Annotated in this window: 206 protein-coding genes, 10 tRNA genes, 2 pseudogenes and 1 riboswitch (1 of these 219 cut by a window edge); of the genes and pseudogenes, 94 read left to right on the forward strand and 124 right to left on the reverse strand. The window is 70.8% G+C overall.

Annotated elements, in window-relative coordinates; all coding sequences use genetic code 11:
* The 14 genes from ABT340_RS15800 to ABT340_RS15865 all read right to left on the reverse strand — a co-directional run.
* Positions 1-859 carry the 5' portion of a hypothetical protein gene (locus ABT340_RS15800; RefSeq protein WP_352011454.1) on the reverse strand. Its footprint begins 2348 nt before the window's first position, so only the first 859 of its 3207 coding nucleotides appear in the window; the start codon lies at positions 857-859; its stop codon lies beyond the left edge, outside the window.
* Positions 860-877: 18 nt separating this feature from the next.
* Positions 878-1201 carry a hypothetical protein gene (locus ABT340_RS15805; protein ID WP_352011455.1) on the reverse strand — a complete coding sequence of 108 codons (324 nt, stop codon included), beginning with the start codon at positions 1199-1201 and terminating at the stop codon, positions 878-880.
* A gap of 107 nt (positions 1202-1308) precedes the next feature.
* Positions 1309-1650: a hypothetical protein gene (locus ABT340_RS15810; protein WP_352011456.1), complete on the reverse strand. Its 342-nt coding sequence runs from the start codon at positions 1648-1650 to the stop codon at positions 1309-1311.
* A 118-nt stretch (positions 1651-1768) separates the two neighbouring features.
* Positions 1769-2617, reverse strand: a complete 849-nt coding sequence (locus ABT340_RS15815) for a phage tail tube protein (protein WP_352011457.1) — start codon at positions 2615-2617, stop codon at positions 1769-1771.
* A gap of 65 nt (positions 2618-2682) precedes the next feature.
* Positions 2683-3117 (reverse strand): phage tail termination protein, encoded by a 435-nt coding sequence (locus ABT340_RS15820; RefSeq protein WP_352011458.1) that lies wholly within the window; start codon positions 3115-3117, stop codon positions 2683-2685.
* On the reverse strand, positions 3114-3410 hold the full coding sequence (locus ABT340_RS15825) for a DUF5403 family protein (RefSeq protein ID WP_352011459.1): 297 nt from the start codon (positions 3408-3410) through the stop codon (positions 3114-3116). The genes ABT340_RS15820 and ABT340_RS15825 overlap by 4 nt, the downstream gene beginning before the upstream one ends.
* On the reverse strand, positions 3407-3775 hold the full coding sequence (locus tag ABT340_RS15830; protein WP_352011460.1) for a hypothetical protein: 369 nt from the start codon (positions 3773-3775) through the stop codon (positions 3407-3409). The genes ABT340_RS15825 and ABT340_RS15830 overlap by 4 nt, the downstream gene beginning before the upstream one ends.
* The gene (locus ABT340_RS15835; RefSeq protein WP_352011461.1) at positions 3772-4155 is read right to left on the reverse strand and encodes a hypothetical protein; all 384 of its coding nucleotides are present in this window, start codon (positions 4153-4155) and stop codon (positions 3772-3774) included. The genes ABT340_RS15830 and ABT340_RS15835 overlap by 4 nt, the downstream gene beginning before the upstream one ends.
* 69 nt (positions 4156-4224) lie before the next feature.
* Entirely contained in the window at positions 4225-5241 is a 1017-nt protein-coding gene (locus ABT340_RS15840; protein WP_352011462.1) for a phage major capsid protein, read from the reverse strand.
* A gap of 70 nt (positions 5242-5311) precedes the next feature.
* On the reverse strand, positions 5312-5902 hold the full coding sequence (locus ABT340_RS15845) for a hypothetical protein (RefSeq protein ID WP_352011463.1): 591 nt from the start codon (positions 5900-5902) through the stop codon (positions 5312-5314).
* 86 nt (positions 5903-5988) lie between these two features.
* The gene (locus ABT340_RS15850) at positions 5989-7491 is read right to left on the reverse strand and encodes a phage portal protein (RefSeq protein ID WP_352011464.1); all 1503 of its coding nucleotides are present in this window, start codon (positions 7489-7491) and stop codon (positions 5989-5991) included.
* A gap of 78 nt (positions 7492-7569) precedes the next feature.
* The gene (locus ABT340_RS15855) at positions 7570-9165 is read right to left on the reverse strand and encodes a terminase large subunit domain-containing protein (protein ID WP_352011465.1); all 1596 of its coding nucleotides are present in this window, start codon (positions 9163-9165) and stop codon (positions 7570-7572) included.
* 444 nt (positions 9166-9609) lie between these two features.
* The gene (locus tag ABT340_RS15860) at positions 9610-10041 is read right to left on the reverse strand and encodes a phage terminase small subunit (protein WP_502992509.1); all 432 of its coding nucleotides are present in this window, start codon (positions 10039-10041) and stop codon (positions 9610-9612) included.
* Positions 10041-10226: a hypothetical protein gene (locus ABT340_RS15865; RefSeq protein WP_352011467.1), complete on the reverse strand. Its 186-nt coding sequence runs from the start codon at positions 10224-10226 to the stop codon at positions 10041-10043. The genes ABT340_RS15860 and ABT340_RS15865 overlap by 1 nt, the downstream gene beginning before the upstream one ends.
* A gap of 162 nt (positions 10227-10388) precedes the next feature.
* Between ABT340_RS15865 and ABT340_RS15870 the strand changes: the two genes are divergently transcribed.
* The gene (locus ABT340_RS15870) at positions 10389-10706 is read left to right on the forward strand and encodes a hypothetical protein (RefSeq protein ID WP_352011468.1); all 318 of its coding nucleotides are present in this window, start codon (positions 10389-10391) and stop codon (positions 10704-10706) included.
* Positions 10707-10712: 6 nt separating this feature from the next.
* Here ABT340_RS15870 and ABT340_RS15875 read toward each other — a convergent pair whose 3' ends face one another.
* The 3 genes from ABT340_RS15875 to ABT340_RS15885 all read right to left on the reverse strand — a co-directional run bounded on the left by ABT340_RS15875 (position 10713) and on the right by ABT340_RS15885 (position 12860).
* Positions 10713-10976, reverse strand: a complete 264-nt coding sequence (locus ABT340_RS15875; RefSeq protein WP_352011469.1) for a hypothetical protein — start codon at positions 10974-10976, stop codon at positions 10713-10715.
* Positions 10973-11224 (reverse strand): HNH endonuclease, encoded by a 252-nt coding sequence (locus ABT340_RS15880; RefSeq protein ID WP_352011470.1) that lies wholly within the window; start codon positions 11222-11224, stop codon positions 10973-10975. The genes ABT340_RS15875 and ABT340_RS15880 overlap by 4 nt, the downstream gene beginning before the upstream one ends.
* 406 nt (positions 11225-11630) lie before the next feature.
* Positions 11631-12860: a tyrosine-type recombinase/integrase gene (locus tag ABT340_RS15885; protein ID WP_352011471.1), complete on the reverse strand. Its 1230-nt coding sequence runs from the start codon at positions 12858-12860 to the stop codon at positions 11631-11633.
* Between the two features lie 157 nt (positions 12861-13017).
* Here ABT340_RS15885 and ABT340_RS15890 point away from each other — a divergent pair, with 157 nt between their 5' ends.
* Together ABT340_RS15890 and ABT340_RS15895 are read left to right on the forward strand one after the other, a co-directional pair.
* A complete protein-coding gene (locus ABT340_RS15890; RefSeq protein ID WP_352011472.1) occupies positions 13018-14292 on the forward strand; it encodes a hypothetical protein in 1275 nt (424 codons plus the stop codon).
* A 60-nt stretch (positions 14293-14352) separates the two neighbouring features.
* Positions 14353-15936 (forward strand): Na+/H+ antiporter, encoded by a 1584-nt coding sequence (locus ABT340_RS15895; protein ID WP_352011473.1) that lies wholly within the window; start codon positions 14353-14355, stop codon positions 15934-15936.
* Positions 15937-15945: 9 nt separating this feature from the next.
* Here ABT340_RS15895 and ABT340_RS15900 read toward each other — a convergent pair whose 3' ends face one another.
* Positions 15946-16203, reverse strand: coding sequence for a ubiquitin carboxyl-terminal hydrolase 14 (locus tag ABT340_RS15900; protein WP_352011474.1), 258 nt, complete (start codon positions 16201-16203; stop codon positions 15946-15948).
* Between the two features lie 231 nt (positions 16204-16434).
* On the opposite strand from ABT340_RS15900, the gene ABT340_RS15905 reads away from it, so the two are divergent.
* The 4 genes from ABT340_RS15905 (at position 16435) to ABT340_RS15920 (ending at position 18400) form a co-directional block, all read left to right on the forward strand.
* Positions 16435-16836, forward strand: a complete 402-nt coding sequence (locus tag ABT340_RS15905) for a DUF8711 family protein (RefSeq protein WP_352011475.1) — start codon at positions 16435-16437, stop codon at positions 16834-16836.
* Between the two features lie 88 nt (positions 16837-16924).
* Positions 16925-17266: a YidH family protein gene (locus ABT340_RS15910; RefSeq protein ID WP_352011476.1), complete on the forward strand. Its 342-nt coding sequence runs from the start codon at positions 16925-16927 to the stop codon at positions 17264-17266.
* Positions 17263-17586, forward strand: coding sequence for a DUF202 domain-containing protein (locus tag ABT340_RS15915; protein ID WP_352011477.1), 324 nt, complete (start codon positions 17263-17265; stop codon positions 17584-17586). The genes ABT340_RS15910 and ABT340_RS15915 overlap by 4 nt, the downstream gene beginning before the upstream one ends.
* Before the next feature lie 91 nt (positions 17587-17677).
* Positions 17678-18400 (forward strand): hypothetical protein, encoded by a 723-nt coding sequence (locus ABT340_RS15920; protein ID WP_352011478.1) that lies wholly within the window; start codon positions 17678-17680, stop codon positions 18398-18400.
* A gap of 126 nt (positions 18401-18526) precedes the next feature.
* Here the strand turns inward: ABT340_RS15920 and ABT340_RS15925 are convergent, their stop codons facing one another.
* A complete protein-coding gene (locus tag ABT340_RS15925; protein WP_352011479.1) occupies positions 18527-19111 on the reverse strand; it encodes an aggregation-promoting factor C-terminal-like domain-containing protein in 585 nt (194 codons plus the stop codon).
* Between the two features lie 323 nt (positions 19112-19434).
* Positions 19435-19716 (reverse strand): annotated as a pseudogene (locus tag ABT340_RS15930) (aggregation-promoting factor C-terminal-like domain-containing protein); the annotation flags it as partial.
* Between the two features lie 350 nt (positions 19717-20066).
* Between ABT340_RS15930 and ABT340_RS15935 the strand changes: the two are divergent.
* Positions 20067-20552, forward strand: a complete 486-nt coding sequence (locus ABT340_RS15935) for a glutathione peroxidase (protein ID WP_352011481.1) — start codon at positions 20067-20069, stop codon at positions 20550-20552.
* Here the strand turns inward: ABT340_RS15935 and ABT340_RS15940 are convergent.
* Positions 20524-21522 carry a LacI family DNA-binding transcriptional regulator gene (locus tag ABT340_RS15940; protein ID WP_352011482.1) on the reverse strand — a complete coding sequence of 333 codons (999 nt, stop codon included), beginning with the start codon at positions 21520-21522 and terminating at the stop codon, positions 20524-20526. The genes ABT340_RS15935 and ABT340_RS15940 overlap by 29 nt on opposite strands.
* A gap of 176 nt (positions 21523-21698) precedes the next feature.
* Here ABT340_RS15940 and ABT340_RS15945 point away from each other — a divergent pair, with 176 nt between their 5' ends.
* Positions 21699-22919 carry an ABC transporter ATP-binding protein gene (locus tag ABT340_RS15945; protein ID WP_352011483.1) on the forward strand — a complete coding sequence of 407 codons (1221 nt, stop codon included), beginning with the start codon at positions 21699-21701 and terminating at the stop codon, positions 22917-22919.
* A gap of 92 nt (positions 22920-23011) precedes the next feature.
* Here ABT340_RS15945 and ABT340_RS15950 read toward each other — a convergent pair whose 3' ends face one another.
* Positions 23012-23764 (reverse strand): SDR family NAD(P)-dependent oxidoreductase, encoded by a 753-nt coding sequence (locus tag ABT340_RS15950; protein ID WP_352011484.1) that lies wholly within the window; start codon positions 23762-23764, stop codon positions 23012-23014.
* 114 nt (positions 23765-23878) lie between these two features.
* Between ABT340_RS15950 and ABT340_RS15955 the strand changes: the two genes are divergently transcribed.
* Both ABT340_RS15955 and ABT340_RS15960 read left to right on the forward strand, forming a co-directional pair.
* Positions 23879-24964, forward strand: coding sequence for a PQQ-dependent sugar dehydrogenase (locus tag ABT340_RS15955; protein ID WP_352011485.1), 1086 nt, complete (start codon positions 23879-23881; stop codon positions 24962-24964).
* 151 nt (positions 24965-25115) lie between these two features.
* On the forward strand, positions 25116-25403 hold the full coding sequence (locus tag ABT340_RS15960) for a hypothetical protein (RefSeq protein ID WP_352011486.1): 288 nt from the start codon (positions 25116-25118) through the stop codon (positions 25401-25403).
* On the opposite strand, the gene ABT340_RS15965 is transcribed toward ABT340_RS15960, so the two are convergent.
* The 3 genes from ABT340_RS15965 to ABT340_RS15975 all read right to left on the reverse strand — a co-directional run bounded on the left by ABT340_RS15965 (position 25375) and on the right by ABT340_RS15975 (position 28129).
* On the reverse strand, positions 25375-26454 hold the full coding sequence (locus tag ABT340_RS15965) for a glycosyltransferase family 4 protein (protein WP_352011487.1): 1080 nt from the start codon (positions 26452-26454) through the stop codon (positions 25375-25377). The two genes, ABT340_RS15960 and ABT340_RS15965, sit on opposite strands and share 29 nt — an antisense overlap.
* Before the next feature lie 555 nt (positions 26455-27009).
* Positions 27010-27240, reverse strand: coding sequence for a DUF397 domain-containing protein (locus ABT340_RS15970; RefSeq protein ID WP_352011488.1), 231 nt, complete (start codon positions 27238-27240; stop codon positions 27010-27012).
* 22 nt (positions 27241-27262) lie between these two features.
* Complete coding sequence (locus ABT340_RS15975) at positions 27263-28129, reverse strand: helix-turn-helix domain-containing protein (RefSeq protein ID WP_352011489.1); 867 nt, start codon at positions 28127-28129, stop codon at positions 27263-27265.
* Positions 28130-28278: 149 nt separating this feature from the next.
* Here ABT340_RS15975 and ABT340_RS15980 point away from each other — a divergent pair, with 149 nt between their 5' ends.
* Positions 28279-28686, forward strand: a complete 408-nt coding sequence (locus ABT340_RS15980; protein ID WP_352011490.1) for an ATP-binding protein — start codon at positions 28279-28281, stop codon at positions 28684-28686.
* 84 nt (positions 28687-28770) lie between these two features.
* Complete coding sequence (locus ABT340_RS15985) at positions 28771-30054, forward strand: M14 family metallopeptidase (protein WP_352011491.1); 1284 nt, start codon at positions 28771-28773, stop codon at positions 30052-30054.
* A 24-nt stretch (positions 30055-30078) separates the two neighbouring features.
* On the opposite strand, the gene ABT340_RS15990 is transcribed toward ABT340_RS15985, so the two are convergent.
* Positions 30079-30888: a class I SAM-dependent methyltransferase gene (locus ABT340_RS15990; protein WP_352011492.1), complete on the reverse strand. Its 810-nt coding sequence runs from the start codon at positions 30886-30888 to the stop codon at positions 30079-30081.
* A gap of 173 nt (positions 30889-31061) precedes the next feature.
* Between ABT340_RS15990 and ABT340_RS15995 the strand changes: the two genes are divergently transcribed.
* On the forward strand, positions 31062-31529 hold the full coding sequence (locus ABT340_RS15995; protein WP_352011493.1) for a hypothetical protein: 468 nt from the start codon (positions 31062-31064) through the stop codon (positions 31527-31529).
* Positions 31530-32150: 621 nt separating this feature from the next.
* Here the strand turns inward: ABT340_RS15995 and ABT340_RS16000 are convergent.
* Together ABT340_RS16000 and ABT340_RS16005 are read right to left on the reverse strand one after the other, a co-directional pair.
* Positions 32151-33692, reverse strand: coding sequence for an aldehyde dehydrogenase family protein (locus ABT340_RS16000; protein ID WP_352011494.1), 1542 nt, complete (start codon positions 33690-33692; stop codon positions 32151-32153).
* A 75-nt stretch (positions 33693-33767) separates the two neighbouring features.
* Positions 33768-34196, reverse strand: a complete 429-nt coding sequence (locus tag ABT340_RS16005) for a cupin domain-containing protein (protein ID WP_352011495.1) — start codon at positions 34194-34196, stop codon at positions 33768-33770.
* A 54-nt stretch (positions 34197-34250) separates the two neighbouring features.
* Between ABT340_RS16005 and ABT340_RS16010 the strand changes: the two genes are divergently transcribed.
* The 5 genes from ABT340_RS16010 (at position 34251) to ABT340_RS16030 (ending at position 41732) form a co-directional block, all read left to right on the forward strand.
* Complete coding sequence (locus tag ABT340_RS16010; RefSeq protein WP_352011496.1) at positions 34251-35669, forward strand: SWIM zinc finger family protein; 1419 nt, start codon at positions 34251-34253, stop codon at positions 35667-35669.
* A complete protein-coding gene (locus tag ABT340_RS16015) occupies positions 35666-37075 on the forward strand; it encodes a DUF5691 domain-containing protein (RefSeq protein WP_352011497.1) in 1410 nt (469 codons plus the stop codon). Before ABT340_RS16010 ends, ABT340_RS16015 begins: the two co-directional genes overlap by 4 nt.
* Positions 37072-38139, forward strand: a complete 1068-nt coding sequence (locus ABT340_RS16020) for an ATP-binding protein (protein ID WP_352011498.1) — start codon at positions 37072-37074, stop codon at positions 38137-38139. Before ABT340_RS16015 ends, ABT340_RS16020 begins: the two co-directional genes overlap by 4 nt.
* A 144-nt stretch (positions 38140-38283) precedes the next feature.
* Positions 38284-40572: a DUF5682 family protein gene (locus ABT340_RS16025; protein ID WP_352011499.1), complete on the forward strand. Its 2289-nt coding sequence runs from the start codon at positions 38284-38286 to the stop codon at positions 40570-40572.
* Positions 40569-41732: a VWA domain-containing protein gene (locus tag ABT340_RS16030; RefSeq protein ID WP_352011500.1), complete on the forward strand. Its 1164-nt coding sequence runs from the start codon at positions 40569-40571 to the stop codon at positions 41730-41732. The genes ABT340_RS16025 and ABT340_RS16030 overlap by 4 nt, the downstream gene beginning before the upstream one ends.
* 58 nt (positions 41733-41790) lie before the next feature.
* Here the strand turns inward: ABT340_RS16030 and ABT340_RS16035 are convergent, their stop codons facing one another.
* A complete protein-coding gene (locus tag ABT340_RS16035) occupies positions 41791-42231 on the reverse strand; it encodes an acyl-CoA thioesterase (RefSeq protein WP_352011501.1) in 441 nt (146 codons plus the stop codon).
* A 1-nt stretch (position 42232) separates the two neighbouring features.
* The gene (locus ABT340_RS16040) at positions 42233-42862 is read right to left on the reverse strand and encodes a TetR family transcriptional regulator C-terminal domain-containing protein (RefSeq protein WP_352011502.1); all 630 of its coding nucleotides are present in this window, start codon (positions 42860-42862) and stop codon (positions 42233-42235) included.
* Between the two features lie 165 nt (positions 42863-43027).
* On the opposite strand from ABT340_RS16040, the gene ABT340_RS16045 reads away from it, so the two are divergent.
* Positions 43028-44383, forward strand: a complete 1356-nt coding sequence (locus ABT340_RS16045; RefSeq protein ID WP_352011503.1) for an MFS transporter — start codon at positions 43028-43030, stop codon at positions 44381-44383.
* Between the two features lie 449 nt (positions 44384-44832).
* Complete coding sequence (locus tag ABT340_RS16050) at positions 44833-45837, forward strand: enolase C-terminal domain-like protein (protein WP_352011504.1); 1005 nt, start codon at positions 44833-44835, stop codon at positions 45835-45837.
* A gap of 73 nt (positions 45838-45910) precedes the next feature.
* Here the strand turns inward: ABT340_RS16050 and ABT340_RS16055 are convergent, their stop codons facing one another.
* Positions 45911-46210 carry a hypothetical protein gene (locus ABT340_RS16055; RefSeq protein ID WP_352011505.1) on the reverse strand — a complete coding sequence of 100 codons (300 nt, stop codon included), beginning with the start codon at positions 46208-46210 and terminating at the stop codon, positions 45911-45913.
* A gap of 352 nt (positions 46211-46562) precedes the next feature.
* Here ABT340_RS16055 and ABT340_RS16060 point away from each other — a divergent pair, with 352 nt between their 5' ends.
* The 3 genes from ABT340_RS16060 to ABT340_RS16070 all read left to right on the forward strand — a co-directional run bounded on the left by ABT340_RS16060 (position 46563) and on the right by ABT340_RS16070 (position 49235).
* Positions 46563-46826, forward strand: coding sequence for a hypothetical protein (locus ABT340_RS16060; RefSeq protein ID WP_352011506.1), 264 nt, complete (start codon positions 46563-46565; stop codon positions 46824-46826).
* 89 nt (positions 46827-46915) lie between these two features.
* The gene (locus ABT340_RS16065) at positions 46916-47230 is read left to right on the forward strand and encodes a hypothetical protein (RefSeq protein ID WP_352011507.1); all 315 of its coding nucleotides are present in this window, start codon (positions 46916-46918) and stop codon (positions 47228-47230) included.
* Positions 47231-47258: 28 nt separating this feature from the next.
* Complete coding sequence (locus ABT340_RS16070) at positions 47259-49235, forward strand: hypothetical protein (protein WP_352011508.1); 1977 nt, start codon at positions 47259-47261, stop codon at positions 49233-49235.
* Between the two features lie 9 nt (positions 49236-49244).
* Here ABT340_RS16070 and ABT340_RS16075 read toward each other — a convergent pair whose 3' ends face one another.
* The 3 genes from ABT340_RS16075 to ABT340_RS16085 all read right to left on the reverse strand — a co-directional run bounded on the left by ABT340_RS16075 (position 49245) and on the right by ABT340_RS16085 (position 50545).
* The gene (locus ABT340_RS16075; RefSeq protein ID WP_352011509.1) at positions 49245-49724 is read right to left on the reverse strand and encodes a hypothetical protein; all 480 of its coding nucleotides are present in this window, start codon (positions 49722-49724) and stop codon (positions 49245-49247) included.
* Positions 49725-49814: 90 nt separating this feature from the next.
* Positions 49815-50264: an ATP-binding protein gene (locus ABT340_RS16080; protein ID WP_352011510.1), complete on the reverse strand. Its 450-nt coding sequence runs from the start codon at positions 50262-50264 to the stop codon at positions 49815-49817.
* Positions 50261-50545, reverse strand: a complete 285-nt coding sequence (locus ABT340_RS16085) for a hypothetical protein (RefSeq protein WP_352011511.1) — start codon at positions 50543-50545, stop codon at positions 50261-50263. Before ABT340_RS16085 ends, ABT340_RS16080 begins: the two co-directional genes overlap by 4 nt.
* 290 nt (positions 50546-50835) lie before the next feature.
* Between ABT340_RS16085 and ABT340_RS16090 the strand changes: the two genes are divergently transcribed.
* Genes ABT340_RS16090 through ABT340_RS16100 form a run of 3 tightly spaced genes read left to right on the forward strand, consistent with a single transcriptional unit; the run spans position 50836 to position 52088 of the window.
* Positions 50836-51663, forward strand: coding sequence for a helix-turn-helix domain-containing protein (locus ABT340_RS16090; RefSeq protein ID WP_352011512.1), 828 nt, complete (start codon positions 50836-50838; stop codon positions 51661-51663).
* 8 nt (positions 51664-51671) lie between these two features.
* The gene (locus ABT340_RS16095) at positions 51672-51854 is read left to right on the forward strand and encodes a DUF397 domain-containing protein (protein WP_352011727.1); all 183 of its coding nucleotides are present in this window, start codon (positions 51672-51674) and stop codon (positions 51852-51854) included.
* A gap of 33 nt (positions 51855-51887) precedes the next feature.
* On the forward strand, positions 51888-52088 hold the full coding sequence (locus ABT340_RS16100) for a DUF397 domain-containing protein (RefSeq protein ID WP_352011513.1): 201 nt from the start codon (positions 51888-51890) through the stop codon (positions 52086-52088).
* Between the two features lie 494 nt (positions 52089-52582).
* Here ABT340_RS16100 and ABT340_RS16105 read toward each other — a convergent pair whose 3' ends face one another.
* Positions 52583-54166: an LCP family protein gene (locus ABT340_RS16105; RefSeq protein ID WP_352011514.1), complete on the reverse strand. Its 1584-nt coding sequence runs from the start codon at positions 54164-54166 to the stop codon at positions 52583-52585.
* A gap of 223 nt (positions 54167-54389) precedes the next feature.
* A complete protein-coding gene (locus tag ABT340_RS16110) occupies positions 54390-55877 on the reverse strand; it encodes an alpha/beta hydrolase family protein (protein ID WP_352011515.1) in 1488 nt (495 codons plus the stop codon).
* Between the two features lie 147 nt (positions 55878-56024).
* Between ABT340_RS16110 and ABT340_RS16115 the strand changes: the two genes are divergently transcribed.
* The 3 genes from ABT340_RS16115 (at position 56025) to ABT340_RS16125 (ending at position 61642) form a co-directional block, all read left to right on the forward strand.
* Complete coding sequence (locus ABT340_RS16115; RefSeq protein WP_352011516.1) at positions 56025-57170, forward strand: exonuclease SbcCD subunit D; 1146 nt, start codon at positions 56025-56027, stop codon at positions 57168-57170.
* Entirely contained in the window at positions 57171-60974 is a 3804-nt protein-coding gene (locus ABT340_RS16120; protein WP_352011517.1) for an AAA family ATPase, read from the forward strand.
* Positions 60975-61078: 104 nt separating this feature from the next.
* Complete coding sequence (locus ABT340_RS16125; protein WP_352011518.1) at positions 61079-61642, forward strand: TetR/AcrR family transcriptional regulator; 564 nt, start codon at positions 61079-61081, stop codon at positions 61640-61642.
* Here ABT340_RS16125 and ABT340_RS16130 read toward each other — a convergent pair.
* The 4 genes from ABT340_RS16130 to ABT340_RS16145 all read right to left on the reverse strand — a co-directional run bounded on the left by ABT340_RS16130 (position 61636) and on the right by ABT340_RS16145 (position 68616).
* Positions 61636-62982 carry a threonine/serine exporter family protein gene (locus ABT340_RS16130; RefSeq protein WP_352011519.1) on the reverse strand — a complete coding sequence of 449 codons (1347 nt, stop codon included), beginning with the start codon at positions 62980-62982 and terminating at the stop codon, positions 61636-61638. The genes ABT340_RS16125 and ABT340_RS16130 overlap by 7 nt on opposite strands.
* A 72-nt stretch (positions 62983-63054) precedes the next feature.
* A complete protein-coding gene (locus tag ABT340_RS16135) occupies positions 63055-66156 on the reverse strand; it encodes a coiled-coil domain-containing protein (protein WP_352011520.1) in 3102 nt (1033 codons plus the stop codon).
* Positions 66157-66179: 23 nt separating this feature from the next.
* Positions 66180-67409: a hypothetical protein gene (locus ABT340_RS16140; RefSeq protein WP_352011521.1), complete on the reverse strand. Its 1230-nt coding sequence runs from the start codon at positions 67407-67409 to the stop codon at positions 66180-66182.
* A complete protein-coding gene (locus tag ABT340_RS16145; RefSeq protein WP_352011522.1) occupies positions 67399-68616 on the reverse strand; it encodes a hypothetical protein in 1218 nt (405 codons plus the stop codon). The genes ABT340_RS16140 and ABT340_RS16145 overlap by 11 nt, the downstream gene beginning before the upstream one ends.
* A 519-nt stretch (positions 68617-69135) precedes the next feature.
* On the opposite strand from ABT340_RS16145, the gene ABT340_RS16150 reads away from it, so the two are divergent.
* A complete protein-coding gene (locus tag ABT340_RS16150; protein WP_352011523.1) occupies positions 69136-69792 on the forward strand; it encodes a response regulator transcription factor in 657 nt (218 codons plus the stop codon).
* On the opposite strand, the gene ABT340_RS16155 is transcribed toward ABT340_RS16150, so the two are convergent.
* The 9 genes from ABT340_RS16155 to ABT340_RS16195 form a co-directional block, all read right to left on the reverse strand.
* Complete coding sequence (locus tag ABT340_RS16155; RefSeq protein ID WP_352011524.1) at positions 69781-71802, reverse strand: prolyl oligopeptidase family serine peptidase; 2022 nt, start codon at positions 71800-71802, stop codon at positions 69781-69783. The two genes, ABT340_RS16150 and ABT340_RS16155, sit on opposite strands and share 12 nt — an antisense overlap.
* Positions 71799-73511 carry an ATP-binding cassette domain-containing protein gene (locus ABT340_RS16160; RefSeq protein ID WP_352011525.1) on the reverse strand — a complete coding sequence of 571 codons (1713 nt, stop codon included), beginning with the start codon at positions 73509-73511 and terminating at the stop codon, positions 71799-71801. Before ABT340_RS16160 ends, ABT340_RS16155 begins: the two co-directional genes overlap by 4 nt.
* Entirely contained in the window at positions 73508-75214 is a 1707-nt protein-coding gene (locus ABT340_RS16165) for an ABC transporter ATP-binding protein (protein ID WP_352011526.1), read from the reverse strand. Before ABT340_RS16165 ends, ABT340_RS16160 begins: the two co-directional genes overlap by 4 nt.
* A gap of 116 nt (positions 75215-75330) precedes the next feature.
* Positions 75331-75459, reverse strand: coding sequence for a SapB/AmfS family lanthipeptide (locus ABT340_RS16170; RefSeq protein ID WP_352011527.1), 129 nt, complete (start codon positions 75457-75459; stop codon positions 75331-75333).
* Positions 75460-75524: 65 nt separating this feature from the next.
* Complete coding sequence (locus ABT340_RS16175) at positions 75525-75656, reverse strand: SapB/AmfS family lanthipeptide (RefSeq protein WP_352011528.1); 132 nt, start codon at positions 75654-75656, stop codon at positions 75525-75527.
* Positions 75657-75696: 40 nt separating this feature from the next.
* Positions 75697-75828: a SapB/AmfS family lanthipeptide gene (locus ABT340_RS16180; RefSeq protein WP_352011529.1), complete on the reverse strand. Its 132-nt coding sequence runs from the start codon at positions 75826-75828 to the stop codon at positions 75697-75699.
* Positions 75829-75884: 56 nt separating this feature from the next.
* Positions 75885-78479 (reverse strand): class III lanthionine synthetase LanKC, encoded by a 2595-nt coding sequence (gene lanKC, locus ABT340_RS16185; RefSeq protein ID WP_352011530.1) that lies wholly within the window; start codon positions 78477-78479, stop codon positions 75885-75887.
* 151 nt (positions 78480-78630) lie between these two features.
* Positions 78631-79389: a sensor histidine kinase gene (locus tag ABT340_RS16190; protein WP_352011531.1), complete on the reverse strand. Its 759-nt coding sequence runs from the start codon at positions 79387-79389 to the stop codon at positions 78631-78633.
* A gap of 152 nt (positions 79390-79541) precedes the next feature.
* The gene (locus ABT340_RS16195; protein ID WP_352011532.1) at positions 79542-80258 is read right to left on the reverse strand and encodes a M50 family metallopeptidase; all 717 of its coding nucleotides are present in this window, start codon (positions 80256-80258) and stop codon (positions 79542-79544) included.
* Between the two features lie 279 nt (positions 80259-80537).
* Between ABT340_RS16195 and ABT340_RS16200 the strand changes: the two genes are divergently transcribed.
* Both ABT340_RS16200 and ABT340_RS16205 read left to right on the forward strand, forming a co-directional pair.
* Positions 80538-81014 (forward strand): nuclear transport factor 2 family protein, encoded by a 477-nt coding sequence (locus ABT340_RS16200; RefSeq protein WP_352011533.1) that lies wholly within the window; start codon positions 80538-80540, stop codon positions 81012-81014.
* Positions 81015-81033: 19 nt separating this feature from the next.
* Positions 81034-82173, forward strand: a complete 1140-nt coding sequence (locus ABT340_RS16205; RefSeq protein ID WP_352011534.1) for a magnesium and cobalt transport protein CorA — start codon at positions 81034-81036, stop codon at positions 82171-82173.
* Between the two features lie 188 nt (positions 82174-82361).
* Here ABT340_RS16205 and ABT340_RS16210 read toward each other — a convergent pair whose 3' ends face one another.
* From ABT340_RS16210 to ABT340_RS16220, 3 genes are all read right to left on the reverse strand, one after another.
* Positions 82362-82817: a hypothetical protein gene (locus ABT340_RS16210; RefSeq protein WP_352011535.1), complete on the reverse strand. Its 456-nt coding sequence runs from the start codon at positions 82815-82817 to the stop codon at positions 82362-82364.
* Between the two features lie 114 nt (positions 82818-82931).
* Positions 82932-85142: a thiamine pyrophosphate-dependent enzyme gene (locus tag ABT340_RS16215; RefSeq protein WP_352011536.1), complete on the reverse strand. Its 2211-nt coding sequence runs from the start codon at positions 85140-85142 to the stop codon at positions 82932-82934.
* A gap of 287 nt (positions 85143-85429) precedes the next feature.
* On the reverse strand, positions 85430-86038 hold the full coding sequence (locus ABT340_RS16220; RefSeq protein WP_352011537.1) for an SACE_7040 family transcriptional regulator: 609 nt from the start codon (positions 86036-86038) through the stop codon (positions 85430-85432).
* Between the two features lie 100 nt (positions 86039-86138).
* On the opposite strand from ABT340_RS16220, the gene ABT340_RS16225 reads away from it, so the two are divergent.
* The 5 genes from ABT340_RS16225 to ABT340_RS16245 all read left to right on the forward strand — a co-directional run bounded on the left by ABT340_RS16225 (position 86139) and on the right by ABT340_RS16245 (position 92262).
* On the forward strand, positions 86139-87707 hold the full coding sequence (locus ABT340_RS16225) for a carboxyl transferase domain-containing protein (protein ID WP_352011538.1): 1569 nt from the start codon (positions 86139-86141) through the stop codon (positions 87705-87707).
* Positions 87708-87714: 7 nt separating this feature from the next.
* Complete coding sequence (locus ABT340_RS16230; protein WP_352011539.1) at positions 87715-89754, forward strand: acetyl/propionyl/methylcrotonyl-CoA carboxylase subunit alpha; 2040 nt, start codon at positions 87715-87717, stop codon at positions 89752-89754.
* Positions 89751-90698: a hydroxymethylglutaryl-CoA lyase gene (locus ABT340_RS16235; RefSeq protein WP_352011540.1), complete on the forward strand. Its 948-nt coding sequence runs from the start codon at positions 89751-89753 to the stop codon at positions 90696-90698. Before ABT340_RS16230 ends, ABT340_RS16235 begins: the two co-directional genes overlap by 4 nt.
* 2 nt (positions 90699-90700) lie before the next feature.
* Positions 90701-91858 (forward strand): acyl-CoA dehydrogenase family protein, encoded by a 1158-nt coding sequence (locus ABT340_RS16240; RefSeq protein WP_502992510.1) that lies wholly within the window; start codon positions 90701-90703, stop codon positions 91856-91858.
* 101 nt (positions 91859-91959) lie between these two features.
* Complete coding sequence (locus ABT340_RS16245; RefSeq protein ID WP_352011542.1) at positions 91960-92262, forward strand: hypothetical protein; 303 nt, start codon at positions 91960-91962, stop codon at positions 92260-92262.
* Between the two features lie 6 nt (positions 92263-92268).
* Here the strand turns inward: ABT340_RS16245 and ABT340_RS16250 are convergent, their stop codons facing one another.
* Complete coding sequence (locus ABT340_RS16250; RefSeq protein WP_352011543.1) at positions 92269-92775, reverse strand: MarR family winged helix-turn-helix transcriptional regulator; 507 nt, start codon at positions 92773-92775, stop codon at positions 92269-92271.
* A gap of 126 nt (positions 92776-92901) precedes the next feature.
* Between ABT340_RS16250 and ABT340_RS16255 the strand changes: the two genes are divergently transcribed.
* Both ABT340_RS16255 and ABT340_RS16260 read left to right on the forward strand, forming a co-directional pair.
* Positions 92902-93330, forward strand: coding sequence for a DoxX family protein (locus ABT340_RS16255; protein WP_352011544.1), 429 nt, complete (start codon positions 92902-92904; stop codon positions 93328-93330).
* A 105-nt stretch (positions 93331-93435) separates the two neighbouring features.
* Positions 93436-94272: a hypothetical protein gene (locus tag ABT340_RS16260; protein ID WP_352011545.1), complete on the forward strand. Its 837-nt coding sequence runs from the start codon at positions 93436-93438 to the stop codon at positions 94270-94272.
* Here ABT340_RS16260 and ABT340_RS16265 read toward each other — a convergent pair.
* A complete protein-coding gene (locus ABT340_RS16265; protein ID WP_352011546.1) occupies positions 94259-96235 on the reverse strand; it encodes a tetratricopeptide repeat protein in 1977 nt (658 codons plus the stop codon). The two genes, ABT340_RS16260 and ABT340_RS16265, sit on opposite strands and share 14 nt — an antisense overlap.
* A 252-nt stretch (positions 96236-96487) precedes the next feature.
* The gene (gene fxsA, locus ABT340_RS16270) at positions 96488-96652 is read right to left on the reverse strand and encodes an FxSxx-COOH cyclophane-containing RiPP peptide (RefSeq protein WP_352011547.1); all 165 of its coding nucleotides are present in this window, start codon (positions 96650-96652) and stop codon (positions 96488-96490) included.
* Positions 96653-96912: 260 nt separating this feature from the next.
* Here fxsA and fxsT point away from each other — a divergent pair, with 260 nt between their 5' ends.
* Positions 96913-99450, forward strand: a complete 2538-nt coding sequence (fxsT, locus tag ABT340_RS16275; RefSeq protein ID WP_352011548.1) for an FxSxx-COOH system tetratricopeptide repeat protein — start codon at positions 96913-96915, stop codon at positions 99448-99450.
* A 1-nt stretch (position 99451) separates the two neighbouring features.
* On the opposite strand, the gene ABT340_RS16280 is transcribed toward fxsT, so the two are convergent.
* Together ABT340_RS16280 and ABT340_RS16285 are read right to left on the reverse strand one after the other, a co-directional pair.
* The gene (locus ABT340_RS16280) at positions 99452-100798 is read right to left on the reverse strand and encodes an HEXXH motif domain-containing protein (protein WP_352011549.1); all 1347 of its coding nucleotides are present in this window, start codon (positions 100796-100798) and stop codon (positions 99452-99454) included.
* Positions 100795-102024 (reverse strand): FxsB family cyclophane-forming radical SAM/SPASM peptide maturase, encoded by a 1230-nt coding sequence (locus ABT340_RS16285; RefSeq protein WP_352011550.1) that lies wholly within the window; start codon positions 102022-102024, stop codon positions 100795-100797. The genes ABT340_RS16280 and ABT340_RS16285 overlap by 4 nt, the downstream gene beginning before the upstream one ends.
* A gap of 790 nt (positions 102025-102814) precedes the next feature.
* On the opposite strand from ABT340_RS16285, the gene ABT340_RS16290 reads away from it, so the two are divergent.
* The gene (locus ABT340_RS16290; protein ID WP_352011728.1) at positions 102815-103702 is read left to right on the forward strand and encodes an SIR2 family NAD-dependent protein deacylase; all 888 of its coding nucleotides are present in this window, start codon (positions 102815-102817) and stop codon (positions 103700-103702) included.
* 37 nt (positions 103703-103739) lie between these two features.
* Here the strand turns inward: ABT340_RS16290 and ABT340_RS16295 are convergent, their stop codons facing one another.
* The 4 genes from ABT340_RS16295 to ABT340_RS16310 form a co-directional block, all read right to left on the reverse strand.
* Positions 103740-105401 (reverse strand): hypothetical protein, encoded by a 1662-nt coding sequence (locus tag ABT340_RS16295; RefSeq protein ID WP_352011551.1) that lies wholly within the window; start codon positions 105399-105401, stop codon positions 103740-103742.
* 64 nt (positions 105402-105465) lie between these two features.
* Positions 105466-106416: a carbohydrate kinase family protein gene (locus tag ABT340_RS16300; protein WP_352011552.1), complete on the reverse strand. Its 951-nt coding sequence runs from the start codon at positions 106414-106416 to the stop codon at positions 105466-105468.
* A 7-nt stretch (positions 106417-106423) separates the two neighbouring features.
* The gene (locus ABT340_RS16305; RefSeq protein ID WP_352011553.1) at positions 106424-107362 is read right to left on the reverse strand and encodes a pseudouridine-5'-phosphate glycosidase; all 939 of its coding nucleotides are present in this window, start codon (positions 107360-107362) and stop codon (positions 106424-106426) included.
* A gap of 117 nt (positions 107363-107479) precedes the next feature.
* Positions 107480-108544 (reverse strand): YeiH family protein, encoded by a 1065-nt coding sequence (locus tag ABT340_RS16310; RefSeq protein WP_352011554.1) that lies wholly within the window; start codon positions 108542-108544, stop codon positions 107480-107482.
* 70 nt (positions 108545-108614) lie between these two features.
* Here ABT340_RS16310 and ABT340_RS16315 point away from each other — a divergent pair, with 70 nt between their 5' ends.
* From ABT340_RS16315 to ABT340_RS16350, 8 genes are all read left to right on the forward strand, one after another.
* Entirely contained in the window at positions 108615-109511 is an 897-nt protein-coding gene (locus tag ABT340_RS16315) for a LysR family transcriptional regulator (protein WP_352011555.1), read from the forward strand.
* A gap of 254 nt (positions 109512-109765) precedes the next feature.
* The gene (locus tag ABT340_RS16320; RefSeq protein WP_352011556.1) at positions 109766-110983 is read left to right on the forward strand and encodes a cytochrome P450; all 1218 of its coding nucleotides are present in this window, start codon (positions 109766-109768) and stop codon (positions 110981-110983) included.
* On the forward strand, positions 110980-111192 hold the full coding sequence (locus tag ABT340_RS16325) for a ferredoxin (protein ID WP_352011557.1): 213 nt from the start codon (positions 110980-110982) through the stop codon (positions 111190-111192). Before ABT340_RS16320 ends, ABT340_RS16325 begins: the two co-directional genes overlap by 4 nt.
* Positions 111193-111235: 43 nt before the next feature.
* Positions 111236-111946 carry a response regulator transcription factor gene (locus ABT340_RS16330; protein ID WP_352011558.1) on the forward strand — a complete coding sequence of 237 codons (711 nt, stop codon included), beginning with the start codon at positions 111236-111238 and terminating at the stop codon, positions 111944-111946.
* A 3-nt stretch (positions 111947-111949) separates the two neighbouring features.
* Entirely contained in the window at positions 111950-113308 is a 1359-nt protein-coding gene (locus tag ABT340_RS16335) for a sensor histidine kinase (protein WP_352011559.1), read from the forward strand.
* Positions 113309-113540: 232 nt separating this feature from the next.
* A complete protein-coding gene (locus ABT340_RS16340) occupies positions 113541-114728 on the forward strand; it encodes a bifunctional glycosyltransferase family 2/GtrA family protein (RefSeq protein ID WP_352011729.1) in 1188 nt (395 codons plus the stop codon).
* Positions 114725-116809, forward strand: coding sequence for an ArnT family glycosyltransferase (locus tag ABT340_RS16345; protein ID WP_352011560.1), 2085 nt, complete (start codon positions 114725-114727; stop codon positions 116807-116809). The genes ABT340_RS16340 and ABT340_RS16345 overlap by 4 nt, the downstream gene beginning before the upstream one ends.
* Positions 116810-116889: 80 nt before the next feature.
* The gene (locus tag ABT340_RS16350) at positions 116890-117546 is read left to right on the forward strand and encodes a TetR/AcrR family transcriptional regulator (protein WP_352011561.1); all 657 of its coding nucleotides are present in this window, start codon (positions 116890-116892) and stop codon (positions 117544-117546) included.
* A 35-nt stretch (positions 117547-117581) separates the two neighbouring features.
* Here ABT340_RS16350 and ABT340_RS16355 read toward each other — a convergent pair whose 3' ends face one another.
* Positions 117582-118925 carry an FAD-binding oxidoreductase gene (locus ABT340_RS16355; RefSeq protein ID WP_352011562.1) on the reverse strand — a complete coding sequence of 448 codons (1344 nt, stop codon included), beginning with the start codon at positions 118923-118925 and terminating at the stop codon, positions 117582-117584.
* A gap of 209 nt (positions 118926-119134) precedes the next feature.
* Between ABT340_RS16355 and ABT340_RS16360 the strand changes: the two genes are divergently transcribed.
* Complete coding sequence (locus tag ABT340_RS16360; protein WP_352011563.1) at positions 119135-119476, forward strand: hypothetical protein; 342 nt, start codon at positions 119135-119137, stop codon at positions 119474-119476.
* A gap of 36 nt (positions 119477-119512) precedes the next feature.
* Here ABT340_RS16360 and ABT340_RS16365 read toward each other — a convergent pair whose 3' ends face one another.
* The 5 genes from ABT340_RS16365 to ABT340_RS16385 all read right to left on the reverse strand — a co-directional run bounded on the left by ABT340_RS16365 (position 119513) and on the right by ABT340_RS16385 (position 125152).
* A complete protein-coding gene (locus tag ABT340_RS16365) occupies positions 119513-119773 on the reverse strand; it encodes a hypothetical protein (RefSeq protein ID WP_352011564.1) in 261 nt (86 codons plus the stop codon).
* A gap of 67 nt (positions 119774-119840) precedes the next feature.
* Positions 119841-120692: a helix-turn-helix domain-containing protein gene (locus tag ABT340_RS16370; RefSeq protein ID WP_352011565.1), complete on the reverse strand. Its 852-nt coding sequence runs from the start codon at positions 120690-120692 to the stop codon at positions 119841-119843.
* A 388-nt stretch (positions 120693-121080) separates the two neighbouring features.
* Positions 121081-121887 (reverse strand): enoyl-CoA hydratase family protein, encoded by an 807-nt coding sequence (locus ABT340_RS16375; RefSeq protein ID WP_352011566.1) that lies wholly within the window; start codon positions 121885-121887, stop codon positions 121081-121083.
* A 92-nt stretch (positions 121888-121979) separates the two neighbouring features.
* Positions 121980-123698 (reverse strand): serine/threonine protein kinase, encoded by a 1719-nt coding sequence (locus tag ABT340_RS16380; RefSeq protein ID WP_352011567.1) that lies wholly within the window; start codon positions 123696-123698, stop codon positions 121980-121982.
* A gap of 92 nt (positions 123699-123790) precedes the next feature.
* On the reverse strand, positions 123791-125152 hold the full coding sequence (locus tag ABT340_RS16385) for an FAD-binding oxidoreductase (RefSeq protein WP_352011568.1): 1362 nt from the start codon (positions 125150-125152) through the stop codon (positions 123791-123793).
* A gap of 163 nt (positions 125153-125315) precedes the next feature.
* Here ABT340_RS16385 and ctaD point away from each other — a divergent pair, with 163 nt between their 5' ends.
* From ctaD to ABT340_RS16400, 3 genes are all read left to right on the forward strand, one after another.
* Complete coding sequence (gene ctaD / locus ABT340_RS16390) at positions 125316-126989, forward strand: aa3-type cytochrome oxidase subunit I (RefSeq protein WP_352011569.1); 1674 nt, start codon at positions 125316-125318, stop codon at positions 126987-126989.
* A gap of 367 nt (positions 126990-127356) precedes the next feature.
* Positions 127357-130089 (forward strand): immune inhibitor A domain-containing protein, encoded by a 2733-nt coding sequence (locus ABT340_RS16395; RefSeq protein WP_352011570.1) that lies wholly within the window; start codon positions 127357-127359, stop codon positions 130087-130089.
* 179 nt (positions 130090-130268) lie between these two features.
* Complete coding sequence (locus tag ABT340_RS16400) at positions 130269-131207, forward strand: diacylglycerol/lipid kinase family protein (RefSeq protein ID WP_352011571.1); 939 nt, start codon at positions 130269-130271, stop codon at positions 131205-131207.
* A 186-nt stretch (positions 131208-131393) separates the two neighbouring features.
* Here the strand turns inward: ABT340_RS16400 and mads6 are convergent, their stop codons facing one another.
* Positions 131394-132809 carry a methylation-associated defense system protein kinase MAD6 gene (gene mads6, locus ABT340_RS16405; RefSeq protein WP_352011572.1) on the reverse strand — a complete coding sequence of 472 codons (1416 nt, stop codon included), beginning with the start codon at positions 132807-132809 and terminating at the stop codon, positions 131394-131396.
* A gap of 113 nt (positions 132810-132922) precedes the next feature.
* Here mads6 and ABT340_RS16410 point away from each other — a divergent pair, with 113 nt between their 5' ends.
* Positions 132923-133459 carry a GNAT family N-acetyltransferase gene (locus tag ABT340_RS16410; RefSeq protein WP_352011730.1) on the forward strand — a complete coding sequence of 179 codons (537 nt, stop codon included), beginning with the start codon at positions 132923-132925 and terminating at the stop codon, positions 133457-133459.
* A gap of 22 nt (positions 133460-133481) precedes the next feature.
* Here ABT340_RS16410 and ABT340_RS16415 read toward each other — a convergent pair whose 3' ends face one another.
* Positions 133482-134150 (reverse strand): response regulator, encoded by a 669-nt coding sequence (locus tag ABT340_RS16415; RefSeq protein ID WP_352011573.1) that lies wholly within the window; start codon positions 134148-134150, stop codon positions 133482-133484.
* Positions 134147-135343: a sensor histidine kinase gene (locus tag ABT340_RS16420; RefSeq protein WP_352011574.1), complete on the reverse strand. Its 1197-nt coding sequence runs from the start codon at positions 135341-135343 to the stop codon at positions 134147-134149. The genes ABT340_RS16415 and ABT340_RS16420 overlap by 4 nt, the downstream gene beginning before the upstream one ends.
* Before the next feature lie 475 nt (positions 135344-135818).
* Here ABT340_RS16420 and ABT340_RS16425 point away from each other — a divergent pair, with 475 nt between their 5' ends.
* The 3 genes from ABT340_RS16425 (at position 135819) to ABT340_RS16435 (ending at position 137805) form a co-directional block, all read left to right on the forward strand.
* A complete protein-coding gene (locus ABT340_RS16425) occupies positions 135819-136220 on the forward strand; it encodes a phage holin family protein (protein WP_352011575.1) in 402 nt (133 codons plus the stop codon).
* Positions 136217-136909, forward strand: a complete 693-nt coding sequence (locus tag ABT340_RS16430; protein WP_352011576.1) for a DUF3618 domain-containing protein — start codon at positions 136217-136219, stop codon at positions 136907-136909. Before ABT340_RS16425 ends, ABT340_RS16430 begins: the two co-directional genes overlap by 4 nt.
* 305 nt (positions 136910-137214) lie before the next feature.
* Entirely contained in the window at positions 137215-137805 is a 591-nt protein-coding gene (locus ABT340_RS16435) for a hypothetical protein (RefSeq protein WP_352011577.1), read from the forward strand.
* 44 nt (positions 137806-137849) lie between these two features.
* On the opposite strand, the gene ABT340_RS16440 is transcribed toward ABT340_RS16435, so the two are convergent.
* Entirely contained in the window at positions 137850-138587 is a 738-nt protein-coding gene (locus ABT340_RS16440; RefSeq protein ID WP_352011578.1) for a TenA family protein, read from the reverse strand.
* A gap of 68 nt (positions 138588-138655) precedes the next feature.
* Here ABT340_RS16440 and ABT340_RS16445 point away from each other — a divergent pair, with 68 nt between their 5' ends.
* From ABT340_RS16445 to ABT340_RS16485, 9 genes are all read left to right on the forward strand, one after another.
* Positions 138656-139258 (forward strand): HIT family protein, encoded by a 603-nt coding sequence (locus ABT340_RS16445; protein ID WP_352011579.1) that lies wholly within the window; start codon positions 138656-138658, stop codon positions 139256-139258.
* On the forward strand, positions 139228-140424 hold the full coding sequence (locus ABT340_RS16450) for a sensor histidine kinase (RefSeq protein WP_352011580.1): 1197 nt from the start codon (positions 139228-139230) through the stop codon (positions 140422-140424). Before ABT340_RS16445 ends, ABT340_RS16450 begins: the two co-directional genes overlap by 31 nt.
* Positions 140425-140523: 99 nt before the next feature.
* A complete protein-coding gene (locus ABT340_RS16455) occupies positions 140524-141285 on the forward strand; it encodes a LytR/AlgR family response regulator transcription factor (RefSeq protein ID WP_352011581.1) in 762 nt (253 codons plus the stop codon).
* Positions 141282-141689, forward strand: coding sequence for a DUF485 domain-containing protein (locus ABT340_RS16460; RefSeq protein ID WP_352011582.1), 408 nt, complete (start codon positions 141282-141284; stop codon positions 141687-141689). Before ABT340_RS16455 ends, ABT340_RS16460 begins: the two co-directional genes overlap by 4 nt.
* Positions 141690-141724: 35 nt before the next feature.
* Positions 141725-143185: a sodium/solute symporter gene (locus tag ABT340_RS16465; protein ID WP_502992512.1), complete on the forward strand. Its 1461-nt coding sequence runs from the start codon at positions 141725-141727 to the stop codon at positions 143183-143185.
* A gap of 78 nt (positions 143186-143263) precedes the next feature.
* Positions 143264-143404 carry a hypothetical protein gene (locus ABT340_RS16470; RefSeq protein WP_352011584.1) on the forward strand — a complete coding sequence of 47 codons (141 nt, stop codon included), beginning with the start codon at positions 143264-143266 and terminating at the stop codon, positions 143402-143404.
* Positions 143405-143409: 5 nt separating this feature from the next.
* The gene (locus ABT340_RS16475; protein WP_352011585.1) at positions 143410-144660 is read left to right on the forward strand and encodes a YcaO-like family protein; all 1251 of its coding nucleotides are present in this window, start codon (positions 143410-143412) and stop codon (positions 144658-144660) included.
* A gap of 196 nt (positions 144661-144856) precedes the next feature.
* Positions 144857-145165, forward strand: coding sequence for a DUF485 domain-containing protein (locus ABT340_RS16480; RefSeq protein WP_386194638.1), 309 nt, complete (start codon positions 144857-144859; stop codon positions 145163-145165).
* Entirely contained in the window at positions 145162-146772 is a 1611-nt protein-coding gene (locus ABT340_RS16485) for a monocarboxylic acid transporter (protein WP_352011587.1), read from the forward strand. The genes ABT340_RS16480 and ABT340_RS16485 overlap by 4 nt, the downstream gene beginning before the upstream one ends.
* A 59-nt stretch (positions 146773-146831) precedes the next feature.
* Here ABT340_RS16485 and ABT340_RS16490 read toward each other — a convergent pair whose 3' ends face one another.
* Complete coding sequence (locus tag ABT340_RS16490) at positions 146832-147755, reverse strand: aldo/keto reductase (RefSeq protein WP_352011588.1); 924 nt, start codon at positions 147753-147755, stop codon at positions 146832-146834.
* A 187-nt stretch (positions 147756-147942) separates the two neighbouring features.
* Here ABT340_RS16490 and ABT340_RS16495 point away from each other — a divergent pair, with 187 nt between their 5' ends.
* Entirely contained in the window at positions 147943-148518 is a 576-nt protein-coding gene (locus ABT340_RS16495) for a TetR/AcrR family transcriptional regulator (protein WP_352011589.1), read from the forward strand.
* Positions 148519-148524: 6 nt separating this feature from the next.
* Here the strand turns inward: ABT340_RS16495 and ABT340_RS16500 are convergent, their stop codons facing one another.
* From ABT340_RS16500 to ABT340_RS16535, 8 genes are all read right to left on the reverse strand, one after another.
* Positions 148525-150060 carry a WS/DGAT/MGAT family O-acyltransferase gene (locus ABT340_RS16500; protein WP_352011590.1) on the reverse strand — a complete coding sequence of 512 codons (1536 nt, stop codon included), beginning with the start codon at positions 150058-150060 and terminating at the stop codon, positions 148525-148527.
* A 179-nt stretch (positions 150061-150239) separates the two neighbouring features.
* Positions 150240-151922 (reverse strand): DNA polymerase/3'-5' exonuclease PolX, encoded by a 1683-nt coding sequence (gene polX / locus ABT340_RS16505; RefSeq protein ID WP_352011591.1) that lies wholly within the window; start codon positions 151920-151922, stop codon positions 150240-150242.
* A 24-nt stretch (positions 151923-151946) separates the two neighbouring features.
* Positions 151947-152381, reverse strand: coding sequence for a hypothetical protein (locus tag ABT340_RS16510; protein WP_352011592.1), 435 nt, complete (start codon positions 152379-152381; stop codon positions 151947-151949).
* Positions 152382-152636: 255 nt separating this feature from the next.
* Positions 152637-154022: a phenylacetate--CoA ligase family protein gene (locus tag ABT340_RS16515; RefSeq protein WP_352011593.1), complete on the reverse strand. Its 1386-nt coding sequence runs from the start codon at positions 154020-154022 to the stop codon at positions 152637-152639.
* A gap of 212 nt (positions 154023-154234) precedes the next feature.
* Entirely contained in the window at positions 154235-154678 is a 444-nt protein-coding gene (locus ABT340_RS16520) for a pyridoxamine 5'-phosphate oxidase family protein (protein WP_352011594.1), read from the reverse strand.
* 9 nt (positions 154679-154687) lie between these two features.
* A complete protein-coding gene (locus tag ABT340_RS16525; RefSeq protein WP_352011595.1) occupies positions 154688-155320 on the reverse strand; it encodes a DUF4142 domain-containing protein in 633 nt (210 codons plus the stop codon).
* A 228-nt stretch (positions 155321-155548) separates the two neighbouring features.
* Positions 155549-155995, reverse strand: coding sequence for an aegerolysin family protein (locus ABT340_RS16530; RefSeq protein WP_352011596.1), 447 nt, complete (start codon positions 155993-155995; stop codon positions 155549-155551).
* Between the two features lie 1126 nt (positions 155996-157121).
* Positions 157122-157778: a beta/gamma crystallin family protein gene (locus ABT340_RS16535; protein ID WP_352011597.1), complete on the reverse strand. Its 657-nt coding sequence runs from the start codon at positions 157776-157778 to the stop codon at positions 157122-157124.
* A 339-nt stretch (positions 157779-158117) separates the two neighbouring features.
* Here ABT340_RS16535 and ABT340_RS16540 point away from each other — a divergent pair, with 339 nt between their 5' ends.
* The 4 genes from ABT340_RS16540 (at position 158118) to ABT340_RS16555 (ending at position 162460) form a co-directional block, all read left to right on the forward strand.
* Positions 158118-158795, forward strand: coding sequence for an MOSC domain-containing protein (locus ABT340_RS16540; RefSeq protein WP_352011598.1), 678 nt, complete (start codon positions 158118-158120; stop codon positions 158793-158795).
* A 35-nt stretch (positions 158796-158830) separates the two neighbouring features.
* Positions 158831-159769 carry an MBL fold metallo-hydrolase gene (locus ABT340_RS16545; protein ID WP_352011599.1) on the forward strand — a complete coding sequence of 313 codons (939 nt, stop codon included), beginning with the start codon at positions 158831-158833 and terminating at the stop codon, positions 159767-159769.
* A gap of 114 nt (positions 159770-159883) precedes the next feature.
* The gene (locus ABT340_RS16550; RefSeq protein WP_352011600.1) at positions 159884-161314 is read left to right on the forward strand and encodes a glutamate-cysteine ligase family protein; all 1431 of its coding nucleotides are present in this window, start codon (positions 159884-159886) and stop codon (positions 161312-161314) included.
* 102 nt (positions 161315-161416) lie between these two features.
* Positions 161417-162460 carry a hypothetical protein gene (locus ABT340_RS16555; protein ID WP_352011601.1) on the forward strand — a complete coding sequence of 348 codons (1044 nt, stop codon included), beginning with the start codon at positions 161417-161419 and terminating at the stop codon, positions 162458-162460.
* 20 nt (positions 162461-162480) lie between these two features.
* Here the strand turns inward: ABT340_RS16555 and pcp are convergent, their stop codons facing one another.
* The 8 genes from pcp to ABT340_RS16595 all read right to left on the reverse strand — a co-directional run bounded on the left by pcp (position 162481) and on the right by ABT340_RS16595 (position 167157).
* Positions 162481-163119 (reverse strand): pyroglutamyl-peptidase I, encoded by a 639-nt coding sequence (gene pcp / locus ABT340_RS16560; RefSeq protein ID WP_352011602.1) that lies wholly within the window; start codon positions 163117-163119, stop codon positions 162481-162483.
* Positions 163116-163493, reverse strand: coding sequence for a thiol-disulfide oxidoreductase DCC family protein (locus tag ABT340_RS16565; RefSeq protein ID WP_352011603.1), 378 nt, complete (start codon positions 163491-163493; stop codon positions 163116-163118). Before ABT340_RS16565 ends, pcp begins: the two co-directional genes overlap by 4 nt.
* Positions 163494-163537: 44 nt before the next feature.
* Complete coding sequence (locus ABT340_RS16570; protein ID WP_352011604.1) at positions 163538-164425, reverse strand: hypothetical protein; 888 nt, start codon at positions 164423-164425, stop codon at positions 163538-163540.
* A 319-nt stretch (positions 164426-164744) separates the two neighbouring features.
* A tRNA-Val gene (locus ABT340_RS16575) sits at positions 164745-164819 on the reverse strand.
* Positions 164820-164833: 14 nt separating this feature from the next.
* A tRNA-Gly gene (locus tag ABT340_RS16580) sits at positions 164834-164905 on the reverse strand.
* Positions 164906-164982: 77 nt separating this feature from the next.
* Positions 164983-165053 (reverse strand) — tRNA-Cys (locus ABT340_RS16585).
* 25 nt (positions 165054-165078) lie between these two features.
* A tRNA-Gly gene (locus ABT340_RS16590) sits at positions 165079-165150 on the reverse strand.
* 90 nt (positions 165151-165240) lie between these two features.
* Positions 165241-167157 (reverse strand): N-acetylmuramoyl-L-alanine amidase, encoded by a 1917-nt coding sequence (locus ABT340_RS16595; protein ID WP_352011605.1) that lies wholly within the window; start codon positions 167155-167157, stop codon positions 165241-165243.
* Positions 167158-167310: 153 nt separating this feature from the next.
* On the opposite strand from ABT340_RS16595, the gene ABT340_RS16600 reads away from it, so the two are divergent.
* From ABT340_RS16600 to ABT340_RS16625, 6 genes are all read left to right on the forward strand, one after another.
* Complete coding sequence (locus tag ABT340_RS16600; RefSeq protein WP_352011606.1) at positions 167311-167586, forward strand: hypothetical protein; 276 nt, start codon at positions 167311-167313, stop codon at positions 167584-167586.
* A gap of 11 nt (positions 167587-167597) precedes the next feature.
* Entirely contained in the window at positions 167598-169418 is a 1821-nt protein-coding gene (gene glmS / locus ABT340_RS16605) for a glutamine--fructose-6-phosphate transaminase (isomerizing) (RefSeq protein ID WP_352011607.1), read from the forward strand.
* Positions 169419-169521: 103 nt separating this feature from the next.
* Positions 169522-170544, forward strand: a complete 1023-nt coding sequence (locus tag ABT340_RS16610) for a Bug family tripartite tricarboxylate transporter substrate binding protein (RefSeq protein WP_352011608.1) — start codon at positions 169522-169524, stop codon at positions 170542-170544.
* A gap of 4 nt (positions 170545-170548) precedes the next feature.
* Positions 170549-170748: riboswitch (cobalamin riboswitch) on the forward strand.
* A gap of 151 nt (positions 170749-170899) precedes the next feature.
* Positions 170900-173119: a ribonucleoside-diphosphate reductase subunit alpha gene (locus ABT340_RS16615; protein WP_352011609.1), complete on the forward strand. Its 2220-nt coding sequence runs from the start codon at positions 170900-170902 to the stop codon at positions 173117-173119.
* Positions 173120-173153: 34 nt separating this feature from the next.
* Positions 173154-174149 (forward strand): ribonucleotide-diphosphate reductase subunit beta, encoded by a 996-nt coding sequence (locus ABT340_RS16620; RefSeq protein ID WP_352011610.1) that lies wholly within the window; start codon positions 173154-173156, stop codon positions 174147-174149.
* Positions 174150-174209: 60 nt separating this feature from the next.
* A complete protein-coding gene (locus ABT340_RS16625; RefSeq protein ID WP_352011611.1) occupies positions 174210-175229 on the forward strand; it encodes a mechanosensitive ion channel family protein in 1020 nt (339 codons plus the stop codon).
* A gap of 25 nt (positions 175230-175254) precedes the next feature.
* Here the strand turns inward: ABT340_RS16625 and ABT340_RS16630 are convergent, their stop codons facing one another.
* The gene (locus tag ABT340_RS16630) at positions 175255-176826 is read right to left on the reverse strand and encodes a hypothetical protein (RefSeq protein ID WP_352011612.1); all 1572 of its coding nucleotides are present in this window, start codon (positions 176824-176826) and stop codon (positions 175255-175257) included.
* A gap of 62 nt (positions 176827-176888) precedes the next feature.
* Here ABT340_RS16630 and ABT340_RS16635 point away from each other — a divergent pair, with 62 nt between their 5' ends.
* Entirely contained in the window at positions 176889-177656 is a 768-nt protein-coding gene (locus tag ABT340_RS16635; protein ID WP_352011613.1) for an enoyl-CoA hydratase/isomerase family protein, read from the forward strand.
* Between the two features lie 7 nt (positions 177657-177663).
* On the opposite strand, the gene ABT340_RS16640 is transcribed toward ABT340_RS16635, so the two are convergent.
* Both ABT340_RS16640 and ABT340_RS16645 read right to left on the reverse strand, forming a co-directional pair.
* On the reverse strand, positions 177664-178038 hold the full coding sequence (locus ABT340_RS16640) for a VOC family protein (RefSeq protein ID WP_352011614.1): 375 nt from the start codon (positions 178036-178038) through the stop codon (positions 177664-177666).
* A 19-nt stretch (positions 178039-178057) separates the two neighbouring features.
* Entirely contained in the window at positions 178058-178687 is a 630-nt protein-coding gene (locus ABT340_RS16645; RefSeq protein ID WP_352011615.1) for a TetR/AcrR family transcriptional regulator, read from the reverse strand.
* A gap of 248 nt (positions 178688-178935) precedes the next feature.
* Here ABT340_RS16645 and ABT340_RS16650 point away from each other — a divergent pair, with 248 nt between their 5' ends.
* Positions 178936-179607, forward strand: a complete 672-nt coding sequence (locus tag ABT340_RS16650) for a hypothetical protein (protein WP_352011616.1) — start codon at positions 178936-178938, stop codon at positions 179605-179607.
* Positions 179608-179648: 41 nt separating this feature from the next.
* On the opposite strand, the gene glgC is transcribed toward ABT340_RS16650, so the two are convergent.
* Positions 179649-180899 (reverse strand): glucose-1-phosphate adenylyltransferase, encoded by a 1251-nt coding sequence (glgC, locus tag ABT340_RS16655; protein ID WP_352011617.1) that lies wholly within the window; start codon positions 180897-180899, stop codon positions 179649-179651.
* 25 nt (positions 180900-180924) lie between these two features.
* Between glgC and glgA the strand changes: the two genes are divergently transcribed.
* Positions 180925-182109, forward strand: a complete 1185-nt coding sequence (gene glgA, locus ABT340_RS16660) for a glycogen synthase (protein WP_352011618.1) — start codon at positions 180925-180927, stop codon at positions 182107-182109.
* A gap of 19 nt (positions 182110-182128) precedes the next feature.
* On the opposite strand, the gene ABT340_RS16665 is transcribed toward glgA, so the two are convergent.
* Entirely contained in the window at positions 182129-182497 is a 369-nt protein-coding gene (locus tag ABT340_RS16665) for a PH domain-containing protein (RefSeq protein ID WP_352011619.1), read from the reverse strand.
* Positions 182498-182594: 97 nt separating this feature from the next.
* On the opposite strand from ABT340_RS16665, the gene pgeF reads away from it, so the two are divergent.
* Complete coding sequence (gene pgeF / locus ABT340_RS16670) at positions 182595-183281, forward strand: peptidoglycan editing factor PgeF (protein WP_352011731.1); 687 nt, start codon at positions 182595-182597, stop codon at positions 183279-183281.
* A gap of 23 nt (positions 183282-183304) precedes the next feature.
* Here pgeF and ABT340_RS16675 read toward each other — a convergent pair whose 3' ends face one another.
* The 5 genes from ABT340_RS16675 to ABT340_RS16695 form a co-directional block, all read right to left on the reverse strand.
* Positions 183305-184120, reverse strand: a complete 816-nt coding sequence (locus tag ABT340_RS16675) for a sirohydrochlorin chelatase (RefSeq protein WP_352011620.1) — start codon at positions 184118-184120, stop codon at positions 183305-183307.
* Between the two features lie 58 nt (positions 184121-184178).
* Positions 184179-187475 (reverse strand): ATP-binding protein, encoded by a 3297-nt coding sequence (locus tag ABT340_RS16680; RefSeq protein ID WP_352011621.1) that lies wholly within the window; start codon positions 187473-187475, stop codon positions 184179-184181.
* Between the two features lie 54 nt (positions 187476-187529).
* Entirely contained in the window at positions 187530-188087 is a 558-nt protein-coding gene (locus ABT340_RS16685; RefSeq protein WP_352011622.1) for a GNAT family N-acetyltransferase, read from the reverse strand.
* A gap of 93 nt (positions 188088-188180) precedes the next feature.
* Positions 188181-188615, reverse strand: coding sequence for an Lrp/AsnC family transcriptional regulator (locus ABT340_RS16690; RefSeq protein WP_352011623.1), 435 nt, complete (start codon positions 188613-188615; stop codon positions 188181-188183).
* A 191-nt stretch (positions 188616-188806) separates the two neighbouring features.
* Positions 188807-189712, reverse strand: a complete 906-nt coding sequence (locus ABT340_RS16695) for a LysR family transcriptional regulator (RefSeq protein ID WP_352011624.1) — start codon at positions 189710-189712, stop codon at positions 188807-188809.
* Positions 189713-189783: 71 nt separating this feature from the next.
* Between ABT340_RS16695 and ABT340_RS16700 the strand changes: the two genes are divergently transcribed.
* Positions 189784-190656, forward strand: a complete 873-nt coding sequence (locus ABT340_RS16700) for a 4-hydroxy-tetrahydrodipicolinate synthase family protein (RefSeq protein WP_352011625.1) — start codon at positions 189784-189786, stop codon at positions 190654-190656.
* A 12-nt stretch (positions 190657-190668) separates the two neighbouring features.
* Here the strand turns inward: ABT340_RS16700 and ABT340_RS16705 are convergent, their stop codons facing one another.
* From ABT340_RS16705 to ABT340_RS16735, 7 genes are all read right to left on the reverse strand, one after another.
* The gene (locus tag ABT340_RS16705) at positions 190669-191478 is read right to left on the reverse strand and encodes an Fpg/Nei family DNA glycosylase (protein ID WP_352011626.1); all 810 of its coding nucleotides are present in this window, start codon (positions 191476-191478) and stop codon (positions 190669-190671) included.
* A gap of 32 nt (positions 191479-191510) precedes the next feature.
* Complete coding sequence (locus tag ABT340_RS16710) at positions 191511-191918, reverse strand: ribosomal maturation YjgA family protein (protein WP_352011627.1); 408 nt, start codon at positions 191916-191918, stop codon at positions 191511-191513.
* Positions 191919-191939: 21 nt separating this feature from the next.
* Positions 191940-193196, reverse strand: a complete 1257-nt coding sequence (locus ABT340_RS16715; protein WP_352011628.1) for an RNA polymerase sigma factor — start codon at positions 193194-193196, stop codon at positions 191940-191942.
* 53 nt (positions 193197-193249) lie between these two features.
* The gene (locus tag ABT340_RS16720) at positions 193250-194545 is read right to left on the reverse strand and encodes a M1 family metallopeptidase (protein WP_352011629.1); all 1296 of its coding nucleotides are present in this window, start codon (positions 194543-194545) and stop codon (positions 193250-193252) included.
* Between the two features lie 36 nt (positions 194546-194581).
* Complete coding sequence (locus ABT340_RS16725) at positions 194582-198409, reverse strand: Pls/PosA family non-ribosomal peptide synthetase (RefSeq protein ID WP_352011630.1); 3828 nt, start codon at positions 198407-198409, stop codon at positions 194582-194584.
* A gap of 525 nt (positions 198410-198934) precedes the next feature.
* On the reverse strand, positions 198935-200086 hold the full coding sequence (locus ABT340_RS16730; RefSeq protein ID WP_352011631.1) for an LLM class flavin-dependent oxidoreductase: 1152 nt from the start codon (positions 200084-200086) through the stop codon (positions 198935-198937).
* Positions 200076-201074 (reverse strand): LLM class flavin-dependent oxidoreductase, encoded by a 999-nt coding sequence (locus ABT340_RS16735; protein ID WP_352011632.1) that lies wholly within the window; start codon positions 201072-201074, stop codon positions 200076-200078. The genes ABT340_RS16730 and ABT340_RS16735 overlap by 11 nt, the downstream gene beginning before the upstream one ends.
* 926 nt (positions 201075-202000) lie before the next feature.
* Between ABT340_RS16735 and ABT340_RS16740 the strand changes: the two are divergent.
* Positions 202001-202770, forward strand: a pseudogene (locus tag ABT340_RS16740) (transposase family protein); the annotation flags it as partial.
* Between the two features lie 315 nt (positions 202771-203085).
* Here the strand turns inward: ABT340_RS16740 and ABT340_RS16745 are convergent.
* The 7 genes from ABT340_RS16745 to ABT340_RS16775 form a co-directional block, all read right to left on the reverse strand.
* Positions 203086-203850: a VOC family protein gene (locus ABT340_RS16745; RefSeq protein ID WP_352011633.1), complete on the reverse strand. Its 765-nt coding sequence runs from the start codon at positions 203848-203850 to the stop codon at positions 203086-203088.
* Positions 203851-203970: 120 nt separating this feature from the next.
* Entirely contained in the window at positions 203971-204639 is a 669-nt protein-coding gene (locus tag ABT340_RS16750; protein WP_352011634.1) for a hypothetical protein, read from the reverse strand.
* Positions 204636-205178, reverse strand: a complete 543-nt coding sequence (locus tag ABT340_RS16755; RefSeq protein WP_352011635.1) for an RNA 2'-phosphotransferase — start codon at positions 205176-205178, stop codon at positions 204636-204638. Before ABT340_RS16755 ends, ABT340_RS16750 begins: the two co-directional genes overlap by 4 nt.
* 129 nt (positions 205179-205307) lie before the next feature.
* Positions 205308-205814 (reverse strand): hypothetical protein, encoded by a 507-nt coding sequence (locus ABT340_RS16760; RefSeq protein WP_352011636.1) that lies wholly within the window; start codon positions 205812-205814, stop codon positions 205308-205310.
* A gap of 112 nt (positions 205815-205926) precedes the next feature.
* A tRNA-Val gene (locus ABT340_RS16765) sits at positions 205927-206001 on the reverse strand.
* A gap of 15 nt (positions 206002-206016) precedes the next feature.
* Positions 206017-206087: transfer RNA gene (locus tag ABT340_RS16770), tRNA-Cys, on the reverse strand.
* A 25-nt stretch (positions 206088-206112) separates the two neighbouring features.
* Positions 206113-206184 (reverse strand) — tRNA-Gly (locus ABT340_RS16775).
* Positions 206185-206421: 237 nt separating this feature from the next.
* Between ABT340_RS16775 and dusB the strand changes: the two genes are divergently transcribed.
* Positions 206422-207537: a tRNA dihydrouridine synthase DusB gene (dusB, locus tag ABT340_RS16780; protein WP_352011637.1), complete on the forward strand. Its 1116-nt coding sequence runs from the start codon at positions 206422-206424 to the stop codon at positions 207535-207537.
* 24 nt (positions 207538-207561) lie between these two features.
* Here dusB and ABT340_RS16785 read toward each other — a convergent pair whose 3' ends face one another.
* Complete coding sequence (locus tag ABT340_RS16785; protein ID WP_352011638.1) at positions 207562-208086, reverse strand: DUF2087 domain-containing protein; 525 nt, start codon at positions 208084-208086, stop codon at positions 207562-207564.
* Positions 208087-208140: 54 nt separating this feature from the next.
* On the opposite strand from ABT340_RS16785, the gene ABT340_RS16790 reads away from it, so the two are divergent.
* Positions 208141-208518, forward strand: a complete 378-nt coding sequence (locus tag ABT340_RS16790) for an MmcQ/YjbR family DNA-binding protein (protein WP_352011639.1) — start codon at positions 208141-208143, stop codon at positions 208516-208518.
* 8 nt (positions 208519-208526) lie between these two features.
* On the opposite strand, the gene ABT340_RS16795 is transcribed toward ABT340_RS16790, so the two are convergent.
* On the reverse strand, positions 208527-211019 hold the full coding sequence (locus ABT340_RS16795; protein ID WP_352011640.1) for a DEAD/DEAH box helicase: 2493 nt from the start codon (positions 211017-211019) through the stop codon (positions 208527-208529).
* A 72-nt stretch (positions 211020-211091) separates the two neighbouring features.
* Entirely contained in the window at positions 211092-212393 is a 1302-nt protein-coding gene (locus tag ABT340_RS16800; protein ID WP_352011641.1) for an acyltransferase family protein, read from the reverse strand.
* 196 nt (positions 212394-212589) lie between these two features.
* Here ABT340_RS16800 and ABT340_RS16805 point away from each other — a divergent pair, with 196 nt between their 5' ends.
* From ABT340_RS16805 to ABT340_RS16815, 3 genes are read left to right on the forward strand one after another with little or no spacing between them, the layout of a single operon-like run.
* Entirely contained in the window at positions 212590-213837 is a 1248-nt protein-coding gene (locus ABT340_RS16805; RefSeq protein ID WP_352011642.1) for a sensor histidine kinase, read from the forward strand.
* Complete coding sequence (locus tag ABT340_RS16810; RefSeq protein ID WP_352011643.1) at positions 213828-214475, forward strand: response regulator; 648 nt, start codon at positions 213828-213830, stop codon at positions 214473-214475. The genes ABT340_RS16805 and ABT340_RS16810 overlap by 10 nt, the downstream gene beginning before the upstream one ends.
* Before the next feature lie 4 nt (positions 214476-214479).
* Positions 214480-215481, forward strand: a complete 1002-nt coding sequence (locus tag ABT340_RS16815) for a phosphotransferase enzyme family protein (protein WP_352011644.1) — start codon at positions 214480-214482, stop codon at positions 215479-215481.
* Here the strand turns inward: ABT340_RS16815 and ABT340_RS16820 are convergent.
* From ABT340_RS16820 to ABT340_RS16840, 5 genes are all read right to left on the reverse strand, one after another.
* Positions 215460-216560, reverse strand: a complete 1101-nt coding sequence (locus ABT340_RS16820; RefSeq protein ID WP_352011645.1) for a HesA/MoeB/ThiF family protein — start codon at positions 216558-216560, stop codon at positions 215460-215462. The two genes, ABT340_RS16815 and ABT340_RS16820, sit on opposite strands and share 22 nt — an antisense overlap.
* A 90-nt stretch (positions 216561-216650) precedes the next feature.
* The gene (locus ABT340_RS16825; protein WP_352011646.1) at positions 216651-216779 is read right to left on the reverse strand and encodes a hypothetical protein; all 129 of its coding nucleotides are present in this window, start codon (positions 216777-216779) and stop codon (positions 216651-216653) included.
* Between the two features lie 53 nt (positions 216780-216832).
* On the reverse strand, positions 216833-218125 hold the full coding sequence (locus tag ABT340_RS16830; protein WP_352011647.1) for an MFS transporter: 1293 nt from the start codon (positions 218123-218125) through the stop codon (positions 216833-216835).
* Between the two features lie 42 nt (positions 218126-218167).
* Positions 218168-220021 (reverse strand): tetratricopeptide repeat protein, encoded by a 1854-nt coding sequence (locus ABT340_RS16835; protein WP_352011648.1) that lies wholly within the window; start codon positions 220019-220021, stop codon positions 218168-218170.
* 901 nt (positions 220022-220922) lie between these two features.
* Positions 220923-222698: a phosphatidylglycerol lysyltransferase domain-containing protein gene (locus tag ABT340_RS16840; RefSeq protein WP_352011649.1), complete on the reverse strand. Its 1776-nt coding sequence runs from the start codon at positions 222696-222698 to the stop codon at positions 220923-220925.
* 134 nt (positions 222699-222832) lie between these two features.
* Here ABT340_RS16840 and ABT340_RS16845 point away from each other — a divergent pair, with 134 nt between their 5' ends.
* The gene (locus ABT340_RS16845; RefSeq protein WP_352011650.1) at positions 222833-224011 is read left to right on the forward strand and encodes an alpha/beta hydrolase; all 1179 of its coding nucleotides are present in this window, start codon (positions 222833-222835) and stop codon (positions 224009-224011) included.
* A 37-nt stretch (positions 224012-224048) separates the two neighbouring features.
* Here the strand turns inward: ABT340_RS16845 and ABT340_RS16850 are convergent.
* The 3 genes from ABT340_RS16850 to ABT340_RS16860 form a co-directional block, all read right to left on the reverse strand.
* Positions 224049-224123 (reverse strand) — tRNA-Val (locus ABT340_RS16850).
* 15 nt (positions 224124-224138) lie between these two features.
* Positions 224139-224209 (reverse strand) — tRNA-Cys (locus ABT340_RS16855).
* Between the two features lie 24 nt (positions 224210-224233).
* Positions 224234-224305: transfer RNA gene (locus ABT340_RS16860), tRNA-Gly, on the reverse strand.
* A 147-nt stretch (positions 224306-224452) separates the two neighbouring features.
* Between ABT340_RS16860 and ABT340_RS16865 the strand changes: the two genes are divergently transcribed.
* Positions 224453-225184 (forward strand): ArsR/SmtB family transcription factor, encoded by a 732-nt coding sequence (locus tag ABT340_RS16865; protein WP_352011651.1) that lies wholly within the window; start codon positions 224453-224455, stop codon positions 225182-225184.
* Between the two features lie 28 nt (positions 225185-225212).
* Entirely contained in the window at positions 225213-226760 is a 1548-nt protein-coding gene (gene hutH / locus ABT340_RS16870) for a histidine ammonia-lyase (RefSeq protein WP_352011652.1), read from the forward strand.
* Here hutH and ABT340_RS16875 read toward each other — a convergent pair.
* On the reverse strand, positions 226741-228057 hold the full coding sequence (locus tag ABT340_RS16875) for an NAD(P)-binding domain-containing protein (protein ID WP_352011653.1): 1317 nt from the start codon (positions 228055-228057) through the stop codon (positions 226741-226743). The two genes, hutH and ABT340_RS16875, sit on opposite strands and share 20 nt — an antisense overlap.
* Here ABT340_RS16875 and ABT340_RS16880 point away from each other — a divergent pair.
* Together ABT340_RS16880 and ABT340_RS16885 are read left to right on the forward strand one after the other, a co-directional pair.
* Positions 228014-228973 carry a LysR family transcriptional regulator gene (locus tag ABT340_RS16880; RefSeq protein WP_352011654.1) on the forward strand — a complete coding sequence of 320 codons (960 nt, stop codon included), beginning with the start codon at positions 228014-228016 and terminating at the stop codon, positions 228971-228973. The genes ABT340_RS16875 and ABT340_RS16880 overlap by 44 nt on opposite strands.
* Before the next feature lie 70 nt (positions 228974-229043).
* Complete coding sequence (locus ABT340_RS16885) at positions 229044-229874, forward strand: aminotransferase class IV (protein ID WP_352011655.1); 831 nt, start codon at positions 229044-229046, stop codon at positions 229872-229874.
* Positions 229875-229910: the final 36 nt, after the last annotated feature.

Raw genomic sequence — 229910 nt, forward strand, 5'->3', positions numbered from 1 at the left:
GTTTGACGAACGACTTCTTCAGCTCGTCGTTCGCGCTGATGACCACTGCGGAGAGTCCGGCGAAGATCACCGGTAGCGCCACTAGGGACGCCACACCGACCAAGACGCCCGCGATGGCTATCGCAGCAGCACCAGCCGCGACGATGACCGACCCGAGCAGCCCCACGACGGCGGTCAAGACGGCGGCGGTTCCACCGATCTGAAGCAGGCCGGTAAGGATGGTGGCTAGTGATCCGCCAACCTTGCCCAGCGCGTCCTGAGCAGTCCCGCTGTTGGTGATCAGTCCGGAGAAGGCTCCACCTGCGGTCGAGGCCAGAGCAGCGACCCCAGAGACGACCTTGCTGATGGCTCCGGAGAGGCCAGCGAAGACGCCTCCGGACTTGCTGCCGATCGAGGAGATCTGGCTAGCGGCCAGGGCGAGGGAGGACTGATCGACGTCGATATTGATCGTCTTGGTTTCAGCCCTGGTGATCTCAGCGATCTTCACCTTTGCGGCGGCTGAATCGACGTCGAGGTTGATCGTCTTGGTTTCGGCCTTGGTGAGATCGGCCAGACGTGAGCTAGCTGTGCCGGTATCCAGGTCGAGCCGGACGCTGACGTTGCGGTCCCGCAGGAACGTCTGCAATTCCGCTTCGGCCTGGGCCGTCTGAAGCTCGACCTCGATCTTCACCTTGCGGTCGGTCAGGGCCTTCTTCAAGTCCGCTTCGAAGGTGTCGAGGTCAGCGTTGACCTCGATGTTGATCTCTTCGTTGGACCACCGGGCAAGCTCGGCCTTCAGCTCCTTACCAAAGTCCGAGGTGTCCGGGACGACCTTGACGCCGACGCGACTGACTTCCTTGCGGGCAGGACTCCCCGCCATGCGTTTCCTCCATCCGGCCTAGGGGCGGGACGGGGGAAGGGGCACCTTCGAGCCAGGCCCGAGCACGGGCGCGGGGGCGTCCTCGCCCCGCAAACGGGCAAGCAGTGGGGTGGTGGGCTTGGCCTTCTCCGCTTCCTGCACGCCGGGGCGTGGGTACGGCGGGAAGGGCTTGACCTTCTTCGGCTTGTCGCTGTGCGATGCCTGATAGAGGAAGGTCAGAGTGTTGACGGCGTCGTAGACGTCGGCCATCACGACGGTCTGCCGGTCCCAACCGGCATACTCCGCGCCGCGTAGCGCGGTCACGTAAGCGGAGTCGAGCGGAAGATGCCTGATCAGCGCCAAGACCAGCGTGGGGGAGAGGAGACCGCGGCGAACGTCCCGCAGGTCTAGGTGGTAGAACCGCAGGAAATCGGCGAGCAGCTCACCCCCGTAGCGGTCGATGAGGTCGATCAGGCCGAAGCTTCCGGGCCCTTACCGGCCTTCATCCAGGCGTCGAAGATCTTCGTGCGCATCGTCGGAGGCAGGTCCGCCAGGGACTTCTTCAGGCTGTCCTTCTTGTCAGCGGAGGCGATCAGCATCGCGTCGATCGCGTCGATCCGCTCGAAGGCGTCGCGGTCGTTGTCGGTGACGACCTTCAGCAGGGTCTGGACAACCTTCAGCTCGTCCTTGCCCAGCAGCAGGACCGGACGGAGCACGACGGTCTTGCCATCCTTGGCCAGGAACTTCAGGCCCTTCTCGTCCAGCTCGCTATCGACCTCGGCGACCAGGTCCTCGTAATTCAGAACGTCCACGGTGGCTCCTTCACACGGGATGGGAGGGATGGCGAAGCCCCGTTGCGCGGCCATCCCAACGCACGCAACGGGGCTCGGTGCCTGGGCGGGTTTCGAGGCCGCACCCAAGCTGGGGGGATTAGGGCTGGTCGATGGTGAAGGGCTTCTCGGTGGACTCGCCGAAGTTCGTCTCGACCTTCACCTGCACCGGCAGGTCGCCGGTCTCGACCGGCGTCGGCACCGTGACGGTGACCTGAGTGCCGGTCGGCGTGGTGATCACGTTGGTGCCTTCGTAGACGCCGAACCAGACGGTGACCGGCGCGTGCAGGTTGGCGCCGGTGAGCTGAACCTGCGTGCCGGGGGCGGCCGTCGCCGGGGTGATGGTGGCCAGGGCGGGCGGGTTGATCTCCACCGCGCTGCCCCACATGACCGGGCTGATCTGGCCCATGCCTTCGGTGCCACCGAGGATGGTCGCCTTGACCGGCATCTCGGTCAAAGCAGCGGGGTCGTACTCGATGCCGTCGCTGCCGAGCAGCGATACCCGCTCGTAATACTCAACAACGTGACGATCACCATCGACCGCCACGATGAGCAGCGCCTTCGTCGTCGCGGCCGGAACAGACGGGATGATGAAGCTGCCGTCCGTCGCAAGGCTGCCGCCGCCGTAGTACAGCTTGTAGGTCTCGATCGTGAAGTCAGCCAGCGCCAGCGTCAGGCTGTAGACCTTCGGCGGGTTCGTGGTGCGCAGACTCGGCCGCTGCCACGTCCCCAGCACCTCCGGGTCATCACCCTCGGTGTCATGGGTGATGCCGTTCTCCAGCGACGTGTTGCCGATGCTGGCCCAGGAGGTGCCGACGCTCTCACGAAGGGTGCGCAGGTTGCGGATGTCCAGCGGCAGGACCGGCTTGGGGGTGCCTTCGGGGGCGGTGAAGACATAGCCCGTGTTCGGGACGAGGACAGGGTCCTTGGTCAGGTACGTCGGGGCCATTGAGTTACCAATCTCCTGTTTGAGGGCAGGGGGGAGCAGGGGGAGGAAGAAGAAAGAAGAGGTGGTTAGCGCAGCGCCCGGACGGAGATCTGGTACGTCCCCTGGAACATGTAGGCGTCGCCGTGCTTGGAGGACAGGCCGTCGTACATCAGCGACGGCGCGTTGACCTCGCGGAATCCGAAGAGATAGCCCGCCTCGGTGGGGGTCACGTAGCGGAACCCCTCACGGCTGGCGTGGTTCATCGAGGTCCCAGCCGTACGAGCCAGGCGCGAAGCCTCTCCGCGCTGGCTGGCGAACGCCTCGATCTCGAAGTAACACACGGCCCACAAGTGGGGTCGGCGGGAAGCCCCGCCGCCTGTGGCACGCACGACGAGGAAGTCCTGCTTGTACCACTCCTTGGGGGCCTGGCTGTAGATGCGGGTGAGGCCCTGCGAGGTCAGCTCAGGCATGTAGTGGGCTAGGGCCGAGATGATGGCCTTCTCCGGGTCGGGGATCGTCATCCCATCTCCCCGATAGTTCTTTCAATCACTTGGGAGCCGGGGATGTCCCGGTTCGCCCAGGTGTTGAAGTGGCCGAAGTTGTAGCCGATGGCGCCTTCGTCGGACATGCCGAAGAAGGCGTCCTTGTCTCCCAGCGACTCGGCGCGCACGCTGCGCGCCATGGCCCCGGTGTGGTTGTGGATGTTCTTTCTCAGCAGCTTCGCGCCGCGCTGGGCGGTCGCGACGACTTCGTCATGCACACCGGGCAGGCCCGCTACGATCTCGGCGATCCGGGGGTTGATCCAGATGCTCATGCGGCGTCCCCCTTCAGCTCGACCAGGACGGTGACGAAGGACGCGCGCCGGGTGACCCACCGCCTGGGGGCCTGCACGACCGTCCAGATCTGGTCCTGCACCTCGACCTGCGACCACTGGTCCAGCTCGACGAGCTTGGGAGTCCACTTGATGACGAGTGTGACGCGGGCGGTGTCAGCCCATCCCTGCGAGGCGAACCGCATGTTGGCCGCCCAACCCGCCCCGGCAAAGCCGGTAGGCAAGACAAACCCCTTGACCTCGAAGAAAGAGGTGGAGGGGACAGGGCTGGTGGTGCCGCCGTAGCCGTCCGGCACCCACTCCGTCTTGAAGACCTTGATGGTCTCCGGGGCTTTGTCGAGGATCACGGAGTCTCCTCCTCGACGGGGTCAGGGATGAAGCGACTGACGATCCGAACCGAGCCCAGACCCGAGCGCCACCGGAAGGGCCGCAACGCATCCTTGGTGTCCTTCGACAGCGCGACCACCGCGCCGCCGTAGGCGTAGCTCGTGGACAGGTCGCCCACTCTGTCGCTGGCCACTCCGGGATCCGTGTTGAGATACCGAACGACTTCAAGACAAGCGACCGCCTTGACGGCGGCCGGGGGAGTGGATGCGGCGAAGGAGCGCCCGAGGAACGCTTCCACAAGCGCGGTCACATCGCCGATGAAGGAGTTGACCTGGTCCAGCCGTTCGTCCTCGTACACCTGCCCGGTGCGTGCCTCGATGTCGGCGACCGACATCAGCATGGGGGGCTCCAATCGAGCAGAGAAAAACCCCCGACCTCACTCAGGCCGGGGGCTTACGAAGGGCTGGGATCAGGGAGCGGCGGGGGTGGCGACGACCAGCTCCTGCGGAGCGATGACCTTGGCGTCGTAGTGGACTCTGGCCTTGACGGCGTCGGTGAACTTCGCCTCAGGCTTGTAGTTGTCCATGTCCACGTGCGGGATGACCGCAGCGACGCTGCCCGCGGTGCCGAGGATCATGTCCACGGACTGGGCCGCCGCATGGGTCGGACCAACCAGGGCCTGCTTGCCCTTGCGGGTCACCCGCTTGCCGACAGTGTTGGAGACGATGACGGGAACACCCAGGACGGTGCCGATGAAGCCCTTCACCATGATGGGCTCGCCACCCCAGTGCGAGGCGTCCATGAATTCCTTGAGCTTCAAGATCTCGGCCTTCACCGAGGTGCCGATGACCAGGTACCGCTCGCCCTCGCTGTTGACGTCGTCCAACAGAGCGATCATGTCCACGAGCTGGTTGTACCGGGCGGCGGTGCCGGTGCCCAGCGGGACCGACTCGACCAGGCCGTGCAGCGGGGAAGTACCGCCGTCCGAGTTGGCGTCCTTGCCCAGGCCAGAGTTTGCGGCGGTCTCGATCGAGCCCTGAACGATGGCAGTGGCCACCAGGGCGTCGAGCGCCAGAGCGGTTCGACGAGCCCGCTGGCGGACCAGCTCCTCCATGAGGGAAATGCCCTGCTTGGTCTGGAGCTGGTGCAGGTTGTCCACCTCGAAGTGGAAGGACGAACCCTTGGCGACCTGCATCTTGACGTACTCCAGCTCCGCCTTGTCGGCCGAGCCGATGGAGCCGTACGCCGGGACAACGCCCTTGTCCACGACGGTGTCGCGGAAGTGGGGGATGCGGAGAACGTCGCCCTCACGCCGGAACTCCCCCTCGTACGTCGAGGTGCCGAAGAGGTTGCCGAGGACCAGCTTGTCTTCGGTGTCGGTCAGGAGCTGGGCACTCCACAGCTCGGGGATGAAGACACCGGCCGTGCCGTTGGTGAGACGAGCACCGCCGTCCTTGTAGAGGCCGTCAGTGAAAGAGGTAGCCAATGGGGGAAGTCCTTAGTTCTGGGCATACGAAAGGCCCCCGGCGTTCAGCCGAGGGCCCGGTATGCGGGGGTTAGTTTTCGCCGCGCATCAGCGCGTCCAGGCGGCCGGCTTTGCGGGCCTGTGCGATCTCGCGAGGAGACATGCCGCGCAGGTCGTTGCGGGTGAGCTGGCCTGCGGAGCTGGAGCCCTGCGGGCCGATGCCGAGCCCCTGGGCGAACTTGGGCCCCTTCGGAGGGGCGAACTGAGACGCGACCTGGGCGACGAAGTCACCGATCGCCTGGGTGTTGACGTCGCCATCGGCGACGAACTTGGAGACGTCGAGCGCTCCCATGACAGGCGTGAGATCCACGCCGGCCTTGGCGGCTGCCGCCTCCAACTTGTCCTGCGCACGCTGCGTCGCGATGGACTCCAGGGCCTCACGACGGCCCAGCTCCTTGGCCTCAGCGACCGAGCGTTCCGCGTCGGTCATGTTGGCCTTGTTCAGCTTCTCCAGCTCAGCGGAAGCCTTCTTCCAGTTGGTCTCGTGCAGCCTGGAGAAATGCATCCACTTCTCGGCCTCGACCCTCCAGTCCTTCTCGCCCTCGTTACCAACCTGCTGATTGGAGGCAGGTGAAGCCGGGGGAGTGTTCTGGTCGGTCGGCTGAGTCTGGTTGTCGTCCATCGGGTCCTTCTCCATGTCGGATTGGGGAATGCGAAAGAGCCCGTCGCCATGTCGGCTCGGGCTGGCGTGCGTGCTGTGGGGATGGGTTAAGCGGCCTTCTTCTGCCGCTCGACCGAAGCGACCTTGTCCTGAGGCGTCTTCGGCTTGGCCTCACCGCGAGCAGAGCGCAGCGGCTGACCGGGCTTGCCGGGCTGTCCGGGCTGCTGACCGTCCGGGCCGAGCATGTCGCTCAGGCCGTACTTCTCAGCCAGTTCCTTGGCCCGCTTCATCTCCTCTTCGCGCATCGCGTCGAAACGGATGATCTGGGTCGGCGTGTAGCCGTACTCCTCTTGAAGCTGCTTGGTCGGAACGTCGAGTTCCTTCATCTTCAGCAAGGCATCCGCCAACTGGGCCTTGCTGCGGTACTCGGGGTCATCCCAGATGACTTCCGCGCTGTACGCCTTGGCCCTGGACATGTCGCCCTTGACCTCGAACGCCAGACGGAGAGCCTCCTCCCAGGACTCACCAAAGTGCAGCATCCTCTCGCGGGCCTTGGCCACGAGGCCGGCCTCAGCGGCGGTGATGCTCTCGCCGGACGGTGCTTGGCCGCCATTCAACAGAAAGTAATGAAATGGCACTCGGCTCTGGCTCGCCATGTGCTGGACCAGCATGTCGATCAAGGTCACGTAGTTGGACAGGTCCGCCGCCTCGAACTGCCCCCACTTGGCGTCGGGGCTGTCCAGCGTGAGGATGCGGTCGATGTAGGCCCGGATCATCTCCTGGCGAGCCGTCGCCAGCTCCTCATCGCTCGCGTCGTCGGGCGGCTGTTCGATACCTGCCAGGACCCTCTGCGGGAACGCCGCGAACTCCGAGGCCACCAGCGCGTCGGCCGCGACCTTGTTGATCGCGTCCTGGACGGGGATGATGGCCGCCAGCTCGCTGAACGGAGTCAGCTTCAGCCGGGTCCGGTTGACCAGCGGCACGACGGGGACCTTGCCGAGAGGGTTCTTCTCATAGCCCGGCTCTGACCACACCCTCCCGTCGCCTCTGGTGAGCAGCTCGGAGGTGTAGACGCCATCCGGTAGCCACAGCGTGGCGTGTTCGGTGCCCCAGTCGTCGGTGTACTGCTTCAGCGCGGCGGCGCGCTTGCGCCGACTACCCGGCTCGTACTGAACGACGACTTCCTCGGCGCTCTCAGGGGAGATCAGAGGCATGTCGTCCTCGTCGCCCCACACCACCAGGTGGGAGAGCCCGCCCATCAGGGCGTCGATGTGACCGGCGTTGCTTTCGGCATCGAGGCTGTTGTACTGCCAGATTTCGGTGGCGTCCTTATCCGCGGGCTCGTCCGGGCCCATGCGGAACCCCTGAATCCTCAGACGCTCACTGATCGAATCCACGATCAAGGGACAGAAGTTGTCCCTCCACCCGACGAACATCTGGCCGAAGATCTCGTTGAACTTCTCCTGCGCGTAGGACAGGACCTTGTTCTCGGAGTCGTAGTACGTGGCGTACTTACGAACCTCGGAACGCTGCCGGGACAGCTTCCCTTCGAGGTAAACGATCCATTCCAGAGGGGTTTGGGGACGGCCCCCGGTGTGGCCGAGGGCCATAATATCTACCAACCTCTTGTTTGAAGGCGTAAAAAGGCCCCCGGCGTCAGGCGCCAGGGGCCTCAGGTGGTGGGTGTGTTAGTAGGTGCGAAGGCGTGCTCGACGGCGCACCCTCATGCGTCCGTCAGCGATGGCCTCAGCCCTCGCCTCGTAGGCGAGGACCGCTGCAATTGCGATGTCGATCTTTTTCCGGGAGCGCTTCGACTCCTTGCGGATCAGCAGGCCCTGAGGGACCTCGTACGTGACCGCGTTGCCGATGTGCCTGGCCATGTCGGGGTTGCCGTCATGGCAGATCCCCTCAGCCAGGTGTGCGGCGGTATGGAACCGCTCGATCGCCTCGCACATCTGCTTGGCGCGAGCCGGGGAGAACTCGAAGACGATGTCCCTGCCGTCCCGGTCCCTCTCCTTGAAGTCCAAGGACCAGCTACCAACGACGTTCTGCCAGTAGCTCGGATCCGCGTACACCCACTCGACGCGGTAGGTCTCCTGCGCCTGGCGCATCCGCTTGTCCGCCAGCAGGGTGTCCACCTGCCACTCGCGGAGCGGGTCGTGTGGGTCCTCGTCCAGATGGATGAGGAACAACTTCCCATCCCTCAGCCGACACCCGACGATCGCCGTCGAGTCGGAGTACAACGAGCCGTCGAACCCCACGGCGATCTGGTCACCAGGCTTGATCGGGTCGTCGTCGCTGCGCAGACCGTCCCAGATGGGACGAGACATCCACGTGTCCGCTGACTCCTGGATCTTGTTCAGGTAGAAGCGGTACGCCTGGCTTCGCGTGGTCCTTGGGTCCTGGATCGCGTCGATCAGGCCCTGGATGTCCACCCAGTGACTGTCACCGTACGCCTGCCGCAGACCCAGCTCGACAGCTTCGATGTCCTTGAGGTCGATCTCGTCGCAGTCCGCCTCGACGCAGTCGTACAGCAGTCGGCCGTCCGGCTTCTTCTGGAACGCTTCGAAGCTTCGCTGCGCGATGGAGTCTTCGTTCGGATTGAACGCATTCGTGGACTCCACGATCCGGCTACCCGCACCGACCGTCTTGCGGACGTTACGGTCGAGCACCTCGAAGACGCTGACGCCGCCGTTGCTCGGCACCCAGTGGTGAGTCTCGTCAGCAACCACGAAGGTCGGGCGTGCGCCCTCCAGGCCCCGGCTGGAGCTGGTGACCGGCTCAATCCGACCAGGGCGACCGGAGCGGAATTGGATCTTTTCCTTACCGAGTTCAAGGTCGTATTCGAACTCCGCTGGCGAGTTCGCCAGCATGCCGCGAATCATGTCCCTGGTGTTCGCGGTCTGGTCAATGCTCGTCGCCGCGATCTGGATCAGCGGCAGGCCGACCCGCTTGCCGACTGGGAAGCCATTCTCGTCGAAGTGCGAGAACCTCGCGGGGCCGATGAACTCGATGATCGCCAAGGCGGCCAACACGGGGGTCTTGCCCCAGCCTTTCGACCGCCTCAGGCAGGCGGTGTCGTAGCGCCACTTGCCTTTGTCGGTGATCGCGTACAGCCAGAGGATGAAGCGCTTCTGCTCGGGCGTGAACTGCCACGGCTCACCAGCGTTCTCGCCATCCGGCTGAACCAGGTAGCGCTCGCCCCAGCGGAGGATCTGATAGCCGAGCGAGCGGGTTGGATGGGGGACTCCTTCGGGGAGGTTGCCACTTTGGATGGAAACCACCCCCCTTTTTTCCGCTCAGGGACGCATCATGGAGTTGTGTGGATAGAGCGCGTGCCGCCGCATTGGCATGACACTGAGGAAATCGACTTGTCGTCCCATGCCTCGTCGAGGATGGAGAGGCGCTATCTAAAGCGTCGTGAACGCCTGCTTGATGCCATCGAGCCGCTGATCTTTGTTGGGCCCTTACTGGGGGCGATGCTGGTAGGTAATGTGACCAGGTCGAGGGCACTCACCTTCGTCTCGCTCCTGCTGTTCCTGGCCGTTACTTTAGGAATCGTATGGTTCCTCCTATTGGCCAGTAGCCCGAAGCGCCGCCGACGCCGACCCACGATGAGGGAACGTCGGATCTGGTGGAAGGGCGTTGTCGTAGGAGCACTTGCTGGAGCAATTGTCAGCGCGCCCTACCAGATGTGGTTCGACTCACTCTTCAAATAACAGCTCACATCACGCACCGCCCAGCGCCCTGTAGAGGTCCATGTCGGCGACGTTCTCGGGGAGCTGGTCGGGCTTGTCAGAGCCCGGCTTGTCGGAGTCCTTCTTGTTCATCCGCAGGCGCATCCGGTCGGTGACCGTGGCGCCCAGCAAGGACTCGTTCTGCCTAATCTCGGCCAGCGCATTATGTCCTGGCCTGCGGTAATACGACTCCACGAGGGGCGCGAGCATCTGGAGCCGCTGCCAGTCGGTGGCCTTGAAGGACTCGGCCTGGTCGGACTCGGCCCAGGTGTCCCACCACCGCTGCGTGGCCACGCTGTAGCTGTCGCGCTTGAACAGCTTCCGCAGCTTGTCGGGGACACCCTCGTCACCTTCCAGATGGGAGAGGTCCACGACGTTCCGTCTGACAGCGTTCTCCTTGGGGGCAGGTCCGCGGCCGGCCATCACCCGCTCCGGGTGAACCGGTACCGGCCCCGAGCAGCTCGGTGCTCGAAGCCAGGAGGAAACTCGCCAGCGGCCAGACCAGGGACCTCGTTCATGATGACGAGGGCTGCCTGCACACCCTTGACCGCATTGGGCTTCTCAGCCGCCTTGGTGCGGTTGACCTGCTGCTGTTCTGCGTCTGCCATATGCGCCTACCTCCTGGGTAGAAGAAAGAAGTCGAGGCGCGCGGAACCCGCCCTCACACACGCCATGCCAGCGCCCACCGGCTCGAAGCTCGGTACTGCGCGGGCTACCCATCTCGCAGCTCACCGGGGGAAGTAGTGTAAGCGCACGCCGAAGACGTGACGATGGCGAGTCTCATCCGACTGCTGCGCTTCGCCCGCACACAGCGGGCGCTCGACGTGGCCATGCTGTACGAAGCCGGTGGGGTGCTGGATGAGGCCATCCGGGCTATCGCCGGGCTTGCCGACTACATGCGCTCACAAGTCGCAGTTCTGCCGGATCACTACTTCCTAAGGTCAGATGACCGACGTCCTGTTGAAGACCATTGGGACAATGCCCACTACCACCTGGAAGCGCTGGTGACCGCGCTCGGCTCAGCCTCCAACCGTGCCCGCCTGTACCACGGGGAGGTCTCCCACATCGGTGTCGAAGGCACCAAGTGAGGGGCCTTACTCGACCCTGAAGGTGTTGAAGCAGAAGAAGGTCTCGGTGCACTCCTCGCAGGGAGCGTCAGCGTCGTCCCAGCGGGGACACCCGAGTGCCTCGGTGTCGGAGGACTCCAGGTCCTCCTCGAACTCCTGGAAGTCCCCCTCGGGCCCCTCAGGGCCCCGCTCAACGAGCGAGTCGAACGACTCGTCCTCCTGGCCTCGCAGGAAGCATGGAGTTTCGCAGTAGCCGCAGAACCCGCCAGGGCCGCACTGTCCAGTGGTCATCGGTTACGGGCCCTTCCTCGGACGGCCTCTTCGGAGGACTTGGTTCGGTGACAGGCATCGCAGATGCAGGCCAGATTGGACAGGTCCCAGGAGCCTCCCTCGGAAACCGGGAGGACGTGGTCCACGATCCGACCGGGGCCGCCACAGACGTAGCAGCGCTCTCGGTCTCGGTGTCGGGCTCGTCGAATCAGGGTCGCGGCATTTCTAGGCCGCGTTCGATTCCGGGGGCTCGGCTTGGACCAGGGCACGTAGTGCTCTGGGCACCGTCCCTTGGTGGTGGCTACCTGTCGGCAGCCTGACTCCAAGCACTTCTGGGGTGCTCTAGGCAAGAGGTTCCACCTCCTGGAGTCGGAGACGTAAGGAGGTGTTGGAAGAAGTAAGAACCTCTATCTACTTGATCGGCCTCTAGGCCGATCCTTAGGAAGTTAGAAGAGGTTAGTAGAAACCCCTTCGGGGGTTTCTAACTGGAGGTTTAAGTAACCCCCTTACCCCCTACGAGGTTGGTCGGGGGCTGGAGCGCGCCTGCTTGGCTGCGCCGCTCCTCTGCCCCGTCCCACTTACCTATAGGGCGGACTTTCCGAGAAGGTCCAGAACGAGTTGAGGAGACAGGCTGCTGCCTGCCTCCCCTGTCTCACCTACGTATAGTGCGGACTTTTACGAAAGGTCCGGCTTCCAGTCCGGGAAGATTGCCGCCCGCACCATTGCCAGCCCCTCCCTGATCTCCTCTGGACTGCTCCGGCTGTACCGGCCGGTGGTGTCCTTGTCTGCGTGCCCTAGGACGTCCCTACGGACCTTCCTGGGGACCCCCAGACGCTCTGCGATGGTTGCCCATGACCTGCGAAGCCCGTGAGGCCCGATCGTCGGGAAGCTGTACTTCTTGCTGGCGTACCCGACTCGGCTGGTGATGGTGGTTGGCACCATGTGGATGCCCGGCGACCAGTCCCTGTTCTTGTGGTGCTTGCGCCGGGTGAAGACCCACCCCTGGGCATCCCACGTCTCGTAGCGGGCCTTCTCCAACAGTTGGTACTGCTGATGGCGTTGTAGGTACTCGACGACCATGTCATCGAGCAGGACCCACCGACGCTTGCCGCCCTTTGGGGTGCTCTCGAAGACGGTCTCACCTGTGTAGGTGATGTTGTCGCGTACCCGGGCCTTGCGAGTGTCCCAGCGGACCAACTCCCATTTCAGCCCGGCTGTCTCCCCGCGACGGGTAGCTTGCAGGGCATAGAAAAGCGCCATGGCCTGGTAGGGGTATACCTCCTCGTTCATCACAAAATGTCGAATCTGCTCGGGCTCCCAAACCGGTCCACGGCCAAACTGGTGGGAGAACCAGTCGTCGTCGTCCTCATCGTCCTCATCTGGGCCGTACAGGCGGATCAACCGGGAGGCCCCAGCAGACTTCACGGGGTTGCCGATGGTCTCAATGCCTGTATCGCGGGCCCAGGTGAACAGACTGGACAGGTTGGCAGCCGTGACCAGCATGGTGGACTGCCGGAGGTTGGTGCGCTTCACCAAGTCCCCGACAACCCAGTCATGGATGTGCTCGGCGTTGATCCTGCGCATTTCCTCATCTAGGAGATTGTCGGGCAACCTATTTCTCGTGCGCATGATGTCGGCCTGGGTGGTCTGCTTCAAGCCCGCTTTAGCAATTCGCCGATCGAAAACTTCTCGCAGTGCTATGCCGGAGCTAGGTGTACCGCTGAGGAGCTTTGCGTTCTCCTGCTTGAGCCACTCCTCTGCCTTCTCCCAGGAGTCGAAGGTCTCCCCAGGGCGTACAGTGTCACCCGTGTGAGGGTCCAGTCGAGGAGGCATCTGTGCGCGGTAGGAGATCTTCCCGCTCTTAAGCTCTCGCTCGGTTATAGTCCCCTTTAAGCGTTCTTCCATACGTACCCTTTGCCAGTAGGGCGGTGACTGAGAGTGACAGTCGAAGGCGTCGGACCCGGAAGGACTGCACCTCAGTTGCACCGCGTGGGTCGGCCCCACCCTGCTAAGTCCCTGATCGCGCTAGACGTAAGGGGCGGTTAGCTACATTATGTCCTCTATGTCGGAAGTTGTCCCCTTGCCGTCGTTCGGTGAGGTGTTCTTCGACGAGCGTGGCCAGGAGCGGGTGCTCCGGGTCACCTGGCACGAAGGCACCCTGGTGCTGAGCCTGTGGCGCGGCGAGATGTGCACCGCCAGTTTTCGCATGCCCATGAACGACGTCGGGCGCCTGGTCGACACCCTCGACGAGGGGTTCGTCGAGGCCGGGGGGCAGTACCCCGACGAGGTCGGCGAGACGACGGGGCAGGGCGGCTACCAGGACCCCAACGGGTTCCCCGGGACCGGGCAGTACGCCAGGCCGGCGCCTGAGGACTACGCGAGCCCGCCGCAGCAGTACACCGACCCCGCGGCCACCCAGGTGGTCCCCGCCGCCGAGGAACCGCGTCCCGCCGCGCTCAGCCCGACCGACGTGCTCGTCGCCAGAGGCGCCGTCCCGCCCGTCGAGCGCCCGCCCGCGGGATACGGTCCCGACGGTGTGGTGCCCCGGGAGAACATGATCGTCAACGACAGCCTGTCCTACGGTCAGCCCGCCGAGCAGGCCGGGCACGGCCAGGCGGAGCCGGTCTACCAGATGCCGGGCGACCTCTATCCGCCCCAGCAGCCCGCCGCCCCCTACGGCGGAGCGGCCCCGCAGGGGTACGGCGCGCAGCCCCAGGACCCGTACGGCGCGGCCAGGCAGTCCGATCCCTACGCCACGGCCCCCGCCCACCAGCTCGACCCCTACGGTGGCCCGGCCCAGCAGGCCGATCCCTACGCCGCCGCTCCCGCCCAGCAGCCCGACCCGTTCGCGCCGCAGAACCGCCCCGACCCGTACGGTGTCACGGCCCCCGCCCCGCTGCCCGCCGACCCCTACGCGTCCCAGGGCCCCGGACAGCGCTCCGGACAGCGTCCCGCCGACCCCTACGTCCAGGCGGGCACGACCGACCCCTCGGGCTTCCCGGCCCACTCCTACCCTCAGGCGCAGCCCGACCCCTACGGTTATCCGGCCCCGGCGCAGCCCGACCCCTACGCCTTCGGCGCCAGGCAGGCGGGCCATCCGGCGGACCTGAGAGACCTGTACGGCCCGCAGGGCTACCAGGAACAGCCGGTTTACCAGGAGCAGCAGACCTCCTACCAGGAGCCGCCCGCCTACCAGCAGGACGTCGACCCGTCCGACCCGCTGGGCATCTTCGGAGGCCAGCAGCAGGACAGGCGCTCGCGCTCACGCTCCCAGGAGTCGCCGCACTCGACCGGTGAGCGGCTGCGTCCGGAGCACGAGGAACGCCGCGACTGGTGACCTGACGGATCACCGAAGGGCCATCCCGTAGTCTGATCACCCGAACGGGTGAGGAGTGGGATGAACCAGGCGTCCGCCGTACAGCTTCTGGTCGTTCCGATCATCGCGATCGCGGTGGCGGCCGTGGCCAGGCGCAGGGGGTGGCCGTCGCCGCTGCTGCTGGTGTTCGCCGGGCTGGTGCTGTCGCCGTTCGTGCCCGGCTACCAGCTGGACCCCGAGCTGGTCCTGCTGGTCTTCCTGCCGCCCCTGCTCTACTCCGCGGCCATCGACAGCTCCTACATGCGTCTCAAGGCGGTACGGCGCCCGGTCGCGCTGCTCTCGATCGGGCTGGTGCTGTTCACCACGCTCGTCATCGGCTGGGTCGTCCACCTGCTCATGCCGTCGCTGCCGCTGGCCGCCGCCTTCGCGCTCGGCGCGATCGTGGCGCCGCCGGACGCGGTGGCCGCCGTCGCGGTCGCCCGCAGGCTCGGGCTGCCCCGCAAGGTGGTCACCATCCTGGTGGGGGAGAGCCTCTTCAACGACGCGACCGCGCTGACCGCCTACCGGGTGGCCGTCGCCGCCGCGCTCGGGGAGGGGATCAGCTGGCTGGACGCCGTGGGACGGTTCCTCTACGCGGCCGTCGGAGGCGTGGTCGTCGGGCTGGTGCTCGCCTGGTGCCTGGCCAGGGTCCTGCTGATGCTGCGGGACGCCCTGGTCGAGAACACCGTCATGCTGCTCATCCCGTTCGGCGTCTACCTCGCCGCGGAGGCCGTACACGTCTCCGGTGTGATCGCGGTGGTGATCGTCGGCCTCTACGTCGGTCATCGCATGCCCCGCGCGGGCTTCGGCACCCGCCTGCTGTCCGGCGCCGTCTGGCGGGTCGTCGACTTCTTCCTGGAGACGATCGTCTTCGCCCTGATCGGCCTGCAGCTGTGGCCGATCATGACGGAGCTGAGGGACGCCGACCCCTGGCTGCTCACCGGCATGGCGGTCGCGGTCTTCGCCGCCGCGGTGCTCTCCAGGGCCGTCTGGGTCGTGCCCAGCATCTACCTCCCCCGGGTGTTGTCGGCGGGGGTGCGCAGGAACGAGCCGAACGCGCCGTCGTGGCGCAACACGGTCGTCGTCAGCTGGGCGGGAATGCGCGGCGTCGTCTCACTCGCCGCCGCCTTCGCCATCCCGCCGGACTTCCCCGGGCGGCCGACGCTGCTCTTCCTCACCTTCGTCGTGGTGATCGGCACCCTGCTGATCCAGGGGTTGACGTTCCCCGCGCTGATCAGGCGGCTGCGGATCTCCAACGAGGAGGAGGTCTTCAACGACAACCTCACCGAGGCCGCGGCCCAGCAGGCGGCCGCCGCGGCCGAGCTGGCCCGCCTCGACGAGTTGGTCGCCGAGGGGATCGACGAGGTGCACCGGGAGGTCGTCGACCAGCTCAGGTCGCGGGCCGAGCGCCGCGCCCTCACCGCCTGGGAGCGCCTCGGCGGCGGCACGGGGCCGAGGGGTGAGGAGACGCCGAGCACCGTCTACCGGCGGCTGCGCAGGGAGATGCTCGCCGCGGGCCGCGAGGTGTTCGTGCGTCTGCGCGACGAGGGGCGTCTCGACGACGAGGTGCTCAACAGGGTCATGCACGAACTCGACTTCGAGGAGGCGACCCTGGAGCGGGACTGAGGGTTCCCCTCAGCCGAGGATGTCGTCGACGTAGCACCACCGCCAGCTCTCGCCGGGCTCGAAGGAGGCGACGACCGGGTGCCCCTCCTGGGCGAAGTGGGCGCTGGCGTGCTTGTTCGGCGAGGAGTCGCAGCAGCCGATGTGCCCACATGACAGGCATCTGCGCAGGTGGACCCAGCGGCTTCCGGTCGCGAGGCACTCCTCGCACCCCTCGGGAGTGCGGGGCGCCGGGTTCTGGGCCTGGGTGAGGTGGTCGCAGGTGGACATGGTTCCTCTCGGTGGATCGTCGTGCCGGCCGTACGGCCGGAGCCGTCGCGCGGCCCGGCCCGCGAACCCGCCCCTGCGAGATCCACGGACGGCACCGTGGCGGGCCAGTCCACTCTACTTACCCCCAGGACACCCCCAGGGGCGCGGGGACCGGGCATGGGGAGTCTCCATGGGGTGACAAGGCCGATACGGCGGCGCCTGCCCGGCCGGGCACTTGGGTAGGGTCGGGGCATGCGACCCCTTCCGCGACGAATTCCCGCCATCGCCGCCTCCGGGCTGGCCGCCGTCCTCCTTCTCTCCGGCTGCGCGGAGATCCAGCAGGTCTCGGACGGCGTCGACAAGGCCCAGCAGTGCGTGCAGGCCGCGGGCATCGTCACCGACACGGTGAAGAAGCTCGCCACCCTGGCCGACGACCCCGGCGCGGCGGAGAAGGCGCTGAACGACGGGGCCGCGAAGCTGGGAGAGCTGGCGGACAAGGCGTCCAACACCACGCTCAAGCAGGCCGCGGACGACGTCTCCGAGAGCCTGAAGAACCTGAACGTCACCGACGCGCAGAGCGCCGTCGACGCCGTGCAGAAGGCGGGCAACGACTCGGTGGCCTGGATCAGGAAGTTGACCGAAGCCTGCAGCTGAGAGGCGCTTTTCCTGCCGGAGAAAAGGGGAAGGCCTCCCGCATTCCCGGGTTCTCTATGGGAAATATGGTTGAACTAGCGTCGTCAATATGGACCTATCCAGGGACGAACCGGACCCCCGATTCACCCTCGCGAACGAACGCACGTTCCTCACCTGGCTCAGCACGTCGCTCGCCCTGAGCGCGGGCGGCGTCGCCATGGCCGCCGTCTCCGCCGACGTCTTCGTCCCGTGGATGAGGACCGTACTGGCGGTCACCCTGGTCTCGCTCTCGGCCCTGTGCGCCGCGATGGCCTACCCGCGCTGGCGCAGGGTGCAGCGTGCCCTGCGCCAGGCGGCGCCGCTGCCCGAACCCGCCATCGCCCCTCTCCTGGGGTACGGCGTCGCGGCCGTGGCCGTGCTCGCCATGGTTCTCATCCTCCTGGGCCGATGATCCCCATCTGGGACGAGGGGCTGCAGAACGAGCGGACCCGGCTGGCCTGGGTTCGCACCGCCGCGGTGCAGGCGGTCGGCGGCCTGGGGGCGGGCGGTGTCGCGCTGCGCGCCGGGGTGCCCCCGGCGGCCGTGACCCCCTTCTTCCTCTCCGCGGCCGCGGGCGCCCTCCTGCTGGCCCGCACCGGCGTCCGCTACCGGCGCGTGCAGCGCGCCCTGCACGAGGGCAGTCCCCTCGACGTCCGGGTGGACGCCCTCGTCGCCTGGCTCGGCACGATGGCCGCCGCTCTCGGGGCCGCCGTCTTCGTCGTCGTCAGATAGCCACGGCGTTCGGCGCGAATATCCGGCCGGTCGGCTGTTTCCGCCGCCTAAGTACTCCTGCTTCAAGGAAAATACGGCAGGATAGCGCAGCATGTCACGGTTCGATGATCTGCCTGGCTACGCCGCGTCGATCGCCCCGCTGATCGACGCCGTCCACCTCGGCGTCCTCATCGCGGGCAGGCCGCTCGGCCGGGAACTCGTCGAACGGTCAGGACTGCAGGCGGACCTGCTGGTCGATCTCCGGTACGTGCTCCCCGCCCGCCCGCTCACCCGGCGAGGGCTGGCCGCGCTCTACCGGTACAACCCGTTCGACGACAACGAGATCGGGGTCCAGCTCGCCCAGGGGACCCTCGTCACCGACCACGACGGCGCCCTGCGCGCCACCCCCAGGGCGCTGGCCTTCATCACGGAGCTGTACGGCCTGCACACGACGGTGACCGGGGAGATGTGGGCCGGGCACGCCGAACGGCTGCCCGAGCTGGCCGGTCTCGCCGGGCGGCTCGTCGAGGCCTCGGCGGACAGCGGTGGCGAGGCCTTCGCCCAGGCGGCGCCGCCGTACGAACCGGAGGGGACCTCAGAGGGGGTGCTGCTGTTCAACCGGCTGGCCGCGCTGCGTTACCACCGGGCCGACGCCCACGCCGCCGCGTGGGAGGAGGCCGGTCTCACCGCCACCCAGATCGTCGGCCTGTCCTCCGGCCCCTCCCGTGAGCGCATCGAGGAGGACACGAACCGCAGGGCCGCCGTGCCGTACGAGGTCCTGACCACCGCAGAACGGCAGTCACTCCTGCTGGGCCTGAGCGCCCTCGGTCACTAGGAACTGCCCGGGTGCCTGCTGGCCACTGGACACGGGGGCCGTACGGGGAGGTGAACGGGGTGGCGTCCGGGACCTGTGGGCCCCGGACGCCGGGGGAGTGTTCCCTTCCCCTGGACACTCCCCAGGTCAGTACCAGTTTCTTGACCGGAAATGACCCCACGCGCCGCACGGTGACCCGTAGCGGCTCTTGATGTAGCGCAGACCCCAGTGGATCTGCGTGACCGGATTCGACCGCCAGTCCCCGCCGACGCCCCTCATCTTCGAACCAGGCAGGGCCTGGGGGATGCCGTAGGCACCCGAAGAGGGGTTGTGCGCCTGGTGGTTCCAGTTGCTCTCCCTGGTCCAGAGACTGTCCAGGCACTGGAACTGGTCGCGAGACCACGAACGGCGCGCGACGAGGCGGAACGCGATCGCCTTGTTCCTGCTTTTCGATGTTCTGGCGGCCGTTCTGACCTTGGGCACGGTCCTGGTGACCCAGACGGCCCGGTGGACCCTCCTGACCTGAGGACTCACGGCCACGGCCGCGGCCTTCCCGGTCCGGGCGGCCTCCTCGGACGCCGCGGGGCCGCCGGCGGTGCCGGTCGCCTCGGTGGTACCGGCGTTCGCGGTCGTCGTGATGTCGTCGGCCCGTCCGATGGACGCCGAACCGACCACGGTCGAGGCGGCGATCATGCTCAGAACGGTGTTGCGCAGAACACGGTTTCTGTCCACTTTCATCCTTGTCCGCTGGCCGCGTGCGGGAAGGCGCGTGGAACCGGAGTCCCCCGCGCGCTCGACGATCCGGCACCCGTGGCTCGGGCGGGGACGCCCGCGTGGTCTCGCCGGCCCGTTTCCGGCATGAGACACCGCGACGTGTTTCCTAGGCGGCTTTCTAGTACGCCGGAGGAGCGGCGACGGGCGCCTGGGACACGTGCGGGGAAGGTGTTTGCCCGATCTTCGCGGCATGCGGGTGGTTCGGCGGTGATCACCTGACCGGCGGTGATCTGCCTGGAGACCGGCGGGAGACGAAAATCACCCCGCCTTGGGGTTTGGATCTAGTACCAGCCGTGGGAGCGGAAGTGCGCCCATGCCCCGCACGGCGAGCCGTAGCGTTGCCGGATGTAGCCGAGGCCCCATCTGATCTGTGTTCTGGGGTTGGTCCGCCAGTCCCGGCCCGCGTCGGCCATCTTCTTCCCGGGCAGTGCCTGGGGGATTCCGTACGCGCCGGAGGAGCGGTTGTGCGCCCTGTGGTTCCAGTTGCTCTCCCTTGTCCAGAGTCGCCGGAGACAGTCGAAGTTGGCGCGGCTCCAGCCCCTGGCGGCCACCATGGGCGCCGCGAGGGCCTGGTTGCCCCGCAACGCGGACGACGAGGCGGCCGCGGGGGAGACGTCGACGACCGTGGCGGTGGTGCTGACGGCGAGCGCCATGAGGCCCAGCGACAGGCTGGTACGGCGTGGCGTCGGCATAGGAAAGTGGCCTTTCGCCGGTTTCGGGGGACGCCGTCACGATGCCCCAGTGATTTCCAGCGGGCCAGCCGACAGGCTTTGTCAAGCCTTCTGTCAAAGATCGGTTAGAAAAGGATCAAGTGCCTGCTCAGGGGGCCGTCGAATCACCTGTGGCGTCCGTCACATTTCCTTTCCCGGGTGTCATAACTCTTGGATGTGACAGCGGGTTTAGGGTGCAGATCATGAGCATTCGTGATATTCCTCTGCGCACTCTCGCCGACGCGCCGACGACCCTCGCCGAGCTGGCCGGGGACGGCGCCGCCCTCGTCGTGAACGTCGCCTCCCGCTGCGGCCTCACCCCGCAGTACTCCGGGCTCGTCGAACTCCAGCGGACCTACGGCGGGGCGGGTCTCACCGTCGTCGGGGTCCCCTGCAACCAGTTCATGGGGCAGGAGCCCGGCAGCCCCGAGGAGATCCAGGAGTTCTGCTCGACCACCTACGGCGTGGACTTCCCGCTGCTGGCCAAGACCGATGTCAACGGTGAGGGGCGGCACCCGCTGTACGCCTCGCTCACCGAGACCCCGGACGCCGAGGGGACGGCCGGGGACGTCCAGTGGAACTTCGAGAAGTTCCTGGTCTCGCGTGAGGGCGAGGTGCTGGCCAGGTTCCGGCCGGGCGTCGAGCCCGGCGACCCGGCCGTCATCGCGGCGATCGAGAAGACCCTCTAGGTCCGCAGCTTCCCCTCACGATCAGCTCGGTCGGCAGAAGCACACCGCGCGGGCGCCTGCCGCCCGCGCGGAGCACCAGCTCGGCCGCCCGGTAGCCGATGTCCCGCGCGGGCTGGGCGATCACCGTCAGCGGGGGAGAGCACAGCTCGGCCCAGGGAACGTCGTCGAACATGATCAGTGACAGGTCCCTGGGCACCCGTACGTCCAGCTCCCTCGCGGCGAGCACGGCGGCCTCGCCCAGCAGGTTGCCCCCGGCGAGCACGGCGGTCAGGTCGGGCCGGTGCTGGAACAGCCCGGCCGCCGCGGCGTAGGCGGAGTCCCTGGTGCCGCGCGCCAGCACGATCAGCTCCTCGTCGACCAGGGGGCCCAGCGCCTGGCGGAAGGCGGTCAGGCGCTGGGACTGCCCGGGGCCGCCGAGGTAGGCGATGCGTCGATGGCCCAGGCCCGTCAGATAGTCGATCGCGGTCCGCACGCCCGCGCGGTCGTCGGCCAGCACCGAGGGCACCTCGTCGCGCCCGCCCGCGCTCCGGTGCGCGAACACCGTGGTGAGCCCGGCCCGCAGCGTCGGAGCCCAGATCTCGCCCTCGCCCGAGGGCACCGCGATCACCCGGTCGACGCCCTGTTCGACCAGCATGCCGATCAGCTCGCCCTCGCGCTCCTCGTCGTCGCCCGTGGCGCCCAGGATCACCGGCTCGCCCGCCGAACGGGCGCAGGCGAGCACGCCGTCGGCCAGCCGGCCGTAGAAGGTGTCGGTGATGTCGGGCAACAGCAGCCCGATCCCGCCCGAGCGCTGCTGGCGCAGGTTACGGCCGAGCGCGCTCGGCCGGTAGTCGAGCTGGGCCGCGACGGTCAGCACCCGCTCCCTGGTCTCGGGGCTGGCCGACCCCCCGGACAGAACCCGCGAGACCGTTGCCACCCCGACCCCCGCCGCCTCCGCGACGTCCTTGATGGTCGTACGACGCATGCTCATGGAAACGATTCCATCATGTTTTCAGTATTCGATCCAGCGCGGAGAGATAACGGAAGCGCCGCTGACAAGGTAGTACCGGCTGAGGGGTTGACAGGGATCTTCGTTTCCGGTGAGATGCATGAAAACGTATCCACATCGGGTGAACGCGGGTTTGGCCCGAGGCGCTAAGGACTTCCATGGCATCCATCGTTCTCAGCAAAGTCGACAAGATCTACGCAGGCGGTGTCAAAGCCGTGAACGGCCTTGACCTTGAGATCAAGGACGGCGAGTTCATGGTGCTGGTCGGCCCGTCCGGCTGCGGCAAGTCCACCGCTCTGCGTATGATCGCCGGCCTTGAGGACATCAGCGGCGGCGAGATCTCCATCGGGGGCCGGGTGGTCAACCACCTGCCGCCGAAGGACCGCGACATCGCCATGGTCTTCCAGAACTACGCGCTCTACCCGCACATGACGGTCGAGGAGAACCTCGCCTTCGGCCTCAAGCTCCGCAAGATGCCCAAGGCGGAGATCTCCAAGAGGGTCAACGAGGCCGCCAAGATGCTCGGCCTTGAGCAGTACCTCAAGCGCAAGCCCGCCGCCCTGTCCGGTGGTCAGCGTCAGCGTGTCGCGATGGGCCGCGCCATCGTGCGTGAGCCGCAGGCCTTCCTCATGGACGAGCCGCTGTCCAACCTGGACGCCAAGCTCCGTGTCTCCATGCGCGCCTCCCTCAACACGCTGCACGACCGCCTCGGCGTCACCACCGTCTACGTCACCCACGACCAGGTCGAGGCCATGACCCTCGGCGACCGGGTCTGCGTGCTGCGCGACGGTCTGCTCCAGCAGGTCGACACCCCGCAGAACCTCTTCGACAGCCCGGTCAACCTCTTCGTCGCGGGCTTCATGGGCTCACCGTCGATGAACCTCGTCAACGCCGAGCTCGTCCGCGGTGACGGCGGCGCCTTCGTCTCGTTCGCCGGCATCAAGCTCCCGGTGCCCAACCAGAGCTTCACCGACAAGCCCGGTCTCGACCAGTGGCTCGGCAAGAAGGTCATCCTGGGCGTCCGGCCCTCCGACTTCGACGACGCGGCCGCCGCCAGCGGCGCTCCGGGCCACTGGAGCCGCCTGCAGGTGCGCGCCGAGGTCACCGAGGAGCTCGGCTCCGAGATCAACGTCCTGTTCCTGATCGACGCCCCGCCGGTCCAGCACCAGGACACCGTCGCCGCCGCGGACGCCGGTGAGGACGAGGAGACGACGCTGCCGCTGGTCGGCGACAAGTCGCTGTGGACCGCCCGCGTCAACTCCCGCAGCCACGTCCGTCCCGGCCAGAACGTCGAGCTGGTCGTCGACACCCACAACCTGCACTTCTTCGACCCGGTCTCCGGTCTGTCGATCGGCCACCCGGCCAACCTGCACGTCTGACCGATCCGAGTACCGGAAGGGCCCGCGCCGCAACCCCCTCCTGCCGCGCGGGCCCTTCCTTCTCCGTTTCCGTTCCTCCCGGCTGTCTCCGGTCATCTCCGGCCGAGACGCCGGGAGACACCGGCCGCGAGACCGCGGGGCACCAGCCTGCTCACCCCGACGATGACCTTGTAGCGCAGGTCGGGCACGCTCACCCGCTTGCCGAGCGCCAGGTCGCGCATGGACTCGTTCACCACGTCGTCGGCCGACAGCCACAGGAAACCGGGGATGCCCGAGGTGTCCATCGAGGCACGCTCGTGGAACTCGGTCCTGACGAACCCCGGGCACAGCGCCATCACCCGCACGCGCGTCCCCACCAGCTCGGCGGCCATCGACTCGCTGTAGTTGACGACCCAGGCCTTGGAGGCGCTGTAGGTGCCGCGGTTGAGGAAGGCCGCGACCGACGCCACGTTGATCACCGCGCCCCGGTTCCGCTTGCGCATGCCGGGCAGCGCGGCCATCGTCAGCCGCAGCACCGCCTCGCAGTGCACCTTCAGCATCCGCAGCTCGTCGGGGACCGGGACGTCGAGGAACGAGCCGGGATGGCCGAAGCCCGCGTTGTTGACCAGCAGGTCGACCCCCTGGCGCAGCCGCGCCTCGACCCGCTCCAACCCCTCGTCGGTCGCCAGGTCGGCGGCGAGCACCTCGGCCTCGACCCCGTACCGCAGGCGCAGGGACTCGGCGGCGGCGCTCAGCCGTTCCTCGTCGCGGGCGACCAGGACGAGGGAGAACCCGTCGGCGGCGAGCCGTCGCGCGAAGGCGGCACCGATGCCGGCCGTCGCGCCCGTGATCAGTGCTGAAGGCATGTCCGCAGTCTAGTTCCTGTGATCGGAAACGCTCGCGGGCCCACGACGCATGATTGGGACATGAGGAATGTGTCGATCTCCCGTGGGACCGGGCCGGGAGCGGCCGCGTTATGCGTGGCCCTGTTGGTCTCCGTCTCGGCCTGCTCCACCCCCACCCCCGCCGCGGCCCCGGCCGCCGCCTCGCCCGTACGGTTCACCGAGCTGGCGCGGCTCGACATGCCGCTGGCGATGGCCGTACGCAAGGGCGACCAGACGCTCTACGTCGCCGAGCAGACCGGGCGGCTGCGCGCGGTGAAGGACGGCAAGGTCGCGCCGGAACCCGTCGTGGACCTCTCCGCCGAGGTGAGCGGAGGAAACGAGCAGGGCCTGCTGGGCGTCGCCTTCCATCCGGACGGCGGTCACCTCTACCTCGACTGGACCGACGCCGAGGGGCACACCCACGTCACCGAGTGGGCCTTCGACGGCGTCAGGGCCACGAACCGCAGGGACGTGCTCTTCCAGCGGCAGCCGTACGCCAACCACAACGGGGGGCAGCTCGCCTTCGGGCCGGACGGCTACCTCTACATCGCCCTCGGCGACGGGGGCAGCGGGGGAGACCCGCAGGGAAACGGCCAGAACACCGGGACCTGGCTGGGCAAGATCCTCAGGATCGACCCGCGTGGCACGCCGTACCGGGTGCCGGAGGACAACCCCTTCACGGCCACCCAGGGAGCGAAACCCGAAATATGGGCGTACGGCCTGCGGAACCCCTGGCGGTTCTCCTTCGACAGGAAGACGGGCGACATGTGGATCGGGGACGTCGGCCAGGACTCCTGGGAGGAGGTCGACTTCGCCCCGAAGGGCAAGGGCGGCGTGAACTACGGCTGGAACCGCAGGGAGGGCAAACACGACTTCCGAGGCGGCCAGGCCACGGGAACGGCCGAACCGGTCATCGAGTACCCCCTGCACGAGGGCGGGAACTGCTCGGTCATCGCCGGGCACGTCTACCGGGGAACGCGCGTCCCCGCCCTGTCCGGGCGCTTCCTCTACGGCGACTTCTGCGCGGGCTGGGTCAGGACGACCCCCGCCGACCGGCCCGGGGCCGGTGAGGAGGTGGGCAGGATCGAACAGCTGTCCTCCTTCGGTGAGGACCACGACGGCGAGCTGTACGCCCTGAGCCTGTCCGGCCCCCTCTACCGGATCGAGGCGGCGACCGGCTGACCGGCGTCAACGCCCGGAGAACAGTCCGCGATCCTTCGGCAAGCATCTCGCGGGTCGCGCGGGCCGCCCCCGGCCGCGGCCGGTACCACGGACTGCGGGGAGGCCCCACCCGTGTCTCCCCTGAAGTTCACCACCGGCGGGGGAGTTCGAGATGACCGCAAGACGTGTGACGCCCATCCTTCTCGGCATGGCCCTGGTCGCGGCCGGGCCGATGTTCACGGCGACCGGGGCGGGCGCGGAACCCGTCCCCGAACCGACCGCGCACGCCCAGCCGTCGCCCCGGCTGGGCGACGACGGCCAGAACCTCGCGGAACGCGAGTTCACCGGCCGCCACTTCGCCGACCGCAAGCTCTCCAGGAAGTTCGCCGCCTACCTGAGGAAGCGCTCCGGCAGGCAGCAGCCCGGCGGGTTCACCCTCTCCCCTCCGCGGAAGCCGTGACCCTTCCCAGGCGGCGGGCCCGGAGCGGGGCGACGGGGTAGCGTCCCGGCATCCGCACCAGGAACGCCAGAAGCCCGGCACCGGCGCAGACGACGCCGGGGAGCGCGACGGCCCCCGGCACCCGGCCGAGCATCACGTACATGCCGAGCAGGCCCGCCGCGGTGGCCGCGGCGCTCATGACCAGGGCGACCTGCCGTGCGGTGAGACCCGCGGCGACGCAGCGGTGCGCCAGGTGGTCCGGGCCCGCCAGCAGCCAGGGGCGGCCGGCCCGCTGACGGGCGGCGACCGCCAGGCAGGTGTCGAGCACCGGGACGAAGGCGAAGAGCAGCAGCGCCGGGACGACCGTGACCGGCTCCGCCTGGCCGGAGACCGCGACCGCGCTCGCCGCCAGGGTGAAGCCGACGAACAGCGGGCCCGCCTTGCCCATGCGAATGCGGGCGGGGCTCCAGCCGTGGGCGGCGAAGCCCACGCAACCACAGGCCAGCGAGAACAGGAGCAGGGCGAAGGCGGGCTGGCCCGAGGCGAGCGCGGTGACGGCCAGGATGCCCGCGCCCACGGCTCCGACGCCTCCGAGCACGCCGTCGGTGTTGTCGATCATGGCGAACGCGTTGGCGACGAACACGATCCACAGCAGCGTGCCCGCCATGTCGATCCAGGCGCCGAAGATCTCGACGCGCACCCCGGATGCCACGACCAGGGTCGCGGCGACGCTCTCGACGGCCAGCCGCCACGCGGGCCGCAGCCGCCTGCAGTCGTGGATCACCCCGAGCAGGGCGACGAGGACACCGCTCATCATGATCATGATGAGCTGGAGGTTCCACTCGCCGGCCAGTGCCGTCGTGGGCAGCAACGTTCCCGCCGCGACGGCCGGTCCGCCGAGCCTGGGCGTCGGGCGCCGGTGCGGCCGGTACGCCCCGGGACGATCGACGATCTTCAGCCGCAGGGCGAACCGCCGGGTGAACTCGGTGAACACGGCCACCAGGACGAACGCCGCCGCGCCCGCCGACGCGATGACGGTGAGGGACTCCCCGGAGACCACCGCGGAGATCACCGGGCGCTCCCGGCGCCCGGCACCCGGCGGATCGTCCCGCGGGGCACGTTCCCCACGGAGGCACCACAACGCCGCGGTCTCACATACGGCTTCGCACGGGCGGCCCCGGTTGCGCCGGTCGCAACGATCTTCACGGTCAGTCACCTCTCGCTAGCTCGGCGGCCGTGCGCACGACGGACACGTTCCCCGGCCCCCTCGCAGGTGCCGTTCTCGTGCCGGTCCGGGACGGTGACGTGTCCGGCCGTAAACCACCCGGCGTCCCGCACCGGGTGCCTTTCACCGACGGGCCCGTCCGGTGTCCCTCCCCGACGGATCACGGACGTGCTGGAGAAGTTAGCCGGGAGTCCGCCCGCTCCTTCGCGGCTATGGCGATGGCGGGGAGATGTTTTCCCCTCCCCTGCCGACGCATGGCCGGGGCATGGCGGGAGATGCGGAGGAGGGCACAATGGGAGGCGCAGTGGGAGGCACAGTGGGAAACGCAGGGGGGCCGTGTGATCGGGGCGCCGCCGGGGTGCTTTCCGGGGGAACCGGATGCCCGGTTCCCCCGAGGGTGACTCAGCCGAACTCGCCGTCCTTCACGCCGCCGACGAAGGCGTCCCACTCACCCTGAGTGAAGGCCAGCGCCGGGCCGCCGGGGTCCTTGGAGTCACGGACGAGGTAGAGCGCGTCGGCGTCGGCCTTGTGCGCCGCCAGGGCCGGGTCACCGGGGACGACCGCGACCTCCACGCAGTCTCCTCCGTTGGTGCTGCGGCTGCTCTTGCGCCATACGACGCTGGACAGATCCATCGATGGTCCTCGCACTCTCTTTCTATGGACTGGAACATCGCCTCGCCATCTGGGCGATGAAGGTGGCCGACGCCTCCGCGCCGAGAGCCAGTGCCGACAGGCTGCCGAACATGAGGGTGTAACGGCGCACCTCCTCCGGGTCCTCGGGCATGAGCCCGCTCGTGGCCTGCTCTAGGTAGACCAGATCGGGGTCTTCGGGCTCGGGGAAGCTGAGCAGGCAGAACTTGCCGTCCATCGCGGCGTGCGCCCCCGAGGAGAAGGGGATGACCCTGATCTCCACGTTCGGCAGCCTGCCGAGCTCGACGAGGTGTTCAAGCTGCTCGCGCATCACCGCGCGCCCGCCGATCTGACGCCGGAGTACTGCCTCGTCGAGTAAAGCGACGAGCTGGATCGGGTCACCGGGGCCGTGCAGCAACTGCTGCCGCGAGATGCGCACGGAGACCTTCTCATCGACCTCGGAGGGAGCCTGGGTCATGGCGGTCGCCTCGATGACGGCTCGTGCGTACGGCTCGGTCTGCATCAGGCCGGGCACGACGAGCGGTTCGTAGGTGCGCACCACCGACGCCTCCGCCTCAAGCCCGATGTAGGAGTCGAAGCCGGGTTTCAGCGCCTGCCGGTGCCGGTGCCACCAACCCCGCTGGCGGGCCTCCCTGGCCATCTGGATCAGGGAGGCGCGGGCCTCCCCGGTCACGCCGTACACATCGGTGAGGACCGACACGTCTGAGGGTTTCGGACGGGTCAAACCCGTCTCGTATCTCCAGAGAGTGGTGTCGGTGGAGCCGATCCGTTCAGCCACCTCCACCCGCGTCAGTCCACTGTTCTCTCGCAGACGGCTCAGTTCAGCCATCAGACGGCGGTGCCGCGCCGTTGGACTACGCCGGGGAGCCATGGTGCATACCTCCGTTCCAATGACAACGAAACTGAGGAATCTCAATATGAGCTATTGAAGTCCCTGATAGAACAGTTCACCGTGAGTGAGTGTGCCATCTCAGAGCGCGACGCGCATGGGAATGTGTGTGTCGGGGAGCGAGGCCAATCATGGCGGTCGTGCAACGGGTCCAGCCGCTGCGGTCAACGATGTTCCTGCGGGGCGTGCCGGAGGCCGTCTCCGAGGCGAGGGACCGGGTCAGGGGCTTTCTCGGTGAGGGACACCCCGTGTCGGAGGACGTCGTCCTCCTGGTCAGCGAGGTGGTGACGAACTCGGTGGTCCACTCCGCCTCCGGCACGGGCGGGCAGGTCGCGATGACCGTCGAACTCGGCGCGCAGAGCGTGCTGGTCGAGGTGTCCGACGCCGGATCGGGCGCGTCCGCGCCGCACGTGCGCAACGACCCGCAGGCCGAGAACGGGCGGGGGATGTTCCTCGTCGACCTGCTCGCGAACCGGTGGGGCGTCAAGGACGACCGCCGGGGCGGGCGGCGGACGGTCTGGTTCGAGATCGGCTTCTGACCGGGGTGCTTTACTCTTCGGAGTCGATGCCTGACTCTCGGTTGAGGTGCGTGGATTCCAAGGCGCGCCGGGAGAGGAGATCAGGTGAGACACCGTTCGATCATGGTGCTCGTGGTCCTGGCGCTGTCGTGTCTGGGCGTCACCACCGCGGGCGCGTCCGGAGACCCGCCGCCGAGCGGCCGGTACCGCGTCCAGGGACCCGATGATCCGCACCGGCGCAGCGCCGTCGCGGCCACCGGAGCGGTGATCGACCACGTCGAGGAGTCCTCGGTCGTGATCACCGCGGGGGACGCCGAGGTCGAGGCGATCAGAAGGCTGGGCTACACGGTCACGAGGATTCAGGGACCCCCCTCCCGCGAGGCGAGGCCGTTCGACTTTCCCGCCGCGGACTCCGGCTACCACAACTACGCCGAGATGACCGCCGAGATCGACCGGATCGTCGCCGCCCACCCCTCGATCGCGCGCAGAAGCAGCTACGGCACCTCCGTCCAGGGACGCGACCTGATCGCGGTGAAGATCAGTGACAACGCGGGAACGGACGAGAACGAACCCGAGGTGCTGTTCACCCACCACCAGCACGCCAGGGAGCACCTGACCGTGGAGATGGCGCTGTACATCCTCCACCTGCTCACCGACGGCTACGGCGCCGACTCCAGGATCACCTCCCTGGTGAACTCACGGGAGATCTGGGTCATGCCGGACCTCAACCCGGACGGCGGCGAGTACGACATCTCCAGCGGCTCCTACCGGCTCTGGCGTAAGAACCGCCAGCCCAACGCGGGCTCGTCGTACGTGGGGACCGACCTGAACCGCAACTGGGCCTACCGGTGGGGCTGCTGCGGCGGCTCGTCGCGTTCACCGTCGAGCGAGTCCTACCGGGGCCCGGCACCCGAGTCCGCGCCCGAGGTCAGGGCGGTCGCCGACTGGGTGCGCGGCAGGGTCGTCGGCGGCGTGCAGCAGATCAAGGCGAACATCGACTGGCACAGCTACAGCGAACTGGTCCTGTGGCCGTACGGCTTCACCTACGACGAGATCGCCCCCGGCATGACGCGGGACGAACACGACGCCCTCGCCACCCTCGGCGCGAACATGGCCTCGACCAACGGCTACGAGGCCATGCAGTCCAGCGACCTCTACATCGTCGACGGAGCGATCGACGACTGGCTGTGGGGCACCTACAAGATCTTCAGCTACACCTTCGAGATGTATCCGGCCGACTCCCCGCCGGGCTTCTACCCGCCCGACGAGCAGATCCGCCCGCAGACGACCCGCAACAGGGAGGCCGTGCTCCGCCTGCTGGAGTACGCCGACTGCGTCTACCGGATCATCGGCAAACAGTCCCGGTACTGCGGCGCCCGGCAGACCTGACGCGGGCCGTACGGCGGGGCGGGATCAGGGGCGGCAGATCAGCTCGCCGTGGAGGATGGACAGCCAGCCGTCCCGCTCGGCGGCCCAGGCCAGCCAGCCACGGGAGATGCGGCGCAGGTCGTCCTCGGTCGCGACGCCCGAGGCGAGGGCCTGGCCGGCCATGTCGGACTTCAGGATGCGTTCGGCCCACATGCCGCCCCACCAGTCGCGGTCCTCGGGTGTCGCGAAGCACCAGGCGGAGGCGGAGGCGGTGACGTCGGAGAACCCTGCCTGGTGCGCCCAGGAGAGCAGCCGCCGTCCCGCGTCCGGCTCGCCGCCGTTGGCCCTGGCCACCCGCTGGTAGAGGCTCAGCCACTCGTCGAGCTCCGGGGGCCTGGGGAACCAGGTGAATGCGGCGTAGTCGCTGTCGCGGACGGCGACGACCCCACCGGGCGCGCAGACCCGGCGCATCTCCCGCAGCGCCTGGACGGGGTCGCCCACGTGCTGCAGCACCTGGTGGGCGTGGACGACGTCGAAGGCGTCGTCGGGCAGGTCGAGGGCGTGCACGTCGGCGACGGCGAACTCGACGTTGGACAGCCCTCGGCGCTCGGCCTCGGCCCTGGCCAGGGCCAGCGCGTCCTCGGTGACCTCGACCGCGGTGACCGTCCCCGGCGCGACCAGGGCGGCCAGCTCCGCGGTGATGGTCCCCGGCCCGCATCCCACGTCCAGCAGGGACATCCCGGGGCGCAGGTGCGGCAGGAGGTAGGCAGCGGAGTTCTCCACCGTGCGCCAGCGATGCGAGCGCAGCACCGACTCGTGGTGCCCGTGGGTGTAGACGGCGTTCTTGAACGTCATGGCGGATCACTCCTTCGGTCGATCTACCCGAACCGTAGCACCTATCTCATATTCCAAGAGAGATTGTCTCAATATATGGCCGTTACGGATTTCGCATCATTCGGACACTTGCTGTCACAGTGGGGCGCGCTCACACTCGGGTCCGGTACCGGCGTTCCGGTACCGGTGTCGCCGTGGGGGTGGTCCTCGTGACCGAGGAGTTCAGCACAAGTGAGACCTGGCCGATGGAGTGCCTGCGTTGCTGGCACGTCTGGCAGGAGAAGTACGTCGTCCGTCATCTGACCGACGCGCACGGCCACGACGTCGTCGTGTGGCTGCGCGGGGGAACGCCGGTCCAGCCGCCCTGGTCGGGAACGAGCTGTCCCGGCTGCGGGCACAGCCGCGTGGCGGCCTTCCCGCCGGGAAGCCGCCCGATCCCGGTGGCGGAACCCGCCGCCGTGGCCGTCCAGCCTGTCACCGTGGAACCCGCCCCGGCTCCGCTCCCCGCCCCGGCGCACGGCCGCACGGGCGGCCGACGGCGGGGAGGCATCCGCGTCCCCGGCCTGACCCGGCAGCCCGCACTGCTGTACGCCCTGCTGGGGATCGCGTTCCTCCTGGTCACAGGCTTCGAACTGGTGGAACGAGTGGCGATCCACCACTGATCCCCGCAACCGGTGACCCGACCGGCCGCGACTTAGCAGGCCCGACACGGGGACCCCGATCTCACCATCCGGGGAAGGTGTGGCCTTGTGCTTCCCCAGCCCCAAGCGTGAGGGGTGTCGGTTTGTGTTTTCCCGGCCCCAAGCGTGAGGGGTTTCGGCTTGGGCGCGTCGGTGTCTGGACTGAGGAGTGAGGGAGCGCAGCGGACGAACGACGAGGGAAGACACCGACTCGAAAGCGCCCAAGCCCGCGACGCCGAAGGCGTCGCAAAGAAACACAGCCCGCGACGCCGAAGGCACCGACCTGGAGCGTCCAAGCCCCCGCGGTGCCGAAGGCACCGCAAAGAGACACAGGGGCCGCGCCGCAGCACGCGGCCCCTCGTGTGCCCCCGGCAGGGCTGCGGCCCTTCCAGGCGGGTGACGTCGTGCCCCGCCGTACCGGAGAGTTCCGGTACGGCGGGCACGCCGCCGCATGGGGGACGGGCCGGCGCCGTCACCCGCGTGGCGGGGCCACGCGGGGAGGCCGCTCGCCTGCCGGGACCCGCAGGCCGCCGGGGGCGTCCGCCCGTCTCACCGGAAGACATCCCGCGATCATGATGGGGAGAACCTCCCGGATGGGCAAAGTCAGAGCCTGAAGTCCAGATCGGGGATGATTTCGGCGACGTCCATCTGGGCCTTCTGCAGCCTGCCGGAGTAGTCCCAGTTCAGGGCCTGCCAGCGGGTGAACTGGTCGAGCACCCACACTCCCGACTGGCGGCTGCCGTTGCCGGACTTGCCGTTTCCGCCGAAGGGCAGGTGCGCCTCGGCGCCCGAGGTGGAGTTGTTGACGCTGACCATGCCCGCGCCGATGCCCGAGCGGAACCGGAAGGCGGCCTTCGGGTCGGTGGTGTAGATGGAGGAGGAGAGCCCGTAGCCGGGCCGGTTGGCGAGTCCGATCGCCTCCTCCAGGGTGGTGAAGCCGGTCACGCCCACGATCGGGCCGAACGTCTCCTCAAGGAACAGCCGGTCGTCGGGCCGCACGCCGTCCACGACGACGGGGTGGTAGTACAGGCCGCCCTCGCCGGTGAAGTTCCTCCGGGGGTTGTCCGGGGTGATCCTGCCGACCGGCCCGGAGACGACGCTGTGGTGCGGTCCGATCCAGCCGAGATACTCCTCGAAACGGGCGGCGAACCTCTCGTCGAGCAGCGGTCCGCACAGCACGTCCCCCGAGGGGTCGCCGATCACGGCGTCGGCGACGGCGCGCGTGTAACGGGTGAGGAACTCCTCGCGGACGCTCTCGTGGACGATCACGGTGCCGAGCGAGGTGCACCGCTGCCCGGCCGTGCCGAATCCGGCGAACAGGGCTCCCTCGACCGCCAGGTCCAGGTCGGCGTCGGGCATGACCACCATCGGGTTCTTGCCGCCGAGTTCGAGGCAGGGCGACTGCAGGTGCCGTCCGCACAGTTCGCCGATCCTGCGGCCGACCTCGGTCGAGCCGGTGAAGCCGACCTTGTGCACGGTGCCCTCGCCCAGCGCGGTCTCCAGCCCCCGGTAGGCGGTGGCCCCGTCGGTGAGGACCAGGTTCAGCACACCGTCGGGCAGCCCGGCCGCCGTGAACAGCCGGTGGAGCGCGTGCGCCGAGGCGGCGGCGTACTCGGCGGGCTTCCACACGACGGCGTTGCCCGCCAGCAGCGCCGGGACCAGGTACCACGAGGGCACCGCGACCGGGAAGTTGCCCGCCGTGATCACCGCGGCGACCCCGACCGGGACCCGGAAGGTGAACAGGCTCTTGTCGGACATCTCCGAGGGGACGGTCTGCCCGTAGAGCCGCCTTCCCTCGCCGAGGAAGAAGTCGCACGTGTCGACGATCTCGCGGACCTCGCCCAGTGCCTCCGCGTACGGCTTGCCGATCTCCCGGGTGACGAGCCGGGCGAGAGTCTCGGCGTTCGCCTCGACCAGCCGTCCGATCGAGGCGATCACCCTGCCCCTGACGGGCGCGGGGACCGCGGCCCACTCGGTCTGCGCGGCGGCGGCCGTACGGCAGGCGGCGGCGAACGTCTCCGCGTCCGCGAGTCCGACCCGTGCGACCACCTCGTCCAGATGGGCGGGATTGACCGACTCGTAGACGTCGCCGGGCGTTCCTGACGTCTGCTTCCCCCCGATGACGGAGATGATCTCATCGGTCACCGTTGACCTCCTCGTATCGTTGTGATCGCAATTCTTCCCCCGGGGAACGGGGCCGTCACGCCCACGCGACCCGCGTCAGACCATACGGAAGTCGGCGAAGTCGAAGCCGGGGGAGACCACGCAGCTCACCAGCACGCCCTCCTCCCCCGTGGGCCGGGCGGCCTGCCAGGTTCCCGCGGGAACCAGCGCCTGCGGAACCTGGCCCTGCTCGACCAGCGGGCCGAGCACGATCGTCTCGGCGGGCTGACCCTCGTGGCCGCCGAGGGTCAGGGCCAGCGGGCCGCCCCTGTGCCAGAGCCACACCTCGTCCGAGCGGACCACGTGCGGACGGGACTCCTGCCCCGGTTCGAGCAGGAAGTAGATGCCGGTCGCCGTGGCGCGAGGGCCGTCGTAGCCGGCCGGGGTGAGAGCGACGGAGGTTCTCCAGGTCTCCCGGTACCAGCCTCCCTCGGGGTGGGGCAGCAGATCCAGGGCTTCGGCGAGCGCGGGACGCGTTGTCGTCATTGCACCGATCCTAGGCCGCTCTTTTTGTCGGCGACGTTGGCTAGCGTTCGGCGTGTGATCGAACGGTGGAACCGGGATCAGGTGCTCGCGCTCGCGCCTGACGCCCCGTCGAGAAAGGCGGCCCAGGGGGTCTCCTCACCCGGCAAGTGGTCGGGTGCGGGCGCCACGGCCGAGGCGGTGTGGGGCGAGTGCGCGGGCAGCGGCTCCAAGCCGTACCGCGCGTGCGTCGACCTGTCGGAGCCCGCCTACCGGTGCAGTTGCCCCAGCAGGAAGTTCCCCTGCAAGCACGCCCTGGGCCTGTTGCTGCTGTGGTCGGCCGACGCCGTCCCCGCCGCCGAGGAGCCCGCCGACTGGGTGGGCGAGTGGCTCGACCAGCGCCGGACGCGGGCGGAGAAGGCCGCGACCGCCGCCACCTCGGCCGCCGAGGGCGGTAAGGGGAAGGCCACCCCCGACCCCCGCAGGGCCGAGCAGCGTGAGCAGCGCGTGAGCGCGGGCCTGGCCGAGCTCGAACTCTGGCTCGCCGACCAGGTCAGGCAGGGCATCGCCGGGTCACGGCGGCACGACCACTGGGACGACCTCGTCAAACGTCTCGTCGACGCCCAGGCCCCCGGTGTCGCGGGTACCGTCTCCCGCCTCGGTGACGTGCTGGCGGGGGAGGACTGGCCCGCCCGTCTCCTCGGCGAATACTCCCTGCTGCACCTGCTCTCGGTGGCGCACCGCCGCATGGCCGCCACGCAGCCGTACGGCGCCGGCCACGGTGGTGGGGAGGGCGACGGCGGAGGGCTGGTCCGCACGGTCCGTGACCGGATCGGCTTCCCCGTCGCGAAGGAGGAGGTGCTCGCCGAGCCCACGGTCCGCGACGTGTGGGACGTGCTGGGGCGCCGCGACTCCGAACAGGACAGGTTGATCACCCGCCGGGTCTGGCTGCGCGGCAGGAACACGGGCCGGGCCGCCCTCGTGCTCTCCCACGCCCCCGTGGGACAGGCGCTCGACGCCTCCCTGGTCACCGGTGTCTCCCTCGACGCCGAGCTGGCCTTCTACCCCGGCTCCGCGCCGCTGCGCGCCCTGGTCGCGGCCCGTCACGACGGCGCCGTTCCCGTGCTCCCTCCTGCGGGACGCACCCCGGGGGAGGCGCTGGAGGAGGTGGCCCGCGCGCTGGCGGGAGATCCCTGGCTCGACTCATGGCCCGTCGTGCTGAGGGAGGTGACCCCCATGACGGCTCAGGGGAAGACCGGGTCCTGGCTGCTCGGCGGCCCGGACAGTGGCCCGGACGGTGGCCCGGACAGTGATCCGAAAGGCGGTCCGGGCGCTGGTCTGAACCGTGGCCTGCCGCTGCACCCGTCGGCGGGCACACCGTGGCGGCTCGTCGCGGTCTCCGGCGGGCGCCCGCTGACCGTCGCTGCGGAGTGGACCCCGCGGGGGCTGCTTCCCCTGACGACCTGGGACGACCAGGGAAGGGTGATCGTGCTGTGAACTCCTCGTGGAACCCCACGCACGGCTGGGAGGACCTCGTCTCGGCCGCGCTCGTCGGCACCGACCGCCGTCCCCTCCCCTCGGGGGCGGCCACCCCGGAGGCCGAGCTGCTCGACCACGCCGCGCTGCTGACCGTCAGGGCGCGCGCCGGTCAGACGCCGCGCGAGGGCCGCCCGCTTGAGGCCGCCCCGCAGGAACGGCAGCCGGAGGTCTCACGGGCGGCCGGTGACAGGCTCGCCCGCATCCTGGGCGGTGAACGGCCGAGACTGCTCACCGAGTGGCTGCAGGCCGCCGCCGTGCGCGGTCACCGGCTCAGCCCGCACCTGCTGCCCGAGCTGCTCGACCAGGCGGCCAGGGACCGGTCGATCCGTCCCCACCTGGGCGTCCTCGCGGGAGCCAGGGGCCGCTGGCTGGCCGGGCTCAACCCCGCCTGGGGCTTCCTGCTCGAAGAGGTCACCGCGCCGGGAGCCGCGCACGAGACGTGGGAGCTGGGCACCTCGGGTGACCGTAAGGCCCACCTCGGCGCGGTGCGGGCGGCCGACCCCGCACGGGCCAGGCACCTGCTTGAGGAGACCTGGGAGAAGGAGACCCCGCAGGACCGCGCCGCCTTCCTTGAGATCCTGGCCGACGGGCTGTCCCTCGACGACGAGCCGTTCCTGGAGAACGCGCTCGACGACCGTCGCCGGGAGGTCCGTCACGAGGCGGCCGACCTGCTCACCCGGTTGCCCGGTTCCCGCCTCGCGCTGCGCATGGCCGAGCGGGCCGCCGCCTGCCTGCACACGGAGAACGGTGAGCTCCACATCGCCCCGCCCCTGGCCTGCGACGCCGCGATGGAGCGTGACGGCGTCAGGGCCAAACCCCCCAGGGGAACCGGCGAGCGAAGCTGGTGGCTCCAGCAGATCGTGGCCAGGGCACCCCTTGAGATCTGGCCCAGGCTGTTCGGCCGCCCGCCCGGAGAGCTGGTCCGGATGAAGATCCCCGACTGGGGGCGCGAGGTCATGGCGGGCTGGGTCAGGGCGACCGTGCTCCAGGGCGACCCCGAGTGGGCCCGCGTCCTGTTCGCCTGGGACCCACTCGCCGACCTGCTGGCCGTGCTGCCCAGGAAGGACCGGGAGGACGTGGCGGCCGGGTTCGTCCGCAGACACGGCCTCGACGGACAATTGATCATGGTTCTCGGTGGCGCCGCGGCGCCCTGGGGCCCCGACCTCGCGCTGGCGGTGCTGGAGAAGATCCTCCAGGTCTCCGGCACCCAGCCGTGGAACCTCAGCGAGCTGAGCAGGCTCGCGGGCGAGCGCATCGACCCCGCCCTGTACGGCATGGCCGAACGCCTCTCACCCGAACCCCCCATCCAGGAGGTCGCCGCCCTCCTGCGTTTCCGTGACGACATGTTGAAGGAGCTTCAGTGACGACGGTCCTGCGGGCCCACGCCGAAGACCAGTACGCCGACGAACTGGCGATCCTGGCCAAGGACGACGACCGGCCCCGCCCTCCGGGCTGGAAGCTGTCCCCCTGGGCGGTGACCACCTACATCCTGGGCGACGGCGACCGGATCACCCCCAAGTACATCGGTCCGAGGCGCATCGTCGAGGTGGCGGTCGCGACCCTGGCCACCGACCGGGCGCTGCTGCTGCTCGGCGTCCCCGGCACCGCGAAGACCTGGCTGTCGGAGCACCTGGCGGCGGCGGTCAGCGGTGACTCGACCCTGCTCGTCCAGGGCACCGCAGGCACGGCTGAGGAGGCCGTCCGCTACGGCTGGAACTACGCCAGGCTGCTCGCCGAGGGGCCGTCACGGCAGGCGCTCACCCCGAGCCCGGTGATGCGCGCCATGTCCGAGGGGCGCGTCGCCAGGGTCGAGGAGCTGACCCGCATGCCCTCCGACGTCCAGGACGCGCTGATCACCGTGCTGTCGGAGAAGACCCTGCCCATCCCCGAGCTGAACGAGGAGGTGCAGGCCACCCGGGGGTTCAACGTCATCGCCACCGCCAACGACCGCGACCGGGGCGTCAACGAGCTGTCCAGCGCGCTGCGCCGCAGGTTCAACACGGTCGTGCTGCCGGTCCCGGCGACCGCGGAGGAGGAGGTGGACATCGTCTCCCGCCGCGTCGAGCAGCTCGGCCGTTCACTGGAGCTGCCGCCCGCGCTGACCGGCCTTGAGGAGATCCGCCGCGTCGTCACGGTCTTCCGTGAGCTGCGCTCGGGGGTCACCGAGGACGGCCGCGCCAAGGTCAAGTCCCCCAGCGGCACGCTCAGCACCGCCGAGGCCATCTCGGTCCTCACCAACGGCATCGCGCTGGCCGCCCACTTCGGCGACGGTGTGCTGCGCCCCGCCGACGTGGCCGCCGGGATCGTCGGCGCCGTGGTGCAGGACCCGGTCTCCGACCGGGTGGTCTGGCGCGAATACCTGGAGACCGTCGTCCGTGAACGCCAGGACTGGCGCGACTTCTACCGGGCCTGCCGTGACGCGGGCTGAGAGGACCACCGTGACGCGGACCGCCGGGGTGCGGGGCGCTGTGGCACGGGCCGCCGGGGCGCGGACCGCTGGAGCGCGGGCTGAGACGGCTCGGGCCGGGGCGGTGCCCGCCGGCACGCGGGAGCCGACCGTCGGGAGGCGCCGGTGAGCGTCTCCGTGCTGGGGGTCCGGCACCACGGTCCCGGCTCGGCGCGCTCCCTGCGGGAGGAGCTGACGCGCCTCAAGCCCGACATCGTGCTCATCGAGGGGCCGCCGGAGGCCGACGACCTGGTCGGGCTGGCCAAGGATCCCGAGCTTCAACCCCCGGTCGCGCTGCTGGCCCACGTCCCCGGTGAGTCGTCCAAGGCCGCGTTCTGGCCGTTCGCGGTGTTCTCCCCCGAGTGGCAGGCGATCCGGCACGCGGTCGAGGCGGACGTCCCGGTCCGTTTCTGCGACATGCCCGCCGCGCACAGCCTCGCCCCGGCCTCCGAGGAGCGGGACGAGGAAGGGAACGAGGAGGACGACCGGGCGCCCGCCGTACGGGCCGATCCGATCGGCGCGCTCGCCCACGCCGCCGGATACGACGACCCGGAACGCTGGTGGGAGGACGCGGTCGAGCACCGGGGGGACACACCGTTCCAGGTGATCGCCGAGGCGATGGCCGCGGTCCGGGAGGGGCACGTTCCCGGCGAGGAGGAGGCCCGGCGGGAGGCCTTCATGCGGCGTGCGATCCGTACGGCGATCAGGGACGGCCACGAGCGGATCGTCGTCGTCTGCGGCGCCTGGCACGTGCCCGCGCTGGCCGGGCCGCCGGACGCCGGGTCGCCCGGCGGTGCCTGGGGGGCCGGGCTGCCGACGGCCAAGGCCGACGACGCGCTGCTGCGCGGCCTGCCGAAGGTCAAGGTCGAGACGACGTGGGTGCCGTGGACGTACGGGCGGCTGGCCGCCTGGAGCGGATACGGCGCCGGGGTGACCTCGCCCGGCTGGTACCACCACCTGTTCACCGCGCCCGACCGTCCGGTCGAGCGCTGGCTGACCGAGGCGGCGGGCACACTGCGCGCCGAGGACCTGCCCGTCTCATCCGCCCACGTCATCGAGGCGGTACGGCTCGCCAGGAGCCTGGCCACGCTCAGGGGAAGACCGCTGGCCGGGCTCGCCGAGGCGACCGAGGCGGTCAGGGCGGTGCTCTGCGAGGGTGACGACCTGCCGGTCGAACTGGTCCAGCGGCGCATGGTCGTGGGAGAGCGGCTGGGCACGGTCCCCGACTCGACCCCGATGGTCCCGCTGCAGCGCCACCTGCGTCAGGAGCAGCGCCGGGTACGGCTCAAGCCGGAGGCCCTGGACCGCGAGCACGACCTCGACCTGCGCAAACCCCTCGACCTGGAGCGCAGCAGACTGCTGCACCGGCTGCGCCTGCTCGGCGTCGGCTGGGGGACGCCGAAGGAGAGCCGGGGCAAGGGCACCTTCCGTGAGTCGTGGACACTCGCCTGGCGGCCCGAGTTCGACATCGACCTGATCGAGGCGGGCGTGTGGGGCACGACCGTCCCCGCGGCCGCCGTCGCCCGGGTCCATGACCTGGCACGCGGCGGGCAGGAGAAGCGGGAGGTCCCGCTGGCCGTCCTCACCGGCCTGGTCGAGCAGTGCCTGCTGGCCGACCTGCCGGACGCGCTGCCGTACGTGATCGAGGTCCTGTCCGAACAGGCCGCCCTGGACGGCGACGTCACGCACCTGATGGCCGCCTTCCCCGCGATGGTGCGCGCCCAGCGCTACGGCGACGTGCGCGCGACCCCCGCGGAGGGGCTGGCGGCCGTCGCCGACGCCATGCTCACCAGGATCTGCCTCGGGTTCGGCGGCGCCGCCGCCGGGCTCGACGAGGACGCCGCCCGCGACCTGCTGAAACACGTCGACGCGGTGCACGCGGCCGTGACCCTGCTCCAGGACGCCCCGGTGCCCGAGGGGGAGGAGTCACCGGCGGCGCGCTGGCTGGGCGCGCTGCGCGGGGTCTCGGGACGTTCCGGCCTGCCCGGGGTGATCGAAGGACGTCTCACCAGGCTCCTGCTGGACGCCGGGGATCTCGAAGCGGACCAGGTGGGCGCCGTCATGGCCAGGGCCATGTCCGCCGGGCACCCCCCGGCCCGCGCCGCCGCCTGGGTCGAGGGCTTCCTGTCCGGGGGCGGCCTGCTGCTGGTCCACGACTCCCGGCTGCTGGCGCTGATCGACGAATGGCTGACCGGGCTGGCGCCGGAGACGTTCGTCGACGTGCTGCCGCTGCTGCGCCGTACGTTCGGCGCCTTCGCCGCACCCGAGCGGCGCTCGATCGGCTCCCGGGTCAGGTCACTGGGCACCGGGGAGGGCCCCGCCACGACCGGGGACGCCGAGGAGATCGACGAGGAACGCGCGGCGGCGGCCACACGCACCGTGCTGGCACTTCTGGGAAGGACGGAGATCGCGTGACGGACGAGAGGCTGCGCCGTTGGCGGCTCGTGCTCGGCGGCGACGCGGACGGCACCGGATGCGCGCTCGGCGGGGTGGACGCGCAGATGGACGGTGCCCTGGCGGCGCTCTACGGCGGTGGGGAAGGCGGCAGGGAGGGCGGTGAGCGGAGCGCGGGCCTCGGCGGCTCCGCGCCCAGGGTGGCGCGCTGGCTGGGGGACATCCGCTCCTACTTCCCCTCGACCGTCGTGCAGGTCATGCAGAAGGACGCGGTCGAACGGCTGAACCTCACCCGGCTGCTGCTCGAACCGGAGATGCTCGAGGCGGTGGAACCGGACGTCCATCTGGTCGGCACCCTGCTGTCCCTCAACCGGGTGATGCCGGAGAAGGCACGCGAGTCGGCCAGGGCACTGGTCGCGAAGGTGGTGGCCGACCTGGAGCGCCGGCTCACCCAGAAGACGAAGGCGGCGGTGACGGGGGCGCTCGACCGCGCCGCCAAGACCAACCGGCCCCGCCGGGTCGCCGACATCGACTGGGACCGCACGATCAGGGCCAACCTGCACAACTACCTGCCCGAACGCGGCACCGTCGTGCCCTCAAGGCTCGTCGGGTACGGCAGGCGCCAGCGCGCGGTCCAGCGGGAGGTCGTGCTCTGCATCGACCAGAGCGGGTCCATGGCGGCCTCGGTCGTCTATTCGAGCGTGTTCGGAGCGGTCCTCGCCTCGATGCGCTCGCTGAAGACCTCGCTGGTGGTCTTCGACACCTCGATCGTCGACCTGACCGAGCAGCTCCACGACCCGGTCGAGCTGCTGTTCGGCACACAGCTCGGCGGCGGCACCGACATCAACCGGGCCATCGCCTACTGCCAGGGGCTCATCACCCGGCCCACCGACTCGATCTTCGTCCTGATCAGCGACCTCTACGAGGGAGGCGTCAGGCAGGAGATGCTCCGCAGGGTGGCCCAGATGACCGCGGCGGGCGTCCAGGTGATCGTGCTGCTGGCGTTGTCCGACGAGGGCGCGCCCTTCTACGACCACGAGAACGCCGCGGCCCTCGCCGCTCTCGGCGTGCCCGCCTTCGCCTGCACCCCCGACGCCTTCCCCGGCCTCATGGCCGCGGCCATCGAGCGCCGTGACGTCGGGGTGTGGGCCGAGCGGGAGCTGGGGGTCGCGGCCACCTGACCCGGTCCCGGCGGGGGCGGTACGGAGGCCCGGCCCCGCCGAAGGGCGACGGGAACGATCAGGGCACGGGGCAGAGCAGGGGGCCGACGGCCTCACGCAGATCGGGGGAGATGGGGGAGGGACGGAGGGTCGCCGGGTCGAGCTTCACCTGGACCCGGCGGCCTTCGGCGTGCACGACCGACATGTCGGCCGACAGCACGCGGAAGCCGTACACGAGGCTGGTCGTGCCGAGGTGCTCGACCCAGAAGTGCACGGACGCCTCGCCCACCTTGGAGATGGGGGCGTGGTAGGTGACGGAGAACTCGCGCACCACGAAGAACAGGTCGGCGAAGTGCGGCTCCGAGGGGTCGAAGGCCCAGCCCCGCGCGGCCCAGTAGCCCGAGAGGGCCCGTTCGAGCAGCAGGACATACCGGGCGTTGTGCACGACGCCCATGGCGTCGAGGTCCTCGAAGTGGATCTGGACGGGGTGGACGTGCCCGGGTAGCAGGGCGGTCGTCATGTCAGGCCTCCGGGAGGATGCTGGGGTCGGTCGCCAGGGTGCGGAGCCGGTCGAGCACGGCCCGGCGGGCGTGCTCACGGCTCCGTTCGTGCTGGAGCAGGCGGGTGTGGACGACCACCACCGCGCCGAGTGCCTCGATCTCGAAGGCCAGCTGCCGGGGGTCGGTCTCGGGCCGGAGCTGACCCAGGGCGACGGCCCGCCCGGCGAGCCCGGCCAGCAGATCCATCCAGTCGTCGATCGCGGCGGCGACGGCGTCACGCACCGGCCCGGGCCGGTCGTCGAACTCACTGCCGACGGCCTGGAAGAAGCAGCCGCCGGGCAGCCGCTCCGAGGCGTAGAAGTCCAGGCGGAGCTCGTGCAGGGCCAGCAACCTGGGCAGCCCCCGTGGCGCGCCCAGGGCGGGCTCGACGATCTGCTCGATCCACTGCCGCCGGGCGTGCTCCACGATCGCGAGCTGCAGGGACCGCTTGTCGGGCCAGTGCGCGAAGAGCCCGGACTTGCTGACGCCGAGCGTCTGGGCGAGCCGGGCGAGCGAGAGGCCTTCGAGACCCTCGACCGAGGCCAGGCGGACGGCGGCGTCGAGCACCGTCCCGCGAGTTCGCTCGCCACGCAGAAGCCGTCCGTCGATCACGCGCCCACCCTAGCAAACAATATGACCGATCGGTCGCACATATTTTCACGCACGGTCCGCGGCGCACGGTTCGCGGGGCGTGGTTCTACGGCGCGTGGTCCTACGACCAAGGGCCGACTCACGGGACCGATGCCGGGGCGGGGCGGCGACCGTACCGTCCAGTGCATGACTTCCACCGTGGTCGAAGCCCCCCAGGAGGGGATGTTCGCCGAACGTTATCGCGCACTGACGGTCGGTATGGTCGCATTGATCGTTCTGGTCGCCTTCGAGGCGCTCGCGGTCGCCACCGCGATGCCGGTCGTGGGCCGCGAACTCGACGGGATCGCGCTCTACGCGCTGGCCTTCAGCGGGGCGCTGGCCGCCGGGATGGTCGCGACCGTGCTCGGCGGGCGCTGGGGAGACCTGCGCGGGCCGGTGGCCCCGCTCTGGACCGGAATCGGGGCCTTCGCCGCCGGACTGGTCGTGGCCGGGATCGCGCCGACCATGGACGTGTTCGTCCTCGGCCGGTTCATCCAGGGATTCGGCGGCGGGATCTTCCAGGTGGCGCTGTACGTGCTGGTCTCCCGGGTCTATCCGGCACAGATGCACCCCAGGGTGTTCTCGGCCCTGGCCGCGGGCTGGGTCGTGCCGTCCATGGCCGGGCCGCTGGTCGCGGGCGTCGTGGTCGAACATCTCGGCTGGCGCTGGGTCTTCCTCGGCGTGCCGATGTTCGTCCTGCCCGCCGCGCTGCTGCTCTGGCGGGGCCTGGCCGTCGTCCCCGAAGGGGAACGTGAAGAGGAGACGGGCAGGCGCACCCCCATCGCCAGGCGTCTCGGCTGGGCCGCGCTGACGGCCGTCGGCGCGGCCCTCATGCAGTACGGCGGAGCGGCCCGCGGCGTCGGGCTCGTCCTGCTGGCCGCCGGGCTGGCCGTACTGGCCCTGTCACTGCCCAGGCTGCTGCCGCCGGGCACCCTCAGGGCCGCGCGGGGCCTGCCGTCGGTGATCGCGCTGCGCGGCGTCGTCGCCGGCACCGCCCTCGGCGCTGAGGTCTTCCTGCCGCTCATGCTCACCGGGGAACGGGGACTGTCACCGGCCGCGGCCGGGATGGTGCTCACCGCGGGCGCGCTGGCCTGGGCGTTCGCCTCGTGGGTCGTCGGACGGGGCTGGATCGGCAGGGTGCTGATCCTGCGGGCGGGACCTGTCATGATCGCCCTGGGCATCGCGCTGATGGCTCTGACGATCTTCCCCGAGGTCCCGGTCGCGCTGGCCGTCGCCGGAGAGACGATCGTGGGACTCGGCATCGGAAGCGTCTACCCCACGTTGTCCGTGCTCGTCCTGGAACTGTCGAAGCCTGGGGAGGAGGGGGAGAACAGCGCCTCGATGGGCATCGGCGAGTCGGTCTTCACGGTCGTCCTGGTCGCGGTCGTCGGGGCGATCGTCGCGGCCTTCGGCGCGTCCGGGCCGGTGTACCTGGCCTGCTTCGCGCTGACGGCGCTCGTGGCCGCCACGGGCACCTTCGCCGGGGGCCGCTTCAGGACCTGAGCGTGGACCATGGCCGGGACGGTTTGAGGGCTGAGCGGGACGCGGTGGGGTGGAGGTCCGGGCCGGTTCGGAGTTTGAGCGCGAGATCCGGCCGGGGGCGGTTTGAGGGCTGGGCGGGACACGGTCGGGACACGGTCGAGGGGCGGTTCGGAAGCCGGGCGCAGGTCGCGCCGGGGGTGCAGGCCCGGCCGGTTCGGGGCGGGAGCGGTTCGGGGTTTGAGCGTGGGGCGTGGTCGGGGCGGGGCCTGGACCGGGGTCGGTTCGGGGGAGGTCGGGGCCCTGAGCGTGAGGCGCGGCCGGACGGGGAGGTCCGTGGCCGTGACACCATGGGGAAGACGCCGAGCGCCTTTCGTGTTGGGAGAAGGAGTCCCGCCCCAGAGCGGGACTCCTTGTGTTTCCGAGACGTCTCCCAAGGCGTTTTCCCGATCTGTACGGAATCGAGGGGGTCCATGCCGCGCGTACGTGAGCTTGAGGTGTTCCGGCTGGTTCTGCCCTACGGCAGGCGTCCCGAGGCGGTCCTCGTCCGGCTCACCGACTATGGGGGCATGACCGGGTGGGGGGAGATCGTCGACCCGGGCCCCAAGACCTGGAGGCTCCTGCAGGAAGAGCTGAGCGGCGCGCTGATCGGCCTCGACTGGGAACATCCCGACGAACTGGGCGACGTTCCCGGCGGACCGGCCGCCGACATGGCCTGCTGGGACCTGTGGGCGAGGATGCGCGGCGTGCCGCTCTCCCACGCGCTCGGCGGTAGCCGTACCTCGCTGATGGCCACCGTCAGGATCGGCGCGGAACGCAACCTGGAAAGCCTGGTCGCACGGGTCAACCGGCACGTCTGCGCCGGATACGCCCACGTCACCCTGGACGTCCACCCCGGCTGGGATGTCGAGCCGCTGCGCGCGGTGCGTCAGGCCTACCCCGCCCTCGGCATCGGCGTCGACGCGCGTGGGGGCTACACCGACGCCAAGGCCCTCGAGGCGATGGACGCCTACACGCTCTCGTCCATCGAGCGCCCCTTCACCGGCCTCGCGGGCCACGCCGACCTGCAGGAACGCGTCGCCGCCCCGGTGCTGGCCGAGGTCTCCTCGGCCGCCGAGCTCGACGAGGCGGTGGTCACGCGCGCGGGCCGGGCGCTGCTGCTGCGCCCCTCGGCCATCGGCTCCCTGCGTGAGGTACGGCGGATGCACGACATCGCCGCCGCGGCCGGATGGGAGATCGCCTGCTCGGGAGGCCAGGGCACCGGCCTGGCCAGGGCGGCGACGGTCGCCGCGGCCAGCCTGCCCGGCTGCGGGCTGCCCTGCGACGTGGCCGAACCCCCGCGCAGCGCGCAGATCGTCACACCGCCGGTGGGTGCCTCGGACGGCGTGATCGCCGTACCGCTCACCCAGCCGGGCCTGGGCCACACGGTCGACGTCAATCGTGTCCGCCGCCTGGCCAAGGAGACCTACGCCGTCTGAGCGGTGGCTCAGTTCATGGTCACCGCGCCACGGCGCGCTCGGTCGGTCGGGCACGACTCACGAGCCGGGACGGTCAACGTTCGCGTTCCCGTCGTAGCCTCTGGATCTCGCGGTGCAGCTCACGCTCACGGTTCGCACGCAGCCGCTCGTGCCACTGTGTCCCCCGTTCGGCGGCCTCCTGGTCCATGCGCGCCTGGGCGTCCGCGACCTCGTTCAGGACGAGCCCGGAGCCGATGAGCGTGGCCAGCACGACGAGGGTGAACAGGCCGACCGGGCCGGTGACGAATATCAGGGCGAGAATCGCGAGACTTCCGAAGAATACGATTTTTGCGGCGTTGTCTATCGCGTCGATGTTTCTGTCGAAGAACGACATTCGTTAACGCTCTCCTCGTGGGGGAGTGGCCTGCTTTCGGGTTCGCGGGTTCGCGGGGTCGCGGCGGGATGGGAACGGTTTTGACGGCGGGTGGAGTTCCCGGGGATGGACTACGGTCTTTCTGTGCCGTTTCCGGGTGATGGGCGATTGCCTTCCGGCCACAGCCCGTGCGCGTACTCCATGAGATCCTCGGTGACGACGCGACGGGCCGGTAAGGGATCAGGCCGGCCTCCAGCAGGCTGATCAGGTAGGGGCGCGACACGCGCAGCACGTCCGCCGCCTGCTGGGTGGTCAGTTCGGCCCCCGAGGGGATGACCGAAACGCCCCGGCCTCGTGCGACCTGCGTCAGAACGTGGGCGAGCAGGAGGAGGGCCTCGCGTGGGAGAACCAGCGGATTTTCGTCACCTGGGTCGGCGGTGAACCGGACGCCGCTCTCGCCGGGATGTCGCCTGAGAATCTCTTCGAGCCGCCCAGCGGCGTCGGCCGCTTTTCGGGTGTCCATCGATCCTGGATTGACCGAGAACTTGACGTGAATGCCGGGCACGTCTATCTTCCCCTCGTAATCGCACTATCTGAAACAGGCGAAGCAATCGAAACGGCGGCGGCGCGGCACTGACGGGGGTCGACCCTGCCGCCGTAAATATCCGGCGTTTAGTGTGATATCCAGCTTTTCCATCCACGGTGAGCTGGGGGAGACGGGGTGGCGTGACCGAGCGGATGGTGCCCAACCCTCGGCACGAACGGCTGAAACAACTCCTGAGAGAGGCCGAGTACGGTTCCCAGGAGGTTCGGCAGGCCTATCAGCGCGCCGTTGGAGCGATGCAGTCGGGAAAGGTCTGGACGGGGCCGACGGCCGTCAAGTGGGGCGCCGAGCTTGAGGCGCGGCACCAGCGACTGGGACAGCTCGCCCGGCGGGTCGTGGAGGCGATCGAGGAGGAACTGCGCAGGCAGCCTCCGCTGGTGACCGAGTCCGAGGCGACAGGCGAGAGCCGACGCTGGGACTTCTCCGAGTACTCATGACCGTTGCGACCGCGAAGGAGAGCGTCCCATGGCGTCCACCGGTGAGTTCTGCGGTATCGACCCTGATGAGATGGGACGGTTGGCCGTCTCCCTGGACGGCGCCGCCGCGCGGCTGACCAGGTTCTGCCATGAGCTTGAGGTGAGGCTCCAGCAGGAGAAAGTCGATGTTCCCGCGTTGCGGGAGATCACCACCATCGCCGAGTGGGGCAAGAGCCAGTGCTCCATGCTCTTGGGACGGGCCGATCTGATCAGAAACCTGGGTGACGGCGCCCCCGAACTGGGGGGTGCCGTCGCGACGACGGGCGGTCAGGGGCTTGTTCACCTGCCCGACGACCTGGAGTCGATGGAACGCGCCCAGGGGCTGGCCAGGATGTACGGAAACGACATCCTCGTCAACTACGGCGGTGAGGTCCAGGCCACGCTCATTCATGAGCACGCCGACGAGATCGCTCAACTGGCCGACAATCCGCAGGCCGCTGCCGCCTTCTTCGCCCTGTTGCCGGCGAAGGCTCGTGACAGTCTGCCCAACATCATCGCGGCCACCGGCAGCAAGACCGCCAAGGCAGACCTGGCCGCCTTCGGCAAGGCTCTGGGTGCGGCCCTGAACGCCCCTGTTTTGGTTCCCGCCTTCGCCAAGGTCGGAGAGGACCTGACGAAGCCGGCCGGTAGCAAGATCGTCGCGTGGAACCGTCTCGCGCTGCTCAAGGGGGCGAATGCCCCCGCCAAGGTGCGTAGTGCGGCGGCCCGCGCGCTGGTGCTGGACGACTTCATGAAGAACCCCAAACAGGACTGGCGTGCCGGATCCGTCGAGGCGAGGACGTACGGCCTGCCCACCGACCTGGTCGCGCTGGGACTGGAGGTCCTCGCCGGGGACGGGGTGGCGGCACGGGAGGCGTTCGCCACGATGGGCGGGCCGGACGTCAAGCTCAGCCAGGTCGAGAAGATGAAGCGCTTCCTCGACTACGCCGACCACGCGGGCTCCGAAGACGATGTTTTTGACGCCCTCGGCCGAGCTCTGGAAGCAGGTGCTGGGGCTACGGACGAGAAGGCGGGAGCACATAGTCCAGCGGCGTCTGTCTTCGCCTTCGATGTGATCAAGGTCATGAGTCCCTTTGGCGATGGTCTTCCAACTGCTGCTCGAGACTCCATGGCCGCCATCGGCGCGTCCTATATCCATGAACTCGCCTCGGGTGCCCGCTTCGACAAGGCTGTGGATCGAACCTCTGGATTCCAAGTTCCAGACAACTGGGTTCCTCTTCCTGGTGTGACCCCGGCGTTCTATCTCAGCCCTGGAGACACCTATCGCTTCATGAAGACCTTTGTCGGAGTCGAGGAGCTCACCGATCGCTTCGATGAGACTGCGGCGCAGTTCCGTTACGAAACATTGATAGCGGCGGGTGCGAAGGATTCGCAGGGGCGGACCAGACATTTTGAGAATGTGGCGAAAATGTTTGGCAATCTGGCCGGCTTGGAATTCAAGGCAACAATAGACGTGCGGGGTGAGAGGGACGCCACTGACGAAATGGTTCGCGGTTTTATTAAAGACACAGCCTCGCTGGCGATTGATCGGATTCCCCTCAAGAATACGATTCTTAAGGAAGGGTGGGATCTCGCCAAAACTTACGGTGTAAGTAAGCTTCTCGATGGATGGGCTGAAGGGTTCTATAATCGCGTCGAAGAGGCTACCGGGGCGCGGGCGGACTTCGTGCTTCGGCAGAAGTATGACATGGCGCATCTACTTTACGAGTCAGGTTATCCTGCAAGCGACCCGCCTGCCGAGCTCATCAGTAAAGATACTGGATCGCTTAAGACTTACGATGAGCTTTTGATGGAGGCGAAGCGGGAGGCTGGCGAGGGTAAAAAATGGGAAGTAGTGTTGAAAAATAAGTTGAAGCCTTACGAGTATTGGATGGATGGTAATGGAAGGTTCGACACCAAAGTTGAAGATTCCGCTGCCTTCCAGGCAAGCGAGAGGCCTAAGGAGGAAATAGGGATCTGGGGCTAGGTTATTTCCCTATCGAGGGAGGCAGGCCGTCATTGCATGAAGCCGCCAGGTAGGGGCTTCTGAGCCTACGTAGACGGTCACTCTGATCTCGGGATTCTCTTTCGCTCCATAAATGAATCGTCCATCTTCGGCGTCCGTCTGGCTGAGATCAAAATCCAGTTTGTATTTCAACTTCTGAGCGAGTGTGTTCTCCATGAGGGTTTCCGCAAGGTCGAGATGATTCTCCAGCGGTTCGTCGACGCGCTCGTAGTCCGCCGTTGCCCGTAGTACGCGACGGAACTTGTCCTTGGCGCAGGGGATGTCCTTGTCCGGGCGCTGGATGATGTGCAGTTTCTTGAGGGGGTTCTTGAAGACGTCGTCGGTTTCCAGGAGGTGGGTGTCCTTCTGGAGTTCTGCGGTGGCTTCCTTCAGGGAGGGTTCGGAGGTGGTGCATCCCGAGGCCGCGATTATCAGCGTCAAGCCGATGGCCAGTGACCGGGCGACGCGCATGCCTTACCTCCGAAAGTGCGGTTGATGCTGAGACATACCGATCTTCGCCTAGTCGGATCGCCTCCGCCATGTTCTTGACCGTATTCGGTGTCAGAAGCCGGAGATTCGGAACCAGACCGATCGGGTGGTCTCACCGCGGTGCGTCCCCCATGTGGTCGCGAGCAGATTCACCAGCCAAAGGCCGCGTCTGCCGTCCTCGTCGAGACCGGGTGTCCGGACGATTGGCGCACTGGTGGACGAGTCGTCGTCGGTCACCTGCACGTGGACGTCGCCGGGAGCGTGCGTCATTCGTACGGTCACCTGCCCGCCCGGCGTGCGTCCCGAGTTCGAGTGGGTGACCGCATTGGTGGCCACCTCACTCAGCAGGAGTAACACATCGTCGAGAACCGGACCGGCGATTTGCCCAGTCAGGAGATCGCGTGCCCATTTTCGGGCGATGGGAATAGATATCTCCTTTCCCGGGAAGTTCCGCTGCCAGGTATCGTGAGGCGCCTTCGGCCGGGTGTCGCCGTAATGGCCGATCGGACCGTTGACCCTCATGTGCCCACCTCCGCCATGATGACGTCGGCGGCGTTGTCCGCGTGGGCCTCCACCCATTTGTCTCCCGGCCACATTCGCGCCCACCAGGGCCGCCAGGTGAAGGCCCAGCCGGAACGCCATATGACGATGACGCGCAGCAGGGTGCCGGACGCCGAACGGATCTCCAGAACCGGCTCCCCGGCCGTGGGGAGAATCAGGACGACACCCACACCGAGGGCGTTCAGCGACCGGCCGAGCCGAGCCAGATGGTCGAATCTCTCGTGCTGCTCGCCTGGCGTCACGGCCGGGCTCCGGAATGCTTTCCGGCGTGCCCGGCCGGGAGACCGAATTTCATCGGCGTATTCATTGGAGGGTTGCTTCCTTCCCGGTGCAGAGGTGATTGGTTGCTTTCTTCTTCGCTCCTCCCGGCGATAGGGGAGTGCGTTTATGATGCTCCCCTGATGCCTGGTCGGGTATCTGTTCCGCAGTCCAGAGCAGGGTGGATGATGACAGCCGTTGGTCTGTCCGGGACTGAATTCGGTATCACCGGCCGGGCAATAGGTCTGTTTTTTATAATTCGGGAGGGAATGTGATGGAAGTGGTGCCGGCTCTCGTCCCCGCGTCCCCGCGTGTGCGGTTCGGCGTCGAGCTGCGCCGCCTGCGGGAGGGCGCCCAGCTGTCGCAGGCCGCCGTGGCCTCCCGGCTCGGGTGCACCCAGACCCAGGTGAGCCGTCTGGAGAAGGCCGTCCGCAGTCCGTCGAAGTCCGACGCCGATCGGCTGGACCGGCTCTTCGGCGCCGAGAGCGGCGTCTCCTTCGTCCGACTCTACGAGCGCATCACCGCCCAACCCGGTGGCCCGGTCTGGTTTCGGAGCTGGGCCGAGGAGATCGAGCCCACCGCCCGCGTCCTACGATCCTGGGACCCCCTCCTGATTCCTGGACTCCTCCAGACGGAGGCCTATGCCCGGCACCTTTTCAGCTTGGAGCCCAGGGCCACTGCCGAAGTGGTTCAGAATCAGGTCGGAGCGCGAATGCGGCGACAGCGAATCCTCGATCGTGACAGCCCTCCACTTGTCCTCGTGCTCGTCGACGCCGGTGTACTGCATCGCAAGGTCGGCGATGCCAAGGTGATGCGTGAGCAATTGGACTGTCTTCTGAAGATCGTTGAGCGTCCTGCGGTCTCCATTCAGGTTGTCGACCCGGACTGTCTTCCAGGTTTGGCGGGGGCCTTTATGATTGCCGAGCTTCCTGATGGGAACCCGGTCACCGTCCATGCGGACTCACCAGCCCAGGGGCATGTCACGGCTGACTGCGAACTCGTGACCCTGATTCAGGAGCGATATGAGGCGATACGTCTGTGGGCTTATCCTGAACGCGCATCCCTCAAGATGATCGAGAAAGCGAGACGCGAGTGGACCTGAGCGCCGCCGTGTGGCGGAAATCATCGCTGTCTTCAGGGAACGGCGGTCAGTGTGTGGAGGTAGCCGTGAACCTTCCCGAGATGGTCATCGTTCGTGACAGCAAGGACTCGGACGGTCCCAAGCTGTTCTTTGCCCCTCATGCGTGGAGGTCCTTCGTTGGTGAAGTCAAGACCGGTGAGTTCGACCGCTGACCTGGTTCGGGCGATCGGAGAAAGCGAGGGGGCATGGACTTGAGCGCCGCTGCATGGCGAAAGTCGTCACGTTCCGGAGACAACGGCGGTCAGTGTGTGGAGGTGGCCGTGAACCTTCCCGGGGTGGTCGCCGTTCGTGACAGCAAAGACCCGGACGGTCCCAAACTTCTTTTCGCTCCCGCCGAATGGAACGCCTTCGTCGACGGGGTGAAGAACGGTGTGTTTGACCAGTGACGTGGTCCGGGCGGTCGGGAGAAGCCGACCGCCGGGATTGGATCGGCGACGGGTGACGCCATCCTCCATCGCTGGTCGCCTCCCTTGAGGTCGCCGACCGCTTCCCTGAGAAAGAGCCTTCCGGACGGGACAGGCCGTTGTTGAAGAAGGCCTCGACCAAGGGGGTGAGGTTGTGCGCCGTTCTTCCTCACCGAGGTCGCCCGCGAACCCCACAGAGGTCACCTGGGAGCCTCCCCACTGAGGGTCGTCTGCCGCCCCCCTGAAATCCTCGCCGAGGCCCCCACAACCCCAGCCGGGAGCCTCCTCACCGAGATCGCCCGCGAGCACCCCACGGCCCTGCCAGGAACCCCTCGCCGAGCGCGACGGTGTCGACCGGCGTGGACGGGAGGGGCGAGGCGTGCGCCGTACACAGCCGTGTTCAGAGGTTGGGCGCCGATGCTCCAGCGTGTGGGAGGGCGCGCTGGGCGTGCGCCGTACTCAGCCGTGCTCCGAGGTCAGGCGCAGCCTTCGTTGATCTCCTTGACCGGGGCCGGTTCCGTCGGCTTGCCCGACTTGGAGGTGGTTCCTGTGCCCCGCGCGCCGCTCGGGCCGGCGGTGGCACCCGAAGAAGCAGTAGCGCTCGGAGAAGCAGTGGCGCCCGAAGAGGCGGTGGCGCTCGGAGAAGAGGTGACCCCTGGCGTGGCGGTGGTGCCTGAGGTGGGAGTCGCGGGGGCGGCGAGTCGTTCCCGGGACGCCGAAGCGGTGGACGAGGTGTGGACGGCCTTGGCGGTGAGGGAGCGGATCTTGGCCCAGTCGGGGTAGCCGGTGCTGATCAGCGGCGGGACGAACTGGACGCTGGTCACCTCGGCGCTCTTCACCTTCAGGGCCAGCGGCACCAGGTGCTCCAGCATCGGCCGTGGGATGTCGGTCTGGAGGAGTTCCCTGGTGGCCAGCGCGATCCGGTTGAACCGGGAGAGCACGGTCGCCGGGTCGGCCTGCTGGAGCAGGGCGCTCAGCACGCAGCGCTGGCGGCCCATCCGGGTGTAGTCGTCGCTGAAGGTGCGCGAGCGGGCGAACCACATGGTGTCCGCCCCCCCGAGCCTGCGGGTCCCCGCCTTGACCAGGCCCTCGTTGTACTTGCCGAAGACGATGTCCTGCGGCACGGTCAGCCGCAGGCCGCCGATGGCGTCGATCAACCGGGCCAGGCCCCACATGTTCACCAGGGCGTACCAGTCGACCCGCAGGCCGAATGTGTATCCGACCGTCTCCATGAGGGTCCTGGCGCCCTGGTTCTTGCGTCCGCCGAAGAGCTCCGGGTGGGAGTCGGCGTACTCCCAGACCGAGAACAGCAGGTCCTCGCGGGAGCCGTCCGGGTTGGCGGGCAGCCGGAAGCCGTTGGGAAAGCGCTTGGCCATCGGGGAGCCGGGGACGAACCGGATGTTCTCCAGGTTGCGCGGCAGGCCGAGCAGTACGGTGTTGCCGGTTCTGACGTCGATGCTGGCCAGGTTGATGCTGTCGGTCCGTACGCCGACCCGGTGGGTGTCGGCGTCACCGCCGAGCAGCAGGATGTTCACCCGGGTCCGGCCCTCCCACGGATCGCTCTCCTGGGAGGAACTGGCCCGGGGGGCGGGGGTGGCCGGCGGGGCGCTGAAGATCCGGTCGAGCGCCGACTGCGAGACCGTGGCGTACTGCCCGGCCAGGCCGAACGGCAGCACGACCGTGATGGCGAGCAGACCCGCGATCACCCCCGCGACCGCCTGTGCGGGGCCGCGGAGCATGCCGGGCCGAAGCACCGTGAAGGAGTGCACGACCAGGACGAACCAGGCCAGGCCGAGGACCGGGGCGCCGATCGTGATGGCGGACAGCCAGGTCGAGGTGACCAGCAGCCCGGCCAGGTCTCCGAGGTCGGTGGTGAGCAGCACCCACAGCACGCCGAGCAGCAGCAGGGCGTAGACCGACAGCAGGGCGATCCCGGTCCTGCGCCATCCCGCCCGTAGGTGCCCCGCGCCGGGCAGTATCGCCGACAGGGCCGTCCAGCCGACGACCGCGCCGAGCCTTCGCGGCCCCCGTGGTCCCGGTCGCCTTGATCCGTCCTGCACCCGCTTCCCCGATCTCCCCACGCGCTTGAGCGCCGCAGGGGAGATGGTAGGGCGGGCGCCGAGGCTGAGGGGCGACGTACGGATGAACACCTTGGAAAAGAAATCCGCCTTTATCCTGACATATTTCCTAAGGCTGTGACTTTCTTGGCCGAAACCCGGTCCGGAGGTGACCATGCGCTCCGGCGAACCAGACCTTTCCGGAGGGCCTCTACCAGGGGAACCTCTACCAGGGGAAGGAGAACAGGTCGTAGTAGGCCGCGGCGACCAGCAGCAGGCCGGTCCCGCCGAGCACCCCGATGATCGCGGCCCACTGCGGGCGGCTCGGCCGCCAGCCCTCCCGCAGCCCGGAGACGACCGCCGCGCCGGCCGTGACCTCCTGCAACAGCATGAGTACGGCCAGCATCCTGATGACCAGCCACCCGGCGAGCACCGCGGGCCAGGCCCCCGCCTGGTTGACCGAGAACAGCACCAGCAGGGTGATGAGCGCGACCACCGAGACCAGCAGCCCGGCGCCGGTCCACGCCATCCGCCGGAACCTGCGCCTGACCGGGGGCCAGACTCTGGCACCGGTCTCGCCGGACGGCCGCCCGCGCAGCCGTAGCACCATCTCGGTCACCGGTCCGACCACGTAGCCGACCGCGGTCAGGCACAGCGTCATCCCCAGAACCGCCCCGCCCGCGTACCACGGCGCCGCGGGGACCTCGCTGGCCTCGTAGCGCTGTACGGGTGTCGCGCCCGCGATGTGCGCGGCGGGTCTGGCGGTTCCCGGCAGTCCCGTGACCCAGTTGGCCAGCGTCTCCAGATACCCGGGCGCGAAGGGGCCGCCGTGCAGGCGCATGCCGTGGTCGGCGCCCTTCAGGTAGCGGATCGTGTAGTCGGGGTTGCCTCCCTCGGCGAGCGCGCCGGTCAGGGCCTTGCTGCTCTCGACGAACGGGATCGACGGGTCGCTCGTGCCGTACAGGGCCAGGACGGGGGCGCGCACCCTGCGCAGCGCGGGCATGCCGTCGTGGCGCAGGAAGTTCATGTGCACTGCGCTCATCGCCCTGACCAGCAGCTCCCTGGTCCCCGCGGGGGCGTGCAGCCGGTCGAGCTGCTCGCCGAGCGCCCAGGTGACCTGGCGTAACGGTGAGACGTTCGGCGCGGAGACCAGCACGGTGAACCCGACGTCCCGGCTCCTGGCCGCGGCGATCGGCGCCACCCAGCTGCCCTCGCTCACCCCCCACAGGCCGGTCCTGGCGAGGTCGACGTCGGCGCGCAGCCGCAGCCTGGCCAGCAGGCGCAGGGCGTCCTCGGCCAGCAGCTCGAAGTCGCGGTTGCGGAAGTCGTAGCGGACGGTCCGCTTGTCGTAGACGAGCGTGACGATCCCCGCCCCGGCCAGCCACTCGGCCTGGTCGGTGAACTCGTCACGCACCCCGGGACCCGCCCCCTGGACGAAGACCAGGGCGGGATGCCTGCCGGGGGACAGCGGCGCGCGGATCGTCGCGTCGAGCGTCGTGTCCCCGGCGTCGACGGTGATGTCCTCAACGGAGAAACGCCCGTTCGCCGAGACCGGCCTGGTCTCCGCGACGGGCTGGGCGGGGAGGTTCTGGAAGATCGGGTCCACGTTCAGCGGCGGCGGATCGAAGGGAGGCGGCAGGGTGTAGCCGACCGTCGCCAGGGCCAGCAGGACCACACCCGCGGCCACGCTCACCACGCCTCGGCCAGCTCGCATGCCGATCGCTCCCTGGTCGTTGTTCGCCTCCGGGAGAAACGTACGATCTTCAGCGTACCCACGGCCGGTCACACCCGACAGGACGAATGGGAGCAGAGTGGTCACAGTGGTCTCGTGTGCGTTCGAGGCCTGTTAGCTTCACGTGACATGCGCGTGCTCCACACCTCCGACTGGCACCTGGGCCGCTCCTTCCACCGCGAGAGCCTCCTGAACGCCCAGGGCGCCTTCGTCGACCACCTGATCGAGACGATCAGGAGCGAACGGATCGACGTGGTCGTCGTCTCCGGCGACGTCTACGACAGGGCGCTGCCCTCGGTCGACGCGGTCGACCTGTGCAACCAGGCCCTGCGGCGGTTGGTCGGCGAACGGGTGCGCACCGTGCTGATCAGCGGCAACCACGACTCCGCGCGCAGGCTCGGCTTCGGCGCGGACCTGATCGACGCGGCGGGCGTCCACCTGCGCACCGACCCCGCGCGGGCGGGCGAGCCGGTCCTCGTCGAGGACCCCTCGGGCGACGGGCAGGTGGCCTTCTACGGCATCCCCTACCTGGAACCCGAGCTGGTGCGCGAACCGTGGGAACTGCCCGAACGCACCCACACCGCGGCGCTCGGGCACGCCATGTCCCTGGTCCGCGCGGACCTGGCCCGCAGGGGGACCCGCTCGGTCGTGCTCGCCCACGCCTTCGTCACCGGCGGGCGGGCCAGTGACAGCGAGCGCGACATCAGCGTCGGCGGGGTCGAGCACGTCCCGCTCTCCGTCTTCGACGGCGTCGACTACGTGGCGCTCGGCCACCTGCACGGCCGCCAGCGGATGAGCGAGACCGTACGGTACTCGGGCTCCCCGATCGCCTACTCCTTCTCCGAGGAGCGCCAGGTGAAGGGCTCGTGGCTGGTGGAGGTCGACGCGCGGGGGCGGGTGAGCGCGGAGTTCGCCGAGGCCCCCGTCCCCCGGCCGATCGCCACGCGCAGGGGACGTCTCGACGACCTGCTGACCTCGGCGGACCACGCGGGTTACGAGGACCACTGGCTCCAGGTCACGCTGACCGACCCGGTCAGGCCGAAGGAGGCCATGGAACGCCTCAGGACCCGCTTCCCGCACACCCTCAGCCTCTCCTTCGAGCCCGAGGGCGGCACCCAGCAGGGCGCGGTACGGCCGAGGCTCGCCGGAAAACCGGAGATCGAGGTGGCGCTCGACTTCGTCCGTGAGGTCCGGGGCGAGGAGGCCGACCCCGAGGAGACCACGCTGCTCCGCGAGGCCATTGAGAACTGCCGAATCAGGGAGGCGATGGCGTAGATGCGCCCGCACCGTCTGTGGATCACCGCGTTCGGCTCCTTCCCGGGTGAGGAGGAGATCGACTTCGACGCCCTCGCCGAGGCGGGGCTGTTCCTGATCCACGGCCCGACCGGCGCGGGCAAGACCACCGTGCTGGACGCGCTCTGCTACGCCCTGTACGGCAGGGTGCCCGGCAGGCGCGACAACGCCAAGAGCCTGCGCTGCGACCACGCCCCACCCGGCAGGGGGCCCTCGGTCGCCCTGGAGGTCACCCTCAGGGGGCGGCGGCTGAAGATCACCCGTTCCCCGGCCTGGCAGCGCCCCAAGCTCAGGGGAGAGGGCATGACCGGGGAGAAGGAGAAGGCACTCGTCCAGGAGTTCACCCCCTCGGGTGAGTGGACCGGGCTGACCACGCGGGTCGACGAGGCGGGCGAGCTGATCGGCACCCTGCTGGGCATGAACGCCGACCAGTTCTTCCAGGTGGCGATGCTCCCGCAGGGGGACTTCGCCAGGTTCCTGCGCGCCGACGGCGAGGACCGCCGCAGGGTGCTCGAACGGCTGTTCTCCGTGAGGGTCTACGCCGGCGCCGAGGCGTGGCTCGCCGACCGGCGCACCGAGGCCTTCCGCGAGCAGCAGAGCCTGCGCACCGAGGTCGACTTCGCCGTCAAACGCATCGAGGAGGCGGCGGGCCCCGAACTGCTCGCCCTCCTCGCCGAGAACGCCGGGGACTCCTCCAGCGAGGAGGACCCGCTCGCCTGGGCCGCCGCGATCGAGGCGCTCGCCGCCGACGCCGAGGCCGGCGCGGGCCGCGACAACGACGGTGTCCTGGAGACCGTACGGCTGGCGCGGGCCGCCCTTGAGCAGGGAAACGCGCTCGCCGACCGGCGCCGCCGCCACGCCGAGGCGGTGGCGCGCGAACGCGCCCTCGGGGAGAGCGCGCAGGAACGGGCCGATCTGGAGGACGTGCTCGACGAGGCGGCCAGGGCCGACCGGGTGCTGCCCATGATCCGGGCCGCCGAGCAGCGGGAGGAGACCGCGACCAAGGCGCACCGGATGGCCGCCGACGCCGTCGCCCGAGCCCTGCCCCTGATCGGGCCGGCAGCCGGGGCAGCGGGCGAGAACGCGGCCGGCGTCGAACGGCTGGCCGCGATGGCGCTCGACCGGCGGGAGGAGATCACCAGGCTGGAGGAACTGCGCACGCAGGAACCGCTGCTGTCGAAGGACCTCCTGGAGCGTGCGACGCTCACCCAGGAGATCGCGGAGCTGGAAGCCCGCCAGAAGGAGACCGACAGCCGTCTTGGGGTTCTGCCCGGCCTCAGACGCGAGGCGGAGGCAAGGCTTTCCGCCGCCCGCCTGGACGCCGCGCGGGTCCCGGCCGCGGAGTCGGCGCGTGACGCCGCGCTGGCCCGGTTGAAGGCCATAGAGCGGCGGGACGGCCTGGCCGTCGCCCTGGAGGAGGCGCGAGGACACCTGGCCACGGTGCTGGGCAGGCTGCCCGATCCGGTGGAGCACCGTCCGGGGGACGAGGCGCGCACCCGCGAGCTGCTGGCCGTACGGGAACGGGAGCACGGGCGGCTGCTCGCCGGGCTTGAGGGGTTGCGCGGCGACGAGGCCAGACTCGCCGAACTGGCCGGGCCGCTGGCCGTGCTCGACGCCGAACTCGCCGAGGCGCAGGAGCGGGAGACGGCCCTTGGCGCGCGGTGCGCGGAACTCCCGGCCGCGCTCGCCGAGGTCACCGCGGAGCTCACCGAGGTCAGGGCCAGGGCGGCGGAGATCCCCGAGACGCGAGCACGTGCCGCCGCCGCCGCGGCCGGACTCGACGCGGCCGGACGCCGCGACGGCCTGCGCGCCGAACTCGACGCCGCCAGGACGCTCCAGGCCGAGGCCGTCGACCTCGCCCAGCGGCTTCGCGACCGCCTCCAGGACCTCCGGCAGGCCAGGATCGACGGCATGGCCGCGGAACTGGCGGCCGAACTCGTTCCCGGCGAACCCTGCGCCGTCTGCGGCTCTCCCGAACACCCTCACCCGGCGGCCAGGTCGGGGCGGGCCCCGACCCCCGAGGACGAGCGCGCCGCCCAGGCCGACCACGACGCCGCCGTGGAACGGCGCAGGAACGCCGAGACCGCGGTCGCCGCCCTCACCTCACGCCTCGAAGAGGCCCTCGCCGTGGCCGGGGACACGCCCGTGGAGCAGGCGCGGGAGGCCCTCGACGAGGTACGGCGCGCGCTGGCCGCCCTGACGGCGGTCGCGGAGACAGAGAGCGCCCTCGCCGAGAAGGCGGAGCGTCTGACGGCCGAACTCGACGAGGCGCGGACCGGGGCGGCCGACGCCGCGCGGCTGCTCGCCGGAGGCCGTACCCGCCAGGAGGAGTGGCGGGCGGAACAGGACAGGCTGACCGCCCGGCTCGACGAGGCACGCGGCGCCGACCCGACCGTCCAGGCCCGCAGGGAGCGCCTGACGCGGGAGGCGGCCCTGTTCGCCGCGGCGGCGGAGGCGGCCGGTCGCGCCGCGGAACTGGCGGCGGAGCACCGGGAGGCGTCCGAGGAGACGGACGTCCCGGCCGAGCAGGCCGCGCGGGAACTCGCGCGGGCGCAGGAGGCGCTGGCCGGGCTCACCGAGTCGGCGCGGGCCGAACCCGCGCTGGCCGAGGAGGCCGCGCGGACCGCGGACGAACAGGTCAGGCTTGAGGAGCTCTCGCGCGAACTCGCGGTCACGCTGGCCGCCCGCCGTACGCGGCGGGAGAGGCTGGACGCGGACATCGAGCGGCTGACCGCGCGCCTGGACGAGGCACGGGGCGACGACCCGACACTGGCCGCCAGGCTGGACCGGCTGGCGGAGGAGGCGGAGCTGCTCACGGAGGCCGTCGAGGCGACCCGGCTGGAGCGGACGGCCACGGCGGAGCTGGCGGCGGCCCGTGTCACGGCCACGGCCGCGGCCGTCGAGGCGGGCTTCTCCGGTGTCGAGGACGCGCTCGCGGCCTTCCGTCCGCCGGCCGAGCGGGAGGAGAAGGCCGAACGGCTGCGCGAGCTCGAAAGGGAACGCGTCGCGGTCACCGCCCTGCTGGCCGACCCCGAACTGGTCGCCGCCGCCGCGGAGCCCGAACCCGACCTCGACGGGCTGCGGGCCGCGCGTGACGCCGCGGAGGCCGCCCAGGCGAGGCTGCTGTCCGCGGCGAACCAGGCGCGGGCCCGGCTCGCCAGGCTCGTCACGCTCGGCGCCGAGCTGGCGGGATGCCTGGACCGCTGGGGTCCCGCGCGGCGGCGCCACCACGTCGCCGAGGGGCTGGCGGCCCTGACCGGCGGGACCTCGGGCGACAACCGCTGGAAGATGCGCCTTTCCGCCTTCGTGCTCGGCGAGCGCCTGCGGCAGGTGGTCGACTCGGCCAACGAGCGCCTCGACCGCATGTCGGGCGGCCGTTATCTCCTCGAACACGGCCTCGGCCGTACGGCGGGCGACCGCAGCAGGTCGGGAGGCGGGCTCGGCCTGCGGATCGTGGACGGCTGGACCGGCAGGGACCGCGACCCGGCGACCCTGTCCGGCGGTGAGAGCTTCATCACCTCGCTGGCGCTCGCCCTCGGCCTGGCCGACGTGGTCAGCGCCGAGGCCGGGGGAGTCGAGATCGGGGCGCTGTTCATCGACGAGGGGTTCGGCACCCTCGACGAGGAGACCCTCGACGGGGTGCTGGACATCCTCGACGGCCTGCGCGACGGCGGCAGGGCCGTCGGCATCGTCAGCCACGTCACCGAACTGCGCTCCCGCGTCCCGGCGCAGCTACGCGTCAGCAAGGGCCGCAAGGGCTCGACCGTCGAGGTCACCGTGCCCTGACGAGCCCTGACGGCCCTGACCGGCGGCACGGGCCGGGCGGTAGGGTATGCGGAGGCGGTCTCCGAGTAGATGTGCGGAGAACGCCGGGAAAGTGAGGAGTCAAGGTGGCGACCACCCAGCGCCCCATGCGGGCCGACGCGCGGCGCAACTACGAACGACTGCTGGCCGCCGCGCGGGTGGCCTTCGCCGAGCAGGGCACCGAGGCGTCCCTGGAGGAGATCGCGAGGGCCGCCGGGGTCGGCATCGGCACCCTCTACCGGCACTTCCCCACCCGCAGGGCGCTGCTGGAGGCCGTGCTCCACGACGGTCTGGTCACCCTCGACACACAGGCCCGCGAACTGCTCGGTTCGGACTCCCCGCAGGAGGCGCTCCTTGAGTGGACGCGCCACCTGATGGCCCACGCCACCGTCTACCGGGGACTGGCCGCGACACTGATGAGCAGCCTCAACGACCCGGCCTCCGAGCTGTACGGCGCCTGCCAGCAGACCCGCGCGGGCGGGTCGGCGCTGCTGGCCGCCGCCCAGCGGACCGGCACCGTACGCGACGACGTCACCGGGACCGACCTGATGCGTCTCGTCAACGCGGTCGCCTGGATCGGTGAGCACTGCGGCGACGACACCTCGGAACGCCTCCTCGGCCTGGTGATGGACGGCCTTCGGGCTCAGTAGCCCCGCGTACGGCGGGCGGCGGGACGGCTGATGAACGCGCGGGTACGGCCACCCCGTCGCCTGACCCTCCTGGTCAGGTCGGAACCGGTGACCGCGCGCACGACCTCCCCGCCGAGGATGACGCCCGCGCCCAGGGCGAGCGCGGTCGACAGGGCCTGGAGCAGGCTCTCCTGCCCCGCGCCCCCGTGGCCCAGGTTGACCTCGAGCATGCCCCGGTAGAGCGCGGTCCCCGGCAGCAGCGAGCCGATCGCCGGGATCGTGATCACCATGGAGGGGACCCGGGCACGCAGGGCGTAGGCGCCGCCGAACAGCCCGACGACCGCCGCGGCGACGGCGGTGGCCAGGACGACCGGCACCTGCCAGACGTGCAGCTGCACGAAGACCACCCAGACCATCGCGCCGCCGAGCGCCGCCGCGAACAGATGGCGGGGCGGTACGAGCAGCGCAACCGCGAACGACAGCGTCACCCCCACGGCCCCGAGCAGCTGCTCAGGCCTGATCAGCAGCGGCGCGGACGGCACGTTCTCCACCGTCAGCGGCACCCCGAGACGGACGGCGGCGTACAGCGTGATGCCGATGCCCGACACGATCGCGGTCAGGATGAAGAAGATCTCGAACAGCCGCCCGGTCGCCGTGACGTACTCGCCCGCGATGCCGTCCTGCACGCAGGCGACCATCGGCCGTCCGGGCAGCAGCGCGACGACCGCGCCGACCACGACGGCCTCCGCCCGCACCGGCGCGCCGATCGCGAGCATCAGCACCGCGACCAGCGAGCCGAGCATCGCCGCGACCGTGAGCTGGAAGAACTCCGCGACCCCGCGTCTGGCCAGCCAGGCGCTCGCCCGGTCGCCGAGCACGGTCGCCGCGAACGCCGCCGTCGCGACCAGCGCGCCGCCGCCGACCAGGATGCTCGCCGAGGCCGCGATCAGCGCGAGCGCCGTGACCAGGAACCAGTCGGGGTAGACCCGGACCCGGCGGGTGACCTTCCGCAGCCGGGACTCGGCCTCCTCAAGCGGCATGGATCCGCCCGCGGTCTCCCTGATCATCTCGTGGACCGCGATCAACCGGTCGTAGTCGGGCAGGCGGCGCCGTACCCGGCGTTCCGCGGTGACCGGGACGCTCCCGTCGGAGGGGACGTGCGAGAGCGTGATGGCCGACAGGTTGACGTCCGCCTCGCAGTGCGGCACGCCGTAGGCGTTGGTGATCCTGCGCATGGCGCCGGAGACCGTCTCGGTGCTCTCGCCGCTGCCGAGCAGCAGCTCACCGACCCGCAGCGCCAGCGCCATCGCCCGGTAGAGGTCGTGTTTCTGGGGTGTCCGATCCAGCGGCGACGCCGACACCGATCCTCCCTGACCCTCCCGGCCGTCACCGGCCGTACCTCATGCGAGATTATCTGGTTCGCCGCCCGTCTCTCACCGTTCGTCCCTCATCACCTGTTCCGCACCGTCCGTCTCCGGTGTCCGCCTGCCCACCGCGGCGGCCAGCGCCCGCACCCGCTCCGCGTGGGCGTCATGACCGACGATCACCGGCGGCTCGTTGTACGGCATGGCGTCGGAGGAGCGGCGCAGCTTGATGTACTGCCCGCAGGCGTCGACCGCGTAGGGCTCCATGTCGTCCTGGAGCGCGCCGATCACGGTGATGCCGTAGGTCTCGCCGATCTTGCGGAACAGCGCCACGGCCTCCCTGCGGTGCTCCTTGCCCAGGTTGCGGCCCAGCTCGTCGAGGACGAGGCACAGGTGGCCGCCGCCGGAGGAGGCGATCGCCGCGGCGCAGACCAGCTTGACCGCCTTCTCGTCCATCAACGCCGTGTTGGCCCGCCGGTTGTACGGCACGAAGCCCTGACCCTCGCCCCTGCGCCACCTGGGGGTGACCCGCCACGCCCAGCGCTGCTCGGGGTCGGCGGGCGCGGGCGGCACGGGAAACTCCAGCGTCGCGCCGTAGCCGCCGTAGGAGGTGTCCAGCCGGTCGAACTCCTCGGCGACCCGGGTGAGGCGCGCCTTGATCGCCGCGCTCAACGCCGCCCGGTGCACGGCGGTCGACTGCGCGGCCTCCTCGGCGCCCTTCGCCGCGGCGGCGAGGTCACGCTGCCTGGTGGCGAGCTGGGACTCGATCTGACGGCGCTGGTGACGTTCGTACTCCTCCTGGCCGCGCAGGTAGGACGCCAGGGCGGCGCAGACGCCGGGGAAGGTCGTCTGCTCACGCGCGGTGCGCCCGGCGCCGGGCTCGGTGCGCCGCCGTACCAGGAAGGCGAGCTCCTCGGGCATCTCGTCGTCCTCGCCGGGGAAGGTGTCGCGCAGCGCCTCGTCGAGGCGGCGTTCCGCGGTCCGCCACCACTCCTCGGCCGTCAGCGGGGACTCCTGCTCGCCCAGCGCCTCCAGCCACTCGCGGGCGCTCTGCGCGGTGCCGCCCCACTCGGCGGCCAGCGCCTCGATGCCGAGTGCCTGCCGCTCCGCCGTGATCGCGGCCGCCCGCTCGGCCGCCCGGTCGCGCTCCGCCTCGTGCCCGGCCCTGCGCCCCTCAAGGCGCTCGATCTCCATGTTCCTGGTCCTGGCACGGAAGTCGAGGGCGCCTGCCCGTCGCTCAGCCTCACCCACCTTCGGCCCGGCCTCGGCCAGCGCCTCGGTGAGACCGGTGAGCGCGGCCCGCCGTTCGGCCAGCCGCCGCTCGACGTCGGCGAGCCGTACGGCGGCCCTGGCCCCCTCCAGCCGCCGCCCGGCCTCTGCGACGCCGTCCTCGGCGGCGCGCACCGTCTCCGCGGCCACCTCCTGCGCGTCACGCGCCCGGTGCAGCCGCAGCTCGGCGGCCTTGATGCGGGCCTCCCTGCCGGTCGTGACCGCCTCGAACGCCCCGACGACGGTGACGCCCGCCGCGCTGACCAGCACGGAGCCGGGCAGCGCGGCCAGCGCCCGCGCCGCGGACGCCAGGTCGGCGGCGTCCACGACCACGGCGTGCTCCCTCGGCCAGCCACGGGCGCCGAGAGCCGCGGCGACCGCCCGCCCCGCAAGGCCGCCCGTGTCGTCCCTGGCGTGCTCGGCGACGTCGAGCGCGTCGAGCAGGCCGCTCGCCTCGACCCCCGCCGCGGCGAGCGCGTTGAGCTGTGCCGCGGCCGGGCCGCCCTCGGCGTCGTCGAGCGCGGCCTTGGCCCCCTCGGCCTCGCGGTCGGCGACACCCAGGGCCTTCAGCGCCTCGTTGAGCCTGAGCCTGGCCTGTCCGAGTTCGTCCTCGGCGGTCCGCACGTCACGGCCGTCGGCCAGCCGCCGCTGTTCCTCAAGGCCGGGGATCTGCCCGCGCAGCTCGTCGACCGCGTTCTCCGCGACCGCGCGGTCGGCGTCCAGCTTGGCCGTCCGCGCCTGCAGGGCGGTCAGCTCCCTGCGGGCCTCGGCCAGGCCGCGGTCGAGCGTGTCGTCCTTCAGGGTCGCGATCTCCGCCCGGACCTCGGCGACGGCCTCGGCCGCCCGCTCACCCTCCGCAGTCGCCCGCTCCAGGTCGGCGGCGAGAGCCTCGTCCCGCCGCGCGGTGTCGGCCAGCCTGCGCGCCAGCCGCCCACGCCAGCCGCGCATCCCCTCGGCCAGCCGTATCCTGGCCCGGTCGCGCCGGTCGAAGGTCTCAAGCAGCGCCCGCGACTCGTCCTCGAACTCCCTGAGCAACTCGGCGGCCCGCGCCGCCCGCACCCGTTTGGCGTGCTCGTCGCGCCGGGCGTCGCGTTCCTGGTCCAGCTCGGTGTCCAGGCCGGTCAGCGCGGCGATGGCCTCGAAGACCCGCTCGGGGGAGATCTCGTTGAGCGGCTGGGACAGCAGGTTCGTCGCGACCTTGCTGCGCACCGAGGTGGACAGGAACGACACGCACCTGACCCGGTCGCCGTACAGGAACCTGGTCAGGTCACGGGCGACGACGTCCCTGCGGCCCGCCGAGCGAGGCAGCGTCGCCCACAGGTGGTCGGCCCGCGTCACCCGCTCGGCCTCCGAGGAGGCCGTGGCCACGCACACCCCGGGGGTCCAGCGGATCTCCAGGTGCGGGGCCTCCTGGTTGACCCGCAGCCACACCGTCAGCGCGTCGTCCAGCCCGCCGGTGCCCGCCCGCCCGTCGCCGGCGTTCGCGAAGACGCCCACGATGTAGCCGTGGTCGGCGCTCGCCCAGGTCCTTCCGCCCCCGCCCGCGGCGAGCTCGGCGTTGAACAGCAGCTCGGAGACCGCCTTCGCCCCGGAGGCGAAGCGCCACTGCTCGTCGCCGAGCAACGCGGTGATCATCGCGATGAACGAGGACTTGCCCGCGCCGTTGGAGTCCTTCGGGCCCGCCCCGGCGACCACGATCAGCGTCCCCGGCACCGTCGGCACCGGGTGGGTGGACAGCCGGGAGATGTTGACCGCCTGCACGGCGATCAGCACCCGGTCGCCGACCACGTTCTCACCCGGCGCCGCCACCCTGGCCTCGACGGGCACCAGACTGGCCTGCCCCGCTCGCCCGCCTGCGTTGTCCGGCGAGTCCCCGGCTGACGGGTCCGGCTGCTCGGTCACCCCTGTCGTTCCCTTCTTCTGTCTCATCGGCGGTTGGCCCTCACGGCCGCGGCCAGCGGGGTGTGCGGCCCCGCGGCGAGGATCAGCTCTTCCTGCAGACGGCGCCTGGCCTGCGGGGTCAACCGGTGGAACTGCGGCCCGGGGACGTATCCTCCGGCCTCCTCTCCCGCCTTGACCTGCGTGACCAGGCCCGCGTGGCGCAACGTCCGCAGCGCCGCGTCCAGCTCGCCGACCGGCAGCCTGGTGTGCCTGCGCAGCTCGTCGACCTGGGCGGGGAACGGAGACAGCCAGCTGTCGGCGGGCAACAGCCCGTCGGCGCGGGGGATGGCCACCGAGTGGACCAGCACCAGCACCAGCACCGCGCGCTCGGCCTCCCCGAGGGAGGACCCGGCCAGCGCGGCCGTCCCGTCCTCGTAGCCGGAGGTCCACCGCTCACGGTCCTGGACCAGGACGCGGCCCCGCCGCCGCAGCATCTCCGCGACCGTACGGCGTGGCGCCGGATCGCGCAGCGCGGGGAAACGCGCCTCGCCGACCGGCTCGGCCGCGTGCTCGACCGCCATGAAGGCGGCCACGATCTCGGCCCTGCGCCGCTCGTCGAAGGGGGCGAGCAGGTCCTCGTCGACCCCGTCGGGCTCGGAGACGCTCGCGGTCGCGCCCGCCCCGGTCTCCTCGGCGGCCTGCCGCCCGGTCCTGTCCTGTGGCCTGTCCTGTGTCCTGTCAGGGGCGGGCAGGACGTCGAGTCCGGTGGAGCCGTCCTCTCCCGAGGGGAGACGCCGCAGCAACTCCCTGAGCTGGGCGTGGGAGGCGGCGGGCCAGCCGGCGCAGCGGGGGCCGAGCCGTACGAGACCGGCGTCGACCTCAAGCCAGGCCGAGTCGTGCAGGCGGCGCAGCGCGCCGATCGCCCAGTTGCGCATGAGGTCGTCACCGCGGCCGATCAGCGCCCGGTAGGCGGACAGCACGTCCTCGACCGGCGCGGGGGAGCCGGGCCACGGATCGGCGGACAGGTCGTTCCAGCAGCACTTCAGCGCCGCGGCCAGCACCCGTCTCGTCTCTCCGGCCCGCTCCACGTTCACCGGCGCGACCTGGTACTCGTCGAGGAGGGACGGCGTCGCCCCGTCGGGCCAGGCGGGCAGCGCCGTACCGGTCCCGTCGGGGTTGCCGAGCCGGGTCATCCCCGGGGGAGCGGGCTCACCCGCGCCGAGCGTGAGGGGGCCGGCCGCCCTGGCCCGCGCGTGCGCCAGCTCAGGCGTCATGGCCCGTCCTCTCCAGGAGCCCGTGCGAGAGCCATGACGGCTCCCCGTCCGGGTCCGCGGTGAGGGCGTCCGACCAGCGCAGCCGGTAGGGGGACTCGGGACGAAGGTCGGCCGAGACGAGGTCGGCCAGCAGTCTGCGCGCGGAGACCCACTCGCCGTCCGCGGTGAGAAGCTCCTCAAGCCGGGCGCTCGGCCGCCCGGCGAGGGCCGCCTCGGCGACGGCGGTGAGGTGGTCGAGCCCGCCGCCACCGGGCTCGTGGGAGTCGGCGGGGCCGGGATCGGGCAGCGCGGAACGTGGCGGCGTCGGCTGCGCGGGGGCGGGCCGGGGACTCTCGTCAACGGCCCTGACGATCGCCGCAGGATCGTGCCACGGCGCGGGGACGTCGAAGACGAACCCGTCGAGCACGGCGGCGAGCCGCTCCCTGGGCGCGGTCTGGGCGAACGTCCGCCAGGTCTCGGCGGGCAGCAGGGTGAGGTTCCTGGTCGTGCCCGCGGAGTCGGCCAGACGGCCCGCGGCCCGGCGGGAGGCGTCGCTGTAGGAGTAGATCGAGGCGCGCAGCTCGGTGCAGGTGCGGTCCAGGTCGGGCCAGCGGGTGAGGATCGTGGCGTGCAGGCTCTGCGCCCTGCGGGCGATCTCCTCGGTGCCCCAGAGCTTGGGCGCCTGCTCACGCAGCTCCTCGATGGTGCCGCCGGTCAGCGTGATCAGCTCAAGCGCCCACAGCCTGAAGGCCCGCGACAGGTTCTGCGCGCTGAGCCGCGCCTCCTCCATGGTCGTGCGGGGGTCGGCGACGTTGAGGTCCTCCAGGGCGAGCAGCCGGTGCATCTCCGACTGACCGCCGTCGTCCATCATCCGCCGGACGAACATCAGCCCGACCACGCTGGTGAACGACGCCCGGTAGCGGAGCTGGTTCGGTTTGGGGAAGACCTCACGGATCGCGCCGAGACCCCTGAGCACCCGCAGACGGTTCTCGAACAGCTCAAGGGGGTAGGCCCGGCAGACGTGCCGCATCTGCTCGTGGGTCAGCCACTCCTCGCCCGCCTCGGCGAACGCCGCGAACAGCGTCTCGGCGATGTCGACCAGCACGGGGTCGTCGACCACGGCGCCGCTGTCGCGCGCGAGCGCGGCGAACATGCGGCGGTAGGTGGCGAGCACGGCCTCCTCGGAGAGGGCCGAGTCGAGCGTGATCTCGTGGTTCGTCTCTGGCACGCGCCCTACCGTAAGGCTTGGGCCCGACAATCACGGCCCTGACGCCGTACGGCACCGCGCCCGCGGTGGGGCCGTACGGCACGTGAGGCGCACGAAGATGATCGGCGGGAAAGGGGACGGGGGTTCCGGCTGGCTCACAAAGGATAATGGATCAGGGCGAATTCCCGATCATGCGTGATATTTCCTGATACCTGCCGTGTTTAACGAATTGTGGCAGTCCTTGAATGTTTGCGTTGGAGGTCCATTTTGCGATCGTGGGCAGGGCGGGGGTGGTCGTGGACTGGACCGTGGACGCAGGCGGGGGCAGGATGGATTTCACCTGGTCTGGGGGCGGAAGAGCCGTTCCGGATATCCGATTGTTCGGATTCGCGCCCCTGGGGAGGCGTAATTCGCGGGGGGTGGGTACTCGTCTGGCCTATCCGGGTGGCGAACGGTTCCGGCGGGTAGCACAATGATTTCCGCGGGTGACATCCGGAGCAATTAACACATAAGCTTCCCGCCGAAAAGGGGACACGACCCGTGATAAGCGTCCTGATCGCCGAGGACATGCACCTCGTTCGCGGAGCGATGGCCGCGTTGCTCTCCGTCGAGCATGACATCAAGGTGGTCGAGGAGGTCGGTCACGGCGACGACGTGGTGCCCTCCTGCCTGCGGGCCAGGCCGGACGTCGCCCTCCTCGACATCGGACTGCCCGGCACCGACGGCCTGTCGGCGGCCTGCGAACTGGCCAGGGTGCTGCCCTCCTGTAAGAACGTCATGCTGACGGGCCTGGCCACCCCAGCCGCGCTGCGGCGCGCGCTCGACGCCGGGGCGCGAGGCTTCGTCGTCAAGGACGCCCCGGCGGGAGAACTCGCCGAGTGCGTGCGCAGGGTCGCCGCGGGCGAGCGGGTCATCGACGCGGAGCTGGCCGTCGCCGCCCTCCACGCGCGGGAGAACCCGCTCACCGCCCGCGAGCTTGAGGTGCTCCAGGTCGCGGCCGAGGGGGAGCCGGTCAACGAGATCGCCAAACGGCTCTTCCTCTCCGGCGGAACGGTCCGAAACTACCTGTCGCGGATCCTCGCCAAGATGGGGGCCAGGACCAGGGTCGAGGCGGTCACCATCGCCCAGGAGTCGGGCTGGCTGTGGCCCGAGGACGTCAGGCGGATCGGCCTGATCCGCTACCGCTCACGGGCCTGATCCAGGCGCTCCCGGTTCGAGACCGGTGTGCCGGGCGAGGAAGGCCAGCATGTCCGCGGCCAGGCCGACCGACCGGCTGACCGACCTGGCCCCGTGTCCCACGCCGTCCTCGTGGCGCAGCACGACGGGCCTGTCTCCCGAGGTCGCCCACTGCAGGGCCGCGCACATCTTGCGGGCGTGGAGGGGGTCGACCCGGGAGTCGCCGCCGAAGGTGGTCAGCAGCGTCGCCGGATAGTCCGTGCCCTTCTCGACCCGGTGGTAGGGGGAGTAGCCGAGCAGCCAGCCCAACTGCTCGGGGTCGTCGGCCGAGCCGTACTCACCCCGCCAGGAGGGGCCGAGGCCGGAGCGCTCGTAGCGGACCATGTCGAGCAGCGGGGCCGAGCAGACCACGGCGGCGAACAGATCGGGACGCTGCGTCAGCACCGCGCCCGCCAGCAGGCCGCCGTTCGACTCGCCGCACACGCCCAGCCGGTCCGGGGTGGTCCAGCCCTCCGCGACGAGGTGTTCGGCCACCGCGACGAAGTCGTCGAAGGTGTTCTGCTTGCGGCCGAGTGTGCCCGCCCTGTGCCAGTCGGCCCCCTCCTCGCCGCCGCCCCGCACCTGGGCGAACGCGAAGATCCCGCCCGCCTCGACCCAGGGCAGCACGTAGCCGGAGTACGACGGGGCCAGCGGGCGCCCGAATCCGCCGTAGCCGTACAGGACGGCGGGCCGGGGACCCGCGCCCGGGCGGGCCAGGACGACCACCCGCACCGGGGTGCCGTCGGCCGAGACGCAGACGAACCGGTGCGACTCGACCTCGGGCACCTCGACGGCGCCGGGCGCCGCCTCCCAGAGCGTTGTCCGCCCGGTGCGCGCGTCGTAGCGGTGGACACCGACCGGGGTGACGCCGTCGGTGTAGGTGAACCAGACCTCGTGTCCCCCCTCAGGACGGGTGGACATGTGCCCGACGGAGCCGAGGCCGGGCAGGGGGACCAGGCCGAGCCGTTCCCCGGTCACCGGGTCGTGGACGCCGATCTCGCCGGTCGCGTGCCGGGTCCGGCCGACCAGCAGCACCGGTCCCCCGGTTCCCTCCGCGATCGCGAAGTCCCCGATCACGGCCTCCGGGTCGGGGCCGACCAGTTCGCTCCAGCCCTCGGGTGAGGGGTGCTCCGGGTCGGCGACGCACAGCCGGCCTCGGGGCGCGTCCCGGGTGGTCAGCAGGTACAGGCGGCCGTCGGGACCGACGGCGGCGACCGTCACCGCGTCCGTCCCCTCCTGGACCGTCCGCAGCGCGGGCCGTTCGGGGGAGGAGGCGACCAGGTCGGCCAGCCACAGGTCGTTGCCGCCGGGACGGCCCGCGGAGACCGTGAGCCAGCGTCCGTCCCCGCTGATCCCCAGGCCGTAGGAGCGTTCCTCGGCGCGGACCACGACGTCGTCGTCGGCGGGGGTGCCGAGCCGGTGCAGGCAGACCCTGCGCCCCCGCACGTAGAAGAAGGCCTTCCCGCCGGGCAGCCACGCGACCGGCGAGTAGCGGCAACGGTCGACCGGCCCGTCCACGACCTCGCCGGTCATGACGTCCGCGACGTACAGACGCGAGTGCTCGTCCCCGCTCCTGGACAGCTGGAAGGCCAGCAGACGGCCCTCGGCGTCCGGCTGCCAGTGGTCGAGCGTGACCAGGCCGCCGGGGTCGAGCACCCCCGGATCGACGAGCGCCCTGACGTTCTCCCCCGCTGCGGCGGTGTACAGCACGGCGTGCTCCTGCCCGGCCGTACGGCGCAGGAAGAAGCGACGCCCGCCCCGCCACATCGGCGTTCCCGCGGTCCCCGCCTCGGTGAGCGCGGCCACCCTGGCGTGCCACCCGTCACGGCCGGGCAGCGTGGCGGCGTGGGCACGCCACAGCTCGTCCTGGGCGGCGAGCCAGTCACGCGTCCTCGGGTCGTCCCCGTCCTCAAGCCACCGGTACGGATCGGGTACGGCCCGCCCGCCCAGAAGGTCGACGACCGGTTCCCGCTCGGCGGGCGGATAGATCATGGGACAAGCTCCTGGTTCTCGGCGGGGTTCCAGTGCCCGGCCAGTTCCGCGTACGGCGGGCACGAGGCGAGCAGTTCGTCGTGGGTCCCCAGCCGGACGTCGACGCCGTCCATGACGAGGATCCGCCGGGCCCTTCTCGCGGAGGTCAGCCGGTGGGCGACGACCAGCAGCGTGCCGCCCCTGCGGGCGAAGGCCTCCTCCGCGACGGCCTCGGCGACCGGGTCCAGGTGGCAGGTCGCCTCGTCGAGGACCACCAGGCGGGCGGGGCTCAGGTAGGCGCGGGCCAGGGCGACGAGCTGACGTTCGGCGGGGGAGAGCAGGCCCGGATCGACCTCGGCCGAGTGGCCGCCGAGCCTGGCGACCAGGGCGGTCAGCCCGACCGCGTCCACCGCCTCCTCGACGGCCTCGACCGGCGTTCCCGCGGCGGCCAGGTAGGTCAGGTTCTCCAGCAGCGTTCCCCGGAAGACGTAGGCCTCCTGGGGGATCAGCACCCGGCTCGCCGGATCGAGCAGGCCCGCGGGAACGCCACCGACCAGGACCTCCCCCGTGTCCGGCGGCAGCACCCCGGTGACGAGCGCGGCCAGCGTCGACTTGCCGATGCCACTGGGGCCGACGACCGCGACGTGGTCGCCGTCCGGGATCGACAGGCCGAGGCCGGAGATCACCGGCTCGGCGTGCGGGCCGTAGGCGAACCACACGTCGCGCAGCCGTACCCCGGCGTCCCCGGGGGCGCGCCGTTCCACCTCGGGGCGGGGCGGGGCGCCGTGGCGCAGGACGCGTTCGAGCGAGACCCGCAGCCGGACACCGCTCATCCCGAGGCCCTGCACGAGGTTGCCCAGCGCGGGGGCGAGCGACTGGGTGACGTAGACCAGGGCGCCGAGGATCACCCCGGCCCCGGCCCCGCCGCGTACCAGCCAGGGGGTGCCGGCCAGGATCAGCAGCACCGGAAGCCAGCCCCCGACGGCGAGTGAGGCGGTGCGCAGCGCGGTCACCCCGGCCAGGGCGCGCCCGGCCCGTTCCTGCAGCCGCACCTGACGGCCGAGGTCGTCGGCCACCCGCGACCCGGCGCGGCAGGCGGTGATGTCACGCAGCGCGCCCGCCATGTCGGCGAGCGACTCGGCGGTGCGCTCGTCGGCGAGGATGAACTCCCGCTGCCGCCGGGCGAGCGCGGGCAGCGAGAGCAGGAACAGGCACAGGCCCGCGGCGAACGGCGGCAGGACCAGCACGAGCACACCGGGAGCGAGGGCGCCCAGACCGAGCACGACGCTCACCACGGTGAAGGCGAAGGACCTGACGACCGTGATGACCGAGGCCAGGGCGTCCCTGGCCAGCTCGACCTGGAGGTTGGCCCGGGCGACGGAGGCGGTTCCTGGGCCGTTCCCCGCCGTGGCCGAACGGCGCAGCGCGCCGCCGACGACGTGGTCGAGCAGTTCCTCGCGGAAGGGCTCGACCACGGCGCCGACGGTCAGCACGACCTGGCGCGCGCCCACCGCCGCCACCAGCCAGGCGCCGCCCAGCACGGCGAGCCAGGCGAAGCCGATCCCGGCCCGGCCCGCGGTGAAACCGTCGTCGATGGCCCTGGCCACGGCCAGGCCGACCACGAGGGCGGGCGCGGTCTCGGCGACCGACCAGGCGCCCAGCCTCAGCAGCAGGCGGGGTTCGCGCAGCAACGCCCGGCGGACGGGACCACCCGGTACGGCCGCCCTCACGACGCACCCGCCCCGGTGACCGGAGGGCTCGGTAGAGGCTGGAAGACGGCCCGGTAGGCGGGGTCCCGCCACAGCCTGGCGTGCGTGTCGCAGGCGCGCACCCGCCCCTCCTCCAGCCAGACCACCAGGTCGGCGGAGGCGGCGGTCGTGGCCCGGTGCGCCACGATCATCCGGGTACGGCCCCCCAGCTCGCCCGCCAGCGCCCGGCTGACCTGACGCTCGGTGACGGTGTCCAGGCTGGAGGTGGCGTCGTCGAGGACGAGCAGGCGACGGCCGTGCGCGAAGGCCCTGGCCAGGCCGAGCCGCTGCCGTTCCCCGCCGGACATGGGGGCCTCGCGCAGCGGCGTGCCGTACCCGAGGGGGAGCCTGCGTACGAAGCCGTCGGCGCACGCGGCACGGGCGGCGGCGTGCACGGCCGCCTCACGGCCGTCCGTCCCGGCGACGCCGAGGCCGACGGCGCCGGAGATCGTCCCACCGGCCAGGACCGGGCGCTCGAAGGCGTAGCCGACGGCCGCGCCGAGCGCCTCTGCGGACAGGTCGGGCAGCGGCACGCCGTCCAGGCGGACCTGCCCGGTCTCCGGGTCGGCCAGCCGTCCCGAGAGGGCGGCGAGGTGGGACTTGCCCGAGCCGGACCTGCCGACGACGGCGACCGAGGAGCCGCCGGGGACGACCAGGTCGATCCCGCTGAGCACGCCCGCGCCGACACCGCGCAGCTCCAGGGTGCCGGGGCCCTCCGGCAGGGACAGGCCTCCGTAGGCGATCACGGGCTCCTCGGTCAGCTCCGCCAGGCGGCCCGCGGCGGCCCGTGCCCTGGCCAGACGGCCGACGTGGCCGAGCGCCGCACCGAGTCCGGCGCCGAGCACGACGTAGCGGGCGGCGGCGTACAGCTCACCGGCGGTGAGGTCGCCCCCGGCCAGCCGTAGCCCGCCGACGCCGAGCACGGCCACTTCGAGCAGTGGCACCACGGCCCCCGCCCTCACCCCCGCCTGGGCGTTGGCCCGCCACATGTCCATGGCGTGCGCGCGCAGCCGGGGCAGGGGGGCGAGCACCCGGGCCCGTTCCCGCTCCTCGGTGCCGGCCGCGGCGATCGTGCGCGCCCCGGAGAGGGCGTCGACCAGGCGCGCGGCGATGTCGGCCTGCGTCCGCTGGTAGTCACCGGCGAGGGAGGTGGTCGTGCTGAGGAAGGCCCGCAGGACGAACGCGATGAGCACCAGACCGGCGACCAGGGTCAGGGCGAGCCAGACGTCGATGAGGACGAGGGCGACCAGGCCGCCCGCGGTGGGGACGAGCAGCGCGGCCCCGGTGACGATCGACTCGGGCGCACGCCCGGCCTCGTCGGCGTTGACGCCCATCCGGGTGACCAGGTCCCCCTCGGGGAAACGGCGGGTCATCGCGGGACCGGCCCCGAGCACGTGCCGCAGGATCCGCAGCCGCAGCCACCGGGTGGCCCGCGCGCCGCCGCCCCCGGCCGCCCAGACGCCCAGCACGTCGCAGGCCGCGATCAGAACCACCACGGACCCGCAGGTCACCAGCCAGGTACGGCTCGCGGGCCCGGTCGCCACGAGCGTGTCGACGGTCCTGCCCAGGACGTAGGGGAGCGCGAGCTCGCCGAGCGCGCCCGCCAGGGAGGTGAACACCAGCACGTACAGCCAGGGACCGCTGTGCCTCAGCGTCCGCGTGACCAGCCGATCCGCCGTCCGCACCGTTCCTCCTTCGCCGCGGGTTCTCGTGGAGGGCTTCCTTGTATTTCTTGGTATTTCCTGGAAAGGGCGATGCCCGGGACGGCTGCCGTCGCCGGCCGTCCCGGGCATCCGCTTGACTAGTGGCAGAGCAGCAGGCTGAGGTTGCTCGGCGTGTGGGACTCGCAGCCCAGGACGGTCAGCGTGCTGCCGCCGCCGCCACCGTGGCCGCCGGGGGTCTCCAGGGTCTGCAGGTCGAGAAGAACCATGGTGTAACTCCACTTCTGGGGGAAAAGCGCTTACCGGGGGATACGCGAAGAACCTCGGGGGAGGCTCAGTGGCAGAGCAGCAGGCTGAGGTTGCTGGGGGTGTGGGACTCGCAGCCGAGAACGGTCAGCGTGCTGCCGCCGCCACCGCCGCTGCCGCCGCCGGGGGTCTCCAGGGTCTGCAGGTCGAGAAGAACCATGGTGTGACTCCACTTCTGGTGAGCTGGAAGGGTGAGGGGGTCAGTGGCAGAGCAACAGGCTGAGGTTGCTCGGGGTGTGGGACTCGCAGCCCAGGACGGTCAGCGTGCTGCCGCCACCGCCGCCGTGGCCGCCCCCGGGGGCTTCCAGGCTCTGCAGGTCGAGAAGTACCATGTGATCTACACCTCCTTCGATCTTGGTGTTCGTGGGAGTCGAGGTCGCTCGGCGGTTCACGCAGGCGTTGCCTTGGTCAGGGAGCCTGCGCCGCCGGGCGGCCCGGTAAAGGGGAGGAACACCGGCTCGTCGCGCAGCACGGTGCTCATCGCGAAGAGGACTCCGGCCGTGCCGGTCGCGAAGTCCATGGAGAGCCGCATCAGCTGGTCACCGGGGAAGGCCAGGCCGCCCGCGTACGGCAGGGCGTGCCAGCCGAGCCCGCTCAGCTGCGCGGACACGAGGTCGTTCAGGGCCGTTGAGCCTCCGGTCCTGGCCCGTCCGGCGCCCAGGGCCACGATCATGCCGGCGCGGCCGGTGAACAGGCCCGGCTGGACGTAGAAGCCGGCCCCGGTGACACGCTCGCAGCCGTCGAGGGCGGTCCTGAGGTCCGCGTCGTCGCGGTGGGCCAGATAGCGGCCCAGCGCCAGGGCGATCCCCACCGACCCCTCGTCGAGATAGGGCAGGACGCGCCAGCCCTGGGTGACCTGGAGGGAACCGTCCTCGTTCGTGGTGCACCGCCGCAGGTCCTGGCGGAGCGCGACGGCCGCGCCGTCGAGCATCGAGGGGCCGCCGCCGCGCTCGTAGGCGTGGGTGAGGAGCAGGGCCGGGCCGCTTGAGCCGTACATCAGTCCCGCGCGGGGGTTGCTCCCGCCGCTGATCTCGGGCACGTCGCCGGGGCCGCCGAGCCGGTCGGCGCAGACACGGGCGATCCGGTGGGCCAGCTCGGTCAGGCCCGTCTCGCCGGTCGTCTCGCCCAGGTGGAAGAGGGTGAGCCCGATGCCGGACAGGCCGCCGAACAGGCCCAGGTCCAGGGCCTCCCACTTCTCCCGCATGCACCGTTCGACGATGTCGAGCGCGTCCTGACGGTGTCCGAGCAGGTCGAGCACGTACGCCACCCCATGCAGGCCGTCGTAGAAACCGAGGCCGGTGCCCGGTTCGGGGTCGAGCGCCCCGCGCCGCAGCCACTCCTCATACTCGGGGAAACGGCCGCAACCCGCCCGTTCCAGGGCGTAGAGCACGCCGGCCGCGCCGTGGGCGACGCCGAGACCGCCGCCGGGACGGAACTGGGCGATGTCGCCGGGGAAGAGACGGTCCTTCCGCTCGGGGGTCGCGCTGGCCAGGATGGCCCTGGCCAGTGACTCCCTGACCTCCGGCCAGCCGTCGCTCTCCGGCCGGGGTATTCGGGTGGGGGTCGTCTCCGTCGCGCCGAGGATGGTCGTGACGGCCTCCTCGACCACCTCGGGCGGCACCGGGAAGGTCCGGGTGACCAGCTCGCCCAGGTGCAGGACCTTGGCCCGGTCGAGCGGGAGCATGATGGTCAGCTGCGGCGCGAACAGCCCGAGGCACAGACAGGCCAGGGCGTATTCGTCGATCTCGACGCCGTTGCGGTCGCGCGGCGCCCCGAAGGCCGGGTGGCCGAGACTGGCGCGGGCGTTGTCCTCGGCGAGCGTCGCCACCTCGTAGTCGATCAGGACGAGGCGTCCCTCCTCGGTGAGGAGGATGTTGTTCGGGTGCAGGTCGCCGAAGACGACGCCGCGCTCGTGCAGCGCCCGGACCGCCTGCCTGACCTTGGGAAGCATCTCCAGCGCCCAGGCGGTGTAGCCGGCGACGGCCTCCTCGTCGCGGACCGCCCTGGTCAGGGGGTAGCGCTTCACCAGGTGCCGCTGCAGGGGGTTGCCGTCGACGAACTCCTGCACCAGGAAGTGGTGCTCGCCCAGTGTGAAGTAGTCGAGCAGTTCGGGCACCGCGTCGAGACCGGCCAGCCTGCGCAGCATGTCGCGTTCGTGTGCCAGCCGTGCGACCGCGTCCCGTCCCGCGGCGTCGAGCCCGGCGTGCGGGCGCCCCTCCTTCAGCACGACCCGTCGCCCGGTGCCCCGGTCCCGTCCCAGGTAGACGCCCCCGCCGTTGGAGAACTGCAGCACACTCTCGATCTCGTACGGCAGGCCGCCGGTGGTGACCGCGTTGCGGGCGGCGAGGTGGGATTCGAGGAAGGCGGGCAGCCGTACCCAGGAGGGCAGACTGAAGGCGGGGCCGCGGACGTCGGGCACGAGACGCCCCGTGTCGTCCTCGACGGCCAGCACCAGCTCGCCGTTGTCGGCCACGCAGTGCCTGGGCACGAAACCCCCGTAGCGCACGAACAGCGGGCCGTCGCCGTAGCGCAGGTCGCTGAGCACGTAGGGGCCCCTGACGCCGCGCAGCAGCTCGTCGAGCTCCTTCAGGACCAGTTCGAGCTGGGCCTCGTCGACGGGATAGATCGTCACGAGCTTGCCGCTCGACCCGCGGGCGGCGGCCTTGGAGTTCAGCATGGCCATGATCGGCAGGCTGCGCAGGAACTTGAACGCCACACCCCGGGGCACGCAGTAGTCCCACACGACCTCAAGGGCACGCTCGGCGTCCTCGACACACGCCGAGACGTGGATCTTCCACCCCTGGGCGGGCGTCCTGCCGTCGGCGGGCGCGTAATGCATCCAGGTGTCGCCGGCCTGGTGCCTCCAGCCCGGCGGCACCTTCCGGGTCGCCTGGGGGAAGTCGGTGTGCTCTCCCCGGGAACCGTCGAGGGTGTCGTAAAAGATCCGGTCAGCGAGACAGTAAACCTCATACTGGGCATTCACGGCATTCTCCCTGCTGTCTTCCAGAAGGAAGAATTCCGGATAACCAGAGAAATGACTAGTTACAAACTCCATGGGTCGCATATGTAAAATTCACAGGTTTAATCGCGAGATTGGGTGCTACCTGGGCATTTAGGGTATAAGTGAAAATTATTCAGAAAAACTTTTCCGGTACCTCGGCGACGAGCCGGAACCAGCCGTCCTCACCGGCCGTCGCCCGCAACGTGCCGCCGATCCCGGTGACCCGGTGCCGCAGGTTGCCCAGCCCGTTCCCCCCGGTCTCCTCCCCACCCGGCCACTCCCCAGGTGGTGTCCCGTCCGGCGCCCCGCGCGGTGCACTGCGCGGCGCTTCGTAGGGTGCCCCGTCGTTGGCCACGCTCAGCCGCAGCAGGCCGTCCCGTCCGGTCAGCTCGATCACACATCTGCCCGGGTCGCTGTGCCTGAGCATGTTCGTGACCGCCTCGCGGACCACGGTCCCCAGCACCGCGCTGACGTCCTCCGGCAGTCCCGGCCGTCCGAGGCTGACCGAGCAGTCGATCCCGAAGCCCGTCAGCAGGGCCTGCGCCCGGGTGCTCTCCCCCCGCAGCGACAGCCGCCGGCTCCCCCGGGAGACGTGACGTACGGCGTGCGCGGCGCGCCGTACCGCCTGGAGCGTCTCGGCCAGTTCCTCGCGCAGCCGTTCGTCGTCCGCCGCGTGCCGGTAGGCCAGCTCGCTCTTGATCGAGGCCAGCCAGAGCCAGTGCCCGGCGAGGTCGTGGATGTCGCGGGCCAGCTCCTCCCGGGCATGCCGTACGGCTCTGTCCCGCTCGGCGCGCAACCGTCCGACCCTGAGCGCCAGGGCGATCGTGACGCCCAGCGAGACCAGCAGGGCCCCCACCGCGACCGCCGTGACGGCGTACAGCTGGTGCGGCATCAACGACCCTTGTGCGGCAGGTGCATATACGGCAATAAAGGCAAAAAACCGTTTAACTGTCAATGAATGAGAACGTCATTCGGCGGGGAACGGCGTGAAACGGCGACGCGGGCCATGCCCTTTTCCCCGCCTTCACCGGCGGGACGTGAGGGTCAGCGCGACGGCCAGGCAGGCAGCGGGCTCAGCAGCCAGGCGCCGAAGGCCAGGCAGACGATCGCGACCAGCAGGAAGAGGAAGATCCAGAACCCGGCGGGCAGGACGGTCAGCCGGGCGAGCTGGTCGGCGTCGGAGTCGGGAGTACGGCTGTGGCGGCGCTTGCGGCGCAGCTCCAGGATCGGCCTGACCCCGCCGAACAGCAGGAACCACACGGCGAGCTGGGCCAGGACGGCGTCGACGGCGGGCGGGGAGTACCACGTCAGGGCGAAGATCGCCCCACCGGTCGCCAGCAGGCTCACCACGCCGAAGAGGTTGCGGATCAGCAGCAGCATGCACAGCAGCAGGCCCAGCACGATCGTGATCAGCGCCGTCACGTGCCCCGCGGAGACCAGCCACGCCCCGCCGAGCCCGAGCAGGGAGGGGGCGACGTATCCGGCGGCGGCGGTCAGGATCATCCCCGGCCCCGTCGGCCTGCCCCGGGTCAGGGTCACGCCCGAGGTGTCGGAGTGCAACCGGATGCCCTGCAGCTTGCGCCGGGTCAGCAGCGCCATCAGCGCGTGCCCGCCCTCGTGCGCGATCGTGACCAGGCCACGGGACAGCTGCCACGAGGTGGGCCAGGTCACCACGGCCAGGGCCACCAGCGCGGACAGCAGCACGGCCCATCCGGGCGGCTCCGTCTGGACCCTGGTCAGGGCCCTCCAGACCTCCGACAACGACCATCTCTCCTTAGAATCTTCCGAACCCTTCGAGTTCCCTGACTCCCTCAGGCCTTTCGCGGTGCCGGAGCAAAGCGTCCCACGACATCCGGTGTGCTGGCGATAAAGCCGTGACAGGACGGTCCCGGCCGGTTCGCCCGCCGTACTCCCGGGTGTCCCTCGGCGGTCACCTTCACCCCCGAACCTGGGGTTCCCAATCTCACTTTCAGGGCTGTCACCAGGCCCGGTCCCCGCCTAAACTCGGTCAGCGGAACATCCGTGATCGGGGGAAATCACGTGAACGATCAGAATGCCGGGCTCATCAAGAGCTTCTACGCGGCCTTCGCCCGCGCAGACCTCGACTCCATGGAACGGTGCTACCACCCGGAGGTCACCTTCGGCGACCCCGTCTTCCTGGAGCTCGAAGGCAGGAGCAGGGTGATGGGCATGTGGCGGATGCTGCTGAGCGGTGAGGGCGGCGTCGCCGTGTCCGTCAGGGACGTCACCGCCAGGCGTTACGACGGCGCGGCGCACTGGACCGCCCGCTACGTCTTCGGCAGGACCGGCAGGCCGGTGATCAACGAGATCGACGCCCTGTTCAGGTTCGAGGACGGCCTGATCGTCCGGCACCACGACGAGTTCGACTTCAGGCGCTGGTCCAGGATGGCGCTGGGCAAGCCGACCGGCCTGCCGTTCGGCTGGACATCGGTGTTCCGGGACACGATCCGGGGCAGGGCGATGCGGTCACTGGAGGACTTCATGAGGGCCGGATGAGCCGGATGAGGAGACAGGCGTGGCCGATCGGCAGATGCGCAGCATACTGAGCCTGGTACGCGGGCGTTCCGGAGGAGAGCGTGACTCTCCCGAGCGTTCCATGGACCCCCGGGCGGACGATCAGCTGCCCCCGCCTCGCTCACACGTCATCGACAGCGCGATCTACGTGAACGGTCTCAGGGACGTGACCCCCGAGTCCCTGCCCGAGGCCTTCGAGTTCCTGAAGAGGACGCCGGGCAGCATGGCCTGGATCGGCTTCTACCGGCCGGAGGACTCGGTCATCGTCAACGTGGCCGAGGAGTTCGACCTGCACGAACTGGCCGTCGAGGACGCCATCGTCGCCCACCAGCGGCCCAAGGCCGACCGCTACGGCGACACGCTGTTCGTGGTGCTGCGCCCCGCGAGATACCTCGACGAGGCCGAGGAGGTCGACTTCGGCGAACTGCACGTCTTCGTCGGCCAGAACTTCGTGATCACCGTACGGCACAGCGAGACCCCGGACCTGTCCCAGGTCCGCAGGAGGATGGAGAGCGACCCCGAACTGCTCGCCAAGGGGCCGCAGGCGGTGTTCTACGCCATCCTGGACGCGGTCGTCGACGGCTACGCGCCGGTGGTCGCTGGGCTGCAGAACGACATCGACGAGATCGAGGTCGAGGTCTTCAGCAACAAGCCGGGCGTCTCCCGCCGCATCTACGAGCTGTCCCGCGAGGTGATCGAGTTCCAGCGCGCCACCCAGCCGCTGCTCGGGATGGTCGAGGGACTCATCGCCGGGGCGCCCAAGTACGGGATGGACGAGGAGGTGCAACGGCACCTGCGCGACGTCGCCGACCACGCGATCACCGTGGCCGAGCGGGTCAGCGGCTTCCGGCAGATGCTCCACGACATCCTCGTGGTCAACTCGACCATGGTGGCCCAGGCCCAGAACGAGCACATGACCAACCTCACCGAGGTCAGCAACGCCCAGAACGAGGAGGTCAAGAAGATCTCCGCCTGGGCCGCGATCCTCTTCGCCCCGACCCTCGTCGGCACCATCTACGGCATGAACTTCGAGGTCATGCCGGAGATCCACTGGTGGTTCGGCTACCCGTTCGCGGTGCTCCTGATGGCGGCCGTCTGCGTGACCCTCTACGTCGTCTTCAAACGCCGTGACTGGTTGTGACCGAACCGGCCGTCCGCGTTCTCCGTGTTTTCCGCCCGCTGTGAAACGCCTTTCCCGTACGGCGCCGCCGCCGGGCGGACGGTGTTCTCACCGGGCCGGGTAAATGAATTTGTCGACGTTTCTGTGAAGCCCGGGGACACGACGGGGCCCCGGCGCACGGCCGGGGCCACAGGGGATAGCGGGGCCGCTCAGCCGAGCTTGGCCAGGATCAGGTCGAGCTTGTCGTCCATGGAGTCCATCCGTTTCTCCATGGCGTCCATCCGGCCGCCCAGGCCTCTCACCTCGGCCTCAAGGCTGTCCACCTTGGTCTCCAAGGCGGTCATCCTGCTCTCCAGGCCATCCACCTTGGCGTCCAGCCGGTCGACCTTGGTCTCCAGGCCGCCCACCCGGACGCCCAGGTTCCTGACCTCGGTCTCCAGGCCGTCCACCCGCGCGGTGAGCGCGACCAGGTCGTCCCCGGTGGCCATCCTGTTCATGATCTCTTCGAGCACGGGGGAGGTGTACGTCATGATCTCCTCCCGGATGATCACGGGCAGGTTGCCCAGCGTCCCCTTGATGCCGGCGAGATCCGAGCCCGTCCTGAAGGCCCAGGATTCGAGCGCCGCCACTCGCCGGCAGGTGCTCGTCGTCGCCACGTCGGTCATGCTATCTCCTGATCGGGGGGAGCCTCCGTCGAACGGCGGGCCGGGCGACGGATTCGTCACAGTGCGTGGCCAATTGAACACCGTCGACGACGGGGCGGGGGCGGTTTCGCGAGGTCAGCCCAGCAGTTTGCGGGCGGCGTCCTCGATCTCGGCCTCGGAGAGCAGCACGTGCCTGGCCGCCTCCCCCAGCGGGACGAAGCTGTCGGAGGAGGTCACCCGGGCGATCCGGCCGGTGAACCCGGCGTCGAGCAGCTCGGCCACCACGCTCTCCGAGACGCCGCCCGAGCGACGGGTCTCGTCGGCGACCAGCACCCGGCCGGTCAGCTCCGCCGCGCGCAGCAGGTCCTCGACCGGCAGCGGGGACAGCCAGCGCAGGTCGAGGACGCGGCAGCCGTACCCCTCGGCGGTGAGCCTGACCGCGGCGCGCAGGCTCATGCGCAGGCCGTTGCCGAAGGTCACGATGGTCAGGTCGCGGCCGTCGCCGTAGCTGCGGGCCCTGCCGATCGGGACGTGCGTCTCGGCCCAGCGCGAGGGCGGCACATACGGCGAGAGCCAGCCGTTGTCGCCCTCCTCGAACAGGTCACGGGTGTTGTACAGGGCGATCGGCTCAAGGAAGACGCACACACTGCCGTCGGTCCTGGCGGCGGCCACGCAGGTGCGCAGCATGGAGGCGGCGTCGTCGGGCCTGGCGGGGGAGGCGACCACGAGACCGGGGATGTCGCGGAGGGCGGCCACGGAGTTGTCGTTGTGGAAGTGACCGCCGAAGCCCTTCTGGTAGGCGTAGGCGGCCACCCGCACGACCATCGGATTGCGGAAGGCGCCCTGGGAGAAGAACGACAGCGTCGCCGCCTCACCCCTGATCTGGTCGAGCGCGTTGTGCAGGTAGGCGAGGTACTGGATCTCGGGCACCGGCAGCAGGCCGGAGACGCCGGAGCCGAGCGCGAGGCCGAGCACGGCCTGCTCGTCGAGGAGGGTGTCGAAGACCCGCCCGGCGCCGAAGCGCTTCTGCAGCCCCCGGGTGACCCCGTAGACGCCGCCCTTGCGGGCCACGTCCTCACCGAAGACCAGCACGTCGGGGTGGGCGGCGAGCTGGTCGGCCAGAGCCCGGTTGATCGCCTGGGAGAGGGTGAGCGGGCCCTCCTGCTCGGGCAGCCTGCCCGCGAAGGCCTTCTCCCTGGAACCGGAGGAGACCGCGCTGGCCGGGGCGACGGTGCGCGGGGTCCGGGGCGCCAGCGGCTCCATGACGTCGGCGGCCGAGGTCAGACGCGGGCGGCGCGAACTCTCCAGGGCCATCTTGAGCAGATGCTCACGCGTCGTCTCGTAGTGCAGCAGCAGTTCATCCGGCGTGGCCAGGCCCGCCTCGACGAGCAGCCTGGCCGTGGCGACGAGAGGGTCGCGCTCCAGGTCGGCGTTGATCTCCCGCTTCGTCCGGTAGGACAGCTCGACGTCCGAGCCCGCGTGCCCCATCAGCCGGACGGTCCGGACGTGCAGCAGGGCGGGGGAGCGGCGCTCGCGGACGTGCCGGGCGGCGGCGAGGGCCACGTCGTGGACGTCGGCCAGGTCGCAGCCGTCGGCGGCGAAGTAGGTCAGCCGAGGATGGCGTGCCGCCTCGACCCAGCCCTGCGGTGTCCGCACGCTGATGCCCAGGCCGTTGTCCTCGCAGACGAGCAGCAGGGGCAGCGCCACCCCCTGGTAGGAGACGTAGCCCGCGGTGTTGAGGGCCGACAGCGCGCTGGCGTGGTTGACCGACGCGTCGCCGAAGCTGCACACCGTGATCGCGTCGTCCGGCCAGGCCGAGCGCAGGCCGAGCGCCCTGGCGCGTTCGACGGCGAAGGCGACCCCGACCGCGCGCGGCATGTGACTGGCGACCGTCGAGGTCTGCGGGATCACCGCCAGATTGGGGTGGCCGAAGACCTTGTGGCGGCCGCCCGCGATGGGCTCCTCCGCCGAGGCGGTCAGGCCGAGCAGCACGTCGCGCAACCCCTGCTCGGGCAGCCGTCCGGCCATCGCGGACCTGGTCAGGTAGAAGGCCCCAGAACGGTAGTGCAGGAGCGCGGGGTCGGTGACGCGCAGCGCGGCCGCGACCGCGGCGTTGCCCTCGTGCCCCGAGGAGCCGATGGTGTAGAAGCCCTCCCCCTGGGCGCGCAGCCAGCGGGCGGCCACGTCCAGGAGCCTGCTGCCGAGCTGGAACTCGAACAACTCCCGGCAACGGGCCCCGGTCAGGCTCGTGCCCTCACGCACGGGAAGGCCGGGATCACGCGGGGCCCCCGGGGACAGGGCGGCCACCGCCTCGGTGAAATTGGTCTCAACTGCGTCGCGCGCCACAGCCCGATTATGTCCCCATCGGAGAGTGCCGCACCGGCACCTTGAGGTCTTTGGCGTCACGCCCCGCCCGTTTTGCGGCGTCGTGCCTGATGGGAGGTGTCGTCGGTGAAAACTCACACCATCTGCCGGATTTATCAACTAATAGACCGACTTGTGTGTCTATTTGACCTAATGATGCTTAGGTTTCGGCTGGGCGTATCAATGGAAGAGTGAGGGGCCGAAAGAAGACGCATTCCTTCCCGGACGTCCGGGACGTACGGCCCCGTTCGCCCCACTGTTAACGAACGCTAACTTTCGTCGTCGTTCAGCGTGGCGAGGGCCGTACGGGCCATGCCGAGCAGCAGGCGCGCCATCGCCTCCCCCGGCAGCTCGCCCGCGCTGTGCGGGGTCGAGTTGAGCAGGCCGAAGACGGCGTGCGTCGCGGCGCGCAGGCGGGCGGGCGGGCACGCGGGGTGCAGCTCGCTCAGCACCGTGACCCACTCCTCGACGTAGAGGCGCTGGAGCCTGCGGATCTGGCGCCGGGCGGGCTCGGGGACGTTGCCCAGCTCGCGGTCGTGCACGGTGATCAGCGAAGGATGGCTGAGGGCGAACTCGATCTGGCCGCTGAGCAGGGCGTCCAGCGCGGCCTCCGGGCCGGGGGCGGTCGTCACCCGGTCCGCGGCCGAGGCGTGCAGGCGCTCGCTCACGTCGAGCAGCATCTCGGCGAGAAGCGCCTCCTTGCCGCTGAAGTGCCGGTAGAGGGCGGGGCCGGAGACGCCGACCGCGCCGCCGATGTCCTCGATGGAGACACCGTGGAAGCCCCGCGCCGCGAACAGCTGGGCCGCGGCGTCCAGGATCTCCACGCGTCGCGTCCCTCGGTTGCGGGCAGGGGTCCGAGCGGTTGTCACATCTCGCATGGTAGACGCTGACGTTAATGGTGACTAACATCGGCGGTGACGTTAGCGACCGTTAACCCGCGACGACGGAGTCGGGGACGGCCCGGACAAGGGGGCTCGCATGAGTGGCTGGCCGGTGCTGCGAAGCGCCTGCGATCCTGGCGGTGAGGGGTTCAAGGGCAACGCGGAGACCAACGAGCGGCTCGTCGCCGACCTGGCCGAGCGCGTCGCCGCCGCGGGGGAGGGCGGTCCTGAGCGTTCACGCGCCAGGCACGTCGCCCGGGGCAAGCTGCTGCCCCGCGACCGCGTCGGCACCCTGCTCGACCCGGGCTCGCGCTTCCTTGAGCTCTCCCAGCTCGCCGCGACCGGAATGTACGGTGACGAGGCCCCCGCGGCCGGGATCATCACCGGCGTCGGCCGGGTCTCCGGGCGCGAGTGCGTGGTCGTCGCCAACGACGCCACCGTCAAGGGCGGCACCTACTACCCCGTGACGGTCAAGAAGCACCTGCGGGCCCAGGAGGTCGCCCTCCACAACAACCTGCCGTGCCTGTACCTCGTCGACTCGGGAGGCGCGTTCCTCCCCAAACAGGACGAGGTCTTCCCCGACCGGGAGCACTTCGGCCGCATCTTCTACAACCAGGCGACCATGTCGGCGCGCGGCATCCCGCAGATCGCCGCGGTCCTCGGCTCCTGCACGGCAGGCGGCGCCTACGTCCCGGCGATGAGCGACGAGGCGGTGATCGTCCGCAACCAGGGCACGATCTTCCTGGGCGGCCCGCCGCTGGTCAAGGCCGCCACGGGGGAGGAGGTCACCGCGGAGGAACTCGGCGGCGGCGACCTGCACGCCAGGGTCAGCGGCGTCACCGACCACCTGGCCGAGGACGACGCGCACGCGCTGCGGATCGTCCGCGACATCGTGGCCACCCTGGGCCCACGGTCCCCCGCCCCCTGGGAGCGCGTCCCCGTCGAGGAACCCGCGCACGACCCCCGCGACCTGTACGGCATCGTCCCGGCCGACACCCGCACGCCGTACGACGTGCGGGAGATCATCGCCCGCGTCGTGGACGGCAGCCGCTTCCTGGAGTTCAAGGCCGAGTACGGTTCCACGCTCGTCACCGGTTTCGCCCACATCCACGGCCACCCCGTCGGCATCGTCGCCAACAACGGCATCCTGTTCGCCGAGTCCGCGCTCAAGGGCGCCCACTTCATCGAGCTGTGCGACCGCAGGGGCGTCCCACTGGTCTTCCTGCAGAACATCAGCGGCTTCATGGTCGGCAGGGCCTACGAGGCGGGCGGCATCGCCAAGCACGGCGCGAAGATGGTCACCGCCGTCGCCTGCGCCAGGGTGCCGAAGTTCACCGTGGTCGTCGGCGGCTCCTTCGGGGCGGGCAACTACGCGATGGCGGGCCGCGCCTACTCGCCCAGGTTCCTGTGGATGTGGCCGAACGCCCGCATCTCGGTCATGGGCGGTGAGCAGGCCGCCAACGTGCTCTCCACGGTCGGCGGCGCCGACCCCGAGGCCATCCGCAGGCAGTACGAGGAGCAGGGCAACCCCTACTACTCGACCGCCCGCCTGTGGGACGACGGCGTCATCGACCCCCTCGACACCAGAACGGTCCTCGGCCTGGCCCTGTCGGCCGCGGCCAACGCCCCCCTCGACCCCGTCGGCTACGGCGTCTTCCGGATGTGATCACCTCATGACACCTGTGACCCAGGCACCCGCCCCGCGCGGCATGTTCGGCACCGTCCTGGTCGCCAACCGCGGTGAGATCGCCCTGCGCGTCATCCGCACCCTCTCCAGGCTCGGCGTCCGCTCCGTCGCGGTCTTCAGCGACGCCGACGCCGACGCCCGCCACGTCAGGGAGGCCGACGTCGCGGTACGGCTCGGCGGCGGCTACCTCGACATCGACGGGATCCTGGCCGCCGCCGCGGCGACCGGAGCCCAGGCCGTGCACCCCGGATACGGCTTCCTGGCCGAGAACCCCGCCTTCGCCCGCGAGTGCGCGCGGGCGGGCCTGGTGTTCGTCGGGCCGCCGCCGGAGGCCATCGAGGCCATGGGCGACAAGATCCGCGCCAAGGCGACCGTCTCCGCGGCGGGCGTGCCCGTCGTGCCCGGCGGCGCAGAACCGGACGACGACCTCGCCGAGGCCGCGGGCCGCGTCGGCTTCCCGGCGCTGATCAAGCCCTCGGCGGGTGGCGGCGGCAAGGGCATGGTGCTGGTGCGCTCGGCCGCCGAACTGCCCGAGGCCCTGGAGTCGGCCCGCCGTACGGCCGCGGCGGCGTTCGGCGACGCGACCCTGCTGATCGAACGGTTCGTCGAGGGGCCGCGGCACATCGAGATCCAGGTGATGGCCGACGCCCACGGCAACGTCGTCCACCTGGGCGAGCGCGAGTGCAGCCTCCAGCGCCGCCACCAGAAGATCATCGAGGAGGCGCCCTCCCCGCTGCTCGACGAGGAGTCCAGGGCGCGGATGGGCGCGGCGGCCGTCGAGGCGGCCAGGGCCGTCGGCTACACCGGCGCCGGGACGGTCGAGTTCATCGTGCAGGGCACGACCGGCGACTACTACTTCATGGAGATGAACACCAGGCTCCAGGTCGAGCACCCCGTCACCGAGCTGGTCACCGGCCTCGACCTGGTCGAACTGCAGCTCAGGGTGGCGGCGGGCGAGCCTCTGCCGCTCACCCAGGACCAGGTACGGCTGCGCGGCCACGCCGTCGAGGCCCGCGTCTACGCGGAGGACCCCTCCAGGGGCTTCCTGCCGACCGGAGGCCGGGTGCTGGCGCTGCGCGAGCCCGAGGGAGTCGTCGAGGGGGTCAGGGTCGACTCGGGCCTGGCCGAGGGCGGGGTCGTCGGCAGCGGCTACGACCCGATGCTGTCGAAGATCGTCGCCTGGGGACCGGACAGGGACAGCGCGCTGCGGCGCCTCGACGGGGCGCTCGCCGCCACCGCGGTGCTCGGTGTGCCGACCAACGTCGCGTTCCTGCGGGCGCTGGTCACCCACCCCGAGGTGGTCGCCGGAGACCTCGACACCGGCCTGGTCGAACGCAACCTGGACGACCTCCTGCCCGAGGAGGGCCTGCCCGAGGACGTGCCGGTCGCCGCGGCGCTGCTGCTGCACCACGGGCGGACGCCCGCCGTACCGGCGGTCGCCGACCCCTGGGAGGTGCCGGACGGCTGGCGTCTCGGCGGAGCCGCCTGGACCGTCTGGCGGCTGGAGAACCGGGGCGAGGTCGTCGAGGTCGGGGTGCGCGGGCTGCCCGCGCGCGGCGCCGAGGTCCGGTTGCCCGGCGGGAGGACCGCGCGGGCGAGCCTCTCCCTGAACGGGGGCGACCTGCTGGTCACGCTGGACGGGGTCGGCAGGCGCTACGGCTGGGCCCAGGGGGCCGAGGACACGCTCTGGCTGGGGCGTGACGGGGACGCCTGGGCGCTGACCCGCCACCACCTGGGCGACCCGGGAGACCGGGCGGGAGCCGGCTCGGGAGGCGACGGAGTCGTCCGCAGCCCCATGCCGGGAACGGTACTGCTGGTCAAGGCCGTGGTCGGGGAGCGGGTCGAGCGGGACCAGCCGCTGCTCGTCGTCGAGGCCATGAAGATGGAGCACACCGTGACCGCCCCGGCCGCGGGGACGGTCACGGAGCTGCGGGTCAGGGCCGGACAGGCGGTCGACATGGACGCCGTGCTCGCGGTCGTCGACGTCGCGGAGGCTTCCGGCGAGGGCGGGGAGGACCGGGCATGATGCGTGAGCCGTACAGGATCGAGGCACGGGGGCTGCCCGAGCGGGTCACCGTCTACGAGGTCGGCCCGCGCGACGGGCTGCAGAACGAGGCGGTCACGGTCCCGGTCGAGGTCAAGGCGGAGTTCGTCGCCAGGCTCGCCGCCGCGGGCCACCGGGTGATCGAGACGACCAGCTTCGTGCACCCGAAGTGGGTTCCCCAGCTCGCCGACGCCGCCGAACTGCTGGAACGGGTGGAACGGGTGCCCGGTGTGCGCTACCCGGTGCTCGTGCCCAACGAGCGGGGGCTCGACCGGGCGCTCGAACACGGCGTCGAGGAGATCGCGATCTTCGCCAGCGCCACCGAGACGTTCGCGAACAGGAACCTGAACCGGACGCTTGAGTCGCAGTTCGAGATGTTCGAGCCGGTGGTCGCGCGGGCGCTCGGCAACGGCCTGCGCGTCAGGGCGTACGTCTCGATGTGCTTCGGCGACCCGTGGGAGGGGCCGACCCCCGTGGCCCAGGTGGTCTCCGTCGGGCGCAGGCTCCTGGACCTCGGCTGCTACGAGCTCTCGCTGGGCGACACCGTGGGAGTGGGCACCCCCGGGCACGTGGCCGCCCTCATCGGGGCCCTGGCCGGGGACCTCGGCGGGCCGGAGCGGCTCGCGGTGCACTTCCACGACACCTACGGCCAGGCCCTGGCCAACACCCTCACCGCCCTGCGCGAGGGCGTGACCGTGGTCGACGCCTCGACCGGCGGCATCGGGGGCTGCCCGTACGCCGAGAGCGCGACCGGCAACCTCGCGACCGAGGACCTGGTGTGGATGCTGCACGGTCTCGGCGTGGAGACCGGGCTCGACCTGCCCTCGCTGGTGCAGACCAGCACCTGGCTGGCTGAGCGGCTCGGCCGCCCCAGCCCCTCCCGGGTCGTACAGGCCCTGGGAACGGCCCCGGACGTCAAGGAGTGACGATGCCCAAGCTCGCTGAGGAATACGAGGACCTGCGAAAGACCGTCGAGGAGTTCGCCCGCGACGTGGTGGCCCCGGTGATCGGGGACCTGTACGAACGCGAGGAGTTCCCCTACGACATCGTGCGGCAGATGGGCGCGATGGGCCTGTTCGGCCTGCCGATCCCGGAGGAGCACGGCGGTATGGGCGGCGACTACTTCGCGCTCTGCCTGGCCCTTGAGGAGCTGGCCAGGGTCGACTCCAGCGTCTCCATCACCCTTGAGGCCGCGGTCTCGCTGGGCGCCATGCCGATCTACCGCTTCGGTACGGACGAGCAGCGCGCCACGTGGCTTCCCCGCCTGGCCTCGGGCCAGATTCTAGGCGCCTTCGGCCTGACCGAGCCCGGCGGCGGTTCGGACGTGCCCGGCGGCATGCGGACCACGGCCGTGCTCGACGGGGACGAGTGGGTGATCAACGGCTCCAAGGCGTTCATCACCAACTCCGGCACCGACATCACCGGCGTCGTCGGCGTGGCCGCCATCACCGGGGAGCGGGAGAACGGCAAGAAGGAGATCTCGACCATCCTGGTCCCCTCGGGGACGCCCGGGTTCACCGTCTCGAAGAAGTACTCCAAGGTCGGCTGGAACTGCTCCGACACCCGTGAGCTGTCCTTCACCGACTGCCGGGTCCCGGCGGCCAACCTCCTCGGCCAGCGGGGGCGGGGCTACGCGCAGTTCCTGCAGACCCTCGACGAGGGCCGCATCGCGATCGCGGCCCTGTCCGTCGGCCTGGCCCAGGGCTGTGTCGACGAGTGCCTGCGCTATGTCCACGAGCGCCGGGCCTTCGGCCACCCGATCGGCCACTACCAGGCCATCCAGTTCAAGATCGCGGACATGGAGGTCCGCACCCACACCGCCCGCCTGGCCTACCACCACGCGGCGGAGCGGATGCTGGCGGGCGAGCCGTTCAAGAAGGAGGCGGCCATCGCCAAGCTGGTCTCCAGCAACGCGGCCATGGACAACGCCCGCGACGCCACCCAGATCTTCGGCGGCTACGGCTTCATGAACGAGTACCCGGTGGGCCGTTTCTACCGCGACGCCAAGATCCTGGAGATCGGCGAGGGCACCAGCGAGGTGCAGCGCATGCTCATCGCCCGTGAGCTGGGCCTGTCCAGCCTGTGAGACCCCGTCCCCGGCGCCGCCAGGACGGCGGCGCCGGGGTTGGTGCGTGATCTCCACGTTTCCCGCACGGAATCCGCACGTTTCCGTGCCGGGCTGACCTCATGGAGGTTCCCAGGCGTCTTCAGCCGGTTGCGGTCAGGACGGACACGGCCCGTGACAGGGAGAGGTGCGCCGTCCTGGTCGCGGTCGCGGCACCGCCGGTGACCGCCCTCGCCGACCGGACGCTGCTCGCCTGGCTCCTCGACCACGGCTCCTGCACCCGGCCGGTGTACCGGGGGTCCATGGAGTGTGGGGGGTCTGCGGGCATGCTGGAGGCCCTTCTTGTCGCGGCGCCGCTGACCCCGCCGCCGCCCGTGCAGATGCGGCTGATCGCCCTCGCCGTACGGCGTGCGAGGCGGGGGTGAGGTCCCTCAGGTGGGGCCGGCCTGTGACGGGCTCGGCCGGTCTCCGTTCGGGGAGCCGCCCTGCGACTCGCCTGGGGAGCCGGGCGGTGAACCGTGCGAGCCGTTCGGGGACATCGCCGCGGCGGCCTTCGACATGATGCGCGCCATGGTCGCCAACTCCTCGGGGGTCAGCTGGTCGATCAGGAAGGCGCGGACGACGGCCACATGGCCGGGCGCGGTCTTCTCAAGGCAGCGCACTCCCTCGTCGGTGAGCACCGCGAGCACGCCCCGTTCGTCGGAGGGGCAGTCCATCCGCTCGACCAGCCCTCGTTTCTCAAGCTGCCCTATCTGGTAGGTCAGCCCGCTCTTCGAGACGACCAGCCTGCGGGCGAGGTCGCTCATGCGCAGCCGCCGCTGCGGCGCGATCGAGAGCTTGGCGAGAATCTCGTAGTGGGGATGGGTAAGTCCAGAGTCGGCCTTCAGTTGCTCCTCGATGCGCCGCTCCAGCAGGTGCGTCGCCCTGAGGTAGGCCATCCAGGCATCCAGTTCACCTTCACTCAACCATCTCGTGTCCGCCACTTTTCCAGTGTATGGGTTGTTCGAATTTGAACCAGGGAGTTAAGGTGGTGGTTCAAATTCGAACGACCATGGGGAGTCCTCATGTTTTGGCTTGAGCGTGCGAGGCCGATCGCGCTGCTGCTGGCACGGATCGGCGTCGGAGTGATCTTCGTCGTCCACGGCTGGCAGAAGTTCGCCACCATGGGCCTGAGCGGCACGACGGCCTTCTTCGAGCAGATCGGCGTACCGCTGCCGGGCCTGGCGGCACCGGCGGTCGCCGTGATCGAGCTGGTCGGCGGCATCGCGCTCATTCTCGGCGCCGCCCTGCCGATCGCCGCGATCCTGCTCGTCCTGGACATGCTCGGGGCGATCGTCTTCGTCCACGGCGCCAACGGCTTCGACGCGGCCAAGGGGGGCTACGAGTTCGTCCTGGCCCTGATCTGCGCCCTGCTCGCCATCGCCTTCAGCGGTGGTGGCGCTCTCGCCCTCGACGACCTCTGGCAGCGGCGCCGTACGGCCGGCGTCTCCTGACGGCCCGCCGAACCTGGATGTCACCTCCGGCTCCATGGATCGCCGGTCCGGTGCGGGCGACAATCGGCACCACGACCGGGGACGACCAAGGAGCCGGGGGGCGAAGTGGGATGGCTGCGGCGGGTCGCCGGCGACCTCAGGAAGCGGCGGAACATCGACGCCCACGCCCTGACCGTCGTCGCAGTCCTCTACGCCCTGGTTTCGCTCTTCAGCGACAGGCTGGACGACGACTTCAGATGGGCGGTGCTGCTGTCGGGGCTCGGCCTGCTGATCTACCGCTCGCTTCCCGATGAGACCCCCGAGATGGCCGAGGGCGTCCTGTACGACCGGTCGGTCTACGACACGGTCCCGGCGGCGTCGTTGTTCGCCGGGGTGCGCGACGTCCGGGTCTTCGCCCCCTCGGCCGTCAACCTGCTGTCGGCGCAGACCTGCGAGATCCTGCGCAACAGCGTGCTGCGGCGCGAGAACGGCAGGGTCAGGATCGTCATCCTCGACCCCCGCGAGGAGGCGTCGGTCAGACAGGCGTCAAGGCAGCTCGACGAGTCGGTCGAGTTCCCCGTCCAGCGGCTGCCCGCCGCGCTGGAGACCACGATGGAACGGCTGCGGCTGATGAGCCGCTGGAAGACCCCGGGCGCCTTCGACTACCGCCTGCTGTCCTACAGCCCCGGCTTCAGCCTCGTGCTCCTCGACCCGGACACCCCGGCGGGCCGGGTGATCGTGGAGATCCACGGCTTCCACAACCTCTCGACCTCCTCCCGCATGCACCTGGAACTGACCCGCGGGCGCGACGAGCGCTGGTACGGATACTGGGTCGAGCAGTTCGACCACATCTGGAACGCCGCCCGGCACGACGTCCCCCCGGTCCCCGTTCTCCCCGCCGACGCGGCGGAGGCCGGGGAGCGAACCCTGCAGAACCCGGCGCCGGGCGTCAGGCGGACCTGAGCAGGAGCTGTCCCGCCTGCCCGCGCAGGTGCGGCGGCAGCCCGGGATCGCCCGCCTCCAGCGCGCGGGCGGCCAGATCCGCCGAGACCCCCGTCCTGCCGAGCAGCGCGTTGACCCGTGCGGCCCGAAGCAGCACCGGCCCGTTGCCCGGTTCCGCGCCCGTGGCGTCCAGGATCTCCTGCTCGGCGGCGTCGAGCCGCTGCGCCTGGGCGAGGGCCAGCGCCCTGGCCGCGACCGTGCCGGCCCGCTGGTGGTGCCGCACCCGGTTCAGGTCACGCAACGCCTCATCGGACCTGCCCAGATCGGCGAGGATCTCACCGCGCAACGCCAGCGCCTCGACCGGCGGCTCCCCGGCGAGGTTCACCGCTCCGTTGAGCATCGCGAGGGCGGCGAGCGGCTGCCCGAGCCACCACAGGGCCTGCCCCAGCGCCGACTGGACGAACATGTCGTTCGGGGCCCACGACAGGGCGGACTTGAGCACGTCGACGGCCTCGGCGTACTCACCCTGCGCCAGTCTGAGCCGCCCGTCGGCGGTCAGCGCCCGCGCCACCCCGTCGAAGCGCTGGAGCACCGCGAACGTCTCAGCGGCCTCCCTGAGGTGCGCGCGGGCGGTCTCCACCTCGCCCCGGGCGGCGGCGACCTCCCCCAGGATGGCCTTCACCTCCGCCCGCACCCACACCTCGTCGAACTCCGCGACACGAGCCGCCTCCTCGGCGAGCCTTCCCGCGCTCTCCCAGCTCTGCCTGGCCAGCAGCTCCCGTGCGTCCCTGAGGTAGGAGGCGGGGCGTTCCGGCCCGCGGACGGAGCTGATGAGACGATCGTGCTGCAGCTCGTACCAGCGGATTCCCAGCCGGTGCTCGGCCTTCAGGACATGACGGTCCTCCAGGGCCCTGGCGACGGCGTTGGGCATGCCCGCGGTCTCCTGAAGACCCTCGTAGACCGTGTTGCGGGTGCCGTGCTCGGTGACGAAGGCGTTGCGCAGCCAGTATCCGAGCTCCGCGGGGGGCACGTCGTGCTCGGCGGCGACGGCGTCGAGAGCCGTCCTGCAGAACCCGGTGAGGAACCGGTCGACGTTCACGTGCAGGTTCACGTGCTCGGAGGTGATCTCGCGCAGGGAGGGGGGCAGGGACTCCCACAGCGCCGAGCAGACGACCTGAAGCTGGACCGGCTCTATGGACTTCAGGGTCAGTATGGTCCGGTCCCCCTCGTCGTTGGCGATCACGGTCGTCTGGAGGTCGTTGACCAGCAGTTCGGCCGCGCCCCTGGCGAAGAACCGCCCCGTGCCCTCGATCGGCTTGGTCACGGCGTCCAGGGCCGCGGCGGGGGTGAAGGGCAACAGGTGGAAACGCGCCCGCGACCCCCGGCCCAGCGGGCGTTCGTACGGAAGCACGGCGGCCAGGTGCTCCTCGCGCAGCGACAGCAGCAGGTGGAGTCCCGGATGCTCGTCCACGGCCTGGACCAGCTGGGCGAGCAGGGCGCCGCGGTCCTCCTCCCCGCGAAGCGAGCCGCCGAACAGCTCTTCGGCCTGGTCGACGGCCGCCAGGGTCGGCACGGGGTCACCGTACCGGTCGGTCCGCTCGGGGCGCCCGGCGAGGAACTCGGAGACCGTCAGCCCGGCGAGCACCGACAACGGTTCGTCCGGCGCCCACGCCGACAGCAGCGCCAGGACGTACGGGTTGGCCGTTCCCCTGGTGGAGAACCCGCGCGGGGAGACCCGGGCGATGGGCAGCACGTCCGCCCGCTCGGTCTCGATGCGGGACAGCACCCCGGCGTGCAGCAGGGAGGTCTTGCCGACCCCCGACGCTCCGAACAGCACGGTCAGCCCGGCGGCCTGCCAGATGGTCGCGACCTCACGGGTCTCCCGTTCGCGTGCGAAGAAACGCGCGTGGTCGGCCCGCAGATAGGGACGCAGCCCCACGTAGGGCTGGACGGGTTCACCTCTCACCTGCGCCGGGTCCGTCATGGCGCCCGTCCGTTCTTGTCTCCGCCGGGGCCGTTGGGGAGCTCCGGCGCGGTGGCCAGGAAGATCGAGCCGTACGGTCGTTCGGGATGGAGCGGCTTTTCGCACGATAAGGCGGAGAAGAAGGGCGGGCCAGTCGCCGGGGGGATCGGTTCGGGTCTCCTTCGCCGGAGGGAGGGGCGATCGCCGTCGGCCGGGTTCGGAAAACCCGGCCCCACGGCCGCCGGGCGCGTTTCCCGGCCGGATGGAACGGTGTTATATGGCCGACTGGAAACCGGCGACCGGACCGGTTTCCTCGGTGTCGAGCAGGCGCCGCAAGGCCTGGCTGAGGCGAGAGTCGTCGACCCGGTCGAGGTCGGCGAGGTTCAAAGAGGTGACGTCAATCAGGCCGTTGCTGAAATCTGTGGCCTTTTCGCTCATCTGGACTCCTGGCGCTTGGAGGCGAGGCCGGCGTCCGTGCCGTTTTCCGCCCGCTCGGCTTACCCGGTCATCCTTCCATGTCCGGCCGGGGGCTCCTAACATCGGGGGACCGGCGACCCGCGCTCACCAAAGAAGTCGGGCGATTTGCTCCCTAAAACATATTTAGTGGCATTGAAACGGGAGTCTGGCCTCTTTGTATGGGTGCGCGCCGTGTTCGGAAGTCTAAACTCATCTCGGATCGGGCGAGTGGAGGCGGTCGCGTGTCCGTTGCACAATCGTCGGAGGGTTCCCGGACACCGGGACGCCAGCCCCAGGTCTGGGGCAAGGTGCCGCAGCAGAACAAGAACTTCACCGGCCGGGAGAGCCTGCTCGAAAGACTGCACGAGTCGGTCACGTCCGACGTCACCGCGGTCGTCCCCCACGCCCTGCACGGCTTCGGCGGAGTGGGCAAGACACACGTGGCCATCGAGTACGCCTGGCGCTTCCGCCACGAGTACGACGTGGTCTGGTGGATTCCGGCGGACCAACCCATACTGGTGCGCTCCTCACTGGCCGGTCTCGCGCCGCACCTCGGCCTGCCGTCCCTGACCACGACCGGGATCGAGGACGCGTTCACCGCCGTGCTCGACGCGCTGCGCAGGGGCAGGCCGTACTCCAAGTGGCTGCTCATCTTCGACAACGCCGAGCAGCCGGAGGAGATCAACGAGATCGTGCCCCGAGGGCCGGGGCACGTGCTGATCACCTCGCGCAACCACTCGTGGGGGAGCGTGGTCGAGACCCTGCCCGTCGACGTGTTCAGCAGGCAGGAGAGCGTCGAGTTCCTCGGCAAGCGGCTGCCGGGGAAGGTCGGCGCCGAGGAGACGGAGCGGTTGGCCGAGGAACTGGGAGATCTGCCGCTGGCCCTCGAACAGGCGGGGGCGTTGCAGGCGGAGACCGGGATGTCGGTCGAGGAGTACTTCCGGCTGCTGCGTGAGCAGACGACCCAGTTGCTCGACGCCAACAAACCCTCGGACTACCCGCTGTCCATGACGGCGGCGTGGTCGCTGTCGGTCTCGCAGCTCCAGGCGAAGCTGCCCGAGGCGGTCGAACTGCTGCGATGCTGCGCCTTCTTCGGTCCCGAGCCCATCCCCAGGGACGTGTTCAAGGGACTGCCCGAGGACCTCGCCTCCGACTCCAAGCTCGGCGCGCTCCTGGCCAACCCGATCCTGCTGAGCAAGGCGATCAGGGAACTCGGCCGCTACGCCCTGGCGCGCATCGACTCGGACGCGCGGACCATCCAGGTCCACCGGCTGGTCCAGGCGCTGCTGCGCGACGGCCTCGACCCCCGAGAGCATCCCGCCTACCGCGACGAGGCGCACCTGCTTCTGGCGGCGGCGGCGCCGGGTCTTCCCGACGACAACGCCCTGTGGCAGGGATACTCCCAGCTGCTGGGGCACGTGACGCCCGCGGACGTGGAGAGCAGCAGCAAGCCCGGCATCCGTGGGTTCGCCCTCGACATGGTGCGCTACCTCTACTCCTCGGGGAGCTACCAGTCGGCCAGTGACCTGGTCGGCCGTCTCATCGAGAGGTGGCGGGCCGACAGCGGTCCCGACGACCAGTACGTGCTCTCCGCGCAGCGGCACTTCGGCATCGTCCTGCGCGAGCTCGGTGACTACCGCGCCTCCTACGAGCTCAACCGCAGGACCCTGGACCGCATGCGGACGATCCTCGGCGAGCAGCACGAGGAGACTCTCCTGCTCACCAACAGCCACGGCGGCGACCTGCGGACCCGGGGAGACTTCGCCGCCGCGCTCAGGCACGATGAGGAGTCCTGGCGCCAGCACGAGATCGTCTTCGGTCCTCGCCACCGCCGGACCCTGCGGGCGATGAACAACCTCTCCATCGACTATCTCCTGCTGGGCAACTACGTCGAGGCGCGCAAACTCCAGGAGAACGCCTACAGATTGCAGAGCCTGGCCAACTCGGACGCCAGCACCTCCAACGTGCTGGCCTCCTGGAACGGCCTCGCCCGTGTCGTCAGGCTCAGCGGGAACTACTCGGAGGCCTGCGACCTCGGTCAGGACGCCTACGAGTTCGGCGTCCAGGAACTGGGCGGCGACCACCCCTGGACCCTGCGGACGGCCAAGGACCTGTCCATCGCCAAACGCAGGGCGGGGCTCACCGACGAGGCCCTGGAGATCGCCCAGCGGACCTTCGAGCGCGAGGAGCGCACCTTCGGCAGGGACCATCCCGACACCCTCGCGGCGGCGCTGTGCCTGGCCAACGCGCAGCGCGCGACGGGGGAGGTCACCGCGGCGCTCGAACTGCTGCGGGACACCGCAGACCGCTACCCCCGCATCTACGGCGGAGACCATCCCTTCAAGTACGGCTGCGACATGAACCTCGCGCTGCTGATACGCGTCAACGGGGACGTCGACGAGGCCGCGGAACTCGACCGCAGATCACTGGCGGGCTTCGACGTGAGACTCGGCAGGGAGCACCACTACTCGCTCACCTGCGCCATCAACCTGGCCAGCGACCTGGCCGCCCAGGGCGACACGCACACCGCCAGAGAGCTGGGCGGACGGACGCTGGAGCAGCTGCGGGCGCTGCTGGGCACCGACCATCCGCTGACCCTGGCCTGCGCCATCAACCTGATCGCGGACCTGCGCGCCGAGGGCGAGCAGGAATGGGCCGACATCCTGGCGGTCGACACCTTCGAGCGCTACCAGCGTGTGCTGACCAACGAGCATCCCGACGTGAAGGTGGCGATGCGCGGTGAGCGGCTCGACTTCGACTTCGACCCGCCCGCGCTGTGACTCACGTGCCCGCAGGAGGGGGCACGGGGGAGATGTCCGCCCGCCCGTTGTTCCTGAGCCAGCGCGCGCGGTGGCGGCTCGCGCGCTCCTCACCGATCGCCCGTGCGCCCGCGGGGACCGGTTCACCCGCCCAGCCGTCGAGCCGGCGCGCCATCTCGGTGACGAAGGTCCTGCCCGGGGCGGTCAGCCTTCCACTGCCGACGAGGGTCCGCGCCACCATGGAGGCGGCCTCACGCCACCGGGAGAACTCGGCGTCCGCGTGCACCCGGGCCTGGCCCGTCTCCAGGTGCCGCTGACGCCGCCAGAAGTCGGTCACCCCCAGATAGGCGTAGGCGCCCTGGAGAAGACCGGGAACCGGGCGGGGATCCTCACGCCAGGGGGCGTAGTAACGCGACCCGTCGTCGGGCATGGTCAGCGGGACGAGGTCGAGAAGGGCCGAGAGCTTGGCGTGCTGGGTCTCGTGCGCCAGGGTGACGGCCAGGGTCGAGGCGTCGGGCGGGGTCGACAGCGCGACGCAGCCGAAGGTCTCCCTGGAGGTCGAGCTCGACTGTCCCAGCGCCGGGGGCCGCAGAGGGGTCAGCACCGTTATGGCCGCGGCCACCTCATCCGCGGTGGTCCGATGGTGGCGGACCAGCAGGCCCCACGCCCTGTGCAGCGTCTCCTGCCAGCGCCTCGCCTCGGCCTGGGTGAGGCGCTCGCCCATGTTCGTGGTCTCCGGCATGCGGTAGGGGTCGATGTCGTCGATGACGACGTTGATCGGGGTGCCGTCCGTCTCCGCGGACAGCTCCCGCATCCCCCGCCATCCGGGGGCGTCCTGTCGGGGGTCGGCGGGAATGCGGACGATCACCCCCTCTGCCGCGACCTCGGCGCACTCCGGATCGCACTGGACCGTCACGCAGGAGACGGTCGGCGACAGGACGGCCTGTCCCAGGGACGGCAGGGTGACCACCCCCTCGACCGCGGGGACGTCGATGTCGCAGGTCGTGCCGGAGCGGATCGCGGCGACCGCGGCGAGCGCGGCGAGCCGGGCGGGGGCGGCCTCCGGATCCCCGGACTCAAGGGCCTTGATCGTACGCCGTGCCCAGGCGCCCACCGCCGGGTGGCGGACGACGGCGTTGACGACGCCGGGGTGCGCGCGCTGGATCGTGGCCAGCAGGTCGTAGGCGCGGCGGGTGGCGGCGGCCTCGGGATGACCGCACGCCCGCGCCGCCTCCAGCACCCCGCGCACGAGGAGGACGTGCTTGCTGTGCTGGGCCGCGGCCAGGCACGTGACGGCCGCGGTCCCGCCGCCGCCCCGGGCGAGCTCGGCGAACATCTCCTCCGGAATCCGGTGTTCACGCAGGTTCATCGTGCTCCTTCGTCTCGCGCTCTCTCGGCTGCGGCTCCCACCCGGGCCGCCAGGTCCTTCTCCACGGTCTTCCTGACGTGCCCGACGAGGCGGAGCAGGTCCGGGCAGTAGACCGACGGGTTGGCGAAGCCGCTGCCCGCGCGGTAACGGTGCGCGTAGAGCCCGCCTCCGCACACCCCGCCCACCGGGCATTGACGGCATTCGGCGGCCAGCGCGAGGGCGCCGATCTGGCGGGCGGCGATCGCGGGCAGCGCGAGAGCGGCGTCGAAGGGGTCGCGGGTCACGTGCAGGCCCGTCTCGGGAGCGCCCTGGTAGGCCGACTTGAGCAGGTCGGACTGTTCGACGCCGCCGTCGGTCTCCACGACCACCATCGCGACCGGGGACAGCCCCACCTGCTCGCTCGCGGAGGAGCCGCCGAGAAGCAGGTGGATGATCTCGCCGAACAGCCGGACGTCCGTGCGCCGGCGCGGCGTACCGTACCAGTGGTCGAACACCCGGATCAGCCAGTCGGCGTACGGTGTGCCGCAGGCGCCCGCCTCCCGGCCGGGCGGGGGCGCCGACCAGTTGCCGTGCGGAAGCAGGAAGTCGACGGCGGGCGGATCGAAGGCGGCGAGGGCCTCGTAGGCGCCGACCGGGTCGTTTCTGAGGTCGACGGTGCACAGCAGGCCGCCGAAGAGATGCCGGAAGTCCGGCGAGGTCAGCAGCCCGAGGGCCGTCATGACCGCCGCGTGGCTGCCCTGGCCGTTGGCGCGGCGGCGGCTGCGGTCGTGCATCGCCTCGTCGCCGTCGAGGCTCACCCCGACCCGGACCCCCAGCTCGTCGAAGAGCCTGAGGTAGCGAAGGTCGAGCAGGGTGGCGTTGGACTGGAGGCTGACCTTCAGGTGGGTGCCGGGAGCCGTCTCCGAGCGGACGCGGGTCACGATCTCGCGGATCGGCTCCGTACCGGCGAGCAGCGGTTCGCCGCCGTGCAGGACGAGTTCGACGGCGTCGAGGTCGTGGGCGCGGACGTGCTCGCCGATTCTCGCCGCCGTGGCGGCGAGGATCTCGGCTGACATGACTTTGGGACGGTCACGCCAGCTTGAATCCGCCATTTCGTACACATAACAGTACTTGCACGCCAAATCACAACGGCTGTGAATCTTGACTACGAACTGGCGGAACGGAGTCGGCTGCCAGCCTCCGGCCGTCAGACCCTCGACATCCAGATTCGAAGGCCACTCGCGCACCGCTGATCAGCCTCCGCTTCGAGACCAGGTCGTGTGACGCCTCAGGGGGATTACAGCATAGGGGAAAGTGCCCGGGGTCATTGAGGAGAGGCGGGCCGAACGCCTGTGCGGAAATTCGCGGCGCTCCGATCGGGACGTGAGCCGCTGTTCGGGATGAAGTTCCCGGTGGGGGTGGAGTTGGCATCGGTAAGTATGTTGTACGGGTATACAGGATATTTCGTAAAATAGAGTGATTTCCGGGCGCCTGGGCCCGTTCTCGGGAAGTGGGCCCCGCGTGCCGCGAGGCCACGGAAGTGGATCCCTCTCTCCGTGGTGAGGTGTCCTCCTCCCCGAGGAAAGCGCCGCCGGCGCCGAAGGTTGATTTACGGGATGGGGTATTACAGAATCGCGTAAGCCACTAAAAGGTGCAGGCTCCCTTGAATAGCGTCGTGGTGTGCTTTTGGTTGACCGAAACCTGAATGTGAGGCGCGATGGGGCGTGAAGATCATATATTCACGGCGTCGAGAAGAGGCCGATCGCTCCCCAGGTCCCGCGTCTCGTTGACCGAACGCCGGGAAAAACTCGAAAACGCCGGGGCCGCGATACGGGGAAGAGGCCTGATGTGAACCCCTCCCGCACCCCCGGACGTTCACGGCGGTCGAGAGGACAGGCGCGGCCGCGTTCCGCCCCTGCCGTACGGCAAGGCGGCGCGCTCCACGGGCGGAGGGGTGCCCTACCGGCGCAAACGCGCCGCCGGGGAGCCGTTTCCGCTGGAATCCCGGTCTTCGAGGTGGTGCCCTAGGTGCACGACATGGGGGAGGCCGAGTGGGAACGACTGCTCGACCAGTTGAAACACGGGGACTGCACACCGTTTCTCGGGTCGGGCGCCTGCGCCGGTGTCCTTCCCACGGGGACGGCGCTCAGCCGGAACATGGCACGCCGGTGGGATTATCCATTCGACAACGACTACGACCTTCCCCGGGTCGCGCAGTTCGCGGCCATGCGTTACGGCGACCCCGTGTACGTCAAACGGCTGGTCTGCCAGGAACTGGACGCCGGGGCGGTCCCCGATTTCCTCGATCCGCTGGAACCGCACAGCCTGCTGGCGAGTTTTCCGCTGCCGGTTTATCTGACGACCAACTACGACGACTTCATCTTCCGGTCGCTTGAGGCGGCGGGGAAAAGCCCCGACGTCGCGGTGTGCGCCTGGAACGACGGGCTCGCATACGCCAAGGACCTCTTCGCCGGGGACGGGAGCGGCCCCCGTCCTGACAGGCCGCTCGTCTACCACCTGCACGGCAGGCTGGGGGACCCGGCCTCGATCGTGCTGGCCGAGGACGACTACCTGGAGTTCGTCGCCAACCTGGCGCTGGACAGCGCGGCCGACGGGCAGCGGATGCTGCCCACCTCGATCCTGGAGGCACTGACCAGGAGGCCCATCCTCTTCATGGGGTACAGCCTGCAGGACTGGACCTTCCGCTTCCTGTTCCACAGCCTGGTGAAGGCGGTGCCCGGCATCAACCGCCGCAGGCACGTGAGCGTGCAGCTCGCGCCGTCCCCCGCCGGCGCGAGGGCCGACATCCTGCAGATCCAGCGGGACGTGGCCCGTTACTACGAGGACTGGCGGATATCCATCTTCTGGGGGACGGCCAGGGATTTCTGCCGCGAGCTGCGACGGCGGATGGGGCCGGTCCCGTGAACCCGGTGGGCGGCGGCCGCCGCCCACCGTCCGCCCGTCAGGACGGCAGCTGGGCGTCCAGGCGGTAGCCGTCGACCGTGACGTACACCTGGTCCCCGGGGCGCGCGTTCAGGCGCATCAGCACCGGCTGCAGGGAGTCGAAGACGGGGTGGTCCCGCCACACCAGCACCACCGCGTTGTCGCCGGGACCGGTGACCGAGAGCAGGGTGCCCGGACGCATGCCGAGCTGGGTGGCGTACCCCTCGGGCACCGCGACCGGGGCGCCGCGCAGGTGCTCGCTGGTCACCTCTATCCGCTGCCAGCGGCTCGGGTCGGTGGCCGGGCTGGTCGGCGGGTGGAGCGGGGCGCGCTGGCTGGTGATGAGGTGGGGCCTGGTGTTGCCGGACAGGGCCGACAGCGTGGCCAGGGCGGCACGGGGGTCGATGGCGTTGGCGTTCACCTGCGGGATCGGCTGGCCGCCCCGGTGGTGGTGGTGCCCGTTGGCCCCGGGGGTACGGCGGGGCAGCTGCCTGTTGCCGGGCTCCGCGGCGGCGTCGGGGACGGCCGAGCCCCGCTCCGCGCTGGCGGCCAGGGCGTCGAGCCAGGCCTGCGCGGAGTGGGTGCGGATGCCGAGCCGCTGCTCCATCAGCGAGACCGTCTCGGAGTCGGCCGGTTTGCCGCCCATGAGCTGCCGGGTGCGGTCCCGCAGGCCGCCCAGGTCACCGACGACGAGCCAGCCGTCCTGGAGCCGCCGGTCGGGCATGAGGGTGACCAGCACCCGCCACAGCGGGGTGCGCAGTGTGGGCACCTCGATGGGGTGGGCCGGGTCGGCACCGATGAGCTGCTCCTGGGTGGCGGCGGCGCCGAGCCACTCGGTGAGCCCGAACATGTGGCCGGTGAGCGGGGCCGACTCCGAGGAGCGCAGCCACAGCAGGATGCGTTCCTCGGCGGCGCGCTGGGCGACCGACAGCGCGCCGAGGTCGGCGTTGAGCTTGTGGGCGAGGGCACGCAGGCTGATCGGGTCGACGGCGAACAGGCGGTCGACGGCGACCGCGCGTTCGAGAGGGCCCCAGTCGCGGAACATGTTGTCCACCAGGCCGACCAGCGGGTAGTCGCTGAGCCTGACCTGCGGCTCGGGCGCGGGGGCCTGCTGGGGTACGGCGGGTGCCTGCGGCTCCTGCTGCTCGGCCTGCGCGGGTGCCCCTGCCGACGCCTCCGCGGGTGTCGCTGCGGGTGCCTCCGCGGTGGGCCGTTCCGCCTGCGCGGACGACTCGGCGGCCGGGGGGACGGCGATCCCGGGGATCTGGCTGAGCACCTCACGGAAGACCGCGGTCATCACGGTCTCCGGGGTGGTGGGCAGGGAGGAGCCGCCCAGGTCTCCCGCGGTCAGGCGGCGCAGCCTCGACCAGCCGCCGAGGCCGGTGATCGCCGCGCGGGCGGGTTCCGGCCAGCCGGGCAGCGTGGGATCGACGGTGTGCACGTGCAGGGCCGGCAGGACGTCGCTCAGGGGAAGGTGGTCCCATCTGGACATCGAGAGCCGGGCCAGCCGGTCGCAGACCCAGTCGAGTCCGGCCGAGTTCAGGGCCTTGGGCAGGGTGACCGAGGACCACCATCCCGCGGGCAGGCGGGGATCGGCCAGGGCTTCGGCGACCTGCTGTGCTCTGCTCCAGCGCAGGGCCGGGACCAGATCGCTCAGGCAGATCGATGACTCGGCATCCATCGGCGGACCGCAACCTCCCCAAAGTGACACATGTGGCTAATGGTGCAGCCTACGCCGCAAGCTATCAATTAGCATGAGAGTGGGTAAAGCCGGTGGACGCCAAACCAGACGTGAGAATACGCGGCCGACCGCCGACCGCTGTCACGGCCTCGGCTCCGGCGCGGCGTCCCGCGTCCAGCGCGGCCTCGTCGTCGTCCCCTCTCAGGAGGGCGGTCAGCAGACCGGCGGCGAACGCGTCACCCGCTCCCGTCGAGTCAACCACTTCCGCGGTGAGTCCGGGAAGCCGTGCGGTCAACTTTCCTCTCCGCGCCAGCAACGCCCCCCCGGGGCCCAGCTTGACCGCCGCGGCGCCGTAGCGCAGGCTCAGCCGGCCCGCGGCGCTCTCCGGGTCGTCCGCGCCGGTCAGCAGCAGGGCCTCGTCCAGGTTCGGGATGACCAGCTGGGCGGCCGAGGTCTCCCTGATGAACCGCTCGGGGCCGAAGGAGCGCAGGAAACCGGTGGAGGCCGGGTCCACGCTGATCGACACGCCGCTCCGCACGGCCTGCTCCAGGGCGAGCCTGGACAGCTGCAGGCCCGGTTCGGCGAACAGGGTGTAGCCGGACAGGTGCAGGTGGCCGACCCCGTCGAGCAGGTCCTCCTCCCAGTCGTCGGCGCAGATGTGCCCGCCGGCGCCCCGGTTGGTGAGCATGGACCGCTCACCCGTCGGATCGACCATGGCGATGACCACGGCGGTCGGGCGCTCGGGATCGACGCGCAGGTGCGTCCTGACCCCGCCGCGGCGCAGTTCCGCGGCGTGCCACTCCCCGGTGTCGTACCCGACCCTGGTCAGGATCCGCGCGTCCGCGCCCAGATGGGCGGCCCAGGAGGCGGTGTTGGCCCCCGAGCCCCCCGGGCGCAGCACGATGTCGGCGGCGGTGTCCGTGCCGACGGCCAGTCCGGAGAGCGCCGGACCCTCGTGCAGCGCGACGACGTCGGTGACGACGTCACCTATGACGAGCAGACCCGATCCGGCCACGATCGCCTCAGTTTCCCCGGCTCCAGGCCACCGCGATCCGTCCCGCGAGGCGGACGTTGCCGCGCACCGCGGCCAGGTTCGCCTCAAGCGAGGCGCCGTCCGTCCCCTTGACCAGGTACTCCAGCAGGAACGGGGTGATGGCCTGGCCGGTCACCCCGCGCTGCCGCGCCTGCGCGAGCGCCTCGGCCAGGACCCGGTCGTGCAGGGCCGGGTCGAGCTGCTCGTCCACCGGGACCGGGTTGGCCACGATCAGCGCGGACTCGGGCCCGTCGAGCGCGTCCTGGGCCCGCATGATCTCCGCGGCCTGCTCGGGCGTCTCGATGCGCCAGTCGACGGGCCGGCCGGAGGTGTGCAGGTAGAAACCGGGGAACTCGCCGGTGCGGAAGCCCGCGACGCCGACGCCCCGGGTCTCCAGGCGCTGCAGGGTCGCAGGCACGTCCAGGATCGACTTCACGCCCGCGCAGACGACGGTGATCCGCGTACGGCTCAGCGTGTCGAGGTCGGCGGACTCGTCCTGGGTCTCGGTCCACTCACGGTGCACTCCGCCGAGCCCGCCGGTGGCGAAGACGCGGATGCCCGCCCTGGCGGCCAGGAAGGAGGTCGCCGAGACCGTCGTGGCGCCGCTTGAGCCGAGCGCGGCGGCGACCGCCAGGTCGCGGAAGCCGAGCTTGCGCAGGCCGGGCTCGGTGGCGATCCGTTCGAGGCCGTCCTTGTCCAGGCCGATCCGCGCCACGCCGTCGAGCACCGCGATCGTCGCGGGTACGGCCCCGGCCTCGCGGACGAGCCCCTCAAGTTCCCGCGCGACCTCCAGGTTGCGGGGCTGGGGCAGGCCGTGCGAGATGATCGTGGACTCCAGCGCCACGACCGGGGCGCCCTGCGCCAGTGCCTCGGCCACCTCGTCGGATGGGCGGAGCACGCTGTCGATGGGCTGCTCGGTGGTACGCATGAGCGGGTTCTGTCTCCTCGTCCTGCCTGGATGGCTGCTCAGTGGAACCGGGTAAAGAAGCTGCTTGTTCCAGAAAGAGCACGTTACGGGGGATATCGGATGGCGTCTACCGGGACATCAGCCGATGGCGAGGACGCCGATCAGTGAGATAGCGCCGATGACAGCGGTCGCCAGCCCGCCGAGGGCCAGGGAACGGCCACCGCGCGCCAGCGTCCTGAGATCCACCCCGGTCCCCAGCGCGAAGAGCGCCGCCGCCAGCGACAGCGCGGTCACCTGGGGGACGATCTCGACGACCCCGACGGGGACGACTCCCAGGCTCCTGACCGCGACCGCCGCCAGGAAACCCAGCACGAACAGCGGCACCAGCGGCGGGCGCCGTACCCCGCTCCGGTCACGGCTGCGGTCACAGGCCGGGCGGCGCAGGGTGAGGGAGGTGAAGGCGACGAGCGGGGCGAGCAGCGCGACCCTGGCCAGCTTGACCATGACAGCGCAGGCGAGCACCCCGCCCCCGGCGGTCGCGCCTATGGCCGCGACCTGGGCGACCTCGTGCACCGAGGCGCCCGCCCACAGGCCGAGCCCGTACGGCGAGAGCCCGGCGAGCCGCGCGACCACGGGCAGGACGACGAGGGCGGCGCTGCCGTACAGGACGACGACGCCGACCGCGCCTGCCACGTCGTCGTCGTCTCCGTCGGCCACCTCATGCATGGCGGCGACCGCCGCGGCGCCGCAGACCGAGACGCCGGTGGCGATGAGCAGCGACCTGCGCGGGCTCACCCCCATTCGCGGGCCGATCCACCGGGTGAGGGCGAACGTGCAGACCGTCGAGACGGCGACCAGCGCCAGGGGCCGCCAGCCGAGCGCCAGCACCTCGGGCAGCGCGACCTGCAGTCCGAGCACCACGATCGCCAGGCGGAGCAGCCTGCGGGAGGCGAAGCGCAGGCCCGCGCCGAACACGGCGGGCGGTGTGGTGAGGCTGCCCAGCGCGACCCCGAGCACCACCGCGACCACGGCCGGGCTCACCCCGGGCAGCGCGCGGCCCGCCCACTGGGCGACGGCCACGGCGCACGCCGTCAGGGCCAGGCCGGGCAGGAGACGCAGGACCGCCACGACCTGGGGCGGGCCCGCGAGGAGTCCGGCAGGGGGCCGGTGGCGAGGGGAGGCGGAGAGCGGGAAGAGGGACATGTTCCGAGTCTCAAACCGGACAGGGGTGGCCGGTAGCCGCGCTCTACCTGGAAGGTCATAGCCTAGGGCTATGAGTGACCTGCCCGACCTGGAGTCCCTGCGGCTGCTCGTCGACGTCGAACGCCTGGGAAGTCTCGGCCAGGCGGCGAGGGCGGTGGGCATCGCCCAGCCGTCGGCGAGCAAGCGGATCATGCTGCTTGAGCGCCGCCTCGGGCTGCCCCTGCTCGAACGCACCCCGCGCGGCTCGACCCTCACCCCGCAGGGCGTGATGATCGCGGCCTGGGCGTCGCAGGTGCTGGCCGCCGCGGAGGAACTCATGCGCGGCGCGCGAGCCGTACGGCACGGCAGGGAGGCCCATCTGCACATCGCGGCGAGCATGACCGTGGCCGAGTACCTCCTGCCGCGCTGGCTCGGGGAGTTGCAGACCCGCGAGCCCCAGGTGCAGGTCGGGCTGGACGTGCAGAACTCGGCGGAGGTCGCCAGGCTGGTCGGCGCGGGCATCGAGCTGGGCTTCGTCGAGGGTCCCTCGGTCCCGCAGGGACTGGCCTCCAGGGTGGTCGCGGCCGACCGGCTCGTCGTCGTGGTCGCGCCCGGCCATCCGTGGGCGCGCCGCCGTACGGCGCTGCTGGCGGCCGAGCTCGCGGCGACGCCGCTGGTCGTCCGCGAGCGGGGCTCGGGGACCAGGGAGACCCTGGACCGCGCGCTGGCCGGGCACGAGGTGGCCGCGCCCCGGCTCGAACTCGGCTCCAACGCCGCGGTCAAGGGGGCGGCCGGTGAGGGGGCCGCCCCGGCGGTGCTCAGCGGCTACGCCGTCGAGGGCGAGCTGGCCACCGGACGCCTGATCGAGGTCGTGACGAAGGGCATCGACCTCGAACGCCGGTTGCGCGCGATCTGGCGGCGGGGCCGTACGCCGACGGGACCGGCGGCGACGCTGCTGAGGATCAGCCTGGCGACCGCACGGGAGTGAGGCGTTCCCTTCGCCGTGCGGCTCCGGGAAGGGTGCCCGGCCCTGGTATGGGCGCCGGAGCGCCGCGGGCGAGTCGGCCGCCCCACTCGGCGAACAAAACCATCTACCTGCTGAATTAGCCCTCTTATATAGATTCGCCGGACATTTATTGCCATTATGCACTTTCTGGTTTATGTCATACCTTGACGGCTATTGCCCTCGTCCCTACTTTCATGTGGTAAGTGGAGTGGCTCGGTCCGTGAGGAGTAAGCCTTATGACCCAGAGTTTCCCCGTTCCCCGTACCTGTCCGTACGCGCCGCCGCCCGAGTACGCGCGTCTCCGGGAGGAGGGTCCGCTGGTCAGGGCGGAACTTCCCGGCGGCCAGGTCTGGCTTGTGACCCGGCACAGCGAGGCGCAGCAGGTTCTCATCGACCCCCGAATCAGCACTAATCCAACCAATCCGGGACATCCGATGGCCGCCCTGGTGATCGAATCCCCTTCCGAGGAGGAACTGCGCTTTCGGGAAAAGTATCAGCAGGGACATTTCGGTGATATGGATCCGCCCGGGCACACTCTCTACCGGCGGCTGCTGATCCCCGAGTTCACCGTCCGGCAGGTCAAGGAGATGCGCCCCGGCATTCAGGAGGACGTCGACCGGCTCATCGACGACATGCTCAAGCAGGGCTCCTCCGCCGACCTCGTCGAGGCGTTCGCGCTGGCCGTGCCGTCGCTGACGATCTGCAGGATGCTCGGGCTGCCCGAGGCGGGCGGCGACTTCTTCCGCGACCGGATGAACACGATGATCGCCGTCGGCAGCAGCTCGACGCAGGAGGCCGTCACGGCGGCCGCGGAGGTCTGGGAGTATCTCGACGTCCTGGTCACCAAGGCCGAGCGGGAGCCGGGCGACAACCTCGTCGGGCGGCTCGTGACGGCCGCCGCGCAGAGCGAGGAGATCTCCCACGACGCCCTGGTCGGCATGACGATCCAGCTGCTCGTGGCGGGGCACGAGACCACGGCCAACATGATCTCGCTCGGCGTTCTGACGCTGCTGCGCAACCCCGGTCATCTCGCCGCGCTGCGCGACGACCCGGCGGGCTGGCCGACGGCGGTGGAGGAACTGCTGCGCTATCTCTCGATCGTGGACTGGGTGGGCTTCGACCGGGTCGCGACCGAGGACGTGGAGATCGGCGGCCAGGTCGTCAGGGCGGGTGAGGGCCTGTTCGTCCTGGGCGCCTCGGCCAACCGGGACGCCCGCGTCTTCGACCGGCCCGACGACCTGGACCTCCGGCGCGGCGCGCGCAACCACATGGCGTTCGGGTACGGCGTGCACCAGTGCCTCGGGCAGAACCTCGTCCGCGCCGAGCTGGAGATCGCCTACCGCACCCTCTTCGAACGGATTCCCGGCCTGCGCGTGGTGGGCGCCGACGACGACCTGCCGTTCAAGTACGCCGGTGCGATCTTCGGCGTCCGTGAGCTGCCGGTGGCGTGGTGAACGCGAGGATCGTCGTCGACAGGGAGCGCTGCGTCGGCGCGGGGCAGTGCGTGCTCGCCGCGCCGGAGGTCTTCGACTCCGGTGACGACGGTCTGGTCAGGGTGGTGGGCGACACCGAGACCGAGACCGGTACCGCCGTCGCCGACGGCATCCGTCACGCGGTACGGCTCTGCCCGGCCAGGGCGCTCAGCCTGCGTGAGGACGGCTGAGGTCCTCATCCGTCTCTCATGAGAGCGGTCTACCGTTGGGGGCATGGGCGACGGTGAGACGGCGCGGGTGCTGGTCGTTGACGACGAGCCCGCGCTGAGGGAGGCGCTGCAGAGCAGCCTGGAGTTCGAGGGTTACCGGGTCGGCCTGGCCCAGGACGGTCAGGCCGCACTCGACGTCCTGCGGCGGGAGCCGTACGAGCTGGTCCTGCTCGACGTGATGATGCCGAGACTGGACGGGCTGACCGCCTGCCGCAGGCTCAGGGCGGCGGGCAACCACGTGCCGGTGCTCATGCTCACCGCCCGCGACGCCGTCGGGGACCGGGTCTCCGGGCTGGACGCGGGGGCCGACGACTACCTGGTCAAGCCGTTCGAACTGGACGAGCTGCTGGCCAGGGTCAGGGCGCTGCTGCGACGCGGGGCGCTGGCCGCCTCCGCCGCGCACGACGACGGCGACGCCGTGCTCGGCTACGGCGACCTGCGGATGGACACCGCCAGCCGGGAGGTGTCCAGGGCGGGCGAAGCGCTCGAACTGACCAGGACCGAGTACCTCCTGCTCGAACTGTTCATGCTCCACCCCCGCCAGGTGCTCACCCGTGACCAGATCCTCAGCCAGGTCTGGGGCTTCGACTTCGAGCCCTCCTCCAACTCCCTCGACGTCTACGTCATGTACCTGCGCCGCAAGACCGAGAGCTCCGGGCTGCCCCGCGTGATCCACACCGTCCGCGGCGTCGGCTACGTGCTGCGGGCCTCCTGAGCCGTGAGAGGGAAACGCCGCTCCCTGCGCTCCAGGCTCACCCTGCTGGTCGCGACGGCGGTCGCGGTCGCGATCGCGGTGTGCGCGGCCGTCTGCTGGTTCATCGTCAGGTCCGAGCTGCTCGACCAGATGGAACGCTCCCTGAACGCGCCCAAGGGCCCCCAGGGCAACGAGTGGATCGAACGCAGCTGCGCGAGCCCCCCTCCCGAGCACCAGCCGCCCTTCCCCCGCTTCCAGCTCCTGCAGGCGATCGACACCGGCGGCGTCAGGTGCGTCATCGGCTACACCGGGGTCCGGCTCGTGCCGGGCGACCAGGCCGTGGCGAAGGCGCCGGAGGGGACGCAGCACTTCCGCGACGGCGTGACGGACGAGGGCGCCCCGGTCCTGGTGCTCGTCAGGAGCGTCGGCTCGGGGCTGGCGGTGATGGAGTCCCGGCCGCTGGCGGAGTTCCAGTCGACCCTCACCACGCTCGCCTGGATACTGGCCGGGGTCGCCGCGCTCGGCGTGGTCGGCGCGGCCTCGGCCGGTCTGTTCGTCTCCCGTACGGCGCTGCGCCCGGTCGGCCGCCTCGCGGAGGCCGTCGAACACGTCGCCAGGACCGAGGACCTGCAGACCCGCCTCCCGGTCGAGGGAACCGACGAGATCGCCCGCCTCGGCGCCTCCTTCAACGCGATGACCACCGCCCTGGCCGCCTCCCGCGAGCGCCAGCGCAGGCTGGTCGCCGACGCCGGGCACGAGCTGCGCACGCCGCTCACCAGCCTGCGCACCAACATCGACCTGCTGCTGCGCAGCGAGAACACCGGCCGCCCGCTCGGGGCCGCCCCGAAACGCAGGCTGCTGGCCGGTCTCAAGGCCCAGTTCGAGGAGATGTCCACGCTGGTCGGAGACCTGTTGCAGCTGTCGCGCTCGGAGAGCGAGCACGAACCGCACGTCGAGGTCGCCTTCCACGAGGTGGTCGAGACCGCCGTGCGCAGGGCCAGGCTGCGGGCCCAGGAGAGCCCGATCCGGGTCGAGCTCGAACCGTGGTACGTGCGGGGGGAGCGGGCCGCCCTGGAACGCGCCGTGGTCAACCTGCTCGACAACGCGGTGAAGTTCTCCGAGGGCCCGGTCCTGGTACGGCTCGCGGCGGGGGAGCTGTCCGTCAGGGACCACGGCCCCGGCATAGCGGGGGAGGACCTGCCCTACGTCTTCGACCGGTTCTGGCGCTCCTCGTCGGCCAGGAGCATGCCGGGCTCCGGGCTGGGACTGGCCATCGTGGCGCAGGCCGTACGGGACGCCGGGGGAGAGGTCGTCCTGGAGAACGCGGAGGACGGCGGTGTCCTGGCCAGGGTACGGCTTCCCGGCTCCCCGGGATCGGCCTGACCCGGGCTCTCGACCCACCACTTGTCCCGAAATTTCCTGAAAAGTCCCGAGAAAGGGGCCTGGTTCGCGGGGACGGCTTCCCGGTTGTCTCGGGGTGTTCCGCCTCGCCCGTGGGTCCGCCGGTTTTCTCACCGGTCGTTAACGATCGGCTCAGGATCGCCCAAGGTCCCCCGATGAGCCTGGGGGACATGAGAGATCCGAGTCGTCACCCATGGGAGGCAGCGTGAAGCAGATGTCCGCGCCCGTGCGCACCCGGCTGGTCGAGATCGTCGTCCCCGTGCACAACGAACAGCGGGTGCTCGCCGAGAGCGTGCGCCGCCTGCACGACTACCTGTCGGGAAACCTCCCCTACGGCTTCCGCGTCACGATCGCGGACAACGCCAGCACCGACGCCACCTGGGAGATCGCCGTCGGCCTGGGCAGGGAGCTGCCCCACGTGTACGCCGTGCACCTGGACGCCAAGGGACGCGGGCGGGCGCTGCGCAGGGTGTGGTCGGCCAGTGACGCCGACGTGGTCGCGTACATGGACGTCGACCTCTCGACCGGCCTGGACGCCTTCCCGCCACTGGTCGCCCCGCTGCTGTCCGGGCACAGCGACCTGGCCATCGGAACCCGGCTGTCCCGGGGCGCCAACGTCGTCAGGGGTCCCAAGCGGGAGATCATCTCGCGGACCTACAACCTGCTGCTGCGCTCGGCCATGGGAGCCCGCTTCTCCGACGCCCAGTGCGGCTTCAAGGCCGCCCGCACCGAGGTCGTCCAGGCGTTGCTGCCCGCCGTCGAGGACGAGGAGTGGTTCTTCGACACCGAGTTGCTCCTGCTGGCCGAACGGCACGGCCTGCGCATCCACGAGGTGCCCGTCGACTGGACCGACGACCCCGACAGCCGGGTGGACATCCTCAGGACCGTCCTGGACGACCTCAGGGGGATGGCCAGGGTCACCCGCAAGACCCTGTCCGGCGCGGCCAGGATCCCGGTGCCGCCGAGGATCCAGCGGGCCCGGCTGCCCACCGGCATGGCCGGGCAGCTGCCCAGCTTCGCGGTGATCGGCGCGGTCAGCACCCTGGCCCACCTCGGGCTGTTCGTCCTGCTGCGGCTGGTGACGCCCGCGGTCGCGGCCAACGCCGTCGCCCTGCTCGTCACCGCCGTGGCCAACACCGCGGCCAACCGCCGCTTCACCTTCGGCGTCACCGGCCGCGCCGGCGCGCTGCGCCACCAGTTCGAGGGCGGCCTCGCCTTCCTGGCCGGTCTGCTGCTGAGCACCGGCGGCCTGGCCCTGCTGCACCGCCTGGCACCGGGCGCCCCGGCCGCGGCGGAGATCACCGCCGTCGTCGTGGCCAACGCCCTGGCCACCCTGATCCGTTTCCTGCTGCTGCGCACCTGGGTCTTCAACCCGCGCCGCACGAGGAGGCCGGGCCGATGACCACCACGGGGAACGACTCACCCGTCATCGACGACCCCGTCACGCAGCCCCCGGCCAGGGTCGGAAGGCCGCGCCGGATCCTCCTCGGCGCCCCCGGCGACCCCCGGTGGGCGCGTCCCGCCCTGTGGGCGGTCCTGGCGCTGGCCGCCGTACTGCACCTGTGGGCTCTCGGCCGCAACGGCTACGCCAACTCCTACTACTCGGCGGCCGTGCTGTCCGGCACCCGCAGCTGGAAGGCCTTCTTCTTCGGGGCACTGGACGCCGGGTCGTTCATCACCGTGGACAAGCCGCCCCTGGCGCTGTGGGTGATGGGGATCTCCGCGCGGGTCCTCGGGTTCGGGACCTGGAGCCTGCTGCTGCCCCAGGCCGTCGCGGGCGTGGCCGCCGTCGGCGTGACGCACTCGGCCGTACGGCGCGCCCTGCCCGGTACGGCGGGTCACGCGGCCGCGCTGATCGCGGCGCTGGTGATGACGCTGACCCCGATCACCGTGGCGATCAACCGGGACAACAACCCCGACACCGTCCTGGTGCTGCTGCTGGTGCTGGCGGCCTGGTGCTGCCAGGAGGCGATCCGCACCGGCCGTACCCGCACCCTCGTCCTGTCGGCCGTGCTCGTCGGCCTGGCCTTCAACACCAAGATGCTCCAGGCCTACCTGGTGCTGCCCGCCTTCACCCTCGTCTACCTCGCCACGGCCCCCGGAACGGTGCCGCGCCGCCTCGGCCGCCTGCTCGCCGCGGGCGCCGCGCTGGTGGTCTCCAGCGCCTGGTGGATGGTGGTCGTGGACCTGCGGCCCGCCGAAGATCGTCCCTACATCGGCGGCAGCACGGACAACTCCGTCCGGGACCTGGTCGTCGGCTACAACGGCCTCGGCCGGATCCTCGGGCAGAACTTCGCCGGGGGCGGTCCGGGGGAGGGCGGCCCCGGGGGCGGTGGCTTCGGGGGAGCGGGCTTCGGCGGCGCGTCCGGGGCGGGACGGCTGTTCAACGACGTCATGGCCGGGCAGATCTCCTGGCTGCTGCCCTTCGCCGCCGTCGCCCTGGCCGCCGGGCTGGTGCTCACCGCCCGTGCCCGCCTGCGTCCCGCCCGGGTGGCGCTGCTGCTGTGGGGCGGCTGGCTCGCGGTCCACTACACGGTGTTCAGCTTCTCCAGCGGCACCTTCCACCCGTACTACTCCACCGCCATGGCTCCGGCGGTCGCGGCGCTGACCGGGCTGGGCGGGGTGCTGTCGTGGCACGCGGGCCGGCCCCGGCGCTCCTGGGCCTGGGTGCTGCCCGCCGCCCTGGCCGTCACCGGGGCGTGGGCGTTCACGGTGCTGCGCCGTACACCGGACTTCGTGCCCTGGCTGGCCTGGGCGGTCGCCGGGGTGACGGCGGTCGCGGTGGCGGCCACGGCGCTGTCCGGAGCGCTGTCCGGGCTGAGGCCGGGATCCCCGCGGGGCCGCGCCCGGCTCCTGGCGGCGGCCGGCGTGGTCGCGGCGCTGTTCACCGGGCTGGCGGGTCCCGCGGCGTACGCGCTGACCCCGCTCGGCTCCGCGGTCAACGGCACCAACCCCACCGCGGGGCCGCAGACCGGCGGGTTCGGCGGGATGCGAGGTGGCTTTCCGGGAGGGTTCCCCGGCGACCGCCGGGGAGACCGTCCGGAGGGCCTCCCCGAGGGGTTGCCCAAGGATCCTCCCGAGGGTTCTCCCGAGGGCCTTCCCGGTGGTTTCCCCGGCGGGCCGGGAGGCGGCATGAGCGAGAAGACGATCGCCTACCTGAGGAAGAACATGGGCGGCGCGACCTGGCTGGTCGCGGTGAGCAGCGCGCAGGGCGCCTCCTCGGCCATCCTGTCCACCGGCCTGCCGGTCATCGCCATGGGCGGCTTCGTCGGAGGCGACCCCGCCATGACGGTCGAGCGGCTCACGGCGCTGGTCGCCTCGGGGGAACTGCGCTACGTCATCCCCGGCGGCGGCCGGGGCGGTCCCGACTCGGGAGGCTCCGAGGTCACCGCGTGGGTGAGCGCCAACTGCGCCGTCGTGGCCCCCGCCGAGTACGGCGGAGACACCCAGGACGGCCGGTCGCTCTACCGCTGCGGAGACTGACGACCGGGGCCGGGGCCCCTTGACTGGGCGGCCAGTCAAGTAGTACGGGGCCCCGGTGCCCGCTGCTGTAGTCTTGCGCAGTGCAGAGCGGAGGAGGGGCGCGCGGCAGCCGCGCGGACCAGGCCGACCAGCGCCGGGCCGAGCTTCTTGAGGCCGCCCGGCGGGTGGTGCTGGAGCGCGGGCTCGCCAGCACCCGTGTCGCGGACATCGCCAAGGCCACCAACGTGAGCGGCGGGCTGATCCACTATCACTTCGCCACCAAGGACGACCTCATCACCGAGATGCTCCGCAGCACCAGCGAGTCGGAGATCCAGCGGCTGAGGGAGATCGCGGCGGAGCGGGGCGGCGCCGTCGAGCGGCTCGACCGGGTCCTGCGTTTCTACATCCCGGCCTCCCGCTCCGACCAGAGCTGGATCCTCTGGCTCGACGCCTGGGCCGTCGGGGTGCGCGAGGCGCACGTCAGGACCATCCTGCTGGAGCTTGAGGGCGCCTGGATCGAGATCCTCGCCGAGGTGATCTCACAGGGGGCCGAGACGGGCGAGTTCACCTGCGACGACCCCCAGGGGGCGGCCGAGCGGATCGACGGGATGCTCGACGGCCTGGTGGTCCGTTACACCCTGCACGCGGGCGGCATGTCCCGCAGCAGGCTGCTGCACCACGCCAGGGTCGCCGCGGCCCGCGAGGTCGGCCTGAGCCCCGCCGTCTTCGAGGAGCAGTCTCCCGCCCCCGAGGACTGACCCCTCACCTCCCTCACCGTCGCCTCAGCGGGGGATCAGCCGAGGACCGGGTAGTTGGCGCGCAGCACGCCACGGGGGTCACGGGCCCGCTTGACGTCACGCAGCCGGGCCAGGACGTCGCCGGGGAAGGCCGCCGCCGCGCGCTCCCCGACCCCCAGGAAGGTGTACGGCTTGCGCCCGCTGGTGTGCGGCACGAACTTCCCGGCGATCTCCTTGAGCCGGGTCTCCACGGCGGCCGTGGCCTCGGGGCCCGGGGTGACGCCGAACATGTAGAGCGAGTAGGGCTCCGTCAGATGGCCGCAGGCGCCGCCGCCGGGCACCGGACGGGCGAGCGCGCCGCCCAGGTGCCGGACCTGAAGGCTGACCAGTGGGGCGATGGGCTCCGACAGCAGCGCCCCGGCCACCGCGTCGTCCAGGCCGGTCAGCAGCTCCGCGTGCCCGAGGGCGGGCGCCGGGTCGGACGGCTCGGCGCAGACGTCCCCCAGGGCGGCGACGGGCAGCGGCCCCCGCGTGTCGGAGACCGTCCCGCCGATCGCCTCGAAACGGCGCAGCAGGTCGCGCCCCTCGGCCGCCTCCCCCAGGAAGGTGGTGTCGATCGTCACCATCGACCTGCCGCGCAGGTGATCGGGCAGGAAGTCGAACGGGGGGAAGTTCAGCAGCGTGAACCAGACCGAGAGCTCCTCGGGGGCCGAGGCGGTGACCTCCCGGAAGGCGGCGAGCACCTCGCCCGCCCGCTCGGCGGGCCACATCAGGCGCCCGCCGTACAGGTGGGGAGCGGGGTGCAGGTCGAACTCGACGGCCGTCACCAGCGCGAAGTCACCGCCGCCGCCGCGCAGGGCCCAGAACAGCTCGGGGTCGGAGTCCGCGTCCACCCGGAACGCCTCCCCTTCGGCGTCCACGACGTCGAGGGCGCGGACGGAGTCGGCGGCGTGCCCGTGACGGCGGCTGAACCAGCTCAGCCCGCCGCCCAGGGTGTAGCCGACCACGCTGGGCGCCGTGGAACTGCCCGCGAGACCGGTCAGGCCGTACGGGCTCACGGCGGAGAGCGCCTCGGCCCACCGTACGCCCGCCCCGACCCGGGCCAGCCGCTCCTCGGGCCGCACCTCGACACCGCCGAGCGCGCCGGTGCGCAGCAGGATCACCCCCTCGACGTCGCCGGTCGCGCCGTGGCCGCTTGGCTGGGCGGAGACCGAGAGCCCGGCCAGCCGGGCGTAGCGGACCAGGGCGGCCACGTCGGCGGCGTCCCGAGCCTCGACCACGGCCAGGACGGGCTGGTCAACGGCCAGGTTCCAGGCGGCCCTGGCCCGGTCGAAGCCCTCCTCACCCGAGGCGAGCACCTGCCCCCTGACCGCGCGCCGCAGGTCGTTCCCGATTGTCATGATCTATCCCTTCGGTCGATGCCCCGACTCTGGCGTGACCGATTTGGAGACGACTTGGGGTTGGTTTGAGGTCGACCACAAATGGGAGTTCGCCATTTGGCCGGTTACGGACAGTTCCGTGGCGTGACGCCGGGAAGGCGGGGAGTGGGCCATGCTTGTGCCGCCGGTCGGGACGGCCCCGCCGGGACGATCTCGAAGGGGAGGCGGGAGTGGACGCCCTGCGGAGGCTGCGGATCAGGGGAACGCTGTCGGCGCTGGTGATCCTGGCCGCGGGGGCCACCGCGACCGCGACCGCGGCCGACACCCGGGCGGACGGGCGTTCCTGCGAGCCGTGGACCCTGTGTCTCCGGGCGCCCGCCGTACCGCCCGCCGTGACCCCCGGGCCCGCGGGTCACCGGCCGTGGACGATCGGCGACATCACCGGCGACAGATGGTGCCTGTACGCGCGACCACAGGGCCGGACGGACCTCGTGGGAATCCTCGGCGGGCGCGAGGGCAACCTCGAACGCTGGATCAGGAACAGGGGCGCCAGGGCGCCGGGACCCTGCTGACGGGGCGCCGGCGGGGGCCGGAGACCGGGTGAGGGGTCAGGCGGGCAGCGCGGCGAGCAGGAAGGCGAGCCGGGCGGCGGCGTCCTCGATGTTGTCGGCGCTGCCGAGCCGGTAGCCCCACGAGGTGATGAACCCGCCGTCCTGGGAGCAGGTCACGGTCTCGGTCAGGGTGCTGCTGAAACGATTGCGCACCGAGACGTAGGCGGGGTCGTCGAAGGAGACCCGCTGCACGGCCAGATCGGCGTGCTGCCGCGCCGCGGCGGCGAACTTCTCAAGGCAAGACAGCGTGTCCAGCATCGTGCATCACCTCCGTCTCGACAGAGAATTGCACGATCTTGGGAGGTTAATCAAGCAATTGCGGATACTAAACCCGAGATTGTCGTGTGAAATCCTCCAATACCTTGACGATCACCGCCCTGGCGTCCTCCCTGAAGGCCGCGACCTGATGGAACTCCTCGAAGCTGTGCTCGTAGAACGCGATGTCCTCCGGGTCGCGCAGGATCAGGTCACGGGTCCTGGTCGGCACCGCCACCTGCCCCCTGTCGTAGATCCAGAAGCCGTTGATCGGGGCCGCGGGCAGCGGGGCCTCGAAGGGCAGGACGCCGAACTCCACGTTCGGCAGCGCGGTGACCGCGAGCAGCCGGTCGAGCTGGCCGCACATCACCTCCGGCGGCGCCAGGCGGTAACGCAGCGCGGCCTCGGACATGAGGAACCGGAACGTCCTGCTCGGGTCGTAGAGGATCTCCTGGCGCCGCATCCGCACCCTGATGGCGGCGTCGACCTCGTCGGGCGCGTTGTACAGGCGTTTGATCCTGGTGAAGACGCTGCGGGCGTACTCGGTCGTCTGCAGCAGGCCGATGATCACGCCGGGCTCGACCACCCGGAACGTCTGGGTCCGCGACTCCAGGTCGCGGATGTCCTCCTGGAGCGTGGCCAGGCCGGTACGGTGCCGCTGCCGCCAGGAGTCCTGACGTTCCAGCAGGACGCAGGCCTGCTCGACCAGCTCCTCGACGACCTCGGGGGTGGCCTCGACGGCCTGGCCCCAGAGGGTGACGTCGTCCTCGGTGGCGGTCTGCCGCGCGTTCTCGATGCGGGAGACCTTGGACGGCTGCCACCTCAGCCGTTCTGCCAGCTCCTTGCCAGACAGCTGCGCGGCCTCGCGCAGCTGCCTGAGCCGGGCGCCCAGCTCGGTGCGGACCTGCTGGAACTCGCTCACCCGATCTCCTCCGCGGATCGCGGGGGGCGGGGCGCCCGCGCGCCCACCGGCTCGCCCGTTCCGCGCGCCCGTCGAATCTCCCGCATGGTTCGCACGAGGGTAGACCGAGCGCGCGGATCGTGCCATAGCCGTCTCCCCAATCGTGATCAATATGTGTGGGAACGTCCGGCGAGCGGCCTCCTGGCTCCGTCTCCCGGGGTGCGGCGCGGGCCGGAGGGGGTCGGAAAGCGCGAACGCATGACTGATTCCTTCCCCAATCCAGCATCTTCGGACAATTGCGCGCAATCCTAGACTTCGGAAGGTTGCATGAGGGTTTCAAATCCTGAAATGCCCATATTTCGTGAAATATGGGATTAATAGGACTTTTGGCGCGCGACCGCCGTACGGCTCAGGATCGCTCGGGCACCCAGGAGGGGGCGCGCTTCTGCATGAAGGCCGTGATCCCCTCCTGCCCCTCGGCGGAGGTGAACCGCTGCGCCGACAGCTCGGCCATGCGCCGCGTCCCCTCCTCGAAGGACAGCGCGGGCACCTCGCGCACCAGCCGCTTGGTGAGCGCCAGCGCCTCAGGGCCGCCGCGCAGCAGCATCCCGGCGTAGTGGGCGACCGTCTCGTCGAGCAGTTCCCCGGGTACCGCCCTGGTCAGCAGGCCTATCTCCTGCGCCCTGGCCGCGTCGAAGGTCTCACCCGTCAGGAAGTACTCGGCCGCGGCCCTGGGGTCGAGCCTGCGCAGCACGGTCACCGAGATCATCGCCGGGACCACGCCGAGCCGTACCTCGGTGAACGCGAACGACGCCGTGTCGGGGGCGATCGCGAAGTCGCAGGCCGCGACCAGGCCGAGACCCCCGGCGCGGGCGGTACCGTTCAACCGGCAGACGACCGGTTTGGGGCTCTCCCAGATCAGGCGCATGATCTCCGGGAACGAGGCGGTCACCGGGGCCCCGGGCGCGCCGCCGGGCTCGGTCCGCTGCTCCTTCAGGTCCGCGCCCGCGCAGAAGACCGGCCCCGTCCCGGTGAGCACGACGACACGTACCTCCTCGTCGGCGAGCGCCTGGGTGAGCAGGTCCTCCAGGTCGCCGAGAAGCCGCACGGACAGCGCGTTCCGGTTGCGCGGGGAGTCCAGGGTGATCGTGGCGATCCCGCCGGACACCTCCTTGCGCACCAGGCGCTCCACTGGCCGGTCCGTGTCGGTGTTCATCCACGCTCCTTGGTCGCTCCCGGCCCCGGGTTCGGCGCCGACGCGCAGAACGGTACCCGGCGCGGCCCGGGGCGAGGCGGGCGGGACTCCTGTCAGCCGCAGTGGCTCCAGCCGCTCTTCCAGGTCGCCGTGCCGTACGTGCCGCCCCAGATGACGCACTTCTTGACGGCGGCGATCCGCACCGGGCCCGCGTAGGCGGTGAAACTGCCCGGGTTCGAGCCGGAGGCGCCCCCCTTCACCTGGAGGATCGCGTTCATCTTGATCTTCCCGGGGACCATGTACCTCGACATGGTGACGACGCAGTTCTTGCCCGCCGCGGAGTTGTAGAGCAGGTAGACGGTCGCGGCGCCGATCCCCCTTGAGTCGATCACCTTGTAGCCGGAGCCGCAGACACCGGTCGCGGTGTAGATGTTCGGGGTCGGCTTGGGCGTCGGCTTCGGAGTGGGTTTCGGCGTTGGCTTGACCGTGGGTTTCACCGTCGGCTGCACCGTGGGCTTCACTGTGGGCTTCACGGTGGGGGCGACGGTCGGTTCGACGGTGGGCTTGACCGTGGGCTTCTGCGTGGGCTTCGGGGTGGGCTTGGGCGTGGGGTCCTGGGTCGGCTTCGCGCTGGGCTCACGGGTCGCCCGAGGCGGGCCGGACGGCTGCCGGGGCCGGGCCGTGCCGGGCTCCGCGGTGAGACGGCCGACGGGCTCGGTGCTCCTGCGCTGCCGAGGGCGGGGCGTCGCGGACGTCCAGGCGGAGGGCGGGTCGGCGGGGGAGAGCACAGGGTCCGGCGACGGCGACCGCACCGTGACGGGCGGGGAGACCGCGGCCCGCGTGCTCGCGGCCCCCCAGTCGCCCTGCAGCACCACGACGGCGCCCGCCGTCGCGCCGAAGACGACGATCGCGGCGGTTCCGGCGAGCAGCATCCCGGAGGGGCGCCGCCGTACCCGTGGAGCCACGGGGGCGGGCGCCGGTGCCGGTGCCGGGGCGGCGGGCGCGGCGTTCCTGACGGGAGAGGGGACCGTGGCCCCCATCAGATGGCTGACCAGCTCCTCGGCGGTCGGGCGTGACGCCGGGTCCTTCGACAGGGAGGCGGCGACCAGCTCGCGCAGATGCCCCTCAAGACCGCCCAGGTCGGGTTCGACGGTCAGGATGCGGTTCATCACCACGGCGATGGAGTCGGCGCCGAACGCGGGCCGTCCGGTCGCGGCGAAGACCATCGTGACGCCCCAGGCGAACACGTCGGCCGCCGCCGTCACCTCACCCCCGCCGAGCTGTTCGGGAGCGAGGTAGGAGGGCGTCCCCATCGTCGTCCCCGTCGCGGTGGTCCCCGGCGAGTCAAGTGCCCTGGCGATGCCGAAGTCGATCACCACGGGCCCCTCGGGCCCCATCAGCACGTTGGCGGGCTTGAAGTCCCGGTGCAGGATGCCCGCCCGGTGGATGGCCGAAAGGGCGGTGGCGGTGCTGACCGCCAGGCGTTCGAGCGCCGCGCCCCGCCTCGGGCCCTCCCGGTCGACGAGCTGGCGCAGGGAGGGGCCGGGCACGTACTCGCTCACGATGTACGGCTGGCTGCCCGCGAGGTCGGCGTGGAGCACCGGGGCGGTGCAGAACCTCGCCACCCGCCGGGCGACGGAGACCTCGCGCAGGAAGCGCGTCCTGGCCTCGGGATCGGTGGCGAGCCCGTGGTGGAGAAGCTTGACGGCCACCTGCTCGCCCGCGGGCCCCCTGCCCAGGTAGACGACGCCCTGGCCTCCTTCGCCGAGCCTGCCGGTCAGCTCGAACGGCCCGAGCCGCGGAGGATCCCCCGACGTGAGCGGCTGTACCACGATGCCCCCCGACAAAACCTACGAATTGGGTTATGTGGTGCAGAACGCTACCAGCGTGAGCCGTGGTCCGGATGGCGCGCCGGAGACGCCCGTCAGATGGCCTTGCCGGGGTTGAGGATGCCGAGCGGGTCGAAGACCCGCTTGATCCCGTGGTGGACCTCCTCGGTCACGGGTCCCGCCTCCAGGGCGAGCCAGCGCCGTTTCAGCAGCCCGACCCCGTGCTCGCCGGTCAGCGTGCCGCCCATCCCGAGCGCCTCCCTGAAGACCTCGTCGGCCGCCGCCCACACCTGGGGCGGCGGTTCCGCCAGGCCGCGGTCGAAGACGAAGACCGGGTGCAGGTTGCCGTCGCCCGCGTGCGCGACCGTGGCGATCAGCACCCCGTGCCTGGCCGCGATGGCCTCGATCCTCTCGATCATGTACGGCAGCGCGGAGCGGGGCACGCACACGTCCTCGACCAGGCACTTACCGAGCCGTTCCTTGGCCTGGTAGGCGAGCCTCCTGACCCCGACCAGTTCCTCGGCCTCCTGCTCGGAGGAGGAGACCGCGACGAAGGGCGAGCCGTTCTCCGCGCACAGCCGGGCCATCCGCTCGGCGACCACGGGGCCGTCCGCGGCGTCCGACTGCGCGATCAGCATCGCCTGGGTGCTGGCCTCAAGCCCGATGTTGCGCCAGTCGTCGATGGCCTTGAGCGTCGTGCGGTCGAGCATCTCAAGCAGGGAGGGCTGGCACCCCGCCGCGATGATCGCCGCGACCGCGGCGGCGGCGTCCCTGAGCGAGGTGAACTCGGCCGCGATCGTCGCCGGATAGACGGCCGGAGCCCGGCGCAGTCGCAGGGTGGCCGAGGTGATCACCCCGAGCGTCCCCTCGGAGCCGATGAACAGGCCGGTCAGGTCGTAGCCCGTCACCCCCTTGACCGTGCGCCTGCCCGTCTCCAGGACCCGCCCGTCGGCCAGGACGACCTCCAGGCCGAGCGCCGAGTCGCGGGTCACGCCGTACTTCACGCACCGCAGGCCGCCCGCGTTCGTGGCCAGGTTGCCGCCGATCGTGGAGATCTCGTGGGAGGAGGGGTCGGGCGCGTACATCAGCCCGTGCGCCCTGGCGGCCCTGTCCAGGTCCGCGGTGATCACGCCGGGCTCGACCACGGCGACCTCGTCGGCGGGCGAGAGCTCCCTGATCGCCGTCATCCTGTGCAGCGTCAGGACGACGCAGCCCTCGACCGACGTCGCCCCGCCCGCCAGGCCGCTGCCCGCGCCCCTGGGCACGACGGGCACCCGGTGCTCCGTGGCCCACCTGAGGGTGGCCACCACGTCCTGCCTGGTCTCGGCCGGCACGACGGCCAGCGGCCTGCCCGGTTCGAGGAAGGTCCTGTCCCGCGCGTAGGAGTCGGTGACGTCAGGGTCCGTCAGGACCTTCTCCGGCGAGAGGGCGGCGACGAGTTCGGAGATAACGCTCACAGGGGGACTGTACGGGGCCCGGTCCGAGGGGGGATCACACGGGATGTCACGTGATGATGCGGGCGAGGCTCGGTGAGGGTTCTGCCAAATGTGGTGACGTGACGGCCAGGTGAGGAGAAGTCTCGATTCGTACGGCTGTCGCCCAACCGAAGGGAGCCTCGCTGTGACGACTGTGCAACAGCGGGCCGCGGCCGAGCCCGTCCGCGCGGGGAGGGTGGTCGTCTCGTGGCTGACGTCGACGGACCACAAGGTCATCGGAGACCTCTACATCATCACCGCGTTCGTGTTCTTCCTGATCGGCGGCGTGATGGCCCTGGTCATCCGGGCCGAACTGGCGCATCCCGGGTTGCAGCTCGTCAACACCGTCCAGTACAACGCGCTGTTCACCATGCACGGCACGCTGATGCTGCTGTTCTTCGCCACCCCGCTGTTCGCCGGGTTCGCGAACGTGATCATGCCGTTGCAGATCGGCGCGCCGGACGTGGCCTTTCCCAGGCTCAACATGGTCAGCTACTGGCTGTTCCTGTTCGGCGGGATCATCGCGCTCGGCGGGTTCGCCACCAACGGCGGAGCGGCCGACTTCGGCTGGACGGGCTACACCCCCCTGTCGGTCGCGACCTTCTCCGGGCAGGTGGGCGGTGACCTGTGGATCGTCGGCCTGGTGTTGTCGGGCCTGGGGACGATTCTCGGCTCCGTCAACTTCATCACCACGATCATCTGCATGCGCGCTCCCGGCATGACGATGTTCCGCATGCCGCTGTTCACCTGGAACGTGCTTCTCACCGGACTGCTGGTGCTGATCGCCTTCCCGGTGCTGGCCGCCGCGCTGCTGGCGCTGGAGGCCGACCGCAAGCTCGGCGCGCACGTCTACGACGCCGCGACCGGCGGGCCGCTGATCTGGCAGCACCTGTTCTGGTTCTTCGGCCATCCCGAGGTGTACATCATCGCGCTGCCGTTCTTCGGCATCGTCACCGAGGTGATCCCGGTCTTCAGCCGCAAGCCGCTGTTCGGCTACATCGGCCTGGTCGGCGCGACCATCGCCATCGCGGGGCTGTCCGTCACGGTCTGGGCGCACCACATGTTCGCCACCGGCCGGGTGCTGCTGCCGTTCTTCTCCTTCATGACGTTCCTCATCGCGGTCCCGACCGGGGTGAAGTTCTTCAACTGGGTGGGCACGATGTGGCGGGGGCACCTGACCTTCGAGTCACCCATGCTGTTCTCGGTCGGCTTCCTGGTGACGTTCCTCCTGGGCGGCCTGACCGGCATCATCCTGGCCTCCCCGCCGCTGGACTTCCAGGTCACCGACTCCTACTTCGTGGTGGCCCACTTCCACTACGTCGTCTTCGGCACCGTGGTCTTCGCGATGTTCGCGGGCTTCTACTTCTGGTGGCCCAAGATGACGGGCAAGATGCTCAACGACACGCTGGGGAAGATCCACTTCTGGCTGTTGTTCGTCGGCTTCCACGCGACCTTCCTGGTGCAGCACTGGCTCGGTGCGGCGGGCTTCCCGCGCCGCTACGCCGACTACAGCCCGGTCGACGGCTTCACCTTCCTGAACCTGGTCTCCTCGGTCGGCGCTTTCATCCTGGGTGTCTCCACGCTGCCGTTCCTCTACAACGTCTGGTGGACCGCCAGGAACGCGCCGAAGGTGACCGTGGACGACCCCTGGGGGTTCGGCAACTCGCTGGAGTGGACGACCTCCTGCCCGCCGCCGCGGCACAACTTCACCTCGCTGCCGCGCATCAGGTCCGAGCGTCCCGCGTTCGACCTCAAGTACCCCAGGGTCGAGGCGCAGCCGCGCCAGCTCGATCCGACCGCCCCCGGCGAGGAGGTCTGAACCGGGGTCGCAGGAGAGCGAGCCACCGGATTCCCTACTCGGGGTCGTCGGCGGGCCCGGGGAGCCGTGGGAGCGGTTCCCCGAGGCCCGCCTTCCGGCTTTCACCGCGCTGACCTGCTGTGAAAGCGCTGTCAACAGAAAAATAGTGGAAATCATCACCATTTCCTGTGAAGTGATGATTCATTACAGTTTTACAACATCATTCAGCGGCTTTACTCCTGCTTTACCTTCTCGTCTAACGTCCCGCTCGGTGCGTACATAAGGCGCATCTGGGACGTTCGCGCCCGGCGAACCCGGGCAGGGAGGGTAAGCGTTGTCCAGCAAAGGCAGGGGTGCTCGAAGGCGCCTGCTCGCGATAGTGCCCGTCGTGGGCCTGGCCGCTGCGGGACTGGCGGCGGGAGGAGTGTCGGCTCAGGCGGACACCACGGTGGACACCACGGTCGCGAGGTACCAGCCGACCGCAGCCGACTACTACATCAACTACGCCACACCCAGGGACGAGCCCGAGGTGCAGGACCCGGCCGCGCCAAACTCCAAGGAGCGCCGGATCAGCCCGTCAAGGCAGATCGCCCACAAGTATTCCGAGGGTAACCCCGCCGCGGCACGCGTTCTGGCCGCGCGCGAGGCGGAGGCGATCAGGACCGGCATCAACCCCGCCGAATTCCTGTTCAAGAAGGCCAAGGTCGCCAAGCAGGCCAAACTCCTCACCGTCCTGGTGGAGTTCAACGACAAGGCCAACGACGACTTCTCGGGCTTCAAGCGCCCGCCGAACGTCAACGACGACGACCCGGCGAACTGCGTCACCGAGCCGCCGGGCACCCTGCTCAACGGCCCGCTGCATAACAAGATTCCCGACCCCGCGTCCTTGGCACACAAGGACAACAACAGTTTCTGGGTGCCTGATTTCAGCCCGGACCACTTCAACAAGATGCTTTACAGCAAGGAAGGCATCACCAAGAGGGTCCGTACCGACCTGACCGACCCCCGGGACGGTCGCAAGGGCATCAACATCGCCGGCTCCACGATGCGGAACATGTACGAGGAGCTGTCCAAGGGCGCCTACACGGTCACCGGAGAGGCCACCCCGTGGGTCAAGGTCCCGCACTCCGAGGCCTACTACGGCGCCCGCGCCTGTGGCAAGGAAGCGCAGGACATGAGCGGCCACCCGAGCAACCCTCTCGGCCCCGGCCAGCTCGCGATCGACGCGGTCGACACCCTGGCCGCCGCCAACCCGAACTTCCCGTGGGCGGACTACGACGTCGAGGACGTCGCCGACTCCGACGGTGACGGCAACTTCGCCGAGCCCGACGGCGTGGTCGACCACCTCGTCCTGGTCCACGCGGGCAAGGACAAGTCCTCCGACGGCGGCGCCGAGGGCACCTACGCGATCTGGGCGCACTCCAGCGCCGTCGCGGGTGGCTACAAGGTCCCCGGCAAGGACGTGAAGATCTCCAACTACATCGTTCAGCCCGAGGACTCCGGCGTCGGCGTCTTCGCCCACGAGTACGGTCACGACCTCGGTCTGCCCGACCTCTACGACACCACGGGCAGCGCCTCCTCGGCCGTCGACTTCTGGGACCTCATGTCGGCCGGCTCCCACAGCGGCCCGATCTTCCAGTCGATGCCGACCCACATGGGTCTGTGGGACAAGTGGATCCTCGGCTGGGCCAACCCCAAGGTCTTCAACCCCGGTGACCGCAGCCGCGTCGTGACCGTCGGTCAGTCCTCGCGCACGCCCAAGTTCACCGAGGACGGCGTCCGGGTGAACCTGGACAGCGCGCCGCTGAAGATGGTCGAGCCGCACAGCGGCACCAAGATGTGGTGGTCCAACCTCGACCAGGAGTGGGCCGACGTCAAGCTCACCCGCGACGTCCAGGTGCCCGCCGGCACGGACGTGAAGTTCTGGCTCTGGAACAACTACGAGATCGAGGAGGACTGGGACTTCGGCTTCATCGAGGTCTCCACGGACAACGGCGCCACCTGGAGCCAGCAGAAGGTCTACACCGAGGGCGGCGCCCTGGTCTCCACCGGTGACGACTACCCGGACCCGAACAAGAACCTCTCCAAGTTCAACAACAGGAAGTACGCCCTCACCGGCAACACCAACGGCTGGCGGCACGACTACGTCGACCTGGCCCCCTACGCGGGCAAGACGGTCAAGCTCAGGCTCGTCTACAACACCGACGCCGCCTTCACCCCGCGCAGCTGGCACGCCGACGACTTCTCGCTGACCAACGGCGCCCAGACCGTCTGGAGCGACGACGTCGAGGGTGGCAACCAGGGCTGGACGGCCAGCGGTGGCACCTACACCAACACCCACGGCCAGGGCTGGGGTATCAACGACGGCTTCCGTGAGGTCTCCCGGTTCTACCTCGCCGAGTGGCGTAACTTCGACGGCTTCGACAAGGGCCTGCAGTACACCTACACCACCGACTACTCGCGTGACGGCTCGTGGAAGGTGGAGAAGGTCAAGTACAACGCCCCCGGCCTGCTCGTCTGGTACCGCGACTCGACCTTCACCAACAACGTCCTGAGCAACAACCTCGAACTGTCGCCGAGCATCGGCTCCAAGGGCAGCCTGCTCCTGGTCGACTCCCACTTCGAGCCGCTGCGGCGGACCGGCGTGGCCGCGACCAAGGACACGACCATCCTGAAGAACATGCAGGGACGCGTGCAGACCTCCAACGCGGCCTTCACCTTCGGCAAGACCTACCCCTTCAAGGAGTGCATCGAGGGGCCGAACGAGCCCTTCAGCGAGTACTGCACCAACACCGCCGCGCTGCCCGGTGTGCGCGAGTTCACCGACGCCAAGACCTGGTACCCCGGGTTCGAACTGCGTGACGGCAGCCTGTACTACCGTGACTTCGACGCCTCGGTGGTCGTCCCCTCCAAGGGCGACCAGCAGTACAGCACCCGGGTGGTCAACCCCGACGGCACCCCCGCGACCGACGTGTACGGCGTCGACCTGGGCAACGGCAACGTCCTGGGCAGCGGTAACCCCGGTGACGAGGGCAAGGCCCTGGGCGTGAAGTTCAAGCTGCTCGCCCCGCTCCCCGGCAACCTCGGTGTCCTCCTCCAGGTGACCCCGCCCAAGAAGTGACCCGGCGCGTCCCCGTCCGGGCCCACCCGGGCGGGGACGACCCCGGCGAACGGTGAGACACCAGGACGCCCGGCCGGACCTCTCCGGCCGGGCGTCCGCCGTACCCGGCCGCGGGCGCAGCCCCACGATCCGGCGGGCCCTACGATCTGACGGGAAGGCAGTGGACCGGAAGGGGCGGCGTGGGCGAGTTACGAGGCAAGGCAGAGCACACCGAGGCCATCAGGACCGGGCGCCGGGTCTGCGTGGTGGTCAACACCCACTCGCGCAGGGGCCGCCGCCTCTACCCCCGGGTGGTCGCCACGCTGCGCGCCGAGGGCTTCGAGCCGATCCGCACCTTCGCCGTGGTCGACCCCCGCCGTCTGCGCGCCACCCTGGACACGGCCCTGGCCGAACGGCCCGACCTGCTCATCGTCGGCGGCGGGGACGGCACGCTCAGCGCCGCCGTCAAGCACGTCGCGCACCGGGACGTGGCCCTGGGCGTGCTGCCGCTCGGCACGACCAACAACTTCGCCCGCAGCCTCGGCCTGCCCCTCGACCTGCCGGGCGCGATCAGGGTCTTCCGCACCGGCAAGGTCGCCGACGTCGACCTGGGCGTCGCCGGTGACAGGGAGTTCGCCAACCTGGCCAGCTTCGGCGTCTCCGTCGAGGTCGCGGGCACCGTGAGGCCCTGGCTCAAACGCCTGCTCGGGCGGGCCGCCTACCCGCTCACCGCGCTGACGATCCTGCCCCGCCACCGGCCCTTCCGCGCCTTCATCACGGCAGACGGCCGCCGCCACGAGCTGCTCACCCACCAGCTCAACATCGCCAACGGCCGTTTCCACGGCGGCTGGCAGGTGGCCAGGGACATCAGCATCGACAACGGCAGGCTCGTGGCCTACCAGCTCGGTTCGGGCAAACGGCTGAGGCTGCTGGTGGAGACCCTGGTACGGGCGACGACCGGCCGCTGGCGCAGCCTCGCGGGCGGTCCCTTCGTCGTCGGTCAGGAGATGTACCTGGAGACCGACCCGCCGCTGGCGGCCGACGTCGACGGCGAGGTGCGCCTGATGACCCCGATCACGATCAGGACCGTTCCCAACGGCCTGCGCGTCATGGTCACGGACGACTTCGTCGACTCCTGACGCGCGGGGCCGTACGGAGGCGGGACCTAGGACCTGTTTTGTGGATCTTTACGCCTACTGCGGTCGTCCAGGCGGCCCCCGCCGCGTTGTCGTCGTCGCCCATAACTCCGTTATGAGCTCCTCCTCCGCCTTGCGGGGCATCCGCCTGGACGATCCTCGCCACGGCGAAGATCCACAAAACAGGTCCTAGCGGCGGGAGGACCGCAGGAAGCGGTTGCGCAGCCTGCCGAGCAGCATCGGCTCCCGCGCGGGGGCAAGCCCCTCCCGCGCCCTGCGCAGGTCGTCGAGGGCCTCGGCGGCCGAGGGGCGCCCGGCGGAGGAGGGGTCGCGCATCCGGCGCAGCAGCTCCATCACCTCGGCGGGCACGCCGGGACGCGCCTGGCCCACGGCGTCCGACCCCGGCGCGGGCAGCCCGCCGGTCAGCAGCTGGAAGGCGATCACCCCCGCCGCGTACACGTCGGCGGCGGCGGTCATCCGCTCCGGCCTGGCCTGGCACTCGGGGGCGACGTAGTGGGTGTCGAGCACGTTGGGCAGCTCGTTGGCCACCGTGTGCGGACGCGGACCGGGCTTGGCGTAGTCGAACCCGGTCAGCATGGCCCTGCCGTCCTCGGTGACCAGGACGCGGGCGGGACTGAGCGCCCGGTGGATGACGTTGTTGGCGTGGACGTGGGCCAGCCCGAGCAACATGTCCTCGACCACGTCGAGCTCGGCCTCGACCGACGGCCGCCTGCCCGCCTGGGACATGTACAGATGCAGCGCCTGGCCGTGCACGTCGTCCAGGACCAGCACGAACCGGCTCTCGTCGTCGATGGCGAAGAAGTCGCGCGAGCGCACGACGCACGGGTGCGGGGGGATGCGGGTGAGTGACTGGTAGGCGTTGGCGATCAGCCGCCGCTCGGCCGCCCTGGGCTCCTCCTCGGCCAGCGGGTCGGCGCGGTAGACCCGCAGCAGGACCGTCTCGCTGCCCGGCAGCGTCGCGTTGATCGCCCGGTACTCGGTGGTCCGGTTGTCCCCGCCGAGCTGCTCCTCGACCTCCCAGTTGCCGAAGCGTGGCGGCGAGGTCGACCGCCGCACGCTGCCGTTCAGCGCCTCGATCACCGCCGTGCGGTACGGCCTGGCGTCCGGGGTGTATCCCCGCCTGACCCGGGAGACGTCGCTCAGCATGGCGACCAGCCCCGCCAGGTCGGTGACGTGCCGCGCGTCACGGCCCGCCGGGTCGACGAGCTCGGCGTCGGCGCCCGTCAGCACGACGACGCTGTCGACGTAGACCCGTTCGAGCTCCCGGTGGCTCTGGGTGAGAAGGCCCTTCAGCGCCCGCCCGTTGCCGCGCAGCTTGGCCACGGGGGAGCCGAAGGCGTCCCGCCGCGCGGGGAACCACCGCGTCCCGGCCACCTCGATCCTGCCCCGGGTGCCCTTGACGTCGATGACACAGAGCGAGTGGCCGGTCACGACGATCAGGTCCACCTCGAAGGCGTCGTCGCCACGGGGCACCTCGATGTTGTGCAGCAGCAGCCAGTCGTCCGGCGCGCTGTCCCGCAGATGCGCGATGACCCGCCGCTCCGCGTCGTTGACCGGGCGCCCGCCACCGACGATCTGTGCCATCTCTAGCGTGCCGCCCTTCTTCTCTGTACTTGAAGTAGGGCAAGGGTCTCATGATCTCGCCTGTCACTACTTTTCGCCACTCCGCGAAAGTAGGCTCGGCGGACGTGGAACCCATGGAGATCACCGCCGGAGCGTTGCACCTGCGTCCGTGGAACCTGTCGGAGGCCGACGCCGTGGCGGCGGCGCTGGCCCTGCGGGATCCACGGATCCGCCGCTGGGCGACCGGCCTGCCCGAGGGAGCCGACGAGCGGGCCTGGCTCGCCCAGCGCGCGCTCGGCTGGTCCGACGGCTCGGAGGCCTCCTTCGCCGTCACCGGCGCGACGACCGGCGAGGTGCTCGGCCACATCAGGGTCAGGATCGGTACCGGCGCGGCCCGCGGCCACGGGGAGGTCGGCTACTGGGTGCTGCCCTCCGCCAGGGGCCTCGGCGTGGCCACCCGGGCGCTGGGCGTCGTCGGGCGCTGGGCGTTCGGCTTCCTCGGCCTCTCCCGCCTCGACCTGCGGCACGCCACGGGCAACGCCGCCTCGTGCCGGGTCGCGGTCAAGGGCGGGTTCGTCCTGACCAGGCTCCTGTCGGAGCCCTCGTGGGTCGAGGAGGAGGGGACGGAGGAGTTCCACCTGCACACCCTGACCCCCGGAGGCACCCCCTGACCCGGGCCGCGCGGCGGGGCGCTCAGCGGCCGTGCCGCGGGCTGACCAGGCCGGTCTCGTAGGCCAGGGCGACCACCTGGGCGCGGCTCGACAGCCCGAGCTTGGTCATCGTCCGGTTCAGGTGGGTCTTGACCGTCGCCTCGCTCACCTGCAGCTCGTCGGCGATCTCCCCGTTCGACAGCGCCCTGCCGACCAGGCGCAGCACCTCCGTCTCCCTGGCGGTGAGCGTGTCGAGCCCCGTCCACGACACGAGCGCGGTGTCCTTCTCCCTGGTGTAGGCCTCGACCAGGCGGCGCGTCACGGTCGGCGCGAACAGCATGTCCCCGGCGGCGATGGTGCGGACCGCCGCGATCAGCCGCTCGGGAGGGGTGTCCTTGAGCAGGAAGCCGGACGCCCCGGCCCGCAGCGCGTCGTAGACGTACTCGTCGAGGTCGAAGGTCGTCAGGATCAGCACCTTCGGCTGGGCCGGGCCTGTCGTGGCCAGGATGCGCTCGGTCGCCGCGATGCCGTTCAGGTCGGGCATCCGCACGTCCATCAGGATCACGTCCGGGCGGGTCGAGCCCGCCATGGCGACGGCCTCCTGCCCGCCGGAGGCCTCCCCGGCGACCTCCAGGTCGGGGGTGGCCCGGATCAGCGCCGCGAACCCGGCCCGCACCAGGATCTGGTCGTCGACGACCAGTACCTTGATCATTGGTCTCCTCGCTCCTGAGGGGCTGAGAGCGGCAACGTCACCGTGACCTCGAACCCGCCTCCCGGCAGCGGTCCCGCGCGCATCTCGCCCCCGTAGAGCCTGACCCGTTCGCGCATCCCGATCAACCCGAGGCCGCCCCCCTCGTCCCCCTGCGGGACGGCGCCGTCGTCGGTGACCGTGATGATCAGCTCCTCACAGTCGTAGCGCAGCCGTACCGAGGCGTGGGCGGGCAGCGCGTGCTTGATGACGTTGGTCAGGCTCTCCTGGACCACCCGGTAGGCGCACAGCTCGACCCCGGGGTTGAGCCGCCTCGCCTTGCCCGACACGTCGAGGGCGACCTCGACCCCGGCGGCGCGGACGCGCTCGACGAGCTGACCGAGCTGGGGCAGGCCGGGGGTCGGGTCGTAGACGCCGTCGATGCCCGGCCGCCGGTCGACCCTGAGCACCGCCAGCAGCCGCCGCATCTCCTCAAGGGCCTCGTGGCTGGTGTCGGCGACCGTGGCCAGCGCGGTCCTGGCCGTCCCCGGGTCGCTGGCGAACACATAACGGGCCAGCCCCGCCTGCACCGAGATCACCGACATGTGGTGGGCGACGATGTCGTGCAGCTCCCTGGCGATGCGCACCCGCTCCTCGGTGACCGCGCGCCTCGCCCGCGCCTCCTGCTCGTATCCGAGCCGCTCGGAGAGGTCGGCCAGGCGCCTGTTGCGGTCGGCGAGCCTGCGGGTGCCCAGGCCGAGCGTCCAGGCCGTCAGGACGATCAGCACGCTCTGCGCCAGGTTCAGCGCCGCCATGTCCTTCGACGCCGCGAGTGAGGACCACCACCAGACCGAGGCCGCGGCCAGGACCCCGGCGACCCCGGCCGCGAGCGAGCGTCGTACGGTCACGGTGTAGAGCGTCAGCAGGACGGAGAAGTTGTTCACGTTCGGCTGGTAGCCCAGACTGTGGTGCCACAGGGACGCGGCGACGCACAGCAGGAGCGCGGTCATGGGCGCGTGCCGCCGTACGGCGACGGGGAGGTTGGCCGCGCAGGTCAGCAGGATCGCGACCGTGTCGGGACGCAACCAGGTGCCGGTCTGGTCCTTGACGGCCCACACCAGGGTGATCCCGGTGAGCGCGACGGCCAGCAGGGTGTCGACGATCCGTGGGTCGACCTCACCCACCCGCCGCGCGAGTGCCGTCACTGTTGCCCGCATGCGCGGCATGCTAGCCAGGCGCGGACCGTCCTCTCATCGAGCCGGTGGATGAGTGACCGTACCGCGGAAGTTGTACGGCCGCGCCGCGCCTACCGCGCGGGTCACGGCCGTATCCGCCCGCGGGCCGATGTGGACCGGGTCTCGCGCGGCTTACGGTGAGTCCGCTGTGGGACGACGGCCTCGTTGTCAGGGGCCGTCTGACGTGGGTTCCGCCGGCGGCTCCGGCGTCCACGGCCGGCGCCCCGGAGCTCTCCACCCGGGGCGCCGGCCGTGGACGGGCCCTCGAAGGCGTGCACGGGGGCGGCTTTCGAGGTCACGGGCCGGTGCGGCCGGTGCGGCCCGCGCCGTGAGGCGCGGGGAAAGGGCGCGCGGCCGCGGGGAAAGGACGGGCAACGGCCCGATCAATCGTCGGTGACCTGGGGTTTGCCGTCCCGCCACAGGGTAGGCGCCTTCTCCTGTAGGGAGGAGGAACGCCATGATCGGCAATCCCAAGGACACGCTGTCGACCGCCGAGCTGATCCGGCGGATGTCACAGGAGGTCTCCCGCCTCGTCAGGGACGAGCTTCGCCTGGCGAAGCTGGAGTTCGCGGAGAAGGGCAGACACGCCGGGCTCGGGGCGGGGCTGTTCGGCGGGGCCGGTGTGGTGGCCCTGTACGGCGGCGGCTGCCTGGTGGCCGCGGTGATCCTGCTTCTCGCCCTGGTGATGCCCGCCTGGGTCGCCGCCGCCGTCGTGGGCGTCGTGCTCCTGGCCGTGGCCGCCGTTCTGGGGCTCCTCGGCAAACGGCAGGTGTCCGAGGCCGTTCCGCCCGCTCCCGAGCTGACCATCGAGAGCCTCAGGGAGGACATCGGCATGGTGAAGGAGAGTGCGCACCGATGAGCGAGAGCGACAACGGAACTCCGAAGGACGAGATCTGGGACGCGGGCACGGTCGGCGCCCACAGACAGCGGGTCGGCGCCCCGGTGGCCCCCGACGAGAGGATGTCGCTGAACGTCCCGCCCAAACAGCCGGGCGGGGGCCCCTCCTCGGCGCCCACGGGTGAGGGGGGCGACGGCACGCCCAGCCTCGTCGAGGGGGACGGGGGCACCGGACAGCCCACAGCCGTCCGGCGGACCCCCGGGAAGGCCCCCGGGAAGGCCGCAGAGGGGGCCACAGGGAAGGCCACAGGGGCTCCGGAGAGGTCTCCGGAGAAGGCCCACGGGAAGGAGACGGGCGAGGCCGGGGGAACGAGCCGGGAGTCCGTACGGCGGGACATCGAGCGGGACCGCCGCGAACTGGGGGAGACCGTGGAGGCGCTGGTGCGCAAGACCGACGTGCGAGGGCGTGTGCACGAGACGGCCGCCCAGGTCGGCGACGAGTTGCGCCGGGCGGGCGCGGCCACCGCGGCCACCGCGACCGGGGTCGCCGAGCGGGTCAGGCGCACCACCCCGGCCGACGTGCGGCGGGCCGCCGACGAGGTCACCACGCGGGCGGCCAGGCGTCCCGTCGCGGCCGCGGCCGTGGCGGCCGTCACGGCGGCCGTCGGCCTGGTCGTGTTCCGCCTGCTGAGGCGCGGCCGGAGAAGGTAGAACGCTCCACAGGCCCGCCACCCGTGACCCGGTGATGTTTTGGGATGGGCGGATTCGGGGGGCGGCGGGGTAATCTGGCCGTTTCCGGGTGGGCGGCGGACCCCCTCCTTTCCGCCCGCCCGGTATCCGGGGGACCGGTGACTCCCCGCTGAACCGTTCCGGCCGTCCGTACGTAGTGATCGGTGCGGGAGGTCTTGTCCGCCGCGAGGTGGCCGCGGCCTCCCGATGTGGCGCCTCCCGAGTCCGGAGCGGGGATCGCCGCAGGGTACGGACCCCCTCTCCGGCCGATCCCCCCAGGAGGACTCATGCGCCGAGCTCTCGGCCTCACCACGGGTCTCGCCCTCGTCGCGGTCGCCCTGTCACCCATCGCCCCCGCGCAGGCGGCGACCTGCGTCGGCGCGGTGGAGAAGTGCGAACGGGAACCCCTCGTCAAGATCAAGCTCAAGGCCAAGGGAACCCCGCGCGTCCACCAGGGCGGGCGCGTCACCTACACCCTCGACTACTCCATGACCTGGATGGAGTCCTTCGCCCCCTACTGGGCCTCCTTCTGGGTCGGCGGCACCCTCCCCAGGGGCGCGAAGGCCCCGCGCACGGCGACCCTCATGGACCCCTCGGGCAGGAAGGTGGCCACCTTCCCCTGCCACAGGTACCGTGACGGCCTGTGGTGCGAGGTTCCCAGCGACGTCTCCAAGCCGGTTCCGCACAAGGGCAGGATCGTCCTGAGCACCACCCTCGCCCGCCACGGCGGCAGGACGGCGGTGGCCAGACTGGGCTTCGACAGCGTCGACGGCCTCGGCCAGAAGGACTTCGAGCGGCACTACGGCCGCGCCGCCGCGCGTGACCGGTTCTGCGTCTTCCGTTTCACCAAGACCGTCGTCACGAAGGTGCGTTCCTGACGTCGGCCGCCGCCGGGGCCCGCGGGAGCCCCGGCGGCCGGCTCTCACGAACCGGCGGCCATGTCGAAGAAGCGCAGCTCAAGCCGTACGGCCCGGCGGAAGACGTCGAGCACACGGGCCTGCTCCCGCGCGGGGAGCGCGGGGCCGAGGCGGTCGAGCTCGCCGCGCAGGAAGGCGACCCAGGCGCGGAACGCGGGTCCCTCGTGCAACTCGATCCACTCACGGTGCACGAAGCTCCCCGGGCCGCCGGGACCGCCGGGCAGCGGCTCCTCGGCCAGGCTCGCCCAGCCGAGGTAGCTCCACTCCGCCACGCACAGGACCGCCAGGATGGCCGGGTAGTCCAGGCTCCTTCTGGCCTCGTCCATCAGCGCGCGGAAGTCGGCCGTCACCGGTTCGAGCGGGGGAGCGGTCAGCTCGGCCTCACTCGCGCCGAGGGCGGCCAGCGCCCGGTGGAAGTAGGTCTTCTCCTCCGTCGTCGCGGTCTCGCCGAGGAAGCGGCCGAACGGCACCCGTGACTCGAAGTTGTCCGCGGCGGCGACGGCGGCGCCGAGCAGCGCGGTGAAGGAGTCGACGAACTGGAAGTCCTGCACCAGGTAGCGGCGCATGGCCTCCTCAGAGGTCAGCCCCCGGGTGATGGAGGCGGCGAACGGGTGGGTGACGACCGCCGTCCACTCCGGCTCGGAGCCGGAGCGCAGCCACTCGCTGAAGGCCGGGTCCGCGGCGTCCGCCCGCCACCCGTCGTAGGAGTCGCTCCAGGGGGTCTGACGGGGCTCTGCGGACACGGGTTTCTCCTCGCGGACGGGAACACGACCGGGGTGAATGCTAGTCGCGCCCCCTCTATCCTGGGGGGATGCCAGCCGAGGGATGCCTGTTCTGCGCCATCACGACGGGGGAGCGGCCGGGAGAGGTGGTGTTCTCCGACGAGGTGGCCACCGCCTTCCTGGACATCCGGCCCGTCTTCAAGGGGCACGTCCTGGTCGCCCCCGCCGCGCACGCCGAGACCCTCACCGACCTGCCTCCCACCTCGGTCGGCCCGTTCTTCCAGCGGGTCCAGGCGGTAGCCGCCGCCGTCGAGCGGGGGCTCGGCGCGGGCGGCACGTTCGTCGCGATGAACAACCGGATCAGTCAGAGCGTGCCGCACCTGCACGTCCACGTGGTGCCCCGCAACCGCAAGGACGGCCTGCGCGGCTTCTTCTGGCCCCGGACCGCCTACGACGGCCCAGGGAGGCCGCGTCGTACGCCCTGCGTGTCCGTGAGGCCCTCACGCCTTTCAGCCCCTCGGCGCGGACGTCCTGAAAGCGGTGTTCCTGAAGGGGTCCGGGCCGGTCGGCATGTCTTTGATCTACAAAGTAAAGGCATGGGGAGGGGATCTGATCTCCGTCGGAGGGGCGCCGACCCACGTGCGAGGATAGGGTCCGGGACGTGGAACCCCTCGTCGCCGCGCTGCTCGTAGCCGCCCTGGTGGGCGTCCCGGCCCTGGTGCTGTGGCGCGTGCTGCGCGGCAGGCGCGAGCTGGGCAGCAGCCCGGCCGAGCGCGCCACCTTCGAGACCCTGCACACCGCCTCCCTGGCCGCGCCGCCGCTGCGGGCCGGGCTCACCGAGGCGGGCACCCAGAAGGCCTCGCGGCATCTGCGCGAGCTGCTGGGCTCCCCGGCGCTGGCCATCACCGACGGGCAGCGGCTTCTGGTCTACGACGGCGAGGGGGAGCACCACGCCGCCGAGGCGTTCGCCTACGCGGCCAAGACCCTCGGCGGGGGCCGTACCCAGGTGCTCGGCCCCGAGGTCGTCTCGTGCGACATCCCGGAGTGCCCGATCAGATACGCCGTCGTGGTGCCGCTCACCACGGACGGCCGGGTGGTCGGCTCCCTGGCGGCCTACGGCGGGCACGCCTCGGCCGGCCTGGTCAGGGCCACCCACGAGGTGGCCAGCTGGGTCGACTCCCAGCTGGAGCTGGCCGAGCTCGACCGTTCGCGGACGCGGCTGATGGAGGCCGAGGTCCGCGCGCTGCGCGCGCAGATCTCCCCGCACTTCATCTACAACTCGCTGACGACCATCGCCAGCTTCGTGCGCTCCGACCCCAACCGCTCCCGTGAGCTGCTGCTGGACTTCGCCGACTTCACCCGCTACTCCTTCAGGCGGCACGGGGAGTTCACCACGCTGGCCGAGGAGCTGCGGTCCATCGACCGCTACCTGACCCTGGAACGCGCCAGGTTCGGCGACCAGCTCCAGGTGACGCTGCGGATCGCCCCGGAGGTGCTCGCGGTCGCCGTGCCGTTCCTGTGCCTGCAGCCGCTGGTGGAGAACGCGGTCAGGCACGGCCTGGAGAGCAAGCCGGGCATCGGCCGCATCTCGATCATCGCCGAGGACGCCGGGGCCGAGTGCCGGATCAGCGTGGAGGACGACGGCGTCGGCATGGACCCCGAACGGCTGCGCCGCATTCTGGCCGGGGACGCGGAGGAGCGCTCGGGGACGGGCGGGGTCGGCCTGGCCAACGTGGACGAGCGGTTGCGTCAGGTCTACGGTGACGAGTACGGCCTGGTGGCCGAGACCGGCAAGGGCGCGGGAACCAAGGTGAGCGTCCGTGTGCCGAAGTACCACCCGGGTGTCTCCGCCCACTGAACACCTTTCTGTGGATTCGGCAGGTCAGGAACTGTTGACAGGTGATGTCTGATTCATCACCCTCTAGGGATTCCCCCTCGACGATCCGGAGGAGTGCCCGTGACCGGTCTTCGAGTCCTGGCCGTCGACGACGAACTTCCCGCCCTGGAGGACCTGGCCTACCTGCTGCGGGACGACCCGAGAATCGGAGAGGTCGCGCAGGCGAGGGACGGCGCCGCGGCGCTGCGCGTGCTCGACCGGGCGATCGCCGACGGGCGTCCGATCGACGCCGTCTTCCTCGACATCCGGATGCGCGGCCTGGACGGGGTGGTGCTGGGCAGGCTGCTGTCGCAGTTCGCCAACCCGCCCCGGGTGGTGTTCGTGACCGCCTACGAGGAGCACGCGGTGGACGCCTTCGAGATCAAGGCGGAGGACTACCTGCTCAAGCCCGTCAGGCCCGAACGGCTGGCCGAGGCCGTACGACGGGTGTGCGTGTCGGCCGAGCTGCCGGACGGGGACGGGGCGAGCCGGGCGGGGCCGGGCACGATCCCGGTCGAGCTGGGCGGGGTGACCCGCTTCGTGGCCAGCACCGAGGTGCGCTACGTCGAGGCGCAGGGCGACTACGCGCGCCTGCACACCGCGGGCGGCAGCCACCTGGTCCGCATCTCGCTGGCGACCCTGGAGGAGCGGTGGTCCTCGGCGGGGTTCGTGCGTGTGCACCGCAGCCACCTGGTGGCCGTCAAGCACATCGACGAGCTGCACATCGACTCGGGGCGGTGCGTGGTGCGCGTCTGCGGGACCGAGATCCCGGTCAGCCGCAGGCACACCCGGGAGCTTCGCGACCTGCTGGTCCGCAGGGCGCGCAAGGGCAGGCCCGAGTGAGCAGGGCGGGGGCGGAGCACCCGCGCGGGGACGAGGGCCGCCCGCGCCGCGAGGTGGTGACCAGCCCGCGCACCACGGCCGCCCGCAACCCCCGTTACCCGGTGACCAGGGAGATCGACGAGCAGACCAGCCTCGGCGAGGTCTACATGCGCTCGCTGGTGCGCACCCAGTTCCGGCTCGCCCTGTTCGTGTGCACCGTGCTGGCCTGCGTGGTCGGCGGCCTGCCGCTGCTGTTCCTGCTCGTGCCCGAGCTGCGCGCGGTCCTGGTGCTGGGTGTCCCCCTGCCGTGGGTCGTGCTGGCGGGCGTGATCTACCCGGTCTTCGTCATCGGCGCGTGGCTGTACGTACGGCAGGCGGAGCGCAACGAGCGCCACTTCGCCGACCTGGTGGACCGGGCGGGGTGAACGTCGTCTACGGTGTGGCCGCGGTCGTGCTGGTGATGCTCACCACGGTGCTGATCGGGGCGTTCGGCATCCGCCTGTCCCGCACGACCTCCGACTTCTACGTCGCCTCCCGCACGGTCTCCCCGCTGTGGAACGCCTCCGCGATCGGCGGGGAGTATCTGTCGGCGGCGAGTTTCCTGGGCATCGCGGGGCTGATCCTGCTGTACGGCGCGGACATGCTGTGGCTGCCCGTCGGCTGGACCGGCGGTTACCTGGTGCTGCTGGTCCTGGTCTCGGCGCCGCTGCGCCGTTCCGGCGCCTACACGCTGCCCGACTTCGCCGAGGCGCGTCTGGAGTCGATGGCCGTACGGCGGATGGCCGGGGTGCTGGTCGTGCTGATCGGCTGGCTGTACCTGATGCCGCAGTTCCAGAGCGCGGGGCTGGTGCTGCGGGCCGTCACCGGGGCGCCCGACTGGGCGGGCGGGCTGGTGGTCGCGTGCGTGGTCGGGGTGAACGTGCTGTCGGGCGGTATGCGTTCGATCACGTTCGTGCAGGCCTTCCAGTACTGGCTCAAGCTCACCGCGCTGGCCGTGCCGCTGGTCTTCCTGGTGCTGGCCTGGCGGGCGGACGGCGCGCCCGGCCTGAGCGCGCGGGACGTGGCCACCTGGGCGCTGCCGCTGTCCGGCGGCAGGGAGTACGGCCTCTACTCGACCTACTCGCTGATCCTGGCCACGTTCCTGGGGACCATGGGGCTGCCGCACGTGCTGGTGCGCTTCTACACCAACCCGGACGGGCGGGCGGCGCGCCGTACGACGCTGGCGGTGCTGTCGTTGCTGGGCCTGTTCTATCTGATGCCGGCCCTCTACGGCGCGCTGGGCCGGGTCTACCTGCCGGGGCTGCGGGGCAGTGACATGGTGGTGCTGACGCTGCCGGGGCGGCTCGTCGGGGGCGCCGCGGGCGACCTGCTGACCGCGCTGGTGACGGCGGGGGCCTTCGCGGCGTTCCTGTCCACCTCCTCGGGGCTGACCGTCTCGGTCGCGGGGGTCATCGGGCAGGACATCCTGCGGGGCGGGGTCCGCTCCTTCCGTGTCGCGGCGGTGGTCGCGGTCGCCGTACCGCTGGTGCTCGCCTCGTCGGCGCGTTCGCTGCCGGTCGCCGACGTGGTCGGGCTCGCCTTCGCGGTCTCGGCCTCCTCCTTCTGCCCGCTGCTGGTGCTGGGCATCTGGTGGCGGCGCCTGACGCCGCCGGGGGCGATGGCGGGGCTGGTCGTCGGCGGCGGCCTGGCCTGCGGGGCGGTGCTGCTGACGATCGGGGAGGGGCCGCACACCGGGCTCGCCGGGGCGTTGCTGGCCCAGCCCGCGGCGTGGTCGGTGCCGGTCGCGTTCACCGTCATGGTCGTGGTCTCGTTGCTGACCAGAAGCCGTATCCCGCCCGGTGTGGCCAGGACGATGGTCCGCCTGCACACGCCGGAGACGCTGGATCTCAACCGGGGTGACTGGCGCCCCCGCTCTACTTGACAATGATCTATGACTTATGTCGAAATGGCCTGTAATATAAGGACATTTCTGTTATTCGAGTGACAACAGGAGCGTGCGATGGGCAACAGCAACTCCAACGGCCAGTCGCTTCTCAAACCGGACGGGTTCCAGCTGGAGGACAACTTCTCGGTGACCCTGTCCGAAAGGGTGCTCCTCGACGAGTTCTTCACCGTCCGGTTCGCTCCCGGAACCCTCTGACGACGATGGCGCGCGCCCAGCGCGAGCGCGGCACCGGCCTGACCGGCGCGCTCGCCGTCATCGAGTCCGTACTCGCCGACCGTGGGCTCTCGGCCGAGCTGGTCTCGGCGGGGTCGGCGGAGTTCCCCGTGCACCGCTGCACCGTGCGCGACCCCGAGGGCCGCGCGGTCACCGCCTCCCTCGGCAAGGGAGCCGGCGCCCAGAGCACGGTCAGCGCGCTGTTCGAGGCCTGGCAGCACCTCCAGCACGAGGAGGGGCAGGCGGCGCTCGCCCACGACAGCGGGCGGGTGCGGGCCATCCCGGTCGGGACGGTGGTCTCCCAGCCGGAGCTGCGCGGTGAGGAGATGATCCAGCGCCTGGCCCGCGACTACCCGGACGCCGGTCTCGCCTGCCTGCGCGCCGAGCCGCTGAGCCCGGGACGGTCCCCGGTGTGGTATCCGGCCTTCTCCCGCTCGCCCTCCTGCCGCAGTCACCCGATCCCCGGGGACGACCTGCGCTACGAGCCCTACCTGCGCTACGCCTACGACAACGGCACCGCGGCCGGGGTCAGCGAGCAGGACGCCCTCCTGCACGGCCTGCTGGAGGTCGTCGAACGGGACGCGCTGTCCCACGCGCTCCTCGACTGGTACCTCGGCGGGAGGTCGAGACTGTCCGCGCTCGACCCGGAGAGTCTCCCGCCCGACCTGCGGCGCCTGCACGATGAGGCCGCGACCTATCTGGGAGCGCTCCCCATCATCATCGACATCACCTCCGACCTGGGCATCCCCGTCTACTGCGCGCTCCCCTCCCGGGCCGGGCCGTACCCGGGGGTGATCGGCTCCGGCGCCTCCCTCGACCCGGAGTACGCCGTCGAGCGGGCGCTGACCGAGGTGGTCCAGTCGTCGTTCAACCTCTCCCTCGGTGTCGACCTGACCCTGGGCCGCAGGCTGGAGAGCCTGCGGCGCTGGCCGCTGCTCGAACGCTGCGCCCGGCTCGACCCCGCCCCGCTGCTCGACCGTGTCGTCTTCGACGCGAAGCTGCCCGAGGCCGGTCCCGAGGACGGCGGGCAGGGCGTCGGCGAGCAGATCGCCGCGATCCTGCGGACGCTCGGGCACGCCGGGTTCGGGGCCTACTCCTTCCGGTGGAACCCGGAGCACGACAGGTGCCCGGTGCTCACCGTGATCGTCCCCGGCCTTGAGGCGTTCTCCATGGTGCACAGCGCGGTGCCCGTCCTGCCCACCGGCAGGGCCCTGCGGCGCCTGGCGGGCCGCCGCTGACGGGCTCACCCGGCCGCTCGGCGCACGGAAAGGACCTTTCACCGCACACCATCACCAACTTGCCGCGACACGACGCCACCTGGGCGAAGAGCCTCTCGGCGGTACTCCACGCGGGGTACCGTCCCCTCCTACGTTATCCGTGATCCACATCACATATGCGGGAGGTCCGATGACCGCCGGGCGTAAGGAACCATCGGTGTACGAACGGATAGAGGGTGAGGAGGGCTTCCAGGAGCTCAGACGGCGCTTCCGGTCCTGGGCCTTCCCGATGACCGCGGCCTTCTTCGCCTGGTACCTGCTGTACGTGGTGCTGTCCGGGTGGGCGCGTGACTTCATGGGCGTCAAACTCTTCGGCAACGTCAACGTGGCGCTGATCCTCGGCCTGCTCCAGTTCGTCTCGACCTTCTGGATCGCCTGGGCCTACTCCCGCTACGCCGAGCGCAGGTTGGACCCGCTGGCCGAGGAGCTCCGCCGTGAGGCCGAGCGTGAGAGGGAGGCGGCGTGAGCCACCAGACGCTCTCCACGGCACTGTTCCTGGTCTTCGTCGCGGCGACGCTGGGCATCACCTTCTGGGCCAGCCGCAACACCAAGGACGCCGCCGACTTCTACGCGGGCGGGCGCTCCTTCAGCGGCCTGCAGAACGGCCTGGCGATCGGCGGCGACTACATGTCGGCCGCCAGCTTCCTCGGCATCGCGGGCATCATCGCCCTGTCCGGCTACGACGGCTTCCTGTACTCGATCGGCTTCCTGGTCGCCTGGCTGGTCGCGCTGCTGCTGGTCGCCGAGCTGATGCGCAACTCCGGCAAGTACACCATGGCCGACGTGCTGGCCTTCCGGATGAGCCCGCGCCCGGTCCGCACGGCCGCGGGCGTGTCGACCATCACCGTCTCGATCTTCTACCTGCTGGCCCAGATGGTCGGCGCGGGCGCGCTGGTCGGCCTGCTGCTCGGCATCACCTCCTCGACGGGCAAGGCGCTGACGATCGTCGGCGTCGGCCTGCTGATGGTCATCTACGTGGTCGTCGGCGGGATGAAGGGCACCACCTGGGTGCAGATCGTCAAGGCCGTGCTGCTGATGACCGGCGCGGCCCTGGTCACCCTGCTGGTGCTCGGCCGGTACGGCTTCAACATCTCCGGGCTGCTCGGCTCCGCCGCCACGGGCAGCGGTAAGGGCGACGCCTTCCTCATCCCCGGCCTGAAGTACGGCACCGCCGCCCAGGGCCTGGCCGGGAAGATCGACCTGATCAGTCTCGGCCTGGCGCTGGTGCTCGGCACCGCCGGCCTGCCGCACATCCTGATCCGCTTCTACACCGTCCCCACCGCCAAGGAGGCCCGCAAGTCGGTCCTGTGGGGCATCGGCATCATCGGCGTCTTCTACCTGCTGACCCTCGTGCTCGGCTTCGGCGCGGCGGCGATGGTCGGCGGCGAGGCGATCGCCGGGCAGGACAAGGCGGGCAACACCGCGGCGCCACAGCTCGCCGAGGCGGTCGGCAGAGCCGTCTTCGGCGAGGTCGGCGGCACGATCCTGCTCGCGGTCATCGCCGCCGTCGCCTTCGCGACCATCCTGGCCGTCGTCGCCGGTCTGACGCTGGCCTCCTCCTCCAGCTTCGCCCACGACCTGTACGCCCACGTGTTCAAGCGCGGCAAGGTCACCGAGGGGGAGGAGATCCTGGTCGCCAGGATCTCGGCCTTCGTCATCGGCGCGGTCGCCATCGGGCTCGGCATCCTCGCCCAAGGGCAGAACGTGGCCTTCCTGGTCTCGCTGGCCTTCGCGGTCGCCGCCTCGGCCAACCTGCCCGCCATCCTCTACAGCCTGTTCTGGCGGCGCTTCAACACCGCGGGGGCGGTCTCGGCCATCTACGGCGGCCTGCTGTCGGCCCTGATCCTGGTGATCTTCTCCCCGGTCGTCTCGGGAGGCGCCACCTCGCTGTTCCCCGGCGCCCACTTCGCCTGGTTCCCGCTGAGCAACCCCGGCATCGTCTCGATCCCCCTGGGCTTCCTGGCGGGCTACGTGGGCGCGCGGCTCAGCAAGGAGTACAACCCGGGCAAGTACGCCGAGATCGAGGTCCGCTCGCTCACCGGCATCGGCGCCGAGCAGGCCGTACGGCACTAGGAACGGCACCGGATAACGTCCGGGCACCGGTGGGCGGGGGCCCGTCGGTGCCCGGATTCTCATCGTGAGGCCTCATCCAGCAGGGCCAGCTCCTCCTCGCCCAGCTTCAGATCGGCGACGGCGAGCAGCTGCTCCAGCTGCTCCACGGTGCGGGCGCTGGCGATCGGGGCCGCGACCGTCGGCTGGGCGGCCAGCCAGGCCAGAGCCACCGTCGCCTGGGCCACCCCACGCTCCGCGGACACCCTGTCCAGCGCGTCCAGCACCCTGAGGGCACGCTCGGAGGCCAGGTACGGCGTCGCCCCGCCCGCGCGGGCGCTGCGCACCTCGACACCGGGACGGTACTTCCCGGTCAGGAACCCCCTGGCCAGCCCGAAGTACGGCGTGCTGACCAGGCCGTTGGCGGCGACCACCTCGCGCAGCCCGCCCTCGTAGTCGCGTTCGAGCAGGTTGTAGTGCTGCTGCAGAGCGACATAACGGGCAAGGCCCTCCCGCTCGGAGATCGCCAGTGCCTCGGTGAGCCGCTCGGCCCCGTAGTTCGAGGCCCCGATGTCGCGAACCTTGCCCTCGCGCACCAGGGCGTCGAACGCGCCGAGGGTCTCCTCAAGCGGCGTCTCCTGGTCGTCGACGTGCGCCCAGTACAGGTCGATGTGGTCGGTCCGCAGCCGCCGCAGCGAGTCCTCGACGGCCAGGCGGATGTTCGCCGCCGACAGGCCGGCCCGGCCGCTCATCGCGCCGACCTTCGTCGCGATCACCATCCGGTCGCGGTTGCCCCGGGACTCGAGCCACTCGCCCAGGACGGTCTCCGACTCGCCCCCGGAATGACCCGGGATCCACTCGGAGTACACGTCGGCGGTGTCGACGAAGTTCCCGCCCGCCTCGGCGTAGGCGTCCAGGACGGCGAAGGAGGCGTCACGGTCCGCGGTCCAGCCGAAGACGTTGCCGCCGAGACAGACGGGGAAGAGGCTCAGTTCGGAGAAGGTCATGCTGATCAGGGTAGGCGTCCGGTGATCACGGACCGCACCGGGCACCCTTTGGCGACGGTCCGGAAACGGTCGCGAAGGGCGACGGCGGGTGAGCGGGGAACCGATGAGGGGACGCTTTCCCCGCGGTAGGGAAACCAGCGGGAAACCGGCATGGAAAACCGCGCCACCAGGCGGTTATCGTCTGGCTGTGGGCAGCCTCAGACCGCGCTCCGGCGACGCCCCGGGCCCGGACGCGCGCACACGCATCCTCGACGCCGCGGAGAAACTGTTCGCGGGCGGCGGCTACGAGGCCACGCCGACCGCGGCGATCGCCCGCCTGGCCCGGGTGCCGAAGGGGCTCGTCTTCCACTACTTCCCCAGGAAGATCGACGTGCTGGTCGCACTGGTCGACGAGCGCACACTCGTCGAGGAGACCCCCGAGGTCGAGGCCGTCCCCGGCGACGCGGCCAAGAGCCTGTCCCGGCTGGCCCGCCGCCTGCCGCTGCGGGCCTCCCCGGCGATGCGGCGCATCCTGTTCCGCGAGGCCGACACCCACGGCTCGGTCCGCGACCGGCTCGGCAGGCTGAACGGGGAGATCGTCAGGCGCGCCAGGTTCGCCCTGGAGCTGGCGCTGCCCACCCCGCGCGGCGACGCGGCCCGGCTTGAGGTCGCGGCGGTCACCTTCGCCGCCGTGCTGCTGCACCAGGAGAACCTCTGCCAGCTCACCGGCCACCACATCGACCCCGACGCCGTCGCCGAACTGATCGCCCACGCCCTGGGATGAGGACGGTCAGGAGCGCGGATCCAGCGCGGCCAGCTCCTCCATCGCCTCCCGCAGGTGGTCCATCAGCCGCCACACGTCCTTCACCCGATCCGGGCAGGCAAGGACCCCGAAGTCCAGCGACCCGTCGTAGGAGAAGCAGGTGATGTTGAGGCCGCCGCTCATGTCGCTCAGCGCCGAGACCGGATGATAGGCCAGCAGCCGGGCCCCGCACAGATAGAGCGGCAGCTGGGGACCGGGCACGTTCGACACGATCAGGTTGATCGGCGGCAGCGTGACCGAGGCCAGCCGGGAGATCGCCGGGGTCGCCACCGAGGTGAGGACCGTGGGCAGCAGCGTGGAGAGCCCGTCGAGCCAGGTGGCCGGTGACTCGGCGAACCGGCGCTTGGCCACGCGCATCGTCGCGCCCATGGCCCGCAGCCGCTCCAGCGGGTCGGCCACGTCCGTCGGCAGCTGGGTGACCATGACGGACAGCCGGTTGCCGACCACGTCTCCGGCCCGCGCGGCGGCCGTACGGACCGAGACCGGGACCGCGGCGACCAGCGGCCGGTCGGGCAGCGCGTGGTGCTCGCGCAGCCAGGAACGCAGCGCCGAGGCGCACACCGTCATGACCACGTCGTTGACGCTGAGGCCGAAGGACTTGGCGACGTGCCTGACCTCGGTGAGCGGGATCGAGCCGTAGGCGAGACGCCGCTTGGCGCTGATCGGGCCGTTGAACGGCGTGCGGGGAGCGGTCAGCGGCGGCAGCTCGGGCAGTTCCGCCTGGTTCCCGGCGATCGTCCTGGCGGTCTCCGCGACCGCCCGCGCGCCGGGCAGCGCCGAGACCCCCGGTATCGCGTCGAGGTCGGTCATCATCCGGCCGAGCGCGCGCAGCGCCCTGCCCGGGTACGTCACCGACCTGCCCGCCGCGGCGGTGAGCATGGCCAGCGGCCCCAGCGTCTCCTCGCCCTCCGGTACGGCGAGCGTCCCCTGACCGGGGGCGGCCTCGGCCTCGGGGGTCCTGGAGGCCCCGTGAGCCCTGTGAGCCTTGGGGGTCTTGGGAGCCTTTGAGGTTTCGGGGGCCTCGGGGGTGAGGTCGAGCATGGCGGCCAGGGTCTCCGCGCCGGTGACCCCGTCCAGGGCGCAGTGGTGGATCTTGGCGTAGAGCGCGACCCGCCCCCCGGCCAGTCCGTGGATGAGACACATCTCCCACAGCGGGCGGCCGCGGTCGAGGCGCCGTTCGTGGAGCCTGGCGACCTTCCTGGCGAGCTGCCTGTCGTCCCCGGGCGCGGGGAGGGTCAGCTCGCGGACGTGGCCGGCGACGTCGAGGTCGGCGACCTCCTCCCAGTACGGCCTGCCGAGGCCGAAGGGCACCTCGGCCAGGCGCAGGCTCAGCACGGGCGCCAGGTGCAGTCGTTCCCTGAGCCGGTCGACCAGCGCCTCCCTGGTCAGCGTGCCCCCCGGGCACCCCGCCGGGTCGAGGATCGCCAGCCCGGCGACATGGGTCGTGGTCGTCGGCGTCTCGGCGTGCAGGAACTGTGCGTCGAGGGCGGTCAGCTGGCGCATCGGTCGGACCTTCTCACGGAAAACAGACTGTTCACGTCCATCATCGCCCCGCTTCGCCCCGGGGCCTCAGGACGCCCCCGCTCTTCACCACACTAAATACGCATGCCGTACAGGAAGGGCGTTCCATCCCACCCGGTCAGGTAAGGGTTGCGCACGCGAACGGCATGAAGCGCCGCGGATCATGGACGCAGAAGGTCCAGCAGCCGTTCGACCGGCCAGGTGTTGACCACGTCCTCGGCGGTCAGCCAGGCGCGCTGCGCGACGCCGACCCCGAAACGCTGGTTGTCCAGGTGGGGCACGGCGTGGGCGTCGCTGTCGATCGAGAAGCGCACCCCGTGGTGGCGCGCCAGCCGTACCAGGTCCGAGGGCAGGTCGGAACGGTCGGGGAAGGAGTCGATCTCCATCACGGTCCCGGTGCGGGCCGCGGCGCGGAACACCTCGTCCCAGTCGGCGTCGACGGGAGGGCGCCTGCCGATCCGGCGCGTCGTCGGATGGCCGATCACGTGGACGTGCGGGTTCTCGCAGGCGGTGACGAACCGCCTGGTCATCTCCTCCCGCGACTGGGTGAAGTGGGAGTGCACGCTCGCCACGCACACGTCGAAGCCCGCGAGCACCTCGGCGGGCCAGTCGACCGAGCCGTCCGGGGCGATGTTGAGCTCGGTGCCGTGCAGCAGCCGCATGTCCGGATAGTCCTCCTGGAGCCGCCGCAGCCGCTCACGCTGCTCCAGGGCCTTGTCCAGGGTCATCCGCTGCATCGCCAGGTCGGGGGCGTGGTCGGTCACCGCGTAGTAGGAGTGGCCGCGCGCGTGGGCGGCGGCGACCATCTCCTCAAGCGAGGCGATGCCGTCGGTCAGGTCGGTGTGGGTGTGCAGGTCGCCCCGCAGGTCGCGCTCGGTGACCAGGACGGGCAGCCCGTCCCTGAGCGCGGCGTCGATCTCACCGCCGTCCTCCCGCAGCACCGGGGGAATCCACGCCATGCCCAGCGCCCGGTAGACGTCCTCCTCGTGCTCGGCGGCGATCACCCGGCCACCGTCGAACAGGCCGTACTCGGAGAGCTTCCAGCCCCTCTTCACCACGATCTCGCGCAGGTGCACGTTGTGCTCCTTCGAGCCGGTGAAGTACTGCATCGCCGCGCCCCACGACTCCGCGGGAACCAGGCGCAGATCGACCTGGAGCCCCTCGTGGGTGCGCACCGAGGTCTTCTTCTCGCCCGAGGCGATGACCTCCGCCACGTACGGCTGCGCCCTGAAGACCTCCATGAGGCTCTCCGGCCCGACCGCCAGGATGTCCACGTCGCCGACGGTGTCCCTCATCCGGCGCAGCGACCCGGCGTAGGCGATCCGCTCGGCGGGCAGTGAGGCGATGATCCGCTCGGCCAGCTCCATGGCCACGCCGATGTGCACCCGCCTGCTCGCCACCTCAAGCTGCTCGATCCCCCTGAGGAGGTTCTCCTCGGTCTTGGGCCCGAAGCCCCGCACCCCCCGCAGCCGTCCCTGCCCGATGGCCTCGGCGAGCGCCTCCGGGGAGTCGATCCCGAGCTCCTGGAACAGGAAGACCGCCTTCTTCGGGCCGAGGGAGGCGATCCGGGTCAGCCGCCGCACCCCCTCGGGAATCCGCGCCCGCAGCTCGTCGAGCTGGCGGAAGCCGCCCCGTTCGAGGTACTCCTCGACCTTGCCCGCGATCGCCGCGCCGACGCCGGGCACGTTCCTGACCGGGGTGGCCGCGATGTCCTCGGGAAACCCGGCGATCGCCTTGGCCGCCTTCTGGTAGCTGCGCACCCGGAAGGCGTCGCCGCCCGCCATCGCGAACAGCTCGGCGTACTCCTCAAGGGCCGCCGCCACGGCGTCGTTAGCTCGTGCCATGACAGAAGCCTAGATCTCCCGTGGCTACGCCACGGGCGCACCGCCGATGGCGCACGCCCGGCACGGGGGCCGCCCGCAGGTGCACTGCGTGATGGCGCCCAGGACGTCGTGGTCGTGGTAGAGGCACCGGTCCCGGCAGGTGTGGCGCGGGATGAACCCCGCCTGGATCTCGTCCGGCCAGGGCTCCTCGCCGTCACGGCAGCGCAGGAACAGCTCGGGGTCGGCCACGTGCAGGTCCTCCATGCTCGCCCTGGCCTGGCTCTCCAGCCCCCGGGCCTGCACGGTCACGGCCTTGAGCTGCTCGGCGAGACCGGAGTAGCGCTCGTCGCCGGTCCGCACGTGCGCGGCCCGCAGCGCCATCACCGCGTTGCCCAGGAAGCGGGTCGCGTCCTGCAGGTCGGTGGTGTGGTGCATCTGGACGCCGGTGACACCCCGCACCCAGACGGCGTCATTGTTCATGAAAGAACCTTTCCACTTTCGTCTGGGTGCCAGCATAACCGGGCCTTTGTGTTTTCTTGGTGCCGCGACGACATTCTTTACGGTAGGTCTCGGGGTGCGGCCGCCATTCGATCACCGAAGCCCCTGTTTTTCGCGCGTGGGCCGTTGAACTGGGGAGACGATTGGTTCCGATCGGCCGGGCCGTCCTCGTCGAGGAATTCGCGATCATTTTTGGGAAGGCCCGGCAGGGAAATGATCCTTCTCCCGGCGAGGGTTTCACCCCCTGGTGTAACGGTGCTTTCCGCCCGGCGGGAAGTACTCCGGGTCGCCCTTCTCCCTCAGGGAGACGACCGGGTGCCGCCGCGCCGGGGGCACGTACGCGGCGAACTCGCTGTTGAGGCGCAGCAACTGGGCCAGGATCGACTCGCCGACCAGGCGCTCCGTCTCCGCCGAGCCGCGCACCCCGGCCGCCAGCTCGACCGCGACGGCCAGCCGCCGGTCGTGCCCGGCGTCCTCGGTCACCTCAAGGACGAACCTGCCCGTCACCAGGGAGCTGACCTGCGGCTGTTCGAGTCCGGCCGAGATGTTCTCCGGATAGACGTTCGCGCCGTAGTAGGAGACCGTGAAGTGACTGCGGCCGAAGACGTAGGCGAACGGCAGACGCGGCTCCGCCGAGGTCGGGCGGAAGCCGTGCCCGGCCAGGAAGCCGAGCATCCGGTCATGGGGGACCAGGCCGCCCTCGTCGGCGATGTGGTAGCGGACGAGCGGGACGCCGTTGTCGCCGGAGAACAACAGGGTCCCCTCGTGCTCCTCGAAGAAACGCACGGCCGGGTCGTACTGCAGGAGGGTCGGCAGCCGCTGCCGGCCGAACAGCTCCTCGGCCACCTCGGGGCGCTCGGCCAGGAAACGGCGGATGCGGATGGACAGCGGCGTCTCGTTGCCGAGCACCCCGGCGTCCGCGGTGCCGTACAGGGAGGCGGTGTCGAGCGCGGGGTCGGTCATCCCCGCCCGTTCGGCGACCAGGGTGCGCCACTGCTCGCTGAACACCTCCCCGGCGGTGACCAGCTTGATCGAGTAGTCGGCCCAGGGCACCCCCTCGGCGATCCCGGCGTCGATGACGTCCTTGAGGAAGGGGGGATAGCCGAGCAGCACGACCTGGTCGAAGTGCGGGGCCAGCTCGGGGATCACCCGCAGGATCTCCCGCCGGTCGCTGCCGGGCGCGACGCAGGTGATCGGATACCCCCTGGCGGCCAGGTGACGGCAGCAGGCCAGGGTGAACAGGCCGCCGACCCAGGTGCCGAGCGCGAAGCAGACGACCGCCAGCGTACGGCGCCCCGCCGCCCCGAAGGCGTCCCTGAAGACCTCCTCGAAGCGTTCGGAGATCACCTGCTCGTCGGCGACGGAACGCGGCCAGAACGACGGCGTCCCCGTCGACCCCGACGAGACCGAGATCATGTCCCCGACCACGCCGTCCCGGCACAGCTCGGGCAGGGGATAGCGGCGGGTGTAGGTGTCCTTGCTGGTCAGCGGCAGCCGTACGAAATCATCAAATGTCTTGATAAGGGCGGGATCGATGTCCCGCTCCCTGAGGAACGCGCCATAGGCGGGCACCGACGCCGCCACCCGATGAAACAACTCGATCACGCGGTCACGAGGGTCCATCGCTCGACTGTACGGTCCGGCGCCCCGGCCGGGCGAGCACCCGGCCGGACGGTCCGCCACCCGCTCAGGCGGGCACCCGCCGGACGGGCCGGTACCCCTCAGACGGGCACCGGCCAGAGGCGGGCAGACGGCCGGACGGGCACCGGCCAGGTGCCGGCGGCCCCGGGTCAAGGTGTCGATCAGGAGCCGCGCTCACCCGGCCGGGAACCACCTCAGGGATTGCCCGCCTGACGGTCGGGGGTCAGCAGGACGACCGTCCGCCGCTCCTCGGCCATGACCCGGTCGTAGGCCGCCCAGTCGTCGTGGGTCCCGCCCGCCGCGCCGAAGACGAACCGCAGCAGCAGCCGCAGCCCCTCGGCGTCGATCCCGGGCAGCGGGTCGTCCGGCCCGGCCAGTTCGACCGGCCCGTCCGCGGACGCCCACCGCCAGCCCGCGCGCAGCACCACCGAGGCGTACGGCCTGGCCCGCAGGTCGGCGAGTTTGCGGGAGTCACCCCTGACGACGAACCCGACGATCGGCCGCCCCGTGACGGGGTGGTCGAGCACTCCCGCGTTGACCACGGAGGAGCGGATCGTCCCGTCTGAGCGGAAGGTCGAGACGACGGCCAGGCCGTGGTCTCCGCCGACCAGTTGCGCGAGGTCCGTGAGATCGGTCATCGTCCGACCCTAACCCTCCTCCTGGATCAGGAAGGGCTCGACGGTCTCGGTGGTCCCGGTGGTCCCGGTGGTGGTCTCGGCCGTGGTCCGGCCCGGCCTGCCCGGCTCGCCGGCCGTCGCGCCGCTGCCCGAGTGGCGCCGCAGCAGTTCGAGGTGCCTCAGCAGGACGGGCCTGGCGTCGGCGGCCAGCCGCTTGACCTGCGCCGAGGAGCCGTCGGCCAGCTCCTTGGCCCCCCGGGCGAGCGCCGCACGGCGGTCGACGGCCGCGACGGACAGCCACGCCCAGTCGAAGGCGTCCCCGTTCCTGGCGGAGATCCGGTTGTACTGGATGCGCTGCGCCGTGGTCGCCTCCTCGGGCAGGGACACCGAGAGCCGCTGGGCCACCTGCCTGACCTCCGCGTCCAACCGTGTGTGGTCGGTGACCAGCCGCCTGCCCAGGGCCCGCACGTCCCGGTCGTGACCCTTGCGAACGGCGGCCCTGCCCGCCGTGATCCCGGCCAGGTTGTCCTGGTGGGCCTGGACCAGGAACCTCCTGTCCTGCTCGTTGGCGTCCGGCGGCGCCGTGGACGCAACCGCGCCCGCGGCCGTACCGCTCAGCGCCATGACGGCGACGGCTGACAGGGCGATCATCTGCTGAATCATGCTGGCCTTTCCCCGGTGGTCCGTGCTTGGAGACGTCACCTCCCTGCTATACGCGGCTTTCGATCTAGAGACCGGCACGTGGGCGGCAAGCCCGGGGAAAGATCGCCGACGGCTCCGGTGCGCTCAGTGGATGGCGACCCGGGGCCGGGAGCACTCGATCGCGGGAGGGTCCATGTGGACGCCGGGGGCCTGACCGGTCCCGCCGGGACCGGTCAGGCCGGGGAGGGGTCAGCTCACGTGCGCGTCGACGGTGGCGTTGTCGCCGTTTCCGCCGGTGTAGCGGGTGGTGAAGGCACCGTCGGTGCCGTCGAAGTCGTAGCCGTTACGGCCGTGGTAAGGGTTGTCCCAGTGGAAGCGGACTTGCTTGCCCGCGCGGGAGCAGTTGTCGGCGCGGTACTTGATCGCGGCCTCGGTGCCGGTGAGGACGCCGTCGGACTCGGTCTTGAAGTAGTCGCTGCTGTGCGGGGCGATGCTGGAGTTGGGCTCGATGACCCAGATGCCGTGGTAGGTCTCCTTGCCGATCTGGGTCAGTGTGCAGTCGGTGACGTTGTGGAAGACGACCTTGGTGCTGCGGGCGGCGTTGGCCGCGGAGCCGGAGGAGGATGCGTGGGCGGTGACCGGCGTCAGCAGGGCGACAGCGGCGATGCCGACGAGGGTCCAGGTGACGAGTTTCATGGAGATCCTTTCTGCGATTGCCTTTGGTGTGGCGCCGAATTGATTACCGAGGGTAAGAGTAGTACTGCAATGAGTTATTCCGTCGGGCAATGGATCCGTGTTTCCCGGTGGCCATTACCTGGCGTCATCGGGATTGGAGTGGCCCCGGTCGCCGTGCCTGGTCACCGAAAACGTGGCAGCCCTTCCTCGTTCGTATAAGTGGCGATTCGGGGCGGTCTCGGAGGTGACGAGTGGTCGCTCGGAGTTGGCGGAGCCATTGCGCGCGGATGGAAAACGCAAAAAGGCGGCTGTGGTCTGCCTGTCCATGAAGGCCGGATATATCCGGCGTGGAGGTATCACTCGCTACGGCAGGGCCGGTTCCACCGGTCTGTGTGGTAGCGGCGCCTCGAAAGAGGTGTCGCCGCCGGCCGCCCCACGCGGGTTTGCGAGCTCACTGCCCATCAATGCATATTTCGCTTCGTCGTCAATAATGGTCTTTGCCCGGTGTTTCTTGGTGGGTTTCTCCGCCGCCTGCGTCCGCGCGTTTTTCTTTCCTCTTCCCGGGGCTGAGTCCCCTGGGTCGTCCTGTGCGGTTGATCGGCGACAAGGAGTGATTGCTTTGCGCTGTGCGATGTCCACCGCTCTGGGGCTCTCGCCGTCGGTGTCGCGCTTATCGGGGCCGTTCCCGGCTCCGCTTTCGCCGGGGCGGGAACCTTCGGCTACGAGAGCCTGGGCCGGGACGCATGTCCTGAGCAACCCGCATGACTTCAGGTGCTACCCCGTCGGCCACGCCAAGGGGGACGCCGTCAACGGGACGAACCGTTTCGCGTTGCTGTACGCGAGCCCCTGCTGAGAGGGCGGCCCCGTGGGCGGGCGAGTCCCTGGAGTCCGCCGAGTTCGGCAGTGTGCGGTTCGTTCCCGCCCGCTGACGGTTCGAGGGTGGCACCGGCGGGCCCGTCACGACGTGCGGCGACAGGCCCGCCGCCGAGGGGGATCCCAGGAACGGGGATTCCACCCTGACCGGTGTGTTCTTCGCCGGCGTCCGGGTGACATCGGCTCGATGACCGCTCGTGGTTTCGGCCGTGCCAACCGGCTCGTCTCTCCCGCCGTCGATGAGGCGGGAGAGGTTCAGCCGGGCGACGAACGCTTACTCGTTCGGCATGTAACCGATCTGGGCGGAAGAGGCCCGGTCATTCATCCGGCCAAGGGATGAGAGCTTGTTGAACCGGTAGGTGTAGGAACCGCCGAAGTACGTGTGCTCGTAGAGCAGGCCTCGGCAGCCTTCAAAGGTTTGGATCGAGGAGATGATGTCGTTCCAGCCATACGCCAGTTCCGCGTACTTGTAGACGTTGTAGTTTCCGTAGCACCCCTGCTTGCTGGCGAACATCATGCTGGAGCCCTGGTAGTTCTCGTGCTCCCACGCGGTGGCGACACGGACCGGGTACTCGTCCGCCAGCACGCCCGCCTGCTTGCCGGCCTGGCCGGCGGCGGCGATGCGGCGGTCAAGGGCGGCGCGGTCGGCGCTGGTCATGATGGAGGGGTCGGGGGCGTCGGCGACCCTCCCTCCGGTGACGTCGGAGACGGCCTCGGTGTAGGTGCGGTAGCAGTTCATGTTGACGGGGCGCTTACCGGTGCTCGGGCGGATCACGCAGTGCTGCTCGCCTCGTGCGGTCTGTCCGGCGCCGCTGGAGGAGGCGGAAGGAGACTCGGAGGGGGACGGCGTGGCGCTCGCGGCGGGCGCGAGGGCCATGCCGAAAGCCGCGACCGTGGAGACCACGGCGGCGGACAGGACGAGGGAACGCATGGGTCGATCACCTTTCGAAACAGCGATGAGACGGCGCGGGGGCACGTTGCCTCCGCGGCGTTCACAGGCTTCCATCGGAGTGATTTGAAGATCAACAACTGGGGATCGACGCTGTAATGAACGGGATAAGGATCTTTCATGACGAGGACAAACTGGTCATGTGGCGTGACGGCCGCCCTTTTCTCTCAGTTTCGGTCGGGTGACAGAGCGTCAAAAATCCCGCCCAAAAGGGTGCAGATGCCCGCCCGGCGGATATGTCCTCAGCGGTCCTCCCGAGCTCCTTCGAGGTCGGTACCGGGGAGGCGCGTACTTCTCCGGAGAGCTTTGTAGGCTGCCTCCATGGCTCACCTTCTCTCCGTCAACGCCGGGCGCGGCCGTCCGGCGGACTACACCGACGCCGCCCTCACCGGGATCGACAAGCGCCCCGTGACGGGGCCGGTGGCCGTGGCCGCGCCGGGCGGGCCGACGGGCACGGCCGGAAGCGGCGTCGCCGGGGACGTGATCGGCGACCTGCGTGACCACGGCGGCGACGACCAGGCGGTCTACGCCTATGCCAGGGAGGACCTCGACCTCTGGCAGGCGGAGCTCGGGCGTGAGCTGTCCAACGGTGTCTTCGGGGAGAACCTCACCACCTCGGGCCTGGACGTCAACGGGGCACTGATCGGCGAACGCTGGCGGATCGGGGCCGATCTGGTGCTGGAGGTCACCTCCGCGCGCATTCCCTGCCGGACCTTCGCGGGCTGGCTCGCGGAGAGGGGATGGGTACGGCGGTTCACCCAGGTCGCCAGGCCCGGCGCCTACCTCAGGGTCATCGAACCGGGGCGGATCGAGGCGGGAGACCGGGTCGAGGTCGTCCTGCGTCCCGAGCACGACGTGACGGTCGAGGTCCTCTTCCGCGCCCTGACCACCCAGGCGGAGCTGCTGCCCCGCACGCTCGCCGCGGGTGAGGCGCTCAACGTGCTGTCCGCCGAGCGGATCCGCAGGCGGCTCGAACGGATGAACGGCGTGCCCACCTGATCGTGGGTCGCCGGCTCAGGCCCGACAATGCCGTTATGAGCTCATCCCCACACGACCATCCCCTGCCACCCGCCCGGATCGAGGAGGTCTCGGACGGCGTCTACGCCTACGTTCAGCCCGACGGGAGCTGGTGGGTCAACAACACCGGTTTCCTGGTCGGTGAGCGCGGGGTGATCAGCGTGGACTCCTGCTCGACCGAACGCCGCACGCTGGCCTACCGCGAGGCGATCAGGTCGGTCACCGCGAACCCGATCACGACGCTGGTCAACACCCACCACCACGGCGACCACACCTTCGGCAACTTCGCCTTCCCCGAGGCGACGATCGTCGGCCACGAACGGACCAGGGAGGCGATCCTCGCCGAGGGCATCCCCGCCTACCGCACGATCGCCTGGACCGAGGTCGACTGGGGCGACCTGCGGGCCTGCCCGCCGTTCCTCACCTACACCGACGGCGTGACCGTGTACTCGGACGAGCTGCGCTGCGAGGTCCGGCACATCGGCGTGCCCGCGCACACGACCAACGACTCCATCGTGTGGATCCCGGAGCGGTCGCTGCTGTTCGCGGGAGACCTGGTCTTCAACGGCGGCACGCCGTTCGTGCTGATGGGGTCGGTCCTGGGGTCGCTCGAAGCCCTCGACCGGATCGAGGAGCTGGGCGCCACGACCATCGTCCCCGGGCACGGCGACGTCTGCGGCCCCGAGGTCATCGGCCGGGTGCGGGGATACCTGCGGTTCGTGATGGACACCGCCGAGCACGGCAGGGCGGCCGGCCTCTCGCCGCTGGAGACCGCCAGGGAGACCGACCTCGGCGAGTACGGCGCGCTGCTCGACCCCGAGCGGATCGTCGGCAACCTGCACCGGGCCTACGCCGACCTGGACGGAGCCGCCCTCGGCGGACCGGTCGACCTGACCACCGTGATCACCGACATGCTGGCGTTCAACGGCGGCAGGCCGCTGACCTGCCTGGCCTGACCCTGGCCTGGCAGCATCGCCGTACGTGGCGGCACTTGCTCGGTGGGCTGATTAGAACCGTCCAGCCGGGACAGGGAGGAGGCAACAGCAGGAGCGACTGATCGGATGGTGCCGATGGGCCAGCAAGTCGACAAGGACCGCTTCACCGAGGCGGAGTTCGCCCGCTTCGGGAAACGGCTGGAGGAGCAGCTCGACCAGCTTCGGGAGCTGCTCGCCAGGCCGGGCTTCGGCGCGGGACCGGCGACGATCGGGGCCGAGCTTGAGCTTTTCCTCGTCACCCCGGAGGGCAGGCCGCTTCCCCGCAACCACGAGGTGCGCGAGGCGGCGGACGACGAGCGGCTCGTGCCCGAGCTGGGCAGGTTCAACCTGGAGGTCAACCTGACGCCGCTGCCGATCGCCGGGCGCCCGTTCACGGGGCTGGTGCGCGAGCTGCAGGAGACCATGGCCATGGCGGACGCGGCGGCGGCGACGCAGGGCGGCCGGGTCGTGGCGATCGGAATCCTGCCCTCGCTCAGCGAGTTCGACTTCACCCACGAGGCGCTCAGCGACGAGAGCCGCTACCGGGCGCTGAGCCGGGGGATGCGGCGGCTGCGCGCCGAGCCGTTCCGGGTGAGCATCGAGGGGGCCGAGCAGCTTGAGCTCGAGGTCGAGGGGGTGATCCTGGAGAGCGCGAACACCTCCTGGCAGGTGCACTTCCGCACGCCTCCCGGTGACTTCGCCCGCGTCTACAACGCCTCCCAGCTGGCCATCGGGCCGGTCCTGGCGGTGAGCGGCAACTCGCCGGGCTTCCTGGGCAGGAGGTTGTGGGAGGAGACCAGGATCGCGCTGTTCGAGGAGGCCGCCGACGACCGTGACGTGGAGCGGCGCGACCGCAGGGACAGGCGGGTGGCCTTCGGCTCCGGGTGGGTGACCGGGGCAGGGGAGATCTTCGAGGCGTGCGTCCGCGACTACGAGCCGGTACTGCCGATGACCTGGAAGGAGAGCCAGGAGCAGGAGGTGCCGGAACTGGCCGAGCTGCGGCTGCACCAGGGCACGGTGTGGCAGTGGAACAGGCCCGTCTACGACCCGGCGGACGGCGGTCACCTGCGGGTGGAGATGCGTTCGCTGCCCGCGGGGCCGACGCCGCTGGACATGGCGGCCAACAGCGCGTTCCTGCTCGGACTCACCGCCGCCCTGGCGGTCGAGCCGGTCGAGGAGTTCCCCTTCTCCGCCGCCTACCGCAACTTCTACCGGGCTGCGATCCACGGCCTGGACGCGCCACTGGCCTGGCCGGGCAGGCCGGGGGAGATCCCGGCGGCGCGGCTGGCGCTCGACCTGCTCCCCGCGGCCGCCGCCGGGCTCGAACGGGTCGGCGTGCTGCCCGAGGAGGCCGAGTGGACGCTGAACATCATCCGGGAGCGGGTCGGGCGGCGCCGTACCGGGTCGGTCTGGCAGCGGGAGGCGCTGGGTGACCTCGCCGGGGACCCGGCGGCACGGGCCAGGATGGTGGCCCGCTACCGGGAGCTGGCGCTGACCGGCGCGCCCGTGCACACCTGGCCGGAATGATCCTCCAGATTTGATCACAAAAGGGGCCTGAGACCGGCATACTCGTGAACTCCGCATCTCGACCGCCTGCCAGGACGGCCGTCGGAGAAGGAGAATCCCCTTATGAGCGCGATGACGGCCACGGCGGTTGAACCGTTCGAGCTGAGACGTGACGACGGCGACCTGGCGGCCGGGGCCGGGGCACTGGGGAGATGGCTCAAGCGGGTCCCTCTGGAGACCGTGCTGACCAAGGCGAACCGGGTGGCGGTCAGGAAGGGAGCGGCCGGGACCAGGGCGTTCGGCACGATGAACCCCAAACCGGTCGACTGGTACTGCTTCGACGCCGCGGACAACGAGGTCACCGACTGGTACCCCCAGGGCCTGACCTGTTCCTCCGACGCGGGCCTGGCCAGGAACGCCTTCGTGGTGAGCTGGTACTTCAAACCCCAGTCCGCGCCGGAACGGGGCATCCGGCTGTCCTTCCTCGACCCGGCCACACTGCGCTACCGGCACGTCCTGCTCGTGGTGGCCGACACCGCGGGCGGCATCTCCCCGATCAACATCCACGCCGGAGGCGTCGCCTGGTACGGCGACCTGCTGTACGTCGCCGACACCGAGCGGGGCATGCGGGTGTTCGACACCCGGCAGATCTTCGAGGTGAACGGCGACGGCACGACCACGATCGGCAGGAGGGGCGGGGTGTACACCGCCTTCGGCTACCGCTACGTGATGCCGCAGACCGGAGCCTGGAGCCGTACGGGCGAGGCCAGGTTCTCCTTCGCGGCCGTGGACCGGAGCACCACCCCCGGCACGCTGGTCTCCGGAGAGTACGTGGAGACCCGGCATGAGGCAGGCAGGGTCGCCCGCTGGGCCTTCGACCAGGACGGCTCCCTGCGGGCCGACGACGCCGGGGTCGCCAGGGCCGTGGACGCCTACCTCCTGCCCGAGCCGAAGATCCAGGGCGCGCTCTCCTGCAACGGGACCTGGTACCTCAGCCAGGGCGCGGGCTCCACCAGGAACGGCGCCCTGCTCGTGGCGGGGGAGACGGTGGCCAGGCGGCCCTACCCGAGCGGTCCCGAGGACCTCACCTGCGTCCGGGACAGGAACACGCTGTGGAGCGTCACCGAGTTCGCGGGACGCCGCGCGGTCTTCGGCGTCCCCCTGTAGATCGGCCCCCGCGGCGGGGCTCAGTGCAGGGAGCCGCCGACCAGGCGCAGGTCGTCACCCACGGAGACGGCGGCGGTCACGATGGCGGTCAGCGCCGTCGCCGCCGTCGCCGAGGGCATCGAGGGCATCGAGGGCGCAGTGGGCACGCCGCGGCCCAGGGCCTGCTCCGGGGTGAACGGCAGGTGCACGAACCCGCCGCGCATCCTGGGCCGCTCGGTGGCGATCAGGTGCATCAGGCCGTAGAAGAGGTGGTTGCAGACGAACGTCCCGGCGCTCTGCGAGACGCTCGCGGGCACCGAGGCCGCCCTGGCCGCCGCGACGCACGCCTTGACCGGCAGCGTGGCGAAGTAGGCCGCGGGGCCGCCGCGCACCACGGGCTCGTCGATCGGCTGCCGTCCCGCGTTGTCCGGGATGCGGGCGTCGTCGAGGTTGACGGCCACCCGTTCGACCGTCACGTCCGGTCTGCCCCCGGCCTGGCCGACGCAGACGACCACCGACGGGTCGTGCTCGGCCACCGCCGCCCGCAACCGCTCCAGCGACTCGCCGAACACGCACGGCAACCGTACGGCCCGCACTCCCTGGACGAGGCCGACCGCCTCCCAGGACGGATTGACCGAGGAGCCGTCGAACGGCTCGAAGCCGGTCAGCAGGACGGTCATCGTCGTTTCGCGGGCAGGGCACAGGCGGGGGTGCCGCCCGGCAGGCGATGGCGGTTGGCCGCCACGAGCCGGTAACCCCAGTGGGCCACCCAGCGCAGCGGCGGGACCCGCAGCGCGTGCCCGGCCAGGCTCCACGGCCTCCCGGCGGCCAGGAACAGCCGGGCGACGGCCTGCGCGCCGCCGTACAGACGGCCGTCCTCGGCCCACAGGACCTCGTGTTCCGCGCGTTCCCGCGTGGTGCCGAACTCGGCGAGGTCCGCGAACTGCCAGGGGACCGGGCGCGCGCGCAGACCGATCCTGCGTTCGGCGAACCCGATGCAGGTGGCGCAGAAACCGCAGTCGCCGTCATACAACAGCACTGGTTGTCCCGTCATGGGAAAAAGGTACCCATCCGGCGGGAGGGGATACCGATTCAGGGTCAACGGGAGAGGGGGCCGTCGAGGTAACGGAACGCCTCGTGGGCGGAGCGGAGACTGTCCCGCAGGGCACGCCGCAACTGCTCGGCGTCCTCGCTGAGGTTGCCGATCTCCGGGGCGAGGAACCGGGCGGCGCCCGTCTCGGCGACCAGTTGCTCGTACTCGGGAAGCTGCGCGCGCAGCACCTCGATCTGCCCCTGGGAGACGAGGGCGTGGTCGGCCTGCGTCACGTGGGCGGCGTACCGTTCGAGCGCCTCGACCCGCGCGACGACGGCCGCCTCGCTGGCCGCGAGGGCCCGCTCCATCGGCGCCATGGCGGCGGCGACCTCGGGGGTCCTGCCGCCCCTGGCCATGTGACGGTGCCTGGCCCGCAGCTCCGACAGCTTGGTCAGCAGCCGGGCGATCTGCCACTCCTCCGCCGGGAGCATCACCGCGTTGCGCACGCTGTCGAGCATGCCCATGACGTTGACCCGGGAGCGCAGGATGTGGTCGATCGCCCGCTGCGCCCGGCCGAGCAGTTCCCTGGCGCCGTAGTCGAAGTCCTCAAGGATCAGGTAGCCCCCCCGGTAGTGCCGGGCGTGCCGGTACAGGACGCGCTCGACCGAGTCGGCGGGGGCGGGCTTCGTCGCCAGGTAGATGACACCCAGGACGGTCAGGCAGATGACGGCGGCGGTGATGGAGAAGGCCAGCGGGACCCCGACGAGCAGCGTGCCGCCCAGCCCCGCCAGCATCGTGGCACCGAAGGTGGCCACGATCACCGCCGGGACGCGTGCGGCGCCGTCCGGTTCGGGATTCCAGCCGGATCTGAACCGGGAGAGCAGGCGTCCGTTCCGGCGCATGAGGCTGGCGACTTCGGCCGGTACCTCCGGATCGACCACCACGCGATGCACAGGCTCGCCCCTTCCACCACGGCTGACGAACGTGGCAATCAACCGTTTTTTGCATTATGTGTCCCTCTATGGTGCCTCCTCAGCGGTAAGAACCGCGTGTGAAACGTGACGTTGAGTTTTCGATCAACGTGCGGGGACCTCCATGACCACCGCAGACCCCCGCCGCCGGCTGCTCAGACGACCCCGGGCACCTGCCCTTGGGTTCCAGGTTCCGGGTCGTCGCCCGCCTCGCCGTACCCGGCCGCGTGAACGACCGTGAGTCTGCGCACATGGGAAACGAAAAACCCCGGACCCTTGGCGGGCCGGGGTTTCGTTGTCGTGGTGGACGATACAGGGATTGAACCTGTGACCTCTTCCGTGTCAGGGAAGCGCTCTCCCGCTGAGCTAATCGTCCTCGGGAAACATCAGAGCGGAAGACGGGATTCGAACCCGCGACCCTCACCTTGGCAAGGTGATGCTCTACCACTGAGCCACTTCCGCACAACCGCCTCGGGTCGCCCCTCGGCCGCACTCGCGCTACCTTATCGGATGCCGGAGCCCCCGACGTCGGTGCACTGAGGTGGAGACGGGATTTGAACCCGTGTACACGGCTTTGCAGGCCGTTGCCTCGCCTCTCGGCCACTCCACCAGTCAGGCCCTCGCGGACCTGCCGGAGCGGAAGACGGGATTCGAACCCGCGACCCTCACCTTGGCAAGGTGATGCTCTACCACTGAGCCACTTCCGCGTGTCGCCCGGAACGATGTCCGGTGCACGGGAAAACTCTAGCGCCTCCGGCGGGCGGATGCGCGCAACCGAGGCGGTGTGCGGAAGATCGTCATGGTGAGATCACCTGGACGTCGGAGGCGCGGACGAACATCACCCGGTGGCCGAACTGGATCTGCCGGTAGCGCGCGTCCCCCGTGACGACCCGGTGCCGAACCGCGGCCGTGGCGGAGGAGCGCAGGTAGGAGCCCCTCGTCGTCAGCCCCAGACTGTAGAACTGCCCGGCGGGCAGGGAGTACTGCAACGGGACGAGGCGCTGCGCGGACACACCCCTGGGATAGGCGGAGCGCTCGGGATAGGCCCTGCCGTACAGCCTGACGGAGGAGCGGCCGGGTTTCGGGGTCACCAGGCCTCCCGAGGCGGGCATCGAGGCCGGTTCGCCGGCGGGGTCGTGGAACCAGGCCTTCTGGCCCAGATACCAGATGGCCGTCCAGTCGCCCTCGCGGCCCGCCAGGGCGTAGCGCTGACCGGTGGAGGCGCGGGCCGCGTGGTCGTAGACGTTGTAGGTCGAGTCGCCGCCGGGGTGCCTGCCGACGTCCCTGACCAGCGGCGCCTCATCGGAGGGGGCGCTGTACAGCCAGACCGAGGCCGCGCTCGCGGGCATGCACTCCCCGGAGGGGAGACAGCCGGTGAAGTAGGGCTGGTTGAGGACGTAGTCGGGCTTGATCATCACCGAGCGCGCGTCCTGGTCCCCGGAGGCGGTCAGCGGGTGGCCGAGCAGTTCGAAGTAGTGGGCCCAGTCCCAGTAGGGGCCGGGGTCCTGGTGCATGCCGCGGACGGTCTCCGGGGTGGTGCCCGGCACGTTGTCGTGGCCGAGGATGTGCGCCCGGTCGAGGGGGATGCCGTAACGCTCGGCGAGATGGGCCACCAGCCTGGCCGACGCCTGGTACATCGCCTCGGTGAACCAGGCGCCCTTGGCGAGGTAGCCCTCGTGCTCGATGCCGATCGAGCGGGAGTTGAAGTACCAGTTGCCCGCGTGCCAGCCGATGTCGTCGGGCCTCAGGTGCTGGGCGATGTGCCCGTCGCCGGAGCGCACGGTGTAGTGCCAGCTCAGGTAGTCGGGGTTCCTGACGAGCCTGGTCATCGCGTCGTAGGAGGTCTCCCCGTCGTGGATGACGATGTAGTCGACCTGGCGACGGCCGTCGTAGCGGTCGTGGTTGCCGTGCCCGCCGTTCCTCGTGCGCCGGTAGGCGGCGGGAACCCACTCGCAGGAGACCTCCGGGGGGCAGTCGGGCGTCACGGTGCCGGACGCGCGGCGCAGCCCGGGTGTCCCCGTCCCGGCCGGTCCCAGGCCGGGCGCGGGCGGCAGGACGATCCGCTCGCCGCTGTCGGTCACGCGGGAGACCCCGGCGCGCATCGTCGCGTAGACCGCGTCGGCGAAGGCCCGCCCTGCCCCGGTCTCACCGGGCCCCGCGTACCGCGCGACCGCGGCGTACCAACCGGCCGCTCCGGCGTCCGGCCTTCCTCCGGAGCGCCGCTGGTGGTCGGCGAGCAGCGCCGCCCCGGCCCGGATGTTGGCGGCCGGGTCCGCGCGCAGCACACCGGGGTCGATCCCGGTCAGCTCGGCGGCCCGGCGCAGGGTGTCCTCGGGCGGCGCGGGCGCCACGTCCCGGGTCCCGACCCGGTACGGCCTGCTCTCGTCGCCCCGGGGGTCGCCCTCGGCGTCCCGGTGGACGCCGCTCCCTGTGGAGGCCCGGGTGACGGCCCGGCCGTCGACCAGGTGCATGGGGCCGTAGCCGCCCGCGACGCTGGGCAGCCGGCCGTTGACGTCCCAGCGGGACTCCAGGTAGGACACGGCCAGCAGCACGTTCTCCGGCACGCCGTACTCTCCGGCCGCCCGGGTGAAGGCCTCCCGCAGGCTCGCGGGGGCGGCAGGGGACGCGGAGCCGTACGGCGGGGGCTGCCAGGCGGGTGCCGGAGCCGCCACTGAGAGGGCGGCGACGATCGATATCCCCGGCAGACGGCGCATGAGGTTCCCTTCCGGCGTGATCACTACCCAGAGTTATGGGTGGTCGCGGACCGTCTTATGGCCGGGCGGAGGGAGATCCACGGCAATCTTTCCTGCCCGGAATCGGGCAGAAAACTTGGTAAACGCCAACATGGCTGCGTATGGTCCTCCTCTGTGTCGACGGCATGGCATCCCCACGAGGACCTCATCGCCCACCTGACCCGGACGAGCGCGCTCGGTCCGGGAGAGGCCGCGAGGGTGGTGGCGGACGTGCTGGCCTACTTCTCCGAGCCCACCGAGGAGTTCGTCCGGCGGCGTCACGCCGAGCTCAAGTCCAGGGGGCTGGTCAACGACGCGATCTTTCCCAGGATCGCCGCCGAGCTGAGCTCCCGCCGTGTCGCCGCACCGGAACTGTCCCTGCGCCAGTTGCGCCGGATCGTCTACGGGTAAGGAGCGGTCAGATGTGCGGAATCGTGGCCTACGTGGGGCCGAAGGACGCGGCCCCCATCCTGCTTGAGGGCCTGCAGCGCCTTGAGTACCGCGGTTACGACTCGGCCGGCGTGGTGGTCTCCAACAGAGGCCTGAAGATGCGCAAGGTCAAGGGCAGGGTCGCCGACCTGGCGGCCGTAATGCCCGCCAGGTTCAAGGGAACCTTGGGCATCGGGCACACCCGCTGGGCGACCCACGGCGCGCCCAGCGACGTCAACGCCCACCCGCACCTGTCCGCCGACGAGCGCGTCGCCGTCGTGCACAACGGCATCATCGAGAACGCCGACGAGCTGCGGGCCAAGCTGGAGGCCGACGGCGCGGTCTTCCTGTCGGAGACCGACACCGAGGTGCTCGCCCACCTGATCGCCCGCACCGTCGAGGACACCGACTCGCTGGCGGAGGCGGTCCGTGCCGCGCTCAAGCGGGTCGTCGGCACCTACGGCGTCGCGGTGGTCGACGCCCGGCGCCCCGGCGAGGTGGTCGTGGCGCGCAACGGCAGCCCGATCGTGCTGGGCATCGGCGAGAAGGAGATGTTCGCCGCCTCGGACGTGGCCGCGCTGGTCCGCTACACCCGCCAGGTGGTGCACCTGGAGGACGGCGAGCTCGCGGTGCTGAAGGCCGACGGCTTCAACACCTTCTCCAGCGACGCGCGGGAGACGGCCAAGGAGCCGCTGACGGTCGACTGGGAGGCCGGGCACTACGACACCGGCGGCTATGAGCACTACCTGCTCAAGGAGATCTCCGAGCAGCCGGAGACGGTCGCCAGGACGTTGCGCGGGCGCCTCGACGACCGCTTCCACATCGCCCATCTGGGCGGGCTCAACATGGACGCGCGGGAGAGCCGCTCCTTCCGCCGGGTGAAGATCATCGGGTGCGGCTCGGCCTACTACTCGGGTCAGATCGGCGCCCAGCTCATCGAGGAGCTGGCGCGCATCCCGTCGGACGCCGAGCCCGCCAGCGAGTTCCGCTACCGCAGCCCGGTCGTCGAGCCGGACACCCTCTACGTGGCGATCAGCCAGTCGGGGGAGACCTACGACACCCTGGCCGCCGTCCAGGAGCTCAAGCGCAAGGGCGGCCGGGTGCTCGGCATCGTCAACACCGTCGGCAGCGCCATCGCCAGGGAGGTCGACGGCGGTCTCTACCTGCACGCGGGCCCCGAGGTCTCGGTGGCGAGCACCAAGGCCTTCACCTCGACCGCGGTCGCCTTCGCGCTGCTCGCCCTGCACCTGGGAAGGGTGCGCGACCTGTCGCCCGCCGACGGCCGGCGCATCGTGGAGGGCCTTCGCGCGCTGCCCGGCCAGATCGGGGAGATCCTCGCCCTCGAACCCCGGATCAAGGAGCTGGCCGGCAAGTACGCCGGCTCGCCGAGCATGATGTTCGTCGGCAGGGTCAGGGGATACCCGGTGGCCAGGGAGGGCGCGCAGAAGCTCAAGGAGGTCTCCTACGTGCACGCCGAGGCCTACCCGGCCAGCGAGCTCAAGCACGGGCCGCTGGCGCTGATCGGCCCGGAGATGCCGACCGTGGCGGTCGTCCCCGACGACGAGCTGCTGGACAAGAACCTCACCACGCTGGGGGAGATCCGCGCGCGCGGCGGGCGGGTGCTCATGGTCGGGCACCGCGAGGCCGATCCCCGGCTGGCCGACGACTGCCTGGTGGTGCCCAGGAACGAGATCGAGCTCGACCCGATCCTGCTGTCGATCCCGCTGCAGCTGTTCGCCTACCACGCGGCCGTCGCGCTCGGCCGCGACGTGGACAAGCCGCGCAACCTCGCCAAGAGCGTCACCGTGGAGTGAGCGCGGACCATCATCCCTGATGCCCCAATTGCGGTGCAGAGAGTGACATATCTGCAACGTAGGGTATCGAGAGATCTGGGGGATCTCGGCGGAAGGGACGCTTATGCACCGTAGGCGATTCCTCGCGCTCGCGCTGGGGGTCATGGTCGCCGGGGGCTGCGGTGACATGGGAGGCCCCGGTGCGGGGTGGGCGCGCAGGCTGACCATCGTCGCGCCGGTCGTCCGCGGGCGGCGCTGGGACCAGGCCGCCCACGCGCTGGCCGCGATCCTGACCGGCGAGAGGATGGCCGGTGCGGTCGAGGTGAGCGGCGCGGGCGCCCAGGGGATGGCCGCCCTGACCGCGTTCGCCGCCGCCGTCGGGGGCCCCTTCGCGCGCGAGGGCCGGGTGTTCCTGGCGGGCGTGCCGATGCTGGCGGGCGGCGAGACCGCCGACGCGGACTCCGTGCTGGCGGCCTCGACCCCGCTGGCCAGGCTGGCCGGAGACTGGTCCGTCCTGGCCGTCTCCCCGAACTCCCTGCTGCGGACCTTCGAGGACTTCGTCGCGGCGCTGCGCCGCGACCCGGCGCGGCTGGTGGTCGGGGGAGGGGCCGAGGGCGGCTCCGACCACGTGCTCTACGGCATGATCGGCAAGTGCCTCGGCGTCGACGTCAGGCTGATGGAGTACGCGGGTTACCCGACCGAGTCGGAGGCCGTCGAGGCGCTGCACGAGGGGCGGGTGGCCGCGCTCCTCGGCTCGGCCGGCTCCCTCCTGCCGAAGATCGCCACGGGCCGGCTGATGCCGCTCGCGGTCTCCTCGGGGGAGCGGATCGACGGCATCGACGCGCCGACGCTGATGGAGCGGGAGGTGCGCCTGGAGTACGCCGACTGGTGCGGGGTGCTCGGTCCCCGGGCCATGAGCCCCGGCGACCGGGACGGGGCGGTCGCCCTGTGCGACCGGATCGACGCCTCGCCCCGATGGCAGGCCGTGTGCGCGGCCAACGGCTGGCACCGGGCGTACCTGAGCGGTGACGACTTCCGCCGGTGGCTGGTCACGGAGACCCGCCGTACCCGCGCGGTGCTCAACGAGCTCGGGTTGCTGAGCATCCCCGACACAAACTGTTGGGGTGGTTGCGTCAGGCGGCACTAGATGTAGGATCCTGGTCGTCGCTGGTTCGCCCACGAGGGCGAGGCAACAGGGAACCCGGTGAGAGACCGGGACTGCCCCGCAGCGGTGAACGGGAACGAAAGCCGTCAACTGAGCACTGGGTGAACCACGCCCGGGAAGCGACGGCCGGTAGGAGCGCGCGTCACGCCCGTGAGTCCGAAGACCTGCCCGCGGTGTGTGGAGGGGGGACCGACCAGGTCCCCGCTCGGCACGAGAGTTGTCCAGGGCTTCGAGGGAGAGCCGCGGGACGAGGCGGTCCGGCGTGCCCGGGAGCCGCCCGTTGACGCGCGCCCTGCTCCGTGAGCCGTACGGGGATTACCTGCACGAGGGGTGGCACGTGACACAGACCTTGGCCGAGAAGGCGGAGAAGACCGGGCACTCGCCGGACGATCGCAGGCGGGCGATCGAGGAGGCCGCGGCCCGGGTGATCACCGACCCGGAGAACTCCAGGGCCGCCGCCAGGCTGCTGACCGGCCTGATCGCCGAGGAGGCCGCCGAGCACGGCGTCACGACCTTCTCCGAGTCGATCGCCGCGACCCACGGCGCGGGGCTCCTGCAGGACGGGCTGGCCGCCTTCGTCGCCGCCAACGCCGCCGCCCTCGACGCGCTGGTCGACCCGGCCGCCGACGACAGGTTCGAGTACTTCGGGCTGCGCACCGTCTACGACCGCTACCTGCTGCGCCACCCGAGCACCCGCAAGGTCCTCGAACGCCCCCAGCACTTCCTGCTGCGCGTGGCCTGCGGTCTGTCGGAGACGGTCGAGGAGGCCGCCGAACTGTACGGGCTCATGGCCACCCTGTCCTACCTGCCCAGTTCGCCCACCCTGTTCAACTCCGGTTCCCGCAGGCCCCAGCTGTCCTCCTGCTTCCTGCTCGACTCCCCGAGGGACGAGCTAGAGGCCATCTACCAGCGCTACGGCCAGGTCGCCCGCCTGTCGAAGTACGCCGGGGGCATCGGCATCGCCTGGACCCGGGTCCGCTCGCGCGGCTCGCTGATCCGCGGCACCAACGGCCACTCGAACGGCATCGTGCCGTGGCTGCGCACCCTCGACTCCAGCGTCGCCGCCGTCAACCAGGGCGGCCGTCGCAAGGGCGCGGCCTGCGTCTACCTGGAGCCCTGGCACGCCGACATCGAGGAGTTCCTCGAACTGCGCGACAACACCGGCGAGGAGGCGCGCCGTACGCACAACCTGAACCTCGCCAACTGGATCCCCGACGAGTTCATGCGGCGGGTCGAGGCCGACGAGATGTGGTCGCTGTTCGACCCCAAGGAGGTCCCGCACCTCACCGACCTGTACGGCGAGGCGTTCGAGGAGGCCTACCGCAGGGCGGAGGCCGAGGGCGGGTTCGTCAGGCAGGTTCCGGCCCGCGCCCTGTACGGCCGCATGATGCGCACGCTCGCCCAGACCGGCAACGGCTGGATGACCTTCAAGGACGCCTCGAACCGGACCTCGAACCAGACGGCCCGTCCGGGCAACGTCATCCACCTGTCGAACCTGTGCACCGAGATCCTGGAGGTCACCAGCGACGCGGAGACCGCCGTCTGCAACCTCGGCTCGATCAACCTGGCGGCCCACCTCACCGCGGACGGTGTGGACTGGGAGCGGCTGCGCCGTACGGCTCGCACCGCGGTCAGGTTCCTGGACAGGACCATCGACCTGGGCTTCTACCCGACGCCCGAGGCCCGCGCGGCCAACGAGCGCTGGCGGCCCGTCGGGCTGGGCGTGATGGGGCTGGCCGACGTCTTCTTCGCGCTGCGGCTGCCGTTCGACTCGCCGCGGGCGCTTGAGCTGTCGACCCGGATCGCCGAGGAGATCGCGCTGGCCGCCTACGCCACCTCCAGCGACCTGGCCGCCGAGCGGGGGCGCCACCCCTCCTACGGGGACACCCGCGCCGCCGACGGCGTGCTGCACCCCGACCACTACGGGGCCGCCCGTTCGGCGGAGTGGACGGCGCTCAGGGAGCGGATCGCCGTGACCGGCCTGCGCAACTCGCTGATGATCGCGATCGCCCCCACGGCCACCATCGCCTCCATCGCGGGCTGCTACGAGTGCATCGAGCCCCAGGTGTCGAACGTCTTCAAGCGCGAGACCCTCTCCGGGGAGTTCCTCCAGGTCAACCGCTATCTGGTCGCCGACCTCACGGCCCGGGGCCTGTGGACCCCGCAGATCAGGGACGCGATCAAGCGGGCGGACGGCTCGATCCAGGACGTCCCGGGCATCCCCGACGACCTCAGGACGCTCTACCGGACCGCGTGGGAGCTGCCGCAGAAGGCGCTGATCGACCTGGCCGCGGCGCGCGCGCCGTACATCGACCAGTCGCAGTCGCTCAACCTGTTCATGGCGACCCCGACCATCGGCAAGCTCTCCTCGATGTACGCCTACGCCTGGCGCTCGGGCCTGAAGACCACCTACTACCTGCGCTCCCGTCCGGCCACCCGCATCGCGCAGACCACCGTGTCAGCCGCTGTGCCGGCCACCGCGGCACAGTCGCTCCCCGAGCAGGACGTGATCGCCTGCTCGCTGGAGAACCCCGAGTACTGCGACGCCTGCCAGTAGGCCCCGTGACCCAAGCCGAAAGGTCATTCTCCGAATGCTGCTCGACCCCGGTATGAACCTCACCCTGCGCCCCATGCGCTACCCGGACTTCTACGAACGCTACCGGGCGGCCATCCGCAACACCTGGACCGTCGAGGAGGTGGACCTCAACTCCGACGTGGCGGACCTGGCCAGAATGACGCCGGAGGAGCGCCACCTGATCAACCGTCTCGTCGCGTTCTTCGCGACCGGTGACTCGATCGTGGCCAACAACCTGGTGCTCAACCTCTACCAGCACGTCAACGCCCCCGAGGCGCGCCTGTACCTCAGCAGGCAGCTCTACGAGGAGGCGGTGCACGTCCAGTTCTACCTGACGTTGCTCGACACCTACCTGCCCGACCACGAGGAGCGGGCCAGGGCCTTCGCCGCGATCGAGCACATCCCCTCGATCAGGGACAAGGCCGAGTTCTGCTTCCGGTGGATCGACTCGCTCGGCGGGCTGACCAGCCTGCGGACGCGGGACGACCGGCGGGCGTTCCTGCTCAACCTGATCTGCTTCGCCGCGTGCATCGAGGGCCTGTTCTTCTACGGGGCCTTCGCCTACGTCTACTGGTTCCGCTCGCGGGGCCTGCTCGGCGGCCTGGCCACCGGGACCAACTGGGTCTTCCGCGACGAGTCCATGCACATGGAGTTCGCCTTCTCCGTGGTGGACACCGTACGGGCCGAGGAACCCGGCCTGTTCGACGACGAACTCGGCGCCCAGGTCACCCGGATGCTGGAGGAGGCGGTCGCGGCGGAGCTGGCCTTCGCCGAGGACCTGTGCGGCGAGGGCCGGTCCGGCATGGATCCCGGCCAGATGCGGCAGTACCTCGAATACGTGGCCGACCAGCGGCTGACCCGGCTCGGGCTGCCCGTCCGGTACGGCACCGCCAACCCCTTCGCGTTCATGGAGCTGCAGGACGTCCAGGAGCTCGCGAACTTCTTCGAGCGGAGGGTTTCGGCCTATCAGATAGCAGTTGAGGGAACTGTCGCTTTTGACGAGGCCTTCTGAATAGGCCGCGCGTCCCGGGGCATCCACCCGGCAAGCGACCGTCAGGGGGGAAGAGCGTCCGTGTCCAGATGGATCATCCTGATCGCCTCGATGCTGGCCGCCGTCGCCTGCGTGGAGATGGTACGGCGGGCACTGCGCTGGAGGCTGATCGGCGAGCGGTGGGTCCTGGCCGGGCCGCTCGTGCGCCGCTGCACCTGGCCCGCCTTCGCCTTGGCGGTCGTGGCGACCGCCAACACGCTCTACCTTCCCGGCATGGCCAAGGGGACGGTCGACGAAGCGATCGAGCGGACGATCACCCTTTTCATGATCGGATGCGTCACCTGGCTGGCCATCCAGGCCGCCTACGCGGTCACCGACGTGGTCCTCGACCGCCTGGTCAGCGTCGAGGGGGAGCGTAACCGGCGGGCCAGGAGGATCCGCACCCAGATCTCCCTGGTCCGCCGGGTCGCCTCAGCGGTGGTCGTCCTGCTGGCGCTGGGCGCCATGCTGTTCACCTTCCCGCAGGTACGCGCGCTCGGCGCCGGACTGCTCGCCTCGGCGGGCATCGCGGGCGTCGTCGTCGGCATCGCCGCCCAGTCGATGCTGGGCAACCTGCTGGCCGGCCTGCAACTGGTCTTCAGCGACGCGCTCAGACTCGACGACGTGGTGGTCGTGCAGGGGGAGTGGGGGCGGATCGAGGAGCTCAGCCTCACCTACGTGGTGCTGCGCCTGTGGGACGAACGCAGGCTGGTGCTCCCGGTCTCCTACTTCACCACCAACCCGTTCGAGAACTGGACCAGGCACACCAGCCGGGTGATCGGCGCGGTGATGCTCAGGATCGACTGGACCGTCCCCGTCGAGGAACTGCGCGTCGAGCTCTACCGGGCCCTGCGCGAGCACCCGCTGTGGGACCAGAAGGACTGGACCCTCCAGGTCACCGACACCCTGCCGAACGGGCTGCTCGAAGTGCGGGCGCTGATGAGCGCCGCCGACTCGCCGAGCGCCTTCGACCTCAAGTGCGACATGCGCGAGCACCTGGTGAGATACGTCAGGGAGAAGTACCCGGAGGCGCTGCCCAGACTCCGGGTGGACATGGCCTGACCCCGGCGCGCTCAGGACGGCCCGCTCAGGACGACGGGCCTGGACGCAGCACCCGGGCCGTGCCCGCGATCAGGGCGGTGGCCAGGATCCAGCCCGAGGCGATCAGCGTCCAGGCCAGCCACCGCGTCCAGCCGGTCGGGTCCCACGCCCCCCGCTGCTCGAAGACGCTCACCGGGGCCAGCAGGTCCAGCGTGTAGACGAACGGCTGGAAGACCCTGATCTCCTCCGGGTCGATCTGCGTCGGGGGGACCGCGGCGAAGACCCCGGTGCCCGCGGCCAGCAGCACCGCGACCCACAGCCCGGCGAGCCAGGGGCGGTAGCCGTACCCGACGACGAGGTCGAGCAGCCTGCCCCAGATCCGGCCCGCGGGCCTGAGCGTACGGCGGCGCCGCCGCTGCTTGGCCAGCAGCACCCGCCGGGCGTCCTGCTCGTGGCCGATCCGGCGGAACCACGTCGCCAGCTGCTCGTACGGCTGCGGACGGTAGCCGTAGGAGTCCTTGTCCACCCAGACCAGGCGGTCGTTGACGCTCCAGGCCGAGCCGCGCAGCGCCTCGTAGACGAGCCCGTTGAGATACACCGCGCCCGGATAGTCCGCCGGGGCGTCGAGCAGCACGCCGATACGGGAGTAGGCGAGGTTGACCTCGCCCTCGATGGAGTCGGGCCGCAGGATCAGCTCGTCCATCTGGGCGTGACTCAGGTGCAGCACCCGGCCAGGAGCCCGCAGCGTCGCCCCGTCGAAGGACAGGACGCCGTTGACGCGCGAGTTGCGCATCCTGATCGTGCCGGTCGCCTGGAAACCACGGCTCAGCTCGGCGGCCCCCGCCTCCATGAAGTCGGCCTGGATCGCGTAGGGGCCCGTCGCGGTGATGACCGACCGCTGCAGGTAGATGCCACCCCGGAACTTCGCGCCGATGATCCGCAGGCCGCCGTTGACCCGCATGTCCCGCATGAACGCCCCGCCCTCGACGGTCATGCCGCCCGCCCACAGCGCCCACTGCCCGTGGCGGTGACCCCGCTCCCTGAGCTCCTCCTCCGACATCCTCCTGCGCACGTCCCGGACCGCGTTGTCGGACGCCTCGGTGGTCTCCTCGGCGCTCACCCGTAGCCCCGCGAACCGGACCTGTCCCTTGACCTGGGCGTTGTCCAGCCGGATACCGCCGTGGACGGTCGAGCCGTCGAAGTCGAGCATGGCGTTGACCGTGCACCCGGCCGCCCTGATCCGCGCTATCTCGCACCCGCGCAGCCGTACGCCGACGGCGATCGTGTCGGTCATGGAGACGCCCCCGGGCAGGTAGCAGTTGACCATGTGCAGCTTGCCGGTCAGCGTGGCGTCGGCGAGGTCGAGCACACCGGTGACGTGGGCGCCCGCCAGCCGCAGCCCGGCGCTCCTGCCCGGCTCCGGCGGCCGCGCGCCCCGCAGCAGCGCCGCGACGACCTCCGCCCTGACCGTCCGCTCCGGTCCCCATCCGGGGCCGTTGGCCGGGTCGTCGGCCTGGTCGTCCCCGCTGCGCAGATCGACCCAGGAACCCGAGGGGTAGGCGTCCCAGATGCGGCGCTCGGCGGAGTTCATCCTCGGGAAGGGGGGCTTCAGCCGCATCCTGCCTCTCAGGTTCGGGGGTGCCTCGGCGCTGTGTGAAATGTCCAGGAAGAATCTATCTCGTGGAGATCTTTAATGGTTTCGAATTGTCCGTCGACGGCGATGTCGCGACCCTGCGGATCAACCGTCCCGCCAAGCGCAACGCGATGACCGCGGCGATGTGGCGGGCGCTGCCCACGATCCTGGCCTCGCCGGCCGCCGATCCGGCCGTGCGCGTCCTCGTCCTCACCGGCGCGGGCGGCACCTTCTGCTCGGGGGCGGACATCTCCGAGATCGCCGGGCTGGCCGAGGCGGGCGACGACACCGGCCTGACCGTCGTCGCCGAGGAGGCCCTGGCGGGCTTCCCCAAACCGACGATCGCGATGATCGAGGGCTTCTGTGTGGGCGGGGGCTGCCAGCTCGCCATGGCCTGTGACCTGCGCCTGGCCGCCGACGACGCCCGTTTCGGGATCACCCCGGCCAGGCTCGGCGTCGTCTACCCGCTGAGCGCGACCCGCCGCCTGGTCGGCCTCGTCGGTCCCTCGGCCGCCAAGCTCCTGCTCTACTCGGCCGACCTCGTCGACGCCGCGACCGCGCTGCGCACCGGCCTGGTCGACGAGGTCCACCCGCCCCGCGAACTCGGGGAACGCGTGTACGGCCTGGCACGTACCTTCGCGGGACGCTCCCAGCTCACCCTGGCCGCCACGAAGGAGATCATCGGCGACATCGTCGAGGGAGGCGACGCCGAGACACGCGTACGCGACTGGCAGCGGCGCTCCGGCGCGGAACGGGCCGAGGGGGTCGCCGCCTTCCTGGAGGGAAGGCCCGCCCGCTTCCCGTGGCGCCGGTGACCCCCGCTCACCCGGGGGACATGACCTCGAAGAGGTGGCCGTTCTCGTCCCTGAAGAACAGCCCGCGAGGGCAGAGCGGATGGTCGACGCGGCCGTTGTCCGGGGCGTCGGGGCGGCTGCCGTACGGCACGCCTCCGGCGCGCAGCCGGGCCAGGACGCCGTCGAAGGTCGCCGGGTCCACCTCGAAGGCGAGATGGACCGCGTGGGGCTCCTCGACCGTCATGTAGTCGAGGGTGAGGGAGTCGTTGACCCGCACCGGGACGAAGTGACCGCGCGAGCCCGTGGGCGGCAGGCACTCCAGCCCCATGACGTCGGCGAGGAAGCGGGCGGCCCGTCCGTTGTCCGCGGCGGGGACGATGGTGTGGTTCAGGGTGACGGTCATGACTGTCCTTTCACCTCGGTCAATTCAGGATTCCGTGGACGAACACGTCCACGATCTCGGCGACGCTCGGTTCGACGTCGGCGGCCGAACCGCGGGCGCCGGCGAACGTCAGGCTGAGGAAGAGCGCCGCCAGCCGCTCCGGGGGCAGCCTCAGCCGGTCGCCCTCGGGTTCGAACAGCTCGGTCAGGGCGTCGCGGGTCGCCTTGAACGAGGCGGCGCGGTCGGACGGGGCTCCGGCCCCCTCCTCCTGCGTGCGGGATCCGCGTGAGCGGCGCCCCGAGGCGTGCAGGGCGCCCAGGACCGTGCCGATCCGCGCCATGTGCGCCCGCATGGCCTCGGCCGCCTCGGTCAGCCGCTCGGTCAGCGGCTGGTCGAGGGGGACGGAGGCGAGTTGTTCGAGCACGTGGTCGGGGCGCAGCACCTCCACGACGCAGGCGTCGAGCAGCTCCTCCTTGTCGGTGAAGGCTCTGAAGACGGTGGCCTCGCCGATCCCGGCCGCCCTGGCGATCTGCGCGGTGGTGACGGCGGCGCCGTACTCCGCGACGAGGGGGAGCGCGGCCATGACGATCATCTCCCGGCGGCGCTCCTGGCTCATGCCCGGAGCACGCCGCCGGGCCGGGTCGGGTGTCGCGTTCTCTTTGGGTCTCATGCCTTTCATGATGCGGAGTGAGTACTCACTCCGTCAACGGAGATATTGAGATCCCTGGCACCGGGTGACCCGAAATATGTCCTTTTCGCAGGTCAGAACGCTGGGAAAAAGAGGAAGGTTCTTTGGCGAAGTGGCCGCGGAGCGCCCTCAGGAGGGGCCAAGCTGAGACCCGCGAGGACTCACCCCCCGCGTTCCCACTCTCGCCGGCGTGGCCTGACTACGCTGGACCACGACGTACGGAGCCCCCCATGCTCACCCCCACCATCGAGGACCGGGTCACCCGCCTGGAGGAGGATTTCATCGTGCTCGGCACCAGATGCGGACAGCAGGCCTCGGTGCGGGCCTACGAGGCGCTGACGCCCGTCTACACGAAGCTCGACGTGCTGACCGACCGGGTCGACCTGCTGGCCGACGGGCTCAAGCAGGTCGGGCGGCGCGTCGAGCGGGTCGAGCGGCGGGTCGAGCAGGTCAACGCCAAGGTGGACCTGCTCCGCGACGAGGTGCGCGAGCGCTTCGACGCCGTCGACCGGCGCTTCACCGCGATCGACGAGCGCTTCGCGGCCGTCGACCGGCGCTTCACCGCGATCGACGAGCATTTCGCGGCCGTCGACGGGCGCCTCGACGCCATCGACAGGAGGTTCGAGGCCGTCGACGAGCGCTTCGACGCCATCGACAGGAGGTTCGAGGCCGTTGACGAGCGCTTCGACGCCATGGACCGGCGGTTTGAGGCCATTGATCGGCGGTTCGAGATGATCGACGAGCGGTTCGAGGCCATGGCCAAGAGGTTCGAGGCGCTCGACGGGCGTCTTGATGTGATGGACCGGCGCTTCGACCGGCTGGAGGAGCGGATGGACGAGATGGCGGTGACCAGCGCCGCCATGTTCCAGGCCATCCTCGACCGGCTTCCCGCCCCGGCCTGACCGGAGGACCGTCCCGCGCGCCGTCCGACGGCGCGCGGACACTAACGTTCGATGACCTCGTTCTTGCCGATGACCACGATGCCGTTCTGGGTCACCGCGAAGCGGCTGCGGTCGTATTCGAGGTCGAAGCCGATCCTGGCGCCGTCCGGGATGACCACGTTCTTGTCGATGATGGCCCTGCGGACGACGGCGCCCCGCCCGACCTTCACGTTGCCCATCAGCACCGAGTCCTCGACCCTGGAGTGGGAGTGCATCACCACGCCGGGGGACAGGACGGAGCGCTCGGCCAGGCCGCCGGAGACGATCACACCGGCGGAGACGAGCGAGTCCACGGCCCGCCCGATCCGGTCGCCGTCGTTGTGCACGAACTTGGCCGGGGGCAGCGGATCGTGGCCGGTGTAGATCGGCCACTGGGTGTTGTAGAGATTGAAGACCGGGTGCGCCGAGATGAGGTCCATGTGGGCCTCGTAGTAGGCGTCCAGGGTCCCCACGTCCCGCCAGTAGCCCTTGTCCCGGTCGGTCGAGCCGGGCACGACGTTGTCGGCGAAGTCGTAGACCTCGGCGCTGCCCGACTTCACCATCATCGGGATGATGTTCCCGCCCAGGTCGTGTTTGCTGGTGGGGTCGAGCGCGTCCTCCCGCAGCGCGTCGAGCATCGCCTGGGTTCTGAAGACGTAGTTGCCCATCGAGGCGTACACCTGGTCGGGCGCGTCGGGAAGGCCGACGGCGTCCTTGGGCTTCTCCCGGAAGGCGGCGATCTTCCGGCCCGCCGGGTCCGTCTCGATCACGCCGAACTGGTCGGCCAGTGAGAGGGGCTGCCTGATCGCGGCGACCGTCACCTCCGCGCCGGAGTCGACGTGCTGGGCCACCATCTGGCGGGGGTCCATCCGGTAGATGTGGTCGGCGCCGAACACGATGACGTGCTCGGGCATCTCGTCGTAGACCAGGTTCAGGTTCTGGAACAGCGCGTCGGCGGAACCGGAGAACCAGTGCGGGCCGAGGCGCTGCTGGGCGGGCACCGGGGTCACGTAGTTGCCCAGCATCGACGTCAGCCGCCAGGTCTGGGAGATGTGCCGGTCGAGACTGTGGTTCTTGTACTGCGTCAGCACCACGATCTGCAGGTAGTTGCCGTTGGCCAGGTTCGACAGGACGAAGTCGACGAGCCGATATATCCCCCCGAAAGGTACTGCGGGCTTGGCCCGGTCAGCCGTCAGCGGCATCAGCCGTTTACCTTCACCACCGGCGAGCACGATCGCGAGGACTCTCATATGCAGGACCCTAACCTGACGCACTGGGATGAAACACTAGGGTGATCGCATGCGCGTTGATCTGCTGAGCCGTGAGTATCCGCCCGAGGTGTACGGCGGGGCGGGGGTTCACGTCGAGTACCTCGCCCGTGAGCTGCGCCGGCTTGCGGACGTCCGCGTCCGGTGTTTCGGTCCGCCTCGTCCCGAGGAGGGGGTCACGGGTTACCGGGTTCCCGAGGGGCTCCAGGAGGCCAACGCCGCGCTGCGGGTGCTCGGCGTCGACCTGGAGATGGCGGCGGGCTGCGCGGGCGCCGATCTGGTGCACAGCCACACGTGGTACGCCAACTTCGCCGGTCACGTCGCCAAGATGCTGTACGGCACGCCGCACGTGGTCACCACGCACAGCCTGGAGCCGCTGCGCCCGTGGAAGGCGGAGCAGCTCGGCGGCGGCTACACGCTGTCGTCGTGGGCCGAGCGCGGCGCGCTGGCGACCGCGGACGCGATCATCGCCGTCTCCGAGGGGATGCGCCGTGACGTGCTGGCCTGCTACCCGGAGATCCCGCCGGAGCGGGTCAGCGTGATCCACAACGGGATCGACACCGGCGAGTACGCCCCGGACCACGGCGTCGACGTGCTGGCCCGGCACGGGATCGACCCGGGCAGGCCGTACGTGGTCTTCGTCGGGCGGATCACCCGGCAGAAGGGACTGGTCCACCTGCTCCACGCGGCCAGGGAGTTCGACCCGGGGGCGCAGCTCGTGCTGTGCGCGGGCGCGCCGGACACCCCGGAGATCGCCGAGGAGGTCGCCGGGCTGGTGCGGGGGCTCGAACAGGAGCGGGAGGGCGTCGTGTGGATCTCGGAGATGCTGCCGCGTCCCGAGGTGATCCAGATCCTCACCCACGCCACGGTCTTCGTCTGCCCCTCGGTCTACGAGCCGATGGGCATCGTCAACCTGGAGGCCATGGCCTGCGAGACCGCCGTCGTCGCCACCGCGACCGGGGGCATCCCCGAGGTGGTCGCCGACGGTTCGACCGGCCTGCTGGTCCCGATCGCACAGTCGGCCGCCGACGGCACCCCCGACGACCCCGAGCGGTTCGCCGCCGACCTCGCCGAACGGGTCAACCGGCTGCTCGCCGACCCCGCGCTGGCCGCCGAGCTGGGGGCCGCCGGGCGGGTCAGGGCCGTCGAGCACTTCTCCTGGCCCAGGATCGCCGAGCGGACCATGGATCTGTACCGCTCGCTCACCCGTCCCTGACCGCCGGCGCACCGGGGCCTCAGGACCCGGTGATGAAGTGCAGGATCACGTTGTGCGCGTGGTGGGCCTTCCCGTCGCCGCGGAACTCGACCTCGTAGGTGTGGGTTCCCACATGGACGGCGATGGCCCCGGAGGAGAAGAACGATCCGGCGAAGGACCGGTTGCTCACCACGCTCACCGCGGAGATCCTGGCGTAGGGGATGCTGGTGAGGGCCATCCGCTTGCCGACGAAGGACTTGTCCTGCACGATCACCCTTTTGTCGGTCAGGCCGAGAAAACCGGTGCCGGTGCCGATCGCGTCGTAGACGGCGATGATCTTTTCCCCCGGCAGCAGGCCGCTCTCGATCTGCTGCAGTTGTTCCTTCCGGTCATAGACGATCTTCGTCATCGGACTCCCGTTCCGTGGGGATGCGTCGTCCGGAGAAACGGACGGGACCGGGAGGGCGGTTCCATCGGTCGGTAAGGTCGGGGCCGTGAAATTTCAGATGAGGATCACCGACCGCCACGGCGGTGTCAGCGCGGAGCCGTACCACGGCCGCAATCTCGGCGGCCTGTGCGGCGACGACCCGGAGGCGGTGGCCGCCAACCGGGCCACGACGGCCGCGGAGTTCGGCCTCGAACGGGTCGTGTTCATGCGGCAGGTGCACAGCGCCGACGTCCGTCACGTGACCGAGCCCTTCGGGGACGATCCGCCGCCGCTGGACGGCGTGTGCACCGACGTTCCCGGCCTCGGCCTGGCGGCGTTGTGCGCGGACTGCGCCCCCGTCCTGCTGGCCGACCCGGTGGCGGGACTGGTCGGGGCCGCGCACTCGGGCAGGGTCGGCACCGTCCTCGGCGTCGTCCCGGCCCTGGTCGAGGAGATGGTCCGGCGGGGCGCCGATCCGGCGCGGATGACCGCTCTGATCGGCCCGATGGCCTGCGGCAGCTGCTACGAGGTGCCCGCGGCCCTGCGCGCCGAGGTCGCGGCCGTGCTGCCCGAGGCGTGGTCGATCACACGCGACGACACCCCCGCCCTCGACCTGCGCGCCGCGATCAACTCCCAGCTGGGCAAGGCCGGGGTGCGTGAGGTCACCCACGACACCCGCTGCACCATCGAGACCGAGGACCTGTTCTCCCACCGCAGGGACGGCAGGACCGGCCGCTTCGCCGGCTATGTCTGGCTGGAGCCCTGACCCGAGGGGAGAGGGCCCCGGCGTCAGCCCGCGGCCAGGACGCTCCCGTAGGCGCGGGCGGCCAGATCGGCGATGAGGCCGTGCGCGCCCAGCGGGGCGGCGCACTCGGCGTCGATCCGCGCGGCGGTGGCGCCTGCGAGGTCCGCGCCGGTCTCGGGGCCGATGAGGCAGGGGGACAGCGCGATCCGCTGCGCGCCGATCCCGCGCAGCCGTGCCGCGGCGTCGGCGGCGTCGGGGGCGCTGTCCAGCGAGGCGACCAGGACGGGCAGCGTCAGCCGGGAGGCCAGCAGCACAGCGGTCGGCTGCGCCTCGGCCGCCGCGGCCTCCCCGCCGACCGTGGCCAGGATGACCGCGTCGACCGGGCTGGACACGTTGAGCAGCCGCATCCGGTCGGCCCTGGCGAGGTCCCGCTCCGCGAGGCGGATGTGCAGCGCCTCCGCCAGCAGCGGGTGCGGCCCCAGCGGCTCGGTGACCGTGACCGTGACCCCGCTGGCCGCGACCGCCCCGGCGATCAGCGGGTCGGCGACCGGGTGCGGGCCGGTCAGCAGCGGAACCACGACGGCGGCGGTGCCGTCCTGCGGCCGTTCCCGGCCGGAGTCCTCCAGCGCGGCGACCAGCTCCTTGCCGTCCTCGCCGAGACCGACGAGACGGACCTCGATCTGCGGGTTGTCCCCTCGGATCAGGGCGGTCAGTTCGGCGGCGACACCGGAGCCGTCACCGAGCGTGGCCAGCACCAGCGCGGGTGCCTCCGGCGGAAGGTGGGAGGGCACGGGTCTGCGGTGCCTGCCTGACGGCCGCACGGCGCGCCCGCGTACGGGGAGGATGGAACTCTCACTCACATGCGCGGACTCTAGGCCCATTTCACGCTTTCCGTCAGCGAAAAAGGCGGCAATTCCGTCACGACATTTCCGAGGGTGGAGGAACACGCCGTTCGACCGTTCCAAGTTCGCTGAGCAGCGCCTGACTGCGTTCCGCCCAGTGGGCCAGACCGAGCGCGCGGTGGGTGGCGACGGCCGCGCGGGCGTGTTCCCGCGCCGCCTCGGTACGGCCGAGCCGCGCGGCCAGCCCGGCCAGCACATGGTGGGTCGAGCCCCACGCGACACAGCCCGTGCCCGCCACGACCAGCTGGTCGGCCCAGGGCAGGAGCGCCTCGTAGAGCGGCCCGGGCTCCGGCACGCCGATCCCGGCGGAGACGGCCCCCCAGACGGGCAGCAGGAAGTCGGCGATCCAGTCCTGCCCGACCTCGGTGCCCCAGCGCTCGGCCAGCTCCCGCGCCAGGTCCGGCCTGCCCGCCTCGACCGCGGCCAGTACGGCGACCGGGCGCAACGGGACCATCGGCGCCCGCTCCGCCGCCTCGACCAGCTCGTCGAGCACGAGCCGCGGCCGGCCCCGCCCGCTCTCGCAGACGAACCTCGTCAGCAGCCTGCGGAACTCGGCGCCCTGCCACAGGCTGGAGCCGTACCGGACGTCGTCGAAGGCGCCGATGAGCGCCTCGGCGTCCGCCCAGCGTCCCTCCAAGGTGCACCTTGCGGTCTCGGCGATGCGCACCATCGCCTCAAGCTCGGGGCGGCGCACCTCGTCGAGGAGTTCCTCACAACGGGCCAGGTCGCGGTCCCAGGCCGTCAGGTCGCCCGCGCGCAGCAGGCAGGCCATCCGCAGCACCCGCGCCACGAGCTCGGCCGCCCTGGTCAGCCCCGGTACGGCCAGCATCTCCCCGGCCACCGCGAGCCGTTCGGCGTTGCGCCCGGGGACCCAGCTGACCAGCAGGTGGTTGTTCAGGGTGCGGGCGAGCAGCCCGGGGTCGCCCAGGGAGCGGGCGATCTCCACCGCCCGCGTGGCGTGCAGCTCGCCCTCGGCGCGCCGGGGCCCGTAGTACAGCTCCATGCCCAGTGTGCCCAGCAGCGCGGCCCGGTCGTGCTCGGTGAGCGGCCCGGCGAGCAGGTCCTCCAGGACGGCGATCATCCGCTCGTCGACCACGCCGTACGGCCGCCAGTTCCACACGGCGAGCCCGCCGAAGACGGTGACCGCCGAGACCAGCGTGGCGCGGTCGCCGGTGCGCAGGGCCAGGCCGATCGCCTCCTCCAGGTCGCCGAAGGCACCCTCGGCGTCCCCCACGGTACGGCGGGCCTGCCCGAGCTCGGTCAGCACCGCGCACCGGCCCGCCTCGTCACCGGAGGGAAGACAGGACAGCGCCAGCTCCCACAGCTCGACGGCCTCGGCGTAGGCGAGCCGCTCCACGGCCTGCCGCGCCGCGTGCCCCGCGTGTTCGACGGCCCTGGCCGCCCCGCCGACCGAGGAGGCGGCGGCGAAGTGGTGGGCCAGCCGTACCGGCTCGACGCCCGGCGTCCGTTCGAGGCAGCGGCCGATCCTCAGGTGCAGCCGGGCGAGCGCGAGGCGGCTCAGGTCCGAGCAGAGCGCGTCACGCACCAGGGCGTGGGAGAAGCGGTAGTCGAGGCCGCCGGGCACCTCGGCCAGCAGCCCGGTCGCCACCGCGGGTTCGAGCAGGGACATGACCTCCTCGACAGGGACGTCCGTCACGGCTTCGAGCAGGCCCGCCTCCACGTCGCGCCCGGCGACCGCGGCGACGCCGAGCAACTCCCGCGTCCGTTCGGGGAGCCTGGCGACGCGCCGGCCGATGACGTCGCGCGCCCCGGGCGGCAGGGCGGAGGACAGTCCTCGCTCGCTCCTCCTGAGGCGCACCAGCTCACCCAGGTAGAAGGGGTTGCCGCCGCTGCGTTCCAGCAGCGCGGCGGCCAGGCCGGGGGTCTCCTCGACCCGGTGCCGCCGCAGGTACGCCGAGACCTCCTCCGCGCCGAACGGCGTCAGCTCGATCCGCTCCGTCTCCGGCTGCCCGGCCAGCGCGCCGAGCGTGTCGCGCAGCTGCCTGGGATGCTCGCCGGGTTCCGGGCGCAGCGTGGCCAGCACCAGCACGGGGCGCCGGGCCAGCTCGCCCGCGACGAAGCCGAGCAGCCGCAGTGAGGAGACGTCGGCCCAGTGCAGGTCGTCGAGGATCACGAGCAGCGGGCCGCCGGTTGCGGTCAGCGTGGAGACGACCGACTCGTACAGCTCGAACAGCGCGGCGTCGGGGTCGGACCCGCCCGTGAGACCGCCGGGCGGCCAGGACCCGGCACCGCACTCCCGCAACACCTGCCGCCAGGGCCAGAAGGCGGGGGCGCCGCCGTCCAGGCAGCGTCCCCAGGCCACCGTGAAGCCCCGGGCCTCGGCCTCCTCGGCGGCGGCCTGGGCGAGCCTGGTCTTGCCGATCCCGGCCTCCCCGGTGACCAGCAGCACGCCGCCGGTGCCGCGCCGTACCGAGGCCAGCCGTTCCCCGACGGACCGGAGCTGGGCGGAGCGCGCGACCAGCTCCTCGCCCGCGGCGGGTGCGACGGTCCGCACGGCCACGGTCGGCGCGGGGGCCTCCAGTTCGGGGGCGTGCCCGAGCACCGCCTCCTCAAGGCGCCTGAGCCGGGGGCCCGGGTCGATGCCGAGGTCCTCGGCGAGCCGCCGTCTGGCCCTGCGCAGCGCGCCGAGCGCGTCGGCCTGCCTGTCCGCGCGGTACAGGGCGAGCGCGAGCAGCCTCCACGACCGTTCCCGGTAGGGGAACTCCTCGGTCAGCGCCTCCAGGGCCGGTACGTGCGCGGCGTCCTCGCCCAGGGCGAGCAGCGCCTCGAAGCGGTCCTCGACGGCCGTGGCCCGGATCTCGGTGAGCCGGGCGACCGAGGGTCTGGCGAAGGCCAGTTCGGCGAACTCCCCGAGCGGTTCGCCCCGCCACAGGGCGAGCGCCCGGTCGAGCGTCTGGCGGGCCTCGGTGTGTTCTCCCCGGGCGAGCGCGCGGGCGCCGTCCTGCGCCCAGGCGGTGAAGCGTGTCAGGTCGACCTGGCCGGGGGCGACGGCCAGCAGGTAGCCGGGCTCACGGGTGAGCAGCACCGAGGGCGGGGTGCGGGGCCTGCGGCCGGGTTCGAGCACCTTGCGAAGGTGCGAGATGTAGGCCTGGAGCGTGCCCGTCGCCCCGGAGGGGGCCTCACCGGCCCACAGCTCGTCGATCAGCCGGTCGAGCGGGATCACCCGGCCGGGGTCGAGGGCCAGCATCGCCAGTACGGCGCGTTCCTTACGGGTGCCCAGACCGAGCGGCCGGTCTGAGGCGTCGCGGACCTCCAGGGTGCCGAACAGGCGGAAGGTCAGCCCTGTTGTCATTTGCCCTCGTATGTCGGCTGTGGTGGTTCGCCACACCCTACGCTCAGAGGGGGGTCAGACGTCCCGGTAGCCCTCCCACTCGTCCTCGATCGCCGAGTGGACGACGGAGTCACGCCAGGTGCCGCGGGCCCGCACGTGGTGCCTGATCCTGCCCTCCTCGACCATCCCGGCCATCAGCATGGTGAGCTGGGCGGCGGTGTTCGCCGGAGACCTGGCGCCCCAGACGCGGTGCAGGCCCAGGTGCCGGAAGCCGAAGACCAGCAACAGCCGGACCAGGTCGGTGCCGATGCCCCTGCCCCAGTGGTCGGGGCGCAGGCCCATGCCGATCTCGGCGCTGTGCGGGTGGTCGTGCTCGATGTGCAGTCTTCCGACGCCGATGGTCCGGCCCTCGGCCACGTCGGTCACCGCCAGGACGTACAGCCTGCGGGGTTCCGTCTCCGCGGCCCGCATCGCCTCGGCGACGATCTCCTCGACCTCCTCGCGCGTCCTGGGGTCGAAGGGAAGGTGCTCGGTCGCCGTGGGGTCGCCGTAGACGGCGTGCAGCGCGTCCACGTCGTCCACGGTGACCTCTCGCAGCCTGAGCCGCCTGCCCGGTATGTCAACGTGGCGCATGCGCAGACGCTAACGCCTTTCCGAGGTCCGCCGCCAGAGATCATTCCGCACGGCAACTATCCCATAGGTAACAAATGTCGCCGTACGCCCGGCTCAGTCGTGCTTCGCGGGGGAGAGGGGACGCCAGGGGACCGGGCTGGACAGGACCATCATGCTCGACGGGTGACCGTACGGCGCGAGCCTGTCGATCAGCTCCTCGAAGGCGATCATGGAGGCCGCGGCGACCCGGATCAGGCAGCAGGTGTCACCGGTCACCCGGTGCACCTCCAGGATCTCCGGCCAGGCCAGCGCCTGCTCGTCGCGGAGCACACAGCGCGGCCCGTAACACGCCATCCTGATCAGCGCGGCCACCCCCCGACCGGCCAGCGCCGGATTGACCCGCGCGTGGTAGCCGGTGATCACGCCCGTCTCCTCAAGGCGCCGCACCCGCTCGGCGACGGCCGGGGCCGACATGTGCACCCGCCGGGCCAGCTCGCTGTAGGACAGCCGCGCGTCGCTCTGCAACTCTGCCAGGAGTGTCCAGTCCATCGCGTCCACTATCACGCTCCGTTATCCGTTAACCGATCGGCTTCGTGACCTTCTGATCGGAAGGCGGAGGACGTCGACCGCCTTCCCTTATTATCCCGATGCTGGACAATGGTGGTGCACTTCGGAAAAGCCCCTCGCCGGAAGCGCGGGGCGGTGCCTCACCTTTCATATCACATGAGGTGACCGGTCGATTACCTGGAGAATTCCCATTGCCGCCCGCCGGCCGTCCCCCGGGGGAGCGAGGAGCGCAACGCCAGGGTGAGGGCCGTCAGCGCCGGGTGCGCCGAGGCCCCCCGCCGGAAGGCGATCCGGGTACGGCGACGCGTCGGCAGCTCGGTGAGCCGGACGTTCCCCGGCGGGTCGGCCGCCCCGAGCCCGGGCACGAGCGCGACCCCCTGCCCCGCGGAGACCATCGCGAGCACGGCGGTGAAGTCGTCGATGTGGTGGCGGATCCTGGGTGAGAACCCGGCCGTCTGGCAGGCCCGCATGGTCATCTCGTAGCAGAGCGTCCCCGGCTTCGACACGATCCACGGGGCGTCGTGCCGCTCGGCGAGCGAGTCGCCCGCCCGGTCGGAGGCCAGATACATCGGCTCGTCGAGCAGCGGCTCGGTGTCCAGCGTCAGGTCGGGCGCCGCGGGCACGAGGTCGTACTCGTGGATCAGCGCGGCGTCCAGGTCGCCCGACCTGAGCCGGGGGGCGACCTCGGCGGGGTCGATCTCGTCGACCATCGGCTCAAGACGCGGATGGTCGCGGCCGAGCGCGGCCAGGGCCGCGGGCAGGATCGTGCGGGTCGCGACCGGGAAGGCGCCGATCCTGATCGTTCCCGCCAGTCCGGTGCGGGCGGTCGCCAGCTCCGCCGCCGCCTGTTCGAGCCGCTCCAGCACGGCCTCGGCGTGCCGTACCAGGGCGGCTCCCGCGGGGGTGAGCGCCACCCGCCTGCCGGTCCGTTCGAGCAGCGCCACACCCGCCTCCCGTTCGAGCGCGGCCAGCTGCTGGGAGACCGCGGAGGGGGTGAACGTCAGGGCCTCGGCCACCGCGGCGATCGTGCCCCGGTGGGAGAGTTCGCGGAGCAGACGGAGGCGGCGCACATCGAGCATCAGTTCAGCTTAACGGTTTCTGAAGGAAACGGAACTGGACCTGTATGGTCGTCGGCCGGAAAGCTGGGGACATGACTCTCAGCGGTGTTTACCTTCCCCTGATCACCCCGTTCGCCGGGAACGGCGAGATCGCCCTGGACGCCCTGGAGGACCTGGCGCGCGCCGCCCTTGAGGAGGGCGCCGCGGGACTGGTCGCGCTCGGCACCACCGCCGAGGTCGCCATGCTCGCCGAGGAGGAACGGCGGGCGGTCGTCGAGGTGTGCGCGAAGGTGTGCCGGGAACGGTCCGCCGAACTGATCGTCGGCGCGGGTTCGAGCGACACCCGGGGTTCGGCCGAGGCGCTGCGCGCCCTGAAGACCTGGCCCGAGGTGACCGGCGCGCTGGTCACCGTGCCCTCCTTCGTCCGCCCCTCTGAGGCCGGGGTGCTGGCCCACTTCACCGCCCTGGCCGAGCAGACGCCGGTGCCGATCGTCGTCTACAACATCCCCTACCGGACCGGCCAGTCCGTCGGCGCCGCCACCCTGCGGCGGATCGGGGAACTGCCCATGGTCGCCGGGGTCAAGCACGCCGTCGGCGGCGTCGACCAGGACACCCTCTCGCTGCTGGCGGACCCGCCGGAGGGCTTCGCCGTACTGGCCGGGGACGACCCCTACCTGTCGGCGCTGCTGGCCCTGGGCGGCTCCGGCGGCATCCTCGCCTCGGCCCACCTGCGCACCGGGCTGTTCGTCGAGCTGGTCGAGGCCTGGCGCTCGGGAGAGGTCGCCCACGCGCGAGCCCTGGGCCACCGCCTGTCCGCCCTGTCGGCGAGCGTGTTCACCGAGCCCAACCCCACCGTCATCAAGGGCGTGCTGCACGCCCAGGGACGCATCCCGACCGCCTCCGTCCGTCTCCCGCTGGTCCCGGCGGGCCAGGACTCCGTCGAGGCGGTGCTGCGCCTGCTCTGACGCCGCCCGGGCTCAGCCGCCCTGGCAGCCCGGGCACCAGAAGAGGTTGCGTCCCGCGAGCACCCCGGTCCTGACCTCGGAACCGCACAGGAAACACGGCATGCCCGCCCGCCGGTAGACGTAGACCTCGCCGCCGTGCTCGTCGACGCGGGGCGGGCGGCCCATCGCCTCAGGGGTGTGCTCCGGCCTGACCGTGTCGATGTGCCCCAGGCGCACTCCTTCGGCCATCAGCTGCACCAGGTCGTCCCAGATCGCCGTCCACAGCTCCCGGGTGAGGTCGCGCCCGGGCAGCGCGGGGTCGACCCCCTGCCGGAACAGCGCCTCCGCGCGGTAGATGTTGCCCACGCCCGCCACGACCGACTGGTCCATCAGCAGCACCCCGACGGCCGTACGGCTGCGCCCGATCCGCCGCCAGGCGAGCTCGGGGTCGGCGTCGGCGCGCAGCGGGTCGGGACCCAGCCTGGCGTGCAGAGCCTTCTTCTCCACCGGGTCGATCAGTTCACAGGTGTTGGGGCCGCGCAGGTCGGCGTACTCGGCGGTGTTGCTCAGGCGCAGCCGTACCACGCCGGTCGGGGCGGGCGGCGGCGCCTGACCGAAGGTGTACTTGCCGTAGATGCCGAGGTGGATGTGGACCCACCGGTCGTCGTCGAAGCCCAGCAGCAGGTGCTTGCCGTGGGCGTCGGTCTCTCTGAGCACCCGGCCGTCGATCTGCGCCGCTCCGGCGGCGAACCTGCCCTGCGGGCTCAGCGCGCTGACGACCGTGCCGGCGAACACCTGCCGGTGCAGCCCGGCGAGCCGGTGAATGGTGTGTCCTTCAGGCATGGTCCACACATGGTACGGCCCCGGCGCTCCGCTCACCCACGGCGAAGACGCAGGACGAGGGTGTGACCGGCCCACGACAGGGCGGCGCCGACGGCGTAGGCCACCAGGTCGGCGGCGCCGAACGTGCTGCCGAGGACCAGCCTGGCCAGCACGCTCGCCTCGGACAGCGCGGCGGGCACCGGGGTCAGCTGGGCGAACTCGACCGCCCAGCTGACGGCCAGGGCCCACGACGCGGCCCGGCCCGCCGGCAGGCGCGGCGCCACGACCACCACCAGCGTGTGGACGAGCACGGTGTACAGGGCGTCCCCGGCGTACTTGCCGAACCAGCCGCCGGTGACCGCGCGGACCGCGAGCCCGGCGGCGACGGTCACGACGGCCGCGGCCACGGCGGCGAGCCGGACACGGGTGGCGGGGGACAGGCGGGCGGGGAGGACTGGCACCCGCCCACCCTAGTGAACCGCTCACCCCAGCCGGGCGGCCCGCGTCTCCAGATAACGCCGCTCGGGCAGGCTGGTGGTACGGCGCGCCGCCCTCCGGTAGCGCTCCCTGGCGGCCTCCCGCTCCCCGGCCATCTCCAGCAGGTGGGCGCGCACCGCGTCGAGCCGGTGGTGACCGGAGAGCCGCCCGTCGGAGTCGAGCGTCTCCAGCAGGGTCAGCCCCGCCCTCGGCCCCCGGACCATCGCCACGGCGACCGCGTGGTTGAGTGTGACCACGGGGCCGGGTGAGAGCCGGGAGAGCAGTTCGTACAGGGCGAGGATCTGCGGCCAGTCGGTCTCCTCCGGGCACGCGGCCTCGGTGTGGACCGCGGCGATCGCCGCCTGGAGCTGGTAGGGGCCGACCGCGGAGCGGGACAGCGCGTTCGTGACGAGAGCGACGCCCTCCTCGATGCGGACGCGGTTCCACAGGCCGCGGTCCTGTTCGGTGAGCGGGACCAGGGCGCCGTCCCGGCCGGTGCGCGCGGGCCGCCGCGCGTCGGTGAGCAGCATGAGCGCCAGCAGCCCGGCGACCTCACCGTCGCCGGGCAGCAGCCGGTGCAGGGCGCGGGTCAGCCTGATCGCCTCCCCGGTCAGCTCCCCGCTGTGCAGGTCGGGGCCTGAGGTCGCGGTGTGCCCCTCGGTGAAGACCAGGTACAGCACGTGCAGGACCGCCCGCAGCCGCTCGGCCCGTTCCTCACGCGGAGGCATGCCGAAGGGGATGCCGGTCGACCTGATGCGCTGTTTGGCCCGGCTGATGCGCTGGGCCATGGTCGCCTCGGGGATGAGGAAGGCCCGGGCGATCTGCGCCGTGGTCAGCCCTCCGACGGCGCGCAGGGTGAGCGCGACCTGGGAGGAGGCGCTCAGCGCCGGATGGCAGCACAGGAACAGCAGAGTGAGCGTGTCGTCCCGGCCCGGAGGCCGCTCCTGCTCCGGGCTCGGCACGACCGACTCGTCGGCGGGCGCGCGGAAGGCGGCCGTGACCTCCCTGCGCCTGCGCGCCCGCTCGCTGCGCCACTCGTCGGCGAGCCTGCGGGAGGCCACCGTGACCAGCCAGCCCCTCGGGCTCTGCGGCACCCCCTCCTTCGGCCACCGTACGGCCGCGGCGAGCAGCGCCTCCTGAACGGCGTCCTCACACGCGTCGAAGTGCCCGTGGCGGCGGACGAGCGCGCCCAGGACCCGCGGCGCCAGCTCGCGCAGCAGATCCTCGACGTTCACATCCCGGCGGGGATCGTCAGTGACCACCTCTCCACCCTCGCCGCCGCGGGGCCGGGCTGTCGACTCCGCGTGTGCCGGTCTCAGGGCAGCGGGGGCAGGCGGGAGCCGTACAGCCAGGCGGACAGGACACCGTCGAAGGAGCGCGTCGTGTACTGCAGCGCCAGGTCCAGGAACGCCTCGGTGCTGACGTTCCCGTGCCGGTTGGCCGTGGTCCACTCGCGCAGCAGCGCGAAGAACATCCGGTCGCCCAGGATGCGCCGCAGCGCGTGCAGGGTGAGCGCGCCGCGCTTGTAGACGCGGTCGTCGAACAGCCGCCGCGCCCCGGGGTCGGCGAGCACGAAGTCCTGGGGAAGCGCGGACAGGCGCCGGTGCCAGCGCGCCGCGTGAGCGTCGGCGCTCTCCTCGCCGCAGGCCTCCGACCAGATCCACTCCGCGTAGCAGGCGAAGCCCTCGTGCAGCCAGATGTCACGCCAGTCGGCGGCCGTCAGGCTGTTGCCGAACCACTGGTGCGCCAGCTCGTGGGCGACCAGCCGTTCCTCGCCGCGCCTGCCGTCCACGTGGTTGAGGCCGAAGATCGACATGCCCTGGGCCTCGATCGGGATCTCCAGCTCGTCGTTGACGACGACCGCGGTGTAGGAGCCGAACGGGTACGGGCCGAACCGCTCGGAGAAGACCGCGAGCATCCGCTCCTGCCTGCCGAAGTCGTTGCGGGCCCTGGCCGCCGCCCCCTGCGGAAAGGCCAGGCGTACCCCCTCTCCCGTCTCGGCCAGCTGGTAGCGGCCGATCTGCACGCTGGCCAGATAGGTCGCCATCGGCTCGGCCTGCTCGTAGACCCACGTGGTCGCCGAGGAGGCCCGCCGTCTGCCGGTCAGCTCGCCGTTGGCGATCACCGTGTACGGCGAGGCCGTCGTCACCGAGATCCGGTAGGAGGCCTTGTCGTCCGGCCGGTCGTTGCACGGGAACCACGAGGGCGCCCCGATCGGCTGGCTGGCCACGATGACGCCGTCGGTGAGCTGTTCCCAGCCCAGCTCACCCCAGTGGCTGGCGACGGGCCGGGGAGCGCCCGCGTAGCGCACCTCGACGGTGAGCGGACCCGGTTCGATCCGCTCCCGTCCCTTCGGGGAGAGGTGCAGCTTGCCGCCGTGGTGGGCGAAGCGCGCCGCCCTGCCGTCGAGCAGCACCCCGTCGACGCGCAACGCCCCCAGATCCAGGGACAGGCGGGTGAGCGGCCGCAGCGCCCGCGCCGAGATCCTGGCCACGCCGCCCAGCCTGTTGGGGCCGACCCGGTAGTCCAGGGAGAGGTCGTAGTGCTCGACCCGGTAGGCGTCGTCACCGTGCGAGGGAAAGTAGGGGGGACGGGGGGTGTTCGCGACCACGTACTTCCTGTGTGCCTTCCTGCGACGCGGGGACGCCTACGCGCGCTTGTGCCACGCCGCGATCGGGTTGCCGAACCAGCGGGTCGCCCGAGGCACCGACTCGCCGCGCATCACCAGGGACGCCGGTCCGACCGTGGTGTTCTCCCCGATCGTCGCCGCGGGCAGCACCACCCCGTGCGGGCCGAGCGTCGCCCCGTCCCGCAGAACGACAGTATCGATGCTCATGACCCGGTCATGGAACAGGTGGGTCTGCAACACGCAGCCCCGGTTCACCGAGACCCCGTCGCCCAGGGTCACCAGGTCGATCTCCGGCAGCCAGTACGTCTCACACCACACGCCCCGGCCGACGCGCGCGCCCATCGAGCGCAGCCACAGGTTCAGCGGCGCGGTGCCCAGCCACATCCTGGCGAACCAGGGCGCGGCCAGCACCTCGGTGAAGTTGTCCGCCAGCTCGTTGCGCCAGACGAAGGAGCTCCACAGCGGCCGGTCGCCCACCGTGATCCGGCCGAGCAGGACCCACTTGGCCACGGTGGTGACCGCGGCGGCCAGCACCCCGGCGCCGAGCAGGACCACCCCGCCCAGCAGCGCCGCGACCGCGAAGCCGTACGAACGGGTCAGCCACAGCAGGCACAGCGCCACGAGCACGGCGAGCGCGACCGTGCACATCGCGGGCACGACACGGCACAGTTCGACCGCGGCACGGGCGGCCCGCAGCCGGGCGGGCGGGTCGTAGGTGCGGCTGCGGTCGGTCTCCTCGGCGGTACGGCGCAGCTCGACCGGCGGCATGCCCAGGTAGGACGAACCGGCCTTGGCCTTCTTCGGCGCGGCGGACAGCACCGCGACCAGCCCGTCCTTGGGCACCTTGCGGCCGGGGGCGGTCATCCCCGAGTTGCCGAGGAAGGCGCGTTTGCCGATCCGCACCTGGCCGACCCGCAGCCGCCCGGCGTCCAGCTCGTACGGCGCGACCATCGTGTCGTCGGCGAGGAACGCGCCGTCTCCGACGGAGGTCATCGAGGGAAGCGCCAGCACCGTGGACAGCTCGGCGTCCCGGCCGACCCGCATGCCGAGGGCGCGCAGCCAGACGGGGGTCGCCATGCTGGCGTACAGCGGGAACAGCCAGAACCGTGCCATCGACATCAGCCGCCCCGTCGCCCACGCCTGCCAGGCCTGGCGGCTGTGCACCGGGTGGCTGCCCGGCCGCAGGCCGATCGCGAGCAGCCGTACCAGGACCAGGATCGACAGGGCCGTGCAGGCCATCCACACGAGGGTGGCGACCGGCACCCGGTACAGCAGCTCGGCGGGCGAGGCCGGGGCCCCGCCCATCAGCACGACCAGCGCGGGCAGCGCGGCGACGACGGGAACCAGGCCGAGCAGCGGCGCGGACAGGCCGTAGACGGCGGCCCAGCGGGGGGAGCGCGGCGGCCTGCTTCCCGGGGTGTGGCGAGCCTTGCCCATCCTGATCGCGGGAGCCCCGGCCCAGCGCTCCCCGGCCGGAACGGCGCCCGCGACCGCTGAGCCCGGAGCGACCTGCGCGTTCTTGCCGACCCTCGCGCCGGGGAACAGGGTCGAGCGGGCACCGATCGTGGCGGAGGCGCCGATCTTGATCTCGCCGACCCGCACCCGGTCACCGTCGATCCAGTAGCCGTTCAGATCGACCTCGGGCTCGACGGCGGCGTTCCTGCCCAGCTTGAGCATGCCGGTGACGGGCGGGGCGGAGTGCAGGTCGGCGTCCGCGCCCACCTGGGCGCCCAGCGCCCGCGCGTAGTGGGTCAGGAAGGGCGCGGCCGACAGCTCCATGACCCCGAGCCGTTCGGCGAACCGCTCGGCGAACCACAGCCTCAGGTGCGTGGAGCCGCCCCGCGGGTAGGAGCCGGGGCGCAGGCCGCGCAGCAGCAGCCTGGCCACGCCCGCGGCCAGCGCGATCCGTCCGGCGGGGGAGACGAAGAGCACCGTCCCGGCCAGCACCCACCACCACGAGACGACGGGCGCGCCGGGCACGATCAGATTGGTCAGCGCGACCAGGCCGACCAGCCAGCGCAGCACGCCCGCGGTGAGCAACGGCACGGTGAGCGCCGCCTGCACGAGCGAGGCGCGGCGCGGCATCGGCGCGACGACCCGCTTCGTGGTCGCCGTCTCCGTGGAGTCCCCGGCCGACAGGTGCGCGGCGAGCCGCCGCAGCGTCGGGTGCTCGTAGACGTCCCCGACGGTCACCGAGGGATGACGCTCCCGCAGCGCGGAGACCAGCCGGGCCGCGGCGAGACTGGTGCCGCCCTCGGCGAAGAAGTCGCCCTCGGTCCCGCCGAGGACGTTCTGCCAGCACTCGGCCACCCACGGGTCCACGTCCACCTGCCGCTGCGCCTGCCGGGGCAGCGGCCAGGGCAGGGCGTCACGGTCGATCTTGCCCGAGGTGCGGGTCGGCAACTCCTCGACCAGCGCGATACGCGGGACCAGCGCGGCGGGCAGCGCGTCGAGCAGCCTCTTCCTGGCGTCCGCCTGGTCGAACCCCTCGCCGGGCACGACGTAGCCGACGAGCAGCTGGTGCCCGCCACCGGTGGTGCGCACCGCGGCCGCGGCCCCCGCGACGCCGGGCAGCGCCTGCAGGGCGGAGTCGACCTCACCCAGCTCGATCCGGCGTCCGCCCAGTTTGACCTGTTCGTCCGCCCTGCCGACGAACAGCAGTCCCTCGGGCTCGGCCCGCACCAGGTCACCGCTGCGGTAGGCGCGCTCCCAGCCGAGGGAGACCAGCGGGGCGTACCGCTCGGCGTCCTTGGCCTGGTCCAGGTAGCGGGCCAGGCCGACGCCGCCGATGACCAGCTCGCCGGTCTCGCCCATGGGCAGCGGGTCGCCGCCCGCGTCGACGACGGCCAGCTCCCACCCGGCCAGCGGCAGGCCGATCCGCACCGGCCCCTCCCCGGTCAGCGGGGCGGCGCACGCCACCACGGTCGCCTCCGTGGGCCCGTAGGTGTTCCACACCTCCCGCCCCGGTACGGCCAGCCGCTCGGCCAGCTCGGGCGGGCACGCCTCCCCGCCGAAGATCAGCAGCCGGACGTCGTCGAGCGTCTCGACCGGCCAGAGCGCGGCCAGCGTCGGCACCGTGGACACCACCGTGATGCCCATCTCGGTCAGCCAGGGACCCAGGTCCATGCCGGTGCGCACCAGCGCGCGGGGCGCGGGGACCAGGCAGGCGCCGTGCCGCCAGGCCAGCCACATCTCCTCACAGGAGGCGTCGAAGGCGACCGAGAGCCCGGCCAGCACCCGGTCTCCCGGCCCCAGCGGCTCGTCGGTCAGGAACAGGCCGGCCTCGGCGTCGACGAACGCCGCCGCGCTGCGGTGGGAGACCGCGACGCCCTTCGGCTTGCCCGTCGAACCCGAGGTGAAGATGATCCACGCGTCGTCGTCGGGGCAGGGAGGCGCGGCGGACTCCCGGCTCAGGGAACCGCCGAGGGGGCCGGAGATCGTGATCGCCGCGCCCTCGCCCACGACGGCGCTCACCGCGGCCTCGCCGAAGACCAGCTCGGCCCGCTCCTCGGGGTCGTCCGCGTCGACCGGTACGTAGGCCGCGCCCGCCGTCAGCGTGGCCAGGATCGCGACGTAGAGATCGACGGTGCCGGAGGGCACCCGGATGCCGACCCGGTCGCCGCGTCCCACGCCCGCCGCGCGCAGTTCCCGCGCCATCCGGTCCACCCGCTCGCGCAGGCCGGCGTAGTCGAGCCTGGTCCGCCCGTCGTCGAGGGCGGCGGCGTCGGGGTGGCGCCGCGTGGTCTCGTCGAGGATGTCGATCAGCGTGCGGGCGGGCGCGGCGGGCCCTCCCGAGAGGGTCGCCTGGGCCGGGGCGTGCTCGATGTCCACCGTGGTCGGATGCAAGGTCTCTCCAGTCGGACGACCGAGGCGCGCGCCGGATCACGCTCGCCGCATGTGGCTCCCTGTGAGTCCACTCGTTGCCGTCGCCATCCGACGATCCTAGAACACCCGCTATTCAGACATTTTCGGTCTTTTGGCGTTATGGCTGGTCAATGGGGGGCCACGACTTCCCCAGGTCAAAGCGATCACGGGGTGCGAGGCCGTACGGGGAGTGTGATTCCTGCCACTTTCCGTGCGTGGTCCAGGATGTGTGCCGAGTGGCGTTGTCGCAGGTCCGAAGGCTTTCCCGGAAGTTAACCCGATTGTCGGCCGCTGTTCTTCCCGTTGTGTGTGACGAGAAACTCCCGCGCCTTGCCGCCCTCGTGGGTCCACGATGCCCCGTCGATCATCGTGGCAATTATTTGTTCATACTTTAGAAAGGCGGGGTTAATTAAAGGGAGAGGCGAACCGATATTTCCGGGCGTAGGGGATTGGGATCTTCCCCGGCGCCGGAGGACCAGGGCCCCCGCCCCGGTCACACCTTCCGGGCTATCGTACGGCGGCGCCGCGCAGCAGCGGCAGGACGTGCGCCCCGACCCGGTAGGCCTCCTCAAGGTGAGGCACCCCGCCCAGGACGAACGCCTCGACGCCGAGCCCGATCAGCTCGTCGAGCCGCGCCGCCACCTGCCGGTAGTCACCGACCAGCCCGAAGGCGGGGCCCGCGCGCAGCACGTGGAACCCGCCCCACACGTTGGGTGAGATCTCAAGCGCGCGGTAACCGCCCCGCGCGCCGTTCCCGCCGGAGCCCATGTCCTGACCCCGCTGCCAGCCGACGGAGTCGCCCAGCCCGACGTAGGCCGGGGTCGCGGCGGGGCCGGGCCGCGACCAGCCGCGCTCGACCTCCTGCCAGGCCTCCTCCTCGGTCTCCCTGGCCAGCACGTCGAGCCGTACGGCGAACCTCGGGGCACGGCCGACGCCCACACTGTGCTCACGCACCTGCTCGAACTTGGCGGCCAGCGCGGCCGGGGGCTCCAGCCAGGAAAGGTAGTAGTCGGCGTGCCTGCCCGCCGCGGCGATCGCCGCCTTCGACGAGCCGGTGAAGAAGACCTCGGGGAACGGCTGCCCGGCCAGCGCCGGGGGCAGGCCGCCACCCCGCACCCGGTAGAAGCGGCCCTCGTGGTCGTAGGAGTGGTCGGCGGCGTACCAGACCCCCCTGAGCACGTCGAGGAACTCCGAGGTGCGGGCGTAGCGGTCGTCGTGCTCGACCCTGTCCCCCCACCACAGCTGCTGCGGGCCGCCACCGCCCGAGATGACGTTGTAGACCGCCCGCCCGCCGGTGGCCAGCTGCAGGCTCGCCGTCATCCGCGCCGCCTGAACCGGGTGCAGGAACCCGGGCTGGAAGGCGATCATGAACCGGTAGGTGCTGGTCTCCCTGGCGAGCGCCGCCGCGGCGGCCCACGGGTCGTCGGTGTGCGGGAAGGAGGGCAGCAACGCCCCGACGAAACCGGACGCCTCCGTCGCCTTGGCCACCTCCGCCAGATAGTCGACGTGACTGTAGCCGTCGGGCTTGCCGTGCCTGAGGCCGGGCGCCAGCCCGCCGACCGCGCCGGGGGCGAAACCGCCCCGGCTCGCGGTCCCCTTCCTGCGCAGCGACGGCTGGTCGCCCTCCATGGCCATTCGCCAGTAGAAGTCAACCGGCATTATGGATCTCCTTAGCCAACAGCGGGAGCAGGTGTTCTCCCAGCCGGTAGGTCTCCTCCAGGTGCGGTTCCACCTCCAGAAAGAACGCGGAGACACCCCTGTCGAGGTAGCCGCGGATCGCCGCGGCGACGTTCTCGTAGGACCCGACCAGGCCGGCACCCCCGAAGCCGTGCCACAGTCTCGTACCGCGTTCCGGCTCGGGGAAGGTCTCCCGTGTTCCCGAGCGCAGGAGCCACAGCCGCAGGGCGTCCCTGCGCGCCTCGTCGTCGTCCTCCCTGGCCAGCACAGGCAGGCGCAGGCCGTACGCCAGGTCGCGGCCGAACTGGGCGGCGAGCGCCTGCAGTTCGGCGATCGCGGGGTCCAGGTCGTCCTCGGGGCCGAAGACGTGCAGGTCGGCGTGGCGGGCGGACAGTGACATCGCCTCGGCGGAGGTGCCGGAGAGCTGGACGCGGGGGAACTCCCGGCCGGAGAGAGGGAACAGCAGGCCTCCGCCGAGCACCTCGTAGAAACGCCCGGCGAAACCGTAGTCCTCCTCGTGCCACACCCCCCTGGCCACGGTGAGGAACTCCTCGGCGCGGGCGTAACGTTCCGTGCCCTCGACGAAGTCGCCCTGGGAGCGGGCCACCCGGGGGTCGAGGTCGACGGCCAGCCGCCAGTCGAGACGGTCGCCGGAGAAGCGTTGCAGCGACGCCGACAGTTTGGCCGCGTACACCGGGGTCGCGATTCCCGCGTGGAACTCCGCCGAGACCCGCATGTGCCGGGAACCGCGCAGCAGCCCTCCGGCCACGATCAGCGAGTCCTGTCCCGCGGGGTCGAAGGGCGCCAGTACCCCGCCCAGCCCGGCCAGCTCGGCCGCCCTGCCGATCCTGGCCAACCGCTCGTACGGCCCCGCCGCGCTGGGCCGTACGTCGGTGACGAACCCCGGCAACGTGGGAAAGGTGCTCGTGCCGTCCTCTGCGGGCAGGGTCAGATGGAACTCGGGTCTCACGTGCGAGCCCCCTGCTGAATCGCCACGGAAAACCTCGGAGCGGCGAAAGGGGACGTAAGTGCGTCACTCCGGTGCATACCGGAACGAACAGTCATCGAAATCCTTTCTGCGTAGGGACTTCAGGTTTCAGTCCTGCGGAAACGTGTTTCGGTGCTGCGCCCGGCGAGGAGGGCTCACTTTTCCCGCCGCCGGGCAGGGGTCCCCAGACAGTGATCGTAAGATAAAAACTCACAAAATCCACGAAGAGTCCGATATTTCCCACAAAAGATGGCGGTTGTGAGGCTTCAGGTACCCCTGTTCACTGCCGAAGCCTTCAGGGTCACCCGCCACGCGCCGCCGCCAGGGCGAACCTCCACGGCGTCGGTCCGCGTCACGGGCTCCCGGCGGGGCATGACGACGGCGCGGCGGCAGGCCCCGCGATTCCGGCGCGCGCGCTCCGCGGCAGATGTCCTCGAAGTCCCGCAGGCTTTACGGACAGGGCGAAATCGACTTTCTCCACCGCGTCCTACCGGGCCCGCCGGTCGCCCTTCCGTGGCTCTGGGGACCGGCGCGCTCCCCGGCCCTCGTGACCGAGGTGATCTCGGCTGTCGAGTACGGCTACGGCCTGGCGCTCACGCGGGCCTTCGGGACCCTCGTGGCGGGCCGCGAACGTCAATAAGGTGACGATTCCACCTGCGGGGTGCCGCGAACGAATCCATCCGTTCTTCTCGTCGGTCGTATACGTCTGGGGATTTCCAGATCTCCGCCGAGATGGATAATGAGGCTTGTGAGATGAATTATCGGTTTAGTGAGCCTTTTTCATCTTCTGGCGCTGGGCCGCTGGTCACAGCATGATCGCGAGTTGCGGATTCGGCGTGTGACATAGAGAAACCCCTGTTAGGCGGGTTGATCACCACAATCACCGCGTCCGAACCAGAGGTCTCTGCGTGCTGTTCTATCGCGCTGCCGTTGATTTGTCGCGTTCAACGCTGAACTACGTTGCCGGGCTGATCCGCCGTCGTCGCAAGGCGATCGGATCGACGTGGCGGCTGCTCAACCCCGGCCGGCAGGCCCTGCTGGTGCTGGTCTATCCGCGCAAGGACGAGACGTTCACCGAGATCGGCGCCGGCTTCGGGGTGTCGGCGACGACGGCCTGGCGGTACGTGGAGGAGACCGTCACGCTGCTGTCAGCCCGCTCACCCAAGCTCACACCGGCGTTGCGGAAGGCGGAGAAAGCCGGGCTGACCCACATGATCCTGGACGGGACGCTCATCCCCACCGGCCGCGTTCGGGCCGACCGCCCCACTTCTCAGGCAGGCATCGGGTGCACGGGATGAACGTGCAGGTCATCGCAGGTCCGGATGGGACGATCCTGTGGACGTCCGGCGCGATGTCGGGCAAGACCCACGACCTGACCGCCGCCAGAGCATGGGGCATTCCGCGCGAAGCGGAGAAGGCGGGGATCCTCACCCCGGCCGACAAGGATTACCAAGGGATCGGGGGCTCCGTCGTCATCACCCCGTACAAGGGCAAGAACAAGCCGGAGCCCCAGAAGCGGGCCAACCGATCGCATGCCAAGCTTTGTGGGCCCGGCGAGCGCGCGAACACGCAGCTCACGTCATGGAGAATCCTCCGGAAGCCGCGCTGCAGCCCCAGCAAGGCCGGTCACCTCGTCAAGGCCATCGCTGTTCTTCAGAACCATCGCATCGCTCAGGCCGCCCGAGGACGAAACGGGTTCATTAAGGTGGCTTCGGCGAACGGTCTCAACATCTCAGGACGTTCCAAACCTGATGACTTCTTGCTCTCCTTGTCTCCCACCGGTCCCGAAGACAACACGGTGCTGAGCCTGGGAGTCACCTCATACTGCGTCTGGCCGAACGGTACGCCGGAGCCCTCGTCTGGCTCCTGACCTCTTCTCCGACCGTCATTGGGCCGTCCCCCCCGGCGAACGGCTGTGTGCCAAGGCTCTGTCCTGGTCGAAAGCAGCCCGGAGCCCGGCCGTCCGGTGAAACGGCCGGGCGGTTCGGGGGCCTCAGGCGGTGGTGCTGGTGATGACGGCGAACAGGGCGCCGTGGTGGTCGGCGAGCACGGCGAAGCAGCCGACGCCGGGCACGTCCGAGGCGGGCACGTGGACGGCCCCGCCGAGCTGCTCGGCCAGGGCCACGGTCGCCTCACAGGAGGCGACTTCGAAGTAGGGCAGCCAGTGCGGCCTGCCACCCTCCTGAAGCGGCATGAGCCCGCCCTGGTCGGCGTTCTCCCCCTCGGCGGGGGAGACCACGACGTAGGTCATGTCGCCGAACGGAGTCTCCTGGGCCCGCCATCCGAAGACCGCCTGGTAGAAGGAGCGGGCGACGTCGGGGTTCGGGACGTACAGTTCGGTCCAGGTCAGGGAGCCGGGGACGGTGGCCAGGTCGAAACCCGTGGTCGCGACGGGCTGCCAGACGGCGAACTCGGCCCCCTCGGGGTCGGTGAAACCGGCCATCCGGCCCTCGCCGAAGACGTCGTGGGGACCGAAGCGCACCGTGCCGCCCGCCTGCTCGACGGCCTTGGCCGTGGCATCGGCGTCGTCGGTGCCGAAGTAGAGGGTCCAGGCGGAGATCGCCCCCGCGTCGAGCGGTCCGACTGCGGCGACGGTCCTGCCGTCGAGCTGGAGGAAACCGTAGTCTCCGGCCTCGGGACCGGCGGCCTGGAAACTCCAGCCGAACAGGGAGCCGTAGAAGGCGGCCGAGGCCGCGACGTCGGGCGAACCCAGGTCGATCCAGCCGGGGGCGCCGGGGACGTGGTCAGTGGTGATCATGGCGTGCTTCCTGAGGAGGAGGATCAAGGACGTGTCCTCCGGAGACCACCACTGCGGGAAGGCGCCCCCTTCGGATCGCGCACAGCATCGCAGGGGCGACCGACAATTCCCGGCGCGCGATCAGAGGGCCCAGGTCGGCCGATATTCGACGTGCAATCTGCCCGAACGTCTCCGCCGGCCGAAGTCGATCTCCGCGCAGAAGTGGCCGTCCGGCCGCTCCGCCAGGTGGGCGGGGGCCTCGGTGACCAGCGGACGGATCATGGTGGCGCCCGTGCGCAGGAACGCCTCTGGACCGCCGACGACGAAAAGCGTCCTGGCGGCCACGGCGAAGTGGAGGTGGTCGTGATACTCCCGGTGGGCGACCCGGTCGTGGTCGATCGTGTCCGCGTCGGGGAAGACGTCCCCGGGAGGCGACACGGTGTGCGGACGTCCCGTTCCCAGCCTGGCCCGTACGGCGGGCCAGCGCGACGGGGGGAACCGCATGGAGTGGTGGACGAGCACCAGGTCCAGGGGCTCCACACCGGAGTCAGAAGCCGGTTCCTCCGGCGGGAGGTTGGCCCGCATGGGCAGGTGGACCAGCGAGTGACGGGAACGCGCGGCCAGCCCCCACGCCATGGCCAGTACGGCCGCCGCCTCACGGTCCACATACATGGCCAGGGCCCAGCCTCCGTCGTCGAAGAGGAAGGCCCGTCGTGGTGGCCGGTCGGGCCACAGCACCCGGTACTCGTCGCGGCCGAGCCGTACCCGGCTGATCCGCATCCGCTGTCCCGTCCGGGAAGAGCGCGTCATCCGGGAAGGCGCAGGAACGACGGGGGAACGTGGTCGGTGAGCCAGACGCCGTTGGCACTGATCCGGAACTCGTGACCCGCGGCCCGCATCGCCGCGGCGTCCACGACGAGGACGACCGGGACACCCCTGCGGGATCCGACCCGGGTCGCGGTCTCCCGGTCGGGGGAGAGGTGCACGTGGTGGCGGTTCATCGGCCGCAACCCCTCGGCGCGGATCGCGGCCAGGTTGCGCGCGACCGTGCCGTGGTAGAGGGTCGCGGGCGGCTCCGCCACGGGAAGGCCGAGGTCGACGGCGACGGAGTGGCCCTGGTTGGCCCGGATGCGGCCGTCCTCGATGACGTATCTCCGCTTGTCGTTGTCGGCGACGACCTGTTCCAGCTCGGCCGGGGAGAAGGGGAAGCCGTGCGCGGCGGCGGCCGTCAGGAGCGTGTCGACCTCGACCCAGCCACCGGCGTCGAGGGTGATCCCGATCCGCTCGGGCCGGTGCCGCAGGTGCTTGGCGAGATACTTGGAGATCCGCACCGTCCGCCGTTCGTCCATCACAGCCTTTCCAGGACGCCGCACCCGTGCTCCGGGCGGGCGGCCTCCACCGTTTCCCATGGATTCTCACGCGTCCGCGCGGGGCGGGCCAACACGTTTTCGCGCTCGCCCGCCCCGGCGTTCGTCCGGTCACCGGTCCCGGAGGAAGGCGAGCATCTCGGTGCGGGTGCCCTCGTCCGGCTCGACGGCCGAGGCCCGCCGTACCCAGTCCCGGGCCTGATCGGGTACGGCCTCCTCGGGCCAGGCGGACAGGGCGGCCCAGGGGGCGTCGCCCGGAGACCTGCGGAGGAAGGCCAGGACGCTGAGCAGGCTGTTCAGCCTGCCGAGAGTGGCCTGCCGGGTGGCGAGGAGCTCGGCGAAGCGGCGAATGACGGGCAGGGCGTCGGGGTAGTCGTCCATGTCCTCGGCCGGCCCACCCTGTGCCAGGGCGGTCAGTATGTCCCCCGCGCCGTCGAGCAGGGCGTCGTCGACCTCCGCTTCGAGGAGTGCCGAGTACAGGTCACCGGTCGTGGCCGCGAGGTGGGCCAGGTACTCGTTCATGATGTCGTTGCGGAAGCCGTACCGCAGCAGCCAGGCCTTGATCTCCGGATCGTCGCAGTCCTTCGTGGGAGGAGAGCCGGGCGACGGGACGAACATCGGTACCGGCGAGGGGATCGGCCGGAAACGACAAAAGCCCCAGACTCTCGGCGCGCGCCGTGAGCTGGAGCTTCGTCTGTCCGTCGACCAGGCCGGGCCTGGCGGTGAATTCTGGTGGACGATACAGGGATTGAACCTGTGACCTCTTCCGTGTCAGGGAAGCGCTCTCCCGCTGAGCTAATCGTCCTCGTTGAAGAACCAGAGGTGGAGACGGGATTTGAACCCGTGTACACGGCTTTGCAGGCCGTTGCCTCGCCTCTCGGCCACTCCACCGGAGTGAGAGCCCGAAGACCCTTCGAGCGGAAGACGGGATTCGAACCCGCGACCCTCACCTTGGCAAGGTGATGCTCTACCACTGAGCCACTTCCGCGTGTTTTCGCCGGGTGTTTTCCCTGCGGCAACGAGAGAACTCTAGCGGGTTTTCCGAGTGCTTGCGTAACCGCGGTCAGCCGGGGCCGCGGAGACGCGGCGAAACCACGTTCGACGGCGGGCAGGTGATCCGTGGCCGCAGGAGCGTCCTGTCCTCCACCGTCGGCGACTGTCGGCGTGGGTCCACCCCGTCCAGGCGGAATTCGTCCCATCGGGCTCAGTGCGGTAGAAACACCAGGTGGAGTCGTTGAAACTGGGGTCGCTCGAGGTCTGGCCTCCGGTGGTCCTCGCCCCCATGGCGGGCATCACCAACGCGCCGTTCCGCACGCTGTGCCGGGAGCAGGGCGGGGGGCTGTTCGTCTGCGAGATGATCACCACCAGGGCGCTGGTCGAGCGCAACGCCAAGACGCTCAAGATGATCCGCTTCGGCCCCGGCGAGAGCCCGCGCAGCCTCCAGCTCTACGGGGTCGATCCGGCGACCGTGGGCAGGGCGGTCCGCATGGTCGCGGAGGAGGACCTGGCCGACCACGTCGACCTCAACTTCGGCTGCCCGGTGCCCAAGGTGACCCGGCGAGGCGGCGGGTCGGCGCTGCCGTACAAGCGGAACCTGCTGCGGGCCATTCTGCGTGAGGCCGTGCGCAACGCGGGGACGCTGCCGGTGACGATGAAGATGCGCAAGGGCATCGACGACGACCACCTCACCTACCTGGACGCCGGGCGCATCGCCGTCGAGGAGGGGATCGCCGCGGTCGCCCTGCACGGCCGTACGGCGGTGCAGCACTACGGCGGCACGGCCGACTGGGACTCCATCGCGCGGCTGAAGGAGGCGGTGACCGAGATCCCGGTGCTCGGCAACGGCGACATCTGGAGCGCCGAGGACGCGATGCGGATGATGGCGCGGACGGGCTGCGACGGTGTCGTCGTCGGCCGGGGCTGTCTGGGGCGCCCCTGGCTGTTCGCCGACCTGGCGGCGGCGTGCGCCGGTGGCGCCGAGGTGGCCAGGCCGACGCTGGGACAGGTCGCCGCGACGATGGACCGGCACGCGACGCTGCTCACCGAGTGCTTCGGCAGCGAGCAGCACGCCGTCGCCGACTTCCGCAAACACGTCGGCTGGTACCTCAAGGGCTTCGTGGTCGGCGCCGACCTGCGCCGCCGCCTGGCCACCGCGGAGACCCTGGACGATCTCAGGCGGGGGCTGGCCGAGTTGGACCCCGGCCAGTCCTGGCCCGAGGGCGCCGACACCCCGCGCGGCAAGACCCATCCGCGTGAGCGCGTCCACCTGCCCGCCGGCTGGTTGGACGACCCCTACGAGATCGTCGTCCCGGACGCCGAGCTGGAGGTCTCGGGCGGCTGACCGGAGCCCACGGCCCAGGCCCGGTCAGCCGACCGTGTCGACCGGGCCGCCGCTGCGCCAGTAGACGTTGTTCTCCCGGCTCAGCAGCCCCTCGTCCACCAGATAGCGGCGCAGCGCCGCGTAGTCGTCGTGGAAGGCGCGCAGCGTGACGTCCACGTCCTTCTCCGGGTAGCGGACCCCGGGTTCGAAGACCTGGACGATGTAGTTCAGCACGACCAGCTGCTTGTCCCGTTTGCTGGGGATCGCCCGGAGCCGTCCCTCGACGAGGAAGGACCGCAGAATCCTCTCCTCAGCCGAGACCGCGGGCTCGGCGGGCTTGGCCGAGGCGTGCAGCAGCTCACGGAACCGTTCCCGCCGCGCCTCCCAGTTCCCCTTCTCGTCCCGTACGGCAAGCCCGCCACGCTCCAGCCTGTCCAGCGCCCGCCGCACGACCTGCCTGTCGGGCCCGGCCTCCTCGGGGGCGCCTCCCAGGACCAGGGTGGAGAACACTCGCAGCGTGTCCTCCTGGTAGAGCAGGCCGAGCACCTGCCTGATCGCCTCGTCGCTCATGCCACCATTCTTGTCGGTCCCCTCTGGTAGTTCTGCACCATGCACAGTCGCGGAGTGAGCCCTGATGAGTTCCTGCGGATCGCGTCCTCGCTGCCGGAGGTCGAGCTGGTCCAGCACAGTGAGGAGTGGGTCGGGCTCAGGGTGAGGGGCAAGGGCTTCGGCTACCTGTCGGAGGCCAAGCAGAGCGCGCAGCTCAAGGCGACCCTGGCCGAGCAGGCGGCGATGGTCGGCGAGAGTCCGGAGGTCTACGGCCGGTCGTGGACCAGCGGCCAGTTCGGCTGGGTCGAGATCCGCCTGTCGCTGGCCGACCCCGAGGAGCTGACCGAGGTGGTCACCGAGGCGTGGTGCCTGACCGCTCCCCGCTCCCTGGCCGCCGACCACGAGCGCCGCCTGGGTCTGGTCCCCCTGTCCCCGGACCTGGTGGACGACTGAAAACCCCGTTACAACCGATTCAGGCCGATCACATGCACGACAGCGCGGCCCTCCTCGTCGGAGGCGCCCAGGTCGACCTGGGCGTCGATGCCCCAGTCGCCGTCGCCCGCCGGGTCGGCGATGACCTGGCGGACCCGCCAGAACTCCTTCTCCTCCTCGATGCGGAGCAGGCCGGGGCCACGGGCGTCGGGGCCGGTGCCGATCTCGTCGTGGTCGTCGTAGTAGGCGTCGAGCGCGGCTCCCCAGTCGACGTCGGGGGCCAGCTCGGCCAGTTCCTCCTCCCTCTCCACGGCGGCCAGCTCGACCAGCCGGAACATCGCGTTGCGCACCAGCACCCGGAAGGCGCGGCTGTTGGCGGTGACGGGCTTGGTCTTCTCCTCAAGGGAGGGCGCCTCGATCTCGCCGGAGGGGTTCTGCAGCTGCTCCCACTCGTCCAGGAGGCTGGAGTCGACCTGCCGGACCAGTTCGCCGAGCCATTCGATGAGGTCGATGAGGTCCTCGGTCTTGAGGTGCTCGGGGATGGTCCGTGACAGGGTGCGGTAGGCGTCGGCGAGATAGCGCAGTACGGTGCCCTCCGACCTGGCCAGCTCGTAGAACTGGACGTAGTCGGCGAAGGTCATCGCCCGTTCGTACATGTCCCTGACGACCGACTTCGGGCTGACGGTGTAGTCGCCGACCCAGGGGTGACCGCGGCGGTAGGTCTCGTAGGCGCCCAGCAGCAGGTCGGCGAGCGGCATCGGGTAGGTGACCTCGTTGAGGAGCTCCATCCGCTCCTCGTACTCGACGCCGTCGGCCTTCATCTGCGCGACGGCCTCCCCCCTGGCCTTGTTGAGCTGGGCGGACAGGATCTGCCTCGGGTCGTCGAGGATGGACTCGATGATCGAGACCATGTCCAGGGCGTAGGAGGGCGACTCCATGTCCAGCAGTTCGAGGCTGGCGAGGGCGAAGGTGGACAGCGCCTGGTTGAGTGCGAAGTCCTCCTGCAGGTCGACGGTGAGCCGGGCCATCCTGCCCTGTTCGTCGGCCTCGGGAAGCTTCTCGACCACGCCGCCGGCCAGCAGGGAGCGGTAGATCGCGATGGCCTGGCTGATGTGCCGCCGCTGCAGTTTGCGGTCCTCGTGGTTGTCGGTGAGCAGGTGTTTCATCGCGGCGTAGCAGTCGCCCGGCCGGTTGATCACCGCCAGGAGCATCGCGTTGCTGACCTTGAACCGGGAGGTCAGCGGTTCGGGTTCGGCGGTCTGCAGCTTCTCGAAGGTCTCCTCGCTCCAGCCGACGAAGCCCTCCGGCGGCTTCTTGCGGGAGTAGCCGCGCCGCCGCTTGGGGTCGTCGCCGATCTTGGCCAGGGCCCGTTCGTTCTCGATGACGTGTTCCGGGGCCTGGCAGGCGACGTAGCCGATGGTGTCGAAGCCCGCCCGGCCCGCGCGTCCGGCGATCTGGTGGAACTCGCGGGCGCGCAGCCGCCGTACCTTGTTGCCGTCGTATTTGCTCAGCGCGGTGAACAGCACCGTCCTGATCGGCACGTTGACGCCGACGCCGAGGGTGTCGGTGCCGCAGATGACCTTCAGCAGGCCCGCCTGGGCGAGCCGTTCGACCAGTCTGCGGTACTTGGGCAGCATTCCCGCGTGGTGCACGCCGATGCCGTGCCGTACGAGACGGGACAGGGCGCGGCCGAAGCGCGTGGTGAACCGGAAGTTGCCGATCATGGCGGAGATGGCCTCCTTCTCCGCCTTGGTCGACATGTTGATGCTCATCAGGGCCTGTGCCCGCTCCATGGCCGCGGCCTGGGTGAAGTGGACGACGTAGACCGGGTACTGGTTGGTGGTGAGCATCTCCTCCAGGGTCTCGTGGAGGGGGGTGAGCCGGTAGGAGTAGACCAGGGGCACCGGGCGCTCGGCGTGCTTGACGACCGCGGTCGGCCTGCCGGTGCGGCGGGTGAGGTCGGCCTCGAACCTGGTGACGTCGCCCAGCGTCGCCGACATCAGGATGAACTGCACGTTCGGCAGTTCGATCAGCGGCACCTGCCAGGCCCAGCCCCGGTCGGGTTCGGCGTAGAAGTGGAACTCGTCCATCACGACCTGGCCGATGTCGGCCTGGGCGCCGTCGCGCAGCGCGACGTTGGCGAGGATCTCCGCGGTGCAGCAGATGACGGGGGCGCCGGGGTTCACGCTGGCGTCCCCGGTCATCATGCCGACGTTCTCGGTGCCGAAGATCGCGCACAGGTCGAAGAACTTCTCCGAGACCAGGGCCTTGATCGGCGCGGTGTAGAAGGTGCGCACGTCCCGGGTGAGCGCGACGAAGTGCGCTCCGGCCGCGACCAGGCTCTTTCCCGAGCCGGTCGGGGTCGACAGGATCAGGTTGTTGCCCGAGACGACCTCTATCAGCGCCTCCTCCTGGGCGGGATAGAGGGTGAGCCCACGCTCGGCGTTCCACTCGACGAAGGCGTCGAAGATGGTGTCGGGGTCGGCGTCGATCTCTTCTGGCAGGCGATCTACAAGGCTCACGGTTCAATACTGCCGAAGAACTGGAGGTGGTCGGACCGGCCCGGCGGCCACCACGCGCCGGAACCGCCCCACTTAATCACGATAAATCGGGATTTGACGGGGTGTTGAAACCGGGGAGTGGCCGAGCAACAGGCCCGTCACCAGCATGCCCGCCCCCACCATCGGCACCGGCCCGGGAACGAAGCCCATCACGGTGAAGATCAGCAGTCCCGCCCCGGTCAGCGCCCCGGCCACCACGATCCTGGCCGTCCCGCCCCGGTACGGCGAGGCCGCGCCCGCCGCCTCGAACCTGGCGAACCCCCGCAGCAGCGGCCACAGCGCCAGGACGAGCACGAGCAGCCAGTGCGGCCATCCGGACAGCCACGCGGACGTCCCCGGCTCCGGCGTCGAGACACCGAGACCCACCACGACCACCGCGGTCACCACGAACAACGCGCTCATGTGCCACAGGTAGACGGTCATCATCCTGGAACCGGCCCAGCGCAGTGCCCTGGCGACCCCGGGCCATCCCGCGAACTCCGTGATCCACGGGCGCAGCGCGGCGGCGAGCCCGATCTGGCCGACACCGACCGCCAGCAGCGCGATCGTCGGCGGCGCCATGTTCGAGACGGCCGCCCCCGGCATCCCGATCATGCTGCCCGGATACGGGCCGAAGGCCACCAGGGCGGCCGCCGTGCCGTACCCGGCGAGTGCCAGCAGCCAGGGGCGGCCAAGGCGTCCGTCGGCGTAGAGGAAACCGAGCTGGTGCACGGCCAGCCAGACCAGTCCGACGTTGACGAACCCGATCACCTCAAGCCCGCTGGTGAAACGCGCGACGTCGGCCACCACGGCCCCGGCGGACAGGGCCACGGGCACGCGCCAGCCGTACACCATGTTGAGCCTGAGCATCCGCGGGGTCAGCGCGACCACGACCAGGTAGACCGCCAGGAACCACAGCAACTGCCCGGCCAGCCGCGCGGCCGTGACCACCGGCTGCTGCGGAACGCCCAGGGCGAGCAGCAGGTGCGGCAGCGGGATCCAGACCGCGGCCAGCGGCACAACGGGCAGGGCCAGCCTGCGCAGCCGCGCCGCCAGCCAGACCGGGATCGTCTCCCCACGCCGTACGGCCGCGCGCCAGCTGATCGCGTTGGCCGCGCCCCCGGCGAAGAACACCAGCGGCATCACCTGGCTGATCCAGGTGATCGCCCACGCCCAGCCCGTCGCCAGCGCGTTCCCCGTGGTGATCCGGCCCTCGGCGAACGAGAGCACCGGCATGCTCCAGTGCTGGAGCACGACCAGGGCCATGCCGAACACACGCAGAACGTCCAGAAAAGGGTCACGTCCCGGAGGAGGCGGTGCGGAGCGGGCCGTCGAACGGGGGGCGATGAGGGTCACGGGGGTCTCGATTCTCGGGAGAACTCGGGGAGGGGCCGGTGAGACGACCCTCCCGCGCGGCCCCGTGCCGGCGCAGTAACGCACGCATCCGTCTTGACCTCGCCGTCACCCCCCTGCCCGGGGTAGGGAAAACCCCACCCCTTGACACCGGCACGCAGGGTCGAAGGACCGCTACGGCGCTCATACGGTTGGCGGCATGAGAACCGTCTTGCGCCGCATCGGCTCCGACACCCGATATCTGATCGCCGGGTTCCCGCTTTCCCTCGTCTTCTTCGTCCTGGCGGTGGTGGGTTTCTCCGCGGGCGTCGGAACGGTGGTCGTCTGGGTCGGTCTGCCGATTCTGGCGGGAACGCTCATGATGGCGCGTGGCATGGCCGATGTGGAGCGGCGGATGCTGCCCGAGATACTCGGCCGTCCCGTGCCCAGGCCGCGCTACCGGCCGGCACCGGAGCGCGCCGGAGCGTTCCGCCGCATGGTGAACCCGCTGACCAGCGGGCAGTCGTGGCTCGACCTGCTCTACGGCATCGTGTCCCTCCCGCTGGCCATCCTGACCTTCGTCGTCGCGGTCGTCTGGTGGGCGGGCACGATCCTGGGGCTGACCTACCCGATCTACGGATGGGCCATCGCCAGGATGCCGGACAACCACGGACTCGCCGAACTGCTCGGGTTCGGCGACAGCGCCGTGGTCGAGGTGGCGTTCAACACCGCCATCGGGGTGCTGTTCGCCGTCACCCTGCCGTTGATGCTGCACGGCGCCGCGCTGGTGCGGGCGGGCCTCGGCCGCGCCATGCTGACCGGCGTCGCCGAACTGCACGAGCGCATCGACGACCTGGCCCAGGGCCGGGCGGCCGCGGTCTCCGCCGAGGCGAACGCGCTGCGCCGTCTCGAACGCGACATCCACGACGGGCCGCAGCAGCGCCTGGTCTCCCTGGCCATGGACCTGTCCCGAGCCCAGCGCCAGCTCAAGCGCGACCCGCAGGCGGTCGAGGAGATGCTCAGCCAGGCCATCACCTCGACCAGGGAGACCCTGGACGAGCTGCGGGCCCTCTCCCGGGGCATCGCGCCCCCCATCCTCACCGACCGGGGACTGGCCCCCGCCCTCGCCGCGCTGGCCGGCCGCTGCACGATCCCGGTCGAGCTCGACATCCAGATCACCGGCCGCTTCGCCGCCGCCATCGAGAACACCGTCTACTTCGTGGTCGCCGAGTCCCTGACCAACGTGGCCAAGCACAGCCACGCGAACGTCTGCACGGTGACGCTGAGCAAGGCCGGTGGCGTCCTCATGCTGACCATCGGGGATGATGGGGTCGGCGGTGCGCACACCGCCAAGGGACATGGCCTGTCCGGCCTGACCGACCGTCTCAAGGCGGTCGACGGGACACTCGCGGTCGACTCACCGCTGGGCGGGCCGACGGTGATCGTGGCGGAGGTTCCGTGCGGGTAGTCGTGGCCGACGACGCAGTCCTGATCAGGGAGGGCCTGATCAGGCTGCTTGAGGAGTTCGGATGCGAGGTGGTGGCGGCCGTCGGCGACGGTGACCGGCTGATCGAGGCCGTCGCCGAGCACAGGCCCGACGTCTCGGTCGTGGACGTCAGGATGCCTCCGAGCTTCACCGACGAGGGCCTGCGGGCGGCCGTCGAGGCGCGCAGGCGGGTGCCGGGCGCGCCGGTGCTGATCCTGTCCCAGTACGTGGAGGTCTCCTATGCCGACGACCTGCTCGCCGACGCCAGGGGCGCGGTCGGCTATCTGCTCAAGGACCGGGTCGTCGACGTCGACGACTTCATGGCGGGCCTGCGCGCGGTCGCGACCGGGGGCACCGTCTTCGACCCGCAGGTGGTGGCGCAGCTGATGGTACGGCGCCGCCGCGACGACCCGCTCGCCCAGCTCACCCCGAGAGAGCGCGAGGTGCTCGGCCTGATGGCGGAGGGCAGGTCGAACCCGGCCATCGGACGTCAGCTGGTGATCAGCGACGGCGCGGTCGAGAAGCACATCCGCAGCATCTTCGCCAAGCTCGGCCTCTACGCCGAGGACGGCGACCAGCACCGCCGCGTCCTGGCCGTCCTGGCCTACCTGCGCTCCTAGGAACATGCGGGCCCACGACCTGTCCGCCGGAGAGGCGGTGCTGGCCCGGGTGCACGGCGTCGCCCGTGAGGCGGCCCGCCTGTACGGCCTGCCGGACGCCGAGGTCACGCTGATCAACGTGTCGGAGAACGCCACCTACCGGATCGACGACCCGGCGACCGGGGAACGCCGGATCCTGCGGGTGCACCGGCTCGGCTACCACTCGGCCCCGGCCATCATGTCGGAGCTGGCGTGGCTGGAGGCGCTCAGACGTGAGGCCGGGGTCAGGACCCCCGAGGTGATTCCCACGCCCGGGGGACGGCGGGTGCTGACCGTTCCCGGCGCGCAGCCCCGCGACTGCGTGATGTTCGAGTTCCTGCCGGGCGCAGAACCGCCCCAGGACGACGCCCTGGTGGCCGGGTTCGAACGGCTGGGCGCGCTCACCGCGCGGATGCACCGGCACGCGCGCGCCTGGCGGCCCCCCGCCTGGTTCACCCGTTTCCACTGGGACCACGACGCGGCCCTGGGCGTCGAGTCGCGCTGGGGCCGCTGGCGGGACGGGGTGGGCGTCGACGACCGGGCCCGTGCCGTACTGGGGCGGCTCGACGCGCGGCTGCGGGAACGGCTGCGCCGCTTCGGCCGGGGCCCGGAGCGCTACGGCCTGATCCACGCGGATCTGCGCCTGGCCAACCTGCTGGTGACCGGTGGCGGGGAGCCCAGCGTGATCGACTTCGACGACTGCGGTTTCGGGTGGTACCTCTACGACCTGGCCGCGGCGCTCAGCTTCATCGAGCACGACCCCAGGGTCCCCGAACTGGTCGACGCCTGGCTGCGGGGCTATCGCGCCGTCACCCCCCTGCCCGCGCGGGATGAGGCGGAGGTCTGGACGTTCGTCATGTTCCGCCGCCTGCTGCTGGTCGCCTGGATCGGCACGCACACCGGCGTGGAGACCGCAGCCGAACTCGGCGCCGCCTACACCGAGGGAACCTGCGAGCTGGCCGAGCGCTACCTGTCCGGGAGACTGTGAGGCCCGCGGCAGCTGTCGCACCTTCCGGCCTCGCCGTACTCGCGGAAGACGAGCTGGTCGGGCGCGATCAGGTTGACGCCGTGGATGAAGTTCGCGTGGATCTCGGGGACGCGGGTGATGGTCCTGACGACCGCGTTGGCGACCAGGTGACCGGAGATCCCGGCGGAGGCGGCCGTGACGCCGGGGCCGCCGAGGTCGACGGACAGGCCAAGGGAGTCGGCGTGCAGCGGGGTCTGGAGGTTCCTGTGCCGTTCCTGCGCCTCGATGACGCACTCGTAGCAGAGCCCGTGTCCGGGCAGGAAGACGCCGACCGTCACGAAGGGACCGTTGTAGCCGCCGCCGACCCACGGCAGCCCGGCGGCCGCGCACGCCCGGCTCGTCCACACCCTGATCCCGCCGGGCCCGCCGGGTTCGTCGGCGCACAGCGCCACCACGTCGTAGCCGTCCATCAGCCGGGCCAGGTCCTCCTGGGAGGTGGTCCGCGCCCGCTCGCCGGTGATCCGCACGTCGGAGTTGAGGGCGCGCAGCCGCTCCAGGGCGGTCTCGGCCTTCGGCCTGCCCACGTCCCGTTCGGAGTAGAGGACCTGCCGGTTGAGGTTCGACAGTTCGACCAGGTCGGGATCGACGCAGTGCAGGGTCCCGACGCCGGAGGCCACCAGGGCCTGTGCCGCCGTCGCCCCGGTGCCGCCCAGGCCGATCAGGAGGACCCGGGCCTGGCGCAGCCGCAGCTGAGCCTCCCAGCCGTGCTCTCTCGGGGTGAGGTCGGCCCAGCGGAAGAAGGCGTGGCTGCGGCTGTAGCGCTCCCTTTCGCGGGGGGACAGCTCCTCGGGCGCGCTCGCCCCCGCGTCCTCGACGTGACCGGAGCGGATCAGTTCGCCGACCAGCTCGGCCGCCTCGGCGGCGGGCAGGCCGGTCAGGAGCCCGGCGATCTCGGCGGGGCTCCGGGTGCCGTCCATCGCCCGCAGCGCCTCCCACACCAGGCCGTCCGGATCCTCGATCTCCTCCGCCACCCCGTAGACCTGGCCGCCGATCCGGATTCTGCCGTCCGCCAGCCGGTAGGCGGTGTGCTCCTTCTTCACTCTCGGTAACCGCACGGCCTCCCCCGGAGGACCTCACTGGGCCGGTCCGGCGTCACTCGGGAGACACCGGACCGGCCGGAACCCTAGGTGTCAGTTGCCACTGGAGTTGCTGGCGACGTTACCGGCCATCTCGATCTTGTCGAGCCTGCGGATGCGGATTCTTCTCTTGATCTGTGCCGCACCCGCGGTGGGCCTCGGGCTCTTGTCGTTTCCGGCCATCACGCACTCCATCCGAATCGGTCGTGCTGGTCTTTCCTTCGAGCTGTCCCGCCTTACTGATGATCATAATGGGAGGCGACGGAAACGACTTCAACCCTCTTTCTCGCTTTAGTGGGATTTGGACGGTATTTACTTCTGAAGTATGTCGTTCCCGAAGTCATGAAGGCCGTCAATGGCAGAGCGACCCCCGCGAAACCGGCCATCAGAAGAACCGGCGCGCTTCCCAGAGCCGCCTCGGCGGGGCCGGTGAGAATCAGGCCGAGAGGAGTGAGCGCGGAGGCGGCGATCCAGTCGAGTGAGACCACGCGCGCCAGCCGCTCCGCGGGCACCTCGTGCTGGAGCGAGACCACCCACTGCACGGAGAAGACCTCGATCCCGAACCCGGCCAGGGCGAAACAGACGTAGACGATCCACGGGGCCTGCGAGAAGCACAGGGCCGGAGGCACCAGCCCGTACGCCGTCAGCCCCGTGATCGCCGCGAGCCCCGGCCGCCGGGGCTTCCAGAGCATGCTGAACACCCCTCCCGCCAGGCCGCCGACGGAGAGCAGGGCGAGAGCGGTCCCGTAGAAGGCGTCGCCCCCGAAGCTCTCCCTGGCCAGGACCGGGAGCAGGACCTGCGCCGGGGCGATCGTGAGCATCGACTGCAGCGCGGTCACCACGATGACGGTCCCGATCCAGCGCCTCAGCCAGACCTCGCGCACCCCCTCGGCGATCTCCCGCCAGGCCGAGGCCCTGGCCGTACGGACGACCACGGGCTCCCGCAGGAGGACCAGGGCGCACAGGCTGAACGCGAAGGCCCCCAGGGCCGCCACGAAGGCCGCCCTGACCGGGGCCGACGAGACCAGGAGGGCGCCGAGGCCGGGACCGGCGATGGCGCCGACACGCCAGGAGACGGCGTTGAGGGCCGCTCCCGCGGGCCGCTGCTCCGGGGTGAGCACCGACCCGAGGCACGCCTGGAAGGCGGGGCGGAAGAAGGCCTCGGCCGCCCCGGCGAGGAAGACCATCCCGCCGAGCGCCCAGGCCGAGGTGACGCCCGCCAGGCCGGCCATGACCACGCAGCACAGGAACGCCTGCGAGGCGAGCATGACGTGCCGTCTGGGCAGCCGGTCGGCCCACACGCCGCCGAAGAGCCCGAACAGGACCAGGGCGGCCCAGCGCGAGGCGAGCACCGCCCCGACCTCCGTTGCGGTGCCGCCCGCGTCGAGCAGTGAGACGACGACCGCGACGGGAAACACCTGGTCTCCGGCCACGGAAGCGATAAGGCTTATCCAAAGGGTCCGGAATTCCCGATTTCCTAATACCGAGCCGGTGAGCCACTTTGGGATAAGCCTTCGGAGGGCGCTCATGCTGGTGAATGATGCGCTATTTCCCCGTGGGTAACAAGGTTGTCAAGGACGCTGTAGCGCCTCTCTTATCTCATCGTCGTCAGGGGCGAGATCCAGCGCCCGGGTGAGGTCGGCCACGGCCTCCTCCTCCCGTCCGGCGGCGCGCAACGCCATCGCCCGGTTGAACAGCAACGCCGGATCGGCGCCGGGTTCGAGGGCCCGGGTGAAGTCGGAGACCGCTCCCTCGGGGTCGCCGGTCTCGAACGCCAGCATCCCCCGGCTCGCCCAGGCGGCCATCAGCGAGGGGGAGAGCTCGATGGCCCTGTCGAAGGCGGCCCTCGCCCGTTCGGTACGGCCCTGCGCCATCTCGATCTGGCCGAGTGCGCACAGCAGGTACGGGTTGAGCGGGTCGATCCGCAGCCCCGCCTCCGCGTCGGCCCTGGCCCTGCCGTACTCGCCGAGCGCGGCCAGCAGGCCCGCCCGGTTGGCGAGCCCGTCCACGAACTCCGGGTCGAGTTCGAGAGCGTGGTCCAGGTCGGCGAGCGCTCCCTCGTGGTCACCGGCCGAGAAGCGGATCTCGGCCCGGTTGTAGTACGGCTCGGGGAAGGGCGGCCCGACCCGCATCGCCGTCTCGTAGTCGGCGACCGCCTCCTGGCTTCTGCCCAGCCGGTGGAGCAGGTTCCCCCGGTCGATGTAGTAGTCGGGATGGCCGGGATCGATCCCGATCACGGTGTCCAGGTTCTCCAGGGCCTCCTCGGGGCGGCCCAGCGCGACGGCCAGCTGCGCCCTGTTGGCCAGCAGCACCATCCGGTGGATCGGGTGCTCACCGGGCGGCAGGTCCCGCTCCGCCAGGCCGAGCGCCTCCTGGACGAGGTCGAAGGCCCTGCCGGGACGGCCGAGGCGCAGCTCGACCAGTGCCCGGCCGTTGAGGTCGAAGCCCAGCCTGAAGGCCCGTTCGCGGGGGTCGGGAAGCAGCCCGGAGATGGCGACGGCCTGGTTCACCCAGGCGAGCGCGGCCTCGGGGTCGCGCCTGGCCGGATCATGGTCGCGGACCTTGAGCATGGCCGTCGAGTAGGCCGCGGAGGCGTGCGTGACGGGGGAGACGCTCTCTCTCCTGGCCCGGTCGAACAGGGCCAGGGCCTCGGGCTCGCGGCCGAGCGCGCCCAGCGCGGTCGCGGTGTCGTGCACCAGCCGCCACCAGGTCTCCTCGGGAGTCTCCCGGGTCTCGGCGGGACCGGCCAGGGCCAGCGCGCGTGATCCCAGCTCGGCGGCCGCGTCGTGACAACCCGCCTCAAGACACCACTCGACGGCGAAGCGCAGCGCCTCGACCGCGCTGTGCGGCCGCGTGCCGTGCTCACGGTGGTGCGGGATCGCGCCGAGCCGCGCCCCGATCGTCCCCTCCCGCTCCAGCGCGTCGGCGAGCGCGTCGTGCTCCTCGGGGCTGAGGGACTTCTCCGGCACGACCTGCCCGCCGGTCACCACGGTCAGCAGCCCGGGGTCGATCCGGCGGCGCAGCACCGCCAGCAGTTCCCTGTCGGTCGGGTCCGCCTCGTGGACGTTCTCCACGACGAGCGTCCTGGGCCCGGTCTCGGCCAGATGCTCGCGGAGGAACTCGGCGAACCCGTTCGACAGACGCAGGGTACGGCGGGGCGCGTGGACCAGGATCCGCTCCGCCTTCGGCAGCAGACCGGTCAGCGACCGGCGCCTGAGCGGGATCAGGTGGTGCGCGTCGGGCGCCACCGCCCGCAGCTCTATGTCGTAGCGGGCCACCAGCTCGGGCCGCGCGACGGGCACGAGAGCCGAGACGATCGCGCTCGCGGCCGTGTACGGCCCGCGCAACCGCCGGTCGGCGTCCACGGGGGGCAGGAGCAGCGGGGCGAGGGGCGGGTCCTCCTGGGGGAACGATCCCAGACTCACCGGTCTCCTTTAAGTCACCTGTGTGTTCGTAAGGGGCCGGCGCCCACCACTGGGCGCCGGTTCCGTTGGCTCGACGTCAGCCGACATGCTTGGGGCTGGCGGCTCCGCTGAGCGTAATCGTGCCGGGCTTGTGAACAATTACTCGCTTCATTGCGTTGCCTCTCCCATAAATAAGAACAAATCGCAAGTATTCGCACCAGTCATATGGATTGACAAGGCATATCCTCAGACTGGCCGAATCAGGACACGCCTATGGACAAACCGGTTCAAGAGGCATATTTCTGGCGAGGCTGTGTCCAGCGAAAGCCCATACGCGCCTGATCGGAGGAGTCGGCATGACGGGTCGCCCGAGCCCGTACGTGCCCGATCCGGCGGGGCCGGGCACGTACGGTCACACCGTGTGCTCGTACGGCAGGGCACTTCCGCGCCGTGGGGCGGGGCGGAGGGCGGGCGCCGGGGGCGGGGTCACCTGGTGTGGGCACGCTCCCAGAGTACGACGGGCTCCGGCGCGGAGCCGCACGGGTGCCGGAAACGACCCCTGACCTTCCCGTGTGCCGCGCGCCTGGCGGGACCTCCCGGGTGCCGGCGATCCGCTCCGGCGGTGCGGCGCCGGGAGCACGGGGGCCTCTGGGGGAACGGGTGCGAGAAGAGGTCCCGGAGGACGGCGGGGCGCCTCGTGGGAGGAAAGCATCTTCTGGGGAACGAGGGACTCAACGGTAAATCCGCCTCTTCTGGTGGAGAAATCGAGATAAGTCCCCATGGTTTATTTCTTGGAAAAGTCAAGTGTTGGGATGACTTTTCTGGAAAAGCCTGGATATTGGGGAGGGGGTCCGGAAACCGCTCCACGGGACGGTCCGGCCCGCGGCCCGCCGTACCGGAGCGTGACCGGTTCCGGCGCGCCTCAGCCGGGCAGCGCCGTCCGCTCCCCGGGGACGTCCCCGGGACGGGAGCGGCGCCTGCGCCTGAGGGGGACACCGGGGAGGGCGACGTTGATGAAGGCCTCGGCCTGGAGGGCGGCGATGCCGATGCGCGGCAGGTCGCGGGCGGCCGGGTAGACCACGAACCTGGGGACCCACAGCGGGTGGAACTTCGCGTTGAACCTGTACAGCGACTCGATCTGGAACCACCGGGACAGGAAGACGAGCACGGCGTGCCAGGCGCGGAGCACGGGGCCCGCTCCCAGCCGTTCACCCCTGGCCAGCACCGCCCGGAACATCGCGAAGTTGAGCGAGACCCTGCTCACCCCGAGTTCGGGGGCGGCCTGGAGGGCCTTGACGATCAGCAGTTCGTTGAGCCCCGGATCGGCGTCGCGGTCACGGCGCATCAGGTCCAGGGAGATGCCGTCCCGTCCCCAGGGCACGAAGTGCAGCACGGCCCGGATGTCCTCGCCGGGCGGGGCGGCGCCGTCCTCACAGGACCGGTGTGCGGTGACGACGACGCACTCGTCGTCCGCGGGGTCGCCGAAGCGGCCGAGCGCCATGGAGAAGCCCCGTTCCGTCTCCGTTCCGCGCCAGGAGTCCGCGGCCTCGCGGATGAGCCTCCTCTCGGTCTCGGAGAGGGTCCCGACCCGCCGCACCCGGCAGGTGTAGCCCGCGCGTTCGACGCGGTTGACCATCTGGCGGACGTTGCGCATCGCCCTGCCCTGGAGGGTGAAGCCCGCCGTCTCGACGACGGCCTCGTCGCCGATCTCCAGGGCGGACAGGTCGCCCTCCCGCGTCCAGACCTCGCCGCCCGCCTCGCTGCACCCGATCACGGCGGGCACCCAGGCATGCCGGGTCGCCTCGTCGAGGAAGCGCCTGATCGCGCCGGGCCACGCCTCGATGTCACCGACGGGGTCGCCGCTGGCGAGCATGACCCCGGCCACGACCCGGTAGGCGATCGCGGCCTTGCCGGAGGGGGAGAAGATCACGCTCTTGTCGCGGCGCAGCGCGAAGTAGCCCAGCGAGTCGCGGGCGCCGTGCCGGGCGAGCATCTCCCGCACGGCCTCCTCCTGCTCCCCGCTGAGCTCGGCGGCCGGCTTCTCCGGGCGCAACGCCAGGTAGGCGGTCGTCACCGCGGTGAGCAGCCCGAGGCCGGTGAGGGAGAAGTAGACCAGGTCGGCGGTCCTGCCGGAGGAGTAGACGACCGGTCCCTCCAGGCCGACGAGTCCCAGCAGCACGTGCTGGAGCCGGTCGCTGAGACTCGGGTCCCCGACGATGGTGTGCGGGTGGGTGTTGACCACGACCCAGCCGATGGCGACGTCCAGGACGAACATGAGCAGGAGGTTCCACACCGCGCGCCAGCGCGTCCTGGGGTCGGAGAGGGCGTGGAACTCGCGGCGGTTGACGACGAGCACCGCGAAGACCAGCATGCTGATCGCGGCGCCGATGATCCGGTGCATGTGCACGAGTTCGATGAGGGCGCTCAGCGGCAGCAGCAGGACCACGGTCCGCCACGCCCGCACCTTCCTGCGCTTGAGGGCGTGGGCGAGCATGACGAGCAGGATGCCCATGACGAGAGAGGCCGCCTGGGCGATCGAGGTGACCGTGCCCGGCAGGAAACCCGCGATCTCACTGACCCGCGTCCCCCTGAACGGGGGGACGACGGCCTTGACGATGTCCAGAATCCCGATCGTCAGCGACGCGTAGCCCGCCGCGGCGGGCACCCAGGGGCGGGAGATGGGTGGACGTTCCCTCATGAGAGGAGGCTAAGCGGTGACGGTCGTCGCTCCGCGCAAGCCCGGCCAACACGACGTTAACTGCGGCCTTACCCGCGCTGAGTAAGTTTGGCGCACAGATCGAGCGGGGACGCGGTAACCGGGTGAGGGGCGGCATGGGAATCACCGCAGTCGGGGTGCAGCTTCTCTTCGGCCTGCTCGCCGTCGCGGCGCTGGCGGCGTCGGTCTGGGCCTGGCCGCTGCTGAGCGGGCGGACCTGGCGTTCGGTCCTCGGCCGGGTCGGGGTGCTCGCGGGAAACCAGATTCTCACCCTGGTGGCGCTCGGCCTGGTGGCGAACTCCTACTTCGGGTTCTACGGCTCCTGGGGTGACCTGCTCGGCACCGAAGGCGACGCGGCGCCGCCCATCGTCGCCGGGGACGGCCGGACCGCCGCCTCGGGACGTCTCGGCCAGGGAGTGACCGAGGTCGGCCAGGTCGCCCTGCCCCCGGGTACGGCGGGCAGGCTGGAGCAGGTCGTCATCTCGGGCGGGGAGAGCGGGATCTCCTCTCCCGGATACGTCTACCTGCCCCACGAGTACTTCGAGAAGAAGTACGCCGACCGGCGCTTCCCGGTGATCCTCGCGCTGACCGGTTACCCGGGAGACGCCAGGAACCTGATCACCAGGCTGAACCTTCCCGCCATGGCCGCGAAGTCGGTCGCCGGGAAGCGGATGCCTCCCACGATCATGGTGCTCATGCGTCCGACGGTCGTCCCGCCCCGCGACACCGAGTGCGTGGACGTGCCCGGCGGGCCCCAGGTGGAGACGTACTTCACCAGGGACCTGCGGGCGGCCGTCGCCGCCTCCTACCGGACGGGTCTCGACGCGCGGAGCTGGGGCGTCTTCGGCGGTTCGACCGGCGGCTACTGCGCGCTGAAGATGTCCATGCGCCATCCGGAGGCGTTCTCGGCCGCGGTCTCCCTGTCCGGCTACTTCCGCGCGGCCGTCGATGTGACCACGGGCGACCTGTTCGGCGGGAGCGCGAGGCTGCGCGAGGAGAACGACCTGATGTGGCGGCTGCGGAACCTGCCGGTCCCGCCCGTCTCGGTGCTGGTCACCAGCAGCGAGAGGGGGGAGAGCGGCTACGCCGACACCCGCGCGTTCCTGGCGCTGGCGAGGGATCCGATGCGGACCGCGTCGCTGATCCTGCCCAGCGGCGGTCACAACTTCAACACCTGGAACCGGGAGATCCCCCAGGCGCTGCCCTGGCTGGGCGAGCGGCTGCACGCCCCGGCGGCTCCCGGGGAGCACCCCGCCCAGGCGGGCGGCCGGGCCGTACGGCAGGGGCGGAAATGAACGATCCCCCGGGCCGTGGCCCGAGGGATCGCTGGGATGGTGGACGATACAGGGATTGAACCTGTGACCTCTTCCGTGTCAGGGAAGCGCTCTCCCGCTGAGCTAATCGTCCTCGTCGAAGAACCAGAGGTGGAGACGGGATTTGAACCCGTGTACACGGCTTTGCAGGCCGTTGCCTCGCCTCTCGGCCACTCCACCGAGCGGGGCCGCGGCCCCTGTTCGAGCGGAAGACGGGATTCGAACCCGCGACCCTCACCTTGGCAAGGTGATGCTCTACCACTGAGCCACTTCCGCGTGTGTTCCCGGACGAGCCGGTCTCACGGACAGAACTCTAGCGAATACTCGCCGACTCCCCAAACCGGATCTCGCCGCCGCAGGGGGTTCGTGACTCCCATGGACACTTCGATACCGGGCGAAAGATGTGAAAGGTAACGTCAGGTCATGGTCGCCGAACACATCGCCGCCGATGCTGACATCGCCCCCGTCGCCGCGCTCATCGCCGATCCGGCGAGGGCCGCGATGCTGACCGCGCTGCTGGACGGCCGCGCGCTGGCCGCCGGTGAGCTGGCCGGGCTCGCCGGGGTGAGCCCGCCGACCGCCAGCTCCCACCTGGCCAGGTTGCTGGAGGGCGGGATGGTCGAGGTCATCGCCCAGGGAAGACACCGCTACTACCGCCTTGCGGGCCCCGAGGTCGCCGAGGTGCTGGAGGTCCTCGCGCGGGTGGGGGCGCGTCCCGAGGTCCGCTCCCTGCGCCAGTCCCGCCAGGCGCGGCTGCTGGGGGAGGCGCGGACCTGTTACGACCACCTGGCGGGCCGTGCGGGGGTCGATCTGCTCGGGGCTCTCAAGGCCGCCGGGTACCTCGCCGGGGAGGAGGCCTTCGAGGTGACCGGCCGGGGCAGACGGGAGCTCGGCGACCTCGGCGTGGACGTGGACGCGGTCAGGGACACGCGGCGCAGATTCGCCCCCGCGTGCCTCGACTGGACGGAACGCAGGTTCCATCTCGGCGGAGCCCTCGGCGCGGCTGTGACCTGCGCTCTTATGGAGCGCGGATGGTACAGACGTGGGGTGGTCCGCAGAGTGGTCGAAGTCACAGAAAAGGGCAGAAAAGGCATAGCGGCGATCTATGCATGTAAGGAGCTAACATCGCATGCACTAGTTACTGAGATGCGCTGAGACGCGTTGAGTTCGAGAGAGTGACGCCATGGGTGACAGAGCGGTCGTGAACGTCGGGCCGGAACCGCTGAGCTTCGACGAGGTGACCATGGTGGCCCGGCACGGCGCCGAGGTACGCCTCACCGACGACGCCGTCGCGGCCATGGCCGCGGCCAGGATCCGCGTGGACGAGCTCGCGGAGAGCCCGACCCCCGCCTACGGCGTCTCGACCGGCTTCGGGGCGCTGGCCACCCGGCACATCGACCCCTCGCTGCGCGCCCAGCTCCAGCGTTCCCTCGTCCGCTCGCACGCCGCGGGCTCCGGCCCCGAGGTGGAGAAGGAGGTCGTCAGGGCGCTGATGCTGCTGCGCCTGCACACCCTGGCGACCGGCCACACCGGGGTGCGCCCGAAGACGGCCAAGGTCCTGCAGGACCTGCTCAACGCCTCGATCACCCCCGTCGTGCACGAGTACGGCAGCCTGGGCTGCTCGGGCGACCTCGCCCCGCTCTCCCACGTGGCCCTCACGATCATGGGGGAGGGCGTCGTCCGCGACGCGGCCGGAGACCTGCGTGACGCCGCCGAGGCGCTCAAGCAGGCGGGCATCGAGCCCGTCGAGCTGGCGGCCAAGGAGGGCCTGGCGCTGATCAACGGCACGGACGGCATGCTGGGCATGCTCATCCTGGCCATGGACGACCTCGGCCGCCTGTTCAGGACGGCCGACGTCTCCGCCGCCATGAGCGTCGAGGCGCTGCTCGGCACCGACCGCGTCTTCGCCGCCGACCTGCAGGCGCTGCGTCCCCACCCCGGCCAGGCGGCCAGCGCCGCCAACCTCAGGGCACTGCTCAAGGACTCGGGGATCATGGAGTCCCACCGGGACGGCACCTGCACCCGGGTCCAGGACGCCTACTCCCTGCGCTGCGCCCCCCAGGTGGCGGGAGCCGCCAGGGACACCCTCGCCCACGCCGCCGTCGTCGCCGAACGTGAGCTGGCCTCCGCGGTCGACAACCCGGTGGTCCTGGCCGACGGACGGGTCGAGTCGAACGGCAACTTCCACGGGGCTCCCGTCGGCTACGTGCTCGACTTCCTCGCCATCGCGGTCGCGGACGTGGCGAGCATCTCCGAGCGCCGTACCGACCGGATGCTCGACGTGGCCCGCAGCCACGGCCTGCCCGCCTTCCTGGCCGACGACCCCGGCGTCGACTCCGGTCACATGATCGCGCAATACACCCAGGCCGCGATCGTCTCCGAGCTCAAGCGTCTGGCGGCACCCGCCAGCGTCGACTCCATCCCCAGCTCCGCCATGCAGGAGGACCACGTCTCCATGGGCTGGTCCGCCGCGCGCAAGCTGCGCCGCGCGGTCGACGGACTGACCCGGGTGCTGGCGGTGGAGATCCTCACCGCGGCCAGGGCGCTGGACCTCCGCGCGCCGCACCGGCCCGCCCCCGCGACCGGGGCCGTTGTCGCCGCGCTGCGCCAGACGGTCGCGGGTCCGGGCCCCGACCGCTTCCTCGCCCCCGAGATCGAGGCGGTGACCAGGCTCGTGGCGAGCAACGCGGTCGTGGCCGCAGCCGAGTCCGTCACCGGGCCGCTGGAATAGCCGCCACCACCTCGATCTCGATCATCAGGCCCGGCATGAACAGCCGGGACACCTCGACGGTCGTGCTGGCCGGGGGCTCACCGGTGATGTGACGCCCCCGGACCTCGCCGTACTCCCTCAGCCGTGACATGTCGGTGAGAAAGGTCCGGATGTGGGTCACGTCGTCGAACGAGCACCCCTGGTCGGCGAGGATGCGCGCCAGCATCTCCATCACGTACTCCGACTGGCGGGTCATGTCCCCCTCGCCGACCACCCGGCCCTCCTCGTCGAGCGCCACCTGGCCGGAGACGAACAGCAGATCCCCGGTCCTGGTCGCGTGGGAGTAGTACCCGTTGGTCGCGGGCACCGAGGCCGGGTTCACCTTGCGCACCCCCGCGCTCCCCGTACGGCCCGCCGTCACGTATCCGAAGACGGCCGTCAGGTCCTGGTCGCCGAGCCCGGCGGAGACCGCCCCGAGCAGCAGTTCCTCGGCCGCCGCCGCCAGCGTCCGCGTCCCGTGTCCGGCCAGCCCCAGGTCCTTGGCGGCGAGCCCGAGGGAGTAGGCGGTCGGTTGCGGCCCGTTCTCGACGACGGGGCGCACCCGTTCGACGAGTGAGGCCAGCGGGGTCCCGCCGAGCACGTCCAGCAGCGTCCCGGTGTCCACACCGGCCGCCGCCGCGTGGGCCAGGTTCTCCGCGAGCAGCACCTGCGCCGGGACCAGCGCGCTCATCACCGCGAGCTTCAGCGCCGCCCCGGAGCCGGGACCGCCGCTCTCCCGTACCCGCCCGAAGACCTCAAGCACCTCGCGGCAGCGGGCCAGGTCTCCGGCGTCGCCGCCGGCCAGCACCGTCAGCGTGCCGTCCGCGGCGGGTCCCACACTGCCGAGCACCGGCGCGTCCACCAGCCCGACCCCGGGGGGCAGCAGGTCACGGAGCCCGGCGACCGCCTCGGGGCCGATCGTGGACATCTCGACGACCAGGGCTCCCGGCCGCAACTCCGGGGCCGCCGCGGTGAGCACCTCCCGCACCGCCGCGGGGCCGGTGAGCATCGTGATCACAAGGTCCGCCTTCGCGACGGCCTCGGCCGCCGTCGCCGCGCTCACGGCCCCCTCGACCGTACGGGGAGTGCGGTTCCAGACCGTGACCTCGTGCCCCGCCGCCACGAGCCGTCGTGCCATCGGGGCGCCCATACGCCCCAAACCCAGGAAGGAAATCATGCCGTTCACGCTATGAGGGGCCAAGGCATTCCACCAGCGACTAGATTTCATGCATCCCATGCGAAGGAGGAATGTGTTCGACATCGACGCCCTGCGCCTCATGGACGCCGTCGTCAGGACCGGCTCGTTCACCGGGGCCGCGGCCCTGCTCAACTACACCCAGTCCGCGGTCTCCCGGCGCATCGCCTCCCTCGAACAGCAGGCGGGCGGCCCGCTGTTCGAACGCCTCCCCAGAGGAGTACGGCTCACGCCCGCGGGCCAGGCGCTCCACCTGCACGGGCTGGCCGTGCTCAACCGGCTCGCCATGGCCCAGGAGGAACTGGCGGGCATCCACGGCGGCTACCGGGGACGGCTGCGCGTCGGCGCCTTCGCCACCGCCAACGTCGCGCTGGTCCCCAGGGCCCTGCGGGACTTCGGCCGCGAGTTCCCGGGAGTCGCGCTCACCGTGGTCGAGGGGCCGAGCGCGGGCCTGCTGCGCCGTATGCGGGAGGGGGCCCTCGACATCGCCGTGATCAGCGACTACCCGTCGGGCCTGCCGTACGAGGAGGAGGTCGAGACCGTCGAACTGGTCGATGACGAGCTGCTGGTCGCGCTGCCCAGGGACCATCGGCTCGCCGCGGGGCCGGAGGTGGACCTGCGGGAACTGCGGGAGGAGACCTGGATCGAGGCGGCCCCTCCCGGCGGGACGACCATGCTCGACACGGCCTGCGCCAAGGCGGGCTTCAGCCCGCGCGCCAGGCTCAGGATCGCCGAGTGGACCGGGAAGTTCGGCTTCGTGGCCGCGGGGCTCGGCGTCACGCTGGTTCCCGGCATCGCCGCGCACGCCGTACCCCGCGACCTCGTCCTGCGCTCGCTGGGCGACCTCGCCCCGCGCAGGTCCGTGTACGCCGCGCTGCCACGCGCCACCCCGCCCTCGGTCCTGCCCGCGGCCCGCGCGCTGGCCGGGTTTCTGGCCGACGCCGTGGGGACGGCGGCGTTTCCGCCGGCGGGATCGGCACCGCCGTCCGCGCGGGCATAACCTGGGGCGGCGTCCCGTGAGGAACGGCACTTGTTCCACCATCAGATCCGGCAGTTTCAGGAGGAGCCCGATGAACGTCCCCGTCTGGGTCAACGGGCGGCTCGTAGAGCCAGAGCAGGCGACGGTCTCGGTCTTCGACCACGGCCTGCTGGTCGGCGACGGCGTGTTCGAGACCGTCAAGTGCGTCGGCGGCGTCCCCTTCGCGCTCACCCGGCACCTCGACCGGCTGCTGGTCTCCGCGACGCGGATGGGCATGGCGGAGCCGGACGTGGAGTTCGTCGAGGCGGGCGTGCGCGCCTGCCTGGCACAGGCGCCGTCGTGGCCGCTCGGCCGGATCCGCATCAGCTACACCAGCGGCCCCGGCCCTCTCGGCTCGGACCGGGGCGGGACGGACGGCACCGTCGTCGTGATCGTCGCGGACCAGAAGCCCTTCCCCGTGACCGCGGACGTCACGGTGGTGCCGTGGGCCCGCAACGAGCACGGCGCGCTGGCCGGGGTCAAGTCGACCTCCTACGGCGAGAACGTCCTGGCCCTGGCCTACGCCAAGGCCAGGGGAGGTGGCGAGGCGATCTTCGGGAACCTGGCGGGAAACCTGTGCGAGGGCACCGGCAGCAACGTCTTCGTCGTCCGTGACGGGCGGATCGTCACCCCCACGCTCGCCTCGGGCTGTCTGGCCGGGATCACCCGCGCGCTCACCCTCGAATGGTGCGGGGGAGCGGAGGAGGACCTTCCCCTCTCCGCGCTCGCCGAGGCCGAGGAGGCCTTCCTGACCTCGACGACCCGCGACATCCAGCCGATCAGGACGGTCGGAGAGACCGTGCTCCCCACCGCCCCCGGCCCGGTGACGGCCAAGGCGATGCGGGTCTTCGCCGAACGGAGCGCGGCCGACGTCGACCCGTGATCCGTCACGGGAACGCCGCAAACGCGACGCCGCCCG

The sequence above is a fragment of the Streptosporangium sp. NPDC000239 genome (assembly GCF_040300765.1).
Taxonomy (GTDB): Bacteria; Actinomycetota; Actinomycetes; order Streptosporangiales; family Streptosporangiaceae; genus Streptosporangium.

Bases quoted from the DNA above. Each gene is read 5' to 3' on its own strand.
- ABT340_RS15815 (WP_352011457.1), bottom strand. From the start codon at position 2,617: ATGGCCCCGACGTACCTGACCAAGGACCCTGTCCTCGTCCCGAACACG.
- ABT340_RS15820 (WP_352011458.1), bottom strand. From the start codon at position 3,117: ATGACGATCCCCGACCCGGAGAAGGCCATCATCTCGGCCCTAGCCCAC.
- ABT340_RS15825 (WP_352011459.1), bottom strand. From the start codon at position 3,410: ATGAGCATCTGGATCAACCCCCGGATCGCCGAGATCGTAGCGGGCCTG.
- ABT340_RS15835 (WP_352011461.1), bottom strand. From the start codon at position 4,155: ATGCTGATGTCGGTCGCCGACATCGAGGCACGCACCGGGCAGGTGTAC.
- ABT340_RS15845 (WP_352011463.1), bottom strand. From the start codon at position 5,902: ATGGACGACAACCAGACTCAGCCGACCGACCAGAACACTCCCCCGGCT.
- ABT340_RS15850 (WP_352011464.1), bottom strand. From the start codon at position 7,491: ATGGCCCTCGGCCACACCGGGGGCCGTCCCCAAACCCCTCTGGAATGG.
- ABT340_RS15860 (WP_502992509.1), bottom strand. From the start codon at position 10,041: ATGGCCGGCCGCGGACCTGCCCCCAAGGAGAACGCTGTCAGACGGAAC.
- ABT340_RS15865 (WP_352011467.1), bottom strand. From the start codon at position 10,226: ATGGCAGACGCAGAACAGCAGCAGGTCAACCGCACCAAGGCGGCTGAG.
- ABT340_RS15870 (WP_352011468.1), top strand. From the start codon at position 10,389: ATGGCGAGTCTCATCCGACTGCTGCGCTTCGCCCGCACACAGCGGGCG.
- ABT340_RS15875 (WP_352011469.1), bottom strand. From the start codon at position 10,976: ATGACCACTGGACAGTGCGGCCCTGGCGGGTTCTGCGGCTACTGCGAA.
- ABT340_RS15885 (WP_352011471.1), bottom strand. From the start codon at position 12,860: ATGGAAGAACGCTTAAAGGGGACTATAACCGAGCGAGAGCTTAAGAGC.
- ABT340_RS15890 (WP_352011472.1), top strand. From the start codon at position 13,018: ATGTCGGAAGTTGTCCCCTTGCCGTCGTTCGGTGAGGTGTTCTTCGAC.
- ABT340_RS15895 (WP_352011473.1), top strand. From the start codon at position 14,353: ATGAACCAGGCGTCCGCCGTACAGCTTCTGGTCGTTCCGATCATCGCG.
- ABT340_RS15900 (WP_352011474.1), bottom strand. From the start codon at position 16,203: ATGTCCACCTGCGACCACCTCACCCAGGCCCAGAACCCGGCGCCCCGC.
- ABT340_RS15905 (WP_352011475.1), top strand. From the start codon at position 16,435: ATGCGACCCCTTCCGCGACGAATTCCCGCCATCGCCGCCTCCGGGCTG.
- ABT340_RS15910 (WP_352011476.1), top strand. From the start codon at position 16,925: ATGGACCTATCCAGGGACGAACCGGACCCCCGATTCACCCTCGCGAAC.
- ABT340_RS15915 (WP_352011477.1), top strand. From the start codon at position 17,263: ATGATCCCCATCTGGGACGAGGGGCTGCAGAACGAGCGGACCCGGCTG.
- ABT340_RS15920 (WP_352011478.1), top strand. From the start codon at position 17,678: ATGTCACGGTTCGATGATCTGCCTGGCTACGCCGCGTCGATCGCCCCG.
- ABT340_RS15935 (WP_352011481.1), top strand. From the start codon at position 20,067: ATGAGCATTCGTGATATTCCTCTGCGCACTCTCGCCGACGCGCCGACG.
- ABT340_RS15940 (WP_352011482.1), bottom strand. From the start codon at position 21,522: ATGAGCATGCGTCGTACGACCATCAAGGACGTCGCGGAGGCGGCGGGG.
- ABT340_RS15945 (WP_352011483.1), top strand. From the start codon at position 21,699: ATGGCATCCATCGTTCTCAGCAAAGTCGACAAGATCTACGCAGGCGGT.
- ABT340_RS15950 (WP_352011484.1), bottom strand. From the start codon at position 23,764: ATGCCTTCAGCACTGATCACGGGCGCGACGGCCGGCATCGGTGCCGCC.
- ABT340_RS15960 (WP_352011486.1), top strand. From the start codon at position 25,116: ATGACCGCAAGACGTGTGACGCCCATCCTTCTCGGCATGGCCCTGGTC.
- ABT340_RS15970 (WP_352011488.1), bottom strand. From the start codon at position 27,240: ATGGATCTGTCCAGCGTCGTATGGCGCAAGAGCAGCCGCAGCACCAAC.
- ABT340_RS15975 (WP_352011489.1), bottom strand. From the start codon at position 28,129: ATGGCTCCCCGGCGTAGTCCAACGGCGCGGCACCGCCGTCTGATGGCT.
- ABT340_RS15980 (WP_352011490.1), top strand. From the start codon at position 28,279: ATGGCGGTCGTGCAACGGGTCCAGCCGCTGCGGTCAACGATGTTCCTG.
- ABT340_RS15990 (WP_352011492.1), bottom strand. From the start codon at position 30,888: ATGACGTTCAAGAACGCCGTCTACACCCACGGGCACCACGAGTCGGTG.
- ABT340_RS16005 (WP_352011495.1), bottom strand. From the start codon at position 34,196: ATGACGACAACGCGTCCCGCGCTCGCCGAAGCCCTGGATCTGCTGCCC.
- ABT340_RS16035 (WP_352011501.1), bottom strand. From the start codon at position 42,231: ATGACGACCGCCCTGCTACCCGGGCACGTCCACCCCGTCCAGATCCAC.
- ABT340_RS16045 (WP_352011503.1), top strand. From the start codon at position 43,028: ATGACTTCCACCGTGGTCGAAGCCCCCCAGGAGGGGATGTTCGCCGAA.
- ABT340_RS16050 (WP_352011504.1), top strand. From the start codon at position 44,833: ATGCCGCGCGTACGTGAGCTTGAGGTGTTCCGGCTGGTTCTGCCCTAC.
- ABT340_RS16055 (WP_352011505.1), bottom strand. From the start codon at position 46,210: ATGTCGTTCTTCGACAGAAACATCGACGCGATAGACAACGCCGCAAAA.
- ABT340_RS16070 (WP_352011508.1), top strand. From the start codon at position 47,259: ATGGCGTCCACCGGTGAGTTCTGCGGTATCGACCCTGATGAGATGGGA.
- ABT340_RS16075 (WP_352011509.1), bottom strand. From the start codon at position 49,724: ATGCGCGTCGCCCGGTCACTGGCCATCGGCTTGACGCTGATAATCGCG.
- ABT340_RS16080 (WP_352011510.1), bottom strand. From the start codon at position 50,264: ATGAGGGTCAACGGTCCGATCGGCCATTACGGCGACACCCGGCCGAAG.
- ABT340_RS16090 (WP_352011512.1), top strand. From the start codon at position 50,836: ATGGAAGTGGTGCCGGCTCTCGTCCCCGCGTCCCCGCGTGTGCGGTTC.
- ABT340_RS16100 (WP_352011513.1), top strand. From the start codon at position 51,888: ATGGACTTGAGCGCCGCTGCATGGCGAAAGTCGTCACGTTCCGGAGAC.
- ABT340_RS16110 (WP_352011515.1), bottom strand. From the start codon at position 55,877: ATGCGAGCTGGCCGAGGCGTGGTGAGCGTGGCCGCGGGTGTGGTCCTG.
- ABT340_RS16115 (WP_352011516.1), top strand. From the start codon at position 56,025: ATGCGCGTGCTCCACACCTCCGACTGGCACCTGGGCCGCTCCTTCCAC.
- ABT340_RS16120 (WP_352011517.1), top strand. From the start codon at position 57,171: ATGCGCCCGCACCGTCTGTGGATCACCGCGTTCGGCTCCTTCCCGGGT.
- ABT340_RS16140 (WP_352011521.1), bottom strand. From the start codon at position 67,409: ATGACGCCTGAGCTGGCGCACGCGCGGGCCAGGGCGGCCGGCCCCCTC.
- ABT340_RS16155 (WP_352011524.1), bottom strand. From the start codon at position 71,802: ATGATCTATCCGCCCGCCGAGCGGGAACCGGTCGTCGACCTTCTGGGC.
- ABT340_RS16170 (WP_352011527.1), bottom strand. From the start codon at position 75,459: ATGGTTCTTCTCGACCTGCAGACCCTGGAGACCCCCGGCGGCCACGGT.
- ABT340_RS16175 (WP_352011528.1), bottom strand. From the start codon at position 75,656: ATGGTTCTTCTCGACCTGCAGACCCTGGAGACCCCCGGCGGCGGCAGC.
- ABT340_RS16180 (WP_352011529.1), bottom strand. From the start codon at position 75,828: ATGGTACTTCTCGACCTGCAGAGCCTGGAAGCCCCCGGGGGCGGCCAC.
- ABT340_RS16190 (WP_352011531.1), bottom strand. From the start codon at position 79,389: ATGCCGCACCAGCTGTACGCCGTCACGGCGGTCGCGGTGGGGGCCCTG.
- ABT340_RS16210 (WP_352011535.1), bottom strand. From the start codon at position 82,817: ATGACCGACGTGGCGACGACGAGCACCTGCCGGCGAGTGGCGGCGCTC.
- ABT340_RS16220 (WP_352011537.1), bottom strand. From the start codon at position 86,038: ATGCGAGATGTGACAACCGCTCGGACCCCTGCCCGCAACCGAGGGACG.
- ABT340_RS16225 (WP_352011538.1), top strand. From the start codon at position 86,139: ATGAGTGGCTGGCCGGTGCTGCGAAGCGCCTGCGATCCTGGCGGTGAG.
- ABT340_RS16230 (WP_352011539.1), top strand. From the start codon at position 87,715: ATGACACCTGTGACCCAGGCACCCGCCCCGCGCGGCATGTTCGGCACC.
- ABT340_RS16235 (WP_352011540.1), top strand. From the start codon at position 89,751: ATGATGCGTGAGCCGTACAGGATCGAGGCACGGGGGCTGCCCGAGCGG.
- ABT340_RS16240 (WP_502992510.1), top strand. From the start codon at position 90,701: ATGCCCAAGCTCGCTGAGGAATACGAGGACCTGCGAAAGACCGTCGAG.
- ABT340_RS16245 (WP_352011542.1), top strand. From the start codon at position 91,960: ATGGAGGTTCCCAGGCGTCTTCAGCCGGTTGCGGTCAGGACGGACACG.
- ABT340_RS16250 (WP_352011543.1), bottom strand. From the start codon at position 92,775: ATGGCCTACCTCAGGGCGACGCACCTGCTGGAGCGGCGCATCGAGGAG.
- ABT340_RS16255 (WP_352011544.1), top strand. From the start codon at position 92,902: ATGTTTTGGCTTGAGCGTGCGAGGCCGATCGCGCTGCTGCTGGCACGG.
- ABT340_RS16265 (WP_352011546.1), bottom strand. From the start codon at position 96,235: ATGACGGACCCGGCGCAGGTGAGAGGTGAACCCGTCCAGCCCTACGTG.
- fxsA (WP_352011547.1), bottom strand. From the start codon at position 96,652: ATGAGCGAAAAGGCCACAGATTTCAGCAACGGCCTGATTGACGTCACC.
- ABT340_RS16280 (WP_352011549.1), bottom strand. From the start codon at position 100,798: ATGAACCTGCGTGAACACCGGATTCCGGAGGAGATGTTCGCCGAGCTC.
- ABT340_RS16290 (WP_352011728.1), top strand. From the start codon at position 102,815: ATGGGGGAGGCCGAGTGGGAACGACTGCTCGACCAGTTGAAACACGGG.
- ABT340_RS16295 (WP_352011551.1), bottom strand. From the start codon at position 105,401: ATGGATGCCGAGTCATCGATCTGCCTGAGCGATCTGGTCCCGGCCCTG.
- ABT340_RS16305 (WP_352011553.1), bottom strand. From the start codon at position 107,362: ATGCGTACCACCGAGCAGCCCATCGACAGCGTGCTCCGCCCATCCGAC.
- ABT340_RS16310 (WP_352011554.1), bottom strand. From the start codon at position 108,544: ATGTCCCTCTTCCCGCTCTCCGCCTCCCCTCGCCACCGGCCCCCTGCC.
- ABT340_RS16315 (WP_352011555.1), top strand. From the start codon at position 108,615: ATGAGTGACCTGCCCGACCTGGAGTCCCTGCGGCTGCTCGTCGACGTC.
- ABT340_RS16320 (WP_352011556.1), top strand. From the start codon at position 109,766: ATGACCCAGAGTTTCCCCGTTCCCCGTACCTGTCCGTACGCGCCGCCG.
- ABT340_RS16330 (WP_352011558.1), top strand. From the start codon at position 111,236: ATGGGCGACGGTGAGACGGCGCGGGTGCTGGTCGTTGACGACGAGCCC.
- ABT340_RS16340 (WP_352011729.1), top strand. From the start codon at position 113,541: ATGTCCGCGCCCGTGCGCACCCGGCTGGTCGAGATCGTCGTCCCCGTG.
- ABT340_RS16345 (WP_352011560.1), top strand. From the start codon at position 114,725: ATGACCACCACGGGGAACGACTCACCCGTCATCGACGACCCCGTCACG.
- ABT340_RS16355 (WP_352011562.1), bottom strand. From the start codon at position 118,925: ATGACAATCGGGAACGACCTGCGGCGCGCGGTCAGGGGGCAGGTGCTC.
- ABT340_RS16365 (WP_352011564.1), bottom strand. From the start codon at position 119,773: ATGCTGGACACGCTGTCTTGCCTTGAGAAGTTCGCCGCCGCGGCGCGG.
- ABT340_RS16375 (WP_352011566.1), bottom strand. From the start codon at position 121,887: ATGAACACCGACACGGACCGGCCAGTGGAGCGCCTGGTGCGCAAGGAG.
- mads6 (WP_352011572.1), bottom strand. From the start codon at position 132,809: ATGGCACAGATCGTCGGTGGCGGGCGCCCGGTCAACGACGCGGAGCGG.
- ABT340_RS16410 (WP_352011730.1), top strand. From the start codon at position 132,923: ATGGAGATCACCGCCGGAGCGTTGCACCTGCGTCCGTGGAACCTGTCG.
- ABT340_RS16415 (WP_352011573.1), bottom strand. From the start codon at position 134,150: ATGATCAAGGTACTGGTCGTCGACGACCAGATCCTGGTGCGGGCCGGG.
- ABT340_RS16420 (WP_352011574.1), bottom strand. From the start codon at position 135,343: ATGCGGGCAACAGTGACGGCACTCGCGCGGCGGGTGGGTGAGGTCGAC.
- ABT340_RS16425 (WP_352011575.1), top strand. From the start codon at position 135,819: ATGATCGGCAATCCCAAGGACACGCTGTCGACCGCCGAGCTGATCCGG.
- ABT340_RS16430 (WP_352011576.1), top strand. From the start codon at position 136,217: ATGAGCGAGAGCGACAACGGAACTCCGAAGGACGAGATCTGGGACGCG.
- ABT340_RS16435 (WP_352011577.1), top strand. From the start codon at position 137,215: ATGCGCCGAGCTCTCGGCCTCACCACGGGTCTCGCCCTCGTCGCGGTC.
- ABT340_RS16445 (WP_352011579.1), top strand. From the start codon at position 138,656: ATGCCAGCCGAGGGATGCCTGTTCTGCGCCATCACGACGGGGGAGCGG.
- ABT340_RS16465 (WP_502992512.1), top strand. From the start codon at position 141,725: ATGCTCACCACGGTGCTGATCGGGGCGTTCGGCATCCGCCTGTCCCGC.
- ABT340_RS16470 (WP_352011584.1), top strand. From the start codon at position 143,264: ATGGGCAACAGCAACTCCAACGGCCAGTCGCTTCTCAAACCGGACGGG.
- ABT340_RS16475 (WP_352011585.1), top strand. From the start codon at position 143,410: ATGGCGCGCGCCCAGCGCGAGCGCGGCACCGGCCTGACCGGCGCGCTC.
- ABT340_RS16490 (WP_352011588.1), bottom strand. From the start codon at position 147,755: ATGACCTTCTCCGAACTGAGCCTCTTCCCCGTCTGTCTCGGCGGCAAC.
- ABT340_RS16500 (WP_352011590.1), bottom strand. From the start codon at position 150,060: ATGCGCCAGCTGACCGCCCTCGACGCACAGTTCCTGCACGCCGAGACG.
- polX (WP_352011591.1), bottom strand. From the start codon at position 151,922: ATGGCACGAGCTAACGACGCCGTGGCGGCGGCCCTTGAGGAGTACGCC.
- ABT340_RS16510 (WP_352011592.1), bottom strand. From the start codon at position 152,381: ATGAACAATGACGCCGTCTGGGTGCGGGGTGTCACCGGCGTCCAGATG.
- ABT340_RS16515 (WP_352011593.1), bottom strand. From the start codon at position 154,022: ATGGACCCTCGTGACCGCGTGATCGAGTTGTTTCATCGGGTGGCGGCG.
- ABT340_RS16520 (WP_352011594.1), bottom strand. From the start codon at position 154,678: ATGACCGATCTCACGGACCTCGCGCAACTGGTCGGCGGAGACCACGGC.
- ABT340_RS16525 (WP_352011595.1), bottom strand. From the start codon at position 155,320: ATGATTCAGCAGATGATCGCCCTGTCAGCCGTCGCCGTCATGGCGCTG.
- ABT340_RS16530 (WP_352011596.1), bottom strand. From the start codon at position 155,995: ATGAAACTCGTCACCTGGACCCTCGTCGGCATCGCCGCTGTCGCCCTG.
- ABT340_RS16535 (WP_352011597.1), bottom strand. From the start codon at position 157,778: ATGCGTTCCCTCGTCCTGTCCGCCGCCGTGGTCTCCACGGTCGCGGCT.
- ABT340_RS16540 (WP_352011598.1), top strand. From the start codon at position 158,118: ATGGCTCACCTTCTCTCCGTCAACGCCGGGCGCGGCCGTCCGGCGGAC.
- ABT340_RS16545 (WP_352011599.1), top strand. From the start codon at position 158,831: ATGAGCTCATCCCCACACGACCATCCCCTGCCACCCGCCCGGATCGAG.
- ABT340_RS16550 (WP_352011600.1), top strand. From the start codon at position 159,884: ATGGGCCAGCAAGTCGACAAGGACCGCTTCACCGAGGCGGAGTTCGCC.
- ABT340_RS16555 (WP_352011601.1), top strand. From the start codon at position 161,417: ATGAGCGCGATGACGGCCACGGCGGTTGAACCGTTCGAGCTGAGACGT.
- pcp (WP_352011602.1), bottom strand. From the start codon at position 163,119: ATGACCGTCCTGCTGACCGGCTTCGAGCCGTTCGACGGCTCCTCGGTC.
- ABT340_RS16565 (WP_352011603.1), bottom strand. From the start codon at position 163,493: ATGACGGGACAACCAGTGCTGTTGTATGACGGCGACTGCGGTTTCTGC.
- ABT340_RS16595 (WP_352011605.1), bottom strand. From the start codon at position 167,157: ATGCGCCGTCTGCCGGGGATATCGATCGTCGCCGCCCTCTCAGTGGCG.
- glmS (WP_352011607.1), top strand. From the start codon at position 167,598: ATGTGCGGAATCGTGGCCTACGTGGGGCCGAAGGACGCGGCCCCCATC.
- ABT340_RS16610 (WP_352011608.1), top strand. From the start codon at position 169,522: ATGCACCGTAGGCGATTCCTCGCGCTCGCGCTGGGGGTCATGGTCGCC.
- ABT340_RS16620 (WP_352011610.1), top strand. From the start codon at position 173,154: ATGCTGCTCGACCCCGGTATGAACCTCACCCTGCGCCCCATGCGCTAC.
- ABT340_RS16630 (WP_352011612.1), bottom strand. From the start codon at position 176,826: ATGCGGCTGAAGCCCCCCTTCCCGAGGATGAACTCCGCCGAGCGCCGC.
- ABT340_RS16640 (WP_352011614.1), bottom strand. From the start codon at position 178,038: ATGACCGTCACCCTGAACCACACCATCGTCCCCGCCGCGGACAACGGA.
- ABT340_RS16645 (WP_352011615.1), bottom strand. From the start codon at position 178,687: ATGAGACCCAAAGAGAACGCGACACCCGACCCGGCCCGGCGGCGTGCT.
- ABT340_RS16650 (WP_352011616.1), top strand. From the start codon at position 178,936: ATGCTCACCCCCACCATCGAGGACCGGGTCACCCGCCTGGAGGAGGAT.
- glgA (WP_352011618.1), top strand. From the start codon at position 180,925: ATGCGCGTTGATCTGCTGAGCCGTGAGTATCCGCCCGAGGTGTACGGC.
- ABT340_RS16665 (WP_352011619.1), bottom strand. From the start codon at position 182,497: ATGACGAAGATCGTCTATGACCGGAAGGAACAACTGCAGCAGATCGAG.
- pgeF (WP_352011731.1), top strand. From the start codon at position 182,595: ATGAGGATCACCGACCGCCACGGCGGTGTCAGCGCGGAGCCGTACCAC.
- ABT340_RS16680 (WP_352011621.1), bottom strand. From the start codon at position 187,475: ATGACAACAGGGCTGACCTTCCGCCTGTTCGGCACCCTGGAGGTCCGC.
- ABT340_RS16685 (WP_352011622.1), bottom strand. From the start codon at position 188,087: ATGCGCCACGTTGACATACCGGGCAGGCGGCTCAGGCTGCGAGAGGTC.
- ABT340_RS16690 (WP_352011623.1), bottom strand. From the start codon at position 188,615: ATGGACTGGACACTCCTGGCAGAGTTGCAGAGCGACGCGCGGCTGTCC.
- ABT340_RS16695 (WP_352011624.1), bottom strand. From the start codon at position 189,712: ATGCTCGATGTGCGCCGCCTCCGTCTGCTCCGCGAACTCTCCCACCGG.
- ABT340_RS16700 (WP_352011625.1), top strand. From the start codon at position 189,784: ATGACTCTCAGCGGTGTTTACCTTCCCCTGATCACCCCGTTCGCCGGG.
- ABT340_RS16705 (WP_352011626.1), bottom strand. From the start codon at position 191,478: ATGCCTGAAGGACACACCATTCACCGGCTCGCCGGGCTGCACCGGCAG.
- ABT340_RS16730 (WP_352011631.1), bottom strand. From the start codon at position 200,086: ATGCCGGTTGACTTCTACTGGCGAATGGCCATGGAGGGCGACCAGCCG.
- ABT340_RS16745 (WP_352011633.1), bottom strand. From the start codon at position 203,850: ATGATCACCACTGACCACGTCCCCGGCGCCCCCGGCTGGATCGACCTG.
- ABT340_RS16750 (WP_352011634.1), bottom strand. From the start codon at position 204,639: ATGACGCGCTCTTCCCGGACGGGACAGCGGATGCGGATCAGCCGGGTA.
- ABT340_RS16755 (WP_352011635.1), bottom strand. From the start codon at position 205,178: ATGGACGAACGGCGGACGGTGCGGATCTCCAAGTATCTCGCCAAGCAC.
- ABT340_RS16760 (WP_352011636.1), bottom strand. From the start codon at position 205,814: ATGTTCGTCCCGTCGCCCGGCTCTCCTCCCACGAAGGACTGCGACGAT.
- ABT340_RS16785 (WP_352011638.1), bottom strand. From the start codon at position 208,086: ATGAGCGACGAGGCGATCAGGCAGGTGCTCGGCCTGCTCTACCAGGAG.
- ABT340_RS16805 (WP_352011642.1), top strand. From the start codon at position 212,590: ATGAGAACCGTCTTGCGCCGCATCGGCTCCGACACCCGATATCTGATC.
- ABT340_RS16815 (WP_352011644.1), top strand. From the start codon at position 214,480: ATGCGGGCCCACGACCTGTCCGCCGGAGAGGCGGTGCTGGCCCGGGTG.
- ABT340_RS16825 (WP_352011646.1), bottom strand. From the start codon at position 216,779: ATGGCCGGAAACGACAAGAGCCCGAGGCCCACCGCGGGTGCGGCACAG.
- ABT340_RS16830 (WP_352011647.1), bottom strand. From the start codon at position 218,125: ATGAGCGCCCTCCGAAGGCTTATCCCAAAGTGGCTCACCGGCTCGGTA.
- ABT340_RS16840 (WP_352011649.1), bottom strand. From the start codon at position 222,698: ATGAGGGAACGTCCACCCATCTCCCGCCCCTGGGTGCCCGCCGCGGCG.
- ABT340_RS16845 (WP_352011650.1), top strand. From the start codon at position 222,833: ATGGGAATCACCGCAGTCGGGGTGCAGCTTCTCTTCGGCCTGCTCGCC.
- ABT340_RS16865 (WP_352011651.1), top strand. From the start codon at position 224,453: ATGGTCGCCGAACACATCGCCGCCGATGCTGACATCGCCCCCGTCGCC.
- hutH (WP_352011652.1), top strand. From the start codon at position 225,213: ATGGGTGACAGAGCGGTCGTGAACGTCGGGCCGGAACCGCTGAGCTTC.
- ABT340_RS16880 (WP_352011654.1), top strand. From the start codon at position 228,014: ATGCGAAGGAGGAATGTGTTCGACATCGACGCCCTGCGCCTCATGGAC.
- ABT340_RS16875 (WP_352011653.1), bottom strand. From the start codon at position 228,057: ATGAGGCGCAGGGCGTCGATGTCGAACACATTCCTCCTTCGCATGGGA.
- ABT340_RS16885 (WP_352011655.1), top strand. From the start codon at position 229,044: ATGAACGTCCCCGTCTGGGTCAACGGGCGGCTCGTAGAGCCAGAGCAG.